Annotated in this window: 231 protein-coding genes, 8 tRNA genes and 6 pseudogenes (1 of these 245 only partly in view); 151 read left to right on the forward strand and 94 right to left on the reverse strand. The window is 59.5% G+C overall.

Going from position 1 to position 221,466, the window contains the following annotated elements; translation table 11 throughout:
* A partial coding sequence (locus tag PH552_RS11115; protein WP_285165947.1) for a transposase occupies positions 1–224 on the forward strand: 224 nt, incomplete at its 5' end.
* Between the two features lie 206 nt (positions 225–430).
* On the opposite strand, the gene PH552_RS11120 is transcribed toward PH552_RS11115, so the two are convergent.
* Positions 431–1,003 (reverse strand): TetR/AcrR family transcriptional regulator, encoded by a 573-nt coding sequence (locus PH552_RS11120; protein WP_112344192.1) that lies wholly within the window; start codon positions 1,001–1,003, stop codon positions 431–433.
* A 156-nt stretch (positions 1,004–1,159) separates the two neighbouring features.
* Between PH552_RS11120 and PH552_RS11125 the strand changes: the two genes are divergently transcribed.
* Positions 1,160–1,510 carry a DoxX family protein gene (locus PH552_RS11125; RefSeq protein WP_246698639.1) on the forward strand — a complete coding sequence of 117 codons (351 nt, stop codon included), beginning with the start codon at positions 1,160–1,162 and terminating at the stop codon, positions 1,508–1,510.
* Positions 1,511–1,693: 183 nt separating this feature from the next.
* Positions 1,694–2,271: pseudogene (locus PH552_RS11130) on the forward strand (flavodoxin family protein).
* A 170-nt stretch (positions 2,272–2,441) separates the two neighbouring features.
* Here PH552_RS11130 and PH552_RS11135 read toward each other — a convergent pair.
* Positions 2,442–3,179, reverse strand: coding sequence for an SDR family oxidoreductase (locus tag PH552_RS11135; protein ID WP_112344195.1), 738 nt, complete (start codon positions 3,177–3,179; stop codon positions 2,442–2,444).
* 147 nt (positions 3,180–3,326) lie between these two features.
* Entirely contained in the window at positions 3,327–4,313 is a 987-nt protein-coding gene (locus tag PH552_RS11140; RefSeq protein ID WP_113250620.1) for an aldo/keto reductase, read from the reverse strand.
* A gap of 222 nt (positions 4,314–4,535) precedes the next feature.
* Between PH552_RS11140 and PH552_RS11145 the strand changes: the two genes are divergently transcribed.
* The 8 genes and pseudogenes from PH552_RS11145 to PH552_RS11180 all read left to right on the forward strand — a co-directional run bounded on the left by PH552_RS11145 (position 4,536) and on the right by PH552_RS11180 (position 22,533).
* The gene (locus tag PH552_RS11145; RefSeq protein ID WP_183764930.1) at positions 4,536–5,771 is read left to right on the forward strand and encodes a metallophosphoesterase family protein; all 1,236 of its coding nucleotides are present in this window, start codon (positions 4,536–4,538) and stop codon (positions 5,769–5,771) included.
* On the forward strand, positions 5,771–9,226 hold the full coding sequence (locus PH552_RS11150; protein WP_183764933.1) for an ATP-binding protein: 3,456 nt from the start codon (positions 5,771–5,773) through the stop codon (positions 9,224–9,226). The genes PH552_RS11145 and PH552_RS11150 overlap by 1 nt, the downstream gene beginning before the upstream one ends.
* A gap of 25 nt (positions 9,227–9,251) precedes the next feature.
* Positions 9,252–9,482 (forward strand): annotated as a pseudogene (locus PH552_RS11155) (polysaccharide biosynthesis/export family protein); the annotation flags it as partial.
* A gap of 339 nt (positions 9,483–9,821) precedes the next feature.
* Complete coding sequence (locus tag PH552_RS11160) at positions 9,822–17,285, forward strand: type I polyketide synthase (protein WP_183764936.1); 7,464 nt, start codon at positions 9,822–9,824, stop codon at positions 17,283–17,285.
* 2 nt (positions 17,286–17,287) lie between these two features.
* Positions 17,288–18,706, forward strand: coding sequence for an aminotransferase class I/II-fold pyridoxal phosphate-dependent enzyme (locus tag PH552_RS11165; protein WP_113250616.1), 1,419 nt, complete (start codon positions 17,288–17,290; stop codon positions 18,704–18,706).
* An 18-nt stretch (positions 18,707–18,724) separates the two neighbouring features.
* Positions 18,725–19,579 (forward strand): SDR family oxidoreductase, encoded by an 855-nt coding sequence (locus tag PH552_RS11170; protein ID WP_113250615.1) that lies wholly within the window; start codon positions 18,725–18,727, stop codon positions 19,577–19,579.
* Between the two features lie 78 nt (positions 19,580–19,657).
* Complete coding sequence (locus tag PH552_RS11175; protein WP_113250758.1) at positions 19,658–21,235, forward strand: LTA synthase family protein; 1,578 nt, start codon at positions 19,658–19,660, stop codon at positions 21,233–21,235.
* Complete coding sequence (locus PH552_RS11180; protein ID WP_113250614.1) at positions 21,235–22,533, forward strand: capsule biosynthesis protein; 1,299 nt, start codon at positions 21,235–21,237, stop codon at positions 22,531–22,533. The genes PH552_RS11175 and PH552_RS11180 overlap by 1 nt, the downstream gene beginning before the upstream one ends.
* Positions 22,534–22,881: 348 nt before the next feature.
* Here PH552_RS11180 and PH552_RS11185 read toward each other — a convergent pair.
* A tRNA-Val gene (locus PH552_RS11185) sits at positions 22,882–22,957 on the reverse strand.
* 392 nt (positions 22,958–23,349) lie between these two features.
* Between PH552_RS11185 and PH552_RS11190 the strand changes: the two genes are divergently transcribed.
* From PH552_RS11190 to PH552_RS11315, 26 genes and pseudogenes are all read left to right on the forward strand, one after another.
* Positions 23,350–23,426 (forward strand) — tRNA-Asp (locus tag PH552_RS11190).
* A 50-nt stretch (positions 23,427–23,476) separates the two neighbouring features.
* Positions 23,477–23,553: transfer RNA gene (locus tag PH552_RS11195), tRNA-Asp, on the forward strand.
* A 258-nt stretch (positions 23,554–23,811) separates the two neighbouring features.
* Entirely contained in the window at positions 23,812–24,177 is a 366-nt protein-coding gene (locus PH552_RS11200; RefSeq protein ID WP_112344271.1) for an NADH-quinone oxidoreductase subunit A, read from the forward strand.
* A complete protein-coding gene (locus tag PH552_RS11205) occupies positions 24,168–24,749 on the forward strand; it encodes a NuoB/complex I 20 kDa subunit family protein (protein ID WP_015339504.1) in 582 nt (193 codons plus the stop codon). Before PH552_RS11200 ends, PH552_RS11205 begins: the two co-directional genes overlap by 10 nt.
* Positions 24,750–24,766: 17 nt before the next feature.
* Positions 24,767–25,369, forward strand: a complete 603-nt coding sequence (locus PH552_RS11210) for an NADH-quinone oxidoreductase subunit C (protein WP_113250600.1) — start codon at positions 24,767–24,769, stop codon at positions 25,367–25,369.
* Positions 25,370–25,459: 90 nt separating this feature from the next.
* Positions 25,460–25,796, forward strand: a pseudogene (locus tag PH552_RS11215) (four helix bundle protein).
* Between the two features lie 60 nt (positions 25,797–25,856).
* Positions 25,857–27,047: an NADH-quinone oxidoreductase subunit D gene (locus PH552_RS11220; RefSeq protein ID WP_113250599.1), complete on the forward strand. Its 1,191-nt coding sequence runs from the start codon at positions 25,857–25,859 to the stop codon at positions 27,045–27,047.
* A complete protein-coding gene (locus tag PH552_RS11225) occupies positions 27,047–27,364 on the forward strand; it encodes a hypothetical protein (protein ID WP_113250598.1) in 318 nt (105 codons plus the stop codon). The genes PH552_RS11220 and PH552_RS11225 overlap by 1 nt, the downstream gene beginning before the upstream one ends.
* 15 nt (positions 27,365–27,379) lie before the next feature.
* Positions 27,380–28,516, forward strand: a complete 1,137-nt coding sequence (locus tag PH552_RS11230) for an NADH-quinone oxidoreductase subunit E (protein ID WP_113250597.1) — start codon at positions 27,380–27,382, stop codon at positions 28,514–28,516.
* Between the two features lie 10 nt (positions 28,517–28,526).
* A complete protein-coding gene (gene nuoF, locus PH552_RS11235; RefSeq protein ID WP_113250596.1) occupies positions 28,527–29,831 on the forward strand; it encodes an NADH-quinone oxidoreductase subunit NuoF in 1,305 nt (434 codons plus the stop codon).
* A gap of 6 nt (positions 29,832–29,837) precedes the next feature.
* On the forward strand, positions 29,838–30,596 hold the full coding sequence (locus PH552_RS11240) for a 5' DNA nuclease (RefSeq protein WP_483315489.1): 759 nt from the start codon (positions 29,838–29,840) through the stop codon (positions 30,594–30,596).
* A gap of 242 nt (positions 30,597–30,838) precedes the next feature.
* Positions 30,839–32,920 (forward strand): NADH-quinone oxidoreductase subunit NuoG, encoded by a 2,082-nt coding sequence (nuoG, locus tag PH552_RS11245; RefSeq protein WP_113250595.1) that lies wholly within the window; start codon positions 30,839–30,841, stop codon positions 32,918–32,920.
* A gap of 12 nt (positions 32,921–32,932) precedes the next feature.
* A complete protein-coding gene (gene nuoH, locus PH552_RS11250) occupies positions 32,933–33,976 on the forward strand; it encodes an NADH-quinone oxidoreductase subunit NuoH (RefSeq protein WP_113250594.1) in 1,044 nt (347 codons plus the stop codon).
* A gap of 39 nt (positions 33,977–34,015) precedes the next feature.
* The gene (gene nuoI, locus PH552_RS11255) at positions 34,016–34,507 is read left to right on the forward strand and encodes an NADH-quinone oxidoreductase subunit NuoI (RefSeq protein ID WP_004122484.1); all 492 of its coding nucleotides are present in this window, start codon (positions 34,016–34,018) and stop codon (positions 34,505–34,507) included.
* 151 nt (positions 34,508–34,658) lie between these two features.
* Positions 34,659–35,273, forward strand: a complete 615-nt coding sequence (locus tag PH552_RS11260) for an NADH-quinone oxidoreductase subunit J (protein WP_112344211.1) — start codon at positions 34,659–34,661, stop codon at positions 35,271–35,273.
* Positions 35,274–35,304: 31 nt separating this feature from the next.
* The gene (gene nuoK, locus PH552_RS11265) at positions 35,305–35,613 is read left to right on the forward strand and encodes an NADH-quinone oxidoreductase subunit NuoK (protein WP_007689961.1); all 309 of its coding nucleotides are present in this window, start codon (positions 35,305–35,307) and stop codon (positions 35,611–35,613) included.
* A 7-nt stretch (positions 35,614–35,620) separates the two neighbouring features.
* On the forward strand, positions 35,621–37,615 hold the full coding sequence (gene nuoL, locus PH552_RS11270) for an NADH-quinone oxidoreductase subunit L (protein ID WP_112344212.1): 1,995 nt from the start codon (positions 35,621–35,623) through the stop codon (positions 37,613–37,615).
* The gene (locus PH552_RS11275) at positions 37,615–39,126 is read left to right on the forward strand and encodes an NADH-quinone oxidoreductase subunit M (protein ID WP_112344213.1); all 1,512 of its coding nucleotides are present in this window, start codon (positions 37,615–37,617) and stop codon (positions 39,124–39,126) included. The genes nuoL and PH552_RS11275 overlap by 1 nt, the downstream gene beginning before the upstream one ends.
* 18 nt (positions 39,127–39,144) lie before the next feature.
* On the forward strand, positions 39,145–40,587 hold the full coding sequence (gene nuoN / locus PH552_RS11280) for an NADH-quinone oxidoreductase subunit NuoN (protein WP_113250593.1): 1,443 nt from the start codon (positions 39,145–39,147) through the stop codon (positions 40,585–40,587).
* Positions 40,587–41,351, forward strand: a complete 765-nt coding sequence (locus PH552_RS11285) for a biotin--[acetyl-CoA-carboxylase] ligase (protein ID WP_113250592.1) — start codon at positions 40,587–40,589, stop codon at positions 41,349–41,351. The genes nuoN and PH552_RS11285 overlap by 1 nt, the downstream gene beginning before the upstream one ends.
* A 14-nt stretch (positions 41,352–41,365) precedes the next feature.
* The gene (locus tag PH552_RS11290) at positions 41,366–43,039 is read left to right on the forward strand and encodes a ribonuclease J (protein ID WP_183764939.1); all 1,674 of its coding nucleotides are present in this window, start codon (positions 41,366–41,368) and stop codon (positions 43,037–43,039) included.
* Positions 43,040–43,062: 23 nt separating this feature from the next.
* On the forward strand, positions 43,063–43,467 hold the full coding sequence (mce, locus tag PH552_RS11295) for a methylmalonyl-CoA epimerase (protein ID WP_183764941.1): 405 nt from the start codon (positions 43,063–43,065) through the stop codon (positions 43,465–43,467).
* Between the two features lie 149 nt (positions 43,468–43,616).
* On the forward strand, positions 43,617–43,892 hold the full coding sequence (locus PH552_RS11300; protein WP_112344217.1) for a DUF1467 family protein: 276 nt from the start codon (positions 43,617–43,619) through the stop codon (positions 43,890–43,892).
* Positions 43,893–44,533: 641 nt separating this feature from the next.
* On the forward strand, positions 44,534–45,856 hold the full coding sequence (proS, locus tag PH552_RS11305; protein ID WP_113250590.1) for a proline--tRNA ligase: 1,323 nt from the start codon (positions 44,534–44,536) through the stop codon (positions 45,854–45,856).
* A 27-nt stretch (positions 45,857–45,883) separates the two neighbouring features.
* Positions 45,884–47,194 carry a lipoprotein-releasing ABC transporter permease subunit gene (locus PH552_RS11310; RefSeq protein WP_113250589.1) on the forward strand — a complete coding sequence of 437 codons (1,311 nt, stop codon included), beginning with the start codon at positions 45,884–45,886 and terminating at the stop codon, positions 47,192–47,194.
* Between the two features lie 14 nt (positions 47,195–47,208).
* On the forward strand, positions 47,209–47,892 hold the full coding sequence (locus PH552_RS11315; RefSeq protein ID WP_112344220.1) for an ABC transporter ATP-binding protein: 684 nt from the start codon (positions 47,209–47,211) through the stop codon (positions 47,890–47,892).
* Between the two features lie 109 nt (positions 47,893–48,001).
* Here the strand turns inward: PH552_RS11315 and PH552_RS11320 are convergent, their stop codons facing one another.
* Complete coding sequence (locus tag PH552_RS11320) at positions 48,002–48,469, reverse strand: DUF5680 domain-containing protein (RefSeq protein ID WP_112344221.1); 468 nt, start codon at positions 48,467–48,469, stop codon at positions 48,002–48,004.
* Between the two features lie 75 nt (positions 48,470–48,544).
* Positions 48,545–49,141, reverse strand: coding sequence for a hypothetical protein (locus tag PH552_RS11325; protein WP_113250588.1), 597 nt, complete (start codon positions 49,139–49,141; stop codon positions 48,545–48,547).
* A gap of 355 nt (positions 49,142–49,496) precedes the next feature.
* On the opposite strand from PH552_RS11325, the gene dnaE reads away from it, so the two are divergent.
* Positions 49,497–52,991, forward strand: a complete 3,495-nt coding sequence (dnaE, locus tag PH552_RS11330) for a DNA polymerase III subunit alpha (protein WP_113250754.1) — start codon at positions 49,497–49,499, stop codon at positions 52,989–52,991.
* Here the strand turns inward: dnaE and PH552_RS11335 are convergent.
* From PH552_RS11335 to PH552_RS11345, 3 genes are all read right to left on the reverse strand, one after another.
* Positions 52,988–54,259: a L,D-transpeptidase family protein gene (locus PH552_RS11335; protein ID WP_113250587.1), complete on the reverse strand. Its 1,272-nt coding sequence runs from the start codon at positions 54,257–54,259 to the stop codon at positions 52,988–52,990. The genes dnaE and PH552_RS11335 overlap by 4 nt on opposite strands.
* A 192-nt stretch (positions 54,260–54,451) precedes the next feature.
* Complete coding sequence (locus PH552_RS11340; protein WP_113250586.1) at positions 54,452–55,492, reverse strand: glycoside hydrolase family 25 protein; 1,041 nt, start codon at positions 55,490–55,492, stop codon at positions 54,452–54,454.
* Between the two features lie 189 nt (positions 55,493–55,681).
* A complete protein-coding gene (locus PH552_RS11345; RefSeq protein ID WP_113250753.1) occupies positions 55,682–56,971 on the reverse strand; it encodes a DNA polymerase IV in 1,290 nt (429 codons plus the stop codon).
* An 83-nt stretch (positions 56,972–57,054) separates the two neighbouring features.
* On the opposite strand from PH552_RS11345, the gene PH552_RS11350 reads away from it, so the two are divergent.
* Complete coding sequence (locus PH552_RS11350) at positions 57,055–57,633, forward strand: GNAT family N-acetyltransferase (RefSeq protein ID WP_113250585.1); 579 nt, start codon at positions 57,055–57,057, stop codon at positions 57,631–57,633.
* Positions 57,634–57,663: 30 nt separating this feature from the next.
* On the opposite strand, the gene PH552_RS11355 is transcribed toward PH552_RS11350, so the two are convergent.
* Both PH552_RS11355 and PH552_RS11360 read right to left on the reverse strand, forming a co-directional pair.
* Positions 57,664–58,311 carry a hypothetical protein gene (locus PH552_RS11355; protein WP_113250584.1) on the reverse strand — a complete coding sequence of 216 codons (648 nt, stop codon included), beginning with the start codon at positions 58,309–58,311 and terminating at the stop codon, positions 57,664–57,666.
* A gap of 2 nt (positions 58,312–58,313) precedes the next feature.
* Positions 58,314–58,622, reverse strand: coding sequence for a DUF3572 domain-containing protein (locus PH552_RS11360; RefSeq protein WP_113250583.1), 309 nt, complete (start codon positions 58,620–58,622; stop codon positions 58,314–58,316).
* A 131-nt stretch (positions 58,623–58,753) separates the two neighbouring features.
* On the opposite strand from PH552_RS11360, the gene PH552_RS11365 reads away from it, so the two are divergent.
* Both PH552_RS11365 and PH552_RS11370 read left to right on the forward strand, forming a co-directional pair.
* Positions 58,754–59,125, forward strand: coding sequence for a response regulator (locus PH552_RS11365; RefSeq protein ID WP_028754034.1), 372 nt, complete (start codon positions 58,754–58,756; stop codon positions 59,123–59,125).
* A gap of 16 nt (positions 59,126–59,141) precedes the next feature.
* Positions 59,142–60,515: a PleD family two-component system response regulator gene (locus PH552_RS11370; protein WP_113250582.1), complete on the forward strand. Its 1,374-nt coding sequence runs from the start codon at positions 59,142–59,144 to the stop codon at positions 60,513–60,515.
* Positions 60,516–61,328: 813 nt separating this feature from the next.
* Here PH552_RS11370 and rpmG read toward each other — a convergent pair.
* The 10 genes from rpmG to PH552_RS11420 all read right to left on the reverse strand — a co-directional run bounded on the left by rpmG (position 61,329) and on the right by PH552_RS11420 (position 72,931).
* Entirely contained in the window at positions 61,329–61,496 is a 168-nt protein-coding gene (rpmG, locus tag PH552_RS11375) for a 50S ribosomal protein L33 (RefSeq protein WP_003547442.1), read from the reverse strand.
* Between the two features lie 96 nt (positions 61,497–61,592).
* On the reverse strand, positions 61,593–62,777 hold the full coding sequence (locus PH552_RS11380; protein WP_113250581.1) for an MFS transporter: 1,185 nt from the start codon (positions 62,775–62,777) through the stop codon (positions 61,593–61,595).
* A complete protein-coding gene (locus tag PH552_RS11385) occupies positions 62,770–63,087 on the reverse strand; it encodes a hypothetical protein (RefSeq protein ID WP_146758994.1) in 318 nt (105 codons plus the stop codon). The genes PH552_RS11380 and PH552_RS11385 overlap by 8 nt, the downstream gene beginning before the upstream one ends.
* A complete protein-coding gene (locus PH552_RS11390; RefSeq protein WP_112344231.1) occupies positions 63,084–63,539 on the reverse strand; it encodes a DUF983 domain-containing protein in 456 nt (151 codons plus the stop codon). Before PH552_RS11390 ends, PH552_RS11385 begins: the two co-directional genes overlap by 4 nt.
* A gap of 31 nt (positions 63,540–63,570) precedes the next feature.
* Complete coding sequence (gene rnr / locus PH552_RS11395; protein ID WP_113250580.1) at positions 63,571–65,949, reverse strand: ribonuclease R; 2,379 nt, start codon at positions 65,947–65,949, stop codon at positions 63,571–63,573.
* Positions 65,946–68,615 carry a type I DNA topoisomerase gene (topA, locus tag PH552_RS11400; protein WP_113250752.1) on the reverse strand — a complete coding sequence of 890 codons (2,670 nt, stop codon included), beginning with the start codon at positions 68,613–68,615 and terminating at the stop codon, positions 65,946–65,948. Before topA ends, rnr begins: the two co-directional genes overlap by 4 nt.
* Before the next feature lie 273 nt (positions 68,616–68,888).
* Positions 68,889–70,037: a DNA-processing protein DprA gene (gene dprA / locus PH552_RS11405; protein WP_113250579.1), complete on the reverse strand. Its 1,149-nt coding sequence runs from the start codon at positions 70,035–70,037 to the stop codon at positions 68,889–68,891.
* The gene (plsY, locus tag PH552_RS11410; RefSeq protein WP_169644910.1) at positions 70,037–70,657 is read right to left on the reverse strand and encodes a glycerol-3-phosphate 1-O-acyltransferase PlsY; all 621 of its coding nucleotides are present in this window, start codon (positions 70,655–70,657) and stop codon (positions 70,037–70,039) included. Before plsY ends, dprA begins: the two co-directional genes overlap by 1 nt.
* A 31-nt stretch (positions 70,658–70,688) precedes the next feature.
* On the reverse strand, positions 70,689–71,978 hold the full coding sequence (locus PH552_RS11415; protein WP_112344235.1) for a dihydroorotase: 1,290 nt from the start codon (positions 71,976–71,978) through the stop codon (positions 70,689–70,691).
* Positions 71,975–72,931: an aspartate carbamoyltransferase catalytic subunit gene (locus PH552_RS11420; protein WP_069614943.1), complete on the reverse strand. Its 957-nt coding sequence runs from the start codon at positions 72,929–72,931 to the stop codon at positions 71,975–71,977. The genes PH552_RS11415 and PH552_RS11420 overlap by 4 nt, the downstream gene beginning before the upstream one ends.
* Before the next feature lie 184 nt (positions 72,932–73,115).
* Here PH552_RS11420 and PH552_RS11425 point away from each other — a divergent pair, with 184 nt between their 5' ends.
* From PH552_RS11425 to PH552_RS11440, 4 genes are all read left to right on the forward strand, one after another.
* On the forward strand, positions 73,116–74,774 hold the full coding sequence (locus tag PH552_RS11425; protein WP_113250751.1) for an acyl-CoA dehydrogenase family protein: 1,659 nt from the start codon (positions 73,116–73,118) through the stop codon (positions 74,772–74,774).
* 3 nt (positions 74,775–74,777) lie between these two features.
* Positions 74,778–75,395, forward strand: coding sequence for a GNAT family N-acetyltransferase (locus PH552_RS11430; protein ID WP_113250578.1), 618 nt, complete (start codon positions 74,778–74,780; stop codon positions 75,393–75,395).
* Positions 75,396–75,499: 104 nt separating this feature from the next.
* Entirely contained in the window at positions 75,500–76,156 is a 657-nt protein-coding gene (locus PH552_RS11435) for a TetR/AcrR family transcriptional regulator (protein WP_113250577.1), read from the forward strand.
* A 413-nt stretch (positions 76,157–76,569) separates the two neighbouring features.
* On the forward strand, positions 76,570–76,902 hold the full coding sequence (locus PH552_RS11440; protein WP_113250576.1) for a DUF6105 family protein: 333 nt from the start codon (positions 76,570–76,572) through the stop codon (positions 76,900–76,902).
* On the opposite strand, the gene ruvX is transcribed toward PH552_RS11440, so the two are convergent.
* Complete coding sequence (ruvX, locus tag PH552_RS11445) at positions 76,839–77,333, reverse strand: Holliday junction resolvase RuvX (protein ID WP_113250575.1); 495 nt, start codon at positions 77,331–77,333, stop codon at positions 76,839–76,841. The two genes, PH552_RS11440 and ruvX, sit on opposite strands and share 64 nt — an antisense overlap.
* Before the next feature lie 117 nt (positions 77,334–77,450).
* On the opposite strand from ruvX, the gene PH552_RS11450 reads away from it, so the two are divergent.
* The 4 genes from PH552_RS11450 (at position 77,451) to PH552_RS11465 (ending at position 82,289) form a co-directional block, all read left to right on the forward strand.
* The gene (locus PH552_RS11450) at positions 77,451–78,161 is read left to right on the forward strand and encodes a metal-dependent hydrolase (RefSeq protein WP_113250574.1); all 711 of its coding nucleotides are present in this window, start codon (positions 77,451–77,453) and stop codon (positions 78,159–78,161) included.
* 86 nt (positions 78,162–78,247) lie between these two features.
* Complete coding sequence (gatC, locus tag PH552_RS11455; RefSeq protein WP_037194314.1) at positions 78,248–78,535, forward strand: Asp-tRNA(Asn)/Glu-tRNA(Gln) amidotransferase subunit GatC; 288 nt, start codon at positions 78,248–78,250, stop codon at positions 78,533–78,535.
* Positions 78,536–78,593: 58 nt separating this feature from the next.
* Positions 78,594–80,075: an Asp-tRNA(Asn)/Glu-tRNA(Gln) amidotransferase subunit GatA gene (gene gatA / locus PH552_RS11460; protein WP_113250573.1), complete on the forward strand. Its 1,482-nt coding sequence runs from the start codon at positions 78,594–78,596 to the stop codon at positions 80,073–80,075.
* Positions 80,076–80,291: 216 nt separating this feature from the next.
* Complete coding sequence (locus PH552_RS11465) at positions 80,292–82,289, forward strand: DUF4139 domain-containing protein (RefSeq protein WP_113250572.1); 1,998 nt, start codon at positions 80,292–80,294, stop codon at positions 82,287–82,289.
* A gap of 61 nt (positions 82,290–82,350) precedes the next feature.
* Here the strand turns inward: PH552_RS11465 and PH552_RS11470 are convergent, their stop codons facing one another.
* Positions 82,351–82,608 (reverse strand): YjhX family toxin, encoded by a 258-nt coding sequence (locus PH552_RS11470; protein WP_113250571.1) that lies wholly within the window; start codon positions 82,606–82,608, stop codon positions 82,351–82,353.
* A 301-nt stretch (positions 82,609–82,909) separates the two neighbouring features.
* On the opposite strand from PH552_RS11470, the gene PH552_RS11475 reads away from it, so the two are divergent.
* From PH552_RS11475 to PH552_RS11500, 6 genes are all read left to right on the forward strand, one after another.
* The gene (locus PH552_RS11475) at positions 82,910–83,419 is read left to right on the forward strand and encodes a GNAT family N-acetyltransferase (RefSeq protein WP_113250570.1); all 510 of its coding nucleotides are present in this window, start codon (positions 82,910–82,912) and stop codon (positions 83,417–83,419) included.
* Positions 83,420–83,506: 87 nt separating this feature from the next.
* Entirely contained in the window at positions 83,507–85,012 is a 1,506-nt protein-coding gene (gatB, locus tag PH552_RS11480) for an Asp-tRNA(Asn)/Glu-tRNA(Gln) amidotransferase subunit GatB (RefSeq protein ID WP_183764944.1), read from the forward strand.
* A 3-nt stretch (positions 85,013–85,015) separates the two neighbouring features.
* Positions 85,016–85,519, forward strand: a complete 504-nt coding sequence (locus tag PH552_RS11485; protein WP_113250568.1) for a GNAT family N-acetyltransferase — start codon at positions 85,016–85,018, stop codon at positions 85,517–85,519.
* A 20-nt stretch (positions 85,520–85,539) separates the two neighbouring features.
* Positions 85,540–86,007 (forward strand): GNAT family N-acetyltransferase, encoded by a 468-nt coding sequence (locus PH552_RS11490; protein WP_113250567.1) that lies wholly within the window; start codon positions 85,540–85,542, stop codon positions 86,005–86,007.
* Between the two features lie 106 nt (positions 86,008–86,113).
* Entirely contained in the window at positions 86,114–86,512 is a 399-nt protein-coding gene (locus tag PH552_RS11495) for an NADH:ubiquinone oxidoreductase subunit NDUFA12 (RefSeq protein ID WP_112344250.1), read from the forward strand.
* A gap of 103 nt (positions 86,513–86,615) precedes the next feature.
* Entirely contained in the window at positions 86,616–87,056 is a 441-nt protein-coding gene (locus PH552_RS11500) for a DUF2155 domain-containing protein (protein ID WP_113250750.1), read from the forward strand.
* Positions 87,057–87,119: 63 nt separating this feature from the next.
* Here the strand turns inward: PH552_RS11500 and PH552_RS11505 are convergent, their stop codons facing one another.
* The 6 genes from PH552_RS11505 to PH552_RS11530 all read right to left on the reverse strand — a co-directional run bounded on the left by PH552_RS11505 (position 87,120) and on the right by PH552_RS11530 (position 91,997).
* Entirely contained in the window at positions 87,120–87,755 is a 636-nt protein-coding gene (locus tag PH552_RS11505; protein ID WP_246698640.1) for a DUF1062 domain-containing protein, read from the reverse strand.
* Positions 87,756–88,098: 343 nt separating this feature from the next.
* Positions 88,099–88,728, reverse strand: a complete 630-nt coding sequence (gene aat, locus PH552_RS11510; protein ID WP_112344252.1) for a leucyl/phenylalanyl-tRNA--protein transferase — start codon at positions 88,726–88,728, stop codon at positions 88,099–88,101.
* Between the two features lie 3 nt (positions 88,729–88,731).
* Complete coding sequence (accC, locus tag PH552_RS11515) at positions 88,732–90,084, reverse strand: acetyl-CoA carboxylase biotin carboxylase subunit (RefSeq protein WP_181592414.1); 1,353 nt, start codon at positions 90,082–90,084, stop codon at positions 88,732–88,734.
* Positions 90,085–90,088: 4 nt separating this feature from the next.
* Positions 90,089–90,565 (reverse strand): acetyl-CoA carboxylase biotin carboxyl carrier protein, encoded by a 477-nt coding sequence (gene accB, locus PH552_RS11520; protein ID WP_112344253.1) that lies wholly within the window; start codon positions 90,563–90,565, stop codon positions 90,089–90,091.
* Between the two features lie 24 nt (positions 90,566–90,589).
* Positions 90,590–91,027 carry a type II 3-dehydroquinate dehydratase gene (gene aroQ / locus PH552_RS11525; RefSeq protein ID WP_113250565.1) on the reverse strand — a complete coding sequence of 146 codons (438 nt, stop codon included), beginning with the start codon at positions 91,025–91,027 and terminating at the stop codon, positions 90,590–90,592.
* A gap of 202 nt (positions 91,028–91,229) precedes the next feature.
* On the reverse strand, positions 91,230–91,997 hold the full coding sequence (locus tag PH552_RS11530) for a DsbA family protein (RefSeq protein ID WP_113250564.1): 768 nt from the start codon (positions 91,995–91,997) through the stop codon (positions 91,230–91,232).
* Positions 91,998–92,209: 212 nt separating this feature from the next.
* Between PH552_RS11530 and PH552_RS11535 the strand changes: the two genes are divergently transcribed.
* The gene (locus PH552_RS11535; RefSeq protein ID WP_113250749.1) at positions 92,210–93,367 is read left to right on the forward strand and encodes a pyridoxal phosphate-dependent aminotransferase; all 1,158 of its coding nucleotides are present in this window, start codon (positions 92,210–92,212) and stop codon (positions 93,365–93,367) included.
* A 158-nt stretch (positions 93,368–93,525) separates the two neighbouring features.
* Here PH552_RS11535 and PH552_RS11540 read toward each other — a convergent pair whose 3' ends face one another.
* Positions 93,526–96,426, reverse strand: coding sequence for an Rne/Rng family ribonuclease (locus PH552_RS11540; protein WP_113250563.1), 2,901 nt, complete (start codon positions 96,424–96,426; stop codon positions 93,526–93,528).
* Between the two features lie 645 nt (positions 96,427–97,071).
* Here PH552_RS11540 and PH552_RS11545 point away from each other — a divergent pair.
* From PH552_RS11545 to prfB, 3 genes are all read left to right on the forward strand, one after another.
* Complete coding sequence (locus PH552_RS11545) at positions 97,072–98,322, forward strand: N-acetylmuramoyl-L-alanine amidase (RefSeq protein WP_483315490.1); 1,251 nt, start codon at positions 97,072–97,074, stop codon at positions 98,320–98,322.
* A gap of 259 nt (positions 98,323–98,581) precedes the next feature.
* Entirely contained in the window at positions 98,582–101,044 is a 2,463-nt protein-coding gene (locus tag PH552_RS11550; protein ID WP_112344258.1) for a penicillin-binding protein 1A, read from the forward strand.
* Between the two features lie 126 nt (positions 101,045–101,170).
* Positions 101,171–102,302, forward strand: a protein-coding gene (gene prfB / locus PH552_RS11555) for a peptide chain release factor 2 (RefSeq protein WP_183764951.1) whose coding sequence is annotated in 2 segments (ribosomal slippage) — positions 101,171–101,239 and positions 101,241–102,302 — 1,131 coding nt in all. Because the reading frame shifts where the segments join, the coding sequence is not laid out codon by codon here.
* Positions 102,303–102,387: 85 nt separating this feature from the next.
* Here prfB and PH552_RS11560 read toward each other — a convergent pair.
* Positions 102,388–103,161 carry an NAD kinase gene (locus PH552_RS11560; protein WP_113250561.1) on the reverse strand — a complete coding sequence of 258 codons (774 nt, stop codon included), beginning with the start codon at positions 103,159–103,161 and terminating at the stop codon, positions 102,388–102,390.
* Between the two features lie 170 nt (positions 103,162–103,331).
* On the opposite strand from PH552_RS11560, the gene PH552_RS11565 reads away from it, so the two are divergent.
* From PH552_RS11565 to PH552_RS11575, 3 genes are all read left to right on the forward strand, one after another.
* Positions 103,332–103,407 (forward strand) — tRNA-Thr (locus PH552_RS11565).
* 131 nt (positions 103,408–103,538) lie between these two features.
* A complete protein-coding gene (locus PH552_RS11570; protein WP_112344261.1) occupies positions 103,539–103,805 on the forward strand; it encodes a hypothetical protein in 267 nt (88 codons plus the stop codon).
* A 146-nt stretch (positions 103,806–103,951) separates the two neighbouring features.
* Positions 103,952–104,245 carry a hypothetical protein gene (locus PH552_RS11575; protein ID WP_112344262.1) on the forward strand — a complete coding sequence of 98 codons (294 nt, stop codon included), beginning with the start codon at positions 103,952–103,954 and terminating at the stop codon, positions 104,243–104,245.
* Positions 104,246–104,302: 57 nt separating this feature from the next.
* Here PH552_RS11575 and PH552_RS11580 read toward each other — a convergent pair whose 3' ends face one another.
* Both PH552_RS11580 and rlmB read right to left on the reverse strand, forming a co-directional pair.
* Positions 104,303–104,992: an AprI/Inh family metalloprotease inhibitor gene (locus PH552_RS11580; RefSeq protein WP_113250747.1), complete on the reverse strand. Its 690-nt coding sequence runs from the start codon at positions 104,990–104,992 to the stop codon at positions 104,303–104,305.
* Between the two features lie 40 nt (positions 104,993–105,032).
* On the reverse strand, positions 105,033–105,941 hold the full coding sequence (rlmB, locus tag PH552_RS11585) for a 23S rRNA (guanosine(2251)-2'-O)-methyltransferase RlmB (RefSeq protein WP_112344263.1): 909 nt from the start codon (positions 105,939–105,941) through the stop codon (positions 105,033–105,035).
* Positions 105,942–106,138: 197 nt separating this feature from the next.
* On the opposite strand from rlmB, the gene PH552_RS11590 reads away from it, so the two are divergent.
* The 31 genes and pseudogenes from PH552_RS11590 to rplQ all read left to right on the forward strand — a co-directional run bounded on the left by PH552_RS11590 (position 106,139) and on the right by rplQ (position 123,138).
* Positions 106,139–106,223, forward strand: a tRNA-Tyr gene (locus PH552_RS11590).
* Positions 106,224–106,245: 22 nt separating this feature from the next.
* Positions 106,246–106,319, forward strand: a tRNA-Gly gene (locus PH552_RS11595).
* A gap of 205 nt (positions 106,320–106,524) precedes the next feature.
* Positions 106,525–106,953 carry a DUF3597 domain-containing protein gene (locus PH552_RS11600; protein WP_113250560.1) on the forward strand — a complete coding sequence of 143 codons (429 nt, stop codon included), beginning with the start codon at positions 106,525–106,527 and terminating at the stop codon, positions 106,951–106,953.
* Between the two features lie 401 nt (positions 106,954–107,354).
* Positions 107,355–108,351: pseudogene (locus tag PH552_RS11605) on the forward strand (elongation factor Tu).
* A gap of 216 nt (positions 108,352–108,567) precedes the next feature.
* Complete coding sequence (gene rpsJ / locus PH552_RS11610) at positions 108,568–108,876, forward strand: 30S ribosomal protein S10 (RefSeq protein ID WP_003547547.1); 309 nt, start codon at positions 108,568–108,570, stop codon at positions 108,874–108,876.
* A gap of 39 nt (positions 108,877–108,915) precedes the next feature.
* Complete coding sequence (gene rplC / locus PH552_RS11615; RefSeq protein ID WP_075852342.1) at positions 108,916–109,557, forward strand: 50S ribosomal protein L3; 642 nt, start codon at positions 108,916–108,918, stop codon at positions 109,555–109,557.
* Positions 109,558–109,570: 13 nt separating this feature from the next.
* Positions 109,571–110,191 carry a 50S ribosomal protein L4 gene (rplD, locus tag PH552_RS11620; protein WP_112341049.1) on the forward strand — a complete coding sequence of 207 codons (621 nt, stop codon included), beginning with the start codon at positions 109,571–109,573 and terminating at the stop codon, positions 110,189–110,191.
* Positions 110,188–110,481: a 50S ribosomal protein L23 gene (locus PH552_RS11625; RefSeq protein ID WP_028753972.1), complete on the forward strand. Its 294-nt coding sequence runs from the start codon at positions 110,188–110,190 to the stop codon at positions 110,479–110,481. Before rplD ends, PH552_RS11625 begins: the two co-directional genes overlap by 4 nt.
* 11 nt (positions 110,482–110,492) lie before the next feature.
* Positions 110,493–111,329 carry a 50S ribosomal protein L2 gene (gene rplB, locus PH552_RS11630; RefSeq protein ID WP_112341048.1) on the forward strand — a complete coding sequence of 279 codons (837 nt, stop codon included), beginning with the start codon at positions 110,493–110,495 and terminating at the stop codon, positions 111,327–111,329.
* Between the two features lie 15 nt (positions 111,330–111,344).
* A complete protein-coding gene (gene rpsS, locus PH552_RS11635; RefSeq protein ID WP_037199970.1) occupies positions 111,345–111,623 on the forward strand; it encodes a 30S ribosomal protein S19 in 279 nt (92 codons plus the stop codon).
* Between the two features lie 2 nt (positions 111,624–111,625).
* Positions 111,626–112,015 (forward strand): 50S ribosomal protein L22, encoded by a 390-nt coding sequence (gene rplV / locus PH552_RS11640; protein ID WP_004118391.1) that lies wholly within the window; start codon positions 111,626–111,628, stop codon positions 112,013–112,015.
* Positions 112,015–112,740 carry a 30S ribosomal protein S3 gene (gene rpsC / locus PH552_RS11645; RefSeq protein WP_004118393.1) on the forward strand — a complete coding sequence of 242 codons (726 nt, stop codon included), beginning with the start codon at positions 112,015–112,017 and terminating at the stop codon, positions 112,738–112,740. The genes rplV and rpsC overlap by 1 nt, the downstream gene beginning before the upstream one ends.
* A 36-nt stretch (positions 112,741–112,776) precedes the next feature.
* On the forward strand, positions 112,777–113,190 hold the full coding sequence (gene rplP, locus PH552_RS11650) for a 50S ribosomal protein L16 (protein WP_004118395.1): 414 nt from the start codon (positions 112,777–112,779) through the stop codon (positions 113,188–113,190).
* A gap of 11 nt (positions 113,191–113,201) precedes the next feature.
* Positions 113,202–113,402, forward strand: a complete 201-nt coding sequence (rpmC, locus tag PH552_RS11655) for a 50S ribosomal protein L29 (RefSeq protein ID WP_004118398.1) — start codon at positions 113,202–113,204, stop codon at positions 113,400–113,402.
* A gap of 12 nt (positions 113,403–113,414) precedes the next feature.
* A complete protein-coding gene (gene rpsQ, locus PH552_RS11660) occupies positions 113,415–113,654 on the forward strand; it encodes a 30S ribosomal protein S17 (RefSeq protein WP_112341047.1) in 240 nt (79 codons plus the stop codon).
* A gap of 225 nt (positions 113,655–113,879) precedes the next feature.
* On the forward strand, positions 113,880–114,248 hold the full coding sequence (gene rplN / locus PH552_RS11665) for a 50S ribosomal protein L14 (protein WP_003573790.1): 369 nt from the start codon (positions 113,880–113,882) through the stop codon (positions 114,246–114,248).
* A gap of 11 nt (positions 114,249–114,259) precedes the next feature.
* Positions 114,260–114,568 (forward strand): 50S ribosomal protein L24, encoded by a 309-nt coding sequence (rplX, locus tag PH552_RS11670; RefSeq protein ID WP_183764957.1) that lies wholly within the window; start codon positions 114,260–114,262, stop codon positions 114,566–114,568.
* Complete coding sequence (gene rplE, locus PH552_RS11675; protein ID WP_183764960.1) at positions 114,561–115,118, forward strand: 50S ribosomal protein L5; 558 nt, start codon at positions 114,561–114,563, stop codon at positions 115,116–115,118. Before rplX ends, rplE begins: the two co-directional genes overlap by 8 nt.
* 33 nt (positions 115,119–115,151) lie before the next feature.
* The gene (gene rpsN, locus PH552_RS11680) at positions 115,152–115,457 is read left to right on the forward strand and encodes a 30S ribosomal protein S14 (RefSeq protein WP_004118406.1); all 306 of its coding nucleotides are present in this window, start codon (positions 115,152–115,154) and stop codon (positions 115,455–115,457) included.
* A gap of 12 nt (positions 115,458–115,469) precedes the next feature.
* On the forward strand, positions 115,470–115,868 hold the full coding sequence (gene rpsH / locus PH552_RS11685; RefSeq protein WP_104822788.1) for a 30S ribosomal protein S8: 399 nt from the start codon (positions 115,470–115,472) through the stop codon (positions 115,866–115,868).
* 43 nt (positions 115,869–115,911) lie between these two features.
* Positions 115,912–116,445, forward strand: a complete 534-nt coding sequence (gene rplF / locus PH552_RS11690; protein WP_092715850.1) for a 50S ribosomal protein L6 — start codon at positions 115,912–115,914, stop codon at positions 116,443–116,445.
* Between the two features lie 12 nt (positions 116,446–116,457).
* Positions 116,458–116,820 (forward strand): 50S ribosomal protein L18, encoded by a 363-nt coding sequence (gene rplR, locus PH552_RS11695; protein WP_004118412.1) that lies wholly within the window; start codon positions 116,458–116,460, stop codon positions 116,818–116,820.
* Positions 116,821–116,948: 128 nt separating this feature from the next.
* On the forward strand, positions 116,949–117,518 hold the full coding sequence (gene rpsE / locus PH552_RS11700) for a 30S ribosomal protein S5 (RefSeq protein WP_004118414.1): 570 nt from the start codon (positions 116,949–116,951) through the stop codon (positions 117,516–117,518).
* A gap of 13 nt (positions 117,519–117,531) precedes the next feature.
* The gene (gene rpmD, locus PH552_RS11705; RefSeq protein WP_113249849.1) at positions 117,532–117,747 is read left to right on the forward strand and encodes a 50S ribosomal protein L30; all 216 of its coding nucleotides are present in this window, start codon (positions 117,532–117,534) and stop codon (positions 117,745–117,747) included.
* 17 nt (positions 117,748–117,764) lie between these two features.
* A complete protein-coding gene (rplO, locus tag PH552_RS11710) occupies positions 117,765–118,235 on the forward strand; it encodes a 50S ribosomal protein L15 (protein WP_113249850.1) in 471 nt (156 codons plus the stop codon).
* A 224-nt stretch (positions 118,236–118,459) separates the two neighbouring features.
* Positions 118,460–119,800, forward strand: a complete 1,341-nt coding sequence (gene secY, locus PH552_RS11715) for a preprotein translocase subunit SecY (protein ID WP_112341042.1) — start codon at positions 118,460–118,462, stop codon at positions 119,798–119,800.
* Positions 119,797–120,447 (forward strand): adenylate kinase, encoded by a 651-nt coding sequence (locus PH552_RS11720; RefSeq protein ID WP_183764963.1) that lies wholly within the window; start codon positions 119,797–119,799, stop codon positions 120,445–120,447. The genes secY and PH552_RS11720 overlap by 4 nt, the downstream gene beginning before the upstream one ends.
* Positions 120,448–120,664: 217 nt before the next feature.
* A complete protein-coding gene (gene rpsM / locus PH552_RS11725; RefSeq protein ID WP_004118424.1) occupies positions 120,665–121,033 on the forward strand; it encodes a 30S ribosomal protein S13 in 369 nt (122 codons plus the stop codon).
* Positions 121,034–121,164: 131 nt separating this feature from the next.
* Positions 121,165–121,554 carry a 30S ribosomal protein S11 gene (gene rpsK, locus PH552_RS11730; RefSeq protein WP_004118426.1) on the forward strand — a complete coding sequence of 130 codons (390 nt, stop codon included), beginning with the start codon at positions 121,165–121,167 and terminating at the stop codon, positions 121,552–121,554.
* A 103-nt stretch (positions 121,555–121,657) separates the two neighbouring features.
* On the forward strand, positions 121,658–122,668 hold the full coding sequence (locus PH552_RS11735) for a DNA-directed RNA polymerase subunit alpha (RefSeq protein WP_037152076.1): 1,011 nt from the start codon (positions 121,658–121,660) through the stop codon (positions 122,666–122,668).
* A 47-nt stretch (positions 122,669–122,715) separates the two neighbouring features.
* Positions 122,716–123,138: a 50S ribosomal protein L17 gene (rplQ, locus tag PH552_RS11740; RefSeq protein WP_015339614.1), complete on the forward strand. Its 423-nt coding sequence runs from the start codon at positions 122,716–122,718 to the stop codon at positions 123,136–123,138.
* Between the two features lie 94 nt (positions 123,139–123,232).
* On the opposite strand, the gene PH552_RS11745 is transcribed toward rplQ, so the two are convergent.
* Positions 123,233–124,102: a DUF817 domain-containing protein gene (locus PH552_RS11745; RefSeq protein ID WP_183764966.1), complete on the reverse strand. Its 870-nt coding sequence runs from the start codon at positions 124,100–124,102 to the stop codon at positions 123,233–123,235.
* Positions 124,103–124,285: 183 nt separating this feature from the next.
* On the opposite strand from PH552_RS11745, the gene PH552_RS11750 reads away from it, so the two are divergent.
* From PH552_RS11750 to PH552_RS11780, 7 genes and pseudogenes are all read left to right on the forward strand, one after another.
* The gene (locus PH552_RS11750) at positions 124,286–124,696 is read left to right on the forward strand and encodes a ribosomal maturation YjgA family protein (RefSeq protein WP_483315492.1); all 411 of its coding nucleotides are present in this window, start codon (positions 124,286–124,288) and stop codon (positions 124,694–124,696) included.
* A gap of 190 nt (positions 124,697–124,886) precedes the next feature.
* A complete protein-coding gene (locus PH552_RS11755) occupies positions 124,887–125,357 on the forward strand; it encodes a MarR family winged helix-turn-helix transcriptional regulator (RefSeq protein WP_183764972.1) in 471 nt (156 codons plus the stop codon).
* Positions 125,354–127,426 carry an FUSC family protein gene (locus PH552_RS11760; protein ID WP_183764974.1) on the forward strand — a complete coding sequence of 691 codons (2,073 nt, stop codon included), beginning with the start codon at positions 125,354–125,356 and terminating at the stop codon, positions 127,424–127,426. The genes PH552_RS11755 and PH552_RS11760 overlap by 4 nt, the downstream gene beginning before the upstream one ends.
* Before the next feature lie 4 nt (positions 127,427–127,430).
* Positions 127,431–127,640 carry a DUF1656 domain-containing protein gene (locus PH552_RS11765; RefSeq protein ID WP_015339618.1) on the forward strand — a complete coding sequence of 70 codons (210 nt, stop codon included), beginning with the start codon at positions 127,431–127,433 and terminating at the stop codon, positions 127,638–127,640.
* The gene (locus PH552_RS11770) at positions 127,637–128,527 is read left to right on the forward strand and encodes an efflux RND transporter periplasmic adaptor subunit (protein WP_183764977.1); all 891 of its coding nucleotides are present in this window, start codon (positions 127,637–127,639) and stop codon (positions 128,525–128,527) included. The genes PH552_RS11765 and PH552_RS11770 overlap by 4 nt, the downstream gene beginning before the upstream one ends.
* A gap of 78 nt (positions 128,528–128,605) precedes the next feature.
* A pseudogene (locus tag PH552_RS11775) lies at positions 128,606–129,374 on the forward strand (IS5 family transposase).
* A gap of 72 nt (positions 129,375–129,446) precedes the next feature.
* A pseudogene (locus PH552_RS11780) lies at positions 129,447–130,799 on the forward strand (IS701 family transposase).
* 18 nt (positions 130,800–130,817) lie between these two features.
* Here PH552_RS11780 and msrQ read toward each other — a convergent pair.
* Complete coding sequence (msrQ, locus tag PH552_RS11785) at positions 130,818–131,474, reverse strand: protein-methionine-sulfoxide reductase heme-binding subunit MsrQ (protein ID WP_183763632.1); 657 nt, start codon at positions 131,472–131,474, stop codon at positions 130,818–130,820.
* On the reverse strand, positions 131,471–132,424 hold the full coding sequence (msrP, locus tag PH552_RS11790) for a protein-methionine-sulfoxide reductase catalytic subunit MsrP (protein WP_183763614.1): 954 nt from the start codon (positions 132,422–132,424) through the stop codon (positions 131,471–131,473). Before msrP ends, msrQ begins: the two co-directional genes overlap by 4 nt.
* Before the next feature lie 337 nt (positions 132,425–132,761).
* On the opposite strand from msrP, the gene ilvD reads away from it, so the two are divergent.
* Positions 132,762–134,600: a dihydroxy-acid dehydratase gene (gene ilvD, locus PH552_RS11795; RefSeq protein WP_183763612.1), complete on the forward strand. Its 1,839-nt coding sequence runs from the start codon at positions 132,762–132,764 to the stop codon at positions 134,598–134,600.
* A 210-nt stretch (positions 134,601–134,810) separates the two neighbouring features.
* On the opposite strand, the gene PH552_RS11800 is transcribed toward ilvD, so the two are convergent.
* Positions 134,811–135,158, reverse strand: coding sequence for a lysozyme inhibitor LprI family protein (locus PH552_RS11800; protein WP_183763609.1), 348 nt, complete (start codon positions 135,156–135,158; stop codon positions 134,811–134,813).
* A gap of 174 nt (positions 135,159–135,332) precedes the next feature.
* On the opposite strand from PH552_RS11800, the gene PH552_RS11805 reads away from it, so the two are divergent.
* Positions 135,333–136,736, forward strand: a complete 1,404-nt coding sequence (locus PH552_RS11805) for a DegQ family serine endoprotease (protein ID WP_183763606.1) — start codon at positions 135,333–135,335, stop codon at positions 136,734–136,736.
* Positions 136,733–138,049 (forward strand): replication-associated recombination protein A, encoded by a 1,317-nt coding sequence (locus PH552_RS11810; RefSeq protein ID WP_112341028.1) that lies wholly within the window; start codon positions 136,733–136,735, stop codon positions 138,047–138,049. Before PH552_RS11805 ends, PH552_RS11810 begins: the two co-directional genes overlap by 4 nt.
* Before the next feature lie 107 nt (positions 138,050–138,156).
* Here the strand turns inward: PH552_RS11810 and PH552_RS11815 are convergent, their stop codons facing one another.
* The 6 genes from PH552_RS11815 to PH552_RS11840 form a co-directional block, all read right to left on the reverse strand.
* Positions 138,157–138,486 carry a DUF1883 domain-containing protein gene (locus tag PH552_RS11815; RefSeq protein WP_183763604.1) on the reverse strand — a complete coding sequence of 110 codons (330 nt, stop codon included), beginning with the start codon at positions 138,484–138,486 and terminating at the stop codon, positions 138,157–138,159.
* 95 nt (positions 138,487–138,581) lie between these two features.
* Positions 138,582–138,851 (reverse strand): hypothetical protein, encoded by a 270-nt coding sequence (locus PH552_RS11820; protein WP_183763602.1) that lies wholly within the window; start codon positions 138,849–138,851, stop codon positions 138,582–138,584.
* Between the two features lie 34 nt (positions 138,852–138,885).
* Positions 138,886–139,080: a hypothetical protein gene (locus PH552_RS11825; protein ID WP_162736967.1), complete on the reverse strand. Its 195-nt coding sequence runs from the start codon at positions 139,078–139,080 to the stop codon at positions 138,886–138,888.
* A gap of 144 nt (positions 139,081–139,224) precedes the next feature.
* Positions 139,225–140,166 (reverse strand): 4-hydroxy-tetrahydrodipicolinate synthase, encoded by a 942-nt coding sequence (gene dapA, locus PH552_RS11830; protein WP_183763599.1) that lies wholly within the window; start codon positions 140,164–140,166, stop codon positions 139,225–139,227.
* A gap of 12 nt (positions 140,167–140,178) precedes the next feature.
* Positions 140,179–140,406 (reverse strand): hypothetical protein, encoded by a 228-nt coding sequence (locus PH552_RS11835; protein WP_183768570.1) that lies wholly within the window; start codon positions 140,404–140,406, stop codon positions 140,179–140,181.
* A 180-nt stretch (positions 140,407–140,586) separates the two neighbouring features.
* Entirely contained in the window at positions 140,587–141,603 is a 1,017-nt protein-coding gene (locus tag PH552_RS11840; RefSeq protein WP_183763592.1) for a ketopantoate reductase family protein, read from the reverse strand.
* Positions 141,604–142,076: 473 nt separating this feature from the next.
* On the opposite strand from PH552_RS11840, the gene PH552_RS11845 reads away from it, so the two are divergent.
* The 4 genes from PH552_RS11845 to PH552_RS11860 are packed head-to-tail and all read left to right on the forward strand — an operon-like array spanning position 142,077 to position 146,266.
* Entirely contained in the window at positions 142,077–143,525 is a 1,449-nt protein-coding gene (locus PH552_RS11845) for a hypothetical protein (protein WP_183763589.1), read from the forward strand.
* Positions 143,503–144,321 carry a hypothetical protein gene (locus tag PH552_RS11850; protein WP_112341020.1) on the forward strand — a complete coding sequence of 273 codons (819 nt, stop codon included), beginning with the start codon at positions 143,503–143,505 and terminating at the stop codon, positions 144,319–144,321. Before PH552_RS11845 ends, PH552_RS11850 begins: the two co-directional genes overlap by 23 nt.
* Positions 144,321–145,259: a hypothetical protein gene (locus tag PH552_RS11855; RefSeq protein WP_183763586.1), complete on the forward strand. Its 939-nt coding sequence runs from the start codon at positions 144,321–144,323 to the stop codon at positions 145,257–145,259. The genes PH552_RS11850 and PH552_RS11855 overlap by 1 nt, the downstream gene beginning before the upstream one ends.
* A complete protein-coding gene (locus PH552_RS11860) occupies positions 145,253–146,266 on the forward strand; it encodes an OmpA family protein (protein ID WP_183763583.1) in 1,014 nt (337 codons plus the stop codon). Before PH552_RS11855 ends, PH552_RS11860 begins: the two co-directional genes overlap by 7 nt.
* A gap of 18 nt (positions 146,267–146,284) precedes the next feature.
* On the opposite strand, the gene PH552_RS11865 is transcribed toward PH552_RS11860, so the two are convergent.
* Positions 146,285–147,907 carry an ABC-F family ATP-binding cassette domain-containing protein gene (locus tag PH552_RS11865; RefSeq protein ID WP_183763581.1) on the reverse strand — a complete coding sequence of 541 codons (1,623 nt, stop codon included), beginning with the start codon at positions 147,905–147,907 and terminating at the stop codon, positions 146,285–146,287.
* Positions 147,908–148,173: 266 nt separating this feature from the next.
* On the opposite strand from PH552_RS11865, the gene PH552_RS11870 reads away from it, so the two are divergent.
* Both PH552_RS11870 and PH552_RS11875 read left to right on the forward strand, forming a co-directional pair.
* Positions 148,174–148,998, forward strand: coding sequence for a class I SAM-dependent methyltransferase (locus PH552_RS11870; RefSeq protein ID WP_246698561.1), 825 nt, complete (start codon positions 148,174–148,176; stop codon positions 148,996–148,998).
* Between the two features lie 294 nt (positions 148,999–149,292).
* Positions 149,293–150,408: an alpha/beta fold hydrolase gene (locus PH552_RS11875; RefSeq protein ID WP_210278899.1), complete on the forward strand. Its 1,116-nt coding sequence runs from the start codon at positions 149,293–149,295 to the stop codon at positions 150,406–150,408.
* 34 nt (positions 150,409–150,442) lie between these two features.
* Here PH552_RS11875 and PH552_RS11880 read toward each other — a convergent pair whose 3' ends face one another.
* Positions 150,443–151,441 (reverse strand): acyltransferase family protein, encoded by a 999-nt coding sequence (locus PH552_RS11880; RefSeq protein WP_246698562.1) that lies wholly within the window; start codon positions 151,439–151,441, stop codon positions 150,443–150,445.
* A 488-nt stretch (positions 151,442–151,929) separates the two neighbouring features.
* On the opposite strand from PH552_RS11880, the gene PH552_RS11885 reads away from it, so the two are divergent.
* Positions 151,930–152,760 (forward strand): oxidoreductase, encoded by an 831-nt coding sequence (locus tag PH552_RS11885; RefSeq protein ID WP_183763579.1) that lies wholly within the window; start codon positions 151,930–151,932, stop codon positions 152,758–152,760.
* Between the two features lie 65 nt (positions 152,761–152,825).
* A complete protein-coding gene (locus PH552_RS11890; protein WP_285165951.1) occupies positions 152,826–153,860 on the forward strand; it encodes an AraC family transcriptional regulator in 1,035 nt (344 codons plus the stop codon).
* A gap of 281 nt (positions 153,861–154,141) precedes the next feature.
* On the opposite strand, the gene PH552_RS11895 is transcribed toward PH552_RS11890, so the two are convergent.
* From PH552_RS11895 to PH552_RS11910, 4 genes are all read right to left on the reverse strand, one after another.
* Positions 154,142–157,948, reverse strand: coding sequence for a vitamin B12-dependent ribonucleotide reductase (locus tag PH552_RS11895; protein WP_183763572.1), 3,807 nt, complete (start codon positions 157,946–157,948; stop codon positions 154,142–154,144).
* Positions 157,949–158,717: 769 nt separating this feature from the next.
* Positions 158,718–159,215: a xanthine phosphoribosyltransferase gene (gene gpt, locus PH552_RS11900; RefSeq protein WP_112340991.1), complete on the reverse strand. Its 498-nt coding sequence runs from the start codon at positions 159,213–159,215 to the stop codon at positions 158,718–158,720.
* A gap of 316 nt (positions 159,216–159,531) precedes the next feature.
* Entirely contained in the window at positions 159,532–160,377 is an 846-nt protein-coding gene (locus tag PH552_RS11905; RefSeq protein ID WP_183763569.1) for a universal stress protein, read from the reverse strand.
* A 114-nt stretch (positions 160,378–160,491) separates the two neighbouring features.
* Positions 160,492–161,265: a competence/damage-inducible protein A gene (locus PH552_RS11910; RefSeq protein ID WP_183763566.1), complete on the reverse strand. Its 774-nt coding sequence runs from the start codon at positions 161,263–161,265 to the stop codon at positions 160,492–160,494.
* 239 nt (positions 161,266–161,504) lie between these two features.
* Here PH552_RS11910 and wrbA point away from each other — a divergent pair, with 239 nt between their 5' ends.
* A complete protein-coding gene (gene wrbA / locus PH552_RS11915; RefSeq protein WP_112340989.1) occupies positions 161,505–162,104 on the forward strand; it encodes an NAD(P)H:quinone oxidoreductase type IV in 600 nt (199 codons plus the stop codon).
* A gap of 80 nt (positions 162,105–162,184) precedes the next feature.
* Here the strand turns inward: wrbA and PH552_RS11920 are convergent.
* Positions 162,185–162,270, reverse strand: a tRNA-Leu gene (locus PH552_RS11920).
* A gap of 335 nt (positions 162,271–162,605) precedes the next feature.
* Here PH552_RS11920 and ilvA point away from each other — a divergent pair.
* Both ilvA and PH552_RS11930 read left to right on the forward strand, forming a co-directional pair.
* Entirely contained in the window at positions 162,606–163,856 is a 1,251-nt protein-coding gene (ilvA, locus tag PH552_RS11925) for a threonine ammonia-lyase IlvA (RefSeq protein WP_183763564.1), read from the forward strand.
* 37 nt (positions 163,857–163,893) lie between these two features.
* The gene (locus tag PH552_RS11930; protein ID WP_015339645.1) at positions 163,894–164,232 is read left to right on the forward strand and encodes an HlyU family transcriptional regulator; all 339 of its coding nucleotides are present in this window, start codon (positions 163,894–163,896) and stop codon (positions 164,230–164,232) included.
* 105 nt (positions 164,233–164,337) lie between these two features.
* Here PH552_RS11930 and PH552_RS11935 read toward each other — a convergent pair whose 3' ends face one another.
* The gene (locus PH552_RS11935; protein ID WP_183763561.1) at positions 164,338–165,114 is read right to left on the reverse strand and encodes an SDR family NAD(P)-dependent oxidoreductase; all 777 of its coding nucleotides are present in this window, start codon (positions 165,112–165,114) and stop codon (positions 164,338–164,340) included.
* A gap of 105 nt (positions 165,115–165,219) precedes the next feature.
* On the opposite strand from PH552_RS11935, the gene PH552_RS11940 reads away from it, so the two are divergent.
* The gene (locus PH552_RS11940) at positions 165,220–165,801 is read left to right on the forward strand and encodes a TetR/AcrR family transcriptional regulator (RefSeq protein ID WP_183763558.1); all 582 of its coding nucleotides are present in this window, start codon (positions 165,220–165,222) and stop codon (positions 165,799–165,801) included.
* A gap of 53 nt (positions 165,802–165,854) precedes the next feature.
* Here PH552_RS11940 and PH552_RS11945 read toward each other — a convergent pair whose 3' ends face one another.
* Positions 165,855–166,469 (reverse strand): FMN-dependent NADH-azoreductase, encoded by a 615-nt coding sequence (locus tag PH552_RS11945; RefSeq protein ID WP_112340986.1) that lies wholly within the window; start codon positions 166,467–166,469, stop codon positions 165,855–165,857.
* 136 nt (positions 166,470–166,605) lie between these two features.
* Between PH552_RS11945 and PH552_RS11950 the strand changes: the two genes are divergently transcribed.
* Positions 166,606–167,574, forward strand: coding sequence for a LysR family transcriptional regulator (locus PH552_RS11950; protein ID WP_183763555.1), 969 nt, complete (start codon positions 166,606–166,608; stop codon positions 167,572–167,574).
* Positions 167,575–167,781: 207 nt separating this feature from the next.
* On the opposite strand, the gene PH552_RS11955 is transcribed toward PH552_RS11950, so the two are convergent.
* Complete coding sequence (locus PH552_RS11955; RefSeq protein ID WP_183763552.1) at positions 167,782–169,770, reverse strand: bifunctional 2',3'-cyclic-nucleotide 2'-phosphodiesterase/3'-nucleotidase; 1,989 nt, start codon at positions 169,768–169,770, stop codon at positions 167,782–167,784.
* Positions 169,771–169,907: 137 nt separating this feature from the next.
* Positions 169,908–170,267 carry a PilZ domain-containing protein gene (locus PH552_RS11960; protein WP_183763549.1) on the reverse strand — a complete coding sequence of 120 codons (360 nt, stop codon included), beginning with the start codon at positions 170,265–170,267 and terminating at the stop codon, positions 169,908–169,910.
* Positions 170,268–170,425: 158 nt separating this feature from the next.
* On the opposite strand from PH552_RS11960, the gene PH552_RS11965 reads away from it, so the two are divergent.
* Entirely contained in the window at positions 170,426–171,229 is an 804-nt protein-coding gene (locus tag PH552_RS11965) for an endonuclease/exonuclease/phosphatase family protein (protein WP_183763546.1), read from the forward strand.
* Between the two features lie 6 nt (positions 171,230–171,235).
* On the opposite strand, the gene PH552_RS11970 is transcribed toward PH552_RS11965, so the two are convergent.
* Complete coding sequence (locus tag PH552_RS11970) at positions 171,236–171,697, reverse strand: Lrp/AsnC family transcriptional regulator (protein ID WP_112340981.1); 462 nt, start codon at positions 171,695–171,697, stop codon at positions 171,236–171,238.
* A 152-nt stretch (positions 171,698–171,849) separates the two neighbouring features.
* Between PH552_RS11970 and ald the strand changes: the two genes are divergently transcribed.
* Positions 171,850–172,968: an alanine dehydrogenase gene (gene ald, locus PH552_RS11975; protein ID WP_183763543.1), complete on the forward strand. Its 1,119-nt coding sequence runs from the start codon at positions 171,850–171,852 to the stop codon at positions 172,966–172,968.
* Positions 172,969–172,985: 17 nt separating this feature from the next.
* Here ald and PH552_RS11980 read toward each other — a convergent pair whose 3' ends face one another.
* The 5 genes from PH552_RS11980 to PH552_RS12000 form a co-directional block, all read right to left on the reverse strand.
* Complete coding sequence (locus tag PH552_RS11980) at positions 172,986–173,495, reverse strand: DUF1203 domain-containing protein (protein WP_183763540.1); 510 nt, start codon at positions 173,493–173,495, stop codon at positions 172,986–172,988.
* A gap of 80 nt (positions 173,496–173,575) precedes the next feature.
* Complete coding sequence (locus PH552_RS11985) at positions 173,576–174,139, reverse strand: GNAT family N-acetyltransferase (protein WP_112341076.1); 564 nt, start codon at positions 174,137–174,139, stop codon at positions 173,576–173,578.
* Between the two features lie 5 nt (positions 174,140–174,144).
* On the reverse strand, positions 174,145–175,002 hold the full coding sequence (gene sseA, locus PH552_RS11990; RefSeq protein ID WP_183763539.1) for a 3-mercaptopyruvate sulfurtransferase: 858 nt from the start codon (positions 175,000–175,002) through the stop codon (positions 174,145–174,147).
* Between the two features lie 73 nt (positions 175,003–175,075).
* Positions 175,076–175,813: an alanyl-tRNA editing protein gene (locus tag PH552_RS11995; RefSeq protein WP_183763537.1), complete on the reverse strand. Its 738-nt coding sequence runs from the start codon at positions 175,811–175,813 to the stop codon at positions 175,076–175,078.
* Between the two features lie 4 nt (positions 175,814–175,817).
* On the reverse strand, positions 175,818–176,858 hold the full coding sequence (locus PH552_RS12000; protein ID WP_112340977.1) for a cysteine synthase A: 1,041 nt from the start codon (positions 176,856–176,858) through the stop codon (positions 175,818–175,820).
* 294 nt (positions 176,859–177,152) lie between these two features.
* Here PH552_RS12000 and PH552_RS12005 point away from each other — a divergent pair, with 294 nt between their 5' ends.
* Complete coding sequence (locus tag PH552_RS12005; protein ID WP_183763535.1) at positions 177,153–177,983, forward strand: SDR family NAD(P)-dependent oxidoreductase; 831 nt, start codon at positions 177,153–177,155, stop codon at positions 177,981–177,983.
* 3 nt (positions 177,984–177,986) lie between these two features.
* Here the strand turns inward: PH552_RS12005 and PH552_RS12010 are convergent, their stop codons facing one another.
* Positions 177,987–179,444, reverse strand: a complete 1,458-nt coding sequence (locus PH552_RS12010; protein WP_183763533.1) for a cryptochrome/photolyase family protein — start codon at positions 179,442–179,444, stop codon at positions 177,987–177,989.
* Between the two features lie 249 nt (positions 179,445–179,693).
* Between PH552_RS12010 and PH552_RS12015 the strand changes: the two genes are divergently transcribed.
* Positions 179,694–180,806: a sn-glycerol-3-phosphate import ATP-binding protein UgpC gene (locus PH552_RS12015; RefSeq protein ID WP_183763531.1), complete on the forward strand. Its 1,113-nt coding sequence runs from the start codon at positions 179,694–179,696 to the stop codon at positions 180,804–180,806.
* 249 nt (positions 180,807–181,055) lie between these two features.
* On the opposite strand, the gene PH552_RS12020 is transcribed toward PH552_RS12015, so the two are convergent.
* From PH552_RS12020 to PH552_RS12030, 3 genes are all read right to left on the reverse strand, one after another.
* Entirely contained in the window at positions 181,056–181,970 is a 915-nt protein-coding gene (locus tag PH552_RS12020) for an ABC transporter permease subunit (protein WP_183763529.1), read from the reverse strand.
* A gap of 7 nt (positions 181,971–181,977) precedes the next feature.
* Positions 181,978–182,862, reverse strand: a complete 885-nt coding sequence (locus PH552_RS12025) for an ABC transporter permease subunit (RefSeq protein ID WP_183763528.1) — start codon at positions 182,860–182,862, stop codon at positions 181,978–181,980.
* A gap of 98 nt (positions 182,863–182,960) precedes the next feature.
* Positions 182,961–184,313, reverse strand: a complete 1,353-nt coding sequence (locus PH552_RS12030; protein WP_112340971.1) for an extracellular solute-binding protein — start codon at positions 184,311–184,313, stop codon at positions 182,961–182,963.
* Between the two features lie 269 nt (positions 184,314–184,582).
* Here PH552_RS12030 and PH552_RS12035 point away from each other — a divergent pair, with 269 nt between their 5' ends.
* On the forward strand, positions 184,583–185,146 hold the full coding sequence (locus tag PH552_RS12035) for a sugar O-acetyltransferase (protein ID WP_183763522.1): 564 nt from the start codon (positions 184,583–184,585) through the stop codon (positions 185,144–185,146).
* Here the strand turns inward: PH552_RS12035 and PH552_RS12040 are convergent.
* Positions 185,143–185,454 carry a hypothetical protein gene (locus PH552_RS12040; RefSeq protein WP_183763518.1) on the reverse strand — a complete coding sequence of 104 codons (312 nt, stop codon included), beginning with the start codon at positions 185,452–185,454 and terminating at the stop codon, positions 185,143–185,145. The two genes, PH552_RS12035 and PH552_RS12040, sit on opposite strands and share 4 nt — an antisense overlap.
* A gap of 116 nt (positions 185,455–185,570) precedes the next feature.
* Between PH552_RS12040 and PH552_RS12045 the strand changes: the two genes are divergently transcribed.
* Positions 185,571–185,645 (forward strand) — tRNA-Asn (locus tag PH552_RS12045).
* 228 nt (positions 185,646–185,873) lie between these two features.
* The gene (locus PH552_RS12050) at positions 185,874–186,353 is read left to right on the forward strand and encodes a DoxX family protein (RefSeq protein ID WP_285165953.1); all 480 of its coding nucleotides are present in this window, start codon (positions 185,874–185,876) and stop codon (positions 186,351–186,353) included.
* A gap of 217 nt (positions 186,354–186,570) precedes the next feature.
* Here PH552_RS12050 and PH552_RS12055 read toward each other — a convergent pair whose 3' ends face one another.
* From PH552_RS12055 to PH552_RS12140, 18 genes are all read right to left on the reverse strand, one after another.
* Positions 186,571–186,897, reverse strand: coding sequence for a hypothetical protein (locus tag PH552_RS12055; protein WP_112340969.1), 327 nt, complete (start codon positions 186,895–186,897; stop codon positions 186,571–186,573).
* A gap of 209 nt (positions 186,898–187,106) precedes the next feature.
* Positions 187,107–188,213: a porin gene (locus tag PH552_RS12060; protein WP_112340968.1), complete on the reverse strand. Its 1,107-nt coding sequence runs from the start codon at positions 188,211–188,213 to the stop codon at positions 187,107–187,109.
* 871 nt (positions 188,214–189,084) lie between these two features.
* Positions 189,085–190,251 carry a tyrosine-type recombinase/integrase gene (locus PH552_RS12065; protein ID WP_285165955.1) on the reverse strand — a complete coding sequence of 389 codons (1,167 nt, stop codon included), beginning with the start codon at positions 190,249–190,251 and terminating at the stop codon, positions 189,085–189,087.
* Positions 190,248–190,511: a helix-turn-helix transcriptional regulator gene (locus tag PH552_RS12070; RefSeq protein WP_285165957.1), complete on the reverse strand. Its 264-nt coding sequence runs from the start codon at positions 190,509–190,511 to the stop codon at positions 190,248–190,250. Before PH552_RS12070 ends, PH552_RS12065 begins: the two co-directional genes overlap by 4 nt.
* A 1-nt stretch (position 190,512) precedes the next feature.
* On the reverse strand, positions 190,513–190,818 hold the full coding sequence (locus tag PH552_RS12075) for a hypothetical protein (RefSeq protein WP_285165959.1): 306 nt from the start codon (positions 190,816–190,818) through the stop codon (positions 190,513–190,515).
* The gene (locus tag PH552_RS12080) at positions 190,815–191,018 is read right to left on the reverse strand and encodes a hypothetical protein (RefSeq protein WP_285165961.1); all 204 of its coding nucleotides are present in this window, start codon (positions 191,016–191,018) and stop codon (positions 190,815–190,817) included. The genes PH552_RS12075 and PH552_RS12080 overlap by 4 nt, the downstream gene beginning before the upstream one ends.
* A complete protein-coding gene (locus PH552_RS12085; protein ID WP_285165962.1) occupies positions 191,018–191,293 on the reverse strand; it encodes a hypothetical protein in 276 nt (91 codons plus the stop codon). Before PH552_RS12085 ends, PH552_RS12080 begins: the two co-directional genes overlap by 1 nt.
* Positions 191,290–191,817 (reverse strand): hypothetical protein, encoded by a 528-nt coding sequence (locus PH552_RS12090; protein WP_285165964.1) that lies wholly within the window; start codon positions 191,815–191,817, stop codon positions 191,290–191,292. Before PH552_RS12090 ends, PH552_RS12085 begins: the two co-directional genes overlap by 4 nt.
* Positions 191,814–192,689, reverse strand: coding sequence for a radical SAM protein (locus tag PH552_RS12095; protein ID WP_285165966.1), 876 nt, complete (start codon positions 192,687–192,689; stop codon positions 191,814–191,816). Before PH552_RS12095 ends, PH552_RS12090 begins: the two co-directional genes overlap by 4 nt.
* Before the next feature lie 259 nt (positions 192,690–192,948).
* A complete protein-coding gene (locus PH552_RS12100) occupies positions 192,949–193,722 on the reverse strand; it encodes a hypothetical protein (RefSeq protein ID WP_285165967.1) in 774 nt (257 codons plus the stop codon).
* Complete coding sequence (locus PH552_RS12105; protein WP_285165969.1) at positions 193,701–194,093, reverse strand: HNH endonuclease; 393 nt, start codon at positions 194,091–194,093, stop codon at positions 193,701–193,703. Before PH552_RS12105 ends, PH552_RS12100 begins: the two co-directional genes overlap by 22 nt.
* Before the next feature lie 366 nt (positions 194,094–194,459).
* The gene (locus PH552_RS12110; RefSeq protein WP_285165971.1) at positions 194,460–194,816 is read right to left on the reverse strand and encodes a hypothetical protein; all 357 of its coding nucleotides are present in this window, start codon (positions 194,814–194,816) and stop codon (positions 194,460–194,462) included.
* Positions 194,813–195,211, reverse strand: coding sequence for a zinc-finger-containing protein (locus PH552_RS12115; protein ID WP_285165973.1), 399 nt, complete (start codon positions 195,209–195,211; stop codon positions 194,813–194,815). The genes PH552_RS12110 and PH552_RS12115 overlap by 4 nt, the downstream gene beginning before the upstream one ends.
* Complete coding sequence (locus tag PH552_RS12120; RefSeq protein ID WP_285165974.1) at positions 195,208–195,654, reverse strand: recombination protein NinB; 447 nt, start codon at positions 195,652–195,654, stop codon at positions 195,208–195,210. The genes PH552_RS12115 and PH552_RS12120 overlap by 4 nt, the downstream gene beginning before the upstream one ends.
* A 2-nt stretch (positions 195,655–195,656) precedes the next feature.
* Entirely contained in the window at positions 195,657–196,610 is a 954-nt protein-coding gene (gene bet / locus PH552_RS12125; RefSeq protein ID WP_285165975.1) for a phage recombination protein Bet, read from the reverse strand.
* Between the two features lie 2 nt (positions 196,611–196,612).
* On the reverse strand, positions 196,613–197,134 hold the full coding sequence (locus PH552_RS12130; RefSeq protein ID WP_285165977.1) for a siphovirus Gp157 family protein: 522 nt from the start codon (positions 197,132–197,134) through the stop codon (positions 196,613–196,615).
* Positions 197,118–197,402, reverse strand: a complete 285-nt coding sequence (locus tag PH552_RS12135; protein ID WP_285165978.1) for a hypothetical protein — start codon at positions 197,400–197,402, stop codon at positions 197,118–197,120. Before PH552_RS12135 ends, PH552_RS12130 begins: the two co-directional genes overlap by 17 nt.
* Positions 197,399–197,800 carry a hypothetical protein gene (locus tag PH552_RS12140; RefSeq protein WP_285165980.1) on the reverse strand — a complete coding sequence of 134 codons (402 nt, stop codon included), beginning with the start codon at positions 197,798–197,800 and terminating at the stop codon, positions 197,399–197,401. Before PH552_RS12140 ends, PH552_RS12135 begins: the two co-directional genes overlap by 4 nt.
* A gap of 451 nt (positions 197,801–198,251) precedes the next feature.
* Between PH552_RS12140 and PH552_RS12145 the strand changes: the two genes are divergently transcribed.
* Positions 198,252–198,560, forward strand: a complete 309-nt coding sequence (locus PH552_RS12145) for a hypothetical protein (RefSeq protein ID WP_285165982.1) — start codon at positions 198,252–198,254, stop codon at positions 198,558–198,560.
* Here the strand turns inward: PH552_RS12145 and PH552_RS12150 are convergent.
* The gene (locus PH552_RS12150) at positions 198,557–199,168 is read right to left on the reverse strand and encodes a hypothetical protein (RefSeq protein WP_285165985.1); all 612 of its coding nucleotides are present in this window, start codon (positions 199,166–199,168) and stop codon (positions 198,557–198,559) included. The two genes, PH552_RS12145 and PH552_RS12150, sit on opposite strands and share 4 nt — an antisense overlap.
* Before the next feature lie 53 nt (positions 199,169–199,221).
* A complete protein-coding gene (locus tag PH552_RS12155; RefSeq protein WP_285165986.1) occupies positions 199,222–199,917 on the reverse strand; it encodes a LexA family protein in 696 nt (231 codons plus the stop codon).
* 327 nt (positions 199,918–200,244) lie between these two features.
* Here PH552_RS12155 and PH552_RS12160 point away from each other — a divergent pair, with 327 nt between their 5' ends.
* The 7 genes from PH552_RS12160 (at position 200,245) to PH552_RS12190 (ending at position 203,160) form a co-directional block, all read left to right on the forward strand.
* Positions 200,245–201,117 carry a DUF2312 domain-containing protein gene (locus PH552_RS12160; RefSeq protein WP_285165988.1) on the forward strand — a complete coding sequence of 291 codons (873 nt, stop codon included), beginning with the start codon at positions 200,245–200,247 and terminating at the stop codon, positions 201,115–201,117.
* Positions 201,114–201,242 (forward strand): hypothetical protein, encoded by a 129-nt coding sequence (locus PH552_RS12165; protein WP_285165990.1) that lies wholly within the window; start codon positions 201,114–201,116, stop codon positions 201,240–201,242. The genes PH552_RS12160 and PH552_RS12165 overlap by 4 nt, the downstream gene beginning before the upstream one ends.
* The gene (locus tag PH552_RS12170; RefSeq protein ID WP_285165991.1) at positions 201,239–201,577 is read left to right on the forward strand and encodes a hypothetical protein; all 339 of its coding nucleotides are present in this window, start codon (positions 201,239–201,241) and stop codon (positions 201,575–201,577) included. The genes PH552_RS12165 and PH552_RS12170 overlap by 4 nt, the downstream gene beginning before the upstream one ends.
* On the forward strand, positions 201,577–201,765 hold the full coding sequence (locus PH552_RS12175; protein WP_285165993.1) for a hypothetical protein: 189 nt from the start codon (positions 201,577–201,579) through the stop codon (positions 201,763–201,765). Before PH552_RS12170 ends, PH552_RS12175 begins: the two co-directional genes overlap by 1 nt.
* A 349-nt stretch (positions 201,766–202,114) precedes the next feature.
* Positions 202,115–202,543 (forward strand): hypothetical protein, encoded by a 429-nt coding sequence (locus PH552_RS12180; protein WP_285165994.1) that lies wholly within the window; start codon positions 202,115–202,117, stop codon positions 202,541–202,543.
* Positions 202,544–202,570: 27 nt separating this feature from the next.
* Positions 202,571–202,951, forward strand: a complete 381-nt coding sequence (locus PH552_RS12185) for a hypothetical protein (RefSeq protein ID WP_285165995.1) — start codon at positions 202,571–202,573, stop codon at positions 202,949–202,951.
* On the forward strand, positions 202,951–203,160 hold the full coding sequence (locus tag PH552_RS12190) for a hypothetical protein (RefSeq protein ID WP_285165996.1): 210 nt from the start codon (positions 202,951–202,953) through the stop codon (positions 203,158–203,160). Before PH552_RS12185 ends, PH552_RS12190 begins: the two co-directional genes overlap by 1 nt.
* Before the next feature lie 2 nt (positions 203,161–203,162).
* On the opposite strand, the gene PH552_RS12195 is transcribed toward PH552_RS12190, so the two are convergent.
* Positions 203,163–203,414 (reverse strand): DUF982 domain-containing protein, encoded by a 252-nt coding sequence (locus PH552_RS12195; RefSeq protein WP_285165997.1) that lies wholly within the window; start codon positions 203,412–203,414, stop codon positions 203,163–203,165.
* A gap of 59 nt (positions 203,415–203,473) precedes the next feature.
* Between PH552_RS12195 and PH552_RS12200 the strand changes: the two genes are divergently transcribed.
* Positions 203,474–204,040 (forward strand): MT-A70 family methyltransferase, encoded by a 567-nt coding sequence (locus PH552_RS12200; protein WP_285165998.1) that lies wholly within the window; start codon positions 203,474–203,476, stop codon positions 204,038–204,040.
* A 98-nt stretch (positions 204,041–204,138) separates the two neighbouring features.
* Here the strand turns inward: PH552_RS12200 and PH552_RS12205 are convergent, their stop codons facing one another.
* The gene (locus PH552_RS12205; protein WP_285165999.1) at positions 204,139–204,438 is read right to left on the reverse strand and encodes a DUF982 domain-containing protein; all 300 of its coding nucleotides are present in this window, start codon (positions 204,436–204,438) and stop codon (positions 204,139–204,141) included.
* A 128-nt stretch (positions 204,439–204,566) separates the two neighbouring features.
* On the opposite strand from PH552_RS12205, the gene PH552_RS12210 reads away from it, so the two are divergent.
* Genes PH552_RS12210 through nusG form a run of 7 tightly spaced genes read left to right on the forward strand, consistent with a single transcriptional unit; the run spans position 204,567 to position 207,453 of the window.
* Positions 204,567–204,782: a hypothetical protein gene (locus tag PH552_RS12210; protein WP_285166000.1), complete on the forward strand. Its 216-nt coding sequence runs from the start codon at positions 204,567–204,569 to the stop codon at positions 204,780–204,782.
* Complete coding sequence (locus tag PH552_RS12215) at positions 204,779–205,228, forward strand: hypothetical protein (protein ID WP_285166001.1); 450 nt, start codon at positions 204,779–204,781, stop codon at positions 205,226–205,228. The genes PH552_RS12210 and PH552_RS12215 overlap by 4 nt, the downstream gene beginning before the upstream one ends.
* Entirely contained in the window at positions 205,225–205,599 is a 375-nt protein-coding gene (locus PH552_RS12220; protein ID WP_285166002.1) for a RusA family crossover junction endodeoxyribonuclease, read from the forward strand. The genes PH552_RS12215 and PH552_RS12220 overlap by 4 nt, the downstream gene beginning before the upstream one ends.
* Positions 205,596–205,850 (forward strand): hypothetical protein, encoded by a 255-nt coding sequence (locus tag PH552_RS12225; protein ID WP_285166003.1) that lies wholly within the window; start codon positions 205,596–205,598, stop codon positions 205,848–205,850. Before PH552_RS12220 ends, PH552_RS12225 begins: the two co-directional genes overlap by 4 nt.
* Positions 205,847–206,596: a hypothetical protein gene (locus tag PH552_RS12230; RefSeq protein WP_285166004.1), complete on the forward strand. Its 750-nt coding sequence runs from the start codon at positions 205,847–205,849 to the stop codon at positions 206,594–206,596. The genes PH552_RS12225 and PH552_RS12230 overlap by 4 nt, the downstream gene beginning before the upstream one ends.
* On the forward strand, positions 206,593–206,796 hold the full coding sequence (locus PH552_RS12235) for a helix-turn-helix transcriptional regulator (RefSeq protein ID WP_285166005.1): 204 nt from the start codon (positions 206,593–206,595) through the stop codon (positions 206,794–206,796). Before PH552_RS12230 ends, PH552_RS12235 begins: the two co-directional genes overlap by 4 nt.
* Positions 206,797–206,829: 33 nt before the next feature.
* Positions 206,830–207,453, forward strand: coding sequence for a transcription termination/antitermination protein NusG (gene nusG, locus PH552_RS12240; RefSeq protein ID WP_285166006.1), 624 nt, complete (start codon positions 206,830–206,832; stop codon positions 207,451–207,453).
* Positions 207,454–207,841: 388 nt separating this feature from the next.
* On the opposite strand, the gene PH552_RS12245 is transcribed toward nusG, so the two are convergent.
* From PH552_RS12245 to PH552_RS12255, 3 genes are all read right to left on the reverse strand, one after another.
* Positions 207,842–208,204 (reverse strand): hypothetical protein, encoded by a 363-nt coding sequence (locus PH552_RS12245; protein ID WP_285166008.1) that lies wholly within the window; start codon positions 208,202–208,204, stop codon positions 207,842–207,844.
* Positions 208,205–208,469: 265 nt separating this feature from the next.
* Positions 208,470–208,748 (reverse strand): helix-turn-helix domain-containing protein, encoded by a 279-nt coding sequence (locus PH552_RS12250; RefSeq protein WP_285166010.1) that lies wholly within the window; start codon positions 208,746–208,748, stop codon positions 208,470–208,472.
* A gap of 503 nt (positions 208,749–209,251) precedes the next feature.
* Positions 209,252–210,613 (reverse strand): AAA family ATPase, encoded by a 1,362-nt coding sequence (locus tag PH552_RS12255; RefSeq protein ID WP_285166012.1) that lies wholly within the window; start codon positions 210,611–210,613, stop codon positions 209,252–209,254.
* Positions 210,614–210,795: 182 nt separating this feature from the next.
* Between PH552_RS12255 and PH552_RS12260 the strand changes: the two genes are divergently transcribed.
* A complete protein-coding gene (locus tag PH552_RS12260; RefSeq protein ID WP_285166013.1) occupies positions 210,796–211,407 on the forward strand; it encodes a putative metallopeptidase in 612 nt (203 codons plus the stop codon).
* Here the strand turns inward: PH552_RS12260 and PH552_RS12265 are convergent.
* Positions 211,404–211,607, reverse strand: coding sequence for a hypothetical protein (locus PH552_RS12265; protein WP_285166014.1), 204 nt, complete (start codon positions 211,605–211,607; stop codon positions 211,404–211,406). The two genes, PH552_RS12260 and PH552_RS12265, sit on opposite strands and share 4 nt — an antisense overlap.
* Before the next feature lie 41 nt (positions 211,608–211,648).
* On the opposite strand from PH552_RS12265, the gene PH552_RS12270 reads away from it, so the two are divergent.
* From PH552_RS12270 to PH552_RS12280, 3 genes are read left to right on the forward strand one after another with little or no spacing between them, the layout of a single operon-like run.
* A complete protein-coding gene (locus PH552_RS12270; protein ID WP_285166015.1) occupies positions 211,649–212,113 on the forward strand; it encodes a DUF2280 domain-containing protein in 465 nt (154 codons plus the stop codon).
* Positions 212,100–213,488, forward strand: coding sequence for a phage terminase large subunit (terL, locus tag PH552_RS12275; protein WP_285166016.1), 1,389 nt, complete (start codon positions 212,100–212,102; stop codon positions 213,486–213,488). The genes PH552_RS12270 and terL overlap by 14 nt, the downstream gene beginning before the upstream one ends.
* Positions 213,489–213,495: 7 nt before the next feature.
* Complete coding sequence (locus PH552_RS12280) at positions 213,496–215,385, forward strand: anti-CBASS protein Acb1 family protein (RefSeq protein ID WP_350223713.1); 1,890 nt, start codon at positions 213,496–213,498, stop codon at positions 215,383–215,385.
* Between the two features lie 2 nt (positions 215,386–215,387).
* Here PH552_RS12280 and PH552_RS12285 read toward each other — a convergent pair whose 3' ends face one another.
* Positions 215,388–215,588, reverse strand: coding sequence for a hypothetical protein (locus PH552_RS12285; protein WP_285166018.1), 201 nt, complete (start codon positions 215,586–215,588; stop codon positions 215,388–215,390).
* 118 nt (positions 215,589–215,706) lie between these two features.
* Between PH552_RS12285 and PH552_RS12290 the strand changes: the two genes are divergently transcribed.
* From PH552_RS12290 to PH552_RS12310, 5 genes are read left to right on the forward strand one after another with little or no spacing between them, the layout of a single operon-like run.
* On the forward strand, positions 215,707–216,819 hold the full coding sequence (locus tag PH552_RS12290; RefSeq protein WP_285166019.1) for a DUF2213 domain-containing protein: 1,113 nt from the start codon (positions 215,707–215,709) through the stop codon (positions 216,817–216,819).
* A 13-nt stretch (positions 216,820–216,832) separates the two neighbouring features.
* Positions 216,833–217,321, forward strand: coding sequence for a structural cement protein Gp24 (locus PH552_RS12295; protein ID WP_285166020.1), 489 nt, complete (start codon positions 216,833–216,835; stop codon positions 217,319–217,321).
* 24 nt (positions 217,322–217,345) lie between these two features.
* A complete protein-coding gene (locus tag PH552_RS12300; RefSeq protein WP_285166021.1) occupies positions 217,346–218,317 on the forward strand; it encodes a DUF2184 domain-containing protein in 972 nt (323 codons plus the stop codon).
* Between the two features lie 14 nt (positions 218,318–218,331).
* Entirely contained in the window at positions 218,332–218,619 is a 288-nt protein-coding gene (locus PH552_RS12305; protein ID WP_285166022.1) for a hypothetical protein, read from the forward strand.
* Positions 218,620–218,669: 50 nt separating this feature from the next.
* Positions 218,670–219,167, forward strand: a complete 498-nt coding sequence (locus tag PH552_RS12310) for a DnaT-like ssDNA-binding protein (RefSeq protein WP_285166023.1) — start codon at positions 218,670–218,672, stop codon at positions 219,165–219,167.
* On the opposite strand, the gene PH552_RS12315 is transcribed toward PH552_RS12310, so the two are convergent.
* Positions 219,164–219,355: a hypothetical protein gene (locus tag PH552_RS12315; protein WP_285166024.1), complete on the reverse strand. Its 192-nt coding sequence runs from the start codon at positions 219,353–219,355 to the stop codon at positions 219,164–219,166. The two genes, PH552_RS12310 and PH552_RS12315, sit on opposite strands and share 4 nt — an antisense overlap.
* Before the next feature lie 89 nt (positions 219,356–219,444).
* Here PH552_RS12315 and PH552_RS12320 point away from each other — a divergent pair, with 89 nt between their 5' ends.
* The 3 genes from PH552_RS12320 to PH552_RS12330 are packed head-to-tail and all read left to right on the forward strand — an operon-like array spanning position 219,445 to position 221,296.
* Positions 219,445–219,807, forward strand: a complete 363-nt coding sequence (locus PH552_RS12320; RefSeq protein ID WP_285166025.1) for a hypothetical protein — start codon at positions 219,445–219,447, stop codon at positions 219,805–219,807.
* A complete protein-coding gene (locus tag PH552_RS12325; RefSeq protein ID WP_285166026.1) occupies positions 219,804–220,850 on the forward strand; it encodes a head morphogenesis protein in 1,047 nt (348 codons plus the stop codon). The genes PH552_RS12320 and PH552_RS12325 overlap by 4 nt, the downstream gene beginning before the upstream one ends.
* Positions 220,850–221,296, forward strand: coding sequence for an HK97 gp10 family phage protein (locus PH552_RS12330; protein ID WP_285166027.1), 447 nt, complete (start codon positions 220,850–220,852; stop codon positions 221,294–221,296). The genes PH552_RS12325 and PH552_RS12330 overlap by 1 nt, the downstream gene beginning before the upstream one ends.
* Here the strand turns inward: PH552_RS12330 and PH552_RS12335 are convergent.
* On the reverse strand, positions 221,253–221,466 hold the 3' portion of the coding sequence (locus tag PH552_RS12335; protein WP_285166028.1) for a hypothetical protein. It continues 2 nt past the right edge of the window; only the last 214 of its 216 coding nucleotides appear in the window; the start codon is cut by the window's right edge — 1 of its three bases falls inside, at position 221,466; its stop codon occupies positions 221,253–221,255. The two genes, PH552_RS12330 and PH552_RS12335, sit on opposite strands and share 44 nt — an antisense overlap.

Raw genomic sequence — 221,466 nt, forward strand, 5'->3', positions numbered from 1 at the left:
ACTCGGTTTCGCATATTGTCGGCTTCTTGAAGGGCAAGACGGCCCTTTACGTAGCGAACAAATATGCGCGCAAGCGCCGCTACAAAGGGTATCACTTTTGGGCACGCGGGTATTTCGTATCGACGACGGGCTATAACGAGCAGGTCGTCAGACAATATATCCGTAATCAGGAAAAGGCCGACAAAGCTTCCGACTTTGCCGACCTCTTCAATCGTAGCTACTAAGCGCTAACAATACCGCTTCTAGCGGTTCAAGCGCAGCGTTTCAAACCTCCACCTCTGGTGGAGGTCATGACTTGTGGCTTCCTGCAGCAATGCCACCGTGGCTGCTTTGGGCCTCAACAGCCAAACTCCAAGCGCTTATACCCTTCGCCTTATCCCGCATTTTCCAAGCCATCTATGCGCGATCAGGTTAATCGCAAGACGCGTTCTCAGGGTTGACCCGACACCATCTGCGTAATGAGCGCGATACGTTGAGCCCGAAAAGCGGGTCTTATCCGCCCGTGGCGTTCAAGCTCTGCCAAACCGTGAAGTGCTGCCCAGAAGGTTTCGGTAGCGGTATCCGCATCCTGGGAGAACGGCGCGATCACCGTCGCCATGGCTCCAAAACCATCGCGAAGCTGAGCCGGCGTGTCGGATCTGGCGAAACGAAGCCCGGTCGGCAGGACGAACATTGCCTCGTACATCGCAGGGCGATCGAAAGCGAAATCAAGATAAGCGGTTGCGACGTCTTCCACGCGCTCCTTTGACGTGGACGATGGCCGGATTGCGGCGCGGAGTATCGCGGCCAATTCGCCGAAACCTTCGAGCGCGACCGCTCCGACGATCTGATCGCGATTTTCGAAATGCGAATAGAGAACCGGCTGACTGTATTCTATTTCCTCCGCGAGACGCCGGATCGTGACGGAAGCCCAGCCGTCACGTTCCGCGATCGTCCTCGCAGCGACGACGATCCTGCGTTCACGTTCGCCTCGCTCTCGAGTCTTGCGTTCGCTGATACCCACCCTGCGTCCTCAATCTGCATGCGCCGCGATTTTCCTGATGCGAAACTATCAAAAGGAACGTCGATTGACAAACTAGCAATGCTAGAATAATTATTATCGCTATAACAGCTTCATACGCTCGGTTCATCAGCGAAGAGAATATCAATGAGTCTTCCCATGAAACTTTTCACAGGCACAACGTCACTCGATACCATCCTCGTCTGGCTGGCCGCCGGGGCGTTTCTCGTTGGCGCTGTCGTCAACGCGAGCGGACATCCGAAAATCCGCGCGGGGTTCGTGCAACTTCGATTTCCGTTCTGGTGGTGCTGGGTCACGGCTGCCTTTGAGCTCGCAACCGCGGTGCTTTTGGTTACAGCCGGCACCCGATATATCGGGATTGTATTGGGCGCCTGCATCATGCTCGTCGCGATCGCTGCCATTTTTCGTATCCGGAACTATCGAGAACTTCCGCCACCTTTCGTGTTCCTGTTGCTGCTGGCACTGGCGGGTATCAGCGGCCAAGTCTGAAATCTGGCGGCAAACAAGTGCCTTCCAGATGAAGGTCTGTGCATAGCTGCCCGAAGAAAACCCCCGCCGGGGCGTCGGGTGTCTCCACCCTCTGTCATCAATCCACCTGGAAGAAGACGCCAGTCGGAGCGACCTCGCTTCCGGACAGCGCAAAGCAATGGCCAGAAGGAGGCCAAAACCATCATGTCAAATCGCACGGCAAGCACAGTCGTCGTCTATCATTCCGGCTACGGCCACACCCAGCGGATGGCGAAAGCTGTAGCGGAAGGGGCGGGCGCGGTACTTTGCGCCATCGATGCGGATGGCAACCTTTCCGATGACGGATGGGCCGCGTTGGACGCCGCCGACGCCATCGTCTTCGGATCGCCCACCTACATGGGTGGCCCGAGCTGGCAATTTAAGAAGTTCGCCGATATGTCCTCGAAGGCTTGGTTCACCAGCAAATGGCAGGACAAGGTTTTCGGAGGCTTCACCAACAGCGCCAGTTTGAACGGCGATAAACTCAATACTCTCGAATACTTCGTTCTTCTGGCGGGGCAGCACGGAGGTCTTTGGGTCAGTTTGGGGGTAAAGCCGGCGAACGTGAAGGCTTCGAAGCGCGACGATGCAAACAGGATGGGATCCTACATCGCGCCAATGGCGCAATGCGATGCGACGCAGCCCCGAGCGAAATGTCGATCGGCGACCTGGAAACTGCTCGAGCTTACGGCGAGCGCGTTGCGCGAGTTGCGCAGCGGTTCGCGTCGGCTCAAGGTGCCTGATGCCGTAACCTCAGCATGTGAAAGACAGGGGATTCCGGCGAGCAGAGCAGTTTGCCTGCAACCTGATCGGCCGATTCGCACGTGGCGATGTCAGGAAACAGGCAATAACCGAGGTTGTTCGCTCTGCTCGCCCGGCTGCACCATTGATCCGTTTTCGCCGCCTGGTGATATCAGAGCAATGTCCGCCCGCCATTGACCGCGAGCTTCTGGCCGGTGATGAAATCTGCCTTGCTGGAAGCGAGAAAGACGACGGCATCGGCAATATCTTCGGGCGTGCCGAAACGGGCCATAGGCGTATGAGCGAGATAGCCGTCCCTTGCTTCTTGCGAAGCGCCGGCATGACGCTCGACCGGAATCCAGCCGGGCGCAACGAGATTGACCGTAATCCCCTCCGGCGCCAGCTCTCTCGCCCAGGAGCGCGTCATCGATAACATGGCGCCCTTGGCGGAGGCATAATTGCCGAAATTCGGATTGCCGAGCTCGGCGATCTCGGAACCGATGTTGATGACGCGGCCGGATTTGCGCGCCCGCCAATCGGGAAGTACGGCCTGAAGCAGCTCCAGCGGCGCCTTGACGAAGAATTCGAGCTGGTCGAGGTAAGTCCGCCAGGATTGCTCCATCAGCGGCATGTCCGGCTGGGGACCCGTCGCATTGTTGACGATGAGATCGACGGGTCCGAGCGATGCTCTGATCTTTTCCAGCCCGTCCACAAGCTGGTCCTTGTCGATCACGCTGAACCGGGCGGCAAATGCCTGCCCGCCACGCTGCCGGATGGTCTCGACAACCCTCTCGGCGCCCCGCGTATCGCTCGCATAATTGACGGCGACGGCCCAGCCAGCCTCGGCAAGCTCCAAGGCGATCACCGCACCCAGACCGCGAGAGGCACCCGTTACCAGCGCTACTTTCATGACATTCCTCCTTGGAACCTGTCCGGCCCCTTTTCCTCAATGGCATCAAGCTTGGGCAGCAGCATATTGATGCCGTCCCCGCACCTACGGAACAACATGCCCATGGTGGCCGAAAGCGCCTTCCGGCCACCATTTCAGATATGGATGTTACCAGCGATGGTGAACATGCGGCGCGATCAGACGCTCGTAGATCTCGCGCGTGGCTGCCATGACATCGGCTGAAAGGGGAGCCAGATCGGCCGCGGCGGCATTGGCCTTGGCCTGCTCGGCATTGCGGGCACCAGGGATGACGACGGTGACGGCCTCGTTCATCAGGATCCAACGCAGCGCAAAAGCTGCCATGCTCACGCCGGCCGGAACCAGCTTGCGCACCTCCTCCACGGCCTGAAGACCGACTTCGAACGGTACGCCGGCAAAGGTCTCGCCGACGTCGAAGGCCTCGCCATGGCGGTTGAAGCTGCGGTGGTCGTCGCTGGCGAATTGCGTGTCACTGGTGATCTTGCCGGAGAGCAGGCCGGAGGCGAGGGGAACGCGGGCGATGACGGCCACGTTCTTGCGCTTGGCTTCCTTGAAGAACAGGTGATCGGGACGCTGTCGGAAGATGTTGTAGATGATCTGGATGCTGAGCACGCCAGGATACTCGATCGCCTTCAGCGCCTCCTCGACCAGTGCGACGCTGACGCCATATCCCTTGATTTTTCCGGCCTTGTGCAGTTCGTCGAGACCGGCGAAGACTTCGGGCCGATAAAGAACTTCAGTCGGCGGGCAGTGAAGCTGCACGAGATCAAGGCTCTCGACGCCGAGGTTCTTCAGGCTGCGGTCGATGAAGCCTTCCAGATTGGCCTTGGTATAGCCCTCGGCCACATGCGGGTTCAGCCGGCGGCCAGCCTTTGTTGCCACCATCGGGCGCTCGCCGCCACGCGCCTTCAGGACGTCGGCGATGATCTTTTCCGAGCGGCCATCGCCATAAACGTCGGCGGTATCGATGAAGGTCATGCCGGCATCGAGGGCGGCGTTCAATGCTGCGCGGCCATCGGCCTCGCTGACATCGCCCCATGCGCCGCCGATCTGCCAGGCGCCGAAGCCGACATCGGTCACGATAAAGGGCGTCCGTCCGAAAGCATGATGTCTCATGAAAAGTCTCCTCTCTTTATTCGTAAGATGATAGCGCAGTAGCAGCCGCCCGACAGGGCCACAAGCGCGGATCGGCGATTGCGGATCGCAATCGCGTGACTGAGAAATATGACAGACTCCACCTGGCTTGCGAAACCATTGGATGAAGTGGTGCATGCGGTGTTCATCGCGTCTCCGTTTCCTTAAAAGGAAAGTCCGGATATCTGACTGCTATCGGAACCCATGCCCTCTTTCAGTTTCATTCATGCCGCCGATCTGCACCTTGGCAGCCCCTTTCAAGGCCTGGCTCTGAAGGATGCCGCCGTCGCTGCGGTCTTCGTCGAAGCCAGTCGCAAGGCGTTCTCGACGCTTGTCGATCTGGCGATTGAAAGGGGCGTCGATTTCTTTGTGATTGCCGGCGATGTCTATGACGGCGACTGGAAGGACAACAAGATCGGCCTGTTCTTCAATCGCGAGATGGCGCGGCTGGAGCGCGCGGGCATTCCGGTCTATCTGCTGCGCGGCAATCACGATGCGGCAAGCGTCATCACCAAGACCATCACATTGCCGCCAAACGTCCACGAATTTCCGACGGGCAAGCCGGGCAGCGTCAGGCTGGAAGCGCTGAAGGTGGCGCTTCATGGCCAGGGCTTTGCCGAACGCTCCGCCAACGACAATCTGGCGATTTCCTACCCCGCACCCGTCTCCGGCTGGTTCAACATCGGCATTCTTCACACCTCGCTCACCGGCCGCGAGCCGCATGCGCCTTATGCTCCATGCTCTGTCGACGACTTGCGATCGCGCGGCTATGACTATTGGGCGCTCGGCCACGTGCACGACTATGAACTGGTGGCGCAGGATCCGCTCGTCATTTTCCCGGGCAATCTGCAGGGACGCAACATTCGCGAACGCGGTGCCAAGGGTGCGGTACTGGTGACCGTCGAAGACGGACGCATCGTGCATGAGCGCATCATTGTCGACGAGGCCCGTTTTGCGCAGGCCGATATTGTCGTCGATCCGGAGGACGATCAGGCGGCGATCCTGCGCCATGTGGAGCAGGCGGTGCAGCCAATTGCCGATGAGATGGCGGGTCGTATGACCGCGCTGCGCGTCCGGCTTTCCGGTGTGACGCCATTACACGGTGTGATAGCTGCCAACCGCCAGCAATGGCGCGACGAGGTGGAAGCCGCCTGCCACCGCGTGCATGAGGATATCTGGCTGGAAAAGCTGGAACTGCGGCTGGAACCGCTGCCGGAAAGATCGGCAGAGGCGGACGGCGTGCTTGATCTGCGCCAGCTACTGGCAGATCATGCCGGCGATGCCGATATTCTGGCGGAAGCTCGCCGGTTGATCGACGAGATCGCCGTGCGCCTGCCGGGTGGCCTTGGCGCAACGGAATTGCCGCTGGACGACGGCATGGACACCCTCATCGAAGAGGCGCGGCAATTGCTGCTGGCGCGCGGGCAGAGGGCAGGCTGATGCGCTTCACCCGGCTCGATATTCTCCGCTATGGCGCGCTGACCGATCGCGCGATCGATTTTCGTTCCGGTGCGCGGTTGCATGTGATCTATGGTCCGAACGAGGCAGGCAAATCCTCGGCTCTCAGTGCAATCTCCGATCTGCTGTTCGGTTTCCCCACAGCGGCCGAGCAAAGCTTCCTGCATGAACCCGGGGCTTTGCGGATCGGAGCAGACATCCGCGCGCGCGATGGTACATGCTTGAGTTTCCGTCGACGCCGTGGCCGCAAGGGAACGCTTCTGGCTCCTGATGATAAGGAGACGGCGCTCGCCGAAGATGTACTTTCGCCCTTCCTTGGCAATTTAAGCCGCGATGTCTTCGAGCGTGCCTTCGGCCTCGACTCCCAACGGCTGCGGCAAGGCGCGACCGCCATGTTGCGCAGCGGCGGCGAGATCGGCAGCCTGCTGTTCTCGGCGGCGTCCGGCCTGACCGGCCTGTCCCGCCTGCGCCAGTCGTTGGAAGTTGAAGCCGACGGCATCTATGCAGCCAGGCGCTCGAAGGATCGCGGCTTCTATCAGGCTCTCGACCGGTACGAAGATGCCCGCAAGGCAGAGCGAGACAACGAGTTGAAGTCCGGCGACTGGAAGAAGCTGCTTGCCGAAGCGGCCGAGCTGGAGACGGAACTTGCGCGCCTGCAGGCGGAGCGCCGCAGCACACGCGAGGCGCTGGACCGGCTCCAGCGGCTGAAGACCCTGCAGCCCTTGCTCGCCGAGATCGATGCGGAAAGCCAAGCACTCGACGGCCTTTCCGATCTCGCCGCCATACCGGATGGCTTCGCCGATACGCTCGAACAGAGATTGCGCGAGAGGCAGGCAAGCGAAGAGGAACTGCGCCGTGCTCGGCAAGCTGTTGCGCGCGCCGAGGAAGACCTCGCAGGCATCCAGGTGGATGAAGCGCTGCTGCAGATGTCGGGCGATATCACGCAGCTCTTTGCCGATACCGGCAACTACCGCGCCCAGCGTCACGATCTGCCGCGCGTCGATCAGGAGCTTGCCGGTTACGACATGACGCTCTCGCAGCTTGCCCGTCGCCTCGGTCTTGCCGAAGCCGAGCTGGAACGGCAGCAGCCGAGCGATATTGACCGCGTGCGCCTTTCAGAGCTGGTGGAGCAGGGCAGGCAGCTTGCGCGGCAGAGGCAGTCGCTTGCCGAGCAAGCGGACAGTGAGCGCAAGCATTTGGCCACGCTCGAGAAGGACAGCCTCAACGGGCGGCTGATCGACCCGAGACCTTATATTGACCAGCTTGAGGCTTTGGGCAGCGATCTCTCTGCCTTGGCCCGCCTCGACGGACTGGAAACGCAGATACGTCGCACCGAAGCCGATCTTCATGAGGCAGCCGCGCGGCTGCAGCCACCTGTCGGTGACATTGGTGCATTGTTCTCGGTACCGCTGCCGGAAGTGCCGGAGATTACAGGACATCGCGATATCATCGACGCCGCTCGATCGAAGGTGCGTGAGGCTACCGCCAAGCTGCAGACCTACGATGAGCAACTGGCTGAGATAGCACGAACGCTTGTGGATGCCGAGCGCACCGGGCCGATCGTCACGCGCGAACAGCTCATCGCCGCGCGTGAAAATCGCGATGCGCAATGGGCCGTCATCCAGCAGAGATGGACGGACGGCGCCGTGCCGGAGACTAAGCTGCTTGCGGCACTGACCGTCAGCGTGGCCGAGGCGGACCGTCTGGCCGATGCCGCCCTGAGTGATGCGGATCGTGTCGCACGCCATGCCGATTATCGTTTGCGGCAGGCGCGTCTAATGCAGGAGCGGGAGGAGGCTTACGGTCGGTTCAGGGGTTGCGAGAAAGCGCTGAAGGATGCACAGGCAGCCTTTGCAGCCCTTTTTGAGCCTTGCGGCGTCGATGCCATCGACCCATCGACGATGCTGGAATGGCGCCGCGGAGTAGAGCTGCTGCGACGCGAGCGCAAGGCGTTGCGAGAGCTAGTCGATCAACGGGATGAGAATGCGTTGGCCGAAGACCGCGTCTTGCCCGCTCTGCAGGATATCGTCGAGGCAACCGGCTATAAGAGCGGCCGCCTTCCGCCGGCAGCGATTGCGGAAGGTCTGCGCAAGCATCTGCGTCTTCTGTCCGAACGCTGGAGCGAAAGCCGCACGCGAGAAGGGGAGATCGGCGCGGCGCGTGAACGGTTGGCCCGGTTCGACGACCAGCAACAGAGCTTGGAACGACAGTACACCGATTGGCGCGGCGCATTCGCCAAAGCCGCGGAACTGCTCGGTCTGCCGTCCGACACGACCCTGGACATGGCGAGTGCCGCCCTGAAGGCATGGCAGGAGCTGCCCGATGTCCTGGCGGAGCGCGAAAACCGCCTGCGTAGGGTCAATGGCATGCGGCGCGACATGGCGGATTTCGAGCGGCGACTGGCGACCCTTGCCGCCAATAGCGGTTATGAGCTGGACCATCTGCCACCGGATGCTGCTGCCGAGGCGCTGCACACCCGCGTCAACGCCACGCGCGGCGAGTTGAAGAAGCGCGACGCCCTGGAAGAAGAGCAGCAGCGCGGGGAAGGGCTCGTGGCACGCCAGGAGGCTGCGCTCGCAGCCATTGTTGCTGAACTCGATCATCTGACTGCAGATCTAGGCGGTATGGAGGACCTGCCGGCACTCCTTTCTCGCCTGCGCGAACGCACGCGTCTCACCGCCCGGCTCGTCGAAAGCCGCGATCGTTTCCGCCAGCAGGCTGACGGCAAGGCCGAAGACGATCTTCGCGCCGAGCTGGCCGGCTTCGAACGCGTCGCCGCCGATCTCGAAATCGAGCGGCTGACCGAGGAAGACCAGCGGCAGTTCGCCGTGCATGGCGAACTTTCCGCACGGCTGGCGGAGAACCGCCGCCAGCGGCAGGGGCTTGAAACAGGCGTCAGCGCCGAATACGCGGTTTTTGAAAAGCTCTCGGCCGAGCAGGAGGCAAAGGATCTCGCGCGGCAATGGGTTGTCCTGAAGATTGCGGCCCGCATGCTCGCCGGTTCGATGGAGGCTTATCGTGAGAAGCAGGCCGATCCGGTTATCCGGCGTGCCGGTGAGCTGTTCTCGCAGCTGACGGGTGGCCGCTTCTCCCGCCTGGTCGAAGCCCACGATGAAAGCGACGCGCTGCAGTTGCTGGCGGAACGGGCGGCCGGCGAACGCGTGCCGCTCGACGGCTTGAGCGAAGGCACTGGCGATCAGCTTTATCTCGCGCTGCGGCTGGCATTCCTCGAAGACTATTCCGCCCGCAACGAGCCTGCGCCGCTGATCGTCGACGACATCTTCCAGACCTTCGACGACGAGCGCGTTCGGGCGGGTCTACAGGTACTGGCCGCAACGGCCGATCGCTTCCAGACGATCCTCTTTACCCATGAGAGAAGTGTGGTCGACATTGCCAAAAGCGAAATCGGCAAGGATCTGGATCTGATCCAGCTCTGACCGGCTCGCAGATCGCGCTACGGCATCGACGGGAATGGTGCCCGATGCCAAGGGACGCTATCCGATCGTCTACCGTTTTGACATGTCCAATCCCGATAGCCTGATCGTTGGACAGACCTTCCCGGTCAAGAGCCGCGACGTTATCTATGTCTCGCGTCATCCGTCGGTTGATATTCGAAAATTCTTGAACCTTATCGGCACGCCATTGGGTATTGCCTCGCAAGGAGCGGCGACTGCGGCGAATCTGGGACAGTAGCCGGGCGATGGGGCTTTGCAGCTCTGGCGACGGCTGCTTGTGCCTCTATTCGTTGGTGAGTGCCGACATCTGTATGATCGTGACGGATCATGCCTTGTGAACGGGCGGAATTCGTCGCGAACTGAATGCGGAAATAATTACAGGGAACGTGAACAAGGGCAGCGATTTTCTACGCGGTGAGGGGCTGAGAGATCTCATATTGCATCGGTTGTTGCACTGCCGCATACTGGTTGTACACGCAGATTTTTTATCAGTGACAACCATAGATAATGATGATGTGGGCAGTTGATATTGAAATTGGTCAGCCTGGTGCACTTCGTAGAATATTGCTGAGATATCATGACGGTTGAAATTATCGGACGCGCAAGCGTTGCCCCCGGGGCGGGTTCGATTGAAGAACTGCAGCTTGTCCTCAAGGAAGGACGTTGCACGATAAGCCGTATACCTGAAGAGCGCTGGGATCTCGCTCGCTTTTGGCATCCGGCTGTGGGCGTTCCGGGCAAGGCCTACACATATGCAGCCGGCGTTCTTGACAATGTCTACGCCTTCGACCCCATGGTTTTCGGCCTCTCTCAGCGCGAAGCGATGCAGATGGACCCGCAGCAGCGCATCCTTCTCAATGTCGTCTGGCGGGCTTTGGAAGATGCAAATCTGCCGATTGACGGTTTCGAGGGGCAGCGGGTCGGCGTCTATGTCGGCGCATCTTCCCTTGAGCACGGGAACCTGACGCTTGAAGATCCGGCCTCGGGCGGCCCGTATTTCATGACGGGCAATACGCTTTCGATCGTTTCCAATCGCATCTCGCACATATTCGGCCTGCGCGGGCCAAGCATGACGATCGACACGGCCTGTTCCTCGTCGCTGGTTGCGCTCGACCAGGCGGTCAGGGCGTTGGAAGGCGGCGAAATCGATACCGCAATCGTTGGCGGCATCAATGTTCTGCTCCATCCGATGTCCTTTGTCGGCTTTGCACAGGCGCGCATGCTGTCGCCGGAAGGCCTCTGCCGCGCCTATGACGACGATGGACGCGGTTATGTTCGGGCAGAAGGCGGTGCGGCGATCGTGTTGCGTCGCACGGATGTCGCCCTGCGCGAGAAGGACCGCAGCTATGCCAGGATCCATGCCGTTGGCGTCAATTCCTCGGGGCGGACCAACGGCATCTCCATGCCGTCGCGGGAGGCGCAGGCAGCCTTGCTGCAGTCGATCTATGAAGGGCATGGGATCGATGTCAATCGCATTGCCTTCATCGAAGGCCATGGAACGGGAACGAAAGTCGGCGATCCCGCCGAAATCTGGGCGATCGGCGAAGTCATAGGACGCAACCGGCGGGCGCCGGTGCCAATCGGGTCGATCAAGACCAATATCGGCCATACCGAACCCGCATCCGGCCTGTTCGGACTGCTGAAGGCAATCATCGCGCTGGAGAATAATTTCCTTCCGGCTTCCCTGCATTTCGACCGCCCCAACGAGGCGATCGACTTCGAAGGTTTGAACGTCCGCGTCAATACATCCGCGATCGAATTGCTCCCTGCGAAGCAACCGCGTTTTGCTGGTATCAACTCTTTTGGTTTTGGTGGCACCAACGCACACGTCGTCATCAGTGATCCCGATCCGGTTGCTCCGCCCGAGCCGCAAATCAGAGGCGAGGGGCTAGTTTTTGCGGCGAGCGCCCATACGGCTTCCGCGCTTTCAAAGTTGCTCGCGGAATACAAAATGCGTCTTGAAAGCGCCGAGCCCAGGGACGCCCGGCAGATCGTCTCCTCCGCCGCTGCCAATCGCGAGCCTATGCGTCATCGTTTTGCGGCGCGGGCGAAGGATAGTGCGGCGATACTTGCCGCGATCGACGCGCACCTGTCCGGCAAAATGTCGGTCGGCGAGGCGGGCGAGGCACCGGCGCAAGCCGCCAGGATTGCCTTCGTCTTTTCCGGCAATGGGTCGCAATGGGCAGGCATGGGTGTGGGTGCCTACGAGGAAAACCGCCATTTCCGCCAATGCTTCCAATCCTTCAGCGCCCTTTTCGAATATTATCTCGGCGAGAAGCTGACGGATATACTGGTCGCCGCGGATCTTTCCGCTCGGCTTGCCGACACCAAGATTGCGCAACCGCTGCTGTTTGCAATCCAGGCGTCTCTCTCGGACTGCCTGTGGTCGATGGGTGTCAGGCCGGATGCCGTTCTCGGCCATTCGGTCGGCGAAATCGCCGCAGCTTATGCCGCCAAGGCGCTGACGGCTGCCGAGGCGGTCGCAATCGTCGCCAAGCGCTCGCTGCATCAGGATCTTCTTGCCGGCGAAGGCAAGATGGCTGCCGTTGTACTGGGCGAGGATGCCGCCTTGGCTTTTGCGAGGTCCCATGGCCTCGACAATATCTGTATTGCGGCGATCAATGCGCCGAATTCGGTAACGATCTCCGGGCCGGTCGACGAGGTGGAAGCTTTCAGGGATGCGGCGCGCAAATCCCAGATCGTCGTGCACATTCTCGATATCAACTATCCGTTCCATCACCCGATCATCGATCGTGCCAGGGATGCCTTTCTGACCGATCTGCCCGATCTGGCGCCTGATAGCGGGGCAGGGACCTTCATTTCGACCGTGACTGGCGAACTGCGCGACGGGCGGCTGCTCGATACGCAATACTGGTGGCGGAACGTCCGCGATCCCGTACTCTTCAAGGCCGGCTGTCAGACGGCCATGGCGATGGGATGCAACCTCTTCATCGAAATTTCGCCGCGCCCGATCCTGTCCAACTATGTGACGGAGATCGCCAAGCAAGCTTCGGTTCAAGTCATTGCCATACCGACCTTGCTGCGCGAAGCGCCCGTTGCCGGTCACGATCCGGTTTCACAATCATTCGCGAGGGCAGTCGCCAACGGTGCGCCGGCGCTACGCGCACGCGGCAGCGCCACGCGCAACGCTTTCGTCAGGCTGCCGTCCCTGCCGTTCGAACCGATGGAGTTGCGCACGCAACCGACAGCCGACGAGATCGATATTTTCGGTCGCGACCGAAAGAATCCCTATACGCTGCTCGGCTGGCGGACCGACCTCAATGGTTCGACGTGGAAGAACCATCTCGACGCTCGTCTTTTTCCGGATCTTGCCGAGCATGTGGTCGACGGCAAGGCAATCATGCCCGGCAGCGGCTTCGTCGAAATCGCCGTTACGGCGGCACAGCAATATTATGGGGCGGACGAGGTTGAGATCGGCAATCTCGAAATCATGCGGCCGCTTGAGTTGTCGCAGGATCACATGGTCGAGCTGTCGACCATCCTGTCGTCCGAAACCGGCGATATCGAGATCCGGTCGCGCGAACGCCTCAGCCGTGACGAATGGACGGTGCATGCCGTCGGGCGATGCCGCAAGCCTCTGAGCGGCGAGAGCTTCGCCGAAGCTGTCGAACGATCGGGCAGGGATCGCAAATCTCTTCTGACCTCCGAAGTGACCTATGAAACCGCAGAACGTTTCGGACTGCATTACGGCCCGCATTTCCGGCTTTTGGCAAAGGCGATCGCTTTCGGTCACGATCTCATCGAGGTGGATCTGAAGCCGCCGGCCGCACCTGCGCATCCTTTCGGAACTTACAATCTCAATCCCATGTCGGTCGACGCCGCGTTTCACGGTCTCGTTGCATTATTCGATCAGTTGTCCGGCGATGAGGCCGGCGCGCCCTATATCCCCGTTCACTTCGGCACCGTGACGGCTTTCGGCAGGCGAAGATCGATTGTCAAGGCGCGGATCGAGATCGATCGGTTCAGCGCAAATTCGGTCAAGGCATGTTTTGCCTTGTTCGATGCGAGTGGCAAGCCGGTAGCGGTTCTCGATGATTGCCGCTTCCGCCGCACGCAACTGCGCCGCCGGGCAACGCTGGAGTCCGTTGCGTTTCACTACGAGAGCATACCATCGACTACTCTTGCCGGCAGGGGCGAAGTCGGCACCGGCGCATTGCAGATTTCATCGCAGTCGAGCTTCGAAGGAAACCGGGCGCTCAACAATGCGAGCCTTCTTCTCGATGCGGCGATCTATCGCGCCTGCCACGACATAGCGCTGACCTTAGCCGATCGCAGGGGCAGCGTCGCGTTCTCCAACCTACCCGGCGATGCCGAGTTCAGGTCGTTTCTCGTCAATTGCCTCTATATTCTCGAGGACGCCGGCATAGCGACGGCAAATGAGGGCAAATGGGAGGTTCCGCAAGAGCCGACATTGCCTCCGCTGGCTGAATTGCTGCAGGAAATCTATCGCGAGGATGCAGAGCGCGTGGCGGAGGCCGTTCTCGTAGGCAATGCCTATCGCGAGACACTCGAGCATTTGGCGATGATCCGGCCGCATGTCGTGGAGCAGGAGCCAGCGAATCGAGGCACAAGCATTTCGAGTGGAGCGACCCTGGAGCATATGCTTCTTCACTCTCCTTTGAGCGAAAGGCGGCTTTCCCTGCTTGCGGAGGCCCTGACGTCCGCCATCAAAGCCAATGCCGGGGAGATCGAGCACATTCTTGAGATCGGTTCCGTATCTGCCGCTTTCAGCCGCAAGCTGGCGGCCGCTGCCTCCGTGGCTGGCGCATGCCTTCTCATCGCCGAACCGCGCGAGCACGCCCGCCGCGCGCTGGAGATCGCTTTCGAGCGCGATGCGCATGTCATCGTGACGGACCCCGCCAGGCTGGCGGATCGCACCATTGCCGACGTCGTCGTCGCGTCCGGCGATCAGAGCCAGCATCTGATGCGGCACAATGACGACATCAGGCGGATTTTGCGGAAGGTCGCCGTCGGCGGTGGTCAATTGTTGCTGGCCGACCGTGCGCCGAGCGCCTTCAATGATTTCGTCTTCGGCCTGTCCGACGGCTGGTTTGCAGATAGCCAATCGCCGGAATTCCCGGTCGGGCGGCTCGGTACGCCGCAACAGATCGAAGATCTGCTGGAAACACTTGGCTTTGCCAAGCCTCGGATCCGCGAACTGACCTTCCCCGAAGGTTCCCTGATCGCAGTGACGGCTGTATCTGAACGGCGACCGGAAACGTCGAGCGCCGCTGAAGCCGCCGAGCCGATCCTGATCCTGTCGGAGCAAGGCAGGAACGGCCTGGCCAAACTCGATAAGAGAATGACGGTCATCGATCTCGGTGCGTCGCCTTCAGATCTTGCCAATATCGTCAGTGCAATCGATCGCGATACTCGTGGGATCGTCTATCTCGCAAACAGGAAGTCCGGCGAGGCGACGGAACTCTCGCTGTCCCGTCTGTCGGTCTTTGCCGAATTGACTAATCTATTGTCGCGGAAAAGCGATGGAGCAAAGTTCCGGCTGATCGTCGTTGCCCCGGGCGGTTCCCCGCTGGCGGCTAGTCCTGTCGACGAGGCCAATGCGGGCCTTTGGGCCTTCGGACGTGTCCTTCAAAACGAATATGATGCCTTCGATGTGCATCTGCTGGATGCCGATGCGGATGACAAGCGGATTGTTGCGGTCATCGACGCGCTGGTGGCGGCGGAGACGGAGAACAGGGAGTGGGTTCTGGATCGCCTGACCGGAAAAGTCCGCGAAATCAGAGCCGCTGCCGGCCCCTTCGGTGCCGGCGAAGCGAGCCGCCGCGATTTCGAGGCTGCAACGATTCGCCAGCGTGTCGCCGGTCGCCTGGACAGCATGGCCTGGGAGGAAACCAGCCTTCCCGTGCCTGGCGAAGGCGAGGTCGTCGTTTCGGTCGAAGCCACCGGCCTCAACTTCCGCGATGTCATGTGGGCGATGGGTCTCCTGCCCGAAGAGGCCCTGGAAGATGGCTTCGCCGGTACCACGATCGGCATGGAATTTGCGGGCAGAATTTCGGCCGTGGGCGATGCGGTCGATGATCTCCAGCCGGGCGACAGGGTTATGGGCATCGGGCCGGCTGCATTCTCGACCCATGTTCGGGTCCGGCGCGACGGCGTGACCAAGCTGCCGGAGCGAATGAAAGCCGCTGCTGCCGCGACGGTGCCGGTTGCTTTTCTGACGGCCTATTACGCGATGGTCGAGCTCGGGCGCATTCAGCCGGGTGAGACCATTCTGATCCATGGCGCTGCCGGCGGCGTCGGTCTGGCGGCACTCCAGATCGCCAAGCATAGAGGTGCCAGGGTGATCGCCACGGCCGGCACGGTCGAGAAGCGCGGCTTCCTTGAAATGCTCGGCGCCGATCATGTGCTCGATTCCCGCTCTCTGGATTTCGTCTCGGGCGTACGCCGTCTTACCGGCGGCGAGGGCGTGGATCTCGTTCTCAACTCGCTTTTCTCCGAAGCGATGGAGCGAAGCATCGAGCTGGTCAAACCCTTCGGTCGTTTTCTGGAACTTGGCAAGCGCGACTATTATGCCGACCGCAAGATCGGCCTGCGGCCTTTCCGGCGCAATGTCAGCTATTTCGGCATCGATGCGGATCAGCTGCTGGTCAATGCGCCCGATCTTGCGCGGCGTATTTTCACCGAGATCGGACAGCTTTTTGCTGAAGAAAAGCTGACGCCGCTGCCATATCGCGCCTTCGCCCATGACGAGATCGGCAATGCATTCCGCTTGATGCAGAATGCCGGCCATATCGGCAAGATTGTCGTGCGGCCACCCGTTCCGGGGGTCGATAGCGTCTTGCGGGCTCCGGCAAAATCCTTGCGTTTCGATGCCAGGGGCATTTTCCTGGTTGCGGGCGGTATCGGCGGCTTCGGGCTTTCCGCCGCCGATTGGCTCGTCTCCAGAGGCGCGCGCCGCATAGCCTTGTGCTCGCGCCGAGGCATTGCCGATACGGAAACCAGCAAGGCGATGGCCGATTGGGCAAGGCGAGGCGTCGTGGCGACGCTGCATGCCTGCGATATTACCGATACTGCCGCGGTCGAAACGCTGCTTGCGTCGCTTCGCGCCGAAGGAGCGCTGAAGGGTGTCGTTCACGCCGCTATGGTCCTGGATGATGCGCTTCTTGCCAATCTGACGCCCGAGCGCAATCGCCCTGTTCTCGAGGTCAAGATGCGCGGCGCCGAAACTCTCGACCGTTTAACGCGGGGCGACGAGCTTGAGCTCTTTCTGCTCTTCTCTTCGGCAACGACCATGCTCGGCAATCCTGGGCAAGCCAATTATGTGATGGCAAACGGCTATCTGGAAGGCCTGGCCCGCGCGCGTCGCGCTGCCGGCAAGCCGACCTTGGCCGTCGGCTTCGGCGCCATCGCCGACAAGGGCTTCCTTGCGCGCAACGGCGAGGTCAATGATCTTCTGTCCAAGCGCCTGGGCAACGCCGCATTGAAGGCGCGCGATGCGCTGGAACAGGTGGAGCGCTATATTCTGGCCGACACCGGCGCTGTCGATGCCGCAGCCGTCATGATCGCAGAGATCGACTGGAATGCCGTTCGCCTGTTGCCGATCGCCGATCGTTCGCTTTTCGAACCGCTGATGCGGTATACGGGCAGCCGTCAAGCTCTGAACGAGGGAGACAGCATCGATCTAAGGGAGTTGATCAGCGGCAAATCGGAGGAGGAGGCCCGAGCCGCCCTGCATGCGCTCGTTGCTGCGGAAATCGCCGCGATTCTGCGTGTCACTGAGGATAGCGTGACGCCCGACAAGGTCTTGAAGGATATCGGCCTCGATAGCCTGATGGCGATGGAACTCGGCATGAGCTTCCAGCAGAAGACCGGTTTCGACATTCCTTTGAGCGGTGTCGGCGAGGGCACGACGGTCGGCGACGTTGTCGGCCGTTTGCGGGACCGTGTCATGAATCGCAATGGCGACGATGTGAAGGCTGCTGCCGCGGGCAATGACCAGATCGTCGAGCAGCTGGCGCGCAGCCATGCCGCGGAACAGGAAAAAAGGGCCGCTCAGTGACGATGCATGATGTTAATGACGGCAGCCAGGCGGAGCAGAAGAAGAGCAAGCTGCTGGAGCAGATGCGGCGCGTCGGCGAATCCTCCGGGCGCAACCGGGCCGAACGTTTGAACAGGCAGCCGCCGGCACAACAGCGCCAGGCAGCGCGGTTCGAAGACTTGCCGGAGTACAAGCGCGTCGCAACGCAGCGCATCGCCGGCGAATTGCTCGGCGTTGCCAACCCCTTCTATCGCTCGCACGATGCTGCGGCCGGGGCGACGACACGCATTGGCGGACGCGAATTCATCAATTTCGCCTCTTATGACTATCTGGCGACCAATACCGATCCGCATGTCGCGGCAAGCGCCAAACAGGCGGTCGATCGTTTCGGTATCTCGGCTTCGGCGAGCCGCCTGGTCGCGGGCGAGCGTCCGGGGCATATCGAATTGGAACGGAAGCTTGCCGCGGTCTATGGCGTCGATGCCGCCGTCTGCTTCGTCAGCGGCTATCTGACCAATGTCGCGGCGATCGGCTGCCTCATGGGGCCGCAGGATCTGGTGATCCACGACGAATTCATTCACAACAGCGCGCTCGCCGGCATCAAGCTGTCGGGTGCAGCACGCCGGCTCTTCCAGCATAATGACGTCGACAGCCTAGAGACCATCCTGAAGACACTGTCATCCGATTTCCGCCGCATCCTGGTCGTCGTCGAAGGCATCTATTCGATGGATGGCGATATCGCCGATCTGCCGGCCCTGCTGGAGCTGAAGGCGCGTTACGGTTTCTGGCTGATGGTCGACGAGGCGCATGCGCTCGGCATTCTCGGCAAGACGGGGCGTGGTACTTTCGAGCATTTCGGCCTCGATCCCCGGGACGTCGATATCTGGATGGGCACGCTTTCAAAGACGACCTCGAGTTGCGGCGGCTATATCGCCGGCAGCCGTGCGCTTGCCGATATTCTGAAGGCGGAAGCCGGCGGCTTTGTCTATAGCGTCGGGCTGTCGCCCGTTCTTGCCGCCGCCGCTATCGCCGGTCTCGATATCCTGCAGTCCGAGCCCGAGCGAACCGAACGTCTCGGGCGCAACGGTCGGCTGTTCCTCGAAGAGGCTAGGGCGGCAAGCCTCGATACCGGCCTCAGTGCTGGCCATTCGGTCGTGCCCGTCATCGTCGGCGATTCGCTTCGGGCAGCGCAGCTTTCGAACGATCTGCTGGCCGAAGGTATCAATGTCCTGCCGATCATCCATCCGGCCGTCCCCGAAGGCATGGCGCGGCTTCGCTTCTTCATCACCTGTAACCATACCGAAGAGCAAATTCGGCACGCCGTCGCGCTGACGGCAGAAAAACTGAAGAGTTTGCTGGACCGCAATTTCGGGCTCGCATCACTCGATATGGACAAGATGATGCAATTGCTGCCAATGGGCCTAGCCCCGACCGGCCCGTAAATTCAGGACGATTGTCTCATGCACGTTATCGTCACGGGAGGTTCGAGTGGAATTGGTCTGGCGATAGCGAAACTATATGCGGCCAGGGGGGATCGCGTTTCGCTTCTCGCCCGTCATCCCGGACGCCTCGAGGAGGCGCGAGCCGAGATCGCATCGCTTCAAGGCATCGACGGCGCCCTTATCCGGGTATGTTCCGTGGACGTGGCTTCGGCCGAGGAGACCGCGCAGGCGGTGGAGCTTTGCGAGGCGTCCTTCGGCCCCTGCGATATCCTCATCGCCTCGGCTGGTATCGTCGAACCCCAGGTCTTCGACGCGATGCCGGTATCGGTTTTCGATGAGCAGATCGCCATCAATTTCCTCGGAACGGCAAATGCCGTTCGCGCTGTCTACAAGGGCATGAAGCGGCGGCGCGGCGGCCGGATCATGATGATCTCCTCGGGTGCTGCCCTGATCGGCATCTTCGGCTATACCGCCTACTGCGCATCGAAATCGGCATTGGCCGGATTTGCTGAAGCCTTGAGTGCCGAGGCGGCGGCCACCGGCATATGCGTTTCCATCTGCTTTCCGCCCGATACGCTGACGCCACAATATCGGCGCGAAATCTCCCGCAGACCGCGCGAGGCGGAAATCTTGATGGGATCCGTCAAGCCTTGGAGCGCGGAGGCGGTGGCCGCGAGAATCGTTCGCGGGCTGGATCGGGGACAGGCCAAAATCCACTTCGGATTGTCTCTGACCGCGCTTGCCTATTTCGGGTCGCAGATAAAGCCGGTGCTGAAATGGTGGCTTTCGCGCAAAACGCGAAAAATATTTGGGCAGGATGCATATCCCGGTCTTGCCGAGACGGCCGAGCAAGGTTTTGATCGTGATAAGTAATACGAAACAATTGTCGGATCCGTTCCCGCGGATTTGGAAAACGTTGCGACAGGCAGCAGGCATTTGGATGGCGCGATCTTGAAGCTGCATGATTTTCCAATTCTTTTGACGGTCGCCTGCTTCGTGTTTTCCTGCGTCATCGTCTTCCTGACCGATCCGTTTGCGATGCCGGTGGCCGTCAATGCGCAGAACCGCACGGCAAGAAGCTGGCGGCGCCTCGTTTGCGATTGGGCGGTGCGAATTCCGGTCATTGCACTGATCTATGCCGCCTTCTTCGCGATTTCCTGGCGCCCCATCTACAGCACGCAGGCGGTCATCAGCTTCTTCGTCATTTTCTCGGGAATTTCGCGGGCAAAATTCGAATTCATCCGGGAGCCCTTGGTATTTTCGGACATAGCGCTGGTGGTCGATGTCTTCAAATACAAGGAGATCTTCTACGCGACGTCGCTGAACATCGTCTTCTGGGTGATTGCCTTCGCTTACGTATTCGGCCTCAGCGGCCTTTACATGTATATGGAGCCATCGGTTCTGCCGGCTTCCAACGGCTTGCTCTGGGTTCTCCTGATGCTTGCCGTTGTCTTTGCGCCCTGGCTTGCCCTGTTCAGCCGAGTTGTTAGCGAACCGGTATGCCGTTTCACGCAGAAGTTCTTGGGCAAGGTCGATGTCAAGATCGATACCGTGCGGTTCGGCACCTTCGCTTCCGTGGTCTTTCATTTCGTCATCTGGGTCGGTGTCCGGCGCGAGGCGATCGTCTCGGAATTATCCGGTCGTTTCATCTCGGCGCTTCAGGAGCTTTGGGATCACGGCGAGGACGAGCCGCTCATTGTCGTCTGGCAATCCGAATCCTTCATCGACCTCAGGCATTTCGGCGTCAAAAACGTCAAGCTCCCGAATCTCGACCGCTTGCGAGAGCGGGCCGCGCAATGGGGCCGCATGACCAGCGTTTTCGAGGGAGGCTACACGCTCCGGACGGAATTTGCTGTCTTGAGCGGGTTGCTGCCCGAAAATGTACATATCGACGCCAGCTATCCCTATCTGCGCGCCAGCCATTACAAGGATGTCGTCTGGCCGGCGCGACTCAAGAAAGCGGGCTGGAAAACGCAGTTCATTCACCCCTACGACAAGACCTTCTTCCTCCGTCACAAGGCATTGCCGCAACTCGGCTTCGATCGAATGATGATGCTGGACGAATTCGATCACAATCCGGACCGCGATGGCCCTTATGTCAGCGATCTCTCGCTGACGAAGAGCGTGATTCGGACGATCGACGATGATGGCACCGACAAGAATTTCGTCTTTGTCGCATCCATGGCGAATCATGGCCCCTGGGAGCCGGGTCGTTGCGGGGATCTGGTCGATCCCGTGGATATTTATGGCGAGCTGCTGATGCGCGCCGATCACGCGCTCGGCAATCTTGCCCATCATCTCGACAGGCTGGATCGCCCAGTTTGGCTTTTTTTCTATGGCGATCACGCGCCTTTGCTGAAGGCCTTCGCCGACCCGTTCCCGGATCCGCGGACCGATTATGTCATCGTTCCTCTTGGCCGCGCACGAGCCCATTCGCAAAAGCCGCAGCCACCGCGGGAAGAGGCGCCGTGGAACCTGATCGGCACGTTGCTGCATTATGCGGGCCTTCGGGCCGAGGTTCCGGAGTAATGGGCGACGGGCAGGGGAAACGGGACGATACCCCTCGCACGTTCCTGTTTCTGCAGGGGCCATCCTCGCCGCTCTTCATCGAGATCGCCGGACTCCTGGAAATGGCAGGCAGCCGCTGCATTCGCATCAACCTCAATGCCGGCGACTGGGTTTCGTGGCGCTGGCGCAACGCCTTCAATTATCGCGGCGATTTTGCCGGCTGGCGCGCCTATGTCAGCCGGCGAATCGAGGCCGAAAATGTCACCGACATGATATTGCACGGGGAAGAGCGTCCCTATCATAAGGTCGCCATCAAGGAGGCGCGCCGGCTGGGTGTCGGCATCAACGTCGTCGAGATGGGATATTTGCGGCCGGATTGGGTGACTCTGGAGCGCGACGGGCTCTCCTCCAATTCGCATTTTCCGGATGATCCCGGCCATATTCTCGAAGCGGCGTCCGATCTGCCCGATCCGGACTGGACGCGCCGTTACAGCCAGACGTTCCTCGCCGAAGCGCTCTACGACCTCGTCTATTATCTGCCGACCGTCTTTCTATGGTTTCTCTATCCGGCCTATCGGCGTCATGGGCTCTATCATCCGCTTATGGAATATGCCGGGTGGTTGAGGAGACTTCCCTCAAGCAGCAGAAGGTCGCGTGAAGCGGAGGACGTGGTCGAGCATCTGCTTGCTGGTGGCAAGCGATTCTTCGTCTATCCACTGCAGCTTCAGACCGATTTCCAGCTGCGGGCGCACTCGCCCTTTCATCGGCAGCAGGATGCCATCAGGCTGATTCTCCGGTCTTTTGCGGAAAATGCCGCGCCGGAAACGCATCTCGTCCTGAAACTGCATCCGCTCGACAACGGACTTATGGATTGGAGGGCCTATGTCGACAACATCGGCGCTTCCTGTGGATTGTCCTCCCGTCTCCATTTCATAGATGGCGGCGATCTCGACCGGCTGATGGCCGCGAGCGAGGGGATGGTAACGGTCAATTCCACGGCGGCACTTACGGCATTGCGGGCCGGCAAGCCCGTCAAGGCGCTGGGCGCGGCGATTTACGATATAGAGGGCCTGAGTGACCGGGGGGATCTGGATCGATTCTGGCATGAGCCGAGGCCGCCATCGCCGGAGCTGCGCGATGCATTCTTCAAGCTGCTCGCGACCGCCATACAGGTCCGCGGCAATTTCTGCTCGGGGGAGGGCGCGCGTGCCGCCGCCGTTGAGATTGCCGAGAGATTGTTGTCACGGACGGTCAATCTGCCCGACGGCTATGTCGACCCGCCGCCGCGGCGACGGCCATCGAAGATTCATGTGCCGTGAGCGTGACGAAAAGGAAATGGTCGCAGGAAGGATCTTCGACCCTGAAATTGACAATACAGCGACTTACATGTGGACTGGAGCCGAACCTGGCGCAGCGATTCGACGCCGGGAAAGCGAATAACGGTTTGCCGGGAGCAAACATCATGGATGACAGCAGGATGGAAAGGTTCATGCTGAAGGAGCTGCTGATGATCATCGCAGCCCTTGTACTTGTTTCCGCCGTGCTTCTGGCAGTCGTTATTTTCGGCAATTACTGAGCTGCACTTAACCGGACACGAAAAACCGCCGTTCGGACACGAAAAGCATCGTTCCGATCTGAAAAAATCGCTGATTGAATTCGAGAGGGAGTGGTGGGCGATGAGAGACTCGAACTCCCGACATCCTCGGTGTAAACGAGGCGCTCTACCAACTGAGCTAATCGCCCTTCTGCGAAGCGGGTCATCGGCCCGCCGCGTTCGGTGGCCGTGATCTATGCGGAACGGGGAAAAACCGCAAGAGTGTTTGTGAAGATTTTTTGATTTTTTTGGATTTTGCGCATCTTTGGCCACCCGTCATCCACATCCATAAATGTGAAGACATGCCGATCAATGCGGTGCATATCAGGTGCCGATGAAATGCATGAGGCGGGAACCTGCCATGCCAAATCGACGGAACGGAAAATTACGGACAGGCTTGTCGATAACAATTCACACTCTGTCATCGATTTGTATTCAAACCTGCTTGACACCCAAACACGAACCCCGTAGTTAGCCGCTCATCGAACGGCGAGGGCCGCTTTGATGGGTGCGAAAGCATCCGGAATGCTTGAAATGAAATGCGGGTGTAGCTCAGTCGGTTAGAGTGCCGGCCTGTCACGCCGGAGGTCGCGGGTTCGAGCCCCGTCACTCGCGCCATTTCAAGGTAAATTCCGGATCTGGCACCGCGCCGAAAGGCCAAGCAATGCGCGGGTGTAGCTCAGTCGGTTAGAGTGCCGGCCTGTCACGCCGGAGGTCGCGGGTTCGAGCCCCGTCACTCGCGCCATTCTCTCCAAGCCATTACAATCAAACATCATTTTATTGCGATTGCGAAAGAGCCTTTTCGCGTTTGCGCCAATTTGTCGCGTTGTCGTCGCAACATATTGATATCAACCGCTCGACAGGACCTCGAACGACAGATTCAAAAGGCTTGCGCGCGCGCTCCGCCTGCGCTAACCACGGCTCTGTTGCAACGCTCTTTCGCTTGCTGGGCATTTGCTCAGATGCGCCGCCCCGGCGCTGACCGCAAGCAGGGATGGACATGATGACTGGACTGCTCAGTTCCTATATTCCGATAGCGATTTTCATTGGTATTGCCCTGGTGATTGGCCTGGCGCTGTTGATTACGCCGTTTGCCGTCGCCTTCAAGGCGCCTGACTCGGAAAAGCTGTCGGCCTATGAATGCGGCTTCAATGCATTCGATGACGCCCGCATGAAGTTCGATATCCGCTTCTACCTGGTATCGATTCTCTTCATCATCTTCGATCTGGAAGTCGCCTTCCTCTTCCCGTGGGCCGTCTCCTTCGGCGCGATCGGCTGGTTCGGCTTCTGGTCGATGATGGTGTTCCTGCTGGTGCTGACCATCGGCTTTATCTATGAATGGAAGAAGGGAGCCCTGGAATGGGAGTAGCCCCAAGCAACACGACGCTCGTAGCGCCGCAGCCGAAGGGGATCATCGATCCCGCGACCGGTAGGCCAGTCGGCAGCAACGATCCGTTCTTCGGCGAGATCAACAACGAACTCGCCGACAAGGGCTTTCTGGTCACCTCCACCGACGAGCTGATCAACTGGGCCCGCACCGGCTCCCTGATGTGGATGACGTTTGGTCTCGCCTGCTGCGCTGTCGAAATGATGCAGGTTTCCATGCCGCGTTACGACGTCGAGCGCTTCGGTTTTGCGCCGCGTGCCTCGCCGCGCCAGTCCGACGTCATGATCGTCGCCGGCACGCTCACCAACAAGATGGCGCCCGCACTCCGCAAGGTTTACGACCAGATGCCCGAGCCGCGCTACGTCATCTCGATGGGCTCCTGCGCCAACGGTGGCGGCTATTATCACTATTCCTATTCCGTCGTGCGCGGCTGCGACCGTGTGGTGCCGATCGATATTTACATTCCGGGCTGTCCTCCCACGGCAGAGGCGCTGCTTTACGGCGTGCTTCTGCTGCAGAAGAAAATCCGGCGCACCGGCACGATCGAACGGTAAGGCAGGGGACAGGTATCATGAGTGAAGCCCTGAACGAACTCGCGGCTTATCTGACGGAAGTTCGCGGCGCCCTGATCTCATCGAGCGAGATCAAGTACGGCGAGTTGAATGTGACGACGACGGCCGAAAACGTTATCGCCCTGCTGACCTTCCTGCGTGACGACGCCAAATGCGGTTTCGTCAACATCACGGATATCTGTGGCGTGGACTGGCCGCAGCGCGCCGAGCGCTTCGATGTCGTCTACCATCTTCTTTCGCCGAAGAAGAACCTGCGCATCCGCGTCAAGGTTCCTGTCGGCGAGGATCAGCCTATACCCTCTGCTTGTGGCCTTTTTCCCGGCGCCGATTGGTTCGAGCGCGAAACCTGGGACATGTACGGCGTTCTTTTCACCGGACACCCGGATCTGCGCCGTATCCTGACCGATTATGGTTTCGAAGGTCACCCGCTGCGCAAGGACTTCCCGACGACCGGTTTCGTCGAAGTCCGCTACGATGATGCCGCCAAGCGCGTCGTCTATGAGCCAGTGGAACTGAAGCAGGAATTCCGCAATTTCGACTTTTTATCTCCTTGGGAAGGCACGGATTACGTGCTGCCAGGCGACGAAAAGGCGAAGCAGTAAGCTGAGGCAATAGGCAGTAGCCAATAGGCAATAGGAGAATGGCAAACGGCGATTAATTCCTATCAGGACCTTACGGTGTGGCAGCGCGCCATGGATCTTGCTGTAGAATGTTATGCTCTGACTAAGGAATTTCCGAAGGAAGAGATTTACGGCCTGGTCTCGCAAAATACGGCGTGCATCCGTATCGATCGCGGCAAATATCGCGGAAGGTTATGGGCGCGAAGCGACAGGAGCTTATGTCCATCATCTGAAGATTGCACAAGGTTCGCTGAAGGAGTTGGAGACGCATCTGATAATTTCGACGCGAGTAGGCGTCGTCACCCTGGAGCAAGTTGGGTCGGCGATATCGATGAGTGACGAAATCGGAAGGATGCTGCGTTCCCTTATCCGCCGGCTGCAGGACGAACGACATGGATATGAGAGCTAACGGTTACACTATTGCCTATTGCCTAGTGGCTAATGCCTGCAATAAGCGGAGCGCATTGCAATGACAGAACATAACGTTCGCAACTTCAACATCAATTTCGGTCCGCAGCATCCGGCTGCGCACGGCGTTTTGCGTCTTGTCCTCGAATTGGACGGCGAAATTGTGGAACGCGTCGATCCGCATATCGGCCTGCTGCATCGCGGCACTGAAAAGCTGATCGAATCGAAGACCTATCTTCAGGCCGTTCCTTATTTCGACCGCCTCGACTACGTGGCGCCGATGAATCAGGAACACGCCTATGCGCTCGCCGTTGAAAAGCTGCTCGGCATCGATATCCCGATCCGTGGCCAGCTGATCCGCGTGCTCTATTCGGAAATCGGCCGCATCCTGTCGCATCTTCTCAATGTCACGACGCAGGCCATGGACGTCGGCGCGCTGACGCCGCCGCTGTGGGGCTTCGAAGAGCGCGAAAAGCTGATGGTGTTCTATGAGCGCGCCTCCGGCTCTCGCATGCACGCAGCCTACATTCGTCCGGGTGGTGTTCACCAGGATCTCCCCGAAAAGCTCGTGCAGGATATCGGCGACTGGTGCGATCCCTTCCTGAAGGCGCTCGACGATATCGACGACCTTCTGACCGGCAACCGTATCTTCAAGCAGCGTAACGTCGATATCGGCGTGGTCTCGCTGGAAGACTGTTGGGCCTGGGGCTTCTCCGGCGTGATGGTCCGCGGCTCGGGCGCCGCATGGGACCTGCGCAAGGCGCAGCCCTATGAATGCTATTCCGATCTCGAATTCGACATTCCGATCGGCAAGAACGGCGATTGCTACGACCGTTACCTCATCCGCATGATCGAAATGCGCGAAGCCGTCCGCATCATGAAGCAGTGCGTCAATCGTCTGCTGGGCGATGCCAGGGTCGGACCGGTCTCCTCGCTCGACGGCAAGGTCGTGCCGCCGAAACGCGGCGAGATGAAGCGTTCGATGGAAGCGTTGATCCACCACTTCAAGCTCTACACCGAAGGCTATCACGTGCCGGCGGGCGAGGTTTACGCGGCTGTCGAAGCGCCGAAGGGCGAGTTCGGCGTCTATCTCGTCTCCGACGGCTCCAACAAGCCCTATCGCTGCAAGATCCGTGCGCCGGGCTATGCGCATCTGCAGGCCATGGACTTCATGTGCCGCGGCCATCAGCTCGCCGACGTCGCCGCGGTGCTTGGTTCGCTCGACATCGTGTTCGGTGAGGTGGATCGCTGATGCGAGCCTGGCAGGTTGCTATCCCTGTGGTCTTGTTTGCCTGCGGCGTTTCGGCCCAGCAGACGGGCAACACACAGGCCCTGCCGAACATCAATATGCAGGGTTCGACCGCAATCGGCGGGAAGTCTGCAAAAGGTGGAAGTGAGGTACAGGCGAGCGCGGATTCCACGATCGCCGATCTCCTTTCCCGTGGTTATCAAATCAAGGCCGCTGTGCCGAACGGTGGCAAGTTTGTTGTGTTTATGCAGAAAGACCAGTCGGCCTATGCCTGCGAATTCTCGTCCCTGACGAATACGCGGTGTGGGTCCCTAAACTGAGATAAGGCGTGAAAGATGTCCGTTCGTCGACTTGCCGAAGATCAATTCCAGCCTGCCGCCTTCGCCTTCAATGCGGAGAATACGGTCTGGGCTGAAAAGACGATCAAGAAATATCCCGATGGTCGCCAGCAGTCCGCGATCATTCCGCTGATGATGCGCGCGCAGGAGCAGGAAGGCTGGGTCACCAAGGCGGCTATCGAAACGATCGCCGACATGCTGGACATGGCCTATATCCGCGCGCTTGAGGTCGCAACCTTCTACACCCAGTTCCAGCTGCACCCGGTTGGCACGCGCGCCCACGTCCAGGTTTGCGGCACGACGCCTTGCATGCTGCGCGGTGCCGAAGGGCTGATCAAGGTCTGCAAGAGCCGGATCAACGACCATGCCTTCGAGCGCAATGCCGATGGCACGCTTTCTTGGGAAGAGGTCGAATGTCAGGGCGCCTGCGTCAACGCGCCGATGGTGGTGATCGGCAAGGATACCTATGAGGATCTGACGCCGGCACGCCTCGAAGAAATCATCGACGCGTTCGCCGCAGGCAAGGGCAGTGAAGTTCCGACCGGCCCGCAGATCGATCGCGTTTTCTCCGCTCCCGAAGGTGGTCTGACGAGTTTGCTGTCGGATGAGGCGAAGGCAAAGGGCGCAGCAGGCAAGGCCAAGACGACCGCCGAGGCTGTTTCGGTTCCGCCGTCCGAAGCTGCCCATGCCAAGAGCACGGACGCGGAAACCAACACGAGCCTGAAGACGCCGGCAACGGCACCGAAGGAAGCAGCCAAGAATGCCAAGGCCGCTGAAACGCAGCCGCTTTCGGGAACCGCGGCGTCCGCAGCTGTATCGGAAAAGGCGGGCAGCGCCCAGAAGCCTTCGCTCGATGACAAGGATCGTCCGGCTGGTATCGAAAAGCCCGCACAGCCGGATAATCTGCAGCTCATTTCAGGTGTCGGTCCGAAGATCGAAGGGACCTTGCATGAAATCGGTATTTTCACCTTCGCACAGGTTGCGAGCTGGAATGAGGCCGAGCGCCGCTGGGTCGATGGCTATCTGAATTTCAGGGGCCGGATCGAACGTGACGATTGGGTCAGGCAGGCTGAGGCACTCGCTAAGGGTGGCGAAGCGGAATATATCAAGGTCTTCGGCAAGAAGCCGCGGTAAGAGGTGAAGCATGTTACAGGATCAGGATCGCATCTTTACCAATATCTACGGCCTCAAGGATAAGTCTCTGAAGGGCGCGATGTCGCGCGGCCATTGGGACGGCACGAAGCAAATCCTCGAAAAGGGTCGTGACTGGATCATCAACGAGATGAAGGCTTCCGGCCTTCGTGGCCGCGGCGGCGCAGGCTTCCCGACCGGTCTCAAGTGGTCCTTCATGCCGAAGGAAAGCGACGGTCGTCCGCATTATCTGGTCGTCAACGCCGACGAGTCCGAACCGGGCACGTGCAAGGACCGCGATATCATGCGCCACGATCCGCATACGCTGATCGAAGGCTGCGTCATCGCCGGTTTCGCCATGGGTGCGAATACCGCTTACATCTACGTTCGCGGCGAGTACATGCGCGAGCGCGAAGCTCTGCAGACAGCGATCGACGAGTGCTATGATGCCGGATTGCTGGGCAAAAACAACAAGCTCGGCTGGGATTTTGATGTTTTCGTTCATCATGGCGCAGGCGCTTACATCTGCGGCGAGGAAACCGCGCTGCTCGAAAGCCTGGAAGGCAAGAAAGGCCAGCCACGCCTGAAGCCGCCATTCCCGGCCAATATGGGTCTCTACGGCTGCCCGACCACCGTCAACAACGTCGAATCCATCGCCGTTGCCCCGACGATCCTGCGTCGCGGCGCCGGCTGGTTCTCCTCTTTCGGCCGTCCGAACAATGTCGGCACGAAGCTGTTCATGCTCTCCGGCCACATCAACCGTCCCTGCACGGTTGAGGAGACGATGGGCATCACGTTCCGCGAGCTGGTCGAAAAGCATGGCGGCGGTATTCGCGGCGGCTGGGACAATCTGCTGGCCGTCATCCCCGGCGGCGCATCGTGCCCGGTCGTTCCGGCCGCCGATATCATCGACTGCCCGATGGATTTCGACGGCCTGCGCGAGGTCAAGTCGTCCTTCGGCACGGCTGCGGCGATCGTCATGGACAAGTCGACCGACATCATCAAGGCGATTGCCCGTATCTCGGCTTTCTTCAAGCATGAGAGCTGCGGCCAGTGCACGCCGTGCCGCGAGGGCACGGGCTGGATGTGGCGCGTTCTTGAGCGTATGGCACGCGGCAACGCCCAGAAGCGCGAGATCGACATGCTGTTCCAGGTGACGAAGCAGATCGAAGGCCATACTATCTGTGCGCTCGGTGACGCCGCCGCATGGCCGGTGCAGGGTCTGATCCGCAATTTCCGTCCGGAGATCGAAAAGCGCATCGACCAGTACACCGCCAATGCGACGAGCCACGGCGCGGTGCTGGAAGCAGCCGAATAAGGACCGATGATGGCGAAGATCAAGGATATCAGGCAGGGAAGCGGAGCGACCGATCACGTATCGGTCGATTTCGGCCGCATCGCCGCCGATATGCTGCGGGATTCGCCAGCCATGCCGATCCATCCGCTGATGGCGCATCCGGCAGCGGCGTTCGCTGCTGCGGCAGCCATTGGTTTCGGCGTTACATCACAGATCGCCGGCGCGTTCTTTGGTGCGTTTCAAGGTGCGGTCGAGGCGGCAAGCAAGCGTGCCGCCGAGCCGGGCGAAGAGAAGGATGTCCTTGCCGCTGCGGAGCCGACGGCAAGGAAAGAAGGGGCAGGGGAGGTGAAGCCGGTCAAGGCATCGCCTGCCGCCAAGCCGGTCGTTTCGAAGCCGGCGGCTGTCAAGCCGAAGCCGGCAGTCGCAAAGAGGGCCGAAGCAAAGCCGGTTGCCGCTGCTGAGATCGTGACGGCGCCCGCCAAGAGCAAGGCCCCTGCCGAGAGGAAGGCCAAGGCTGAGGTGGTGGCGCCGATAGCCGCAAAGCCGGCGCCCGTTCGCAGCCGCAAGGCCGCGGTAAAGGCTGACGACCTCAAGCGTATTTCGGGTGTCGGCCCGAAGCTCGAGCAGGTGCTGAACGGACGTGGTATCAGGCGTTTCGCCGATATCGCCGCCTGGAGCGATGCCGATATCGAGCGGATCGACACGGAACTCGGCTTCGATGGTCGCATCCGGCGCGATGACTGGGTCGGCCAGGCGAAGGCGCTGCTGCCGAAAGGGCGGAGTTGAGTTTTCCTCGGCTGCATCCGGTGGCCGGGGAGGGTGAATGAACGCGATTGGGATGATTGCGGGGATGCCCGCGATGTTGCGATCGCAAAGCTGGTCTTGCGGGGACAAGGCTTGGCAAAGCTTATTGTGAGCAAACCGGTGCTATCAGGCGTTTGAGCCGCCCCGATGGCAATCCGGTCTGCGATCATGAAATTGTCTGCGGCCAGATCGGGCTGGAGACGTGACATAGGACTGAGTGGACGATGGCTAAACTGAAGATTGACGGTAAAGAGATCGAAGTTCCGGATCACTACACGCTTATCCAGGCGTGCGAGGAAGCCGGCGCCGAAGTCCCGCGCTTCTGCTTCCATGAACGACTGTCGGTGGCCGGCAATTGCCGCATGTGCCTCGTCGAGGTGAAGGGCGGCCCACCGAAGCCACAGGCATCCTGCGCCATGGGCGTTCGCGATATCCGCGGCGGCCCGAACGGCGAGCTTCCGGAAGTCTTCACCAACACGCCGATGGTCAAGAAGGCCCGTGAAGGCGTGATGGAATTCCTGCTGATCAACCACCCGCTGGATTGCCCGATCTGCGACCAGGGCGGCGAATGCGATCTGCAGGACCAGGCCATGGCCTTCGGTATCGACAGCTCGCGCTATCAGGAAGACAAGCGTGCCGTCGAAGACAAATATATCGGCCCGCTCGTCAAGACCGTGATGAACCGCTGCATCCACTGCACGCGCTGCGTCCGCTTCACGACGGAAGTTGCCGGCATTTCCGAACTCGGTCTCATCGGCCGCGGTGAAGATGCTGAAATCACCACCTATCTCGAGCAGGCAATGACCTCCGAGCTGCAGGGCAACGTCGTTGACCTTTGCCCGGTTGGCGCGCTGACCTCGAAGCCCTTCGCCTTCACGGCTCGTCCGTGGGAGCTGAACAAGACCGAATCGATCGACGTCATGGACGCCCTCGGCTCGGCGATCCGCGTCGATACCCGCGGCCGCGAAGTCATGCGCGTTCTGCCGAGGGTCAACGAGCAGATCAACGAAGAGTGGATCTCCGACAAGACCCGTTTTATCTGGGACGGCCTGAAGACGCAGCGCCTCGACAAGCCCTATGTCCGCAAGGACGGCCGCCTGCAGCCGGCGACCTGGAGCGACGCTTTCGCCGCCATCAAGTCGGCCGTTTCCGCCACCAGCGGCGGCAAGATCGGCGCGATCGCCGGCGATCTCGCCTCGGTCGAGGAAATGTATGCCCTCGGCGAGCTGCTGAAGTCGCTGGGATCGGAAAATCTCGACTGTCGCCAGGACGGGACGGCGCTTGATCCGTCGCTTGGCCGTGCAAGCTACATCTTCAACCCGAGCATCCAGGGTATTGAAGCCGCCGACGCGCTGTTGATCATTGGCGCCAATCCGCGCTTCGAGGCTGCCGTGCTGAATTCGCGCATCCGCAAGCGCTGGCGCCGCGGCAAGTTCCCGATCGGCGTGATCGGTGAAGCCGCCGACCTTCGCTACTCCTATGATTATCTCGGCGCTGGGCCGGACACGCTGGCCGATCTCGTCAGCGGCTCGCACAGCTTCGCCGATGTGCTGAAGAATGCGCAGAAGCCGATGATCATCATCGGCCAGGGTGCTCTCACCCGCGAAGACGGTGCCGAGGTTCTGGCAAATGCCGCCAAGCTCGCTACCGCCGTCGGCGTCGTCAAGGAAGACTGGAACGGTTTTGCCGTGCTGCACACGGCAGCTGCGCGCGTCGGCGGCCTCGATCTCGGCTTCGTGCCGGGCACAAAGGGCGTCAACGCCGCTGCCATGCTATCGTCGATGGATGTCCTCTTCCTGCTGGGCGCAGATGAACTTGACTTCAGCCGCAAGGGCGCGAAGTTCACGGTCTATATCGGCTCGCATGGCGATAACGGCGCTCAGAACGCCGATGTCATCCTTCCTGCGGCCGCCTATACCGAAAAGTCGGGCACCTGGGTCAACACCGAAGGCCGTGTCCAGATGGGCAACCGCGCCGGTTTCGCACCAGGCGACGCCCGCGAGGACTGGGCGATCATCCGTGCTCTTTCCGACGTGCTCGGCAAGAAGCTTCCCTTTGATTCGCTGAGAGAATTGCGGGCCAAGCTCTACGCAGCCTTCCCCCATTTCGCCGGGATCGACGAGATTGCCGAAGGCGATAGCGCCCAAATTGCCGCACTTGCGAAAAAAGCCGGCGCGATGGGCAAATCGGCATTTGCTTCGCCGATCAAAGACTTCTATTTGACGAACCCGATAACGCGCGCATCGGCTGTCATGGCCGAGTGCTCGGCATTGGCCCGCAACAATTTCCGCGTTGCGGCAGAGTAAGGGCAGAGGACTATGGATTCATTCGTTTCGACCTATCTCTGGCCGGCGCTGATCATGATCGGCCAGTCTCTGCTGCTTCTGGTCTGCCTGCTGATCTTCATCGCCTACATTCTGCTTGCCGACCGCAAGATCTGGGCAGCCGTCCAGCTGCGCCGCGGCCCGAACGTCGTCGGCCCGTTCGGTCTGTTCCAGTCCTTCGCTGACTTGCTGAAGTTCATGTTCAAGGAGCCGATCATTCCGGCCGGCGCCAACAAGACCGTGTTCCTGCTGGCTCCGCTGGTTTCCGTGGTGCTGGCACTGTCGACCTGGGCCGTCGTGCCTGTCGCGCAGAATTGGGTCGTCGCCGATATCAACGTCGGCATCCTCTACATTCTGGCGATCTCGTCGCTTGAAGTTTACGGCATCATCATGGGCGGCTGGGCTTCGAATTCGAAGTATCCGTTCCTCGGCGCGCTGCGCTCGGCGGCACAGATGGTGTCCTACGAAGTCTCGATCGGCCTCGTCATCGTCACCGTCCTGCTCTGCGTCGGTTCGCTGAACCTGACGGATATCGTGCTGTCACAGCAGACCGGCCTCGGCACCAAGCTCGGCCTGCCGGCCTCGTTCCTCGACTGGCACTGGCTGTCGCTGTTCCCGATGTTCATCGTGTTCTTCATTTCGGCTCTGGCTGAAACGAACCGTCCGCCTTTCGACCTTCCGGAAGCGGAATCGGAGCTGGTTGCCGGCTTCATGGTTGAATACGGCTCTTCGCCCTACATGATGTTCATGCTCGGCGAATATGCCGCCGTCGTCCTGATGTGCTCGCTGACGACGATCCTCTTCCTCGGCGGCTGGCTCCCTCCGATCGATATCTGGATCCTGAATTGGGTTCCGGGCATCATCTGGTTCCTGCTGAAGTCGTGCCTGGTTTTCTTCATGTTCGCGATGGTCAAGGCCTTCGTGCCGCGCTACCGCTACGACCAGCTCATGCGCCTTGGCTGGAAGGTTTTCCTGCCGCTGTCGCTCGCCATGGTCGTTATCGTTGCATTCGTGCTGAAGCTGACGGGATGGGCATGATGATGTCTTTCCCCGCTTCTGGCAGTTTTGGAGGTTAAGATGGCCGGTTTGTCCAATGCCGTCAGCTCGCTGTTCCTCAAGGAATTCGTCGGCGCGTTCTTTTTGTCGATGCGTTATTTCTTCAAGCAGAAGGCGACGATCAATTACCCCTTCGAGAAGGGGCCGGTCAGCCCGCGCTTCCGCGGCGAACATGCGCTGCGCCGTTATCCCAACGGTGAAGAGCGCTGCATCGCCTGCAAGCTCTGCGAAGCCATCTGTCCTGCCCAGGCCATCACCATCGAAGCCGGGCCGCGCCGCAACGACGGCACCCGCCGCACGGTGCGTTACGACATCGACATGGTGAAGTGCATCTATTGCGGCTTCTGCCAAGAGGCGTGCCCGGTCGACGCTATCGTCGAAGGGCCTAACTTCGAATTTGCCACCGAGACCCGCGAAGAGCTCTACTTCGACAAGGCGCGGCTACTCGACAATGGCGACCGCTGGGAACGCGAAATCGCGCGCAACATCGCGATGGATTCGCCGTACCGCTGAGCGGAGTTTTGAATATGCCGTGACAGGCGGCCACGATTGTCGCCGTTGCGGTTGAATCTAGACCGGGGCTTTGCCGGACCTATTGTCCGGCCGAGCTCCATCGGGCAGGGAAACTCCCGGCTGCCCGGGGGAAGACGAAAAAGGCACCAACATGGGTCTGCAGGCTCTTTTTTTCTATATCTTCGCCTTTGTCGCTGTGGCGTCGGCGTTCATGGTCATCTCGGCGCGGAATCCGGTCCATTCGGTCCTGTTCCTCATCCTGGTATTCTTCAACGCGGCTGGCCTCTTCCTGTTGATGGGGGCTGAATTCCTGGCGATGATCCTGCTGGTCGTTTATGTCGGTGCCGTGGCGGTTCTCTTCCTCTTCGTCGTCATGATGCTCGATATCGACTTCACCGAGCTGAGAGCCGGCATTCTGGAATATGCCCCGATCGGCGCGCTGATCGGCATTATCCTCGCCGCCGAACTGATTGTCGTCATCGGCGGCAGTGTGATTTCGCCCACTATTGCCAAATCCGTCGCCATGCCGATCCCGGCGCCGGCGACCCGGACGAACACCGCCGCCCTCGGCGACGTGCTCTATACCAATTACGTCTATTTCTTCGAGATCGCTGGCCTCGTTCTGCTGGTCGCGATGATCGGCGCAATCGTGCTGACGCTGAAGCATCGCACGCACATCAAGCGCCAGAACATTTCCCAACAGGTCGCCCGCACGCCCGCGACTGCCGTCGAGGTGGTCAAGGTCAAGCCGGGGCAGGGCGTCTGAGGCGGGGCACGAGGATCAAAGGAACAAGAACATGGTCATCGGACTTTCCCATTACCTCACGGTCAGCGCCATCCTCTTCGTGCTCGGCGTTTTCGGTATCTTTCTCAACCGAAAGAACGTCATCATCATCCTGATGTCCGTCGAGCTCATATTGCTCGCCGTCAACATCAACATGGTCGCCTTCTCGTCGTTCCTCAACGACATCGTCGGCCAGGTTTTCGCTCTGTTCATTTTGACTGTCGCCGCCGCCGAGGCTGCCATCGGTCTTGCAATTCTCGTCGTCTTCTACCGTAACCGCGGCTCCATCGCCGTCGAAGACGTCAACGTGATGAAGGGCTGATAAAGCTATGTTCTTATATAAGGCTATCGTCTTTCTTCCCCTGATTGGCGCTGTTATCGCCGGCCTTTTCGGCCGTGCGATCGGCGCCAAGGCTTCGGAATATGTTACCACCGGCCTGATGATCATCGCGGCCGTCCTCTCGTGGATCGTCTTCTTCACGGTGGCGCTCGGCCATACGGATGGCCCGATCAAGGTTGAAGTGCTGCGCTGGATCCAGTCCGGCGGCATCGACGTTTCCTGGGCGCTGCGCGTCGACACGCTGACCTCGGTGATGCTGATCGTCGTGAATTCGGTCTCGACCCTGGTTCACGTCTATTCGATTGGATACATGCATCATGATCCGCATCGTCCGCGCTTCTTCGCCTATCTCTCGCTCTTCACCTTCGCCATGCTGATGCTGGTGACCTCCGACAACCTCGCCCAGATGTTCTTCGGCTGGGAAGGCGTCGGTCTCGCCTCCTACCTGCTGATCGGGTTCTGGTTCAAGAAGCCGTCGGCCTCCGCAGCGGCGATCAAGGCCTTCATCGTCAACCGCGTCGGCGACTTCGGTTTCGTACTCGGCATTGCCGGCGTCTTCGTTCTCTTCGGCTCGATCAATTTCGATGTCATCTTCGGCAACGCACAGAGCTTTGCCGCAGGGCAGGGCGGTCAGCCGGGCGATATCGTGCTCAATTTCCTCGGCATGCATCTCGATCGCGGCCATGCTCTGACGGCCGTCTGCCTGCTGCTCTTCATGGGCGCGATGGGTAAATCGGCGCAGTTCCTGCTGCACACCTGGCTGCCGGACGCCATGGAAGGCCCGACGCCGGTTTCGGCGCTCATCCATGCCGCAACCATGGTCACCGCCGGCGTCTTCCTCGTCGCCCGCATGTCGCCGATCTTCGAACTGTCGCAGGATGCGCTGACCGTCGTTACCATCATCGGCGCGATCACGGCCTTCTTCGCCGCAACCGTCGGCCTCGTGCAGAACGACATCAAGCGCGTCATCGCCTACTCGACCTGTTCGCAGCTCGGCTACATGTTCGTCGCCCTCGGCGTCGGCGCTTATGGTGCTGCGATCTTCCATCTGTTCACCCACGCCTTCTTCAAGGCGCTGCTCTTCCTCTGTGCCGGCTCGGTCATCCACGCCGTCGACGGCGAGCAGGACATGCGTCATATGGGCGGACTGCGCCCGCATATCCAGAAGACCTTCTGGATGATGATCATCGGCACCTTGGCAATCACCGGCGTCGGCATCCCGCTGACCCACATCGGCTTTGCCGGCTTCATTTCGAAGGACGCGATCATCCTGGCGGCTTTCGCCTCGCACAATGCAGCCGCCGGCTTCGCCTTCACGCTGCTCGTCATCGCCGCGATGTTCACCAGCTTCTATTCGTGGCGCCTGATCTTCATGACCTTCTTCGGCAAGCCCCGCGCGTCGCACGAGGTCATGCACCATGTACATGAATCGCCGAACGTCATGTTGATCCCGCTCTACCTGCTGGCGATCGGCGCTGTTGCCGCCGGCATGTATTTCAATGCCGATTTCGTCGGTCACGCCTACGAGGAATTCTGGAAGCATGCGCTGTTCACGCTCCCGGACAACAAGATCCTCGAAGAGATGGAACATGCGCCTCTGTGGGTTGAGCTCAGCCCGTTCATCGCCATGCTGCTCGGCCTCGTCACCGCCTGGTATTTCTATATCCAGTCGCCGGAAACGCCGCGCCGTCTCGCCCAGCAGCAGCGCGTGCTCTACGAGTTCCTCTTGAACAAGTGGTACTTCGACGAGATCTATGACTTCCTCTTCGTCCGCTCCGCCAAGGCGCTTGGCCGCTTCCTTTGGAAGAAGGGCGACATCGGGGTCATCGACACCATCGGCCCGAACGGCATTGCCGCCCGCGTCGTCGATGTCACCAACCGCGTCGTGCGCCTGCAGACCGGCTACCTCTATCACTATGCCTTCGCGATGCTGCTCGGCATTGCCGCCCTCGTTACCTGGATGATGCTCGGGAGTTCCCTCTGATGACCGATTGGCCTATTCTTTCAACGGTCACGTTTCTGCCGCTGGTCGGCGTCCTTCTCCTGCTGTTCACGCAGGAGAACGGGGCCAACGGCCGCCGGAATGTCCTGAACATCTCGCTGGCGACGACCATCGTCACCTTCATCGTGTCGCTGTTCGTCTGGATCTGGTTCGACAATGCCAATCCGGGCTTCCAGCTGATCGAAAAGCATGAGTGGCTGACCGGCGGCATCAGCTATCATATGGGCGTCGACGGCATCTCCATGCTGTTCGTCATCCTGTCGACCTTCCTGATGCCCTTCTGCGTACTCGCGAGCTGGCTGTCGGTCGAAAAGCGGCTGAAGGATTACATGATCGCCTTCCTCGTCCTCGAGACGATGATGGTCGGCGTGTTCGTGTCGCTCGATATCGTGCTGTTCTACGTCTTCTTCGAAGCCGGCCTCATCCCGATGTTCCTGATCATCGGTGTCTGGGGCGGCAAGGATCGTGTCTATGCCAGCTACAAGTTCTTCCTCTACACGCTGCTCGGCTCCGTGCTGATGCTGCTCGCCATCATGGCGATGTATTGGCAGGCCGGTACGACCGATATCCCGACGCTGCTTGCTTACAAGTTCCCGCCGCAGCTGCAGACCTGGCTATGGCTCGCCTTCTTCGCCTCCTTCGCGGTAAAGATGCCGATGTGGCCGGTCCACACCTGGCTCCCTGACGCGCACGTGCAGGCGCCGACGGCAGGCTCGGTCATCCTGGCAGGCGTTCTCCTGAAGCTTGGCGGCTATGGTCTCATCCGCTTCTCGCTCGGCATGTTCCCGAACGCTTCGGAATATTTCGCGCCGCTCGTCTTCGCGCTCTCGGTCATCGCCATCATCTACACCTCGCTGGTCGCGATGATGCAGGACGACATCAAGAAGCTGATCGCCTATTCGTCGGTCGCCCACATGGGTTACGTGACCATGGGTATCTTCGCGGCCAACCAGCAGGGCGTTCAGGGTGCGATCTTCCAGATGCTGTCGCACGGCATCGTCTCGGGCGCGCTCTTCCTCTGCGTCGGCGTGATCTATGATCGCACCCACACCCGCGAGATCGTGGCCTATGGCGGCCTGGTCAACAACATGCCGAAATATGCCGTCGCCATGATGGTCTTCACCATGGCCAATGTCGGTCTGCCTGGCACGTCCGGCTTTATCGGCGAATTCCTGACCCTGATCGGCGTCTTCCGCGCCAACACCTGGGTTGCGCTCTTTGCCGCGACCGGCGTGATCCTGTCGGCGGCTTACGCGCTCTGGCTCTACCGCCGCGTCATTTTCGGTGCGCTGGAGAAGGAAAACCTGAAGAAGCTTCTGGATCTGTCACCGCGTGAACAGCTGATCCTCTATCCGCTGATCGCGCTCACGATCCTCTTCGGCGTCTATCCGGCTCCGATCTTCGATGCCACGGCCGCTTCGGTGGATCTGCTGGTGAACAATTATACCGCTGCCCTGCACGCTGCGCAGAATGTTGCGCTGTCGATGAATTGATGACGGGACTTATTCGACATGACTGCTGACACAATTCTTGCAAGCCTGCATCTTTCCATTCCGGAGCTCATCCTCGCGGTCGGTGCGCTTGTGCTGCTCATGATCGGCGTCTTCTCGGGCGAGCGGTCGGGACCCACGGTCACCGGTCTTGCCATCGCGCTTCTCGCGGTGGCCGGTCTCTGGATCATCTTCGTGCCGGGCGAGGGGCTTGCCTATGGCGGCGCCTATCTCGCCGATGGCTTCTCCCGCTTCATGAAGATCGTCGCGCTGGTCGGCTCGATCGTCGCCATGTTCCTCAGCATGGGGCAGGCGCGCGAGCAGCAGCTCGATCGCTTCGAGTTCCCGGTTCTGCTTGTGCTCGCGACCCTCGGCATCCTGCTGATGATCTCGGCGCACGACCTGATCTCGCTCTACCTGTCGCTGGAACTGCAGTCGCTGGCCCTCTACGTCGTCGCCGCCATCAACCGCGACAGTGTCAAGTCGACCGAAGCCGGCCTGAAGTACTTCGTTCTCGGTGCGCTGTCGTCGGGCATGCTGCTTTACGGCATGTCGCTGGTTTACGGCTTCACCGGTCACACGACCTTCGATGCGATCGCGACTGCACTCAGCGCCGAGACCCATTCGCTCGGCCTCGTCTTCGGTCTGGTCTTCGTGCTTGCCGGCCTCGCCTTCAAGATCTCCGCCGTGCCGTTCCACATGTGGACGCCCGACGTTTATGAAGGTGCGCCGACGCCGGTTACCGCTTTCTTCGCGGCCGCGCCGAAGGTTGCCGCCATGGCGATCCTGACCCGCATCGTCGTCACCGCTTTCCATCCGGTGCTTGCCGACTGGCAGCAGATCATCGTGTTCATCTCGATCGCCTCGATGCTGCTCGGCTCCTTCGCCGCGATCGGTCAGCGTAATTTCAAGCGACTGATGGCCTATTCGTCGATCGGTCACATGGGCTATGCGCTCGTCGGCCTCGCCGCCGGCACCAAGACCGGCGTCTCCGGCGTCATGCTCTACATGGTCATCTACATGGTCATGACGCTCGGCTCCTTTGCCATCATCATGGCGATGCGCCGCAAGGATGGCCGCCAGGTTGAAAACATCGACGATCTCGCCGGCCTTTCTACGACCAATCCCTTCATGGCGGTCGTGTTGACGGCGCTGATGTTCTCGCTGGCCGGCATTCCGCCGCTCGCAGGCTTCTTCGGAAAGTACTTCGTCTTCGTCGCGGCTATCCAGGCGCATCTCTATGCGCTCGCCATCATCGGCGTTCTGGCCTCGGTCGTCGGCGCTTACTACTATCTGCGCGTCATCAAGGTAATGTGGTTCGATGAAGCCAAGGACGAATTCACACGCACGGCCGGTTCGCTGCGCCTCGTCTTCGGTCTTTCCGGCCTGTTCGTCATCACCTATGTCTTCTTCGGTGGCGCAATCGGCGGTGCTGCCGATCTCGCTGCCGCGACGCTGTTTTGATGGCGTCTGACATGAATAGCCGGAAGTCGCTCGCCGACTTCCGGCACGATGCCCTTCAAGAGACGTCGTCCACGAATAGCGTGTGCCTCGAGCGTGCACGTGCCGGCGATCCCGGGAACCTTTGGGTGACCGCCGAGCGCCAGACGGGTGGACGCGGTCGCCGCGGTCGCCCTTGGGTGTCGGAAGCCGGCAATCTCTACGCCTCTCTTCTTCTGATCGATCCCGCTCCGATGGACCGCCTCGGTTCCCTGCCGCTTGCAGTCGCGGTTGCTGTACATCAGGCTGTTCGTAGCGTGCTGCCGCTGGCCGCAGAACCTGCAGAGATCAAGTGGCCCAATGACATATTGATCGGCCGCAAGAAAACCTGCGGTATCCTGATCGAAGGCGAGGCCTTGCCCGACGGCCGCTATGCGCTCGTCATCGGCATCGGCATTAATATTGCCGTCATGCCTGACAATCCGATGTATCCCGTCACCTGCCTCAGGCAGCAGGGCTCGATGGTGTCGCCGGATGAGCTGTTTGCTCATCTTTATGGTGCCATGTCCGAAGCGCTTGATGTTTGGAATCGCGGCAAGGGCGTTCGCGAGATCACAGCGCGCTGGCGCGAAGTCGCATGCGGCATAGGGGAAAACATCACGGTGAACTTACCGGATCGCTCGATTTCGGGCCATTTCTCCGGAATCGATGATAATGGCTTGTTGCTGCTCGAGACCGAGGACGGCAGGATCATGCCGATCGCCGCGGGCGACGTTTTTTTTAGATGATGGTTGGGGATCAGATGGCGAAGCAAGACGAACTGGTGTTTCTGCCCCTCGGCGGCGTCGGCGAGATCGGGATGAATCTCGCCCTCTACGGCTATGGTCCGGCGGAGCAGCGTCAATGGATCATGGTCGATTGCGGCGTGACGTTCCCGGGGCCGGATCTGCCTGGTGTCGATCTCGTCCTGCCGGATATCCGTTTCCTCGCCAAGGAACGCAAGAACCTCAAGGGCATCATCATCACCCACGCGCACGAGGATCATTACGGCGCACTGAACGATCTTTGGCCGGGCCTGAATGTTCCGATCTATGCCTCTGCCTTTACCGCCGGTCTTCTTGAGGCCAAGCGCGATTATGAGAAGTCGATGGGCGAGATCCCGGTGACGCTGTTCAGGGCCGGCGATCGCATCAATGTTGGCCCCTTCGAGATCGAAGGCGTGGCCGTCAACCACTCGATCCCCGAGCCGATGTCGCTGATGATCCGCACACCGCTCGGCAATGTCGTGCATACCGGAGACTGGAAGATCGATCACGAGCCGTCGCTCGGGCCGCTGACCGACGAGACCCGCTTCCGCCAACTCGGCGATGAGGGCGTGCTGGCGCTGATGTGCGATTCCACCAATGCCTTGCGCGATGGTGTTTCGCCTTCGGAGAAGGACGTCTCGGAAAGCCTCCGCAAGATCATCGAGGATGCAGAGGGCAGGGTAGCGATCACCACCTTCTCGTCGAATGTCGGCCGCATCCGCACCATTGCCGAGGCTGCCGAAGCCGCCGGCCGCGAAGTGCTGCTGCTCGGCAGCTCGCTGAAGCGCGTCGTCGACGTCGCCCGCGATATCGGCATCATGGAAGGCATCAAGCCCTTCATCGCCGAAGACGAATATGGCTATATCCCGCGCGACAAGGTCGTGGTGATCCTGACCGGCAGCCAGGGCGAATCCCGAGCCGCGCTGGCGAAACTTTCGCGTGACGAAATGCGCAACGTCGCATTGGCATCAGGCGATATCGTCGTCTTTTCCTCGCGCGCCATTCCCGGAAATGAGAAGGCGATTCAGGACATCAAGAACGGCCTGATCGAACAGGGCGTGCATGTGGTGACGGATGCCGAGGCGTTGGTGCACGTCTCCGGCCATCCCCGGCGCAACGAATTGCAGAAGATGTATGAGTGGACGCGTCCGAAGGTCCTCATCCCCGTACATGGCGAGGCGACCCATCTGACCGCGCATAAGGAATTGGCCGAACAGAGCGGCATTGCCACCGTACCGCGGGTGCGCAACGGCGATGTCGTGCGTCTTGCGCCCGGTCCGGTCGAGGTGATCGGCGAAGCGCCGCATGGGCGCATCTTCAAAGATGGCATATTGATCGGCGATTTTGACGAGATGGGCATCGGCGAGCGCAAGAAGCTCTCCTATGTCGGCCACGTCGCCGTCAACGTCGTTCTCGATGCGCGCTATGATATCGTCGGCGATCCCGATGTCGTGCCGATCGGCCTGCCGGCCTATGATGATGAAGGCGAGGAGATGGAGGATACGCTCTTCGACGCCATCGTTAGTGCTATCGAGAGCATTCCGCGCGCGCGTCGGAAGGATCTGGACATGCTGCAGGAGGCCACTCGCCGAGCAGTGCGCGCCGCCGCCAACCAAGGCTGGGGCAAGAAGCCGGTCGTGACCGTATTCATCACGCGCACCGGCGGCTGAGGTCTGATCGGGAGGAGAGGGTCATGTTGGGACGCATCAATCACATCGCGATCGCCGTTCCCGATATCGCCGTGGCTTCCCGAGCCTATCGCGAGACGCTCGGCGCAACTGTATCCGCGCCGCAATCCTTGCCGGAGCACGGCGTAACCGTCGTTTTCGTCGAGCTGCCGAACAGCAAGGTCGAACTGCTCGAACCGCTGGGCGAAGCTTCGCCCATCGCTTCCTTCCTCGCCAGGAACCCGGATGGCGGCATGCACCATATCTGTTACGAAGTCGCGGATATCCTTGCGGCACGCGATCAGCTGGTTTCCAGGGGTGCACGCGTGCTTGGCGATGGCGAGCCGAAGATCGGCGCGCATGGCAAGCCTGTACTCTTCCTGCATCCGAAGGATTTCTTCGGCACGCTCATCGAGCTTGAGCAGGTGTGACATCGGAGCCGGATGATTTTGGGCGGAACTGGCCTAAAATCTGAATCTGCTTTGAGTGCGCTGATCGGCACTTTGAAAGACGGCCGCTTTGTCCCTATAAGCAGTTTGGAAGAGGAGGAGACGGGTAAACACGTCTCGAAGGGAGCATAATGGCCCAGCAGATCATTGCCAGTTTCGCCGTTTATTTCGTTATCTGGTGGATTACGCTCTTTGCCGTCCTGCCGTTTGGTCTGCGCACGCAGGCCGAGGACGAGCATGTGGTCCTCGGCACCGTCGAAAGCGCCCCGACGAAGTTTCGGGCCTGGCGGGTGGTTCTCGTCACGACGCTGGTGTCTGCTCTTATTTACGGCGCCTGGTATGTCGCGTCGCATTACTTCGGATTGAGTATAGATTCCATTCCTAAGATCGTTCCAAGCTATCAGTGATCTATAGAAATAGTAGAGTAAAGCAGGCCCAAGTCGCATGCCCTGCAAGTCGCATGCCCTGCAATCGCCATCAATTCGTCACACGCCTGTCATGTGGCTGGCGCAGAGAATTCCCGGTGCGTTTGTCGTATCTTGGCTGAAGGGCTGAAAGTGGGCTTTCTCGCGAGAGCGGCTGATCGGCGGAAGATCAGGCTGAGAAAGCAAAAAAAAACAAGGCTATAAGCCTTGTTTTAAAGTATCGCGTGATCCTTATCCGTTACCGGGGCAGCGAACGAGCGCGCCTAAGATCTGATCCTCCCAAGACTTGACCGCGAAACGACAAGAATTTAGCCTTCCTGCCTCTTTTGTGAGCTAAAATTAGCTCAAAGATTGAGCTTTGTCATCCTTTTTTTTGCTTTTTTGCTACAGTGGCGCAGAATTTTTCTGTTGACAGATTTTCGTCGTAAATCCTTATAAACGTGCGCTTTTTCGAAACATCGGAAATAGGCCGTATCGCCTGTATTTCCGGGCATTTGCCAAATTCTTCTATTGCAGAATGCGGGTTTCCTTCCAACGCCGAAGCAGTTATGAACTGCCTCCAGTACATAATTTACTAACGATTCCGCCGCGAGCGGAACGTCAAACCATCTGGAACAAGCGTCATGCGTCTGTCTCGTTACTTCATGCCCATCCTGAAGGAAAACCCCAAGGAGGCTGAAATTGTTTCCCATCGGCTCATGCTGCGCACCGGTATGATCCGCCAGCAGTCGCAGGGCATCTATTCCTGGCTGCCATTGGGCAAGCGCGTGCTCGACAAAGTCAACAAGATCATCCGCGAGGAGCAGAACCGTTCCGGTGCCATCGAGCTGTCGATGCCGACGCTGCAGTCGGCCGAGCTCTGGCAGGAAAGCGGCCGCTACGACGCTTACGGCAAGGAAATGCTGCGCATCAGGGACCGGCAGGACCGTCCGATGCTCTACGGCCCGACCAACGAGGAGATGATCACCGACATCTTCCGGTCCTATATCAAGTCTTACAAGGACTTGCCGCTGAACCTGTATCATATCCAGCTGAAGTTCCGTGATGAGATTCGTCCGCGTTTCGGCACGATGCGCTCGCGCGAATTCATGATGAAAGATGCCTATTCCTTCGATCTGACGCAGGAAGGCGCAGTGCAATCTTATAACAAGATGTTCGCCGCCTATCTGCGCACCTTCAATCGTCTTGGCCTGAGAGCAATTCCGATGCGTGCCGATACCGGCCCGATCGGCGGCAATCTCAGCCACGAATTCATCATTCTTGCTGATACCGGCGAGTCGGAAGTTTTTTGCCACAAGGATTTCGTCAATTTCGACATTCCGGGCGAAGACACGAATTTCGATGATGCCGCCAGCCTGAAGAGCATCTTCGATAAATGGACTTCGGTCTACGCCGCTACCTCGGAAATGCATGACGAAGCCGCCTTCAACGCCATTCCGGAAGGCGATCGCCTGTCGGCGCGTGGTATCGAGGTCGGCCACATCTTCTATTTCGGCACGAAATATTCCGAGCCGATGGGTGCGAAAGTCCAGGGTCCGGACGGCAAGGAACATGCTGTCCACATGGGATCTTACGGTATTGGACCGACACGCCTTGTTCCCGCCATCATCGAAGCATCGCATGACGAGAACGGAATCATCTGGCCGGAATCGGTCGCGCCGTTCGATGTCGTGGTGATCAACATGAAGGCCGGCGATCAGGCTTGTGATGACGCCTGCGAAACCGTCTATGCCGCGCTGTCGAAGGCCGGCAGGGACGTGCTCTATGACGATCGCGACGAGCGTGCCGGAACGAAGTTCGCGACGGCCGATCTGATCGGCGTGCCCGTGCAGATCATCGTCGGGCCGCGTTCGATCGCGGGCGGCGAAGTGGAAGTGAAGGACCGCAAGACCGGCGCTCGCGAGACGATGACGGTCGATGCGGCAATCAAGCGGCTGGCCGGCTGATTGACGATTAAATAGGATGGAAGGCGAATGGCGGTGAGCGCGGCAGTGGAACAGCAGGAAAATTCGTTCAAGGCCGGCCCATCGTCTCGCCCGTTCTCCGGTTTCGAACGGCTCGTTGCCTGGCGCTATCTTCGCTCCCGGCGCAAGGAAGCTTCGATTTCGGTCATTGCCGGCTTCTCTCTGGTCGGCATCATGCTCGGCGTCGCGGCGCTGATCATCGTCATGGCGGTCATGAACGGTTTCCGCGCCGAACTCTTCAAGCAGATTCTCGGCTTCAACGGCCATGTGGTGGTACAGCCCATCGATTCGCCGCTGAATGATTATGCCGAGCTGGCAAAGAAGTTTTCCGCCGTACCCGGCGTCACCATGGCCTTGCCGCTCGTGGAGGGTGAGACACTCGCCTCGGGACGCGGTGGCTCGGGCACCGGCGCGCTGGTGCGCGGCATCCGCTCGGAAGACCTGACGAAACTCAAGTCGGTTTCCGATCACGTTGTCTCTGGCGATATGGTCGGCTTCGCGTCCGGGCAGGGTGTTCTGGTCGGCAGCCGCCTCGCGCGGCAACTGGGGCTGACGGTCGGTGATCAGATCACGCTCACGGCGCCGGACGGCGATGTCACGCCCTTCGGCGTCAATCCGCGCGTCAAGGCATACACGATCTCGGGTATCTTCGAGGTCGGCATGTCGGAATATGATTCTTCGGTCGTTTTCATGCCGCTGGAGGAGGCGCAGGTCTTCTTCAACGCCGAAGGCATCGTCGAAAAGATCGAGCTCTTCATCACCAATCCCGACGATGTCGATGAGCTGCGGCCGAAGATCGAAGAAGCCGCCGGGCGACAGATCTTCCTGACGGACTGGCGGCAGGTCAATGCCACTTTCTTCTCGGCCCTGCAGGTCGAGCGCAATACCATGTTCATGATCCTGACGCTGATCGTCCTTGTCGCAGCCCTGAATATCATCTCCGGCCTGATCATGCTGGTGAAGGACAAAGGCAGCGATATTGCCATCCTGCGCACCATGGGTGCGACATCGGGCGCCATCATGCGTATCTTTTTCATGACAGGCGCGGCCATCGGCGTCGTCGGCACGCTTGCGGGTGTGATCCTCGGCGTTGTGGTCTGCCTGAATATCGAGTCCATCCGTCAGTTTTTCTCCTGGATTTCGGGTACCGTGATCTTCAATCCGGAAGTCTATTTCCTCAGCAAATTGCCGGCTCAGATGAATCTCGGTGAGACCGTCTCGGTTGTGGTGATGGCTCTCACGCTTTCCTTCCTTGCTACGATCTTTCCGGCCTGGCGTGCCTCGCGGCTCGATCCGGTGCAGGCGTTGCGCTACGAATAAGGAATTCGCATTTGATGAAACGCAACGTCGTTCTCCAGCTTTCGGGCGTGGAGCGTCATTACGGGCAGGGTGAGACGCGCCTGTCGATCCTGAAGGGGGCAGATTTCGCCTTGCGCAGCGGTGAGATCGTCGCGCTGGTGGCGCCTTCAGGAACGGGCAAGTCGACGCTGCTGCACGTGGCTGGTCTGCTGGAGCATCCCGATGGCGGCGAGGTGGTCGTCAATGGCCAGGCCTGCGAGGCCTTGTCCGACGATAGGCGCACGGCGGTGCGCCGCAGCGAGATCGGCTTCGTCTATCAGTTCCATCATCTGTTGCCCGAGTTCTCAGCGCTCGAGAACATCATGATGCCGCAGCTCATTTCCGGCCTCTCGCGCAAGGATGCGAGCGAGCGGGCCGCCCAGCTTCTCGACTATATGCGCATCGGCCATCGCGCCGATCACCGCCCGGCGGAGCTGTCCGGTGGCGAGCAGCAGCGCGTCGCGATCGCCCGCGCCGTCGCCAACGCGCCGCTGGTGCTGCTGGCGGATGAACCCACCGGCAACCTCGATCCGGCGACCGCGCATTACGTCTTCGATGCTCTGGAGGCGCTGGTGCGCCAGTCGGGTCTTGCTGCCTTGATCGCCACCCATAATCACGAACTCGCCGCTCGCATGGATCGCCGCGTCACCCTAAGCGAAGGCAAGGTGGTCGAGGTCTGATCGCCCGTTGAAGCAATTCCAGGAACAGTGCTGCGTGGTTTTCCATCCGGAATTGTGAGATCACGAAGATATAGAGCGGTTCCGTGATTTCGAGAAACGCTGCGCCGCTCTAAGGTACGATCAGGCCGCCGCGATAATCCAGTTCATAGGCCTTGCGGTCCTTCACCATGATGGCCTCATGGCCGGTGAAGTGGTTGCACGACCCGGTGCTGCGGTCGATATAGCGGCCGTAGGCATGTTCGAACTCGAAGCCGCCGAGAAAGCGCTTTTCATCGAGATAGAGACGCAGAAGTGCCGCCTTGATGACCATGCCGGCGCGGGTGCCGTCGATCAGATCAGGCTCGACGATATGGCCGAAATAATTCATGGCCCAGACCGGCTCGCCGTCACACCACACAAGCTCCTGTCCGGCGAAGTCCGTGCCGCCGAAATAGCTGTCGAGATAGCGCCAGCGGCCGCTTGTATAGCCGATATCATGTGAGCCGCTGCGGCAGGACGGCAGCCTCTCGCCATCGCCGACATAGGTCTCCGCTTTGGCGATGACAATAAAATCGTTCAGCTCGGCAAGATCCGGCATGACCCTCTCCATTTTGGTGAGGGGGTAGGATGCCATTCAACGTTGGGCTTGTAAAGAACAAAAAGAGAACATGCGCTAGCGATACCCGCTTTCGCAGGCCTTCTGGCCGAGATCGTCCTGCCAGTTTTGGATGGTCACGGTCTTGGCATCGGCCTTCAGCGCCTTACCATCCTTGGTCACCTTGCCGGTCAAAACGTTATAGTCGCAGCTGTGACTGTTGTCCGGTTCGAGCGTGTCGCGGGAGTCGTAGGTGTAGCCGGCCACCACGAAGTTGTTGTTGCGATAGGCGAGCGTCAATGTCTGAGTCCAGCGATCGCGGCCGATGGCGTCATTCTGCGATGCGATCGCGATCGAGCCGTTTGGGAGCGCCGAGATCGACGGCTCCTGGCCGACGATGCCGCCGGGTTCGACGCTGCCCCATATTTTGTTCGGAGCGCTTGCGGCGAGCTTCAGCAAGGAGTGTTCGTCATCGCGCAGGTAGATATGGATGCCGATCGGATTGTCGGCCTGATCATCCGGAGAGGGCGCCACCAGAAGTGCGAGATCCGGTTTGCCATCCTTGTTCCAATCGCCAATCGCGGCGTCGATGATGCGGCCGGGCGCTATCGCATCTTCAGCGCGGGCCGTAGTTGTCAGCGAAAGGAGAATGAGAGCGCAGGCAAGTGATTTCATCGTGGTCTCCCTGTTCGCATCTCAATAGCGCCGGGCATTTCCGGCGTCCATCGGAGAACGGAAAAGTCGTGCGATGAAATTTATTGATGCTCCTATTGACTTTCGAACAAAAACAGAACAGAAAAGAAACATAACGAGTAAGGAGCGCGTAAATGACCGATATCATTCGAGACGTTGCAGCATTCACCTCCATCGTCATGTTCGTCACCAGCTTTTCCCTCATCATGATGGCGATGTAAGTTTTATCCCCATTTGCTCTTGCTGTTCCCATATTTGATGGGAGCAACTTATGGACTTTACGATCCGCAATGCCGACAATAACACCGATTCATGTGGGCATGCGGAAGGGTTTGAGATGGCGGATATGGGTGGCAGCGGCGTGGCAGCGCCGGCCGGTGAGATGCCGGAATTCGTGCACCTCAGGGTTCATTCCGCTTATTCGCTGCTAGAGGGCGCGCTGCCGCTCAAGAAGATATTGGCCAAGGCTGCCAGCGACAGCCAGCCGGCCATCGCCATTACCGATACCAACAATCTCTTCGTTGCTCTCGAATTCTCGCAGAAGGCGATGGACGAAGGTCTGCAGCCGATCATCGGCTGCCAGGTATCGATCGACATGGAAGATGGCAGCGAAAGTGAGAAACGCGGGCCGCAGCAGGCGCTCGCCAAGCTGCCGTCCATCGTGCTGCTTGCTGCGACCGAGCGGGGCTATGAACGCCTTGTCGATCTTGTCAGCCGCGCCTATCTCGGCGGCGAGGGCAACAGTGCCGTTCACATCACCAGCTCATGGCTGGAAGAGATCGGCACGGAAGGCATGATCGCGCTGACCGGCTCGTTGAGCGGGCCGATCGATATGGCGCTGAAGGAGGGGCATGCCGCGCAGGCGCTCTCCCGTCTGCTGACCTTGAAACGCCTGTTCGGTGACCGGCTATATCTCGAATTGCAGCGCCATGGCGCCTATGATCGCCGCCATGAGCAGAAGATGATCGCGATGGCCTACGAGCATGAGATTCCGCTGGTCGCGACCAACGAGGCCTTTTTCCCGACGCGTGACGATTACGACGCGCATGACGCGCTGATGGCGGTGGCTCATAACGCCATCGTCTCGGACGATACGCGTTTTCGTCTGACGCCGGATCATTATCTCAAGAGCCGAGCCGACATGGCGAAGCTTTTCGCCAATCTGCCGGAGGCGCTGGAAAATACGGTCGAGATCGCTCGCCGCTGCTCCTTCATCCTGAAGACCCGCAAGCCGATCCTGCCGCGTTTCACCGGCGCGACCGATGATGCGGAGGAGGCCGAGCGCGCCGAGTCGGCAGAGCTGCGCGCCCAGGCCGTCGAGGGGCTCGACCAGCGTCTCGCCTCGCTCGGCATGGCGCCAGGCTATGAGGAAAAGGATTATCGCGAGCGCCTGGAGTTCGAACTCAGCGTCATCGAGCGCATGAAGTTCCCCGGCTACTTCCTGATCGTTTCGGACTTCATCAAATGGGCCAAGCGGCATGATATCCCGGTCGGGCCGGGCCGCGGCTCGGGTGCGGGCTCGCTGGTCGCCTACGCACTCACCATCACCGACGTCGATCCGCTGCGCTTCTCGCTGCTGTTCGAGCGCTTCCTCAATCCGGAACGCGTCTCGATGCCGGACTTCGATATCGACTTCTGCCAGGATCGGCGTGAAGAGGTGATCCGCTACGTGCAGGCCAAATATGGCCGCGAACAGGTGGCGCAGATCATCACCTTCGGTTCGCTGCAGGCGCGCGCCGCCCTTCGCGACGTCGGCCGCGTGCTGGAAATGCCCTACGGCCAGGTCGACAAGATCTGCAAGCTCGTGCCGAACAATCCCGCCAATCCGACCCCACTCAGCAAGGCGATCGAGGAGGAGCCGCGCCTGCAGGAGGAGGCGGACAAGGAGCCGGTCGTCGCCCGGCTTCTCGACATCGCCCAGAAGATCGAAGGCCTCTATCGCCACGCCTCGACCCACGCCGCCGGTATCGTCATCGGCGACCGCCCGCTTTCGAAGCTGGTGCCGATGTATCGCGACCCGCGTTCCGATATGCCGGTCACCCAGTTCAACATGAAATGGGTGGAGCAGGCCGGCCTCGTGAAGTTCGACTTCCTTGGCCTCAAGACTCTGACCGTCCTGAAGACGGCGGTCGATTTCGTCGCCAAGCGCGACATCTCGATCGATCTCGCCAGCATCCCGCTCGACGACAAGAAAACTTACGACATGCTCTCGCGCGGCGAGACGGTCGGCGTGTTCCAGGTGGAAAGTGCGGGCATGCGCAAGGCGCTGATCGGCATGCGCCCGGACTGCATCGAGGATATCATCGCGCTGGTTGCCCTCTATCGCCCCGGCCCGATGGAGAATATTCCGGTTTATAATGCCCGCAAGCATGGCGAGGAGGAGATCGAGTCGATCCACCCGAAGATCGATTACCTGCTGAAAGAAACGCAAGGCGTCATCGTCTACCAGGAGCAGGTGATGCAGGTCGCCCAGGTGCTCTCCGGCTATTCGCTCGGTGAAGCCGATCTTCTGCGCCGCGCCATGGGTAAGAAGATCAAGGCGGAGATGGACCAGCAGCGCGAGCGCTTCGTTGATGGCGCCATCAAGAACGGCGTGTCGAAGGGGCAGGCCGACGTTATCTTCGATCTGCTCGCCAAGTTCGCCAATTACGGCTTCAACAAGTCGCACGCCGCAGCCTACGCCATTGTCTCCTACCAGACCGCCTATATGAAGGCGCACTATCCGGTGGAGTTCCTGGCAGCGTCGATGACGCTCGATATGTCCAATACCGAGAAAGTCAACGACTTCCGCCAGGATGCCAAGCGCCTGGGCATCGAGGTCATCGCGCCCTCGGTGCAGACCTCTTTCCGCCATTTCGAAACGGGTGACAACCGCATCTATTATGCGCTGGCGGCCATCAAGGGTGTGGGCGAATCCGCCGTTGATCACATTGTCGAGGTGCGCGGCGATCAGCCCTTTGCCAGCATCGAGGATTTCTGCCTTCGCATCGATCCCAAGCAGATCAACCGCCGCGTTCTGGAAAGCCTGATCTGCGCCGGCGCCTTCGACTGCTTCGAGATCGATCGCGCGCAGCTGATCGCCGGCCTGGATCGCATCATGGGCTATGCCCAGGTCGCGCAGGAAAACAAGCGCAGCGGCCAGCACGACATGTTCGGAAGTGCGGCCTCCGGTCCGGAAAAGATCGTGTTTCCGCCCTATACGCCCTGGCTTGCTTCGGAGCGGCTACTGCGCGAATTCCAGGTGCTCGGCTTCTATCTGACGGCGCATCCGCTCGACACTTATAAGAGCGTGCTCGACAAGATGCGGGTACAGCCCTTCGCCGAGTTCTCGGCCGCGGTGAAACAGGGCGCCAGCAACGGACGTTTGGCCGGCACGGTGATCTCGAAGCAGGAGCGCAAGACGCGCACCGGCAACAAGATGGGTATCTTCGTCTTTTCCGATGCATCTGGTCAGTTCGAAGCGGTGCTCTTCTCGGAGACGCTCAACCAGTATCGTGATGTGCTCGAAGTCGGAAAATCCTTCGTTATAACAGCCCAGGCGGATGAGCGTCCGGAAGGCATCAGCCTGCGCCTGCAGACGGCGCAGTCGCTGGAGGAGAAGTCGCTACAGATGCAGAAGGCACTGCGCGTCTATGTCCGCGATTCCGGGCCGCTGAAAGCCGTTGCCGCGCATCTGAATGCCAAAGGTGACGGCCTCGTCTCCTTCATCGTCATCAAGGAGGAGGGGTTGCGCGAGGTCGAGGTGGCGCTGCCGGAGAAATATCGCATCACGCCGGAAATTGCCGCCGCCTTGCGTACAGCGCCTGGTGTCATCGATGTGGAGCTGGTTTAGCCCTTTTTCCCAAGCGCACCATTGTTGGTGATGGTGATGAAATCGGTCCCGTTACCGGTTTCCGGTCCAACGCCGGTGTCGGAAATCGTCAGCGAGGATCCGGCCGTCAGCAAATCCTCGATGCGGTGGCGGACGTCGTCGGGAATGGTGATGCGGGCAAACGCCTGTCCGGCCGCATCGAGCGATTGCGATTGCTCCTCGCTGGTGATGCCGTACCGCTTCTTCGTCTGCATGCTGAGATCTTCTTCGAGCGTCATGCCGAACCAGTCTGCCTTGCCGCTGATCCGGTCGATGGCGTTGGCTGTGAAGAAATGCACGCCGAGCGCCTCTTGCGGCTCGGCGATGATGGCGGGGCCTTCGAAGAGCGGCTTGAAGTTCTGGCGGACCATGATCGCGCCGTTCGGCGGTTCGCCCTTGCCGGCGGCAGCATAGACCGCTTTCATCAGCGCGGGGCTGACAAGACTGCCCGTCGTCTTGATGTCATGCGCTTTCCTGAAATCTTCGATCGCCTGCACCGTTGCCGGCCCGAGCATGCCGTCGGGCGTTCCGGTAATAAAACCCATCCCATTCAGAATGGTCTGGAGGTCACGCACATTCTCGCGCAGGCCGCGCCGGGTGATGAGGATGCTGAGCGGTGCCGGATCGGCGGGCGGGGCAATGGTTTCCTGGACTTTCGGCATCCGGATCGAAGTCACATCATTCGTTGCGACCTGAAGGGCTTGCCCCTGCGGCAGAAAGCTTGCGGTCATTGGGCGCAGTTCGATGCCGGAAAACAGCGCTGGGGGAGGTGCTGCCGGCGGCTGGAACAGCATCGCGCTCTCGAAAGCCTGCGGCACCAGCGGCTGATTGGCGATCACAACATGCACACCGCGCTCGGTCATCTGATAGAGCATCTTGGCAAAGGCTTTCGGCATGCGCACGCAGCCGTGGGACGCCGGATAATTCGGAACCGAGTTGGATTCGTGCAGCGCGATCCCCGACCAGGTCAGCCTTTGCATGTAGGGCATGGGCGCGGCCGAATAGAGATTTGACTCGTGATAGACCTTCTTTTCCAGAATGGAGAAGATGCCGCTTGGTGTCGTATGGCCCCGCTTGCCGGTCGAAACCTTAGAGGTTGCGATCACCTGGTCGCCATCATAGACGACAAGCGATTGCCTGTCCTTCGACACCACGATCTGCAGCGTGCGGGCATCCGGCGCGGCAAGAGAAGGATGTGAGAGGGCGGTGGCCGACAACAGCCCGAGCCCCAGCAACAGAAACGGCTTCATATGAACACAAACCAATACGCAATACTCGTACTGCCAAGGTTATGCTTTGAAGTTTAAGGAAGGCTTGCCGAAAAGACCTGCCTTATCGCTACCGCTAAATCCTGATGTTGCGTGTTCGAAACAAGATTCAGCTATGCCGAAGCGAGGCTGGCTGCCCTGCTTCGGCATAAGGTATCAACGGCGATCTGGAGATCAATGGACGCTGGAGGCTACCCAGTTGTGCCAGTCCTGCTCGCTGCCGTGGAAGGCGTTGAGGTCGATCCTGCCTTCGACGCCGTGGGAGACGCCTGAACCGGAATATTGCCAGAACAGCCATTTCCGGCCCGGATAGACCTTGGACGGATGTTGAGCCACGGCGCGCAGCCAGAAGGGATAGTCGAGCAGTTCGCCGCTGAGATTGTCGCGATAGAAATCCGGCGCCGTATAGACGATCGGGCGCTGGCCATAATGCTTTTCGAGCTTGTCCATGAAGACCTGCATCTTGGCAAGCACCTGCTCGCGCGAAGGGCGCCGCTTGCAGCTCGACTCACCGTTCCATTCGACGTCGATGACGGGCGGAAGCGCGCCTGCCTCCTTCGGCACGTTGCGGATGAACCAATCGGCTTGCTCACCGGCCGTCCTGCACCAATAGAAGAAGTGATAGGCGCCATGTTTCAGGCCGGCCTGTTGGGCGGCCCGCCAGTTCTTCCTGAACATCGGATCGAGATGATCGCCTCCATCAGTCGCCTTGATGTAGACGAAGTTCGCACCCTGGGTGCGCAGCGTATCCCAGTCGATCTCGCCCTGCCAGCGCGAGACGTCGACGCCATGCACGGCAAGCTTCCGGGGCGATGTGGAAGAGCCGAAATTGATCGGTTTGGCGTCGCGGAAGCGGTGGCTATAGATCTGCATCGGCTGCTGCCGCATGGCACGAGGCATGGGATTCGACGGCGCGAGCATGGCGAGCGGCCGCTGCAGCGGTACGGGTGTGTCGTCCCCGCCTTGTTCGGAGGGCAGAAATGCCTCCGGCCGGACCTCCGTCGGCATTGTAACTGCCAAGGCCTGCTGCCGCTCGACGCGCGAGACCGTTTCGCCGATTTCGACCGATGGCACCGGCCGATTACTCTTTGCGATGGAACTGGTCGTTTCCTTCGAAGGCGGGCTGGCTTGCGCTGCTTCGCGCTCACCTCGGGCGGCGCAGCCTGAGATCGTCAGGCAGGCAAGAAGAATGGTCGATACAGCCGATAGACGCATAGGAACCCGTACGCAAAACACAATCGACGGCGGATCCGCGCCGTTCGGAAGTCACAGAATCCAAGTCCTAATGGAAATTTACCAAAAAAGTTTGAATCCGAGCTTTCTTGCCCTCAAGAATCGCACGCGTGGCGTGATTATTTGCGCTACGGCTCAATATCGCCGGCCGATGACTTTTTTAAAGCATTGTTATCTATGGCGTTTATCGCCGAACGTATAGCCGGTCTCGACCGTCCTGTTGCCGAATTTTTCTTTGAGTTTGTCCATGGCAGCTTCTGCTGCTGCGCGTCGCGTCGACTGCACGTCGACAAGATCGGGCGGATCCGCGCGCGCCGCGTCGCCAAGGTCGGTGACGCCAATGCCGATGAGGCGGAATTTCGTGCCGTCGGTCTCGTGTTCGAGCAGCCGCAGGCCGGTGCGGAAGATCCGGTCGGCAAGCTGGGTCGGATCTTCCAGGCGGCGGTTGCGCGTGCGGGTCCTGAAGTCGGCGGTCTTCAGCTTCAGCACCACGGTCTGCCCGGCAATGCCGCTGCGCTTCAGGCGCCGCGAAACCTTCTCCGAGAGATCGCGCAGGACCGGCACAAGATCGTCATGGCGCGAAATGTCGTCGAAGAAAGTCGTTTCGGAAGACACGCTCTTTGCCGCTTCGTTTGGATGCACCGTACGGTCGTCGATGCCGCGGGCGAGGCGGAAAAGCCGCTGCCCGATGACGCCGTAGCGACGCATGAGGTCGCCTTCCTCCATGGACTGCAATTGGCCGATGGTGCGGATGCCGTCGCTTTCGAGCGTCGCCGCAAAGGCCTTGCCGACGCCCCAGATGGTTGTGACGGGGCGTGGCTCCAGGAAGGAGAGCGCCTCTTCACGCCCGATGACGGAGAAGCCGCGCGGCTTCTGCAGGTCGGAGGCGACCTTGGCGAGGAACTTGCAATAGGAAAGGCCGACCGAGATGGTGATGCCGATTTCCTGTTCGACCCGCCGGGCAAACCTGGCGAGAATGCGGGCCGGCGGATCGTGATGGAGCCGCTGCGTGCCGTCGAGCTCAAGGAAGGCCTCATCGATCGAAAGCGGCTGCACCAGGGGTGTCAGTTCCTGCATCATGCCTCGAACCTCGCGGCCGACACGGACGTATTTTTCCATGTTCGGTCGGATGACGACGGCCTGCGGGCAGGCTTCCAGCGCCTTGAACATCGGCATGGCGGAGCGCACCCCATGGGTGCGGGCGATATAGCAGGCGGTGGAGACGACGCCGCGTTTGCCGCCGCCGATGATGACGGGTTTGTCGGCCAGCTCCGGATTGTCGCGTTTCTCGATCGAGGCATAAAAGGCGTCGCAGTCGATATGCGCCAGCGTCAGTCCGTAGAGTTCGCGGTGATAGACGAGGCGAGGACTGCCGCAGCTGCGGCAGCGCGTTCGTGCGGTCGATTGCTCGCTCAAGCAATCGCGACAGAAACCTGAGATCTTGTCGGGCGCATTGGTCATTGAACGAGAACAAAAATTGAACATCGCTACTTTATGTTTTAAGCTTGTGAGTCTCAAGCCGGAAAACTGTCGGGGAGCAGGGAGTGCGGAATTTAAGCGTGCAGCCATTAACGCCCGAGCGCTGGGACGATTTCGAGGCGCTTTTCGGACCGAGCGGCGCCTGCTACGGCTGCTGGTGCACCTATTTTCGCGTCCCGACCTCGCAACGCAAGACGATGGATGCGGCGGCCAAGAAGCGGTTCATGCAGGCGCGCATCGCGGCCGGGCCGCCACCCGGTCTCCTTGGCTATATCGACGCGCAGCCGATTGCCTGGGTGCAGGTCGGTCCGCGCGCAGAACTCCCGCAATGGAATTCTCCCAAAACCGTATCCCGCCCGCTCGATCCCGCCGATGCGGAGGATAGCTCGATCTGGGCCATCAGCTGCTTCTTCATGAATGCGCGCGATCGTGGCAAGGGATACAGCCATCGCATGCTCTCGGAGGCCATCGACTTTGCCAAGGCGTCCGGTGCGCGGCTGCTGGAGGGCTGTCCGATCGAGCGCACCAAGCAATCGAAATCCGTCGGCCTTTGTGTGGGCTCGCAACGCATATTCGAAGCGGCCGGATTTTCGGAGGTGGCGAAGCGCAAGGATGGCAGGCCGCTGATGCGCCTCATTCTCTGATGCCGGGCGCGGATATCGGGCCAGATGGCTTCAGCGCACGATATGGGCCTGGATCAGCGGCGCCGCCTGGCTCCATTCGTTTGCTTCGGGGATCCCCGCCGCGACGGCTGGCGCCATGCGGTGGACGATGGAATCGGGCTTCAGATTGATCAGAAGGCATTCCGGAACATGCTCGCTGACCGAATGCAGATTATGGGCCATGTCGTCGACGAAGGCGACGGGCACACCGCGCTGCCGATGCAGGGAGCGCACGATCGGCCCTTTCGGCTGCAGCGATGCCAGCAGGGGATAGGCAAGTTCGAGCTTGTCGAGCAGGCGGCGTCTCTGGGCCCAGAACTGTGGCGGCATGGCCGTGAGGAAGACGATATCGGCGTCTTTCGAGAATTCGCCGAGCGTGTCGACAACGCGCTCGAAAGGGGTCTGCCATTGTTCCTGCGCCTCGAAGAAGACTTCGATCAGCCGGTGAACTTCCTTTTCTTCCAAGGCGGAGCCATTGTCTTTGGAGACGATGTTGCCGGTCAGTCGGAAGGAACGTGGCAGGAATTCATAGCCTTCGCCGTCGATGAAGGTCAGGAAAGGGGCAAAGAAATGCAAGACGACGTCGTCGACATCGCAGACGATCAGCGGCCGTTCCTGCAGCCGGATATGCGATACGTCGAATTCGAAAGGGGCATCCATAGTCAATATTCCCCAGAGGCAAGGCCGGGTGGCGAAAAATGCGCCGACGCGGCGGCGACGGCCTCCGGTGGAATGCCGCTCGCCTCGCAAAAGGCCAGCAATGTCGGTTCATGGTTCATGAGAAAGTCGAGCATGCCGGCAAGAAAGGCGGGCTCATTGATGGCGTTGCGCACCTGTGCCGGCTCCACGCCCGTCAGCGCCAGGAAACGGCCGAACATATCCGGTTCGTTGGCCAGCCAGCCGAGTACGGCGATCGCAGTCTCTTGCGGGTCGGCCGCATTCTTCTTCGGGTTCTTGAAGTTACTTTGCATTTTGAAGGGTAAGTTACCTATTTTTCAACCAAATGCCGGTAGTTTGCGATTCAAGTATTTCTGGAATCGGTTCCTCGCGACCCTATATTTCGAGAGAATGGATGCAATACCGGATGCAGGGACAGCTTTCCATGCCTAAGCAGGTAATGATTGTAGAAGACAATGAGCTCAATATGAAGCTCTTTCGCGATCTGATCGAGGCTTCCGGCTATACGACGATCCAGACCCGCAACGGCATGGAAGCGCTCGATCTCGCGCGCAAGCATCGCCCGGATCTGATTCTCATGGATATTCAGCTTCCGGAGGTTTCCGGCCTGGAAGTCACCAAATGGCTGAAGGAAGACGATGATCTCCACGTCATCCCCGTAATCGCGGTTACGGCCTTTGCCATGAAGGGTGATGAGGAACGTATTCGCCAGGGCGGGTGCGAGGCCTATGTTTCCAAGCCGATTTCGGTGCCGAAATTCATTGAGACCATCAAGACCTATCTGGGCGACGCCTGATGATGGGGAAAAGCCGATGACCGCGCGCATCCTGGTAGTTGACGACATCCCCGCCAACGTAAAGCTTCTGGAAGCGCGGCTGCTTGCCGAATATTTCGAAGTGTTGACGGCGGAAGACGGTTTGAAGGCGCTCGCCATTTGTGCGAATGCCCAGGTCGATCTCATCCTTCTCGACATCATGATGCCCGGTATGGACGGATTCGAAGTATGCGAGCGCCTGAAGTCAGATCCGCGTACGGCCCATATCCCCGTCGTCATGGTGACCGCGCTCGACCAGCCGGCAGACCGTGTGCGCGGCCTGAAGGCCGGCGCCGACGACTTCCTGACCAAGCCGGTCAACGACCTCCAGCTTATCTCCCGCGTCAAGAGCCTTCTTCGCCTTAAGACGCTGAGCGACGAATTGAACGTGCGCAGCGAGACCGCGCGCAATTTCGGCATCGAGGATCTGCTTCGGGCCGGTGATGGTCGCGCCGACGAAGCCGGGCAGGTGCTTCTGGTCGATGGTCGCGCCAATTCGCAAGAGCGCATTATCCGCACGCTGAAGCCGATTGCACAGGTCGTTGCAATGTCCGACCCGCAGGCCGCGCTGTTCGAGGCCGCCGAGCGGCCGTTCGAGCTGGTCATCGTGAATTCGAACTTCGAAAACTACGATCCGCTTCGGCTCTGCTCGCAACTTCGCTCGCTGGAACGTACACGCTTCCTGCCGGTGTTGCTGGTGACGGAGCAGGGCGCCGACGAGATCATCGTCCGTGCGCTTGATCTTGGCGTCAACGACTATATCGTCCGTCCGATCGATCCGAACGAGCTCGTCGCCCGTTGTCTCACTCAGATACGGCGCAAGCGCTATAACGACCGGCTGCGTGCCAGCGTGCAGCAGACCATCGAGCTTGCCGTCACCGACGCGCTCACCGGCTTGCACAACAGGCGATACCTGGACAATCATCTCAAGGTGCTTTTCGATCGTTCGCTGGCACGGGGACGGCCGCTTTCCGTCCTGATCACCGACATAGATCGTTTCAAGACCGTCAATGATACCTATGGTCACGACGCCGGGGACGAGGTGTTGAAGGAGTTCGCCGCGCGTATCCGCTCTACGGTGCGCGGTGCCGATCTCGCCTGCCGTTACGGCGGAGAGGAATTCGTTGTCATCATGCCGGACACCCCGGCCGATATCGCGGCTGCCGTCGCCGAGCGCCTGCGCGCTGTGGTAGAAAATATGCCGGTGAAATTACGAGATAATGGTGTCCCGCTTAACATTACCGCATCCTTCGGCATTTCGTCCCGTTTAGACACGATCGAGACGCCGGAGCAATTGATGAAACAGGCCGATCTTGCGCTTTATGAAGCAAAAAGAGCTGGGCGCAACAGGGTCGTCGCCTCGGCTGCTTGATGGAAACAGACCATAAGAAACGGAGGTCGCCTCTCTATATTGAGGGTATTTTTCAAGTTTTGAACAGGCATTCAGAAATTTGTTCTCTGTTCCTCCAGGATGCTCCGCCTCTTGTATTGCTGAGGAAAAGGCGTGTAGTTTTTTCCTAGACATCGCATGAATACGTGCGCATTTGCGGTAACCTTGAAAACTCGTCGTTATTTTATTTGTTAGATGAGGATTATTTGAAAATTTTCCATTATATGTAAGTCATGGAGCGAAGGTTTAACTGAAAGTAATTTATATATTCAATTGTGCTTTAATATATGTATTTCGAATTTTCCTTCACCACAGGAATTATATCTTTATTCTTTAGGACTTCTTGACCAAGGTTTATTAAAACTATCGGACATTCTTTTTTGCCGAAGTCATGAATTTTAACCATCCGAGAAGACAAGCATTTTTTATCATTAAGAATTTGTTGATTTCCTTTCGATTTCGCGCGAATTTAGTCTCATATACAAACAGCCCGTAAGGGTTTTGAAGATACCCCATGATGCTCAGGTCCGCCGCATCTCCTGGGTCGTGGGGTCGGTCGGCTGGCAGGCAGAAAGAGAACGGTTCCTCGTGCCGTTTTGCAGGCTAGCCGGCCCCCAATTCAAAAACGCCGCTCTTCGGTCATCGAAGGCGGCGTTTTTTCTTCGTCGTCCAGGCGTTATCTTTTCAGCTCGGATGATGTCGCAAAATTGGACTTTGTCCCGGAAATCTCCAGCAAAAACAAAAAAGGCGCAAACCCGTAGGTTGCACCTTTTTGTAACCTGAAGTTTAGGAAACTTACTTGATCTTCGTTTCCTTGAACTCGACGTGCTTCTTCGCAACCGGGTCGTACTTCGTCTTCGTCATCTTGTCCGTCATCGTACGGCTGTTCTTCGTCGTGACGTAGAAGAAACCAGTGTCGGCCGTCGACAGCAGCTTGATCTTGATGGTGGTAGCCTTGGCCATAGTCGTCCTGCCTTTAATAAAAATGAACGCCGTGGACGGCCAGTGCGGAGGTCCACGGCGAATTCTGGCGCGAAAATACAAATCGCGCCCGAAAAGTCAACCTCTGTTGCCCATGAAAAGCAGCCGTATCCCCGAAAGCAGGACATAAAGACCGAAGAAAAAGGCAACGGCCCAGGCAAAGCCGCTGGGATTGGCGAGATCCATGGCCGTGCCGATCGTCGGTGGACCGAGAACCATGCCGACGGCATAGCAGAAGACGAAGGCGGCGTTGGCAGCCACCAGATCGGCCCCGGTCAGTCGCGTGCCCAGATGGCTGAGCCCCACCGTATACATGCCCGAAACGCAGCCGCCCCAGAAGAGCAGGATGATGGCGAGAATGATCCAGCTCGATGACAGCGATGGCAGCAGAAGCGCGCCGATAAGGCCGATGGTGGCCATGATCGACAATAATGGCCGCTTGTCGCGCATGCGGTCGGCGAGGAGCCCGAGCGGAATCTGGAAGACGAAATTGCCTACGCCCATGACGGTCAACAGCAAGGCGGCCTGCGATTCGTTGAAACCGAGGCGCGTCGCATAGCTGGTGAACAGCGAGCCGCCGCCGACGGTGACCGCGCCGAACACGAAGACAGCCGCCGTTGCCGTTGGCACCAGGAAGATGTAACGGACGAAATGCAGTTCGGGCTTCTCGTCGACGATCGGGCTCTCGTTGCGCGCGATGAAGATCGGAATGGCGGCTGCGAGGATGATGCAGGCGCCGACGATGAAGGGCAGCAAGCCCTCGCTGCCGACCACAGAGAAGAGCAGGGGGCCGGCCGCAAAGCCGAGCGAGAACACCGTGGAATAGAGGCCGAGCACGAAGCCGCGCTTGGAAGGCGGCGAAGCGGCGTTGATCCAGAATTCCGACAGGATGAAAAGGGTGGTCGTCGCACCATGGAAAACGATTCGCAGCGGAAACCACAGCAGCAGGTTATCCGCGTAATAGAAGCCGAGCGAGCTTAACGCTGAGAGAAAGACCGCCCAGATCATCGTCTGCACGACGCCGAAGCGGTGCGCGAGCTTGGTCGTGATGACCGCGGCCAGCATCGAGGCAACGCCCATCATCGCTGTGTTGAGGCCGATCAGGCTTGAAGGAATCCCACGCTTTTCGAGAATAATGCTGAGAAGCGGCAGGCCCAGGCCGATGGCGATGCCGACGGCCGACACGGAGGCAATGGCCGCGACGAGCGAAGGCCAGTGAATTTCTTCGACGTGGCCGGCCTTGTCGTTCGTCGGTTCAAGCATAAACTAAATCCTGGAGCATGAGGCAGGCGAATCGATCCGGATGCGCAATATAGAAAGCCACGGCTTGGCCAAATTCAGGTGACGGGTCGGCTTTCATGAGATCGGTCAAACCCTCCGGAGCAGTCCCCTTGACGCGCGGCATGTTCAGACAAGAAATGTTGCCGATGTCAAGCCGTTGCTGATGAACCAGCTCACGCGAATCGCGAATATGCGGCGAATCGATCGTAATTCCCGATAGAAGAGTGTAACGATGTGAAACAACCTCGGCCCTTCGTCCGGGCCGGCTGCGCAGGCGGGCATACATTGTCACGACCGGCCGTTTCCCTCATCCCATTCTTCCGGACTGTCGTCATGTCCGCCGAATCCATGCATCCGCAGCGCCCATTGCAGGCCGATGACACCGCCCTTAATCGGTTGAATGACGGCAAGAGCCGCGATGACGGTAATGGGTGCCCATATGGCAAGATGTGCCCAGAGCGGCAATTTGAAAGTCATGTCCGTCAGCATGTATCCGCCGACGATGATGTGGCCGAGAACAAGGATCACCAGATAGGGCGGCAGGTCGTCGGCGCGCTGATGAAAGATCTCTTCACCGCACACGGCACAGTGATCCACCGGTTTCAGGAAGGCGCGGAAGAGCCTGCCCGTGCCGCAGCGCGGACAGCGGTTCAGCATGCCGCGGGAAATCGACCGCCCAAGCGGACGTTCGCTTTCATCGGAGCCACCGAAGCGGGTGGGAGAGTCGGATGGGCTGCCCGTCATGAATGCGTTTCCTTCTGCCGGCAGCCGCCTTTTATCTGCGTCCGCGCGGCGGTCTTGTGCCCGGCGCCTTGCGGGCTGGGTTCTTGTTGCGGCGGGTCGCCTTGTGGAATGAACGCACCGCGGTCGGCATCGGCCTGCCTTCGCTCAGCATTTCGAAGCGCAGAGCCCCGGCAAGCGGCACGGCCTCGGCAAGCCTCACGCTGACATCATCGCCGAGACGATAGCCGAGCCCGGTTCTTTCACCCGTCAGTGCCTGATGGGCTTCGTCATAGATGAAGTAATCGGTGCCGAGCGTAGATATAGGGATGAAACCGTCGGCGCCATAGTCCGGCAGGGTGACAAAAAGTCCCGACTTGGTGACGCCGCCGACGCGCGCCTCGAATTCCGCGCCGACACGGCCGGCGAGGTGATGGGCGATCAGCCGGTCAACCGTCTCGCGCTCGGCAGCCATGGCGCGGCGTTCGAAAGTCGAGATTTCGGCAGCGATATCGTCGAGTGAGGCTTCTTCGTCCGGCGTGATCCCGCCTTCGCCGAGGCCGAGCGAGCCGACAAGAGCGCGATGCACAATCAAGTCGGCATAGCGGCGGATCGGCGAGGTGAAGTGGGCGTACTTCATCAGGTTCAGGCCAAAATGCCCGATATTATCGGGGCTGTAGATCGCCTGGCTCTGCGAGCGCAGCACCATCTCGTTGACCATGGTCTGATGCGCTGTGCCCTCGGCTTTCGCGAGAATGCCGTTGAAGCTGTTGGCGCGCACGTTGCCGCCCTTGGCAAGTGAAATGCCGAGGGTGGCGAGGAATTCGCGCAGCACTTCCTGCTTGGCGAGCGTCGGGCCATCGTGGATACGATAGATCAGCACCTGCTTCCGCTTTTCCAGCGTCTCGGCAGCGGCGACGTTCGCCTGGATCATCATCTCTTCGATGAGCTTATGCGCGTCGAGGCGCGGTGGTACGAAGACGCGATCGACGGTGCCATCCGGCTTCAGCAGGATCTTGCGCTCCGGCATGTCGAGCTCGAGCGGCTGGCGCCGGTCGCGGCCCTTTTTCAGAATCTCATAGGCGTGCCAGAGCGGCTTCAGGATCGGCTCCAGCATCGGTCCGGTCTTGTCATCGGGTTTGCCGTCGATCGCCGCCTGCGCCTGCTGGTAGGAAAGCTTGGCTGCGCTCTTCATCATGACGCGATGGAAGGTATGGCCGGCCTTGCGGCCTTCCTTGGAGAAGATCATTCGAACCGCAAGGGCAGGGCGGTCGACGCCTTCTTTCAGCGAGCAGAGATCGTTGGAGATGCGCTCCGGCAGCATCGGCACGACGCGATCGGGAAAATAGACCGAATTGCCGCGCTTCAGCGCCTCGCGGTCGAGCGGCGAGTTCGGGCGCACGTACCAGGAGACGTCGGCGATGGCGACTGTGACGATTACGCCGTCCGGATTGTCGGGTGAGGGATCCATTTCGGCATAGACGGCGTCGTCATGGTCCTTGGCGTCGGCCGGGTCGATGGTGATCAGCGGCAGGCTGCGCCAATCCTCGCGATGGGACATGGTGGCCGGCTTGGCGGCATCGGCTTCCGCGATGACGGCGGCGGGGAAAACGTGTGGGATTCCATGTGCATGGATGGCAATCATCGAGATCGCCTTTTCCGACGCGACGGAGCCGATGACCGACAAGACCTTGGCGCGCTGCAGGCCGAAGCGGCCGAGACGCGCCACTTCGACTTCGACCAGATCACCATCCTTGGCGCCGCCGGTATAATCCGGGTCGATCACCATCTCCTCGCCACGCCGTTCGATGGGCATCAGCCGTCCGCCGCCGCCCGGCGTTTCGCGGAAGGCACCCATGGAGGCGCCCTGCCGCTTGTCGATGACCTTGATGATGCGGGCCGTATAGGCCGGGCCGCCGCGATCCACGGCCGAGAAGATCTTCGCGAGGATGCGGTCACCCATGCCGGCGACAGGCGCCTTGCCCTTGCCGTTGCGGCCGGCGGGCGAGGAGGATTGCTTGATCAACACGGCAGGCGCGACGCCATTTTCCTCAGCCCATTCGGCGGGACGGCCGATCAGCATGCCATCCTTGTCACGGGTGGTGATATCGAGCACGGCGATCGGTGGCAGCGCGCCGGGGCGGATGAGCGACTTGCGGCTCTTCTGCACCATGCCTTCTTCTTCAAGCTCGCGCAAAAGGTCCTTCAGCGCGACGCGGCTCTCGCCCTTCAGGCCGAAAGCTTTGGCGAGCTCGCGCTTGGACGCCTGTTGCGGATGGTCGGCGATGAAGCGCAGGATGACCTCGCGCGGCGGCAGAACGCCGTGGACGATCGCCATCATCGGCTCTGCGTCACCGCCTGCCTTGCCGGCGCGGCCGGGTTTGCCGGAACGCCGTTCCGACGATGAGGTCCTGCCGCGCGGTTCTCTGCTCACTCTGCACTCTTCTTTTTCGCTGTCGTCTTGGCCGCAGGCTTCTTTGCAGCAGCCTTCGGTTTGGCGGTTGTTTTCGTCGCTTTTGCGCCGGCTGCAGCGGCCTTTGCCTTGGCAGGCGCCTTCTTGGTGGTGCCGCCGCTCTTGCCGGCCTTCGCCGCGATCAGAGCCAGGGCTTCCTCGACCGTGATCGCCTGCGGATCCGTGCCCTTCGGCAGGGTCGCATTGACCTTGCCCCAATTGACGTAGGGACCATATTTGCCGTCACGAACGGTGATCGAGCCGCCGCCGTCCGGATGCGCGCCGAGATCCTTCAATGCCGCGGGCGTACCGCCGCGCGCTCCGCCGCCTGCCTTGCTCTGCTTTTCGGCAAGAACGGTGACGGCGCGGTTCAGACCGACGGTGAAGACATCCTCGACGCTTTCGAGGTTGGCGTAGCTGCCATCATGCAGAAGGAAGGGGCCATAGCGGCCGATGCCGGAGGAGATCATCTTGCCGGTCTCGGGGTGCTTACCGATGTCGCGTGGAAGCGAAATCAGCGCCATCGCCTTCTCATAATCGATATCCTCCGGCTTCCAGCCGCGCGGCAGCGAGGCACGCTTGGCATCCTTGCCGTCGCCGCGCTGGATGTAGGGACCGAAGCGGCCCGAACGCAGCGTCAGCTCTTCGCCGGTCACCGGATCGGTACCGAGCGCCTTCGGCTCGTTCAACCCGTTGGATTCAGCCTCCGCACCGCCTTCCGACGAAAGCTGGCGGGTATAATTGCATTCCGGATAGTTCGAGCAACCGACGAAGGCGCCGTATTTGCCGAGCTTCAGCGAGAGATTGCCCGTGCCGCACACCTGGCAGATGCGCGGATCGCTGCCGTCTTCGCGCTTCGGGAAGACGAGCGGCGCCAGCGCATCGTTCAGTGCATCGAGCACATTGGTGACGCGCAGTTCCTTCGTGTCCTCGATCTGGGCGAAGAAATCGCGCCAGAAGTCGCGCAGCACGTCCTTCCAGTTCAGCTCGCCTGCGGAGATGCGGTCAAGCTTCTCTTCCAAGTCGGCGGTGAAGTCGTATTCGACATATTTGGTGAAGAAGCTTTCGAGGAAGGCTGTCACCAGCCGTCCCTTGGCCTGCGGCACCAGCTTGCGCTTGTCGATGGTCACGTAATCGCGGTCGCGCAGCGTCGCCAGCGTCGCCGCATAGGTGGAGGGGCGGCCGATGCCGAGTTCTTCCATCTTCTTGATCAGCGATGCTTCCGAATAGCGCGGCGGCGGTTCGGTGAAATGCTGGGTCGAATTGATCTTCTGCTTGGCGAGATTTTCGCGGGCATTGATCTCCGGCAGCCGGCCGCCTTCTTCGCTGTCGTCGCTCTGCTCGCCGTCTTCCTTCTGGTCGGTATAGGCGGCGATGAAGCCGTCGAAACGGATGACGGAGCCGACAGCGCGCAGGCCGGCCTTCTTGCCGGCGTTATCGGCCAGGATCTCGACGGTGGTGCGCTCGATTTCAGCCGAAGCCATCTGGCTGGCGATGCCGCGCTTCCAGATCAGGTCGTAAAGCTTCAGCTGGTCGTCATCGAGGAACTTGCGGATGCGGTCCGGCACGCGGTCGAAGTCGGTCGGACGGATCGCCTCGTGTGCTTCCTGGGCATTCTTTGCCTTGGTGGAATAGAAGCGCGCCTTTTCCGGCAGGTAACGGTCGCCGAACTGGTTGGCGATGGCGTGGCGCGCGGCATCGATCGCTTCCGGTGCCATCTGCACGCCGTCGGTACGCATATAGGTGATGAGACCGACGGTTTCGCCGCCGATATCGACGCCCTCATAGAGTTTCTGCGCCACCTGCATGGTGCGCGAGGCTGAGAAGCCAAGCTTCGAGGAGGCGGCCTGCTGCAGCGTCGACGTCGTGAAGGGTGGGCTCGGATTGCGCTTGACCGGCTTCGCCTCGACGGTGTCGACGACATAGGAGGCGCCTTCGAGCAGCGCCTTCAGCTTGCCGGCCTCTTCGCCGTTGCCGATCGCACGCGGCTGCAGGCGCTTGCCGTCGGCGGATACGAGGCGGGCTTCGAACTCGTCGCCGCGCGGCGTCTTCAGGATCGCGGAAAGATTCCAGTATTCTTCCGAGATGAAACGTTCGATCTCCGACTCGCGGTCGCAGACGAGGCGAAGGGCGACGGACTGTACGCGGCCGGCCGAGCGGGCGCCGGGCAGCTTGCGCCAGAGAACCGGCGACAGGTTGAAGCCGACGAGATAGTCGAGGGCGCGGCGCGCGAGATAGGCATCCACCAGCGGCACGTCGATGTCGCGCGGCTCGGCCATGGCGTCGAGCACCGCCTTCTTGGTGATGGCATTGAAGACGACGCGCTTCACCGGCTTGCCGTTGATGACGCGCTTCTTGTTCAGCACGTCGAGCACATGCCAGGAAATGGCTTCACCCTCGCGATCCGGGTCGGTCGCCAGAATCAGACCGTCGGAGGTTTTTAGCGCGTCGGCGATGTCCTTGATGCGCTTTTGCGAGGCACCATCGACTTCCCACAGCATTTCGAAATCCTGATCCGGCAGCACCGAACCGTCTTTGGCGGGCAGGTCGCGCACATGGCCGAAGGATGCAAGAACCTTATATCCGGGTCCCAGATATTTATTGATTGTCTTGGCCTTGGCAGGCGATTCCACCACTACAACGTTCATCATCAAGTCTCTGAATAAGAGGTCGCGCCGACATAAGGCGCGGGAGATACCGGGTTTTCCGTCTTCCCGGCCTTCCGACATGGACAGGGAAATCGTCGCGGTCAAGAGGCTACTGCATAATTCCTTAAATCGGAATCGATTGAAGGATAAAATTATACAGCACCTTTAACGTGTTACAGCGACCTTTGCGCGTCATATGTGACGCGCGGCGCTGTAATGCGATTTTTGAGCTTGGCGCGGCGATGCTTAGAATTGGTATGCGTGTCACAGTTTTCAATCCGGCATGGAGATCGACACCAATCCGCCGGGATGCCGATGCAGCCGGCCGGCCATGTCCAATTCGAGAAGGACGGAATGAACAGCCGCAATCGGCAGGCCGGTATGGCGGACGATATCGTCGATTTCGACCGGCGTCGGCCCGAGCGCCTCGACGATATGGTCGCGCTCGGCATCATCGGGCGGCGCAGAAAGCGGTTTGCTCCGTTCGACGGGCGCTTCGGCCGGGCGCGGGCGGAAGAGGTCCGGCTCGGCGAGCGGCCGCAACGCTTCGACGATATCGTCCGGTGTCGTGACGATCATCGCGCCGTCTTTCAGCAGGCCGTTCGTCCCTTCGCAGCGCGGATCGAGCGGCGAGCCGGGAACGGCGAAGACGAGCCGGCCGAATTCGCCGGCAAGACGGGCGGTGATCAGCGAGCCGGAACGGGTTGCCGCCTCGACGACCACGACACCGAGCGAGATACCGGCGATGAGGCGATTGCGGCGCGGAAAGTCGCGTGCCCGCGGCTCCCAGCCGAAGGGCATTTCGCTGACGGCGAGCCCATTGCCGTCCCATATCTCGTTCAGCAGGCCGATATTCTCGGGTGGATAGGGTTGGTCGAGCCCACCCGCCAAAGCCGCGATCGTGCCGGTCGTGAGGCTGGCGCGGTGGGCTGCGGTGTCGATACCGCGCGCCAGACCGGAGACCACGGCATAGCCGGCCTCGCCGCAGATGCGGGCGATCATGGCCGTGAATTTGGCGCCGCTGATCGAGGCATTTCGCGAGCCGACCATGCCGATTGCCGCGCGTGTCGCTGTCGGCACATTGCCTTTGACGGTAAGAAGCGGCGGCGCGCCGTCGATCTCACGAAGGGCAGGGGGATAGTCCGGCTCGCCGATACCGACGAAGCGCGCGCCAAAACGATGCGCCGCCTCGAGCTCCCTCAATGCGTCGCGCTCGTCGGCGATGCGAACGGCGCGCGTCGAGCCGCCGCGCTGCGAAAGCTCCGGTAGCATGGCAAGTGCCGCTTCGGCGGAACCATAATGATGGATGAGATCGCGAAAGGTCGATGGTCCGACATTGTCGGAGCGGATAAGCCTGAGCCAGGCGATCCTTTGTCTTTCGGTCAGCGCAACTCCGATCCGTCTTGCGCCGCCTGTGTCCATTACCCCTTCGCTCCGATCTTGCTTTCCGTCCCGGCGGTCAGCCTGATAATATTGGCCCTGTGCTTGTACCAGGAGATGATAGTCATCAGCGCCATGACGGCGGCGATCTTGTCGACACCCAATATCCACAATACAACCGGTATGACAAGGGTTGCAACCAGCGCGGAAAGCGAGGAGTAGCGTGTGGTGAAGGCGATGACCAGCCAGACGATGGCGAAAATCAGCGCCATCAGCGGCGCAAGACCAAGCAGGATACCGAGATAGGTCGCCACACCCTTGCCGCCCTTGAAGCCGATCCAGATCGGGAAGATGTGGCCGATGAAGGCGGCGAAGCCGGCCAGCGCGCCGGCATCGCCGCCGAAGAAATGCGCGGTGATCAGGACGGCGGCCGTACCCTTGAAGGCATCGAGCAGCAGGGTCGCGGCCGCAAGCCCCTTGTTGCCGGTGCGCAGCACGTTGGTCGCGCCGATATTGCCCGAGCCGATGTTGCGCACGTCGCCGAGGCCGGCCATGCGCGTCAGCAGCAGACCGAATGGGATCGAGCCGAGCAGGTAGCCGATGACGAGGCCGGCGAGCGCGGTCTGCGGGGTAAGCTGCCAAGTCCAGAAATCCGCCATCACGTCTTATTCTCCGTAAACCCTCGGGCTTGCCCTAGAGACTGTGAACCAGCTTGCCGGCAACATAGGTTGCAACAGCCCGGCCGCTCATCCTCGCATCTTCGAAGGGTGTATTCTTCGAGCGCGACAGAAGCATGTCTTTTGCGACAAGCCAAGGCTCGTCCAGATCGACAAGCGCAATATCGGCCTTCGCGCCCGGCTTCAGTGTGCCGGCGGGGAGCCCGAAGATCTGCGCCGGCCGCGTCGAGAGCGCATCGACGAGCCGCATCAGGCTGACCTGGCCGCTGTGATAGAGCCGGAGTGCTGCCGGAAGCAGCGTTTCCAGCCCAACTGCACCGTCTTCGGCCTCTCCGAACGGCAGGCGTTTCGTATCGACATCCTGCGGATCATGCGAGGAGACGATAATGTCGATCGTGCCGTCGGCCAGGGCTTCGATCATGCCTGTGCGATCGTCTTCGGAGCGCAGCGGCGGGTAGAGTTTGAAGAAGGTGCGGTATTCGCCGATATCGTTCTCATTCAGCGCGAGATTGTTGATGGAGATGCCGCAGGTGACCTTGGCGCCGCGCGAGCGGGCGAGGCGGATCGCCTCCGCCGATTCTGGCACGGAGATCATCGCTGCATGATAGTGGCTGCGTGTCAGCGTCGCGATGCGGAGGTCGCGCTCCAGCGGGATCAGTTCGGCTTCCTTCGGGATGCCCGAAAGGCCAAGCCAGCTTGCCAGAAGGCCTTCGTGCATGACGCCGTTGGCGCCGAGATACTTGTCGCGTGTTTCGCAGGAAATCACCGCGCCGAATTCGCGCGCATAGGTCATGATGCGACGCAGGACCTGGCTATCGTGGACGCCGGAATGGGCGTCGGTGAACACGACGGCTCCCGCTTCCCGCAACAGGCCGATTTCCGTCATCTCCTCGCCGGCAAGCCCCTTGGTGAGGGCGGCTGCCGGATAGACGTTGACGGCGGCTGTATCGCGCGCCGTCTTCCGGACGAATTCGACCAGGGCGATATCGTCGATGACCGGATCCGTATCCGGCATCATGATAAAGGAGGTCACACCGCCGGCGGCTGCCGCACGGCTGGCGGAGGCGATGGTTTCGCGATGTTCACCACCGGGCTCACCGACATGCACGCGCGCATCGACGAGGCCGGGAATGGCGACGAGACCATTGCAATCGCGAATGGTCGCGCCTTTGGGTATGCCGTGGTTTTTCGCATCCTTGCCGGAGGCAACGATCACGCCGTCTTCGACGACGATGGCGCCGACTTCATCGAGATCGCGTGAGGGGTCGATGATCCGGACGTTCTGGAGGACGATCGAGTTGCTCATGCGCCCACTCCCTCAGTGCGGGGACCCTGGTTCTGCGAAACGAGCAGGGTCTCCATCACGGCCATGCGCACGGCGACGCCCATCTCCACCTGTTCGGCAATGACGCTTTGCGGGCCATCGGCCACCTCCGAGGCGATTTCCACCCCGCGGTTCATCGGGCCTGGATGCATGACGAGCGCATCCTCCTTGGCGGCCTTGAGCGTCTCGGCGTCGAGGCCGTAGAAGTGATAATATTCGCGCACCGAAGGCACGAAGGCGCCGGACATGCGCTCGCGCTGCAGCCGCAGCATCATGACAACGTCGGCATCCTTCAGCCCTTCCTTCATCGAATGGAAGACCTCGACGCCCATGTCGGCGATGCCGGCCGGCAGCAGTGTGGCAGGCGCTACGACACGGACGCGCGCCCCCATGGCGTTCAGCAGCAGGATGTTCGAGCGGGCCACGCGCGAATGCAGCACGTCGCCGCAGATCGCCACGATGATGCGTGAAAGCTTGCCCTTGGCGCGGCGGATCGTCAGCGCGTCGAGAAGCGCCTGGGTCGGATGCTCGTGCTGGCCGTCGCCGGCATTGACGACCGAGCAGGAGACTTTCTGCGCCAGAAGTGCTGCGGCGCCCGCGCTCGAATGGCGGATGACGAGCACATCAGGCCGCATCGCATTCAGCGTCATCGCCGTATCGATCAGCGTCTCGCCTTTTTTGACCGAGGAATTGCCGACGGACATGTTCATCACATCGGCGCCGAGCCGTTTTCCGGCCAGTTCGAAGGAGGATTGCGTGCGCGTCGATGCTTCGAAGAAGAGATTGATCTGCGTCAACCCGCGAAGCGTCGACGTCTTTTTCTCGCGCTGGCGGCTGATCTTGACCGCCTCGTCGGCCTTGTCGAGAAGATAGGTGATATCCTGCTCGGTGAGGCCCTTGATGCCGATGAGGTGGCGGTGGGGAAAGAAGACCATGAACCTGCCCTCTGGATTTCGTCAGGCGGTCTATAAAGAGGGAGCGCCCACGGGGCAAGCGGCGGCATGCGCCGAGGCTACGTGTTCCCCATGCAATTTCGCCCGAATCCCGCTACAGGACCTATGCCGCTGGGAGACGTAACTTCCGGTTTCCCTTGCAACCTTCTTGCTCTACAAGCGATTCATGACCCAACCGACCCGGACTGACGACCCCTTTGCCGACCTGAACCAGCCGAGCCTCTGGACCGGTATCAATGCCTATCGTTCCGATCCGCTGATCGTCGATCTCACTTCCGGCCTGCCGCGTTCGATACGGGAAGAGCTGGAGCAGCACGGTCGTTTCGTCACCTCGCACGAAGCTCAGGAACTGGCGCGCATGGCAAACCAGGGCGTGCCGCAGCTGCGCACCCACGGCCCGCGCGGCGAGCGTCTGGATGTCGTGGAATTCCATCCGGCCTGGCATGCGCTGATGCGCCGCTCCATGGCGATGGGCCTGCATTCCTCGATCTGGGATGCGCAAGCCGATCCGGAGGCGAAGGGTCACTCGCACAAGGTGCGCGCCGCTCGCTTCTATCTGACGGCTCAGCTCGAATGCGGCCATCTGTGCCCCCTCACGATGACCAGCGCCTCGGTCGCCGCCATGATGGCTTCCCCGGCGGTGCAGAAGGATTGGGCACCGAAGATCCTGTCGCGCAAATACGATTCGTCCAACAAGCCGGCCATGCAGAAGAGTGCCGTCACCATCGGCATGGGCATGACGGAAAAGCAGGGCGGCACGGATGTGCGCGCCAACAAGACGAGTGCTGATAAGGTCAGCGAAGGCATCTACAGGCTTTCGGGCCACAAGTGGTTCATGTCGGCGCCGATGAGCGATGCCTTCATCATGCTGGCGCAGACCAAGGATGGCATGGGCTGCTTCCTCGTGCCGCGGCTTCTGGAGGATGGCTCGGCCAACGGCCTGCACTTCCAGCGGCTGAAGGACAAGCTCGGCAATCGCTCGAATGCCTCGTCCGAAGTCGAGTTCACGGATACGTTCGGCTTCCTGCTCGGTGCACCCGATGCCGGCATCCGCACGATCCTCGACATGGTGACGCTGACGCGGCTCGATTGCGCGCTGGCATCTGCCGGCATCATGCGCGCGTCGCTGGCTGAAGCCGTGCATCATGCGCGCGGCCGCAGCGTCTTCGGCAAGATGCTGGTCAATCAACCGATCATGACGCGCGTGCTTGCCGATATGGCCCTTGATGTTGCCGCCGCGACCGCACTCGCCTTCCGCCTGGCCGAGGCCTTCGACAAGGCAAGTGGCAGCTCGGAGGATGCGGCCTATGCCCGGGTCATGACACCGGTTGCCAAATACTGGTGCTGCAAGATCGCGCCGGCGCTGATCTATGAAGCCATGGAGTGTATCGGCGGCAGCGGTTACATCGAAGAGCGTCCGATCGCCCGCCATTACCGTGAAGCCCCCGTCAACGCGATCTGGGAAGGCTCCGGCAATGTCATGGCACTTGATGTGCTGCGCGTGTTGAACCGGGGCAGGGACCTGTTCGAAACAGTCTTTGCCGGTCTCGCCCGCGATCTCGGCCCTGCCGGCAAGAAGACCATCGATGTCCTGCGTGCCGCCATGGCGCTTTGCGAGCAGGATGAGGGCGCCGCCCGCCTGCTGGTGGAACAGCTGGCGCTCGCAGCCGGTGCCGCCGAGCTTTATCGCCTCGGAGCCGGCAAGATCGCCGATGCCTTCATCGAAACCCGTCTCGCCGGCGGCTGGCGCGCCACCTACGGCATGCTCGATTCCCGCTTCGACGCCAGCTACATCGTCGATCTGCTGTATCCGCCGGCGACATAAGCAATGGCTTCCATTCGAACCGTTCGCCCCGAGGATATTGATCAGCTCTATGTCATCTCGCTTGCAACAGGCGATGCCGGCAAGGATGCGGCTCCGCTGCATCGGGACGGCCGGCTGATCGGCCACATCTATTCCGCGCCCTACGCCGCGCTTCATCCCGAACTGGTTTTCGTCGCCGAGGACGACGAGGGTGTCTTCGGCTACATTGCAGGCGTCTTTGATACCGTGGCGTTCGAGGAGCGGCTGGAGCGCGAATGGTGGCCGCATTTGCGGCAGAGCTATGCCGATCCGCAAGGTGATCCGGCGCTCTGGGATGCGGATCAGGAGCGCATATCGGCCATACATCATCCCAAGCAGGCGCCTACGATCCTTGTCGGGAGATTCCCTGCGCATATTCATATGAATCTGTTGCCGCGTGCCCAGGGTAGGGGCATCGGCACTGCACTGCTCAATCGTTGGATCGCGGATGCCCGTGCCGGCGGCGTCAAAGGCATCCATCTGGGCGCCAACAGCGGCAATTATGGCGGCGTCCGCTTCTGGTCATCGCGCGGCTTCGTTCCCGTGGAGCTCCCGCCGGGTCTGGCGTCCGAGACCACGATATGGTTTGGTCAATATCTCTAATCTGTGGATTCGCGCGTTTTGGCGGACGCGAGCCATCTCGGCTTTGTTGTTCGAGGCGACTTGGCTTGCTATTCACCGCTCGGTGACAGATTGGAGTCGAGTCGATGTCCACAGCAAACGCTGCCGTTAAAATTCCCCTGGAAGTGCCTGTCGTGGAAAAGCGTGTGCGCAATCGCGCCGCAACCGAACAGGCAATCCTCGATGCCGCAAAGCGGTTGCTGGCGGAGGAGGGGTTCCAGAATTTCGGCATCAATGCGGTGGCCCGCGGCGCCGGCTGCGATAAGCAGCTGATCTACCGCTATTACGGCGGCTTGAATGGCCTTGTGGAAGCTATAGGTACGGATCTCGGTAGCTGGGTGACGGATCGCATCCCCGACGATACCGGCGGCATGTTCCTTCTGACCTATGGCGATCTGATGGAGCGGCTTTCATTGCTATTTCTCGATGCGTTGCGCGCGGATCCTCTGATGCGCCGCATAGTCGCCTGGGAAGTCTCCGAAAACAGCGAGCAGGTGCGCCGGCTGTCCGAGGCGCGCTCCAAAGCGCTCGCCGGCTGGATCGAGCGCATGCGTGGCTCGCTCGTGCCGCCCAAGGGCGTCGATGCCCAGGCGGTCAACGCCATGATCTTTGCCGCCATCCAGCACATCGTCCTGGCGTCAGCTGTCAGCGATCAATGCGCGGGGCTCGCGTTGAAGAACGGCAAGGATTGGGAGAAGGCGGCAACGGCCCTGAAGCGGCTCGTGCGCGGCGTTTATGGCTGATATCGGGGCCTGGAGCATGATGCCGAAAAGTGTAAGGGGATTTCGGACGACATCATGTTCTACTTCTTTGATTCTAGAGCGGATTCAGATTTTAGGTCGAACAGACCTAAAATCATCCGACTCTAGGTAGGGGATATCCACAGGCCTGCTCCGCCATTAACCTTAACAATTGGTTTACATTGCGCCACGGCTGTTAACTCGTCACTGTTGGGAGACGAAGAGTTAACCATCAAGCGTGCAGCCATGGGGTTGAGACCCGCAAAATTAGTGTTTCTTGTCGCGGCAATGATGTTCTTCGCCGTGCTTGCACTAGATATAACGCTGCCCGCGATGGTGTTGAGCGCCATGGCGTTGTCGAACTGGCTCGTCCTTTCGGCTGGCACGACGCAATTTCAGCGTCGAAGGGGTACCGCATGAAGTGGTTGTTGATTTGCTGGGCTGGGCCGGTCTCGTTTCTCGGGGCATGGTATTATCTGTCGTACTACGACATGAGCTTTGGCATCTTCATGCTGACGCGGCAGATGCATGACCTGGTCTTCGATATCTACGGCAAGATCCTCGGCATTCCGCCGGAAACCATTCCGCCGCTGGTCGCGCGCGCGATCGCTTTCGACAGTCTCCTGGTCTTTGCGATCTTTGGCTTTCGTCGCCGCGCCGCTGTTATCGCGTGGTGGAAGCGCCGTCAGCCGTCGAAATCGGGCAAGCTTGCCCTTCCGAGCGCCGACAGCCTGTCCAAGGCTCCCTGAAGAATGAAGCTTGCCGCTGCCGAGTCGATGCGCTCGGCGCGCTTGGCACGCGAGACGTCCATTTCCAGAAGCGCCCGCTCGGCGGCAACGGTCGAAAGCCGCTCGTCCCAGAAGACGAAGGGCAGGGCGGTCTTTTCCGACATGCTGCGCACGAAGGCACGCGTTGCCTGCACGCGCGGTCCGGCAGAGCCATCCATGTTCATCGGAAGCCCTATGACGAAGGCCGCGACCTTTTCCTTCTCGGCGAAGGCGAGCAATGTTTCGGCATCCTGGGTGAACTTCACGCGCTTGATGACTGGGCGAGGCGTTGCAAAGCGTCGCCCGAGATCCGACATCGCAAGTCCGATCGTCTTGGTACCGAGATCGAGGCCGGCAATCGGCTGGCCGGGCAGGAGCGTCGCGGCTAGATCTTCGATGGTCAGCGTCGTCATCAGGGTCGTGCTCCTGTCAAAACAAATTGAAGTCCTAACCGCTTTTCTTTGTTGCGGTTTGAGATATTTCCTAGACACCAGCCTTACATTTCAAATCAAGTCATAAGGAGAAATCCAATGAAGATCACCTGGCTCGGCCACTCCGCTTTTCGCATTGAAACGGCGACGGCAAAAATACTGATCGATCCATTTCTGTCTTACAATTCTTCTTTTGCGGCCGCCGGTCTCAACATCAAGGACGTTGCCCAGGGCGTGACCCATATCCTGCTGACGCATGGCCATGGCGACCATGTGGGTGACACGGTTCAGATCGCCAAGGACACGGGCGCGGTCGTTCTCGCCAATGCCGACCTCGCTTCCTGGCTTGGCACCAAGGGCGTCGAGAAGCTGGAAATGGGCAATACCGGCGGCACGATCGGCCTTGGCGGCTTCTCGGCCACTTTCACCAATGCGCTGCATTCCTCCGCGCAGATCACCGAGGATGGCGTTTCCCACGCGCTCGGCAATGCGAACGGCCTGATGCTGCATTTCGACGACGAGCCGACGCTGTTCCATATGGGGGATACGGACATCTTCTCGGATATGGCGCTGATCAATGAACTGCATCTGCCCGATATCGGCATCCTGCCGATCGGCGACCGCTTCACCATGGGCGGTGCTGTGGCGGCACTCGCCTGCCAGCGCTTCTTCAACTTCAAGACCGCCATTCCCTGCCACTACGGCACGTTCCCGATCATCGACCAGACGCCGGAAAAGTTCATCGCCGGCATGGAAGGCTCGAAGACGGCGGTTGCCGCGCCGAAGGTAGGCGAGAGCGTTTCTGCCTGACGATACCCGTTGCGTATGGCGGGCATGGCCTTTATAGCGTGAAGCAAATTCACTTTAGTGGATAAGTCACCTATCCGGAGAATGCCATGTCCGTCGATCTCGCCACCGTCAAACGCGTCGCTCATCTTGCCCGCATCGCCGTCAACGAAGACGAAGCGCAGCGGATGATGGGCGAGCTGAACGGCATTCTGGGCTTCGTCGAGCAGCTCTCCGAAGTGAATGTCGATGGTGTCGAAGCCATGACCTCGGTAACCCCGATGGCGATGAAGAAGCGAGCCGACGAAGTAACGGACGGCAACAAAGCTGCCGACATCGTCGCCAATGCGCCGAATACCGATCAGAATTTCTTCCTGGTGCCCAAAGTCGTCGAATAACGGTTCCTTCGAGCCTTTTCCGACCCGTTGCCCAATTCCAGATCTGAAGCGAAACAAAATGAGCGAACTGACCAGCCTGACCATTGCCGAAGCCCGCGACAAGCTGCGCGCCAAGGAGATTACCGCCACCGAACTGACCGAGGCCTATATCTCGGCGATCGAGGCTGCCAATGCTCAGCTCAATGCATATGTGAAGGTGACGCCGCAAAAGGCGCTGGCAATGGCCAAGGTGTCGGATGCTCGCCTTGCGGAAGGCAAAGCTGGTCCGCTGGAAGGCATTCCGCTTGGGATCAAGGACCTGTTCGGCACGGAAGGCATTCATACGCAGGCTTGCAGCCACATCCTGGATGGTTTCGAGCCGCACTACGAATCGACCGTCACGCAGAACCTCTGGAATGACGGCGCCGTCATGCTGGGTAAGCTCAACATGGATGAGTTCGCCATGGGCTCCTCCAACGAGAGCTCCTATTACGGCCCGGTGATCAACCCATGGCGTGCCAAGGGTTCGAACCAGCAGCTGGTTCCGGGCGGCTCGTCCGGCGGGTCGGCCGCTGCGGTTGCCGCCCATCTCTGCGCCGGCGCGACGGCCACGGACACCGGCGGCTCCATCCGCCAGCCCGCAGCCTTCACCGGCACCGTCGGCATCAAGCCGACCTATGGCCGCTGCTCGCGCTGGGGTATCGTCGCCTTCGCCTCGTCGCTCGACCAGGCCGGCCCGATTGCCCGCGACGTGCGCGATGCCGCCATCCTTCTGAAGTCGATGGCAAGTGTCGATGCCAAGGATACGACCTCGGTCGACCTGCCCGTGCCGGATTACGAAGCCTCGCTCGGCCAGTCGCTGAAGGGTATGAAGATCGGCATCCCGAACGAATATCGCGTCGACGGCATGCCGGGAGAGATCGAGACGCTCTGGCAGCAGGGTATTGCCTGGCTGAAGGATGCTGGCGCCGAGATCGTCAATATCTCGCTGCCGCATACGAAATACGCACTGCCGGCCTATTACATCGTTGCGCCCGCCGAGGCCTCCTCGAACCTCGCCCGCTACGACGGCGTTCGCTACGGCCTGCGCGTCGATGGCAAGGATATCGTCGACATGTACGAGAAGACCCGCGCTGCCGGCTTCGGCCAGGAAGTGAAGCGCCGCATCATGATCGGTACCTATGTTCTCTCGGCCGGCTATTACGACGCCTATTACCTGCGTGCCCAGAAGGTTCGCACGCTGATCAAGCGCGACTTCGAACTGGCCTTCAACGCCGGCGTCGACGCCATCCTGACGCCAGCGACCCCATCCTCGGCCTTTGGCATCGCCGACGAGGACCTCGCGTCCGATCCAGTGAAGATGTACCTCAACGACATCTTCACGGTGACGGTCAACATGGCGGGCCTGCCAGGCATCGCCGTTCCCGCCGGCCTCGACCCGAAGGGCCTGCCGCTCGGCCTGCAGCTCATCGGCAAGCCGTTCGAAGAAGAAACCCTCTTCAAGACCGCCCACGTCATCGAACAGGCCGCCGGCAAGTTCACGCCGGCGAAGTGGTGGTAAGCACTGCAATGAGACGAGTGGCTTGATGACCAATCTCGTCAAGCTTCGCGACGTCTGGCGCTACTTATCATAAGGGCCGCCCGGAAATCCGGGCGGCCCTTTTTGCACATGCCAATATTCCGCCTGAACGCCATCACATTTTGGACCGAAATACGATCATAAATTGCAGAGAGCCGCGTGGTCTCGTCCTCTGCAACCGAATCGGAAGGTCTCTTCATGCTCAAGCAAGTCACGGCGATCCTGCTCCTCGGCGCGTCATGTCCGGCGATATCGCTGGCGGCCGACAATGGGGCCATTCGATCCATCACCCTGTCCTCGGGCGGCTTGGCTCAGGTTTCCCGATCGGCTGATGTCGATGGCGACGGCGTGATCCGGATCGAGGTGCCGCTCGATCAGGTCGATGACATCCTGAAGAGCCTTGTGGTCAACGGGTTTGCAGGTTCGGTGGCCGGCATCTCGCTGGCAGGGCCACAGCCGTTGCAGGAAACGTTCAAGGGCCTGCCGTTCAGTCTGGAAGCGCTCTCATCCGTGCCGTCGCTTCTGACATCGCTGCAGGGCGCCAAAGTATCGGTCACCAGCGGCGGCAAGACTGTCGAAGGAAACATTCTGGGAATCGAGACGAGGAAGGCCGACGAGAAGGCCCCGACTTACCTGCTGACTGTTATCGACCAGGATGGAGCGGTGGAGACGTTGACACTTGGTGAAGATGCCTCCGTCCGGTTTGAAGATCCCGACCTGAGAGCGAAGATCGCGAAAGCCGCGACAACCATCGCTCGCGGCAAGAACGACCGCACGCGCTCCGTCGATATCAAGGTGAACGGTGTGAAGGACAGCGGTGCCGTCGGCCTGACCTATGTCGTGCCGTCGCCGATCTGGAAAACGGCTTATAAAGTCGTCATCGATGGAAATAACAAGGCGCACTTGCAGGCATGGACAGTGCTGGAAAATGCCAGCGGCGAGGATTGGAAGGGCATCAAGCTGACACTGACTTCGGCCGAGCCGGTAACGCTGAAGCAGGGCCTGCACCAGCTCTATTGGAGAGAGCGGCAGGAAGTGCCCGTTCATACCGCGTCGAACAATGTTCCTGATGCAGATAGCGGGGACCTGTCCAATCGGCAGCGTCTGTCGGCAAATGTCGAGGAACGAGCCGTACCTGCGCCTGCAAAAGCGATGATGGGCGGCGTCAGCAGAAAGGCGTACGCGGCTGACGAGCTGGAAAGTCCGGCCGCGCCCATGCAGATTGCCGCGACCAATCCCACCGCCGCGACCGAAAGCGATATCTCGGCCACTTTCGAGCTTCCGGGGATCTATGATCTGGCCAATGGTGATACCTTGTCGGTGCCGATCATGGATGCGGAGGTGGAGGCCGACATGGTGGATATGTATCGGGCTGGCAGCGTCCTTCGCAATCCCATTGCCGCCGTAATGCTCAAGAACACCATCGGGGTCAGCATGCCATCGGGGATTCTGACGCTCTACGACAGCAAGACCGGCTATATCGGCGATTCCCAGCTATCGGCGCTGCCGAAGGATGACACGCGCCTCGCCAGCTTTGCGACCGACCGAAAGGTATCGATCAGTGAACAGCAGACACCGACGGAGGAGATCGCCTCGCTGAAAGTTTCCGATGGGGTGATGAATGCTACCGTCAAATATCGCCAGACGACGACATACACCGTGTCAGGCGCGCTCGATGGGGAAAGAACCGTCATCATCGAGCACCCGATCAGGGATGGCTGGTCGTTCTCATCGGCCGAAGGCTTCGGCAAGACGGCAACGCACCAGCGGCTGAAGGCGATCGTGCCGGCGGGCGCGGAAAAAGTGTTGACGGCTGTCGACGAACAGCTTCAGAGCAACAGCTACGCCCTGGTCGATACCGATCCGGACATGCTGCTCGGCTGGTCGGCCTCGACCCATGACAAGGAACTGACGGACAAGCTTACAAATCTCGCCGATGCACGCAAAAGGCAGGTCGCGATCCAGAACGAACTGGCGAGCCTCGATAGCGAAATCGAGAAAACCGTCAATGAGCAGGAGCGGATAAGGCGCAATCTCGGCGCCGTGCCTGACAACGGCGATTTGAAGAAGCGCTATTTGAAGGCTCTGGCTGACAGCGAGGATCAAATCGCCTCGATGAATGAAAGGCGCGATGCGGTGCAGCAGGAAAGCGATCGTCGGGGCGACCACGTGAGTGACATCATCAGGACGTTCTGATCGCCGCGCCTCACATCGATCGGCGAGAGCCGCCCAACAGGGGGCGGCTCTCGGGCTTGTTCTATCGATTGTTCAGCTGCGCCCTCACCAGCCGCAATCCCCTTTCGCTGATGCGATAGGGATGGCCGTCCTTGGATTTGATGGCCTTGAGGCGCTTCAGCCGGCGAAAGAGGTCGATGCCGAAATCGGGATAGATCCAGCCGTCTCGCGTAAAGCAGTAGACGGTCTCGATCTTCTTGTTGTCGCTGCGTTCGATTTCGATGCGCCCGCCCTGGGCGAGCAGGTGGAGAATGCGCTGTTCGGCGCGGGAAATGTCCATTGTTGTCAGAATCCGTATAGCGCCAAACGGCGCACAAAAACGATCCGAGCCTTCCCTTAGGGAAGTCGGGGCTTCGTTTTTCAGGCCCGGCACGCAAGAAGACTTGCGAGCGGGGCCTTTACCGGGACTGACAAAAGTTAGACATCAAAACTCCGTTGATGCACCCTGTCTAAAGCAGGTTGCGCCTTGAGGTCAAGTTCAACTCGGAAGGTGTCTTTCCGCCGCCAGGCGTGGCAGCGAATCTCGCCGCTGGCAAAAGCCTCTGGCCGATGCTTTACTGTTTTCAAACGACGGGGGCTCGATGATCAACATTCGCAATGCCCATGAAGGTGAAACGGCGGTGCTGGCAAGCATTGGCCTGCGCTCCTGGCAGAAGGCGATGAGCGCGATCGGCGGCACGGGTGAACTGCTGGAAGGTGCAAGCGAAGCCTTTACCAATTTCACCAGCAATCTATGGCTGACGATCACCGTTATCGAGTTGAACGGCGAGGCTGTGGGATGGGCGGCGCGCGAAGCGCTCGACGAGGCGATCTCCGATTTCTGGATCGATCCCGATTTCGCGCGGCGCGGCCTCGGCTCGGCTTTGCTTGCGCGGATTGAGCAGGATGTGCGCGAGCAGGGGTTGGAAAAGGTCTCTCTGCAGAGCCATGCGGGAAATACCGACGCCATCGCCTTCTTCAGGGCGCGCGGCTATGAGATCCGCTGGCTGTCGATCGTCTATTCCCCGAAGCTCGATAGCGATGTTCCCACAGTCGGGCTTTCGAAATCGCTGGTCGAGGAGAGCGACGGCGTCTACGGACCGGTCATATAGCACGCCGCCGACGCCGAAAGCCTTGCGCCGCCTCGCCAATTGCTCTACCTCACCAAAGCAGAAAACAGCATTATACAAGAGCTTCCCATGACCATTGTCGACGTCCGTACGCCAGATCCGAAACGCTTCATTCCCGGTGCCACCGGTGACTGGGAAGTCGTTATCGGGATGGAAGTCCACGCCCAGGTGCTGAGCAAGTCCAAGCTCTTCTCCGGCGCCTCTACGGAGTTCGGCAAGCCTCAGAATTCCAATGTGTCGCTCGTCGATGCAGCCATGCCCGGCATGCTGCCCGTCATCAACGAGGAATGCGTCAAGCAGGCCGTGCGCACCGGCCTTGGCCTGAAGGCGCAGATCAACAAGCGTTCGATCTTCGATCGCAAGAACTATTTCTATCCCGATCTGCCGCAGGGCTATCAGATCTCGCAGTTCAAGGATCCGATCATCGGCGAGGGCAAGATCGTCATCTCGCTCGGTCCGGACCGTCAGGGCCAGTTCGAGGATATCGAGATCGGCATCGAACGCCTGCACCTCGAGCAGGATGCCGGCAAGTCGATGCACGATCAGCACGCCACCATGTCCTATGTCGATCTGAACCGCTCCGGCGTCGCGCTGATGGAAATCGTCTCCAAGCCGGATATCCGCTCGGCCGACGAGGCGAAGGCCTATATGACGAAGCTGCGCTCGATCGTGCGCTATCTCGGCACCTGCGACGGCAACATGGACGAAGGCTCCATGCGCGCCGACGTCAACGTCTCGGTGCGCCGTCCGGGCGGCGAATTCGGCACGCGCTGCGAAATCAAGAACGTCAACTCCATCCGCTTCATCGGCCAGGCGATCGAATATGAAGCGCGCCGTCAGATCGGCATTCTGGAGGATGGCGGTGCGATCGACCAGGAAACCCGCCTGTTCGATCCGAACAAGGGCGAGACGCGGTCCCTGCGCACCAAGGAAGATGCGCATGACTACCGCTACTTCCCCGATCCGGATCTGCTGCCGCTCGAATTCGACGATGCCTTCGTTACGGAGCTTGCCGAGCATCTGCCGGAGCTGCCCGACGACAAGAAGGAGCGTTTCGTCCGCGAACTCGGCCTTTCGATCTACGACGCATCAGTTCTGGTTTCGGAAAAGGCGATCGCCGATTATTTCGAGGCCGTTGCCGCCGGCCGCGATGGCAAGATGGCTGCCAACTGGGTCATCAACGACCTGCTGGGCGCTCTGAACAGAACCGGCAAAGACATTGAAGAGACTCCGGTTTCGCCCGCCCAGCTCGGCACGATCATCGATCTGATCAAGGCCGAAACCATCTCCGGCAAGATCGCCAAGGATCTGTTCGAAATCGTGCTCAACGAAGGCGGCGATCCCGCCGAGATCGTCGAGGCACGCGGCATGAAGCAGGTCACCGATACCGGCGCGATCGAAAAGGCTGTCGACGAGATCATCGCCGCGAACCCGGATCAAGTCGCCAAGGTCAAGGCAAAGCCGACGCTTGCCGGCTGGTTCGTCGGCCAGGTGATGAAGTCGACTGGCGGCAAGGCCAACCCGCAGGCCGTGCAGGCGCTGGTCAAGGCCAAGCTCGGCATCGAAGAGGAATAGCCGATGTTCTTCGTCCGCACCGCCAGCGAGCAGGACCTGGAAAAGGTCCGCGCTCTGCTCGGCGAGACCTGGCATGCGACCTATGACCGGATCTACGGTCCGGAAAAGGTCAGTGAGCTGCATGCCTCCTGGCATTCGACGGCTTCATTGAAGGCGCGGCTGGCGAACAAGAATTCCGAATTTTTGGTGGCCGATGACGGGAAGACGATCGGCGGCATGGGCTATGCCGCCATGTCCAAAGAGATGACGAAAACCGTCATGCTTCACATGCTCTATGTCAGCCCAAAGCATCAGCGCGAGGGTATCGGCCGCGATATTTTCGCTGAGCTGGAGACCTGCTTCCCGGACGCCGAGATCATGCGCCTCGAGGTCGATCCGCAGAACGAGGCGGCCATCGCCTTCTACAAGGCGCATGGCTTTGTCGATGTTGGCCGCACCGAAAACTGCGGCAACGGGCAGTCGGGCATTCCGGCGCTGATATTCGAGAAGCCATTGGCGGCCCACTGAAAGAATAGACGAGACCGTTTATGCAAGACGTCCGCCCGATGATCCGCGAAGCGAAGGAAGCCGACCTTCGCGCGCTGATCGGCCTCTTCGCCGCCGATGCGGTGGGCGGCCACGGCGATACGACCGATCCCTCTGCCTATGACGATTATCTCCGTGCGTTTCGCACTATCGCGGCATCGCCGGATCAGACGCTGTATGTCGCCGAACTCGCCGGAGAAGTGGTCGGGACGTTCCAGGCGATGATCACGACGACGCTGACCGGGCGGGGCGGTTCTGCCATGATCATCGAAGCGGTGCAGACGCGAGCCGATATGCGCGGGCAGGGGATTGGCGCCGCTATGATCAATTTCTGCATCGACGAGGCAAAAAGCCGCGGTATGCGGATGATTCAGCTGACGTCGAATAATGCCCGCAAGGACGCGCACCGCTTCTATGAGAGACTGGGTTTCAAGCCGACGCATCTGGGCTTCAAGATGCTATTGAAATGAAGCCTCTTGCCCGCTGGAATCACTGGACAAGCCGGTTCAGGGGCGGCATAAGCAAACTATCGAATTCTGGTATCGCTCGCCCCTCAGCGGGTATCGAGGAAAAGACATGTGGAATTTCATCGTACAGACCTTCACCTGGTGGAACAGTCAGACTTTGGGTACGCGGTTTGCGACCTGGCGGTTTGGCAAGCGTGTCGGCGAGGATGAGTTCGGCAACGTCTATTACGAAGGTGGCATGTCCTCCTACGGCCTTCCGAAGCGCTGGGTGATCTACAAGGGCTATGCCGAAGCTTCGGCCATTCCGCCGGGCTGGCACGGCTGGATGCATCATCGTACCGACGTTCCGCCGACCAAGGAAAACTACGTCGCCAAGGACTGGCAGAAGGAGCACCGCGCCAATCCGACTGGCTCGCCGCAGGCATACCGTCCGCCGGGCTCTCTCGCCGTTGCCGGCGAGCGTCCGCGTGTGACCGGCGATTACGACGCCTGGACCCCGGGCAACTGAGCGGAGAAGCCGGCTCGTCCTTTGGCCACAATTGGGCTTTAGGCGCGACATATGCCGGCTCATGCTCGGCGCCTTGACCGAGACCAAGCGGAGATTGGCGGATATGATGGTTTTCACGCGGAGCGCTTCTTTGCGTGCAGTGGCTGTAATGGGTGCTGCTCTCTTCGTCGGCATCATGGCAGCCCCCACCGCTGAGGCCGCCCGCATCACCAATCCCGTCGCCGTGTTTTCCGGGCTCGACAAGATCACCGGCCGCATCACGACCTTCGATGTCTATATCAACGAGACCGTGCAGTTCGGCGCGCTGCAGGTGACGCCGCGCGCCTGTTATTCGCGGGACGAAACCGAGCAGCAGAAGGTGGACGGTTTCGTCGAGGTGGACGAGATCACCCTCGATCGCCGCATCCGTCGCATTTTCACCGGCTGGATGTTTGCCGACAGCCCAGGCCTCAACGCCGTCGAGCACCCGATCTATGACGTCTGGCTGAAAGAGTGCAAGCAGAAGTCCGACGTTCCGCCGCCGGACACCGCCGGTGCGAAGTAAGCCGCTCGATATACGCAGCAGATTTGCATAGCCCGCAGAAGCAAGGCTTCTGCGGGCAAAGTTTTAGCCTCGTTCCGGATTGGTCGCCGCGTCGCCTATTGCTTGGCGATCTACGGCCTCTGACAGGTCGAGGGTGATCCGCATGCCGTCTTTCGGCCTGTGCCGCAGGAAATCGCTGCGCTCCGGATCGGCTTTCAATCTGCCTCTATCGTAGAGAGCCTGGAGCCGTGATCGCGAGATTGCCAGTTCCGCGGCCAGCAACCGATCGAGGCGAAGGTTCACCGGAAACTCGGCTGATATCTCGATTTCCAACAGCACCCAATTACTTGCCTCTTGCACCATCTCTTTCCGGATGGCCGCATCCGGCGGCTCCTCGATGCGCTTGGCTTTCCGCTTCAGCCCGTCGAGATCGAATTCCTGCGTCCGGACCCACTGAAGATCGCTGCGCTGCAGTGCCTCGAGCGTGGAGGGGCCGAGATCGTGAACGGTGCGGCGCTCGAAAAGCGTCCGGTTCCAGGTCTTGTCGCAATCGATGCATTTATAGACCAGCCAGGCATCAAGCCTTTTGCCATTGGCATTGAGCCTGATCTTGCCGCTCGATCTGAAGGGTCTCGGAGCTCCGCAGCCGCTGCAGGCGATCCATGGCTGAGGCGAAGTTCGAGGAGAAATGGTCCAACGGACCTGAAGAATATTGCACATACCGTCTTGGTCTTCCGTCTGGAAGTCCACCAAGCTGGCGGTGAGACAAGCCCGTCAGGGCACGGTATGGCGATATTGCGGGACGGCTGAAGAGCTGAGACAGCGGTGGCTGCGCAGGCGCGTTTTGACAATGCCAAACCGGTCTCAGGCCATCACCCGATGGACATGAACATGCAGCGAGCGGCGTCTTGCCGCTCCGATGCACTGGGTGATCTGGATGAGACCGGTATTTACGACGGCAAAGTGGAACCTCTATGCACCAACGCTCTTCGCTAGGAGGGATAGCAGACCGCAACCGGAATTTGAAGTGGTGTGAGTTCGATGACGCCAGGGTTTCCGGTGTTTATGCCTGATCGTCGGAAAAGCTGAGATTGGGTGATTCCATCGCCTCCTCCAGCATTTTTGCATAGGCATCCTTCGGCACGTCGATGGCACCGAATGTCTTCAGGTGCTCGGTGGTGAATTGTGTGTCGAGCAGGGTGAAGCCGCGTTCGCGCAGGCGCTCCACCAGATAGACGAGACAGATCTTTGAAGCATCCGTGCGGCGGGAGAACATGCTTTCGCCAAAGAAAGCCGACCCCAGTGAAACGCCATAGAGACCGCCGACCAGCCTGTCGCCTTCCCAAGCCTCTACCGAATGGGCATGACCGATATGGTGCAGGGTGGCGTAGAGCGAGCGGATCGTCTCGTTGATCCATGTGCTGGGGCGATCACTCGTCTGCTCGCCGCAAGCCGCGATGACGGCCTCAAAATCGGTGTCGAAACGAATGTCGAAGGGATGTTGACGGATTTTCTTGGCGAGGCTCTTGGAGACGTGAAACGTATCGAGAGGGATGATGCCCCGCAATTCCGGCTCGACCCAGAAGATTTCCGGGTCGTCTGCCGATTCGGCCATCGGGAAAAGCCCGATGGAATAGGCGCGCAACAAGATTTCCGGGGTAACGCCGGGATGTTTGCCGCGCGCTCCGGGCACAGGTTAGGCCGATGTTTTTGCCAGGTAGTTTTCCAGCCAGTGGATATCGTAATCGCCGTTGGCGATATCCTGGTTGGAAACCAGATCCTGGAAGAGCGGCAGAGTGGTTTTGATGCCGTCCACCACGAATTCGTCAAGCGCGCGGCGCAGGCGCATCATGCATTCGACGCGGGTGCGTCCATGCACGATCAGCTTGCCGATCAGGCTGTCGTAGTATGGGGGGATCCTGTAGCCTTGGTAGGCGCCGGAATCGATACGCACGCCGAGGCCACCGGGCGCATGAAAATGCGTGATCGTGCCGGGTGAGGGGATGAAGCTGCGGGCGTCTTCGGCATTGATGCGGCATTCGATGGCATGGCCTTGGAAATGCACGTCATCCTGCGTCACCGAGAGACCGCCGCCGGAGGCGACGCGGATCTGCTCGTGTACGAGGTCGATGCCGGTAATGGCTTCCGTCACCGGATGCTCCACCTGCAGGCGGGTGTTCATTTCGATGAAATAGAACTCGCCGTTCTCGTAGAGAAACTCGATGGTACCGGCACCACGATACTTCAGCTTCTTCATCGCGTCGGCGCAGATCTTGCCGATCTTCATGCGCTGCTCGACGTTGAGCGCCGGGGAATTGGCTTCTTCCCAGACCTTCTGGTGGCGGCGCTGCAGCGAGCAGTCGCGTTCGCCGAGATGGACCGCGTTGCCTTCGCCGTCGCCGAAAACCTGGATTTCGATATGGCGCGGCTTGCCGAGGTACTTTTCCATATAAACGGAATCATTACCGAAGGCGGCGCCCGCTTCGGTGCGTGCCGTCGTCCAGGCTTCGATCAAGTCTTCTTCCGTACGGGCGACCTTCATACCGCGGCCGCCGCCGCCGGCGGTTGCCTTGATGAGCACCGGATAGCCGATCTCGCGCGCCGTCTTCAGCGCGTCCGCTTCGGTCTTCACCTCGCCGTCGGAACCGGGAACGACCGGAATGCCGAGCTGCTGCGCGGTGGCCTTGGCAGTGATCTTGTCGCCCATGAGGCGGATATGCTCCGCCGTCGGACCGATGAAGGTGATGCCATGCGCCTCGAGAATATCGGCGAACTTGGCATTTTCCGAAAGGAATCCATAACCGGGATGCACGGCGTCCGCGCCGGTGATCTCGCAGGCGGCGACGATCTGGTGGATGTTGAGATAGCTTTCGCGCGATGGCGGCGGGCCTATGCAAACGCTCTCATCCGCAAGCCGCACATGCATCGCGTCCGCATCGGCGGTGGAATGCACCGCAACGCTCGCGATGCCGAGTTCCTTGCAGGCGCGCAGCACCCGCAGGGCGATCTCTCCGCGATTGGCTATGAGAATCTTCGAAATCATGGGCATGGACTTACTCTATGACGACCAGGGCTTCGCCGTACTCGACCGGACGTCCGTCCTGAACGAGGATCTCGGTCACGGTACCGGACTTTGGCGCAGGGATCTGGTTCATCGTCTTCATGGCTTCGATGATGAGCAGCGTCTGGCCTTCCTTCACGACCGAGCCGGCCTGGATGAAAGCGGCCGCGCCCGGCGCCGGCGCCAGATAGGCGGTACCGACCATCGGTGCGCTGACGACGTTGTCGGGATTGCGGGTCTTGCCTGCAGGCGCCGCGGCGGCCGGGGCTGCAGCAGCTGCTGCAGCCGGAGCGGCATAGGCGGCGGGAGCGGCGATTGGCGCCTGAACATATTGGGTCGTGCCGGCACGCGATACGCGGATGCGCAGATCTTCCTGCTCGACTTCAATCTCGGTCAGATCGGTGTCGTTGAGAATGTTGGCGAGATCGCGAATCAGCGCCTGGTCGATACCCGATTTCTTTTCAGCCATTGGATTTCTTGCCCTGTATTTTTGTTATTGGGTGATGGATTTAAGCGCATGAAGCGCCAGGATGTAGCCATAAGGTCCGAAACCACAGATCATGCCCTTTGCAGCGGGCGCGATCATCGATTTGTGCCGGAATTCTTCGCGTGCGTGGATATTGGAGATATGCACCTCCACCACGGGAATGGAAATGGCGCGGATCGCATCGTGCAGCGCGATCGACGTATGACCATAGGCGCCGGGATTGATCGCGATACCAGCAGCCTTGTCGTCCGCTTCATGCATCCAGTCGACCAGCACGCCTTCATGATTGCTTTGCCGGAAATCGACAATGAAGCCCAGGCTTTCGCCTGCAGACTTGCAGTCGGCTCCGATATCCTTCAGCGTCTTGCCGCCATAGATGCCCGGCTCGCGCTTGCCCAAGGCATTCAAATTGGGTCCGTTGAGGACAAAAATTGTTTGCGCCATTAGATGTTCCGTCAAAGTGCAGCGCAACCTATAGACTCCCGAGGCCCTGTAGGAAAGCCCCGGAGCGAAGGTTGCATGCCTCTAGGTGTGGAAACGCCGCGATTTTGGCATTTTTGCGCCGCGTCGAGCCGCGGCGCCATTTCGCAGCTGCCAAAATGCGGACGGCTATTTGCTTTGCCGTCGCAAGGATGGTTCTCGCCGGTCAGCAGCTGGTTTTTCCGCAGCTGCGGACGTTGGCGATCTTCTGCTTGATGGCGTCGAGACCGATTGCGCCGGAAATCATCTCGTTGCCGATCACATAGGCGGGCGTGCCTGTCACGTTGAGATCGGAGGCAAGTTGATAGGTTGCTTTGATCATATCGGTGTTCGGCGCCTTTGCCATTTCAGTGCGAATGGCGGATTCGCTGATGCCGAGCGAAGTGGCGACCTCGATGGCGGCGTCTTCGGAGGCGCGCCCGTCGCTGCCCAGCAGCTTACGATGGAATTGCTCGTATTTTTCAGGTGCAAGCAGGCGGAAAGCGCTGGAGACACGGGAAGCGGCAACCGAATCCTGGCCGAGGATCGGGAATTCCTTGAGAACGAAACGCACATCCTTGTCCTGCTTCAGCAGCGTGTCCATATCGCCGAGCGCATGCCGGCAGTAGGTGCAATTATAGTCGAAGAATTCCACGACGGTGATGTTGCCCTTCGGATTGCCGATGGCCACATCGTCCTTGGAATTGAAGATCGCGTCCTTGTTCTGGTCGATCACCTGGGATGATTGGGCGATACGGGCTTCGTCCTGCTTCTTCTCGAGCGCCGCCTGGGCATCCAGCAGAACTTCCGGATGCTCGACGAGATATTCCTTGATGAAATCCCCGATTTCCTTCTTCTGCTGGTCATCCAGCGCGGCGGCCGGCTGGATTGTGGCGAAGGACGCTGTCAGGGCAATCGCCGAAACCGTCAGCAGGCTTTTGAGAGAAAAGGTCATTGGGTCCTCGTTTGGATCTGAGCGGAGACGTCATTCTTGAATGCGCCATAGCATCGTCGGGTCGGCATCCGCAAATATGCATCGACAATTTACGGTGCGTCCTTATTTCCAGAAACAGGAATTTTCACGACAAAGCCGCAATCGCAGGATTGTGAACGAGCCGATATTGCGGCAAATGTCGCTTGCCGATCCGATCCGAGAGAGAATTGACCGTGTTTTCCCTATCCAAGCGCAGCGATGTCGAACCTTTCCATGCCATGGATGTGCTGGCGGAGGCGACGCGACGCCGTCAGGCCGGGCACCCGGTCATTTCCATGGCGGTCGGGCAGCCCTCGCATCCAGCTCCACAGGCTGCGTTGGAGGCAGCACGCGCAGCCCTAGGCCATGGCCGCATCGGCTATACGGATGCGCTGGGGACGCTTGCCCTGCGGCAGGCGCTTTCCGCCCATTATCAGGCTCGCCATGGCTTGAGCATCGATCCGAAGCGGATTGCCATCACCACCGGATCGTCGGCCGGCTTCAATCTTGCCTTCCTGACGTTATTCGATGCCGGCGATAGTGTCGCCATCGCCCGGCCGGGCTATCCGGCCTATCGCAATATCCTTGCCGCACTTGGCCTCGATGTCGTCGAGGTACCGGTCACCGAGGAAACGCAGTTTACGCTGACATCCGAGAGCTTGGAAGCGGCACAGGTGGCAAGCGGTAAGTGCTTGAAGGGGGTACTGCTGGCAAGCCCCGCCAATCCCACAGGCACGGTGACGGGCAGGGCGGCGCTGAAGGCGCTGGCTGATTATTGCGCCGACCGTTCCATCGCCTTCATCTCCGACGAGATCTATCACGGGCTGACCTTCGTCGGCGAGGAGACGAGTGCGCTGGAACTGACAGACGAGGCGATCGTCATCAATTCCTTCTCGAAATATTATTGCATGACCGGCTGGCGCATCGGCTGGATGGTTCTGCCGGAACGGCTGGTGCGGCCCACAGAGCGCGTGGCTCAGAGCCTCTACATTTCTGCGCCGGAATTGTCGCAGATCGCCGCCGAGGCGGCACTCGGCGCAGGCGCCGAGCTCGATGTCTATCGTGAAAGCTATGGCCGCAACCGCGATTTCCTCATGCGTCGGCTTCCAGAAATCGGCTTCCGCATTGCCTCGCCGATGGATGGCGCCTTCTACGCCTATGTCGACGTCAGCCGTTTCACAAACGACAGCATGGCCTTTGCCCGAAAGATGCTGGCGGAAATCAATGTCGCTGCCACGCCCGGCCTCGACTTCGATCCCGTGGAAGGACATCGCGCAATGCGGATCTCCTATGCCGGCTCGAATGCCGAAATCGAAGAGGCGACCGAACGCATGGCCGCCTGGCTGAAATAGAGTCCGGAATCAATAATTTGTGCGGGCTTGCGAAAGCGCTGCCGCAAGTTGCGGAGACGTGCGCTGGCACGTGACCGGCCGCCTTTGCGCTTGGGAAACAAAAAATCCGGCCGCGTCACCACGGCCGGATTTTTTTATTTCATTGCAGATCGGTCTTCTTAAAAGAATCCGCGGCGCTGCCACCAGCCAGCCTTCTTCGGCTTGGTCGGCTCACCTTCGCCATCGCCCCCTTCATTGGCACGGGTGGAGGTTACCACCGGAGCGGACGAGGAAACATTGGATTCGCGGTTGGCGCGCGCCGGTTTGGCTTCGTCCTCGATAGCCTCGGGTGTGGCTGCATTGTCGAGAGCCGTGGCAATTTCGGCTACCGCTTCGGTTTCGCCCTCGATCGCGGCTGCCTCTTCGACAACAGGCGTCTCGACTGGCGATGCCTCGGCAGCCTTTGCCTTCCGGCGGCCGCGTCCCTTGGCGGGCTTCACATCCTCGGTGACGGTCGCCGCCGTCTCGACGGCTGCCATGGCCGGCTGAGCCTCGACAGCGGCCTCGCCCTCGGCAACGGCGATTTCCGCCACCGTGACGCTTGCCTCTTCTTCGCTGTCATCGCCGTCGGCTGCTGCATCGGCTTCGAAGGCTTCATCGGTTTCCGACGCGCTGCCTTCGCTCTGTTCGCCACCCTGGTTTTCGCGGTTGCGACGACCACCGCGCTTGCCGCGCCGGCGGCGCTTGCGCTTCTGCTGTGCATCGTCTTCATTGTCGGCGGATGCGGCGTTCTCGGCGCCGGCATCACCTTCGTCGTCGTCTTCGCTGTCAGCGTCCTCGGCGGTAGCGGCCGCAGAGGTGTCCTCGGAAGCCGATGCTGCCTGGGCATCGTTGCCGCGACCACGACGACGGCGGCGACGCTTGCGCTTGCGGCCATTTTCATTGCCTTCGGCGCGGGCGGGCTGTTCGGTGATGGTCGCCGCCTTTTCTTCCAGTTCTTCGTCCTCGTCCTCCTCGGCTTCGATGACGACATCGTCGTCATCATCGTCCGGGATGGCTGCGAAGTTGAACAGGCTTTCGATCTTCACCGGATTGGCGACCGGCTCGCCGCGATCGATCGCGAAATGCTGCGTGCCAACGGCATTGTCGGCATCGATGACGATCGCGACGCCGAAGCGGCTTTCATAATCGATGATCGTCTGGCGCTTGTGGTTGAGCAGATAGAGCGCAATGTCCGGCGTCGTGCGCACGGTGATGTCATGTGTCGTGTTCTTGAGCAGATATTCCTCGATGCCACGCAGAACGTGCAGGGCAACGGAAGACTGCGAGCGAACGTGACCGGTGCCGCCGCAATGCGAGCAGATCTGCGTCGTGCTTTCCAGAACCGAGGCGCGGATGCGCTGACGCGACATCTCCAAGAGGCCGAAATGCGAGATGCGTCCCACCTGGATGCGGGCCCGGTCGTTCTTCAAGCATTCCTTCAGCTTCTTCTCGACGGCGCGGTTGTTGCGCTTCTCTTCCATGTCGATGAAGTCGATGACGATCAGGCCGGCAAGGTCGCGCAGGCGGAGCTGACGGGCAATTTCCTCTGCAGCTTCCAGGTTGGTCTGAAGCGCCGTGTCTTCGATCGAATGTTCGCGGGTCGAGCGGCCGGAGTTGACGTCGATCGAAACCAGCGCTTCCGTCTGGTTCATGATCAGATAGCCGCCGGAACGCAGCGTCACCTGCGGCTGCAGCATGCGGTCGAGCTGCGCCTCGATGCCGGAGCGCGAGAAGATCGGGTGGATGTCGCGATAGGGCTGGACCACCTTGGCATGGCTCGGCATCAGCATCTTCATGAAGTCTTTCGCTTCACGATAGCCTTCTTCGCCGGCAACGATGATCTCGCTGATATCCTTGTTGTAAAGGTCGCGGATCGAGCGCTTGATCAGGCTGCCTTCTTCATAGACGAGGCAAGGCGCGGTCGAGGCGAGCGTCAGCGTGCGGACGTTTTCCCACAGGCGCATCAGATATTCGAAATCGCGCTTGACCTCGACCTTGGTGCGGTTGGCGCCGGCCGTGCGCAGGATGACGCCCATGCCCTGCGGCACTTCGAGCATCTTGGCGATTTCCTTCAGGCGCTTGCGGTCCTGCGGATTGGTGATCTTGCGGGAAATGCCGCCGCCACGCGCCGTGTTCGGCATCAGAACCGAGTAGCGGCCCGCAAGCGAGAGATAGGTGGTGAGCGCCGCACCCTTGTTGCCGCGCTCTTCCTTGGCGACCTGCACTAGCAGGATCTGGCGGCGCTTGATGACTTCCTGGATACGATACTGCTTGCGCGGCTTGCGCTGGGCACGATCGGGAACCTCTTCCATCGCATCTTCGGCACCGACGGATTCGATCACTTCCTCTTCATGGTCGTGATCGTCATCGTCGTCGTCGTCATGGCGGCGCTTGGAGGAGCGGACGTCTTCAGAAATCGAATCGGTTTCGACCATGGCAGCCATTTCGCCAGACGGACCGTCCTCGTCCTCGCTCGGCGCATCGACGGCTGCCGTCGCTTCCGGGGCGGCGGTCTCTTCGGCGGGGGCTTCCGCTGCCGCCTTCTTGCGGCTGCGGCGCGGCTTGGCCTTCTTGGCCGGAATTGCTTCCTCGGCGGGCGCGGCTGCCTCCGGAGCGGAGGCTTCTTCCGCGATCGCGGCCGGTACTTCGGCTTCTTCATTCGCCTTGGGAACGATGCCGATATCGGGCTGTTCCTGCTTTGAAAGGTCGAGCGCCGTTTCGACGTGCTCGACGTCATCATCCCGGCGATGCTCCTCGGCCTCGGCCTTCAGAAGCGCCTGACGATCGGCGAGGGGGATCTGATAGTAGTCGGGATGGATTTCGGCAAAGGCCAGGAAGCCGTGCCTGTTGCCGCCATAGTCAACGAAAGCGGCCTGAAGCGAAGGTTCGACCCTCGTTACTTTTGCAAGATAGATGTTGCCGCGGATTTGCTTCTTGTGCTGAGACTCGAAGTCAAATTCTTCTATGCGGTTCCCGCGAACGACAACGACGCGCGTCTCTTCCTCGTGAGACGCATCGATAAGCATTTTGTCTGCCATGAAAGCTGTGCTCCTCGGCGCAGGCAACCGGATGGGGACCTGCTTGTCACTGGGACAAGCCGGATATGATCCGCCGTTGCTGCACCGGATAATGAAAGTCGCAAGTGGTTCGGAGATGACAGCATCCAGACGGCGGCCGGGGCATTACTTCCCTGGGGTCTGTTCACTTTTTGAAAAAGCTGCTGCGGTGACATCCGTAACCAAGCGAGATCGACTATGCCTTAGACCCACAAAGCGGGGCCCGATGAATGTGCTCTCTAAAGAGCGTTTGGTGGCTCTCCACCGATGAACTTCCCGTTTGAAACCGGAAATTCAGATATCCACTGTTTGGAGCGGAAGTACTGCAGACGGCGGATGACTGCCGCTTATGGCGCCTGGTACTCGAGGCGGCTGCCTTTGCGGCGACTCTATCCCGTCAACACTTCTACCCTAATATGCGTTGTATGTTTTATCTGTCACAATAGCAAGGGGAAAGCCAAGTATGCCATAATATTGATGGATTCGTCGGATGATGAGAACGCGGGAAGCGGCGATCAACGATTCGTTTCCCGGCGCATCATCGGTGCGGCCATCACGTCAGACCTGGTTCCCGCTATTGGGGCCTTCAAAAACAACGCTGAAACCAATATGGGGCGCGTTGGACACTTGGTAAAGGGATTGCGGCATGTGGCGGAGATTGGCGTGAGGGCTTTGCGATTTGCGGCAGCGGCCCTTGCCCTTGTGATTCTTATCGTGTTTTCGGCATTTGCGCCTGTCATGGCGGCGGATGGCCCGTTGCTCGCCTACGGCGCGCGCATAGCCGGTGACGATGCCCGCACGCGTATCGTCCTCGATATGGATCGGGAGCCGGCCTTCACGGTTCATTATCTCGACAATCCCGCCCGCGTGGTGGTCGATCTGCCGGCGACGGCATTCGGCTTCCCGGCCGCGGATCTCAAGCCGACCGGCCTCTTCAAGGATATCCGCTATGGTACGATGGATGCGGACAGCGCCCGCATCGTGCTGACTGCAAAAAAGCCGGTAAAGCTGGTCATGGCCAAGGTGCAGACCGATGAGGGGGGCAAGGGGCAGCGGCTTGTGCTCGATGCCGAGATGGTGCCCGCCGAGCAATTTGCCGAACTGGTGAAGAAGCAGAGCTGGACGAGCGACGATACCGCCCGGGACGTCGGTCCCGTCGAGCCGACGCAGAAGGCCGATCCGAATATTTTCCTCGTCGCCGTTGACGCCGGTCATGGCGGTATCGATGCGGGCGCGACGGGCACCGACGGCGTCACGCAGGAAAAGGACATTACGCTTGCCTTCGCGAAGATGTTTGCCGACAAGCTGAATGCCCAGCCCGGCATCAAGGCCTTTCTCACGCGTGACAAGGACCAATATTTATCGTTGTCGGAGCGGGTGACCATCGCGCGCCAGAATCGCGCCTCGCTTTTCATTTCGCTGCATGCCGATACGCTGAAGCAGAAGGATATCCGCGGAGCGACCGTCTATACGATCTCGGACAAAGCATCGGACCGGCTTGCCGGCGAGGTCGCCGACCGTGAAAACAAGTCCGATCAGATCGCCGGGACCGACGCTCAGGCACAGCCGGCTGCCGTCAACGACATCTTGATGGATCTGACCCGCCGCGAGACGCAGGCCTTCTCCATCTCGCTGGCACAGGATGTGTTGTCCTCCTTTGATGGCCAGATCTCCATGATCAACAATCCGCACCGCCACGCCGGTTTCCAGGTCCTGACTGCGCCGGATGTGCCCTCGATCCTGTTGGAACTCGGTTTTCTCTCCAATAAGGAGGACGAGAAGCTGCTGCTCGATCTCGATTGGCGGCAAAAGGTCGCCGACAGGCTGGCCGATGCAGTAAAAAAATATCGCGTATCGATCATCGCGAACGGCGGCTGACAGGGCCGAATGTCATGATCAGCCGTGGCTTCCATGTCACAGCTTTAAATATTAGAATTGCATGAAACTGGGAATACCGAGGGCGAGCCCTATTTTGCTCACATTCCCGCCTTTACAGCGAACTATCATCCGCTCGCGAGTGAAGCACGGCTTTGTTTCATTGCCGTCTTGCATTAACACCGCGAGCATGCAAAACGCCCGTGGTTATGCGATGATCTCGCGCACATGCCGCATGAAGAACAAGCACCGGTAGTATCACATGATCAGACTGATTGGATATTTCTTTGGGCTGGGCTGCCTCCTGTTTCTGGGTGTGGCGGCTGCGGCGGCCATCTATCTGAGCGTGGTCTCCAAGGAGCTTCCCGACTATGAGGTGCTTGCGAAATACGCACCGCCGGTGACGACACGCATTCATGCCGGCAACGGCGCATTGATGAAGGAATATTCGCGGGAGAACCGGCTTTTCGTGCCGATCCAGGCCATTCCCGATCGCGTCAAGGCAGCATTCCTGTCCGCGGAAGACAAGAATTTCTACAATCACCCCGGCGTCGACGTCGGCGGTCTGGCGCGCGCCATTGTGGTGAACCTGCAGAACATCGGTTCCGGCCGCCGCTTCGTCGGCGCATCGACCATCACGCAGCAGGTCGCCAAGAACTTCCTGCTTTCCGCCGACCAGACCTTTGACCGCAAGATCAAGGAAGCCATTCTCTCCTTCCGCATCGAACAGGCCTACAGCAAGGACAAGATCCTCGAGCTCTACCTGAACGAGATCTATTTCGGCCTGAATTCCTACGGCATCGCCGGCGCCGCGCTCACCTATTTCGACAAATCCGTCAACGAGCTGACCATTGCCGAATCGGCCTATCTGGCCTCGCTTCCCAAGGGACCGTCCAACTACAATCCGTTCCGCCGCGCCGAGGCAGCGCTGACCCGCCGCAACTGGGTGATCGACCGTATGGTGGAGAACGGCTATGTCAGCCAGAGCGACGGTGAAGAGGCAAAGAAGCAGCCGCTCGGCGTGGTGCCGCCGAAGAGCGGCCCGTCGCTTTTCGCCTCGGATTATTTCGCCGAAGAAGTCCGCCGCCAGCTGATCGATCAATACGGGGAAAAGACCCTTTATGAAGGCGGCCTTTCCGTCCGCACGTCGCTCGACCCGCAGATGCAGCTCGAGGCACGCAAGGCCCTGCAGGACGGTCTGGTCGATTATGACGAGCGCCGCGGTTACCGCGGCCCGCTCAAGCAGATCGCGACTTCGCAGGATTGGGGTGCCGAGCTTGCCAAGGTTCCAGCGCTGAGCGACGTGCCGGAGTGGCAGGTCGCCGTTGTCCTCTCCGCTTCCGATCAGGGTGTCGACATCGGATTGCAGCCGAGCGTCGATGCGGCCGGTAAGGTTTCGCCCGAGCGCAAGCGCGGCACGATCGCTGCTGCCGACATGCGCTGGGCCTACCGGTCTGCGGGCGGCAAATCGGTGAAATCGCCGAGTGGCGTGCTGAGCGCCGGCGATGTGATTTACGTGCAGAAGACCGGCAACGCCGATTCCAGCAGCTATCGCCTGCGCCAGCCGCCGAAGGTACAGGGCGGCCTAGTCGTCATGGATCCGCATACCGGCCGCGTGCTCGCCATGGTCGGCGGCTTCTCCTATGCACAGTCCGAATTCAACCGCGCGACCCAGGCCAAGCGTCAGCCGGGTTCGTCGTTCAAGCCGTTCGTCTACGCCGCCGCGATGGATAACGGCTATACGCCGGCATCCGTCATTCTTGACGATCCACTGCAGATCACCCTCAGCAACGGCGATGTGTGGAAGCCGACGAACTACGAAGGCGAGGGTGGCGGCGTGCACACGCTGCGTTTCGCCATCGAGCATTCCCGCAACCTGATGACGGTCCGTCTTGCAGCCGATATGGGCATGCCGCTGGTGGCCGAATATGCCGAGCGCTTTGGCATCTACGACCATATGAACCCGGTTCTCGCCATGTCGCTCGGCGCGGGCGAAACGACGGTGCTGCGCATGGTTTCGGCCTATTCGGTCATGGCCAACGGTGGCAAGCAGATCAAGCCGACACTGATCGACCGCATCCAGGACCGCTACGGCAAGACGATCTTCAAGCATGAGGAGCGCGTCTGCGACAATTGCAATGTGAATGCCTGGCAGAATCAGGACGAGCCGGTCATCGCCGATAATCGCGAGCAGGTGCTCGATCCGATGACGGCCTATCAGGTCACGTCGATGATGCAGGGTGTCGTTATCCGCGGTACGGCCGCCGGCAAGATCAAGCTCAACACCGATGTCGCCGGCAAGACCGGCACCACCAACGATGAAAAGGATGCCTGGTTCGTCGGCTTCACGCCGAGCCTCGTCGCCGGCCTCTACATCGGCTATGACACGCCGACCACGCTGGGCCGGGGCGGCACCGGCGGCGCGCTCGCAGCGCCAGTCTTCAACGAATTCATGCAGGCGGCGACGAAAGATCAACCGCCGGAGAAATTCCAGGTTCCGGCTGGCATGACGATGGTCGCGGTCAATCGCGCGACCGGCATGGCAGCGCAGCAGGGCGATCCGAATGCCATCATGGAAGCCTTCAAGCCCGGTACCGGCCCGGCAACGAGCCTCCAGGTCATTGGTGGTGGCGATGCCGCCGCGCAGGTGGCGCCGGAGGAAATTCTAAGGACGTCGCCACAGGCGAACCAGGCGGTTACGTCCGGGGCCGGCGGTCTCTTCTGATCCCATCCTATTTGTCAGATCGTCATGCCGCGGGGCTTTACACCAGCGGCATGTATATCTATGTCACCAGCACTCTTTGAATTGGATGGCCGTTCGCATCGAGCGGTGAAATGAAGAAGTGGGACTATGCGAGCCGAAATCGAGAAAGTAGTCGATGAAACCAAGCAGGCTATCACCCTGCTGAGGAGGCATCTTTGACTGGGACCAGGCGATAAGACGACTGGACTGGTTGAATAACAAGGCAGAGGATCCGACCCTCTGGAATGACGCCGCCGAAGCGCAGAAGCTGATGCGCGAGCGCCAGCAGCTCGATGACGGCGTCAACGGCGTACGCGCCCTCGAGCAGCAGCTTGCCGACAATGTCGAGCTGATCGAGCTCGGCGAGGAAGAAGGCGATGACGACGTCGTGCGTGACGCGGAAGAAGCCCTGAAGGCCCTCAAGGCCGAAGCTGCCCGCCGACAGGTGGAAGCCATGCTTTCCGGCGAGGCTGATGCCAACGACACCTATCTCGAAGTCCATTCCGGCGCCGGCGGTACCGAGAGCCAGGATTGGGCGAACATGCTGCTGCGCATGTATACCCGCTGGGCCGAGCGTCAGCGCTTCAAGGTGGAACTCCTGGAAGTTCATGACGGCGAAGAAGCCGGCATCAAGTCCGCGACGCTGCTCATCAAGGGCCACAATGCCTATGGGTGGCTGAAGACCGAATCGGGCGTGCATCGCCTTGTCCGTATCTCGCCCTATGACAGCAATGCGCGCCGCCACACCTCGTTCTCGTCGATCTGGGTCTACCCGGTCGTCGACGACTCGATCCAGATCGAGATCAACGAAAGCGATTGCCGTATCGACACCTATCGCTCGTCCGGCGCCGGCGGCCAGCACGTCAACACGACCGATTCGGCCGTGCGCATCACGCATATTCCGACCGGCATTGTCGTGCAGTGCCAGCAGGAACGCTCGCAGCACAAGAACCGCGCCAAGGCGTGGGACATGCTGCGCGCCCGCATGTACGAGGCGGAATTGATGAAGCGGGAAGAGGCGGCCAACGCCGAAGCCGCTTCGAAGACGGATATCGGCTGGGGTCACCAGATCCGTTCCTATGTCCTGCAACCCTACCAGCTGGTCAAGGACCTGCGCACCGGCGTTGCCAGTACCGCGCCCGGCGACGTTCTGGACGGTGATCTCAACGAATTCATGGAAGCCGCCCTTGCGCATCGCATCAGCGGTGCGGCCGATGCGGTCGTCGACGACGTCGAGTGAGTTCGAACATTCCAGCACCAATAAAACCAATAAAAAAGCCCCGGTCGGGGCTTTTTTATTGGCAAGCGCGTTGTAAATTCCAGCTTCAATCCGAAAACTGTTCCGCAAGGATCCGGTCCGACCACGATCTGTCCGGATCCGAAAGAATGCGGGCCGTCGTATCTTCGCTCTGGCGGATTTGGATGCCGAGAACGGACTTGACCTCGGCATTGTCGGCGGCGGCGTTGACCGGGCGCTTTTCCGCTTCGAGCACGGTGATGTCGACCGTGACCTTGTTCGGCAGCAGCGCCCCGCGCCAGCGACGAGGGCGGAAGGCGCTGACCGGCGTCATGGCCAGCAGCGGTGCCTCCAGCGGCAGGATAGGGCCATGGGCGGAGAGATTATAGGCCGTGGAGCCTGCCGGCGTCGTTACCATAAGGCCATCACAGATCAGCTCCGGCAGACGGACCCGACCGTCGATTTCGACCTTCAGTTTCGCCGTCTGATAGGACTGGCGAAACAAGGACACCTCGTTGATGGCGAGCGCGACGCGGGAGCTGCCGTCGGCATTGCGCGTCGTCATCTGCAGCGGATGGAATGCGTTTTCGACGGCCGCCTCTATGCGCTCGGCCAGGCAATCCGTTCGATAGTCATTCATCAGGAAGCCGATCGAACCGCGGTTCATGCCATAGACGCACTTGCCGGAATTCATGGTGCTGTGCAGTGTCTGCAGCATGAAGCCGTCACCACCGAGCGCCACGACGACATCCGCACTCTCCTGCGGCGTCTGGCCATAGAGGCGAATCAGTTCCTGCTGCGCCGCCTGAGCCTCGGGCGCGGTAGAGGCGAGAAAGCAAACGGATTGAAGATTGCGTGACATGCAATGTCCTTTAAGTGGCCATACTAGGTAATGTTATTCCCCTTCTGCGACAAGACGTTTCAGTCGGACTGGTAAATCGTTGAGGCCACATGCTGATCCCCAGCTTTAAGTCCGAACGAGTGATTTTCCCTTTACAGGATTTGAAAATCTGTTAGTTGGCATGCGCATATGCCCTTGTAGCTCAGTTGGTAGAGCACCTGATTTGTAATCAGGGGGTCGCGGGTTCGAACCCTGCCGGGGGCACCAGATTTTTCCAAGACTTGGATGCCTTGTTGATCACTGGTATGAAAAACCGGCGGCAGCACAATAATGTATGATGCCGAAGCCTTCAGCATGTCGGCGAGATCATCAACACAATATCAAGTCTCTGGAAACATATGACCAAGCCTAAGAAGCCCAAGCTAGAGCATTCCGAACTCTCGGGTGAATTCACCGATGACGGTGTGACCGTCTTGGTCGATATCTTTCGTCCGGCCGGCACCAATGCCGACTGGCGGATGGAAGTCATTACGCCGGAAGAAGATCTGATCGAATGGGAAGAGCCCTTCGCGACCGACCGCGAGGCGTTCGACGAATTCCTGGCAACGATCGCGCGCGACGGCATCAGATCGTTCTTTGACGACGCGGACCCTATGGTTCACTGAGTCTGCCGACAGGTCTTGGCGAGCCGCATCAAATCGCGCCGTTTCTTCATGCATCCATTCGCCTGCCTGCCCGGGATTGCAGATGCATTTACAACGTCAGAAATCGGCATACACTTCATCCCGTCAATGGCGGGGAGGATACGTTCATGCGCGAGATATCGCGGCATGTCGTTTTGGGATTGCCGCTTGTCGTGATCACGGCGATCACGGGCGCGTCAGCGTTAGCGGGTGAAAACTGCTACTGCAAAAATACGGATGGAAAGCAGCATGCGGTCGGCGAGGTCGCCTGTATGACCGTCGGGGGGCGGAGTTACCTGGCGCAATGCGAGATGAACCTTAATGTCACCTCCTGGGCGAAGCTGCAGGATGGCTGCCCGGTTACCGAGAGGGTGCTTTGGCGCCAATCGGCCTGGCACCCGGCGCCGATGATCGTACGATGAGCCTTAAGCGCTTGATGTAGCGCTCGCGGTGGGCGTGCTTCTAATGCTTCGGCCGGCCTATTTGCGGACCAGCAGGAGCGGTTCGCCTTCCTCCTCCTCGGACTTCTGGAAACTGCCGTCCGGCTTCATATCGAAGGAAAGGGAGGAACCATCGCTGCCCAGCATCACCAGCCCGAAGCCTTCGGCCGCCCAGAGTGAAAGCTTGAGCTCGCTGATCTCGGCGGCACAGTCTCCGCCTGGCGACATTTTGGCGGTGCCGTCCTGATCCTTGTCGGTGGTCAGCGTGATATCGCAGACCGGCTTTCCGTCGGGCCGTTGGATGCGCCACGCGCCGGCAAGGCTTGCGACGGTCGGCACATGATCGACATCGCCCAGCGCCGGCAACAGCCATGTAGGGTCGCCGCCTTCGCTTTCCCACGGGGAGCCTTCCTCCTGCTGGAAGCGCATCAACGGCTTGCCCTCGGCATCGGCAATGGCGAGAGCGCCGTCGTCCGTGAAATTCCAGGCGCGGGCTTTGGCGAGAGCGGGCAGGGGCGTCGTGCAGGCATCGGCACCGGTGATTTCATGGCCGCCAGGGACTGTGTTTGCCCCGAAGGTGAGGCGGCAGCCCTTGGCGCCGCTTTCAGGCGCAACCAGCCATGTGCCGGTTTGCGCCTGAACGACTTCGTCGTCGGCCGCTGGAACTGGCTGGGCCACTGTCAGAACGAGGGCGGCGGAAGCCGCCGCTAGACCGAAAGCACGGATCAAGGCAAATTCTCCCGACATGCCGCGGCCGCCACAGGCGCCGCTATGATTTGAGATAGGACCGCGTCGCATATAGCGCGATCGCGGCTGCGTTCGAGACATTGAGCGATTTGATGGCGCCGGGCATGTCGAGCCGAGCCAGTACATTCACGGTCTCGCGAGTCTTCTGACGCAGCCCCTTGCCCTCCGAGCCGAGCACAAGCGCGATCTTGTCGCCGCTGAACGTGCCTTCCAGCGGCGCCGGCCCTTCCGAATCGAGCCCGATCGTCGTGAAGCCGAGCCGATGCAGTTCGCCGAGCGCATCAGCGAGATTGGTGATCTGTATATAAGGTATGAGTTCGAGCGCTCCGGAGGCGGATTTGGCGAGCACGCCTGATTCGGTCGGGCTATGGCGCTGCGTCGTGATCACGGCACCTGCGTCGAAGGCCACGGCCGAGCGCATGATGGCGCCGACATTGTGCGGATCCGTCACCTGATCGAGAACGAGCAGCAACGGGCTGTCCTTCAATGCCTCGAGGCGACGCACGGGCAGGGGGCGGGTTTCCAGCATGACCCCTTGATGGATCGCTTCAGGCCCGAGCACCTTGTCGATATCCTGAGGCGAGACGATCTCGACGGGAATGCCGAGTGAGTCGACCGGGCCGATTTCCAGCCGCACCAGCGCATTCTGCGTCGTCGACAGCTTGATGTTCCGGCGCTCGGGATTGGCAAGCGCGGCGCGGACCGTATGCAGGCCATAGAGAAAGACCTGCTCGGGCGCGAGCGCCGGCGGCTTCCAATCGTCCGCACCAGCCCGCTTTCGCTTCTGCGGAGCCGGTGTCGGGATTTCGCCGCGCTCACGCTTGGCGTCGCGATGCGCGCGGCGTAGGGTGGCGTAATGCGTGTTCTTGGCCGATTTGTCGTCGGCGGTGTTTTCAGGGCCGGAGCGGCCGGATGTTCTATCTTTGCTCATGCGGCTTTATAACCAGCGCCTTCCGGGGCGCATAGCCTCTTTCGGCCGCGGGCTTTTCCCACAGGCTGAAATTTTTTCGTCATTTTTGCCAATTCCTTGTGTTGACAGACTGAAATCGTCCGGTCATATACGCGGCGCAGATCACGGCGGCGACGCCAAGGTCTAGCAACTTGGTCGCAAGATCCAGTCGGAATACTGGAGGGATGCCCGAGTGGTTAAAGGGGACGGACTGTAAATCCGTTGGCTCAGCCTACGTTGGTTCAAATCCAACTCCCTCCACCATTCCGGACCGGATCTTGACCCCGCGGGTATAGCTCAATGGTAGAGCAGCAGCCTTCCAAGCTGAATACGCGGGTTCGATTCCCGCTACCCGCTCCAATCTTTTCAAATTGTTAGCTCGTCGATTATCTAGCTTCCGGGCCGAGCGATCTCTATGTTTGCCTGTTCGTTGCTCTGCATGCGGCTGTGCCCTTTTCATGTCCGCACTCGCTCTGGTGCCACCTTTGCATATTTGACATGAAGGGTTGCTTATATTCGCGCGAGCGATACATATTGCTCTGGCAACCGAAACGGGAGAGCGCAAATGGGTATCTTCGACAAGATCAAGGGTGCAATCTGGGGGCAGGCAAAGGCTGCCGAGGCAGCTCCGGCGCCGTCGACGACAGCCGCGACCACCAATCCGGCGCCTGCGCCGACACCGGCTCCTTCAGCGACTACGGCAGCAACCTCGCCCGCGACCAGCGCGCCGTCCGCTCCAGTGGATATCGCCTCGATCCTCGACGCCGCCGTCAAGAAGAGCGGCCAGAAGCTGGATTGGAAGCATTCGATCGTCGATCTCATGAAGGCGCTCGGCATGGATGCGAGCCTTTCGGAGCGCAAGGAGCTGGCTCAGGAGCTCGGCTACACTGGTGATGCCGGCGATTCCGCCAAGATGAACATGTTCCTGCACAAGGCTCTTTTGAAGAAGCTCGCCGATAACGGCGGCAAAGTGCCCGCCGATCTTCTCGATTGATAGGCATCGAGCCTGGATGGACTGGTGGGCTTTGCCGTCCTCCGGAGAGCAAGTCGTGGCGCGCTTCGCCGTTGCTTGATGGTTTTGCGCCCTTGCCCTTCGGCGAGGGCGTATTTCGTTGGTGGCGAGTGCTGCTTCGGTTCGGTTTTGCATCTGGAATTCTTTCCAGAGCGCCCCTATCTAAGCGCCTGAACCGGCAAATGCTTTTATGTCTTTCCGGATCGGCTGGCGACACTTGCGCGGCGAAGGAATGACGAAGGCTGCGGATCATGCGCAATCGCTCTGACTTCGCCGGGAATAGGCCCTGCAATTAAGTCTTGCGCAAATGCGATGAAAGCCTTAAACGGCGGCACTAAACCGGTTCGCCGGGGTCACTCATTACGTTCACAGGAAGCATTCAAATGGCAAAGAGTAAGTTTGAGCGCAATAAGCCGCACGTTAACATCGGGACGATCGGTCACGTTGACCACGGCAAGACGTCGTTGACGGCAGCGATCACGAAGTACTTCGGCGAGTTCAAGGCGTATGACCAAATCGACGCTGCTCCGGAAGAGAAGGCTCGTGGCATCACGATCTCGACGGCTCACGTTGAATACGAGACGCCGAACCGCCACTATGCGCACGTCGACTGCCCCGGCCACGCCGACTACGTCAAGAACATGATCACCGGTGCCGCCCAGATGGACGGCGCGATCCTCGGGCGACGACATCCCGGTGGTCAAGGGTTCGGCGCTTGCTGCTCTTGAAGATTCGGACAAGAAGATCGGCGAAGACGCGATCCGCGAGCTGATGGCTCAGGTTGACGCCTACATCCCGACGCCTGAGCGTCCGATCGACCAGCCGTTCCTGATGCCGATCGAAGACGTGTTCTCGATCTCCGGCCGTGGTACGGTTGTGACGGGCCGCGTCGAGCGTGGTATCGTCAAGGTTGGTGAAGAAGTCGAAATCGTCGGCATTCGTCCGACGTCGAAGACGACGGTGACCGGCGTTGAAATGTTCCGCAAGCTGCTCGACCAGGGCCAGGCCGGCGACAACATCGGCGCGCTGATCCGCGGTGTGAACCGTGACGGCGTCGAGCGTGGCCAGATCCTGTGCAAGCCGGGTTCCGTCAAGCCGCACAAGAAGTTCATGGCAGAAGCCTACATCCTGACGAAGGAAGAAGGCGGCCGTCATACGCCGTTCTTCACGAACTACCGTCCGCAGTTCTACTTCCGTACGACTGACGTGACCGGCATCGTGACGCTTCCGGAAGGCACGGAAATGGTTATGCCTGGCGACAACGTCACGGTTGCCGTCGAGCTGATCGTTCCGATCGCGATGGAAGAAAAGCTCCGCTTCGCGATCCGCGAAGGCGGCCGTACCGTCGGCGCAGGCATCGTTGCCTCCATCGTCGAGTAATCAAATGGCGCGCGAGCGCGATTTGCGCGCTGCTTCGGATGACGAAGCGGCCAATGAAATTAACAATAAGGTGGGCCGAAAGGCCTAAAGAGTGGATGGGGATGCCGCAGCAGGCGTCCCTCTCGATCTTTGAAACCGGTGGTCCGCCTTAGGAAACAGAACAAACCGTGCCTTTTCGAAAGGCGCGCGAGATAACAAACACAAGGATAACGTCGAATGAACGGCCAAAATATCCGCATTCGCCTGAAGGCGTTCGATCACCGGATTCTCGATGCTTCCACGCGCGAGATCGTGTCGACGGCGAAGCGCACCGGTGCTAGCGTCCGGGGCCCCGTTCCGCTTCCGACCCGCATCGAGAAGTTTACGGTTAACCGGTCCCCGCACATCGACAAGAAGAGCCGCGAGCAGTTCGAGATGCGCACGCATAAGCGCCTCCTCGACATCGTTGACCCGACCCCGCAGACGGTAGACGCGCTGATGAAGCTCGATCTCGCCGCCGGTGTCGATGTTGAGATCAAGCTCTGAGACCTACGGTCCTCGAGCTGAGTGAGAAGGATTGAACCGATGCGTTCAGGTGTGATTGCACAGAAGGTGGGAATGACCCGCGTCTATAACGACGCCGGCGAGCATGTCCCGGTTACCGTATTGCGTATGGAAGGCTGCCAGGTCGTAGCCCAGCGCACAGTTGAAAAGAATGGCTACACCGCAGTTCAGCTGGGTGCCGGCCAGGCTAAAGTTAAGAACACGACGAAGGCTCTTCGCGGCCACTTCGCCGTTGCAAGCGTAGAGCCGAAGGCCAAGCTCGCAGAATTCCGTGTCACGGAAGACAATCTGCTCGCAGTCGGCACCGAGCTCAACGCAGGTCACTTCACGGCGGGTCAGCTCGTCGACGTGACCGGTACGACGATCGGTAAGGGCTTTGCCGGCGCCATCAAGCGCCACGGCTTCGGCGGTCTGCGCGCCACGCACGGTGTGTCGGTTTCGCACCGCTCGCACGGTTCGACCGGCTCGCGCCAGGATCCGGGCAAGGTGTTCAAGAACAAGAAGATGGCTGGTCACATGGGCCAGACCCGCGTTACGACGCAGAACCTCGAAGTTGTATCGACCGATGAAGATCGCGGTCTGATCCTCGTCAAGGGTGCGGTTCCTGGCTCCAAGGGCGCCTGGATTATCGTGCGCGACGCCGTCAAGTCGGCAGCGAAGTAAGGGAGCCAAACCAATGGAATTCAACGTCAAGACCCTTGAGGGCAAAGACGCCGGGAAGGTTTCCCTTTCTGATGCGATTTTCGGCCTTGAGCCGCGTGAAGACATTCTTGCTCGCGTCATTCGCTGGCAGCTTGCCAAGAAGCAGCAGGGCACGCATCAGGCAAAGGGCCGCGCGGACGTCGCGCGCACCGGTGCCAAGATGTACAAGCAGAAGGGTACGGGCCGCGCTCGTCACCATTCGGCTCGCGCTCCGCAGTTCCGCGGCGGTGGTAAAGCTCACGGCCCGGTCGCCCGCAGCCACGAGCACGATCTGCCGAAGAAGGTTCGCGCCCTCGGCCTGCGTCACGCTCTCTCGGCCAAGTTCAAGGCCGAGGACGTGATCGTCATCGACAATCTCGTCGCAACCGAAGCCAAGACCAAGGCACTCGCTGGCGCTTTCGAGACGCTCGGCCTGACGAACGCTCTGTTCATCGGCGGTGCTGAGCTCGACAGCAACTTCAAGCTCGCAGCCAAGAACATCCCGAACATCGATGTTCTGCCGGTTCAGGGCATCAACGTTTACGACATCCTGCGCCGCGGCAAGCTCGTGCTGTCCAAGGCTGCAGTTGAAGCGCTAGAGGAGCGATTCAAGTGACGGATCTTCGCCATTACGATGTGATCGTTTCTCCTGCGATCACCGAAAAGTCCACGCTGGTTTCGGATAATAACCAGGTTGTTTTCAACGTTGCCAAGACCGCGACGAAGCCTGAGATCAAGGCTGCCGTCGAGGCGCTGTTCGGCGTCAAGGTCACGGCCGTCAACACTCTGCTGCGCAAGGGCAAGACCAAGCGGTTCAAAGGTCTCGTCGGCAAGCAGAAGGACGTGAAGAAGGCTGTTGTGACGCTCGCCGAAGGCCAGTCGATCGACGTCTCCACCGGTCTCTGAGGAATAAGAAAATGGCATTGAAAACATTCAATCCGACGACCCCGAGCCAGCGTCAGCTGGTCATCGTCGACCGCTCCTCGCTCTACAAGGGCAAGCCGGTCAAGGCGCTGACGGAAGGCCTGACCTCCAAGGGCGGCCGCAACAACACCGGCCGCATCACCGTTCGTTTCCAGGGTGGCGGTCACAAGCGTACCTATCGCCTGGTCGACTTCAAGCGTCGCAAGTTCGATGTTGAAGGAACCGTCGAGCGCATCGAATACGATCCGAACCGTACCGCTTACATCGCTCTGGTGAAGTACACGGACGGCGAACTGGCCTATGTTCTCGCTCCGCAGCGTCTGGCTGCCGGCGACAAGGTCATCGCTTCGGAAAAGGCCGTTGACGTGAAGCCTGGCAACGCCATGCCGCTTCAGTTCATCCCGGTCGGCTCCATCATCCACAATGTGGAAATGAAGCCGGGCAAGGGTGGTCAGATCGCTCGTTCCGCCGGTTCCTACGCGCAGCTCGTCGGCCGCGACCAGGGTATGGCAATCCTTCGCCTGAACTCCGGCGAACAGCGCCTCGTGCACGGCACCTGCCTTGCTTCGATCGGTGCGGTTTCGAACCCTGATCACGGCAACATCAACGACGGTAAGGCCGGTCGTTCGCGTTGGCGTGGCAAGAAGCCGCATAACCGCGGCGTTGTCATGAACCCGGTCGACCATCCGCACGGCGGTGGTGAAGGCCGCACCTCCGGTGGTCGTCATCCGGTGACTCCGTGGGGCAAGCCGACCAAGGGTAAGCGTACGCGGTCGAACAAGTCGACCGACAAGATGATCATGCGCTCGCGCCATCAGCGCAAGAAGTAAGAGAGGAAGTCTCAAGTGGCTCGTTCAGTATGGAAAGGTCCGTTTGTTGACGGCTATCTTCTCAAGAAGGCTGAGAAGGTGCGCGAAGGCGGACGTAACGAAGTAATCAAGATGTGGAGCCGTCGCTCCACCATCATGCCGCAGTTCGTTGGTCTCACCTTCGGCGTCTACAACGGCAGCAAGCACATTCCGGTCAGCGTCAATGAAGACATGGTCGGGCACAAGTTCGGCGAGTTCGCCCCGACCCGTACCTATTATGGTCACGGTGCGGACAAGAAGGCGAAGAGGAAGTAACAATGGGCAAGGCAAAAACCGAACGCCGGCTGAAGGACAATGAGGCGCAGGCAGTTGCGCGCACGCTCCGTGTCAGCCCGCAGAAGCTCAACCTGGTCGCGGCTTCGATCCGCGGCAAGAAGGTTGACCGCGCGCTCGCAGAGCTGGAATTCTCGCGCAAGCGTATTGCTGGCGCCGTGAAGAAGACGCTCGAATCTGCGATCGCCAATGCAGAAAACAACCACGACCTCGACGTTGACTCGCTGGTCGTAGCGGAAGCTTACGTCGGCAAGTCGATCGTCATGAAGCGCTTCCACGCTCGTGGCCGTGGCCGTGCGTCTCGTATCGAGCGCCCGTTCGCGCACCTGACGATCGTCGTCCGTGAAGTTGAAGCTCAAGGGGAGGCCGCATAATGGGTCAGAAAATCAATCCGATCGGTTTTCGTCTCGGCATCAACCGTACCTGGGATAGCCGCTGGTTCGCGGACAATGCCGAGTATGGCCAGCTCCTCCACGAAGACCTGAAGATGCGCAAGTTCGTCATGAACGAACTGAAGCAGGCCGGTATCTCCAAGGTGGTCATCGAGCGTCCGCACAAGAAGTGCCGCGTCACGATCCACTCGGCTCGTCCGGGCCTGATCATCGGCAAGAAGGGCGCTGACATCGACAAGCTCCGCAAGAAGTTGTCGGACATGACGAATTCCGAAACGCACCTCAACATCGTTGAAGTACGCAAGCCGGAAATCGACGCGACGCTGGTTGCCCAGTCGATCGCGCAGCAGCTTGAGCGCCGTGTTGCTTTCCGTCGCGCCATGAAGCGCGCCGTTCAGTCCGCGATGCGTCTTGGCGCCGAAGGCATCAAGATCACCTGCGCCGGCCGTCTCGGCGGTGCTGAAATCGCTCGCACGGAATGGTACCGCGAAGGTCGCGTGCCGCTGCATACGCTGCGCGCCGACATCGACTACGGTACGGCTGAAGCAGAAACCGCTTTCGGTATCTGCGGCATCAAGGTCTGGATCTTCAAGGGCGAAATCCTTGAGCACGATCCGATGGCCTCCGAACGCCGCGCGCTCGAAGGCGACGCCCAGGGTCCGGCTAGCCGCGATCGCGATAGAGACCGTCGCCGCGACAACGCTTGATAGCGTACGTGGCAGATAAGTTCGGAGAATAAGAAAATGTTGCAGCCAAAGCGTACGAAGTACCGCAAGCAATTCAAGGGCCGCATCAAGGGCGTTGCCAAGGGTGGTTCTGATCTGGCTTTCGGTGAATTCGGCCTGAAGTCGCAGGAACCCAACCGCGTCAACGCTCGCGAGATCGAAGCGGCCCGCCGCGCGATCACCCGCTACATGAAGCGTGCCGGCCGTGTATGGATCCGCGTGTTCCCGGATGTTCCGGTAACCGCAAAGCCGACCGAAGTCCGTATGGGTAAGGGTAAGGGCTCTGTCGAATACTGGGCATGCAAGGTCAAGCCCGGCCGCATGATGTTCGAGATCGATGGTGTGAGCGAAGAAATCGCTCGTGAGGCTCTGCGCCTCGGCGCCGCCAAGCTCTCGGTCAAGACGCGCTTCGTTCAGCGCATTGCAGAGTAAGGAAGAAGCTCATGAAAGCCGCAGATGTTCGCGCCCTGAGCGCCGACCAACTCAAGGACGAGCTTGCCAAGCTGAAGAAGGAGCAGTTCAACCTGCGCTTTCAGAAGGCGACCGGCCAGCTCGAGAAGTCCTCGCGCATCAACGAAGTCCGCAAGGACATCGCTCGCATAAAAACCATTGCCCGCCAGAAGGCGGCAGAAGCAAAGGCCTAAAGGAAGAATAACATGCCGAAGCGCATTCTGCAGGGCGTCGTGGTCAGCGACAAGAACGAGAAGACGGTGGTTGTCCGTGTAGAGCGTCGTTTCGCTCACCCGCTGCTCCAGAAGACCGTCCGTCGTTCCAAGAAGTACAAGGCTCACGACGAGAACAATCAGTACAAAATCGGCGACGTCGTTTCCATCGAGGAATGCGCGCCGATCTCCAAGGACAAGACCTGGACGGTCGTTTCCGCCCAGACCAAGTAACAGAATTTCGCTCAGGCCCTTGCGCTTGGGCGAAATATCTGTATGAAGCACGAGCTTGGAAGCAGGACGCTCGAGAACGGGCGTTCTTTTGCTTTATTGATGGCCGGCAGAGGCGACCTAAATGGTCCCGAAGCCAGGCATAATCAGACAAGACACTAGTCCATAAGCCGGGGTAGGGGGTCTATTGGCCCAACCATTCCGGTAACAACAAGAAGGCGACCTGACATGATTCAGATGCAAACAAACCTCGACGTGGCGGATAATTCCGGCGCACGTCGTGTCATGTGCATCAAGGTGCTGGGCGGCTCGAAGCGCAAGTATGCCTCGATCGGCGACGTGATCGTCGTTTCGATCAAGGAAGCTATTCCGCGCGGCCGTGTGAAGAAGGGTGACGTGATGAAGGCGGTTGTCGTTCGTACCGCCAAGGACATCCGTCGTCCGGATGGCAGCGTCATCCGCTTCGATACCAACGCAGCAGTCCTCATCGACAACAAGAAAGAGCCGATCGGCACCCGTATCTTCGGACCGGTTCCGCGCGAACTTCGCGCCAAGAACCACATGAAGATCATCTCGCTGGCTCCAGAAGTACTGTAAGGAGCGGAGCGATGCAGAAGATCCGTAAAGGCGACAAGGTCGTCGTATTGACCGGTAAGGACAAGGGCCGTACCGGCGAAGTCGTTCAAGTGCTGCCGAAAGAAGACCGTGCGGTCGTTCGTGGCGTCAACGTCATCAAGCGCCATCAGCGCCAGACGCAGAACCAGGAAGCCGGCGTCATCAGCAAGGAAGCCCCGCTTCACCTGTCCAACATTGCGATCGTCGACAAGGACGGCAAGCCGACCCGCGTCGGTTTTAAGGTTGTGGATGGCAAGAAGGTCCGTGTGGCCAAGACCTCGGGAGAAGTAATCGATGGCTGAGGCAAAGTACGAGCCGCGGCTCAAGAAGGAATATGTTGCTCGCATCCGCGCAACCATGCAGGAGAAGTTCTCCTACGCTAACGAGATGCAGATCCCGAAGCTGGACAAGATCGTGATCAACATGGGTGTTGGCGAAGCGACGGCTGATTCGAAGAAGCCGACCGTTGCTGCTGCCGACCTGGCGGCCATCGCTGGCCAGAAGCCGGTCATCACCCGCGCACGCAACTCCATCGCTGGCTTCAAGGTCCGCGAAAATATGCCGATCGGCGCCAAGGTTACCCTGCGCGGCGCCCGCATGTATGAGTTCCTGGATCGTCTGGTCAACATCGCGCTTCCGCGCGTTCGCGACTTCCGCGGCCTGAACCCGAAGAGCTTTGACGGTCGTGGCAATTTTGCCATGGGCATCAAGGAGCACATTGTGTTCCCTGAGATCAACTACGACAAGGTTGATCAGATGTGGGGCATGGACATCATCGTTTGCACGACGGCGACGACCGACGACGAAGCACGAGCTCTCCTGACAGAGTTCAACTTCCCGTTCCGTCAATAACCGTAACGACGAGCGTAGAAAAGGAACCCTGATATGGCGAAGACAAGCGCAGTTGAAAAGAACAAGCGCCGCCGCAATACGGTTGCCAACCAGGCCGCGAAGCGGGCTGCTCTGAAGGCAATCATCATGAACCAGTCTCTCTCGATCGAAGACCGGTTCAAGGCCACCCTGAAGTTGGCATCGCTCCCGCGCGATGGATCGAAGACCCGTATTCGCAATCGTTGCGAAGTGTCTGGCCGTCCGCGCGCCTATTACCGCAAACTGCGCATGTCGCGTATCGCGCTGCGTGAACTCGGCAATCTCGGCAAGGTGCCGGGCATCGTCAAGTCCAGCTGGTAAGGAGCAGATTAGATGACCATGACTGATCCTTTGGGCGATATGCTCACCCGCATCCGCAATGGTGCTTCGCGCCGCAAGTCGTCGGTTTCGACGCCTGCTTCCAAGCTCCGTGCACGCGTTCTCGATGTTCTGCAGGCTGAAGGCTACATCCGTGGCTACTCCGTCGTCGATTTCGGCAACGGCAAGTCTGAGCTCAACATCGAGCTGAAGTACTACGAGGGCTCGTCGGTGATCCGTGAGATCGGCCGCGTGTCCAAGCCGGGCCGCCGAGTTTATGTCTCGGTCAAGTCCATTCCGCAGGTCGCGAACGGTCTCGGCATCACCATCCTTTCGACTCCGAAGGGTGTGATGGCCGATCACCAGGCTCGCGAACAGAATGTTGGTGGTGAGGTTCTCTGCTCGGTCTTCTAAGATCGGACAGAGATATCTCCTTCGAAACAGACAGGTTTGAAAAATGTCTCGTATCGGTAAGAAGCCCGTTCAGGTACCTGCAGGGATCACGGCCACGGTTGATGGCCAGAAAGTGACTGCCAAGGGCCCCAAGGGCGAGCTGTTTTTCGTCGCTAACGACGAAATCGGTCTCAAGCTGGAAAACAATGCAATCGTCGTGACGCCGCTCAACGACTCCAAGGATGCTCGCGCAAAGTGGGGCATGTCCCGCACGATGATCGAGAACATCTTCAAGGGCGTTAAGGACGGCTACGAGCGCAAGCTCGAAATCAACGGCGTCGGCTACCGTGCCTCCATGCAGGGCAAGAACCTGCAGCTTGCGCTCGGCTTCAGCCACGACGTGGTTTATGAGCCGCCGCAGGGTATCTCGATCGCTGTGCCGAAGCCGACGGAAATCGTCGTCACCGGCATCAATAAGCAGCAGGTCGGCCAGGTTGCCGCTGAAATCCGCGAATACCGCGGTCCCGAGCCCTACAAGGGCAAGGGTGTTAAGTATGCCGAAGAGCGGATCGTCCGCAAAGAAGGCAAGAAGAAGTAAGGATCACGCGAAATGGCTAGCAGGAAAGAAGCACTTGCGCGTCGCGCCAACCGCGTGCGCCGCCAAATCAAGTCGGTGGCCAATGGCCGTCCGCGCCTGTCGGTTCATCGCTCGTCGAAGAACATCTACGCCCAGGTCATCGATGACGTGGCTGGCAAGACCCTCGCGGCTGCCTCCACCCTCGACAAGGATCTGCGCGGTTCTCTGAAGACCGGTGCCGATACCGCAGCCGCAGCCCTCGTTGGCAAGCTCGTTGCAGAGCGCGCCTCCAAGGCCGGCGTGAAGGAAGTCGTGTTCGATCGCGGCGCTTTCATCTACCACGGCCGCATCAAAGCCCTGGCTGAAGCAGCCCGCGAAGGCGGCCTGACCTTCTGATCAAGTTTCCGGCCGGTAGCTTACAAGCGCCGGCCGGATTTCACCGGACCGCAAATCTCCGCCTGGAGGTTGATGCGGTCTTCGTTTTGTTTGCCGATTGCACCCGGAAAAGAAAAAGGAAGAGGACAATGGCACAGGAAAAGAGGGCTCCGCGGGAAGACCGTCAGAGCCGTGAAGAGCGCGATAGCGAATTCGTCGACAAGCTGGTCGCGATCAACCGCGTCGCCAAGGTTGTAAAGGGTGGCCGTCGCTTCGGCTTCGCCGCTCTCGTCGTCGTCGGCGACCAGAAGGGCCGCGTAGGCTTCGGCCATGGCAAGGCACGCGAAGTGCCGGAAGCCATCCGCAAGGCAACCGAAAGCGCCAAGCGCGACATGATCTTCGTACCGCTGCGCGACGGCCGTACGCTGCATCACGACGTCCATGGCCGTCATGGCGCAGGCAAGGTTCTGCTGCGTTCGGCCAAGGTCGGTACCGGTATCATCGCCGGCGGCCCGATGCGCGCCGTTTTCGAAACGCTCGGCGTTCATGACGTCGTTGCCAAGTCGACCGGTTCGTCGAACCCGTACAACATGGTTCGCGCCACGTTCGACGCCCTGAAGCACCAGGTTCACCCGAAGGACATCGCAGCTCAGCGCGGCATCAAGTATGCCACTCTGCAGGCTCGCCGCGCCGCTTCGGGCAATGCCTCCGAAGAATAAGGGAGTTTGACCTATGGCCAAGACGACCACCAAGAAGGCTGAAGCCAAGAAGACCATTACGGTCGAGCAGATTGGCAGCCCGATCCGCCGTCCGGATGTTCAGCAGAAGACGCTGATCGGTCTTGGACTGAACAAGATGCACCGTCGCCGCACGCTGGAAGATACTCCGGCTGTTCGTGGCATGATCCGTGCTGTCCAGCATCTCGTTCGCGTTGTCGACGAGAAGTGAGCCGGAGGTAATTCGCTATGAAACTGAATGAAATCAAGGATAACGAAGGCTCTACCCACAGCCGCAAGCGCGTAGGCCGCGGTATCGGCTCCGGCTCCGGCAAGACCGGTGGTCGTGGTGTGAAGGGTCAGAAGTCCCGTTCGGGCGTTGCGATCAACGGCTTCGAAGGCGGTCAGATGCCTATCTACCGTCGTCTGCCGAAGCGCGGCTTCAACAACATCTTCGCATCCGATTATGTTGTCGTATCGCTGGCTCGTATCCAGGCTGCCGTCGATGCCGGCAAGCTCGATGCCAAGAAGACCGTTGATGCGGCAGCCCTCAAGGCTGCAGGCGTGATTCGCCGCGTCAAGGACGGCGTTCGCGTTCTCTCGGATGGCGAACTGAAGGCGAAGCTTGCCCTTGAAGTTGCAGGCGCTTCCAAGTCTGCAGTTGAAAAGATCGAGAAGGCTGGCGGTTCCGTCAAGCTGCTCGCTTCCGCTGCAGAATAATATTATCAATAATCGCCCGGGGTGCTTCACTTCGGGCGATTTTGCTCCCATATGTGAGCCTCACGAACCTGATCGATGCGCCAGTGTCTTTCCGGTCAATAACGGGAACCGAGGGTGAGGCGCCCGATTGCTGCGCAATCCGTCCGAAGCCCGGCTTTTGAACAATTTACATACTGATTCCGGGCTCGGCCGATTATGCCGGAATTGGTGATGCGGAGATTTGCATGGCTTCTGCAGCGGAACAATTGGCGTCCAATCTCAATTTTTCGACCTTTGCCAAAGCCGAGGATCTCAAGAAGCGCTTGTGGTTTACGCTTGGCGCTCTCCTCGTTTACCGGCTCGGCACTCACATTCCGCTTCCTGGCCTCAATCCTGCCGCTTATGCCCAGGCTTTCCAGAATCAGTCGGGCGGCATTCTTGGCCTCTTCAATATGTTCTCGGGCGGCGCCGTGCAGCGCATGGCGATCTTTGCGCTCGGCATCATGCCCTATATTTCGGCCTCGATCATCGTTCAGCTGATGACCTCGGTCGTTCCCTCGCTCGAAAACCTGAAGAAGGAAGGCGAGCAGGGCCGCAAGATCATCAACCAGTACACCCGTTACGGCACGGTGCTGCTCGGCGCGTTGCAGGCCTATGGTATTGCGATCGGCCTGGAGCATGGCAACGGCGTCGTGGTGGATCCGGGCTGGTTCTTCCGCATCTCCACCGTCATTACGCTGCTCGGCGGCACGATGTTCCTGATGTGGCTTGGTGAGCAGGTGACGTCGCGTGGTATCGGCAACGGTATCTCGCTGATCATCTTTGCCGGTATCGCGGCAGGTCTTCCGACCGCGCTTGCCGGCACTCTTGAACTTGGCCGCACCGGCGCGCTTTCGACGCCGCTAATTCTCGCAGTGCTGGTCGTTGCTGTTCTGGTCATCGCGCTCATCGTTTTCGTCGAGCGCGCGCAGCGTCGCCTGCTGATCCAGTATCCGAAGCGCCAGGTCGGCACGCGCATGTTCCAGGGCGATACGTCGCACCTGCCGCTGAAGCTCAACACTTCAGGCGTCATTCCGGCGATCTTTGCGTCGTCGCTCCTCCTGCTGCCGGCAACTATCGCCGGTCTCGGCAACAACACGGCGCTTCCGACATGGGTGACGTCGATTGTCGCCGCGCTTGGCCACGGTCAGCCGGTCTACATGGTGTTCTACGGCGCCCTGATTGCCTTCTTCGCCTTCTTCTACACCGCGCTCGTCTTCAATCCGAAGGACACGGCCGACAATCTGAAGAAGCATGGTGGCTTCATTCCGGGCATCCGCCCGGGTGAGCGCACCGCCGAATATATCGATTACGTGCTGACCCGCATCACGGTCATCGGCGCGATCTATCTTGTCTTCGTCTGCATCCTGCCCGAAATTCTCGTATCCCAGACAGGTATTCCCTTGTCTCTGGGTGGCACTTCGCTTCTGATCGTGGTTAGCGTAACGCTGGATACGGTGGCGCAGATTCAGGGTCACCTGATCGCACAGCAATATGAAGGCCTGATCAAGAAATCGAAGTTGCGTGGAGGAAAGAGGGGGCGATGAGACTCATACTTTTAGGGCCGCCGGGAGCAGGTAAGGGGACCCAGGCCCAGCGCATCGTGGAAAAGCATGGCATACCGCAGCTTTCCACAGGTGATATGCTGCGCGCGGCCGTTCAGGCTGGCACGGAAGTTGGCAAGCGCGCCAAGGCTGTCATGGACGCCGGCAAGCTTGTGTCCGATGAGATCGTCAACGCCATCGTTTCCGAACGCATCGACCAGCCGGATTGCGCCAGGGGGTTCATCCTCGATGGTTTCCCGCGCACGCTCGTACAGGCCGATGCCACCGAAAAAATGCTTGATGCGAAAGGCCTCGAGCTTTCCGTGGTGATCGAGCTCAAGGTTGACGACGCAGAACTGATTCGCCGCGTCTCCGGCCGTTATTCGTGCTCGAACTGTGGCAGCGTCTATCACGACACGGACAAGCTTCCGGCAACGGCTGGCGTCTGTGACAAATGCGGCTCCACCCATTTCAAGCGCCGCCCTGACGACAATGCCGAAACCATGGCGACTCGCCTCCAGGTCTACTACAAGGAGACGTCGCCGCTGATCGGTTACTACTATGCCAAGGGCAAGTTGCAGAGCATCGACGGCATGGCCGATATCGAGCATGTGACCGAGAGCATAGAGGCTATCCTGGCTAAGCTTTAGATAGCTTAAAATAAACTTGCCGGAGCGGTTGCTTTTTTGCGCTGATTCCGCTAAACACCGCGCCAACTCGCGACATGCTATGCGATCGGCGCGGATTTCCAACGGGAAGTCCGAGCACGGTCGTTTTGACATGTGGCGGACACACATTGAACAGGCAGCTCCCGGGCTGCATAACAAGACCCTTTGCCAAGGCAAAAGGAATGCAAGGAGAACAGGCGTGGCTCGTATCGCTGGCGTCAACATCCCGACTGCAAAGCGCGTAGTTATTGCGCTTCGTTACATTCACGGGATCGGACCGAAGTTTGCACAGGAAATCTGCGAGAAGGTTGGTATTCCGGCCGAGCGTCGCGTCAATCAGTTGACGGATGCTGAAGTTCTGCAGATCCGCGAAACCATTGACCGTGACTATCAGGTCGAAGGTGATCTGCGTCGCGAAACCGCGATGAACATCAAGCGTCTTATGGACCTGGGTTCCTACCGTGGTCTGCGTCATCGTCGCGGCCTGCCGGTTCGTGGCCAGCGCACGCACACCAATGCCCGTACCCGCAAGGGTCCGGCAAAGGCGATCGCCGGTAAGAAGAAGTAATTTCCGGGCAACCGGATTTGGGAGGCTGGCGGTCCGCCGGCCTCTTTTGAGTTTGGAGCGGAGCTCTCTGGGTGCCGCTTCGGTGTAGCCGCTGGGATTACGGCGGTGCAGAGATCCAAGAAAGGACTAACATGGCCAAGGAAGCCGTCCGCGTTCGTCGTCGCGAGCGCAAGAATATCACGTCGGGCGTTGCACACGTCAACTCGACCTTCAACAACACGATGATCACCATCACCGACGCACAGGGCAATGCGATTGCCTGGTCGTCCGCCGGTGCCAAGGGCTTCAAGGGTTCGCGCAAGTCGACCCCGTTCGCTGCCCAGATCGCTGCCGAAGACTGCGCCAAGAAGGCTCAGGAACACGGCATGAAGTCGCTCGAAGTTGAAGTTTGCGGTCCGGGCTCCGGTCGTGAATCCGCTCTGCGCGCGCTCCAGGCTGCTGGTTTCATGATCACGTCCATCCGCGACGTGACCCCGATCCCGCACAATGGTTGCCGCCCGCGCAAGAAGCGCCGCGTCTGATCATCGCCACTCACGACGCCGGCCGGGGTAGATGCGCCCGGCTTGGTGTTACTCAAGCTCGGTTGCCACGATTGGATGGTGGCAACGAACGGAAGGCAAAAACATGATTCAGAAAAACTGGCAGGAACTGATCAAGCCGAACAAGGTCGAGTTCACCTCGAGCGGTCGCACGAAGGCTACGCTTGTAGCCGAGCCGCTGGAGCGTGGCTTCGGTCTTACCCTCGGCAACGCGCTGCGTCGCGTTCTGTTGTCCTCTCTGCGCGGCGCCGCTGTAACGGCCGTGCAGATCGACGGCGTGCTGCATGAGTTCTCCTCTATCCCGGGTGTCCGGGAAGACGTGACGGACATCGTGCTGAACATCAAGGAAATCGCCATCAAGATGGACGGCGATGACAGCAAGCGCATGGTCGTCCGCAAGCAGGGCCCAGGCGTCGTAACGGCTGGCGACATCCAGACGGTCGGCGATATCGAAATCCTCAATCCCGAGCATGTCATCTGCACGCTCGACGAGGGCGCCGAAATCCGCATGGAATTCACCGTCAACAACGGCAAGGGCTATGTGCCCGCCGAGCGCAATCGTGCGGAAGATGCTCCGATCGGTCTCATCCCGGTCGACAGCCTTTATTCGCCGGTCAAGAAGGTGTCCTACAAGGTTGAAAATACCCGCGAAGGACAGGTTCTCGACTACGACAAGCTGAGCATGTCGATCGAAACCGACGGTTCGATCAGCGGTGAAGATGCCGTCGCTTTCGCGGCTCGCATCCTTCAGGATCAGCTTGGCGTGTTCGTCAACTTCGACGAGCCGCAGAAGGAAACCGAAGAGGAAGCAGTTACCGAACTCGCTTTCAACCCGGCGCTCCTCAAGAAGGTGGACGAACTCGAACTGTCCGTTCGCTCGGCAAATTGCCTGAAGAACGACAACATCGTCTACATCGGCGACCTCATTCAGAAGACCGAAGCAGAAATGCTCCGCACGCCGAATTTTGGTCGCAAGTCGCTGAACGAAATCAAGGAAGTTCTCGCTTCCATGGGCCTGCACCTCGGCATGGAAGTGCCGGCATGGCCGCCCGAGAACATCGAAGATCTCGCCAAGCGTTACGAAGACCAATACTAACCAACAAACTGCAGGCGAACGATGCCTGCAAGTGAAGGAGAATAGCCATGCGCCACGGTAAAGCCGGCCGCAAGCTGAATAGAACTGCTAGCCACCGTAAGGCGATGTTCGCCAACATGGCGGCTTCGCTCATCACCCATGAGCAGATCGTCACCACGCTCCCGAAGGCGAAGGAAATTCGTCCGATCGTCGAGAAGCTGGTAACCCTCGGCAAGCGCGGCGACCTGCACGCTCGTCGTCAGGCCATCTCGCAGATCCGCGACGCTGCTGTCGTTTCGAAGCTGTTCGACGCGATCGCAACTCGTTACGCCACCCGCAACGGCGGTTACCTGCGTATCATGAAGGCCGGCTTCCGCCAGGGCGACAATGCCGCTCTCGCCGTTGTCGAATTCGTCGATCGCGACGTCAATGCCAAGGGCGCAGCCGATAAGGCTCGCGTTGCCGCTGAAGAAGAAGCCGCAGCCGCTTAAGGCTAGCTTCGGACCAAAGATAGAAGGCCGGATGAGCGATCATCCGGCCTTTTGTCGTTTTGGGATTTGGATTCGATAGTTGGAGTCCACACGGTCACTCGGGAATATGAACGTGCTTTTTGATGTGCTTCAGATTGGCAACGATAGTGAAGATCATGATCACCAGCAGGCACCAGGAACTCCACTTGCCGACGTGAACCATCGACCACGCTCCGAGTTGGTTGGGATACTTCCAGACACCGAGAAATGTGCTGATATTCTCGGCCAGCCAGATGAAAAATCCGATCAGTACGAAGGAGAGCAGCAAGGGCATTCGACGATCGCGATCATAGGGGCGAAAGATCACCGTCGAGTGTGCATAGAGTCCGAGAAGGCAGGCGGCGATATACCAGCGATAGTCGCCGATAAAATGATGCGCAAAGAAATTCGCGTAGATCACGAATGCAAGCACTCCCGCCATCCAGTAGGGCGGGTGATGCTTGATGCGGAGATCGAAAAGTCGCCAAGCCTGAATGATGTAACTGCCGACTGCCGCGTACATAAAGCCGGAGAATAAGGGGACGCCGAATAACTTCGTGTATGCCGGGTCAGGATAGGCCCATGACTGAATGCTGCCAGAAGTCTTGAAAACTTCGAGCGCAAAGCCGACGAGGTGAAACAGGCACACCGCTTTCAACTCGTCGAGTGTCTCTAGCTTTGCCCATATCATCCAAAGCTGGATAGCCAGAGCGATAATCAGCAGGAGGTCGTAGCGCGGGATATGGAACCAGCCGGCTCGCGGCACGGCAAAGACCGCCAGAAAGAAAAATCCGGCGAAAAGGCAGGCGCGAGCCTCTTTAAGGCCGAAGAATAGAAATTCGATTGCGAAGCGGGCGAGGCCGGTGAGGTTGGAATGACGCGGATCGGGATGGAGATAGTGATCGAGGAAAGATAGCTGTCCGTCCAAGGAAACAACTTTGGCCATGTGAAACGCTTCCCCACGCAGCGGCATTCTCCGTCTCACGAAGATACGAGGAGCATGGCAAAATTGCAGCTTGGCCTTGCAATATCCCAAGACATTTTCGATTGATCGGAGCGAATGAAGGTGCCGCCTTCGCTATAAACGGAAAATCTATCAGGCGATGATCCAAAGGAAGGCCGAGTGGGCATATCGACACGATACCGCAACCGAAGAGGCTTGCTGGTCCTGGCTTTCGCACTGACGATCGTCTGTGGCCTTGGACTGCGACGCTTTGGATATTCGGCCGGCTTTTCTTTCGCGGTCGTCAAATATGGCGGCTCGATCCTATGGGGAGCGATGGTCTATTGGCTCCTGGCGACAATCTTCGTGTCGCCGAGGCGTTTCAGGATTGCCGTGGCGGCGCTGTTTGTCGCCGTCGCCGTAGAACTTTTCAGGCTTTGGCACACGCCTGATCTTGACGCCTTTCGATTGACTGCCGCCGGAGCCCTGTTGCTGGGCAGGGTATTCTCGTTCTGGAACATCGTCGCCTATGCCGCCGGCATCGCGCTGGCGCTGGTACTTGATCGCGTCCTGTCCGGGACGACGCGCCCGGGTTGATGTTCTTGCCCAGTTCCTATCTCGGCGACGTCGATCATTACTGAGTGATTTATTAGCCCATCGCTCGCGTGCGATCCCGGCGGGTTACCACTGCCCCTCTCGATATTCGCATGGCTGCATTTTCCATTTTAAATGGCGCTTTGAGTCATAATAATTTGAATACTAATTAGTTTAGTGCTAATAGGTTCTCATGAACTCGTCAAATGCTCTACAACGCCTCTTCACCGCCAATCTGCTGACCACTGGCCGCCAGTGGCGCCGGGTTGTCGATCTCGCACTGAGCTCCCATGGCATATCCGAGGCGGTGGCCGCGCCGCTGCTTTGGATCAGCCGCCTGGGGGGAGGTGTGCGGCAGGTGGTGCTCGCCACCTATGTCGGCATCGAGGGCCCGTCTCTGGTTCGGCTGATCGATCAGCTCGAAAGCATGGATCTTGTCATGCGCAAGGATGATCCCACGGATCGTCGCGCGAAAGGCCTGTGGCTGACGCCGGAAGGCGAAAAGCTGGCCTCCCGCATGGAAGACGTACTTGATGAGCTGCGTTGCAGGATCCTTGCCAATGTCGACCCTGCGGATATCGAAGCTGCGGTGCGCGTCCTGAAGGCTTTCGAGGAGTTTGAGGCATCCAAGGCCGTCGAACCGGAGCCGGAGAAGGTCTCATGAGCATTCCATCCTGGCGTGAGTGGTTATTTTCCGTCAAAGCCTTCATGGCTGCGATCATGGCGCTGTTCATCGCCTTGTCGCTCGATCTGCCGCGTCCCTATTGGGCGATGGCCGCTGTTTATGTGGTCGCCAATCCTCTAGCCGGCGCGACCAGCTCCAAGGGGCTTTATCGCGCGCTCGGCACGCTTATCGGTGCCACCGCATCGGTGATCCTCATCCCGCTCTTCGTCAACGCGCCGGAACTGCTTTCGATCGTTGTCGCGCTGTGGACCGGCACCTTGCTGTTCATCTCGATGCTCGACCGCACCTCGCGCAGCTATGTCTTCATGCTGGCCGGCTATACATTGCCGCTGATCGCGCTGCCGACCGTCGGCTCGCCCGAAACCATTTTCGATGTCGCGCTTGCCCGTTCTGAAGAAATTCTCATCGGCATCGTCTGTGCGAGCGTGGTCAGCGCCGTCGTCTTTCCGAGCAGCGTCGGCACCGTTCTCGGCCAACGCATAGGTTCCTGGCTGGACGACGCCGGCACCTGGGCCGACGAGATCCTGCGCGGCGAGGGCGCTTCGCCGGCAACGCCCTTGAAGCGGCAGAAGCTTGCTGCTGACGTTTCCGGCCTGGATCTAGTCATCAGCCAGTTGCGCTATGATGCCGGCAGCCGTGACATCGTCAGGCATTCGCGCGAGCTGCGTGGCCGCCTGCTGATGCTCCTGCCGCTCTTCTCCTCCTTGGCCGATCGCCTGCACGCCTTGAAGGCCGGTGGCAAACCGCTACCGCAGGAATTGGTCGTTGTTTTGAACGAGGTGGCCGATTGGCTGGGGCAGGGTGGTCGCGGCAAGGCCGACGAGACCGCTGAGACCTTGTCGCGGAAGATCGAGGAGTTGCAGGAGAACGACCTCGATATCGGGTGGGACGACCTCGTCCGATCGAGCGCTCTCGCTCGCCTTAAGGAAATCGTCGACTTGTGGCAGGATTGCCTGACGCTGCGTGCCCAGATCGTCTCGGGGCAGCAGGTCGGCACCTGGCGCCCCGCCTTCCGCTATCGCAATGTCGTCGGTCGCAGCAGGCATTATGATTACGCCCTGCTGGCCTTCTCGGCCGGTAGCGTCATCGCCGGAATCGCCGTCGCCTGCTTCTTCTGGATCTATTCCGGCTGGGCGGATGGTGCCGGCTTCATCGCCATGGTGGCCGTTGCCTGCTCGTTTTTCGCCGCGCTCGATCGTCCCGCGCCCTTCATCACCACCATGTTCATCTGGACTGCGGTGAGCCTGGTCATCGCCTGCGTCTATATCTTCGGCGTCTTGCCGTTGATTTCCGGCTTCGAGATGCTGGTGCTGGTCTTTGCGCCGCCCTTCCTGGTGATGGGGCTGCTGATCACCCGCCCGCAAACCAACATGCTCGGCATGCTGCTGGCGGTAAACGGCGCAAGTTTCATCGCGCTGCAGGATCGTTACACCGCCGATTTCGCCAGCTTCATCAACAGTGCGATCGCCGCTCTGGCGGGTGTTGGCTTTGCCTTGGTCTGGACTTTGCTTACCCGCCCATTCGGTTCCGAACTTGCCGCCTGGCGGCTGGTGCGGGCCGGCTGGAGAGATCTCGCTGAAACTGCCGCCGGCATCCGCCGCGCCGATCATGAACGCCTCTCAGGCCGCATCCTCGATCGCCTGGGCCAGCTCGTTCCCCGCCTTGCACGCATCGAGGACCGCGAACTGAAAAAGGTCGACGGTTATGCCGATGTCCGTCTCGGCTTCAACGTGTTGATGCTGCAGAAGGAGCGTGCCAAGCTGAAACCGGCTGCCGCTGCATCCGTCAGCGAAGTCCTGATCGGCGTATCGGATTTCTATCGTTCGCGGCTGAAGGCAAAACGGGCCGTGGATCCGGCCGATGAACTGCGTGTGTCGATCGATCATAGCCTTGAAGCCGTCGCACAGGAAAAGCGAGATTCCGCTCGGGCGAGCCTTGATGCGCTCGTCGGTCTTCGCCGGGCGCTCTTCCCCCATGCCGAGCCGCCGGTGAGCTGGCGACCGCCCGTGGCGGACATAACCCAACCTCATCCCATTGCCGCCGAGTAATATCATGCCCGCAGAATTCGATCTTTATGGCGTCTATATCCCGCGCCTTCTCGTTCTCATGCTTCTGACGCTGTTTGTCGTCATCATCCTTCGACGCCTGCTCGCATGGATCGGAGTCTACACCCTGGTCTGGCATCGCGGTCTTTTCGATCTTGCGCTTTACGTCTTGCTGCTCGGCGCCGTCTCCTCAGTCTCCCGTTGGTACTTTACATGAACGCGTTAAAACTCATCGGCCGCGTGGCCGTCACACTCATCTTCGTTGTTGCCGCCGTCTATGTCGGCCGCCAGCTCTGGGGCCACTACATGGACGAGCCGTGGACGCGCGATGCGCGCCTGAGGGCCGATGTCGTCGGCATCGCGCCTGACGTCTCGGGTCTCGTGAACGAGGTCCTTGTCAAGGACAACCAGACCGTCAAGAAGGGCGATATCCTCTTCCGCGTCGATCGCGATCGTTTCGCCATCGCTCTCGAACAGGCGGATGCAGCCCTTGCAAGCAGCAAGGCGGCTCTCGAGCAGGCTCAGCGCGAAAGCGCGCGTCAGGCGCGCCTTGGCGATGCCGCCTCCCTGCAGCAGAAGGAGCAGGCGCTGACCACAGTGCAGCAGGATGAAGCTGCCGTTCGCCAGGCGACTGCCAATCGCGAACTCGCCCAACTCAATCTCGACCGCTCCGAAGTTCGCGCCACCGTCAACGGCACGATCTCGAACCTCAGCCTGCGTCCGGGCGACTATGTTTCCGCCGGCACCGCCAAGGTGGCGCTGATCGATAGCGATTCTCTGCGCGTCGAAGGTTATTTCGAAGAAACCAAGCTGCCACGCATACATATCGGCGACGAGGTTCATATCCATCTGATGGGCCAGACCGAGAAGCTGACCGGCCATGTCGAAAGCATCGCCTATGGCATCGAGGACCGCGAACGGACCTCAGGCAGCCTGCTTGCCAACATCACGCCGACCTTCAGCTGGGTGCGTCTGGCACAGCGCGTACCCGTGCGTATCGCCCTCGACAAGGTTCCCGAAGGCACGAAGCTGATCGCCGGCCTGACGGCGACGGTCGAGGTGCAAGAGCAGGGCCAAGCGAAAATCGCCAGCGCTGCCGAATAACTCTAGGTCACATACCCATAAAATAGTTTTGGATTTGAAGAATTTGTGATTCATTGTCTCTGAGGCTTGGAGGCAGTGATGGCGCGCTTTGATTTGACGGATTTCGAATGGTCTGTGATCGAACCTCTTCTGCCGACCAAGGTTCGGGGTAAGGCCCGCGTTGATGACCGGCGCGTCTTGAATGGGATTTTCTGGCGCCTGAGAACTGGTGCGCCGTGGGCGGATATTCCAGCGCGCTATGGCCCCTATACGACCTGCGTAAACCGCTTTAACCGGTGGCGTCATGCGGGGCATTGGCGGCGTATTCTCGACGCAATATCAGTAGCTTACGATGGCGATATCCAGCTGATCGACAGCTCGTCAATCCGCGTTCACCAACATGCTGCCAACGGTCAAAAAAAGACGAGCGATCCGGTTGCATGGGTCGCTCGCGCGGGGGGCTGACAACCAAAATTCATGCTCTTGTCGATGCCGATGGTCGACCGATCCGCTTAAAGCTGACAGCCGGCCAGGCCCATGACGGACGCTCGGCGACCGATATGTTGGCGACTGTCGGGCCGGTCAAATACTTCTGGCTGACCGCGCTTATGACAGCGACAGGCTGCGACAAGACCTCAAAGCACGCGGAGCATGGGGCTGTATCCGCCCCATGCCAAACAGGGTCAATATTCCCGACTTCAGCTCATGGCTTTACAAACAACGCAACGCTGTCGAGCGGTTTTTCAATAAACTCAAACACTTCCGAGCTATCGCAACCCGATACGACAAACGCGACGACAATTTCCTCGCATCGATCCAGCTCGCCTCAATTCGTATCTGGCTACGATCTTATGAGTCGGTGTCCTAGCACTACTTTGGCAGATTAACCGGTCATTTACGATGATGGGCCATCTTGGGCACTTTCACAGGGGTGCGCGAGATGTCGGAACTGGATGTTGCGCTGGCAGATTGGCTGAAGCCGTTCGTCGAGAAGCTTGGTCACAAGAAGCGGCGGCAGATGTGCCCGGTCTATATTTCGGGCCTCATCGGACCTGGCGATCGCAAGAGTATCGAGCCGATGGCGGAACGTCTGGCACCTGATCGCTACGACCGCCTACATCATTTCATCTCGGATGGGATTTGGGATGCCGGTCCTCTTGAGGCGGAACTGGCGGTGCAGGCCGACAAGATTGTCGGGGCATCAGATGCTTTTCTGGTGATCGACGACACAGGTCTGCCGAAGAAAGGCGACCATTCTGTTGGGGTCGCGCCGCAGTACGCGTCGATGCTCGGTAAGCGCGCCAATTGCCAGACGCTGGTGTCGTTGACGCTGGCCCGCGACGAGGTTCCCGTCCCAGTGGGCTTACGATTGTTCTTGCCCGACAGTTGGACGAGTGATCAGGATCGGATGGCGAAGGCTGGTGTTCCCGAGGAGATGCGCCGATCCCGCACCAAACCGGAGATCGCGCTCGGCGAGATCGATCGGCTGATGGCCGCGGGCGTGCGGTTTGGCACCGTGCTTGCGGATGCCGGCTATGGTCTGTCGGCTGCGTTTCGCCAGGGGCTCAGTGCGCGCAATCTCACCTGGGCTGTCGGTATTCCCAAGCATCAGAAGGTTTATCCTCATGATGTCGCATTGGTCTTTCCTGTCGCCGGCCATGGACGGCCACGCAAGCATTCGATCCCCGACACTCTTTCGACCGCAGCCGAAACGATCTTGGAAGGAAACACCTGGAAGAAAGTCAGTTGGCGTCACGGCACGAAAGGTCGACTGACAGCACGCTTCGCTGCCCTACGCATTCGCATTGCTGATGGTTCCCCACAACGCATCCTCGACAAGGGACAGCAACACATGCCGGGTGAAGAGGCATGGCTCGTTGGTGAATGGCGTTCAAACGACGAGCGCAAATACTACCTCTCCAATCTGCCGGCCGAGGCGACCTTGAAAGCGCTCGCGGCGGCCATTAAGGCGCGATGGGTCTGCGAGCAGGCCCATCAGCAGATGAAGGAAGAGCTCGGCCTCGATCACTTTGAAGGTCGATCATGGCAGGGCCTCCACCGACACGCGTTGATGACGATGATTGCCTATGCCTTTCTTCAACATCAACGCCTCAACAAGGCAAAGCGGGAAAAAAAGGAAGAGGCGCGGCCCGCCTAAGCCGACACTGCCGGCCATCCGACGCGCTGTCATAGCCGCGCTCTCAAACCACCATCCACCACAACGATGTCCTCACTGCCGTATCAGGTTCCTAATGACCCCAAATTCAATTCTGCCAAAGTAGTGCTAGCTTGAAAGGTAGAGCGGCCGTTCTCAGGCCGCTCTGGAACTAGAGGCCGCGGCCGGCTTGCGCGCCGCCCGTCGCCTTTCCATCATGATCGGCCGATAGGAGCGGTAAAGGATCATGGCGATCAGCAGGCCGATATAGATGAACTGCTCCACGGATAGCACCTTGGTCGATAGCGCAAAGTGCAGGGCACCGCAGGCGGCGATGATGTAGACGAGGCGATGCAGCCAGATCCATTTCTTGCCGAGATGCTTGATCGAAAAATTGTTCGAGGTTACGGCGAGCGCCAGCAGCATGACGAGACCGGCCATGCCGAACATGATGAAGGGCCGCTTCAATACGTCGTCGATGACGGCCTGTACATCTAGCGCCTGGTCTAGAACCATATAGACCGTCAAATGCATCAGCGCGTAGTAGAAGCAAAGCAGGCCTAGCGCGCGGCGATAGCGCAAATAGTTCCAGCCGAAGAGATCGCGAAGCGGTGTGACAGCAAGCGTCAGCAGCAGGAAGCGGATCGCCCACAGTCCCAGGAAGAGTTCGAAGGTCTTCACCGCATCGGCGCCGAGCTGATCCGTCGCGCCGAGATAGAATTCCCAGGCCGCCGGTAAAAGCCCGACAAAGTAGAGCGCCCAGACGGAGGCGGGCTGCCAGCGTTTTGGGAGAGCGAAGGAGAGGGCCATCAGAAATTCACCCTGAGATCCATGCCGCTATAGAGGCGGGCGACCTGATCGGCATAGCCGTTGAAGGGCAGGGTGGGGTGACGGTTGGAGCCGAAGAAGCCGCCTTCGCCGATGCGCCGTTCCGTCGCCTGGCTCCAGCGCGGATGATCGACGGCCGGATTGACGTTGGCGTAGAAGCCATATTCCTGGCTGTTGGTTGCCTGCCACGTGTTCAGCGGCTGCTTGTCGGTGAGCGTGATACGGACGATCGACTTGATGCCCTTGAAGCCATATTTCCACGGCACGACGAGGCGGATCGGCGCGCCGTTCTGGTTCGGCAGGGTCTCGCCATAGAGGCCGACGGCAAGCAGCGTCAGCGGATTGCGCGCCTCGTCCAGGCGCAGGCCCTCGACATAGGGCCAGTTCAGAGATTGCAGCAGGAGGCCCGATTGCCCCGGCATTTCTTCCGGCCGCACCACTGTCTCGAAGGCCACATATTTGGCGCTGCCCTGCGGCTCCACCTTGTCGAGCAAGGCCGAGAGCTGGAAACCATCCCATGGAATGACCATCGACCAGGCTTCGACGCAGCGCATGCGATAGACCCGCTCTTCCGGCGGGAATTCCTTGATCAGCGCGTCGATGTCGAAGGTGCCGGGCTTGTTGACCATGCCATCGACCTTGACCGTCCAGGGGCGCGGCTTGAACTTGCCCGAGAGGCTGGCCGGATCGGACTTGTCGAGGCCGAATTCGTAGAAATTATTGTAGGTGGTGACGTCCTTGAGCGGCGTCAGCTTCTCATTGACCGTATAATTGCTCTTGCTCGCCGTCAGGGCTTCGGCCAGCGCCGCATTGCCGCCGATTGCCGCCATGCCGATGCCGGCCGCTGCGGCCGTCAGGAACTCGCGCCGCTTCAGATAGATCGAGCGGGGTGTGATCTCGGAGGATGCGATTTTCGGCGGGCGATAGGCGGCCATGGAACAATTCCTTTATGCGATAGCAGCTTGATATGAGCGATACGCAACGGACACGGGTTTTGTTACACTCTTAGGCTGGCATTTCTTTGGAAGTGAAAGCAACTTTTTGTGTGCGCTTGTCATAGGGCCGTTTCGTTCCCAACTTTGGTCGAGCGACTTGTTTGCCCGGACGCGGCCCTTGCCCGACAGCGTACCGGATTCGCTTGAGTTGATAGTGACAGTACTGCACGATTGGATTAGGACAATTCCAAAAAGCGGAGTTGCCGGCGCTCTTTGGCCTGAAACCCTTGGCCGATGCCCGACGCCGCACAATTTCCAGGATGACGAGGAAGACACCATGCCAGCTTATCGTTCCAGAACAACCACCCACGGCCGCAACATGGCCGGCGCGCGCGGCCTTTGGCGTGCGACGGGTATGAAGGACGGCGATTTCGGCAAGCCTATCATTGCGGTGGTCAACTCCTTCACCCAGTTCGTGCCCGGCCACGTCCACCTCAAGGATCTCGGCCAGCTCGTGGCGCGTGAAATCGAGGCAGCCGGCGGCGTTGCCAAGGAATTCAACACCATCGCCGTCGATGACGGTATCGCCATGGGCCATGATGGCATGCTCTATTCGTTGCCGTCGCGCGAGCTGATCGCCGACAGCGTCGAATACATGGTCAACGCCCATTGCGCCGACGCCATGGTCTGCATCTCCAATTGCGACAAGATCACCCCCGGCATGCTGATGGCCTCGCTGCGCCTGAACATTCCGACGGTCTTCGTGTCCGGCGGCCCGATGGAGGCCGGCAAGGTCGTCCTGCATGGCAAGAAGCATGCGCTCGATCTGGTCGACGCCATGGTTGCCGCTGCCGACGACAAGATCAGCGATGAGGATGTCCAGGTCATCGAGCGCTCCGCCTGTCCGACCTGCGGCTCGTGCTCGGGCATGTTCACCGCCAATTCGATGAACTGCCTGACCGAGGCGCTCGGCCTGTCGCTGCCTGGCAATGGCTCGACGCTCGCAACCCATGCCGACCGCAAGCGCCTCTTCGTCGAAGCCGGCCACCTGATCGTCGATCTTGCCCGCCGCTATTACGAGCAGGAGGATGCATCCATCCTGCCGCGCTCTGTTGCATCGAAGAAGGCCTTCGAGAACGCCATGGCGCTCGATATCGCCATGGGTGGCTCGACGAACACGGTTCTGCATATTCTTGCCGCTGCGCATGAAGGTGAAGTCGATTTCACCATGGCCGACATCGATGCGCTCTCGCGCCGCGTACCGTGCCTCTCCAAGGTTGCACCGGCGAAGAACGACGTTCACATGGAAGATGTGCACCGCGCCGGCGGCATCATGTCGATCCTCGGTGAGCTCGACAAAGGCGGCCTGATCAACCGCGATTGCCCGACGGTTCACGCCGAAACGCTCGGCGACGCCATCGATCGCTGGGACATCACCCGCACCAACAGCGAAAGCGTGCGCGAATTCTTCCGCGCGGCTCCCGGCGGCATTCCGACCCAGGTTGCCTTCAGCCAGAACGCCCGCTGGGAAGAACTCGATACCGATCGCGAGAAGGGCGTCATCCGCTCCGTCGAGCATCCCTTCTCCAAGGATGGCGGTCTTGCCGTCCTCAAGGGCAATCTGGCGCTCGATGGCTGCATCGTGAAGACGGCCGGTGTCGATGAATCGATCCTGAAGTTCTCCGGCCCCGCCAAGGTCTTCGAAAGCCAGGATGCTGCCGTCAAGGGCATTCTCAGCAATGAGATCAAGGCCGGCGACGTCGTCGTCATCCGCTACGAAGGCCCGAAGGGCGGCCCCGGCATGCAGGAAATGCTCTATCCGACGAGCTATCTGAAGTCGAAGGGCCTCGGCAAGGCCTGCGCGCTCATCACCGACGGCCGCTTCTCCGGCGGCACCTCGGGCCTGTCGATCGGCCACGTTTCGCCCGAAGCAGCCAACGGCGGCACGATCGGCCTGGTGCGCGAAGGCGACATGATCGACATCGACATCCCGAACCGCACCATCAGCCTGCGCGTCGACGACAAGGAACTTGCTGCTCGCCGCGAAGCCCAGAACGCCAAAGGCTGGCATCCGGCGGAAGTGCGCAAGCGCAACGTCACCACGGCGTTGAAGGCCTATGCCGCGTTTGCGACCAGCGCGGATCGCGGCGCGGTTCGCGATCTGGGTGGGAAGTAACTAGACCCCTTCGCCCGCACAGCGGGGAGAAGGTGGACTCGAACGGTCGAGCATAGCTCGGCCGCGAGAGGACGGATGAGGGGCTTTCGAGCTTTATCGCAGCGACGGAGTTTGGCTGTCGCTGCGCTTGCCCATCACCCTAGCCCTCTCCCCGCAGGCGGGACGAGGGGACTGTTGGGGCAAGCCTCTGAATCACAGCAGACCAAGCTCTTACAGCGGCCGATTGATCTGCTTGTAGGTGTCGTTCAGCACCTTCAGGCGCTCCTCATAGGACGTAGTCAGGCAAGCCACGTCAGCTCCGCAAGCCTGCCGCTTCTTCAGCCATTCCGTCTGCTGGTCCTGCATCGTGCCGCGTGCGCCCATGGCGAGAAGGCCTGAGAGCAGGTCGAAGGTCGTCACCATCTTTACGTCGGCATCGTTGAGGGCCCTCACGTCGCAGATCGTCTTCTCGTCCGGTTTCAGGTTCTGTGCCTCGCAATCGAAGCTGGCGGCGTGGGAGATGCCGGCCATGCCCAATGAGATGAGGAAAGTGGCGGCGGCAAGATGGTTCGATCGCATATGTTGCTCCCTTTGACGATTCCCAACGCGAAATGCATGACAGCACGTTTTTGTTCGGCGAGCCTGTTTTTTATCGCCGCAAACCTCCATTTATGCTTCATGCTTCCGCCCTCTTTTCTTTCTAGCGTCGGGCGCTACAACGTTGTTTAAAGAGAATTAAAAAGGGAAATTTCCATGCATGTCCTCCTGAAGCGCACTGCCGTTTCGATGATTGCTCTCGTCATGGCGATGCCGCTTTCCGCTGAGGCTCAAACGGCAAAGACGCTGCCGGAAAGCCAGACGCAGATGCAGCTTTCCTTCGCTCCGCTGGTTAAGCAGACGGCCGGTGCCGTGGTGAACGTCTATGCCGAGCGCGTCGTGCAGCGCCAGTCTCCCTTCGCCGGCGATCCCTTCTTCGAGCAGTTCTTCGGACAGCGCATGCCGAATCGCACCGAGAAGCAATCTTCGCTTGGCTCGGGTGTGATCGTGGAGGCGAATGGTACCGTCATCACCAATAACCACGTCGTCGACGGCGCTGACGATATCAAGATCGCACTTTCGGATGGCCGCGAATTTCCCTGCAAGGTCGTGCTGAAGGACGATCGCGTCGATCTCGCCGTTTTGAAGATCCAGTCGAAGAACGAGACTTTCCCGGTTCTGCCGCTCGGCAATTCCGACGGCATCGAGGTCGGCGATCTCGTGCTCGCGATCGGCAATCCCTTCGGTGTGGGCCAGACCGTAACGAGCGGTATCGTTTCGGCGCTTGCCCGCAACCAGGTCAAGAACGAGGTCGGCTTCTTCATTCAGACCGATGCCTCGATCAACCCCGGCAATTCTGGCGGCGCGCTCGTCAACATGACCGGCGAGCTGATCGGGCTCAATACGGCGATCTTCTCCCAGGGTGGCGGCTCCAATGGTATCGGCTTTGCCATTCCAGCCAACCTGGTCAAGGTTTTCCTTGCCGCAGCCGATCGTGGCGACAAGTCTTTCGAGCGGCCCTATATCGGCGCCACGTTCGAGCCGGTGACATCCGATGTCGCCGAAGCGCTTGGCCTGGACAAGGTGCGCGGCGCGCTGGTGACCAAGGTGGTCGATGGCGGCCCGGCGGCCAAGGCCGGTCTCAAGCCGGGAGAAGTGATCACGGCGCTGAACAATATCTCCATCGAGCATCCGGATGCGCTCGGCTATCGCCTGACGACGGCCGGTCTCGGCGCGACCGTGTCGCTGACCGTGCTCGATACCGGCAAGGAACATCAGACCACGATGACGCTTGCCGCAGCACCGGAATCCATTCCGCGCGATGAGCGGGTGATCGAGGGCAACAATCCCTTCTCCGGCGCAACCGTTGCCAATCTTTCCCCGCGGGTTGCCGATGACCTGCATCTGCCGCCGGATTCCACGGGCGTTGTCATCGAAAGCCTGAAGCAGAACTCGCCGGCCGATCGACTGGGATTTGCCGCGCGTGATATCGTCATTTCCATCAATGGCGTGGCGATCAACACGACCGAGATTCTTCAGCGGACCGTCATGTCAAACCCAAGCTTCTGGCGCGTCGAGATCGAGCGTGACGGCCAGCGTATCAGGCAGTTCTTCCGATGAGCGATGACCTGTTTGCACCGCGGATACCGGAGGAGGTCGCCAACAAGCGGCCTCTCGCCGACCGTCTGCGGCCGCAAACACTGGCAGAAGTCACCGGTCAGGCACATCTGACCGGCGAGGATGGCGTATTGCGCCGGATGATCGAAGCGGGCTCGCTGGGATCGATGATCTTCTGGGGGCCGCCCGGCACCGGCAAGACGACGGTTGCTCGCCTGCTGTCGGGAGAAGCCGGTCTCGCCTTCGAGCAGATTTCGGCGATCTTCTCCGGCGTCGCCGATCTGAAAAAGGTCTTCGAGGCGGCAAGACTGCGCCGCATGGATGGCCGCCAGACCCTGCTGTTCGTCGACGAGATCCATCGCTTCAATCGCGCCCAGCAGGATAGCTTCCTGCCCGTGATGGAAGATGGCACCGTCATTCTAGTGGGCGCAACCACGGAAAATCCGTCTTTCGAACTCAATGCCGCTCTTCTCTCCCGCGCTCGTGTGCTGACGTTCCGCTCTCATGATGAGGAAAGCCTGGAAGAATTGCTGCGCCGGGCTGAGACGGTGGAGGGCAAGCCGCTGCCGCTGACGGAGGATGCCCGCGCCAGCCTGATCCGCATGGCCGATGGCGATGGCCGCTCGGTGCTGACGCTGGCCGAAGAGGTCTGGCGCGCCGCGCGCAAGGACGAGCTTTTCGATCCCGACATGCTGGTCAAGATCGTCCAGCGCCGCGCTCCGGTCTATGACAAGGCGCAGGACGGTCACTATAATCTAATATCGGCGCTGCATAAGTCGGTCCGAGGCTCCGATCCGGACGCCGCGCTCTATTATCTCGCCCGCATGTTCGATGCCGGCGAGGATCCGCTCTATCTCGGCCGTCGGCTGGTGCGCATGGCCGTGGAGGATATCGGGCTTGCCGATCCGCAGGCGCTTGTCATCTGCAATGCCGCCAAGGACGCCTATGATTATCTGGGGTCACCGGAAGGTGAGCTGGCGCTGGCCCAGGCCTGCGTCTATCTCGCCACAGCGCCAAAATCCAATGCCGTCTACACGGCTTTCAAAGCCGCGACCCAGGCCGCCAAGCAAAACGGCTCGCTTCTGCCGCCCAAGCATATCCTCAATGCACCGACCAAGCTGATGCGGACCGAAGGCTATGGCGACGGTTATCGCTACGATCATGATGAGCCGGATGCCTTTTCAGGCCAGAATTACTTTCCGGAGAAGATGGGTCGCCAGACCTTCTACGATCCGCCGGAGCGCGGGTTCGAGCGCGAGATCCGCAAGCGGCTGGACTGGTGGTCGAAGCTGCGCAAGGAACGCGGCGAACGCTAAAGCAATTCCAGGAAAAGTGCGAAGCGGTTTTCCGTCCGGAATTGCGTGAAAACAAAAAGATAGAGCGTTTCGCAATTCGAAGAAAGGCGGAAAGACTCTAGCCGACATCACCTGCCGGCGACATCCTGCGGCGCTTTCTGTATTCGCGGCATTGTTATCCTATCGACCATCTTCACGCTCGATTCCGCCAGGCTCTTGTGACCTTCCATGTCGACGACGAGATGCCAGTGCCCGAGCTCCGGAATGGTGAGCCGGATCGGTGATTTCTTCGCGACGCCGCCGAGAAACTGGTGCTTGAGCGTCTCCGTGAAGCGCTCGAAATTCGAGCCGTTCATCAGCCTGACATTGGCGATGGCCGAGAGGGTGATTTCGATCACCGCTCCGGAGCGCTGTTCCCCGAGATCGTAATGGCTGTAGCGGAAGGCAGGCTTCGACATGGCTTTCTGCTCGTTGGATATCTGGCCGAGAGCTTAACTGAAGGCGAGTTAAGGAAGCGTTGGGCGGGATAGTGCGAAGCCTGCGTGAGGTAGGTTCAGTGCAGATTGGACGAGGCTGGGGCGAAGTCGTTAAGATCGAGTATAGCGCCTTCGGGTGCCAGGCAGATATCGGCCGGATTGTGGTTGCATTCCTCGGCGGCGAAGTGCAGGGCGGCTGCCTCGTTGCGGAATAGGCCGCCGACAAGGCCTTGCCGGTCCTGAACGATCCAGCTGCCGCGGCGGTCGCGGCCGATGATGAAGCGGGCCGGAGCCGACGAAATCGGGCTGTGAGCCGAACGGCGCTGAATATGCTGTGCGTTTGCCATGTCTATGTTTCCTCTTGAATCTCTTCGGTTTCGCTCAGTGTCCGGTCAGGTGCAGCGCCATCTGCAGGGCGCCGGCAATCAGGAGGACAAGCCCGAGGCGCGGAGCGACGGAACGAAGCCCGTTCAGCAATGCGTCCGAGGAGATGGGCCACTCGCTTCTTGCGAGGGCGGCCATGCGAGGGCGTTGGAGGGGGTCGGCGGATAGGCCGGCATGCGTATGGCGTGACATCGTGGTTCCTTTCAGTGTCACCGGCACCGCTGCTCCGATAAGATCATTTCCGGTGCTACGCTGTTGAATCTATGAGGGAGTTGCTAGGTTTTCCATTTGCCTGAAACGGCAAAAATATAAAAATCTCATAGGGATGGCGCGATCTCACAACCCCAGGCGAGAGGCATGGCGCGAGGCAAACCGGCCGCTTCCGTCGAGCTGAAACGGTGTGATTGCTGTCTGGATGGCCATAGCCGTCTCGCTGGTGACGCCGACCAGGGGCAGGCGGACATCCGCGTTGATATCCCTGGCCAGTGACAAGGCGTGCTTGACCGTCGCCGGTTCGCTTTCGCGGGTCAGCGCGCTGAATAACGGCTGCAGGCGCTCGTCGATGGATAGGGCAGCGCTGACGTTGCCGCAGGCGGCCGAATGCTGCATCGATTGAAAGAGCCGCGGAACGATATTGGCAGCTCCCGAAAAGCAGCCATGACCGCCCGCGGCCTTGAAGCCGAGTGCGCTGGCATCGTTCGAGGTAAACAGGCCGAATCGCTCCGGCAGAAGGGGTCGCCAGAGGTCGACGCGTGAGATGTCGCTACTGCCGTCGGCAATCCCGATGATTCCCGGAATCTCCGCGAGCTGCGCGACCGTTGCCGGCGCGAGGTCGATCGCGGTATGCGATGGTTGATTATGGACGATGATCGGCAGCTCGGTCTGCGCTGCAAGTTGCGCGAAATGGTGACGCACACCCTTCTGCGTCGGCTTGGAATAGTAGGGCACCGTCACGAGGGCGGCATCGGCACCAAGTCGCTGCGCCTGCATGGTTTCCTTGATGGTCGTCGCCGTATCGTTGGTTCCCGTTGCAACAATGACAGGCACCTTGTCTTCGGAAAGCTCGATGCAGATTTCAATGGCGCGGATGCGCTCGGCTTCTGTCAGTGTCGGGCCTTCGCCGGTCAACGAACAGACCAGCAGCCCGTCGATGCCGCTCAGTAGCTGCCATTCCACATGCGCCATCAGGGCGACGCTATCGAAAGCGTCATCGTGAAACGGGGTAACAAGCGCGGTGATCGCACCGCCGATGCGTCTCTGAAAAGTCGGACTGCTCATGTCGGCTGCGTCTCAGAGGTAATGCAGTACGATGAAAAGCTCCAGGCCGCCGAGAAGCAGACCGAAGGCGAACATGGCCTGAAAAGTGCGCCTTTCGCGGATCTGATGATTGTCAAGCGGGCGCTGGCGCCGGCCTTTTACGCCCAAGGCCGATACCTTAACGCGGTGATGTTTCTCGTCACTGTTATGAACGAGGACGCGGATGGATTCCGAAAGACTGGGCGCGTGCGTGTCGAGCATGGGATCTATCTCCATATTCCACCGCAAGCGTAACGCCGGCCCCCATAGGAAATCCATTCGAGGTGAAAGGCGAAGAAGTAAGTGAGATATAAAGGGCCGGCAGCCCGGATTTTCCCCCGGCAGCTGGCTCGTGGCCCGCCGCCGGAAAGGAAGATGGCGTTGGCGATAATCGACTGCCTGCTAGGCAGAATCCTGCCGGTTCTTCTGGTCGAGCTGCGTCACCAGCGCCAGGATGGTTGCCGAGACCGGCGTCGGCACATTTGCGAGCTTGCCGAGCGAAACGACGACACCGACGAGAGGCGTGATTTCCAGCGCCTTGCCGGCAAGCAGATCCTGCAGCATCGAGGTGCGCACAGGGCCGATCTGACGCGAGCGGTCGAGGCGCTCTTCGATCGACATGGCGATATGGCATCCCAAAGCCTCAGCGACAGCCTTCACTTCGCTCATTACCTCGCCAACCATGGCTGCCAGCGGTGGATCATCCATGATGTCGGACATCAATCCCCTGGTCAGCGCGCTGATCGGATTGAAGGCGGCGTTGCCCATCAGCTTGCTCCAGATATCGTCGCGGATGCGTGTGGAAACGGAGACGTTGACGCCCGCTCTCTGCAGCAGTGCCGCGATGGCCTCGATGTCTGCGGTCGTCTCGCCGGAGGGCTCGCCGAGGATGAAATGGCCGTTGTTGGCGAGCTTGACCTCGCCGGGGACGACGACTTCCGCTCCCTGATAGGCAACGCAGCCGATCACGCGCTCCGGCCCGATCAGGCGCCGGAGATCGCCGTTCGGATCGAGTTCCTCCATCTGGTGTTCCGCATGGCCGCTCTGCCTGTCCCGGTGAAAATACCACCACGGCACGCCGTTGAGGATCATGACGACGCGAGTGCCCGAATGCAGCAGTTTTGCAATTCCGGGGACAGCTGCAGCGAGCTGATGGCCCTTGAGCCCGGTGATGACGAGATCCTGCGGCGGCAGCTCGCCCGCATCGGCCGTTGCCGTCATCCGCGCCACGAGAGGGCTATCCGCGCCGGCTTCCCAGAGGCGTATGCCGCCAGTGCGAATGGCCTCCAGATGAGCTCCGCGTGCGACGGCGGAGACCTGCGTCTGCGCTCCTGCAGAGGAAGCGAGCTTTGCGGCAATGGTGCCACCCAGCGCGCCGGCGCCGTAGACACAGATGTTCTTGAAGGGAGAGGATGTCATGCTTGATGCTCCAAATGAGATCACGTGCTCGGAAAAGATATGTCGCGCTTTCGATTTGGCGAAGGGTCTTCGAGGCTTCAGGCAATTGAGACTGAAAATCGCCGAACCTTCCTCCAAACTACACGCTTATGGAAATTTCACCATGCTCGCCGGAGCGTGAGTGAAATCAATCCGGCAAAGGAAACCGCTTTTCTGCCGGCATCGATCGCTGGATTTCCGTCGTGCCGTTTAAGGAGCAATGGCAGCGCAATATCTATCGCGAAGGGCTGCAACGCGCCGGCTTCTGGAAGCCTGGTTCGAATGGATGATTGCCGCGATCAGCATGAGTGTTTTCCGATCATCACGCGCTCGGGCTAGTCTTTACCACAATCGCATCCTAACCTCCGCTAGATCGCTCTGGACCAAGGACAACCGGTGCGATATCGATTTCTCAATTGTCCTTTCTAAGTTGATGAATTCGCCGGGGAAGATCGTTGCGTTTCGAAGCCCTCAACCGTCTCTGGGACAGCGTTCGGGAGACCAGCCATGATTTCCGTGCCTCGACGGATGTGTTTCCCGTCGTGGATATCGAAAAGCTGAGTGCGACCCTCGACCTGAAGGAGAAGGGCGCTGCCGCCGGGCGCCAGAACCGGCCGCCGCCGGATGCCCAGTCGCTTGACGAGACGGAGCAGCGCATCGTCGCCTGGGTCGAAGCGGAGAAGAAGAGTTCCTACCAGATCCTCGAAGACCAGTTCCAGACCTTCGACAGCCGCTTGCGCAACCTCGATTTCGAAGGACAATTCGGGCTGATCCGCCAGGCAAACGCTTCCAGTGTCTCCGATTTCAAGGCGGAGGTGGCAAGCGGCGTCGACGAGCTTCACGGCCTGCGCCGCAAACTGAAGACGGCCGAGGATGAAATGGTGGGCTTCAAGGCCAGGCATAAGCTGCAGCGCGCCGCGAAGGTTTCCAGCCGTGCGGCATGGGGCTTCAAGGTCTCGCTGATCGTCTTCCTCGTGCTCATCGAAATGGTGATGAACGGTAGCTTTCTGGCCAAGGGAAGCGAACAGGGCATCGTTGGCGGTGTGACGGAGGCGGCTGCCTTCGCTATCCTGAACATCGGCACAGCGTTGATGTTTTCCTTCTTCTGCGTCCGCTTCCTCGTGCATCGATCCCTTGCGCTGAAGCTGCTTGGCCTGCTCGGTCTCGTCGCCTATGTCGCCGTCGCCCTGGGGATCAACATCGCGCTGGCACATTATCGCGAGGTCTCAGCGACGATCCTGAGCGGAGCCGGTGCCGAGGTGATTCAGCGCCTGAAGACGGCGCCTCTCGGACTGCAGGAGCTGAACTCCTGGATGCTCTTTGCCATCGGCCTGATGTTCTCGCTCGTCGCCTTCATCGACGGCTGCTATCTGACCGACCCCTATCCGGGCTTCGCCGGCGTCCAGAAGCGGCTCGATGCGGCGAGGGACAATTATATCGACCGCAAGCTCGATCTGATCGAGGATCTCCGCGAGATCCGCGACGAGCACAACGGCAAGATCGAGGAGATCATCCGCGACCTCTCGCTGCGCCGGCAGGAAACGGCTGCCATCATCGCGCATCGTGCGAGGACCGCGGGCCTTTTTGCCGAACACCAGAACCATCTCGAGCGGGCCGCCAATGTGCTGCTCACCTCCTACCGCGACGCCAACCGGGCCGGGCGCACCGAGCCGGAGCCATCCTACTTCAATGCCGCCTACAAGATGGAGCGCCTGACACCTGTCATCCGCAGCGAAGAGGAATGGGACGACAAGGTGCTGGGCTCGCGCATCCAGGGTGCGCAGACGGAGCTTTCGGAGCAGATCAAGCGGATCGGCGATGAATTCGAGCGCGCCATCGAAAAATACCACCAACTCGATAATCTATTCCCGGAGAGCATCCTTGGCTCGACGCAAGCGGCGTAGCCGGCGCGGCGGATCCGCCGGTCTCATCATCGCAACGGTTTGTCTCGCCGTCCTGTCCCTCGGGATCGTCGGGGCCTATGGCTGGCTGCGCTACAAGGCGAGCGGCAATGTCGCCATCGACCAGGCGTCGCTCTGCCCTGTGGACGGCCCGAAGGCGGAAACCGCCATTCTGCTCGATGTCACCGATCCGATATCGGACACGACGGCGCTCGATCTGCGCAACCAGTTCCAGAAGATCGTTGCGGATGTGCCGATCGGCGGCGCGATCGATATCTATGCGCTCACCGAGAAGGAGGGTGAACTGATTCAGACCTTCCACGGCTGCAACCCCGGAAGCGGCGCGAGCGTCGACGAATGGACCAGCAACCCGCGCCTGGCGCAGGCGCGATGGGAAAAGGGTTTTCAGAAGCCGCTCGCCGATATCGCCGGCAAGCTGACCGCGGGCGAGTCCGGCAGGCTGTCGCCGATCATGGCCGCCATCCAGAAGATCAATCTCGAGGTCTTTGCCAATGCACCGGTCGGCTTGCCGAAGCGCCTCTACATCGCTTCCGACATGATCGAGCACACGGCCGCCTTCTCGAACTACCGGGACGGCGTCTCCTACCAGAAATACCAGCACAGCCCAGCAAACGACCAGTTTCGCACCTCATTGAATGGCGCCACGGTCAAGATCCTTGCCTTTCAAAGGCCCAACATGAAGTTCAGCATGGAGGATCTTGCGAATTTCTGGGCGCAATGGATCAAGAACAGCAACGGTGATTTCGGCGGCTTCGTGCGGTTGGAGGGGATACGCTGATGGCCAATACCGACGCCAGATATCTCATCCGGGATTATGGGCCGATGGTGCTGTTCGCCTCCATCACCATCGGCGGCATGATCTTCATCTGGTCGTCGAAGCTCATGGGCTGGTCACTGCCCATCGTGACGGGTGTGCCGCTGGTGTTGATGGGGATCTACTTCATCGTATCGCTGGCCGTTGCCGGATTCCGGCTGCACAACGAGCAGGCGGGCGACAACCTCTATTACATGGGTTTTCTCTTCACGCTATCGAGCCTCGGCGTATCGCTCTATCTCTTCGCCGGTGAAACATCGATCGAGACCATCGTCCGCAACTTCGGCATCGCCGTCACCTCGACCATTGCCGGCGTGACGCTGCGCATCCTCTTCAACCAGATGCGGCGCGACCCGATCGATATCGAGCGCAGCGTCCGCCACGAGCTTGCCGAGATGACGCGGCGCGTGCGCACTGAACTCGACTCCTCCTCGCGCGAATTCTCACACTACCGGCGCGTCAGCAACCAGATGCTGTCGGAAGGGTTCGAGGAGATCGCACGGCAGGCCGAACGCAACGGTCAGGAGATCAACAAGATCTTGGAAATGCTGGCAAAGCAGGCGGTGACGCCAATCAACGACGCGGCCGCACAGCTGACGGCGACGACCTCGCAGCTGTCCGAGATCATCGGGACCTTCGGCACCGCCGTCGAAAATGTCGGCAAGAAGCTGGATGAGATCCGCGCGCCGGAGGATGTCGTGCGCGCCGAGTTGGCGCCGGCGATTGCCGCCATCAAGGAGATGTCGGAGGCGCAGTTGCAGCCGCTGCGCAATATCGAGCTCGCGCTCGGTCGCGTGGCCGAAGCGATGGGGCAGGCACCACTGCCGAAACCAATGGCCGATGGCGACATCGCTGCGGAGCCCGAGGCCGTGCCGCGAAAACGCTGGTGGCATCTATGGTAGCAGGAGGCCCGGACAGCACGCCGAAACTGGAGCACAAGGGCTATAATCGTGGCCTGATCCTTGGCCTGACGATGGCCGAATCCATGCTGCTTCTGGTTTTCTGCCTGTTGCTCGTGGCCGCCGCCTTGATTTCGTCGGAGAGAAACAAGCGCTATGAGGTCGAGCGCAAGCTTGAAAAGGCTGAACAGCAGGTGGCCTTGCTGGAGAAGAAGCGCGCCGAGCAGGCGGCCGAGATCGTGCTTCTCCAGTCCAAGGTCGTCTCCGGCGATCTCTCCGCTGCCGACAAGGCCGTGGTGGACAAGCAATGGCGAGAGCTGGTGCTGGCGAAAGAGGCACTCGACAGCATGGCGGATCAGGGCGCGACGACGGCTGATCTGCAATCGCTTTCCAAGGTAGCCGCCGTTCTGAAAGAACATGACGTCTCGCTAAAGGCGGCGCCCGATGAGATCAACAGGCTTCTGGCTGGAAACGGAGGCGGGAAGGGCATGCACGACTGGCCGCCTATCATCAATCTTGACGACGCCAAGAAGAACTATTTCCAGTCGGGAAGCGCCGAGCTTACGGGCACCTTTTCACAGCTGCTCAGCACGACGATCACGGACGAAATCGCCAGCAATCTGAGCCTCTACGGCGCCAATATCGTCGAGGTCATCGGCCATACGGACGAACAGCCATTGGCGCGGGAAAAATCCAATCTCGATGATACGATCATCGGCGCGATGGACGGCAAGCTGCCGGTATCGGCATTGCTACCCGCCGACAATGCCGGGCTTGGCCTTGCCCGCGCCATTGCCGTCGCCAATGTGCTTAAGGCCAATCCCAAGCTGAAAGATGCCACCATCCTGCCGATGTCTGCCGCACAGCTGATCCTGCCCGGCGACACCGTCACCTCGGGCCAGCGTGGCGCCGTCGAAACGCGCCGCCGCATCGAAATCCGCGTGCGGGGCAGGGCGGCGCCCGTTGCCGTGATCAATGCCGGTGCTGCACCCTCCACCGACACGCAATAATGCGGAGCGGCATGACCATCAGCTCCGCAATCCCGGCGCTTCATACCCGGTGCGCTCCACATATTCCGTGTAGCCGCCGGTATATTGGTGGATGCCTTCCGGCGTCAGTTCCAGCACGCGGTTGGAAAGTGCGGCCAGGAAATGCCGGTCGTGCGAGACGAACAGCATCGTGCCCTCATATTGCGACAGCGCCTCGATCAGCATTTCCTTGGTGTCGAGATCGAGATGGTTGGTCGGCTCGTCCAGCACCAGCAGGTTCGGCGGATCGAAGAGCATGATCGCCATGACGAGCCGAGCCTTCTCGCCGCCCGACAGCACGCGGCATTTCTTTTCCACGTCGTCGCCGGAAAAGCCGAAGCAGCCGGCGAGCGCGCGTAGCGAGCCCTGACCGGCCTGCGGAAAATCATGTTCGAGCTGCTGGAATACGGTGCGCTCTCCATCGAGCAGATCCATGGCGTGCTGGGCAAAATATCCCATTTTCACACTGGCGCCGAGTGCAACGCTGCCTTCATCAGGCTGCGCCGAGCCGGCAACCAGCTTCAGGAGTGTGGATTTACCGGCGCCATTGATGCCCATGATGCACCAGCGCTCGCGGCGCCGCACCATGAAATCCAGCCCTTCATAGATGGTGCGGCTGCCATACTTCTTGTGGACGTTCTTCAATACGGCCACGTCTTCGCCCGAGCGCGGCGCCGGCTGGAATTCGAAGGCGACGGTCTGGCGGCGCTTCGGCGGCTCGACACGATCGATCTTTTCCAGCTTCTTCACGCGGCTCTGCACCTGCGAAGCATGCGAAGCGCGTGCCTTGAAGCGCTCGATAAACTTGATTTCCTTGGCAAGCATCGCCTGCTGGCGCTCGAACTGCGCCTGCTGCTGTTTCTCGTTCTGGGCACGCTGCTGCTCGTAGAACTCGTAGTCGCCCGAATAGCTGGTCAGGTTGCCGGCATCGATTTCGATGATCTTGCTGACGATGCGGTTCATGAACTCGCGGTCGTGCGAGGTCATCAGGAGTGCGCCCTCATAGCCCTTAAGGAAGGATTCGAGCCAGATCAGGCTTTCGAGATCGAGATGGTTGCTCGGCTCGTCGAGCAGCATGACGTCGGGGCGCATCAAGAGGATGCGGGCGAGCGCCACGCGCATCTTCCAGCCGCCAGACAGCGCGCCGACATCGCCGTCCATCATCTCCTGGCTGAAGCTCAGGCCATCAAGCACCTCGCGGGCGCGGCCCTCAAGAGCGTAGCCATCGAGCTCTTCATAGCGCGCCTGCACCTCGCCATAGCGCTCGATGATCTCATCCATCCTGTCCGCCTGGTCCGGATCGCTCATCGCGGCTTCCAGCTCGCGAAGCTCGGCGGCAACCGCGCTGACCGGCCCGGCGCCTTCCATGACTTCCGCCACGGCACTGCGCCCCTCCATCTCGCCGACATCCTGATTGAAGTAGCCGATGGTAACGCCCTTATCGACCGAAACCTGCCCCTCATCGGGTTGCTCCTGCCCCGTGATCATCCGGAAAAGCGTCGTCTTGCCGGCGCCGTTCGGCCCCACAAGACCGACGCTCTCGCCCCTGTTGAGCGCAGCGGACGCCTCGATGAAGAGGATGCGATGACTGTTCTGCTTGCTGATATTCTCGATACGAATCATGATTACGCGAGGCCCGAAGAAAGTCTTGGCGCCTTATGCCAAGGGTCGTGCGCTCTCTCGCAGCTTTTGGCACTTGGCGCAAGCTCCATGGTTTTGCTGCCGGACCGATGGATTCAGAGCAGCCGCACTTCTTTCGAAGATATGTTGCGAGCGCCCCAATTCGTACAGATCGGGCGGTTTCAGGCTGGCGTCCCCATTGAGCCACGCGGATATTGTGCCCGCCGGTGTCGTGTCTGGTTGGAGGCGGGATGCGGGGAAACCGAACGATGGGCGCCTTTATCGAGGCACCAGTTGGTCTGCAGTTCGGGTGCGATAAGGGGGCACATATGCAAATGGTTGCGGAAGCAAGCGAGGTCGATGTCCTGGATGCGGCTCTAAGGCGCTCATGGAGTGAAGTTCAGGGATGGGTTGGTGACAGAATCCCGCACATCCTGAAATTTGTTCGCGAGCTGCACGATACACGCAAGATAGAAGGCGACATCCTGGAGATTGGCGTCCATCACGGCAAACTGTTCTTCCTGCTCTCTGCCGCATCACGGGACAACGAACGCTGTATTGCGGTTGATCTGTTCGAGGATCAGCAGAAGAATCTCGATCACAGCGGTAAGGGATCGCTGGCCATATTCAATCAGCACCTGCAGGAGCTTTTTCCCGACTATATCTCCCGTGTAACGGCGATCTCGGCCGACAGCATGTCGTTGACACCGGCGACCGCGCGTGAGCGACTGGGTGTGACCGGGGTGCGCCTGATGTCCGTCGATGGAGGCCATACAGTCGCACACGTCATGAATGACATGGAGATCGCCCAGGAGCTGCTCGTTCCCGGCGGCATCATATTGCTCGACGATTTTCTCGGTGTGCATTGGCCGACAGTGACTGAGGGATTCTATCGATATATGCAGATTGCCAATCGGCGGCTGGCGCCGTTTCTGATCTTTCAGAACAAGCTTTTTCTGACCACTTTTTCCGAACAGCCGGAGACACTGACAAGATTGCGCAGCTTCTTGGATCGGACTTTGCCGAATGAGATTCACTCTGGACACTGGCGTTACGCGACGGTCGGCGATCACAGCGTTCTTTCGTTCGCATAGGTTGACGTGTCGTCGAAGCGGGGAGTGCCGACGCCCGATGGCAATACCGGGAAGGTTCCTGTGCAATGAAAAATCGTCGCTGCCGGCGGCATGTTCCTACAGCTGGCTCAACGCAATGGATATGAAATTTCTCAGCGATGCGACGGATTCCAGTCTGTTGTGACGTTTATTCAGACGGGACCGTGAAAGATCAGCTGGCGCTTGATTATATCTGGCGAATTGCTGGCTCCTCAAACAGAAACGAGGAATTCAGCCATGCCCGCGTTTTCCGTCCGCTTTCAGCAAAGCTTGCCTATGAGTATCTCACGAGATATCGCAATTCTATTGCTTAGTGTGATGCTGATCGCCACCACCGGATCATCCGAAGCGTGGTCTGCAAACGCAATCTCCCGCCATGCAAAGCTCCATCAGCCGGTCAAGCAGATCGCGGACCAGCGCGTGTTCATCGACACGCCGGACGGGAAGGGGGAGCTGCCCGTCTACGCCGATCATGCGATCGACACGGCTGCACCCGAGGTGACGACGGTGCTGGTCGTGATCCACGGTACGCTTAGAAACGCCGATGCCTATTATGCGACCGGGGAGAAGCTGCTGGCGAAGGCGGGCGATGTGGCGAAGGGGACGATGGTTGTCGCGCCGCAGTTCCTGATCAGGCCGGATGTCAAGGCATTCTCGCTGTCCGCGCAGACCCTGGCCTGGACGCAAAACGGGTGGAAGGGCGGAGAAGCCGCGCGCCAGCCGGCGCCGATCAGTTCCTTCGCCACGCTCGATGCCTTGCTTGGGCATTTCAGTGATCGTCGCCTGTATCCATCGCTGAAGACTATCGTCGTGATGGGGCACTCGGCGGGAGCGCAATTGGTCCAGCGCTATGCGGTGGTCGGGCGCGAAGCGGAAAGCCTGGCGAGTGCCGGCATCTCCGTCCGCTACCTCGTCGCCAATCCGTCGAGTTACCTCTATTTCGACAATGAGCGACCGGCGTTGCCGGATCAGCAGGCGGCATTGGCCTCATGCCCGAAGGCAACGCAATGGCGTTACGGGCTTGCCGGCGCGCCGCCATATGTGTCCTCGCAGGACCCTAAGCTGCTCGAAACGAGATATGCCGCGCGTAATGTCGTTTACTTGCTGGGGGAGACGGACACGAACCCCTACACCCATTTCATCGATCGCTCCTGCGGGGCAATGGCGCAAGGACCATACCGGCTCGCACGCGGGCTGACCTACTTCGACTATATGAAAAAGCGGCATCCGTCCGAACTCGATCAGAAGGTCGTCGAGGTGCCCGGCGTGGGGCATGACGACGAGGCGATGTTCACATCCGATTGCAGTATTTCTGTCTTGTTCGATCGACCAATTCCACAATCCTGCCCGGTCGTCGCGGGAACGTCTAAAGCGCCAGGAACGCAGCGGTAGCATTCTTCGAGCGAGCGACCTCGTCCCTTATGCGTCAGCCCCGATATGCCGGCCGCGGACGTGCGGATCGCGTTTTCCGGAGGATCGGCCGTTCTATGAACAGGTAGCAAACGATCGTGAAGGCGAGCGAACCCAATGCAATGAACACGGGCTGCGTGCCGTGAGGCACCCCGATACGCAACAGCAGCGCCGTTGCCAGGACACCCATCAGCACATGCCAAACGTAAATGGAATAGGACGCATCTCCCAGGAAATGTAGGAATGCCAGCCGCGGCACGCCTCGTTCCCGTTCCGCGAAAACAGCGCCTGACAACAGCAACACTGCCGGTATGCCCCAGCGGATAGCCCGTTCCAAGTGGATCAGCGGGTCACTCGCCACAAGCAACGCGACTGCGACGATCATCAAGCCGATAGCGGCGGAAAAAGGCAGCCGAAAGCCCTGTTTCCACAGGTGCCCGATGATGATGCCGGCAGCAAATTCCAGAATGACCGGTTGTGTGAAAACACTGAAGTAGCCGAGAGGCAGCAGGTAGTGCGCAATCACGATGGTCACGAAGGCTGCCATCAGGAGCCATAGCCGCCTGAATTCCGGCAGAAGCAGTGAAATCGAAAAGATGAGATAGAAGAACATCTCGTAGGACAAGGTCCATCCCTGCTCGACAACCGGGTGCAGCGCTTCGTCCTTCATGAGGGGCACGAAGAACAGCGAGCCGATCAAGTTCTCCATGCTTGAATTCGCGTCGAAGAAGAATTGCGGCTTCAGCACGGCGACGATGAAGGTTGCCGCCGTCGCAATCCAGTAGAGCGGCACGATCCTGATGAGCCGGCGCCACATGAATTCCTGCGGACCGAGCGATCGTCCGTCGGTCGTGACCCACATGATGAAGCCGCTGATGACGAAGAATATGTCGACACCCGCCGCACCACTCTTGAAGTCCAGGCCGTATGTTTCGCAGACATGGAAGCAAAGAACGGAAATTGCGGCGATGGCCCGCAGATATTGAATGCTCGTGATATCGCTGCCGGTTTTCAAAGCGGTGCCTCGCGCGACTGAAATGCCATCGCCGGGACCTTGCGGACCGATGGAGCGATAGGGAATGAGTCGAAAGGCCGGACACTCACGCAGAATGATTTGGAGGGCCGGCGGACCGAATGTTGCTGGCAGCAACACTTCCAATGAAAATGGATGATTTCCCGCCGGTTTCGTGACCGAAATCGGGCATTTGGGATGCGGAGGGCCTACTGCGATGAATTCGGAGGCCTTCATGTGGTTGGCCTATCGGTTGACGATTCCGTCGGCCTTTGTCCACCCATTCAGGCAGCCCGATCACTGAATTACATGTTTCGGCCGCAATAGGGTTGGCCCGCTTGGGCTTTCAGTGATGAGCTTGGAACGGCGGCTGCTTGTTCCTTTTGCGTCCATTTGACGATTGGCGTAATCCGCAACAGTGATGGCATGTTCCGCCAATGATCTGCCGCCAGCGAGCTTCTATTTGTGATCTTGCGAACAGAGAGGCAGATATGAGCAATACACGCAAGAAAACAGCGCTGGTGACCGGCGCATCCTCCGGCATGGGCAAGGAAATCGCCAAGCGCCTCATCAGCGATGGCTTCAGGGTCTATGTGGCGGCGCGCAGCATCGACAAGATGCTGGATCTCGAACGCCTTGGTGCACGTGCCCTGCAGATGGACGTGTCGGACGACGACGAGATCAAGGCGGCCGTTGGGATCATTCTCGCAGAAAGCGGCGGCGTCGATGTCCTTGTCAACAATGCAGGCTTCGGACTGTATGGACCAGTCGAAGACATCGCCATGGACGAGGCGAGATATCAGTTCGAAGTCAATGTCTTCGGCCCGGCGCGCTTGACCCAGCTTCTCTTGCCCGCGATGCGCCAGAGGGGCTCCGGCACCATCGTCAACATCACCTCGATGGGCGGCAAGATCTATACGTTGCTCGGTGCGTGGTACCATGCCACAAAGCATGCGCTCGAGGGCTGGTCGGATAGCCTGCGGCTGGAACTGGCCCCGTTCGGCATCGATGTCGTTGTCATCGAACCAGGCCTGATCGAGACAGGATTTGGCGATGTGGTCGCCGACGGCCTTGTGAAGCGCTCCGGGGCAGGTCCCTATGCCAAGGTCTCGCAAGCCGTCGCCAAGACCACGAGGGCGACCTATGGCCATGGGCGCGGCACGGATTCGAAAGTGATCGCGGATGTCGTCTCGGCTGCCGTGCATGCGAGAAGGCCGCGGACGCGCTATGTCGCCGGCAAATATGCCAAGCCGATGATTGCGATCCGCAAATGGCTCGGTGATCGGATGTTTGATCGCATCATCATGAGCCAGATGCGCTAACATTTCCCGAGGCGGATGACAGACGAGCGCACTTCTGCGAGATCGGGCTTAGAGGGTCGACTGAGATGAGTGTGATGCCAGCAGATAAATGCAAGGTGCCGCAGGCCTTCTGGCGTGCGGTCGAGCGGATCGGCTTGCCACCGTCTGCGGTTCTGCGTCAGGCCGGTTTGCCCGCCACGTTGTATCTGGGCGAGAATGGCATGGTGACGACCTCGCAGTATTTTGCGATCTTCAGGGCGCTCGAAGAGTTGATGCCGGAGCCTGCGCTCGGACTTCGGCTTGTCCGCGAGGCGGATACGGCGGTTCATCCACCATCGACCTTGGCCGCCTTTCACGCCAGGGATTATCGCGATGCACTTTACCGGGTCGCGCGCTTTAAGCGGCTCTGCACGCCCGAGCAACTGAGTCTCCATGAGGATAAAGGCGAAGTCTCGATCACAAGCAACTGGATTTACGCGACCGAGCCTGAGCCCAGGATCGCCACGGACGTTGCCTTCGCCTTCCTGATCGAGCTTGGTCGCCGCGGAACCGGCCAAGCTCTGACGCCGATTCGGGTCGAGTTCATGCGCTCCGGGCCAAAGAGCGATCTGTATCAGTTCTTTTTCGGGTGTCCTGTGAAGTATGGTGCTCCGCAGAACAGGCTCGTCCTGAAATCGGCCGATCTTGACCGGCCGTTTCCGGGCCACAATCCGGAGCTCCTGGAAATCCTCACGCCGGCGCTTGCTGCCGCCATGGGTGAACTGCAGGCCCGCAGTTCCATTGGCGACCAGGTGAAAGTTGTCCTGAAGCGATCGCTTGCAAGCGGACGTCCGGAGTTGTCGCAGATAGCGCAGGATCTCAACATGAGCGAGAGAACGCTGCAACGGCGCATCACCGATGAGGGCAACACCTTTCGCGAGCTTCTGTCGGAAGCGCGCCAGGAACTCGGACGGCAACTCCTGTCCAACCCATCCACCGACATCGACGAGGTCGCATGTCTTCTAGGCTATCAGGATCGCAGTTCCTTCTATCGCGCCTTTCGTGACTGGGAGGGGCTGACGCCTCTGCAATGGCGCGAGCTGAACGAACGGGATGCCTCGCAATTCAATTCGCTGCATTGATGCAGATTCCTGAAGACCGAATACCAAGGGATCGGCTCATGAATCGCACTCGGTGCGTAATTGGGGCGCGCCAGTATCTTCGGGTAACGCAAGTTGGCGTATGGCGCCTGTCACCCGACGTTCGATTTCTATCATAGTTGATTCTTGTCTTGTTCCGCGAAGTACTTCCGGGCACCGAAGTGCCCGGAAAGGATGCCTGGTTGTCCGCCCAAAAGGTCACGTTAATGACATCAGAATGGCCAATGACAACCTAATGGCGCGTTCCGTGTGCGATCAGATGCTCAGCTGCAGCCACTCGTAGCTCCACACGTGTCGCACTTCTCGCAAGTTCCATTCCGGACCATCGTGAAGTTCTGGCACTCCGTGCACATGTTACCGGTGTAGCCCTGCATGATGGAGCGGGCGCGGCGTTCGGATTCGAGCTTCTTGGCTTCGGTCTTGGCCGTTGCCGCGTCGCTTGCGGCCTTGTCGGTGAAGAGGCCGGTGGTTTCAGCGGTTTCGTTCGCCAGTTCCTCTGCAATCTCTTCGGCCAATTCCTTCGCGCGCTCCTCATAGTCGCGCTTGAAGGCGACGACTTCGGAGGTCGAGACCGCGCTCGCCGGCTCCAGCTTGCGCGCCGTGTTGCCGGCAAAGGCGGTCACGGTCGAAAGCGAGGCTCCGCGGACCGGGGCGCCAGATGCCGAACCCTTGGCTTCGGCTGCCGGACGTTCGCCGCTGGTCGGAACCAGTGTCGGCTTGTAACCGCGGGTCAGGCCCTTGGAGACGACATCGGCCTTGCCTTCGGAAACACCGCGGCCGAGCGCCGTGTTGTTGAAGTCCGAGGTGTCGACATGGGCAAGATCGTGACGGCCGAGATAGGAGATCGCCAGCTCGCGGAACACGTAGTCGAGGATCGATGTGGCGTTCTTGATGGCGTCGTTGCCGGTGACGATGCCGGCCGGCTCGAACTTGGTGAAGGTGAAGGCGTCGACATATTCCTCGAGCGGCACGCCATACTGCAGGCCGAGCGAGACGGAGATCGCGAAGTTGTTGATGAAGGCGCGCAGAGCCGAGCCTTCCTTGTTCATGTCAAGGAAGATTTCGCCGAGACGGCCATCGTCATATTCGCCGGTGCGCAGGAAGATCGTGTGTCCGCCGATCTTGGCCTTCTGGGTGTAGCCCTTGCGGCGACCGGGAAGCTTTTCCTGCGTGCGCACGACCTTCTCGATCACGCGCTCGACGATCTTTTCCGTGATGGTGACGGCCTGCGCGGCGGCCGGCGCCTGCAGGAATTCCTCCAGCGCATCCTCGTCGCTGTCATCCTCGATCAGCGAAGCGTTCAGCGGCTGGCTGAGCTTGGAGCCGTCGCGGTAAAGAGCGTTGGCCTTGAGGCCGAGCTTCCAGGACAGCATGTAGGCGTTCTTGCAATCCTCGACGGTCGCCTCGTTCGGCATGTTGATCGTCTTGGAGATCGCACCCGAGATGAAGGGCTGAGCGGCCGCCATCATGCGGATGTGGCTTTCGACCGAGAGGTAGCGCTTGCCGATCTTGCCGCAGGGATTGGCGCAATCGAAGACGGCGAGGTGCTCGTTCTTCAGGAACGGCGCGCCTTCCAGCGTCATGGCACCGCAGACATGGATGTTGGCGGCCTCGATGTCCTTCTTGGAGAAGCCGAGATGGTCGAGCAGGTTGAAGCTCATATCGGCCATCTGCTCGTCGGAAACCTTCAGCGTGCCCTTCAGGAAGTCGGCGCCGAGCGTCCACTGGTTGAAGACGAACTTGATGTCGAATGCGCTCTTCAGAGCGGCGTTGACGGCATCGATCTTCTCAGCCGTAAAGCCCTTGGCTTTCAGCGTCGAGGGGTTGATGGCGGGAGCCTGGTTCAGGTTGCCATGGCCGACGGCATAGGCCTCGATCTCGGCGATCTGGCTTTCGGAGTAGCCGAGAGCGCGCAGCGCTTCCGGAACGGCACGGTTGATGATCTTGAAGTAGCCGCCGCCGGCGAGCTTCTTGAACTTTACGAGAGCGAAGTCCGGCTCGATACCGGTCGTGTCGCAATCCATGACGAGGCCGATGGTGCCGGTCGGCGCGATCACGGTTGCCTGGGCGTTGCGGTAGCCGTGCTTTTCGCCGAGTTCCAGCGCCTTGTCCCAGGCGGCCTTGGCATGGGCAACGAGATCCTGGTCCGGATTGTCGGAATGGATCAGCGCCACCGGATTGACCGACAGGTTCTCATAGCCCGAGGTCTCGCCATAGGCGGCGCGGCGATGGTTGCGGATGACGCGCAGCATGTTCTCGCGGTTCGGCTTGAACATCGGGAAGGTCCCGAGTTCGGATGCCATTTCAGCCGAGGTCGCATAGGCGATGCCGGTCATGATCGCCGTCAGCGAGCCGGCGATGGCGCGGGCTTCGTCCGAGTCATAGGGAATGCCCGACGACATCAGCAGGCCGCCGATATTGGCGTAGCCGAGGCCGAGCGTGCGGTATTCGTAGGAGAGTTCGGCGATACGGCGCGAGGGGAACTGCGCCATCATCACGGAGACTTCGAGAACGACGGTCCAGAGGCGGACGGCATGCTCGTAATCGGCAATGTTGATGCGCTTCGTCGCTGCATCCTTGAAGGTCATCAGGTTCAGCGAAGCAAGGTTGCAGGCCGTGTCGTCGAGGAACATGTATTCCGAGCACGGATTGGAGGCGCGGATCGGGCCGGCAGCCGGGCTGGTATGCCAGTCGTTCATCGTCGTGTTGAAATGCAGGCCCGGATCGGCCGATGCCCAGGCGGCGTAGGAAATGGACTCCCAGAGGTCGCGGGCCTTCAGCGTCTTGATGATCTTGCCGTCCTTGCGGGCGGTCAGGTGCCATTCGCCGTCATTCTCGACGGCGCGCAGGAAGTCGTCCTTGATGGAGACGGAATTGTTGGAGTTCTGGCCGGATACGGTCAGATAGGCTTCCGAATCCCAGTCCGTGTCGTAGGTCTTGAATTCGAGATCCTTGTAGCCCTGGCGGGCGAACTGGATGACGCGCTGGACGTAGTTTTCCGGAACCTGGTCCTTCTTGGCAGCGCGGATCTCGCGCTTCAGGGCAGGGTTCTTGGCCGGATCGAAGCAATCGTCATTGTCGCCTTCGCAATTCACCGTCGCCTTCATGATCGCCTTCAGGTGCTTGGCGACGATCTTCGAGCCGGTCACGAGAGCGGCAACCTTCTGCTCTTCCTTGACCTTCCAGTTGATGTATTCCTCGATATCCGGATGGTCGATGTCGACGACGACCATCTTGGCGGCGCGGCGCGTCGTGCCGCCCGACTTGATGGCGCCGGCGGCGCGGTCGCCGATCTTCAGGAAGCTCATCAGGCCCGATGAACGGCCGCCGCCGGAAAGCTTTTCACCCTCGGCGCGCAGCATCGAGAAGTTCGAGCCGGTGCCGGAGCCATACTTGAAGAGGCGGGCTTCGCGAACCCACAGATCCATGATGCCGCCTTCGTTGACGAGATCGTCCTCGACCGACTGGATGAAGCAGGCATGCGGCTGCGGATGCTCATAGGCCGACTTGGACTTGGTGAGCTTGCCGGTGAAGGGATCGACATAGAAATGGCCCTGGCCGGGGCCATCGATTCCATAGGCCCAGTGCATGCCGGTGTTGAACCACTGCGGCGAGTTCGGAGCGACGCGCTGGGTGGCAAGCATATAGGCAAGCTCGTCACGGAAGGCTGAAGCATCTTCCTCGGAAGAGAAGTAGCCGCCCTTCCAGCCCCAATAGGTCCAGGTGCCGGCAAGGCGATCGAAGACCTGGCGCGCATCGGTTTCGGAGCCGCTCTGCTGCTCCTTCGGCAGATCCTTCATGGCAGCTTCGTCGGGCACGGAACGCCACAGGAATGAAGGAACGTCGTTCTCCTCGACCTTTTTGAGCTTGGCGGGCACGCCGGCCTTGCGGAAGTACTTCTGCGCGAGAATGTCGGCGGCAACCTGCGAGAACTGCGCGGGCACGTCGATATTTTCGAGGCGGAAGACGATCGAGCCGTCCGGATTCTTGATCTCGCTGGTCGCCTTGCGGAATTCGATATCCGCATAGGGTGACTGGCCGGCCTTCGTAAAACGACGTTCGATGCGCATAATCCCAATCCTCATTCGTTGGTGTGCGCCCGCATGAAAGCAGGGCGCAAAAATTCTCATTCCGGCATCGCGATTTCAACGCGCAGCCAGTCTTCAATCCGCTTTCTGACAGGAGGTGTCACCCGGAGATGAGTTTCCTGTATCTTGTGGTGATGGTGGCCGCAAACACTAAATATAGTATTAACAGCTTATTGCCGCCAGTCCCCGCATCTATTTTTTCGACGGCATCGAGATCGGCACAAAAACCCCCGCGGCGGCCACCGGCAAAGGTGAATCGCCTTGAATCAAGATCCGATTTCGAATTGAGAACCAGCCCTCACTAACCCGCCTGGTCCAGTCGCCGCCGCAACGTCGTCCATTAACTTTGAAAGACCCGATTCCGTCAAGGGGTGGTTTGTAATGGATTGCTAACCACAATATCTTGTGGGCTCGCCTGTGGAAAGTGGGGAAACGTCAGTAGAGTAGAAGAATCAAGAGCTTGATGGGAGATGCTCGCCCTTTGTGGGATCGATGACGGCGCAAGCCTCATCACTGCGGGTGTCGAAAACGACAAATTTGTGTCCGTGACCGCGAGACCATTGGCAAGGCAGCGAAATCATGCTGTGGCGCATCACGATTCGGGCCGAAACCCTTGAATCCCACGCATTCTCGCTATTGTGACGCCTACTAAATCTAGTGGGCGCCGCAGCGCCCACCTCTATTACCGTCTTCCGGTTCGATTTCGACGCGCAGCAGAATCAGCGAGTGATTCGCAACGCGAAATGGCGGTTTAACCGCGGTGACCCTTGGCGATCGGCTCCTGATAGGTGAAGCCCATGTCCCAGGGGAAGTAGATCCAGGTGTCCTGGCTGACTTCCGTGATGAAGGTGTCGATGGTCGGCACGCCCTTCGGCTTGGCATAGACGCAGGCGAAATGTGCCTTCGGCAGCAGGTTGCGAACCTCGACGGCCGTCTTGCCGGTATCGGTCAGGTCGTCGATGACGAGCACGCCTTCGCCGCCATTGACCGTCAGTTCCGGCGCGATGCCTTTCAGCAGGTTCATTTCGCCCTGGCTGGAATAGTCGTGGTAGGAGGCGACGCAGACCGTCTCGATCAGGCGGATATTGAGTTCGCGCGAGATGATGGCGGCCGGCACGAGGCCGCCGCGGGTGATGCAGACGATTGCCTTGAAATCGCGGTTGAGACCGGCGAGCCGCCAGGCAAGGGCGCGCGCATCGCGGTGGAACTGATCCCAGGATACGGGAAAGGCTTTATCGGGCAGGGACATGGCAGAAGCTCCGGGGCATGGAATAATGACGCGCCGGCAATGCCGGCGACCCTGAGCAGACCCCGCGGCGGGCGCGGACCATGAACCAAATCCGGAACGCGATTCGCTTGCTATCTGCTTGAACAGGATCTCATCCGGGAAAAAGCCATGTGCTTTTTCGGGACCATGCTCCGTCGACCACGCGAACGGTTCCCTGGCGGGAATTCTGTCATCGGTCGCTGCTTTCTGCTGGATTTGCCGGCAAAAGGCAATAGCCGCAAAGCCCGCAATCGGTGCACATCCGCACCCGAAACCGTTTGATTCGCGCTTTGGCGGCTCAGCGGGCCAGAAGCGTTATCGCCGTCATCGATTGCAGCAGGGTGCGCGTCGTGCCACCGAAGATCATTTGCCACAGCCAGGAATGCGTATAGGCACCCATAACAAGCAGATCGATACTGTCATCCGCCAGGCGGTTTTCGATGACCTGCGACGGCGTCGACTTGCCGGTGCAGGCCGCCGTCACGAATTTGGCGCGAACGCCATGGCGCGTCAGCGCCGCCGCGATGCGAACGCCGGTTTCCCTCGACGGGTGGGATTCTTTCTCGGATGTGCTGACCGAGAGGATCTCGACCGAATCTGCAGCCTTGAGGAAGGGTAGGGCATCGAACGTTGCACGCGCCGCTTCCTTCGATCCGTTCCAGGCGATCAGGACGCGGCGGATCGGCTTCGGAGCGGTCAATATATAGGGGATCAGAAGCACCGGGCGGCCGCTGTCGAACAGGAAGGTTTCGACGTCAACCTGAGAGTCGCCATATTTGGATGGGTCCGGCTGCACGGCAACCAGCAGGTCGGCGCTGCGGGCGCTTTCGATCAGTGGTTCGGTGCCGTAGCCGGACGTGCTGGCAAAACTGTGCCATTCATAGTCGAGACCGGCGCTTTCCATCTTTGCGCGGAACAGCCGCTCGATTTCGACCGCCTGATGATGAGCGGCATCCTGAAGAGCCTGCACGGCGACGGGATCAGGAATTTCCATCGGCGCCACCAGCGGCACAGTAGAGACGATTTCCGCATGAAGACCGACAACGCAAGCGTCGTGCTCCTTCGCCAGCGCTGCCACGAAATCGGCGGCGATGCGCGTGTTGCCGGGATTGTCGAGAACGGTCAATAGGGTCTTGTACGACATGACGTGATCTCCCATGCGGAGGGTTGGATCTCAGCATTATATCTGCATTCCGCGATAAATTAATGCGCTTCGATCGCCTCTGGTTCCGCAAGGAGTGCAGCCATTCGTTGAGTATTATGCCTCAGCCGATTGATTTTCCTTGGCTTTCGACTGGCGGATGTCTTCGATCATCGCGCGTACCTCGGCTGCGACATTTTCAATTAATTCGGCGGACCGGCCCCTCACGACGATTTCCGTCGAGAAGGATTGGCCGACATAGCGCGGATAGGAACCGATGCTCGTGTCCGGATGTGCCTTCTGGATGAGCCCGAGTGGCGTGCCGATCTCGCCCTCGCCATAAGGGCAGGAAATGGCGGTCGACAAAACGCGCGCTCCGGTCTTGAGCGTCGGTATGACATTGTCGAGCATGGCCTGGAAGACCTGCGGCACGCCGGCCATGACATAGACATTGCCGATGTTGAAGCCGGGAGCGGTCGAGACCGGATTGGCGATGTGCTTCGATCCCACAGGCATGCGGGCCATGCGCTGGCGCGCCTCGGTGAACTCCATCTCGCGTCGCGCATACATTTCCCCCATGATCCGCATGGCCTCGGCGTCGTGCTCGCAGGGCACCCCAAAGGCCTTGGCGATGGCATCGGCGGTAATGTCGTCATGGGTCGGCCCGATGCCGCCGGAGGTGAAGACATAGTCGTACTGGGGGCGTAGGGCATTCAGCGCCGAGACGATGGCATCCTCATCATCGGCAACGATGCGGACTTCCTTCAGGTCTATGCCGGCCAGCAGCAGGACATCGGCGAGATGGCCGATATTCTTGTCCTTCGTCCGGCCGGAGAGCAGTTCGTCGCCGATGGCCAGCATGGCGGCTGTGACAATGGTATCGTTTGACATGAGGACATCCGTGAAAATGCGCATCGGCGCGTTCGCAAAAAGTTCGAAATAGGTAGCGCCGTTTTCCGCGAATGCAAACGGTCGATTTCGCATGGGCGCAATCATCGGGAAGCGACGCAAATGAATTTTTCGTCTACAGGGGATGAACAGTGCGTTCCGGGCATGGGGGCTGCGCTGTTGTCGCATCGCTGATAAAACTTGCCACCACAATCAACGCGTCCAACAAACAGGAGACGTTCATGGCTAAGGTTCTGGTTCTCTATTATTCCTCCTACGGTCATATCGAGAAGATGGCCTATGCCGTCGCGGAAGGCGCAAAGTCGGCCGGAGCTGAAGTTACCGTCAAGCGCGTTCCGGAACTGGTGCCGGAAGAGGTTGCCAAGGCCTCCTATTTCAAGCTCGATCAGGAAGCCCCGGTCGCAACGCCCGACGAACTCGCAGACTATGACGCCATCATCATCGGCGCCGGCACCCGCTTCGGCACCGTTGCCTCGCAGATGCGCAATTTCTGGGATCAGACCGGCGGTCTCTGGTTTGGCGGCAAGCTGGTCGGCAAGGTCGGCTCGGTCTTCACCTCGTCCGCGACCCAGCATGGCGGCCAGGAATCCACCATCCTCGGCTTCATCCCGACCCTTCTGCACCACGGCATGGCCGTCGTCGGCCTCCCTTACGCCTTCCAGGGCCAGATGGGCACCGAGGAAGTCAAGGGCGGCTCGCCCTACGGCGCTTCGACGATCACCAACGGCGACGGCTCGCGCCAGCCATCGGAAATCGAACTGGAAGCCGCAAAATATCAGGGCGCGCACGTCGCCAAGATCGCGGCAAAGCTCACGGCCTGATTTGAATTCTGCATATCGATTGAGAGGGGCGCGGCAAAAGCTGCGCCTTTTTCGTTTGGGCTTGATGGAATTTGACTTTTTGGTGCGGACGACGGGGGTCGAACCCGTACAGCCAAAGGCCGAGGGATTTTAAGTCCCTTGCGTCTACCAGTTTCGCCACGTCCGCGTGCTTTTTCCCTTCAAGCACTTGAGCGATTCAGTCAAGGAAATGTTTTGTGGGAAGAGTTTGATCTCTATGGCTTTGCCTGACTGACCCAGGCGAAGCCCGCCTAAGCCGACGGATCGGTGTTGGACGGGCCTCTAACCATCATCATGATGGCTGTCACGCATTGGAGACAGGCGAAGCCGCACTGTCAACTCGTAGAATTTGGGGATGAAGAGGTGGACGGCATCATTGGGAAGAATCTCGTTCCGGCAGGTCCGAAAGCGCGCTAAACAGGCTTTCTTTACTCATCTTTCCTGTGCCATAGCGGGGATGGATTGAAGAAGGACGGACAAGCCGTGGACAAACAGACTGTTCTCGAAGCCACCGAGGCCATGCGTGGCCTTTTTCCCGCAACGCCGCTGCAGCTGAACGAGCATCTTTCCGCCCGCTATGGTGCCGACATCTGGCTGAAGCGCGAGGATTTGACGCCGGTTCGTTCCTACAAGATCCGCGGCGCCTTCAATTTCTTCCGCAAGGTCATTGCCGAGGGCGGCACGGGGAGGACTTTCGTCTGTGCCTCCGCCGGCAATCATGCCCAGGGCTTTGCTTTCGTCTGCCGGCATTTTGGTGTGCCGGGCGTCGTCTATATGCCCGTGACGACGCCGCAGCAGAAGATCGACAAGACCCGCATCTTCGGCGGCGAGTTCATCACCATCAGGCTCTTCGGCGATTTCTTCGATCAATGCTATCAGGCGGCCCGCGAGCATGTCGATGAGATCAATGGCGTCATGGTGCCGCCTTTCGATCATGCCGATATCATCGAAGGGCAGGCGACGGTTGCTGCAGAGATCGCCGAGCAACTGCCTGATGGCGTTGTCGCCGATCATGTCCTCCTGCCTGTTGGCGGCGGAGGCCTGGCAGCTGGCATCACCGGCTATTTTTCCGATACGCTTGCCCGTAACGCCTTCACCTTCGCCGAACCGGCGGGAGCGCCGAGCCTGCGCCGCAGCATCGAGGCGGGGCAGGTGGTAACGCTTGCCAAGGTCGATAATTTCGTCGATGGCGCCGCCGTTGGCCGCATCGGCGAGCTGAACTTCGCCGCGCTGAAGGGTTTTGCGGCCGAGCAGGTCAAGCTCATCGAGGAAAATGCCATCTGCGTCACCATCACCGATATGCTGAATGTGGAAGGCGTCGTGCTGGAGCCGGCCGGCGCGCTGGCGATCACGGCGCTGGAAAAGCTCGATCGCGACGCCATCCGCGGCAAGACCATTGTCGCCGTCGTCTCCGGCGGCAATTTCGACTTCGAGCGCCTACCTGATGTCAAGGAACGCGCCATGCGCTATGCGGGCTTGAAGAAATACTTCATCCTGCGGCTGGCTCAGCGCCCCGGCGCGCTTCGCGATTTCCTCAACATGCTCGGGCCGGAAGACGATATTGCCCGCTTCGAATATCTGAAGAAGAGCGCCCGCAATTTCGGCTCCATCCTGATCGGCATCGAGACGAAGAATCCGGATAATTTCAAGCAGCTTATCGCCAATTTTGAAAGTTCCGGCATGGGCTATGAGGACATCACCGAAAACGAGATCCTGGCAAACCTGATCATTTGACTTTGCGACCCCGCAACCTTCATGCTAAAGGCGATCCATGGCTTCGTTCTTTTCAAATATCCTTTCGATTTTTACCGGTGGCGCATCGCAGGCTGGCACTGAAAAGTCCGGCGGCTCGACGGTTAGCGTCGAGCCCCAGGTGCATGCCGGCTGCACGATCTATGCGACGCCGCAGCGCGAGGGCAATCAGTTCCGGCTCATGGGCCGGATCGAGAAGGATGTGAATGGCGAGATCCTGGTGCGCAATTTCATCCGCGCCGACGTCTTCACCTCGTCCGACGATGCAGTGGAATCGACCTTCCGCAAGGGCCAGCAGATCATCGATCAAAACGGTGCCGGCCTCTTTGGCGACGGCGAAAAAGTCCGCCAGGTCTGAAGCAGCCAAACTCCTTTAACATGCATCAGATGCAAGGCCGCCTCTGCATCTGCTTTGGCGGCCCATAACACTCATTGAAAATTGATGGCTGATAATTCGCGAGGCTCAAGCCGCGCGGAATATCTTCGCGCCGGATGGAGCGTTGATCGCGCCGCCGTCGACGGTGATTTCGATCGCCGTCACGTTGGCGGAATCGTCTGAGGCGAAATAGAGCGCGGCTTTCGCGATTTCGTCGGCTTCACTCATGCGGCCGAGCGGGCTGAGGCTGCCAAATCGGGCCTGCAGCGCATCCAGGGCCTCCGGCGTGCTGGCGCGCGGTTCCCAGATCGGCGTCTTGGTGGCGCCGGGCGTCACCTGGTTGACGCGGATGCCGCGGGGCGCGAGTTCGGAGGCGAGATTGCGGGTCATGGCGCGAACCGCGCCCTTCGTGCCGGCATAGGCCGAGGCGCCGGGAATGCCGAGCACGGCATGCACAGAGCCGTTCAGGATGACGGAGCCGCCATCGTTCAGATATGGCAAGGCGGCCTGCACGGTGAAGAAGACGCCGGTGAAATTGATGCGGACGATGGTTTCGAACTGCTCAAGCGTGGTCTTGCCGAGCGGAGTATCGCCGGCAATACCGGCATTGGCAAAGACCACATCGAATTTTCCAAGCTTCTCCGCGGCCTCGGCAAACGCCTTCTCCATGGCAGGAATATCGGTGGTGTCGGCCTGCAACGCCAGCACGCCGCCGCCGAGCTGTTCGGCTGCCGCGGCCAGTGTCTTGGCATTGCGGCCTGTTATGGCGACCTTGGCGCCTTCGGCGAGGAAGAGGCGGGCGGTGGCCAGTCCGATGCCGCTGTTTCCACCGGTGATGACGGCAACCTTGTTCTTGAGACGCATGTTCGTAGCTCCTGTTGGCTTTTGACACGATCTGGATTATGATCGTTATCTATAAGGATTATGATCGTAATCCATTTTGTCAAGCCAGGCATGAGAGGATTTTCGATGGGCCGCTCACAATTGGAGAAGCAGAAGACGCATGAACGCATCGTGACGCTCGCCGCCAAGCGTCTGCGCGAGGAGGGATTGGAAGGGATCGGCGTTGCCGACCTCATGAAGGAAGCGGGGCTTACCGTCGGCGGCTTCTACAAGCACTTCGCCTCTCGCGACGAATTGGTCGCGGAAGCTGTGGAGTCGGCGATCGGATCATGGCGGCGGCAGCAGGAGGACAAGGGGATTGATCCCAAAAGCATCTCGCTCGATGAGTATGTCGATACCTATCTCAGCGAGCGTCACCGCGATCATTGCGGTGAGGGCTGTGCCTATGCGGCGCTGACGGCGGATATGGCGCGCAGCAGCGATACGGTCCGCGCTGTTGCGACGGAAGGCTTGCGGAGGAATTTCGATGCGATGACGGCGCGCATGCCGAAACCGGAGACAGCCGAAGCCAGACGCAAGGCGATCATCGCTTCCTGCCTGATGACCGGTGCGCTCGGCCTTGCGCGCGTGTCAAATGACGAGGCTCTTTCCGATGAAATTCTGGAAACCGTGAGGTCGTTCGTGAAGGAGTTGCCACAGGCGGAATAGCAAAGCGGCCGGCTGATGCCGGCCGCCTGTCAATGTCTGAAGGCTGCAGTCGATTAAGCGGCGAGAGCCAGCTCCGAGGCGCGGGCCTGGGCGGCACCGACGGCCTTTTCGGCAGCTTCCGGACCAAAAGCAACGCCTTCGATGTAAACGGTCTCGACATCGGTGATGCCGATGAAGCCGAGAACCGACTTCAGGTAGGGAACGGCATGGTTCAGCGGGGCAGCCGGGCCTTCGGAGTAGACGCCGCCGGAAGCAAGCACGATATAGGCCTTCTTGCCGGTCGCCAGACCCTTCGGGCCGGTTTCCGTGTAGGTGAAGGTGCGGCCGGCACGGGCGACGTTGTCGATCCAGGTTTTCAGCGAGGAATAGATGTTGAAGTTGATGAGGCCGGTGCCGATGACCAGGGTGTCGGCTGCCAGCAGCTCGTCGATCAGCGCGTCGGAAACCTTGACCAGTTCCTGCTGCTCGGGCGTGCGGGCGTCAGCCGGCGTGCGGATGGCGACCGTGAAGGGGCCATCGATGTGCGGCAGGTTGTCGGCAGCGAGGTCGCGCTTGACGAGCGTCTTACCCGGATTGTTGGCCTTGATCTTCTCGGCCAGTTCGGTGGCGATCTTCGTGGAGAGCGAGTCCGGACGCGGGCTGGAGGTCAGAAGCAGAATGGAGGACATATCCGTTTTCCTTTTCAATGAGTTGCTAAATCGGCTGGGAGAGTCCGATCACGTTCGCCTCCATAAATAAGTCGTCAGTGCTATCGAGAAAAACTGTGATAATATGGATTGGAATTATCGATAGAATGGATGGCAGATGCTCCCCAATCCCACCCTCGACCAATTGCAGGTCTTTCTGACCGTTGCCGAGTCAGGCAGTTTCTCGGCCGCCTCGCGGATGCTCAACCGCGCGCAGTCGGTCATCAGTTACACGATTGCCAATCTGGAGGCCCAGCTCGAAATGCCGCTGTTCGAGCGCTCCGGCTCGCGCCAGCCGAGGCTGACGGATGCGGGCAGGGTGATGCTGGAGGATGCGCGTCGCATTCTTTCCGATCTGCAGGTAATGCGCGCACGCGTGAAAGGCCTGAAGAGCGGCCTCGAGGCGGAGGTGGCTGTTGCCATCAGCGTCATGGTGCCGGTGCATGCCACCGTCGATGTGTTGCGGGAATTCCGCGATCGCTTCCCTTATGTTTCCCTGCGCCTCGACACCGGCGAACTCGGTTCGATGCTGGAGCTGGTTGCCAGCGGCAAGTCGACGATTGGTATCGGCGGCTCGGTGTTGAAGCAGGATGATGCCCTGGTCATTGAGCGCATCGGACATTCCTTCATGATGCCGGTCGCAGCTCCGACGCATCCGCTCGCTTTGCTGGGACGGCCGCTGACGCTTGCCGACGTGCGCGAAGAGGTGCAACTGGTCGTCACCGACGCGTCAAACCTCACCAATGGCAAGGATTTCAACGTCCTGTCCTACAAGATCTGGCATCTCAGCGACATCGCCACCAAGCATCAGCTGATCCGCGGTGGTCTTGGCTGGGGCGGCCTGCCGGCCTCGTTCATCATGGAGGATCTGCAGAAGGGACGGCTGGTGCCTTTGGCTCTCGATGCCTATGACCAGAGCGAATATCCACTCTATGCCATCCGCAAGGTGGATAATCCCCCTGGCCCTGCGGCTGCCTGGATGATCGAGGCTTTCCGTGATCGTCTGTCGCGATGCCCGAGTCAGGAGGACTTCAAGTCCACTGTCGAGATGTTCCATCCAGACGACAAGCGCCTGGCGGCCGAGTGAAGAAGTCCTCTCCCTGAATAAAGGGAGGCCAGGTGCGTAAGGTGCTTTTTCGTATCGTGAGCTCCTTCTCCCCAGTGGGGAGAAGGTGGCCCGAAGGGTCGGATGAGGGGGGAAGCGCCTCGAATCCATCAGCTTTCGTGTTCTTGGCATCCCCCCTCATCCGCCTGTCGGCACCTTCTCCCCGCCGGGAGAAGGGGTGGTCAATGCTTACAGCACCAGCCGGTAGCTGCGGAAGCCGTCAGCACCTTCGCCGGCGTCTTCGATCTTCACGCTCTTGACCTGATCGAGAAAATCCTTGGCCTTCGGCGAGCTCTGGAACCGCACGGTCGTGTCCGCCAGCGGCTTGAAGGTCCAGTTGCCGTCGGCGGTCGGATTGATCGTGCCCTGCTCGTGGACATAGCGCACGATGACGTCGCGGTTGGTGTCCGGCGCCTGGTAGACGACTTTGTCCGCGGTGATTTCCGGGAAGTTGCCGCCGCCGCCGGCGCGGTAGTTGTTGGTGACGACCAGGAACTTCTGTGCGGGGTCGATCGGCTTTCCATCGAACTGCAGGTTCTGGATGCGGTTTGCATCGGCATTCAGAACCTTGCCGTCATCGCCGAAGCGGCGCGGCTGCGAGACATCGATCTGGTAGGTCACGCCGTCGATGACGTCGAAGTTATAGGACGGGAAGCTGCTGTTGATCAGATCCGCGTCCTTGGCGCCCGGCTGTACCTGGTTGAACATCGCGGCCGACATTTCCAGCCAGTTCTTGACCTGCGCGCCGTTGATAACAACGGCCTGGACGGTGTTCGGATAGAGATAGAGGTCGGCGACGTTCTTGATGGCGATATTGCCCGCGGGAACGTCCGTATAATAGTCGGCGCCGTTGCGCCCGCCGCATTTGAAGGGTGCTGCAGCCGAAAGAACCGGCAGGTCCTTGTACTGCGTCTCCTTCAATATGTTCTTGATGTACCAGATCTGCGCCTGGCTGACGATCTGCACAGAGGGATCGTCGGCGACCAGCGCGAAGTAGGAATAGAGCGGCGCAGACGTCTTGCCGACGGGCGTGCGGACATAGGTCAGCGTCGCCTCATGCTCGGCCTTGGCGGCTTCGACGACTTCCTTCTTGTCGGTGACGTCAGCGATGACCTTCTTCTTGTCGTCGCGATGGTAGATCGGGCGTGCTTCGGAGGTGAAGTCGACGATCTTCCAGCTCTTGCCATCCTTTTCGAGCAGCAGGTCGATGAGGCCGAGATGCGAGCCCCAGAAGCCGGCCATGACGGCAGGCTTGCCGTGCAGCGTTCCCTTGACCGGATCGGCGTCCTTGATGCCATCCCAGGTCTTCGGGCCGGGGAAGACGAGATGCTGGTGGCCGGTGAAGACGGCATCGATGCCGTCGACCGCAGCGACGTAAAGCGAAGCGTTTTCCATCTTCTCGCTCGGGCCGCTGCCGTCGATGCCGGAATGGGAGAGGGCGATGATGATATCGGCGCCTTCGGCCTTCATGACCGGAACCCAGGCCTTGGCGGCTTCGACGATATCGCGGGTCTGCGCCTTGCCTTCGAGGTTCTTGATGTCCCAGAGCATGATCTGCGGCGGCACGAAGCCGATGAAGCCGATCTTGATCGGGCTTTCATTGCCGGAGCCGTCCTTGATCTTCTTTTCGAGGATCAGATAGGGCTTGAAGAACAGGTCGTCCTTCGTCGGGTCGGAAGCAAGCTGACCCTTGGTCAGGTTGGCGCAGACGAACGGGAAATTCGCGCCGGCCAGCACCTTGAACATGAAATCGAGGCCATAGTTGAATTCGTGGTTGCCGAGCGTGCCCACAGAGTAGCCGAGCGTGTTCATCGCCTTGATGACCGGATGGACGTCGCCTTCCTTCATGCCGTGCTGATAGGCCATGTAATCGCCCATCGGATTGCCCTGCAGCACGTCACCATTGTCGATGAGGAGCGAGTTGGTGGCTTCGGCGCGGATATTGTCGATGATCGTCGCCGTCCGCGTCAGGCCCATCGTGTCGTTCGGCTTGTCGGCATAGTAGTCGTAGGGGAAGACGTTGACGTGAATGTCGGTCGTTTCCATGAGTCGCAGATGTGCCTGATTACCGGCGGCGCGCGCCGCGAAGGGATGCAGCACGATCAGTGCGGCGGTCGCGCTGAGGCCTTGCAGCAGGGAACGGCGCGACATGCTGGGCAAATCCAGAATGGAAGACATAAGACACTCCTTCAACGATGGGGCTATGGTCCGTCGATCATCTCTCGGGCGAGGGAGATTAGGACGATTTTTGAAGGTGTGCACCAGGAATGTGACAGGCTTATTGTGGATCGTAGCCGGCTTGTGCCGGCATGCCATCAACGTTTGAGAACCGGCTTTATGTCCTTGTGGAAAAAGCGAAAATAGGATGCGACCTTAGCCGAGGCGTTGGATGAACGATCGAATTCGATACCGATGCGGCCGTTGTGAGCCCAGCGCACGAAACCATCCAGCAAGCCGATATCGTCGCATTCGACGCGAACCTTGCTGCCGGCGGCCGCATAGAGCGGCGACTGCAGATCGAGCGCGATACCGCTGGTGGAAATATTGACCACGCGGCCGGCGACGAGCTTGGTGAAATAGCGAACCTGGCCCATCAGCCGAGCGTGATGGCGCGGCGAACCCCGCGTCTTGATTTTTAGATTGCCTTGAACGAGAGATTTCGAAGAGAATTGCATGACGTTATCCCGGCTCGTGCATTTTTTCCTGCTCTGGATAGCAGGTTTGCATTGAGGGATGCTTAGAGTAATCGCTAAAATTGTAGGCAGCCGTATCGAATCGATACCGCAAATCAGTGCCGAACGCGGCTGCAATATGAATTTGAGAGGGGCAGAATATGCGCATCGTTTCTTTGAATGCATGGGGCGGTCGGCTGCATGATCCGCTTATACCCTATGTCGCCGACGTCGATGCAGATGTTCTGTGCCTGCAGGAAGTGGTCCGCACGCACGACGCACAATCTGAGTGGCTGGTCTATCGCGATCATGGTGTCGAGCTTCCGCAGCGCGCCAATCTTTTCGAGGAGGTGAAGGCTGCTTTGCCGGCTTACGATGCCTTCTTCCTCCCCGTCGCGCGGGGCGATCTCTTCGACGGTGACACGCGATTGGACTCTGAATTCGGGCTGGCGACTTTCGTGCGCAAAACCCGTCCAATCATCGGCCAGGCAGCCGGCTTCGTTCACGGCGAGTTTTCAGCTGACGGTTATGGACCGCATCCGCGCTCCCGCAATGCCCATTGCATCCGTCTCTTCGACTATGAGCGCGGCTATCCTATAACCATTGCTCATATGCATGGCCTGCGAGATCTGGAAGGCAAGGGCGATACGCCGGCCCGGCGCCATCAGGCGCACGCGCTGGTCGAGATCATTCGCCAGGTTCGGCAAGAGGGCGACAGGCTGGTCGTTTGCGGTGACTTCAACGTGTTGCCGGATAGCGAGACCTTCGAGATTCTTGCCGGCCTGGGGCTTGTCGATCTCGTCACTTCAAGGGGACATGACGACACGCGCACCTCGCATTACAAGAAGCAGCCGCGTTTTGCCGACTACATGCTCGTGACGTCGAATGTCGAGGTCATCCATTTCGATCCTGTCGCGGAGCCAGAAGTGTCCGATCATCGTGCATTGCTGCTGGATATCCGCTGACGAAGATCACAGGCCAACATTCGGCCGGTCGATGATCTCGCGAAGCGCGAAGCTGGAATTGATCTTCACGACGTGCGGCAGGGCCGAGAGCCAGTCGCGATGGATGCGCTCGTAGTCCTCGAGGTCCCGCGCGGCGACCCGGAGTATGTAGTCATATTCGCCAGACATGAGGTAGCAGGACAGCACATTGGGGCAGCGCTTCACCGCGGTTTCGAATTCCAAAAGCGTCTTTGCGAACTGGCCTGACAGCGAGATGTGCACGAAGGCGATCATCTTGTAATCAAGCGCCTTGTGCGAGAGATGCGCGTGATAACCGTCGATGACGCCGCTCTTTTCCAGAATATCGAGCCGCCGCGAACAGGCCGAGGGCGAAAGCCCGACCTTCTCGGCCAGTTCCGAATTGGTGATCCGGGCGTTCTGCTGCAGCATCCGCAGAATCGAATGATCGATGGCATCGAGGTCGGACATTCGAAAAACTTTCGAAAAAACTCCCATTGACGCAATAAATCACGAAAAATGACCGCAAAGCAAATCGTCTTTGCAAGGACATTGCGGGACGGAGGTGGTCTGATTTCACTTGGAGAAAATGAAAGACGCAAAAGCATTCGAGGAGGAATGAAATGCGCGTTGGCTGCCCCAAGGAAATCAAGAACCACGAGTACCGCGTCGGGCTGACGCCGGCATCCGTTCGCGAATACATCGCCCATGGCCACGAAGTCTGGGTCGAGACGAAGGCCGGTGCCGGCATCGGTGCCGATGACCACGCCTATGCGGCTGCCGGCGCCAAGATCGCCGCAAGCGCCAAGGATATTTTCGAGAAGTGCGATATGATCGTAAAGGTCAAGGAGCCGCAGCCGTCTGAATGGGCGCAGCTCCGAGAAGGCCAGCTTCTCTATACCTATCTGCATCTGGCGCCTGATCCGGAACAGACAAAGGGCCTGCTCGCCTCCGGCGTCACCGCTGTTGCCTATGAGACCGTGACTGACGAGCGCGGCGGCTTGCCGCTGCTTGCGCCGATGTCCGAAGTCGCCGGCCGCCTGTCGATCCAGGCGGGTGCAACCGCTCTGCAGAAGGCCAATGGCGGCCTCGGCATCCTGCTCGCCGGCGTGCCCGGCGTACTGCCGGCAAAGGTAGCGATTATCGGCGGCGGCGTTGTCGGCCTGCATGCGGCCAAGATGGCAGCCGGCCTCGGTGCCGACGTCAGCATCCTCGATCGCTCGCTGCCGCGCCTGCGTCAGCTTGACGATATCTTCAACGGTCGTGTTCACACCCGCTACTCCAGCATCCAGGCGCTGGAAGAAGAGGTCTTTTCCGCCGATCTCGTCATCGGTGCCGTGCTGATCCCCGGCGCCGCCGCGCCGAAGCTGGTGACGCGCGAAATGCTGTCGGGCATGAAGAAGGGCTCGGTCATCGTCGATGTCGCCATCGACCAGGGCGGCTGTTTCGAGACCTCGCATGCGACGACGCATTCCGATCCGACCTACGTGGTGGAAGGCGTCGTGCACTACTGCGTTGCCAATATGCCGGGTGCCGTTCCCGTGACCTCGGCCCATGCGCTCAACAACGCCACCATCTATCATGGCCTCGCCTTGGCCGATCGTGGCCTGCGCGCCATCGCGGAAGACAAGCATCTCCGCAATGGCCTCAATGTCCACAAAGGGCGCATCACGAACCGGCCGGTGGCCGAGGCGCTCGGCTACGAGGCCGTTGCTGCGGAAAGCATTCTGAACGTTGCGTAAAGCCCATCGCGCGCACGTCAGATGGAGGCGCCGGCATCCGCATATGCCGGCGCTCCTGTTTTATCGATCCGGCACTGATAGCAATTGTTGCGTGCCGAGCGGACGTGGACATAGGCGATGTCTGGACGCTCAAGTAGCGAAGCTGCGTAGGCCGGGATGTCGCCGGTCGACGTCACGGCACCGGTCCCGTAGACGATCCGGTCATTCTTGCCATAGCCGCGCACGATGAAATCCTTGCTGGTCGTCAGCACCGGCGGCAGCACTTCTACTGCCTCATAGCGCTGGCACGGCGTCTTGTGCAGGAACACCGGACCCGTCTCCGCATAGGGCTGCAATTCCGGGAAGGGGCGATAGGCGAAGACGAACAGCTCTTCGCCGGCATCGATATTGCGCAGACAATGGCGGCAGGGATGGCCGGGGCCATCGGAAATCATGGTCTCCGGCCGATGACCATAGGCATCTGTGCCACCGTTCCACAGAACTTCGGCATCGGACGTGGGCATGGCTGCAAAGGCGATGGAAGGCATGGCAAAGCTCCTTTTGAGATTTGCCATGTGATGCGCCGAAGAGAGGTGCGAAGCCACCCGATTCCTGCGGCTTCAGTGCCCTAGCCTTTCTTGGCGAGCTCAAGCAGTTCCTTGTCGCTCAGCGGCCGAACGATACCTTCGCCGGTCGAAATCGGCGAGAATCCGAACATCTGATAGAGCTGCAATGCCCTGGGATGATCGAGATTATTTGTGGTCGTCACGATGCGCTGCGGGTTCAGCGTCCAGATGGCGTAGAGCGACTGCAGCAGAAACCATTTGCCGATGCCGAGACCGAGCGCGTTTTCGATAAGGCCGAAATGGCTGAGTTCGATCGTCTCCTCATCCTGGCGGAAATATTCGAAGAATCCACCCGGCGCGCCGTTGACGTAAAGTACGCTGATATCGTTGCGCTGATCGTGAAGAACGGCCGTCAGCTGCTCGTCGGAGAGGCGTAGACGCTCCACCCAATGCCAGCGGGCGCCCACCTGGCGATAGAGATAGCGGTAGAAGGGCAGCGGGATGCCAGGCGTCCGCATGATCGCGGTCTGGATATTGACCGGCACCGGCAGACTGGCCTTGGGCGGCGCGGTCATTTCCAGGCGGGTGATGTGAACCTTGATGGAGGAGGGCGTCTTCACGGCCATGATGCTCAATCTTGACCGGTGACGATGGGCGTATCCGCCCGGCTGCCCCATTCCGACCAGGAGCCGTCATAGAGCTTGTTGTTGCCGTGACCGAGAGATTCGAGCGCCAGCGTGATGATGGCGGCGGTAATGCCGGATCCGCAGGTCGTCACCACAGGCTTGTCGAGATCGATGCCGGCCTTCTCGATGGTTTCCCTCAATTCCGGCAGCGACTTGAACTTGCCATTCGTGGCAAAGACGCCGGATGGCAGGCTTCTCGCGCCCGGCATATGGCCCGAGCGCATGCCTTCGCGGGGCTCCGGCTCCGTAGCTGCGAAACGGCCGCCACTGCGGGCATCCGCGATCTGCAGCGAACGGCTGTCGACGATTTCTCGCATCTCTTCGAGTGAAACGACGCGGCTGCCGTTGAACTTGGGCTTGAAAGTTGCGGGAGCAAAGCTAGGCGTTGCCGTCTCCAGCGGCCGCCCTTCGGCCTTCCAGCCGTCCAGACCGCCATCGAGTACAAACACATTTGGCGCCCCCATGACGATGTGGAACAGCCACCAGACGCGCGGTGAGGCAAACAGGCCTGGACCGTCATAGATCGCGATGCGATCGCTGTCGCTGATGCCGAGCTTGCCGACTTCGGACGCGAAGAATTCGGGCGAGGGGACCATGTGGGGCAGGTTGGTCGAATGATCGGCAATTTTGTCCTGATCGAATCGGATCGCACCGGGAATATGGCCACTGGCATATTCGGCATCGGCATTGCGCTTCTGGGCCGGCAGATAGAAGGATGCATCGAGGATGCGAAGGTCCTTGGCTCCCAGCTCGCCTTGCAGCCAGTCGGCAGATACGACGAAACGGCTCTTGTCCGCTGTCATGATGATCTCTCCCTGCTTATGTCTCTTGGTTTTGATATCGGGATATCGGGATAAGGATATAGGCGTTGCCCGGTCAATTCTCGTCGTTCGGTGCGCCGAAGCGAATGCGGAAGCGCCGGTTTTCCTTGCCCTTCTTCTCGATCTTGGCGATGTGGATAGCGCCGACCTCCTGCGTCTCCGACACATGCGTGCCGCCGCAGGGCTGGCTGTCGATGGCCGAATCTTCGCCGATACAGACGAGGCTGACCCGGCCGAGGCCCATGGGCGGGCGCACATTCTTGGATTTGACGATGCCTGGATTGGCAACCAGCTCTTCGTCCGTGATCCAGCGGACGAAAACGGGATGGTTCTCATTGACGAGCGCCATCATTTTCGCCGTCACCGCATCCTTGTCGATCGTCTCGCTCATGTCGAAATCGACGCGGCTTTCATCTTCGCCGACCGCAGCACCCGTAATCGGATAGGGGCAGACCACCGAAAGCAGATGGCAGGCCGTATGCATCCGCATCAGCTTGTAGCGGCGCGCCCAATCGATGTGCAGCACCAGCTTTTCGCCGAGGATGGGCAGGGGCTGATCTTCGAGGGGGACGTGAATGATGATGTCCTTGATCGGCCCATGTTTCGTCTGACCGAGCATGATCCTGGAGCCGTCACCGCGCTCCAGGAAACCCGTATCGCCCGGTTGGCCGCCCGAGGTGGCGTAAAAGCAGGTCTGATCGAGCTCGATGCCCCCGTCCTCGTGGATTGCAGTGACAACGGCTTCGGCGGTCGAGAGATAGAAATCGTCACGATAGAGGGCATTGACGGTCATCAGATCACGCTGTTGTTTCGTATGGGACGGCGATTTCAGTCCGCTTTTCCAAGTAGCCTGGCACCGGCAAGCCCTTCGACTTCAGGAAGTCGGGATTGAAGAGCTTGGACTGGTAGCGATTGCCGTAATCGCACAGGATGGTCACGATCGTATGTCCGGGACCGAGATCTTTGGCGAGACGAACCGCGCCGGCAATATTGATGGCCGTCGAACCGCCGAGGCACAGACCCTCGTGTTCGACGAGATCGAAGACGTAGGGAAGCGCTTCGGCATCGGTGACCTGATAGGCGAAATCGGGCGTGAAGCCTTCCAGGTTCGCCGTGATGCGGCCCTGACCGATGCCCTCGGTGATGGAGGAGCCGGAGGATTTCAGCTCGCCGTTCTTGTAGAATTCATAGAGGGCCGCGCCTTCCGGGTCGGCAATACCGATCTTGACGTCCTTGTTGAAGGCATGCAGCCCCATGGCTACGCCCGCGAGCGTGCCGCCGGAACCGACCGAGCAGATGAAGCCGTCGATCTTGCCATCAGTATCGTGCCAGATTTCCTTGGCGGTCGTCTCGATGTGGGCCTGACGGTTGGCGACATTGTCGAACTGGTTTGCCCAGATCGCGCCGTTAGGCTCGGTCTTTGCGAGCTGTTCGGCTAGCCGGCCCGAGACCTTCACATAGTTGTTCGGGTTCTTGTAGGGGACAGCCGGAACCTCGACCAGCTCGGCGCCGAGCAGCTTCAGCGCATCCTTCTTTTCCTGGCTCTGTGTCTCAGGAATGACGATGACGGTGCGATAGCCGAGCGCCTTGGCAACCAGCGTCAGGCCGATGCCGGTATTGCCGGCCGTGCCCTCGACGATGACGCCGCCGGGCCTCAGCAGCCCCTTCTTCTCGGCATCGCGGATGATGTAGAGCGCGGCGCGATCTTTCACCGATTGGCCGGGATTGAGAAATTCGGCCTTGCCGAGAATGGTCGAGCCCGTCGCCTCGGAGGCGCCCTTGAGCTTGATCAACGGCGTATTGCCAATTGCTTCGAGGACGGACGGATGGACGGTCATTGGAATCTGCCTTCTGTTCGCAACTACTGTAAGAACGGTCTTTTCCCTTCACAAGGCGGTATAGGCAAGAAATTCTGTTCCTCGCTATTTGTTCGCGCCGCAAAATTCGACTTGGCAACCTTCGTCCGCCGAAGTCTGCCACACGGCGCGCCAGTCTCCATTCGGTGACATTGTTTCCCTCGCTGGGCCGCCAACAGGCCGAAAGCGGCCACAATGATACGTTATTTCTAAAATGCCACGGGCGGCCTCGGTAAAGCGTTTGATTCAGGCGGCCGCCAGCCAAGGAGAAGAGCCATGAGCCCGTTCATCGCACGTCCTGAACATGGAGTCGTCTGGATTACCGGCGCGAGTTCCGGTATCGGCCGCGCGCTTGCGCTGAAACTGGCGGATGAAGGCTATAAAGTTGCCGTGACTGCCCGCAGCCATGACAAGCTTCTGGCCTTGCAGGCAGAGGCAAGCGCACTTGCCGGCAGCATCGTCGTGCTCGACGGCGATGTGACCAATGCCGAGGATATGGAGCACACCGTTGCAGCCATCGAATATCAGCACGGCCCGGTCGCCCTGGCGATCCTGAACGCTGGCATCTATCTGCCCGCGCGCGGCGAAGACCTCAATCACGAGGCGTTCGAGCGCAGTTTCGCCGTCAATCTTCATGGTGTCGTCAATTGCCTCGTTCCGGCGGTCCGACATATGCGCGCCAGGGGATACGGCCAGGTTGCCCTCGTATCTTCCGCAGCCGGCTATGGCGGCCTACCCGGGGGCGCTGCCTATGGCGCCAGCAAAGCCGCACTCATCAACATGGCCGAAAGCTTGAATTTCGAGCTTGATCGCATGGGCATCCGTATCCAGCTTGTCACGCCCGGTTACGTCGATACGCCGTTGACGGCAAAGAACAAGTTCGAGATGCCCGATATAGTATCGGCGCAGCAGGCGGCCGAGGCGATATCGGCCGGATTGAAATCATCGGCCTTCAACATCTGCTTCCCGAAGAGCCTGGTTTTCCGGGCAAAGCTTTTGAAGTTCTTGCCCTATAGCCTCTATTTCCGGGTGCTCGGATATCTTCTGGGAAGCGGCAGGAAGCGCCGGCCTGTCGGGCCGCATATTACCGCGCATCCGGCCGAATAGCGCCTATCCATCGTCTTTAAGCGATGCGTGTGCAGCGAGTGCGCGCTGCCGCGCCATGGCATGATCGACGATCGGCCGGGGGTAGTGCTTGCCGAGTTCTATGCCTGCACGCTTGAGTACGTCATCAGGCGCCTCGAACGGTCGATGGATATATTTGCCTTCGAGCTTGGAGAGCTCCGGCACGAAAGCCCTGACATAGCGGCCATCCGGATCGAATTTCTCACCCTGCAGCACCGGATTGAAGATGCGGAAGAAGGGCGAGGCATCGGCGCCGGAGCCCGCAACCCACTGCCAGTTTGCCGTATTAGCCGCCGGATCGGCATCGACGAGCGTATCCCGAAACCAGGCTTCGCCTTTGCGCCAGTCGATCAGCAGATCCTTGATCAGGAAGGAGGCCGCGATCATGCGAACGCGATTGTGCATCCAGCCATGGCGCCACAGCTGCCGCATGCCGGCATCGACGATCGGATAACCGGTTTGCCCGCGTTGCCAGCGTGTGAGCAGCTTGGCATCGGATAGCCAAGGAAAATCATCGTAGCGATTGTTCCAATTGGCTGTCCGAAGCTTCGGGAAATGAAAGAGCTGATGGTAGCAGAATTCCCGCCAGACAAGCTCCTTGCGAAAGCGGACGATATTATCCGCCGAGATTTTGCCTGATAGTCCGCGCGTCGCGTGCCAGAGACGGGCAGGCGAAATCTCTCCAAGCGCCAGATGCGGCGAGAGCAGGGAGGTCGCCGGTCTGTCCGGAAAATCGCGGCCGACCGCATAATCATCGATGGCGCCATCGACGAAATCCTTGAGCTTCTCATGTGCCGCGGTCTCGCCCGGCGTCCAAATGTCAGGGAATTCTGCTGCCCAGTTGGGCTTTGTGGGCAGCATTGACCAAGAGGCGAGCGCGTCCGATTGCGGCCAGCGGCTGGGTGCGAGGAGCTTTGCGGGCGCTTCTATCGGAAACGGCGGCTCGCCGGATTGCTCGAAGGCACGCCAGAATGGCGTGTAAGTCTTGTAATGGTCGCCTGCGCCCGTGCGAAGGCGTGTCGGTTCATGCAGCAGCTGGCCGGCAAAGCTGTTGGCCTCGATGCCCTTGCTCCGCAACGCCTTCTTGATTTGGATGTCCACATCGATCCCAGCCGGATCGTATCGACGGTTCCAGACGACGGCTTCAGCCTCGGTTTCCTCAATAAGTTTTTCGAGCACCGTCAGCGCATCGCCCTGGCGGAGGATGAGCCTGTTTCCGAGTGCATCAAGGGCGGTTTGCAAGGCGGTGAGCGAATGATGCAGCCACCATTCCTGCGCTCCGCCAAGCGGGCCACGCTCCGTTGCATCCGGCTCGCGAATATAGACGGGAATTACCGCGTGGCCCGATATTGCCGCCGCCTGTAGCGCGTGGTTGTCGTCGAGGCGGAGATCCTTGCGAAACCATAGCAGGATGGGATTCGGCTCTTTTGTCGATGTCGTCATGGTCCTGGCCGATCGCCTATCCTCTGTTGCTTGTCGCATGCCTTGTAATGGGGAAACCCCCGTACGATGCCGACCATCGAATGGTTTCGCTACCGCGCGTTACATAAGCGAATGCCACACGCAACTCGCGTAAGGAAAACTCGCTATCCTCTGTGGTATAAGGAATGCTTGTCACTGTTCTGTAATGCAAATTCGCTAGCAGTCCACCCGATTGACGTGCCGAGAATGGACAGGCGGGGAAGATTAAAAATGGCGGAAATCCGCATCGAGCAAGTTCGCAAGGCCTATGGCCGCAATCCGGTCGTTCACGGCGTCGACCTGAATTTCCGATCGGGCGAATTTGTCGTCATCCTCGGACCTTCCGGCTGTGGTAAGTCTACGCTGCTGCGCATGATCGCCGGCCTTGAGGACATCACCTCGGGCGAGATCATCATCGATGGCAAGGTGGTCAACCAGCTCGAGCCGCGCGAGCGCGGCTGCGCCATGGTCTTCCAGAACTACGCGCTCTATCCGCACATGGATGTCGCCGCCAACATGGGCTATGCGCTCAAGGTTGCCGGTGTGCCGCGCGCCGAACGCGAGCGCCGCATCAAGGAAACTGCCAAGATCGTTGGCCTCGAAGATTTCCTGGCCCGCAAGCCGGCCGAGCTTTCTGGCGGTCAGCGTCAGCGCGTCGCCATGGGCCGCGCTATCATCCGCGAGCCGAAGGTCTTCCTTTTCGACGAGCCTCTGTCCAACCTGGATGCCAAGCTGCGCGTGCAGATGCGTGTCGAGATCCGCCGACTGCACAAGCGCCTGTCGGCCACATCGGTCTTCGTCACCCACGATCAGGTCGAGGCCATGACCCTCGCTGATAAGCTCGTCGTCATGTACAAGGGCAATGTCGAGCAGGTCGGCACGCCGCTCGAGGTCTACAACACGCCGCGCACCCGTTTCGTCGGCTCCTTCATCGGCTCGCCAGCCATGAATTTCCTGGAAGGCACTTTTGCTGCCAACGGCGAACAGTTTATCTTCGACGGCATTCCGATCGCTATCGACGCCAATATCGGCAAGCGCCACGCCGGTCAGCCGGTTGCCCTCGGCGTCCGTCCCGAGCATGCGCGTCTCGTCCCCGCAGGCACGCCGGCCGCTATCCCGGCAACGGTCGATTTTGTCGAAGAACTCGGCGCCGGCCGCGTCATTCATTGCGATATCAACGGTTCGAGCTTCGCGGTCGCCGTTGCCGATCACACGACAGGTCAGACCGGTCAGTCGGTCGCGCTGGAGCTGCCGCAGCAGCATACCCATCTCTTCGCCCAGGATACCGGGTTGCGGCTCGATACCGTCGCCACAGTCACGCCGCTGAAGGTGCTAGCGAGCTGATTTTCAAACATAACTTTTCAACAGGTGCGCCCGGAAGTCTTTCCCGACTTCCGGGCTTTTATTTTCGGCCATTGCGAGCCAGCGCTCTCTCCAATCGCGTATGAAGCGAAATCGTTGCCGCAAGGTCGTTCTCCCCTCGCGGAGAGAGCGACCTTGCAGTGTCGACTTGCCTCGCACGTGCTTGCACCGCCGCGCGCCGAGAGAGGAGACTGGTTCGCAATGACTGCACCGAGCATGGTGCAGGAGCACTTACTTCTCGGTTGCGATCAGGCCGCGAACGAACCAGCGCTGCATCAGCACGACGACGGCAAGCGGCGGCAGCATGACGATCAGCGTGCCGGCCATGGCGATGTGCCACTCGGGAAGGCCGCCGATGTTTGGGATGAGCTGCTTGAGTTCGGTGACCGCAGTCATGTGAGCTGGATCGGTGGTAACGAGCAGTGGCCACAAATACTGGTTCCAGGCCCAGAGGAACATGATGGTGCCGAGCGCGGCCATGTTGGTGCGCGACAGTGGCAGCAGGATATCAATGAAGAAGCGCAGCGCTCCGGCGCCATCCATGCGCGCGGCCTCGGTCAGCTCGTCCGGTATCGTCAGGAAGAATTGACGATAGAGGAAGGTCCCGGTCGCCGTTGCGATCAGCGGCAGGATCAGACCGAGAGAGGAGTTAAGCAGTCCGAAATCCAGTGAGATCTGAACGCCCGTGAGCTTCTCGACAAGCCAACTGATGCCAGTGATGTCGAGCAGTCCCTGATAGGGCGACAGGACGTTCGCTATGACCGCATAGGTCGGCACGATACGCACTTCGAGCGGCAGCATCAGCGTTATGAAGACCAGCCAGAAGAGGATGTTGCGGCCCGGATAGCGGAAATAGACCAGTGAGAAGGCGGTGATCGCCGAAATGGCCACCTTTCCTACCGCGACGCCTCCCGCAAAGATCAGGCTATTCAGCAGCTTGGGACCAAGATTGGCAGTCGTCCACGCCGTCTTCATGTTGACCCAGAAGTCCGAGCCGGGGATGAGCGACATCGGCACTTTATTGACATCGGCGAGATTATGGGACGCGGCTATGGCGACTATGGCCAAAGGTCCGACTGCTACGACGAAGCCGATGAACAGGATCAGGTGCGTGAAGAAATTAAGGATGGGGGTGCGCTCGACCATATCAGCCTCAACGGTAATGAACGCGCTTCTCGATGAAGCGGAACTGGAAGACGGTAAGCACGATGATCAGCAGCATCAGGATGATGCTCTGTGCTGCCGCACCGGAAAAATCGAGGCCTTTGAAGCCGTCTGAATAGATTTTGTAGACCATGAGATTGGTCGAGTTGTGCGGGCCGCCCGATGTCATGATGTCGACGATGCCGAATGAATCCTGAAAGCTTTCGGTGATGTTGATGACAAGCAGGAAGAAGATCGTCGGCGTGATCAGCGGGAACTGGATGTCCAAGAACCGGCGCAGTACGCCGGAACCGTCCATGGCGGCCGCCTCGATCAGCGAACGCGGGATGGCCTGGAAGGCCGCCAGAAAGAAAATGAAGCTGTAGCCGATATATTTCCACGAGAAGGCGGCGATGATCGAGGCCATTGCGGCCGTACCGTCAAGGCCCGGATCCCAGAAACCTGGCCAATAGTGGTTGACGACCGACATGAATCCGGCCTCCGGCGCCAGGATGAAGCGGAAGGCCATTGCAGACGCGGGAGCCGCGATACCATAGGGCCAGATCAGTACCACGCGGTAGATTTTCGAACCCCGCAGCTGCCGATCGGTCAAAGCAGCGAGTATCAGCGCGGCCCCCATGGAAATACCGGTACTGATGGCCGCGAAAATGATGCTGATCGTGACTGAGTTCCAGTAATCAGTATTAGCGAGGATCGATTTGAAATTGTCGAGCCCGACCCAGATGTTGCCGCCGCCCCAGGGCTGCTGCAGCGTCAGCGACCAGAAGACCGCCTGACCGGCCGGCCAATAGAAAAAGGTGAAGATGAGGAGCAGTTGCGGCACCGCGAACAGGATGCCGACGCTCCACTTGCTGAAAGTTATACGCTTTTCCATTGTCTCTTCCGGCTTGGTATCCCGATGCCACGCTTGCTCTCATAACGAACGTCCGCCGGGAATCCCGGCGGACGTTGTCTGTCGCGAGCTTGCGCTGCTTACGGCAGCTGCTTGCCCTTGTAGGTGGCTTCGAAGCGGTCGAGGACGGCGTTGCCGTTCTTGACCAGGTTGTCGATGCCTTCCTGGACGCTGACCTTGTTGGCGAAGATGGCCTGCATCTGGTTGCCGAATTCGGCGCGGATCTGCGTGAAGTTGCCGAGGCGGACACCGCGGGTGATCGGGGTCGGCTCGGAAGCGGTGAGGCTGGCGATGGCGACTTCGCGGCCCTTGTAGGGAGCCTTGTCATAGAAACCGGAGGACTTCATGAAGTCGAAGCCGGACTTCTTGACCGGGATGTAGCCGGTGTTGGTGGACCAGAACAAAGCCGTTTCGGGCTTGCCGATGAAGTCGAGGAACGCTGCAGCCCCCTTGTATTCGTCAGCCGACTTGCCGGAGAGAACCCAGAGCGACGCGCCACCGACGAGCGAATTCTTGCGCTCGGTACCGGCGTAGACCGGAAGCTCGGCGACATCCCAGTTCATGCCGGCCTTCTGCGTCTTGCCAACGGTACCGTGGTCGCCGACCGAGGTCATGATCATCTGGCAATCGCCGGCGGCGAAGGCTTGAACCATGTCCTGGCCGAGGTCCTTGGACTTGATCTTGATGAGGCCCTGGTCGTACCAGCCCTTGAGGTCCGTTACGTACTTGACGAACTTCGTCTTGTTGACGGTCAGGCGGGCATCGAGGCCGTCATAGCCGTTGTTCTTCGTGGCAACCGGCTGATCGTGGATAGCAGAGAACTGCTCCATCAGCTGCCAGCTTTCATTGCCGGAGATGTTGATCGCCATCGGGCAATCATAGCCGGCGCCCTTGAGCGCCTTCATGTCTTCGGCAGCTTCTTCCCAGGTCTTCGGAGCGGCGGTCTTGCCGATCTTGGCGAAGGCGTCCTTGTTCCAGTAGAGCAGGGCGGTCGAGGAGTTGAACGGGAAGGAGAGCAGTTCGCCCTTGGAGGTGGCGTAATAGCGGGCAATACCCGGGAAATAGTCGTCCCACTTAACCTTGTAGCCGTTTTCGGACATCAGCTTGCTGACCGGGTAGTAAGCGCCCGAAAGCATCATGGTGGCGGTGCCGACGTCATAGACCTGGACGATCGTCGGCTGCTTGTTGGCGCGGAAGGCGGCAATGGTGTTCTGCAGCGCGGCGTCGTAATTGCCCTGGCTGACGCAGGAGACTTCGTAATCCTTCTGGGAATCGTTGAAGTTCTTGCAGAGCGTCTGTACGACGCGTTCCAGGTCGCCCGACAGGCCGAACCAGAAATCGAACTTGGCCGGAGCAGCGGCAGCAGGCAAAGCCAGCGCTACGCTCATGACGCCGGCAGCAGCGGCCGAAATGTAGTTTTTAAGTTTCGACATAATCCCTATTTCCTTTTTGAAAGCTCGGAACCGGTGGCCTTGCGCAAGTCCGCGGTAGCGCGGGTTATAGACAAGCTGTGTGACAGTTTGTTGAGGGCAAGAATCCCGTATTGCCGGGCATTTCCGGCCGAAATCAGGGATTTCGGGCAACCAATCTTTGAACGATCAGGCATTTGAGTCAACGCTAATCGAGGCGCTTGCTGCCTGCCCGAATGGTGATGCATGATCGCTTCGAGACGAATCCGGAGAAGCATGCGAAGAGGCAAGCAATGAACCTGAGCGAGCGGCAGAAGATGGCGGCGGGAGAATGGTATTGCTGCTTCGATCCCGAGCTCGACCGTCTGCGCTGGCAGGCCCGGGAAGCAGTGCATCAGCACAATACGATGCCGCCTGTCGAGCGCGGCAATATCGGACCGGCTCTGGCGGCGCTCTTTGCCGATGCCGGCGAGAATGTTTTCATCGAGGCTCCGTTCCATTGCTCCTATGGCATCAACATCTCACTCGGCCGGTGGGTCTATATGAATGCCGGCTGCACCATTCTCGACAGCGGCAGCGTCCGCATCGGTGATGGCAGTATGCTGGGACCGGGCGTCCATATCTACTGTGCCGAGCACCATAAGGATCGCGAGCTGCGCGGTGCGGGTATCGAAATCGCGCGGCCGGTCACCGTCGGCAGCAGCGTATGGATCGGCGGTGGTGCAATCCTTGTCGGCGGCGTGACGATCGGCGATGGCGCAATCATCGGCGCGGGCGCGGTCGTGACCAGGGACGTCGCAGCCGGTGCGACCGTTGTCGGCAATCCAGCCCGCGCGATCGGCGCAGCGAGCGACTAGTCCGCCGGACGGCGTTTCTTGGCCCACCAGACGGCGAAGCGGCGGCGCCAGCGTCGAACGATGGGCATATCGTGCGAGAGCACGATGAAGCCCAAGGGCAGCATCCAGAAACCGAGCACCGGCAGGAAGCCGAGCAGGCCGCCGAAGATGAGGGCAACTCCCACACCCAGGCGGGCAAGGCGTGACCGCGGCAGGGGAATTCTCAAGGAGCCGAAAACAAGCTCGCGTGTTGCGGGATCAATGCCGAAACGGCGGGTTTCCCGGCCATTTCGATCGGCATTTTCGGTCGTTCGGCTCTGATCGGTCATCCACAGGAAATGGTGAGGCGGGGAAATAATGCAAGAGAATTCGATTTTTTTGAAAAAACCGCTTGGCAAATCGAGAAAGCATTTGTAGAAGCCCACTCACACCGCGCCAAGCGCATTCCCTGGTAGCTCAGCGGTAGAGCATTCGACTGTTAATCGACAGGTCGCCGGTTCGAATCCGGCCCGGGGAGCCACTTTCTTCCATAAATATTGCAGCATAGAGATAGTGGCGAAAGCGTCGTCGTTTTGCCGAGCGATGGTCGTTGTCTCGTGCAGGCGGTTGGCCAGCCTCTGAACGGCAAAGCTCTAGCAGCGCAGTTTGGCAGTTTTATTGCACATGCTTCGCGCCGGCAGTTTCTCGACCTCTGTCTTCTATCCAGATTTCCCCTTCAAACCGTTCTCATTGCCAGCGTTTCCAAGTCGTGGCAGCATCGCGTGCTCTTTGCACCGGCTGGGACCGCAAGGGGGCAGGGGAGATCTGGCATGGTGGAGAATGCAGTCGCCTGGAAGGCGGCTACGCGTCGCTTTCGTGGGCGGGATGGGTGCTCACGGCGATCGTGACTCTTGCTTTTGCGGCCGACGCCGCCGTCAACTTGTTTTCGCCCGCCGCACTTACGGCGGAGATGACCGCAACCGGATTTTCGGCCAATCAGGCGGGAGCAGTCGGGCTGATCATCCTCGTCTGTGCGGTTCTTTACGCAGTTCCGCACACGGCGGTGCTCGGCGCAATCCTGATGACGGGCTTTCTTGGCGGCGCAATCTGCACGCATTTCCGTCTTGGAGAGATCGGCTCGCCGCCACAACTTATCAGTTTGCTTCTGGGAGTCATGGCGTGGAGCGGGCTTTATCTTCGCGATGAACGCCTCCGGCGCCTTCTGCCCATCCGCTCTGCTATCGGGTGAAAATCGGCGCGCACATCATTCTCGATTTTTTGCCGCAACAGCAAGTGACTTGCGCTGCAGTTGATTGTCCGGACAGCGCGAATGGCGTAGGCTAATCCGAAAACAAGCGGCCGCTACCGATATCTCAGCAGCGGCCGTTTTTCTTTTGGTGCAGTCGGAAGGATTGCGTGTCCGTTTCATCTTGCCTTGTGGCTTAGCGGGAAGCGGCGCCGGGATATCAGGGGCGGATTTCCAATATTACGCCGCTATGGTGCCGACGATAATAACGACGGTCGTCCCGCCATCTGTCGTCCCGCCATCTGTTATGCCAATGGCGGCGTTCCCAGCGGCGCTCCCGCCAATGGCGGCGGTCGTAATCACGGTCACGCCAATAAGGCCGGCGGTCGTAATCTGGATATCTGCGTGTTCCGCGTTCCTGCACCAGGATGACGTTCGAAGCAGTCGATGAACTGCCAAGCGTTGTAGACGCGGCGGGCAGGGCAGCCGATAGTACGGAACCCAAGGCAAGCGCGGCGGTCAAGGCGATTGAGGCGAGATGTTTCAAGGCGGTAACTCCTATATTCAGCCACGTCCCTTTCAGCGAAAAACGCCACGGTGACGACAAGGTTCCCTTCTCCGGTTGATCGGAAGCCTTGTGACACGCGTGCTGATCGCAGGATGGCTCTGCAATTTCCAGGAGTTGCCGTTAAAAAGGGGGCCGGCAGGGAAAGCCGGACCCCTTCCTTCTCTGATCGGAGGTCAAGTCTGATCAGGTCAGAAGTTGCGTTCGAAGCGCAGGATGCCCGAAACGGTGTCGTCGTGGGCATAGTCATAGTGAACATAAGTCACTTCCGGCTCGACCAGGAGGTTCTTGACCGGATTGAACTTCAGGTTCGTGGTTGCTTCGAAGATCTTCGAGTCGCTGTAGGCAAGCTGCAGGTTCCACTTCAGCTTGTCGTTGAACGGAACGCCGACGCCGCCCCAAACGGCCCAGTCACCCCAGCCGCACTTCGATGCATTGACGGTGCCGTTCGGTGCCGTGCAAGCGGAGACGTCCTGGTTCGTGCCGGCATACTTGTTGAGCTTGTCGCCGTCGGTGTTCCAACCGCCCATCAAGAAGGCCGTGAATGCGCCGAAATCGGCATCGACGCGAGCCTTGATGGCGCCTTCTTCGACGATCGAGTCGTAACCGCCGACAACCTTGAAGCCCCATGCACCGGACTTGAAGCCGGCACCGGCAACGACGTCGGGAGCGTAGTGGTTGGTCCGGTCGTCCGTCCACCAGCTTGCGCCGTAGGATGCCGAACCGGTCGTGGCGGAGTTGGAATCTTCAAGCGAGATCACTGCCGAGAAGCCGTTGCCCGCATCATATTCGTAGGTCAACTGGTTGAGTTCGTACGGGCCGTCATAGATCACGTCGTCGTTGATGACGTCGCCGGCGTAACCGATGTACAGGTTGTACTGCGAGTCCTTCTTACCAACGGTGAAGCCGCCGAGGCTGATGTAGGACCATAGCAGGTTGGTGGAGGTGGAGCCGCCGTCGTTCCAGTCCCAACGAACGATGGTTTCGGTCTTCAGCGGACCGTATTCGGTGTCGGTCGCGGTGTCGACGTTCAACTCGGCGCGCGTGTGCCAGAGCGTGCCCTGATGGCTGTCGCGGTTGTAAGCATTGTACCATTCACCTTCGGTACGAACCTTGCCGCCGATCTTGAGGCAGGTTTCCGTGCCCGGAATGAAGAAGTAGCCAGCACCGTAAGCGTCGCAGATGCGGACGTATTCCAGCGGCTCCGGCTCAGCGGCGACGATGGCGTCGGCCGCGTGAGCACCGGAAACTGCCGCGAGCGCAGCAGCGGAGCCGAGAAGAAGGCTCTTGATGTTCATAGTAACTCCAATCTTTCTTGATTGGGCATGAGATATCGCGCCGAAAACGACGTGCCCAACCCCATCCCGTTCATGTTCCCTATTCAGTAGGTGCGAAGTAATAAGCTTCGCGAACTATTTCGTGAACCTGCTTCGCTGATTTGGCAAGATACTAAGAGTTACGAACTATATGCGCACTACTTGAAAATGGACGTTGTTGCAAAAATGACGCAATTCGTTGATCGGGACCGACTACGGCCGCTTTTGATATCGTCAGCACGACATCCGCTTTTAAAGCGTGGAAACGGCGGGAGTTGGTGGGTGAAAGGAATATGCGAGCGGCCGATATAGAGAAGAGGGCTGCCGTCGTACGATCATAGTTATGCTGCCCACCGATTCTGGTCGATCGACTATGAGCAATCACTACGCCCTCCTACAAATTTAAGGCTTTGAACCGCGATTGCGGAAATGATTCTCCAGGAAAGAAATCGGGGAAAGGGCGTTTTCCGAGCCGGCTTGGCTGTGGTGCGTCCGACGACATTACTTTGGGGGCGTATTCTCGTCGGACGCGGCACTGTCCGGTTAGGGGGTGGCGTCCAAACCGGTAGCGCTGATTTTAGTATCTACCGCAGGTACCTATAACCTACCTGAATGGACTGGCGCCTCTGGCTGGGGGCTCACCCGAAAGTGAGCGGACTGTTCCGGCTATGGCCGCAGGTCAAAGAAGGCAAAGCGGCAGCCAATGGCCGCGTCTTCAAAAGGCGCCCCGAATTTCACGGCCTATCGATATAAAGGGAGAGTGGAGGCCTCGCCCGGTCCTCCGTATTTCATATATTACCGCAGCTTATCGAACTGCGGTGCCACACTTGGCTGAAATAAATGCCAAGCATTTTCAATCAGCGCTGCCACACCCTGCCACACCTTGAGGCTCTTCCGCCACCGGCAGCAGCTTGTCCCCGATCCCATCCCAGTTGACCTTTGCAACCGTCTGTCGCGCCAGTCGCGCCCGTTCGGCCTGGCGTGTGTAGATCTTCGATGTCTTTCCATCCTTCCAGCCGAACATAGCCTCAAGCATGCTGTCGGTGGCCTCATTGTGGGCCGCGTCAGTTGCCGCGCCTTTGCGGACGCTGTGCGAGGTCAGGTGAGGAAGCCCGGCTTGCTTGAACCAATCTGCTATCCGGTTCCCCAGACCTTTCACGCTGAACGGCTTGCCGTAATCCGTGACGAGGTAGGTGAGGTCGGTGATCTTGTGGGTTGCGAGCACGCCTTCCAAGATAGGATGTATGACGAGCTCGATATCTACCGGGGTCCGATTGCGGTTCTTGAACAGCCGGAGCTTGAACATATCCCGGCGCCGGTGCTGTGGGCCAAGCACAGCGATGTCAGAGACGCGCAGCCCGGTATACATACCGATCGCCAGATAAAGGACCGCCTTGGATTGGGTGCCGTGGTGAGCAATGAACTTCTCGAGCTCTTCCGGCGTGGCGGTGGCATGGCCGTCGGTTTGTGCACGGAACGATTCGACTAGGCGAGCGTGGTTGATCGCATATGGCTTGCCATCAGGATCCTTGGTGTCGAACACCTGACGGAGAACCTTGAGACGCTCGTCCGCGGCGAACGGCGTGTCCTTCTTGCGGTCTCTCAGCGCGGTGATGTTACCCACATCCATCTTCGACATAGGCATTTCGCCGAACCGGCGAGAATCAGTGGCGCTCAGTGGCTCATCCCACATCGCCTCTATGATGGACCGCCGCTTGGCCTGAGTAGTAGTGTCGAGAGAGGTGAAGGCCTGTGATTTCATGTAGGCCAGAGATAGCCACTTGAAACTGTTTGGCTTAACTTCCAGGCGGGACAGCCTCTGAGCGGGCTCTTCGCGCTGCACGGCCTTCTCTGCGGCTTTCCGGGCCTTCCAATATGCCTCAGTGAATTCTTCGCTGTTGATATTATTCGGCAGCCGGCAGATACGCTTGCCGTCGATCCGCAGATAATAGCGCATCCTGTCGTGCCGGCTCTTGTTCTTCTCAATGTAGGGCAGATCAATATTCGCCACGTCTGTCATGCAGATGCCCGCCAGTCATCGCCGTCGTCAGCCTCTGCCCCCTGTTTCGGAACGCCGTCCTCGGGCCACTCTGACATTGCGGCAGCGATCTCAGCGACAAGCCAGACTTTTCGGCTATGCCACTTCCGCGGCTTCGGAAGAAATCCCTCCTCAACCATAAGATCGACCGTGTTGGCGCTGACGCCGATGGCAAGCGCGACCTCGGACCTATTCAGCCCAAGTCGCGGCACGTTGCGGGAAAGATCAACGGTTCCTCCCATCTCATCCCCGCTTTCCACCGCTGTTTTCCACAGATGCGGCGTTGTCCTTTTGTTCCTGCAATAAGGTGGGGGAGGAGTCCGAGAGGGCGGCGTCTTCTGCTTCAACGCATTCCATGTATTCGCGCTGAAACTCAATCTCTGCGGATATCTCTTCAGACGACAGCCACCATTTCCGTTGGCAGCGAAAGCACCAAGCCTCGCCGGTCAGGATATCGATGTCAGGGTGCGCGCAATCGCAGTCGAGATCATCGTCATCGAAATAGCCGATGTCTTCCCATTCGAGGTCTTCGCGGGTTTTGTCCATCACTTCCCCGCCTCCTCGTTAAGAGCGGCGCGGCCGAGCGGTGTGATCCGATATCCGTTTCCGACCCAGAAAACCAAGTTCTCATGGATGAAATAGGAAAGGTCAGCGTCTGCCTTTTCTGGCGGGACGCCTCCCCACAGCGGGACAGGGCTATTTGCCAAATCCCTCAACTGGCTCTTTTGGGCGCCAAAAAGATAAGCCATCACCGCCCCTCCAGCTTAGAGAGGAAGGCGCGGGCATCATCAGAATACGCGCCATGTCCAGCAGCAAACGGCTCCAGCACCTTCCTCACCTCTTCCATCATCTCTGCTTGGCGCTGGCGTTCGGCTTCTACAATGTCGGCTCTGATATATCGTGTTGGCTTTTCGCCGCATTCGCAGCATGTTTCGAAAACGGCATCCCGGCACCATTGCCGGCCTTCAGGCTGGTTATCTTCCGCGCACTTCGGCTCAAGCCAGATTTCGGGATGATCGCTCATGGCCTCTCCCCTTCGTTAGAGGGGGAGGACCGCCGTGCTGGCAACGGGCGCCAATGGGTGGGCGCTTCCTTCCAGCACCAAGAGCCAGTGCACCATGCATCCTCGCCATCGTTCCACGCAACGATTTCGGGCTCGCCCCACTCTGCGTGATCAGCAAGGATGCTTTCACCAGACTTCGGCGCGCTTGATATGTCCAGCCACCCGTCCCCACCGTTTCCGGCTTCTATAGGGGTGTGGAGAGAAGCGCGCAGATTGCCAAGTGTGTCGCTGATGATGGACCGTTTGCCGATCTCGACGCGTACCGGAGTGTCGTCGGGCAAATCTTCAGTGCCTTCGCCAAGCCAATCAGAGATGAGATCGGCGGCGCTTCCGATTTCTATTTCAGCCTGGATGGCCTTCATCGCGGCATTGAATAGCTTCGGAGCGTGCCACTTCGGATCAAAGATGATCGTATCGGGACCGGGATAGTTTCGGACGAAATAGTCAGTAAAGGCTTCCAGAGCCTTATCGTGTGGGGTTGTCATAGGAATAATCCTTGCTGTTCGTCGTACCGCTCGACCGTCTTGACCGACCGGCGATATTGCTCGAATGGCGTCTTTCGCCAGATCTGCGGAGAGTTTGCCCACCGCGCGACATCGCGCAGAAGCTGCTTGTTCCAGTCGAAACGGGGATAGGGCTCGCGCTCAAGGGCGTTGAGCTTCATGTATGGCTGCACGTGCGGTTCTCCGCCCCATGCTATGACCTCGCGGATTCGGTCCATGCATGATGCGAACGGTTCATTGCCGATCAGGACATAGACGCGCTTGCGGCGAGGCGAAACCTCGCGGAGCATTTTCATCACTCGCTCGACGTAGCTGCGCTCCTGCTGGTCGTCGTAGGCGAAGCGCCATGGCCCCTTGTTGATAGCCTTCCAGCGGTTGAATACGTCGTCATCGAAGGTGCGCGGCTCGAAACCGGAGTTGGCGTCAAGCAATGGCACTTCGGCGGCGATGTACCTATTGATGATGAAATCCTGATAGTCTGCCGGCAGGCCGGAGAGATTGTTATCGCAGAGGATCGGCCGCACTGGAAACTCTGGCAGCAGAGTAAATTGCTTACCTTCCATCTTCGGCACGATGCAGAACCAGCATCCGACGGGGCAGCCACGGCTTGCGATCGTGGCGTTCGGATTGTGATGCACCACGGCGTCAGGAATGTCGCCGCCGATCTCTGCTACGTCCGCGAGAAAGTGCTTGCGCGTGAAGATACCTGGGCCGCCGGCCCGAACCTTGTAGCCAAGCGACCGCCAGTAGACGGCGCGCTGGTATGCGTCCTGCAGCTTCCAAGTAAAAGCAATAGATAGATAGGCGGTGTCGCCATCCGTCCATTCGGCTAAGCCGCCGACCCAGCCCGCCATCACTCCCCTCCTTTATAGAGAGGGGCGGCGGCGACCACATGAAATTCCCCACGCAAATCTCGTGCACGGTTGAAGCGATCACGTTGTTCTGGATCGCCCATGACCCATGGATAAAGCTCGCCAGCGTCGACTCGATCTTGCGTCAAGCGCTTCGCACGAGCGAGAGGGCTTTCAGGTCGTCGATCGACACAGGACTTGCACTGACACGGTGGGCAGGTGCAATCGTTCTCAGGGCCGCATATCTCGCAAGGAAGGTAGCTCATCCTTTGCTCTCCCCTTGCTGGGAGAGGGCGGTACGGGCATTTCGTCGTGCATTGTCGAGATCAAGGAGAGCGTCGGCCTGGCCGCCGTCGATCATTGCCGTGTAGATTTCGTGTGTCCTCGTTGCGGCAAGTTGCTCGTAGCAATTCTCCATGCGCTTCAAGGCTTCGCTGAGAATGCCGTTCTCCTCCCTCAGCGCGGCGATATCGGAGGCGGGGGTGGGGGTGGGGGAAGACGCGCTTTTGAGAAGCTCGATGCTTTCCCAAGCCGCGAACGGATCTTCCAACTCGTCTACCTGCTCGGCAACCTTCAGCATCTCAGCCGCGAGAGCCATAACCGTTTCGGCCTTCACGACACCCTTGCCGCCGCATGCACCACAGAGCAAACTTGGCTGCCCGACCGGGCAGGTTTCATCTTGCTCGAATGTTGTGCACGGGCATGCAACGGTACCTATCCAGTCCACCGTTTCATCTAATTGCGCCTTCACCGCCACAGGCAGAGGCGCGGGTGAGGCGTAAAGGGGTGTGACGGAATATCCCTTTGGCATTTCGCCACCCACCCAAAACGATGACGCCATAGGGTCATATTGCGTGGCTAGCGTCACACGCTGTTTGCCGTTCGGCTGCGTTACTATGTGGGCCACCGGCCCTCCGGGTAGGAGTGCAAGGGCGGCGGTGAGGACTTCTGTTGCAAGACCTTCAGCCATTTCCTCAGAAAACATTGGTCGAAACTTTGCAGCGACGGCTTCGATCATTTCAGGTGTCGGTGACATGCGTCGATTTCCTTGTAGAGCGGTCTCGGCTGCAGGCTCGGCTTAGGCTGCCGGCGCAATGCCTTTTGGGATTTGGGGAAAGGTGCGGAGCGGAGCTTGGACGTTGGCCGGATCGCTCTCGTCGCCTTATCGCGTTGACGGTCAGACTTGCGGATGCGCCGAATATCGTCAGCCGTCTTTTCGGCGTGGCAGACGCGGCAGATCAGGCGACCGTTGGCAATCGTCGGTTCGCCGCCAAGGGCGCAAGGAAGGATATGATCGACCTCTCCCTCCCCAGTCTTCAGGACGGCCTTGCACTTTTCGCAGTGGCCGGCGGCGCGGGCGATGATCGCGGCTTTGGTCTTGCGTGAGAATTCAAGACGGTTCGCCATCACCGGGAACCTTCCACATGATACTGCCACCAAAAATCGGAGCCGCCTCTAAGATATTGGTGCTTCTGAACACAGCGCCGACGCACCCAACGCAGCCAAGCAAAGCGCTGGTCATACGTCCTGATCGGGAACCATGCGAACCAATCGTGCCATGGTCCAACGGGATCGCCGAACATCATTTGTGGATTCGGATCAGTCATCCGCGCCTCCATACCCAAGACAGAATCCGAGCGAAGAACTTCCGACGGCGAGCCGCGGCGATTTCTGCCTGCAGCTGCGCGGCTCTCTCAGCCTTCATCTGCTGATAGGCGAGGGTCGTCGATCTCGCGTGAGGATATTTGAGCAAGTGCTTGCGGATGGCGTCGGTCATGCTGCACCGCCTGACGCATACAGGTCGCAAATCTGTCCCGCCGTGAAGAGATCAGAGCGAAGTTCGGCAATGCGGCCGACGAGTTCCGGAATCTGGTCCGGCCAAACCCACCAAACCGGGAAAGCGCCATCCTCTTCGGCCCGCCGAAAGTCGCCGCCATTGGTTACGCGGCGTCCGAAGCTATCGAAACACATGGCTGTGAAGTGGTGGCCGCGCCAGCCCTTTATCTCGCCGTGTTCCGTGTTGTTGTACTGCGGGTGACGGGTGAGCCAGGAACTAGCCTTGTTCACCCATTGCTGATGGCTTGTGAACTTCTGGCCTTCGAAGGGAGGGTTGAAACGGAGTTTGGTCATGCTGCCCTCCTGATATCCTCAATGACGCGATAGACATGCCGAGCTTCATCGACGCTGCGGATTTCAGCTGTGTGGTATTCCTCGACGCCGAGAACGTGAGCGATCATTGAATATAGCTCGCGCCGGCCGTATCGGCCCGACTTCCAAAGAGGGTCGAGAATGCGGTGAATGTGCTGGCGAGCCTCTTTGATTTCGCGGGTGGGAATGCACCCAAGCGGATTGGTCCGGTTCTTGGTCTTATGATGGCAGCCGACGAAGTTGCCGCAGGCATCGCATTTCCAGAACGGAAGGTCTTTCAAGTCGGCCCGGTGCGGGTAGATCTCGGCGCCGTCAGTAAGGCGAGCCGAAACGTGGGCCTGGCATCCGGTGCAGAAGATTGAGCGCGTCTTGCTCATGCGGCGCTCCTATCGTTCGCGCCGTCATGGAAGCCGCCGCGGATTGTCTCAGTGAGGTGAATGCCGTTGGTGTCGCAGAAGGCGAGGGCATAGGTGATTAGGCTGGCCGCGCGGGCGACGGACATCTGCGCCGTGCTCTCTCGAATGTTGACGAATTCACCTTCCAGACCTGGAACGAATTCAACTTCGCCGGCCGTCGCTTTCGTGTGCCCGGAAACCAGAAGAACCTTCCATTCGTCGGCATCGCGGCGCTTGCCGGCCCATGACATGTGGGACTTGGCAATGTCCGTGCAGATCGCATGGAATTTGGCGTTCTGGTCGAGGCTGCGTGTTGCTGGGCCGAGGGTGACGGCGCTCCCTTCCGGAGCCGATCGGAGGGCCGCAATAGCATTATCGCGCACCCGGTCATTGATGAGGATGAAGCGTTGCTTTTTTTGGGCCATGGTCAGCCTGCCATCAAAGGATGCTGGGAGACTGCCTTGTCAGCGTTTACCGGGCGCTTCTGGCGTGCAGCCTCAAGGCGCTTTTTCAGCTCCAGGGCATCACCGGGGTGGCGAGCCCAATAAATCTGCAGACTGGCGCGGTTGGCATCTTCCCATTTCGCCACGGCGATAGGGTCGAGATTGGCAATATGCTCGACGACTGCGTCGAAGAACCTGCCATCAGGCACATTCTCAAGAGCAAAACCGTCGCCCCACCAGATCGTGAGGGCATCCTTGCCGCCGATCGCGCGGAGCCGATTATCTTGTTGCTCCTGAATGACGATTTCGGAAGCGGTCAGGTCTAAGACCTTTGCGCGGTCCATCTCGGCTTCATCATATAGACCGGTGAACTGCTCGGGCCAGCCGGCACGCAACGCCTGCATTTCCGCGCACTTGGCGATCATCAGGCGCGGCATGCGGCACCAGTTGCCGGAATCGTCCAGCATCTGCTTGCCGGTCTTATAGCTATTGCCGTCTTCGCCGCGCTTCCATTCGTCTTTGATGGGGGCAAATTCTTCCCAGAATGCTTGACCGGCGACTTCGTACCAGTCGCTAGTTTTTGGGTCCTGCTTCCAGAGGTAGACGGTGGCGGATACAATACCGTGCGGGTTAAGCGGTCCTTTGAGCGACTGGTCGATCTCGTAGACAGGCGGCTTGCTGGCCGGTCGGTAGTCGCCACAGCGCTGCGCAATGACGCGCTGGCCGTCTCGGCTGATGATGATTGTCATCTTTCGCTTCGCCGGCTGCGTCTTATTGAAGACCATTGGAATGATTTGACCGAGGAAAGGATCGAGCCCCTTGGCCTTGGCAACCTCCATGTAGAGATTGAATTCGTCGTCGTTGGTGTCTTTGGCGACGGTCGTCTTGACGAGCGCTACCTGTCTCGGGGACATGTCGAATTTCGTGATGGCGTTCATAATCACTTCCTCCGTACGGAAAGGCTGCGGCTGCCGTTGTCGAGAGTGGCGCCCGGAACGGTGCCTTCGTCGAGCGCGGCCCTGAGGGCTTTCTTGTCGAGCGTCGGCGCGGGCCGCTCTTGCTCGATCCAGAACCTTGTCGGGATATCGGCCTCGTTGATGACGATCAGGCCGGGCGCGCGCTTCGTCAGGGTCAGCGTTGCCGATGGCATGCGAAAGCTTTCCTGTTCGGTCGCAATCATCGCCTGTTCAATCGTGGCCCTGATGCGCTCGGCGCGCTCTTCCATGCGCCGGCGGCGCTCGGATAGTTCCGCTTCCTTGGCCTTGAGCCCGACGATCTGGATTTCGCACTCATCAATTTCGGACAAGGCGGCTTCGATCGCCTCGAGGAGACTGGTTTCGCCCTCTATGCTGTCGGCGATCAGCTCTTGGTCATCGTCGGCGCCTTGGGAGCGAAGATTTGCCAGAAGGCGCTTCGCTGCTTCAGCTTGCCGCGCGACGTTGAATTCAGCGTCGTGCGACATGGACGGAGGACTCCTGATCGATAAGGGCCTTTTTCCGAAAGCCGTCATCGGCACTGGAACCGGCAGCGTAGAAAATCCCCGTGAGGACAATTGCGGAAATGAGGCAGATCGCGAAATTGACCTTCATCGAGCGGCGGAAGTGACTTTCCCGAGCCGCCCGTTCTCGGGCGAAAAGATCGGCGATGCGCTGGTGGCGGGCCTGATCTTCACATTCTCCAGAGGGGCATGAGCAGCCAAATTGCTTGATGATGCAGATGTCGGCCATCACGCACCAACCTTTTGCAGACCCTGTGTGCGGTGATCGAGCGTTCCGTAAACGCCTGGATGTGATGGCTTCTCGGCTTCGAGATCATCGTTCCAAAGCGCCCAAGCGCGGCTATTGAGAACGAAAGCCGGGAAAACGTGGCTGTCGGCGAAGTCGAAGTTCTCGGCGTCGGCGCGATAGATATATTGGCGGGCCACTTCCTCGGTGATGTCTTCCGGAGCGCCCATGGTTTCGATGTTGAGGCGATAAATGCGTGTCACATCGTCGGTCATCTCCTCGAGGACGTGAGAGGTTGTCATTGTCTTCCCGAAGAACGGGCTTTCACCAAAAAACGGTTTGCCGCCGCGTATCGTCTGGACGGTGATCAGAGTTTCGTTTGCTTCGATCATGAACTTGCGCATTGCCGTTCCTCATCTTGCGCTTCGTTTCGCTGCTTCGCCGGGTGGCTGGCTCAGTCGTTGCGCTGTGTTGATGAGTGGAATGTACGCAAATCATACATTCACGTCAAATGAAAAATGTATGCTAATCGTACATTTTGAAATGGGGCAAAAAGTTAATACCGAATCGCGAATCGGACTGGACTCTCGCCTTTCGTTCTGGCTTCATTAGAACGAAAGGAGAACAAAATGCACCTAGCGGTTTTGAGAACAGCAGCTTGCTTCACCCTTCAGGTCCGGTGCGACAACTGCTTGCGGGAGAGCGAGAGGGTCGTGGACTTGCCGATCGGCGATGACGTTCCGCGCGATGCGGACGAGCTAATCGAGAGTGTTTTCTTGGAGCGGATTCCGTTCAGGTGTCAGCCATGCGGCAGCGTCATCGGGAGGCTAATCGGTATCGAAGGAGGATACGACTATGGGTATTGAGCGCGAAGTTTTGGAATTTGTCATCGTTCCGCCGTTCGACATGCGCGCTGAGGTCGCGGCGGCAAAGGATCGGCTGGAAAACTATCTCAGCCACCAGTTCCCGGGCTATGGTTTTCAGGTCGGGCCTTTCGCGCCGGTCGGAGATGACGAGGAGTTTTGCGTCCTGCCACTTATGAATTTCATAGGAGATGATGGGCGCTCATATATGTGCATCCCGCCGAAGCGCTGGCTTCTGCAGGAGATTGCCGACGCGTGCAGGAAATTCGACCTCAAAGGGAAGAGAAGCTTTGCGGCCTAGAGAGAAAATGGATCTTTACTATTCTGTGGGTTTTGTCCGGCTGGTAGGGGTGCTGGTTGTTGTTGAAAGGGATCAGCGGGCGGCTGTGCAGGGTTTTTCGCGCCAGCGATCGCATTCACATTGGTTTGGCAGTTCAGCATCTCAGCGACCGCGGCCGATGACCCTCTCAGTTGAACACCTGTAACGAACTTACCTTGGAATGAGATCGTCATCCCAAGCTTTCTGCTAAACTCCTGGGCAAAATTCGTGTCGGAGGTAGTTACATTTAAGAATTTTACTCCACTCAAATCTGTCACAAACGCGGTTGCGGACCAAATAGGGTTGTTGTCAAAATGAATTTGCAGAGGATAGTCTTTGCCGACTTCGAGCGATTGCCAGTTTCGGTTACCGACCGCTAGATATAAAAGCGGGGCTTTCCCAAGAAAACTAAACCCAAATCTTAGCAGAACATTATTGTTGAAAGCTGTCGTCATATAACAAGCGTTGCCCATGCTTGGGTCAACAAGGATTGTCCAGCCGTTTACGCTTTTCCATGGGACGGAGTCCGCCGCGTAGGTAGGCGAGGCGACGAGATACATTAAAAACGCGGACGCTATAATACGTTTCATCTTTGATGATCCAAGCTCTATTCATGATTGAATCTTTCAAAGCAAAAGTCTAGCTAAAATCCTGGCATCTCATTCATCACGCGCCGCACGATGGCAATTACTGCGACAGTCACACCTTCGTCGGCCTCATGGTCACGGCGAACGATGATCGGCTTATGCCTCGGATTATTGGAGCGCGGGTGGAACTCGGCCCGATCGGTGAAGAGCTCAAGCTGCTTCACTGACCATTCGCGAAAATGTCCGCCGTCGCGCTCGCGCTGGACGACCACGACCATTCCCGATTTCAATTCGACCAGGTGTTCGACGTCTTCATATGCAATGCAAACCAGACGGCTTCCTGGGAAGATCGGGAGCGGGCGAAGTTCATTCATGCTGTCGCCTGCAACATCGAAAACGAGCTGCCTGGCATTGGGGAATAGCTCGTCCCGCGGTAAAGCGATTTCTTCAGGCTCAGATTGGTCGAATTCATCCACCTCGCGGAACGCGCCGGCCTCGACGACGCCAGCGACACGGCCCGCGGTCATAGCGGCAGCGATCTGCTTTAGCTCGCCACTCGGCGGTGATCGGTCAAGATATTCGGCAATTTTCGGGATCTCGTGGACCTTCAGATTTCTATTGCCTTTCAGCAATTGGGTGATCTGTGGATGAGCAATGCCGAGATGGCGCGCGAGCCCTATCTGCGTTTTCCCAGGCTGAGCAAGCCCTTCGCGGATCCAGTCAAGATATTGGTTTGTAAACTCGTCAGCCATTGTTTGATTTTCGCACACGCGTGATTTCAGCGCATTTAGGAAAATCGTACAGCTCCACTTGCCAAGAATGTATGCTTATCGTACATTCGCGATCATGAGATGCGAACCGGCAAACACAATCATCACCAAATTCAAAGGCCTCAAGCCGCTGGCGGAGGTCTGCGACGTCAAAGTTCATACGGTCATGCGTTGGCGCATGCCGCGAGAGAAGGGCGGGACTGGTGGGGTTATTCCTCATTGGCATGTTCAGGCCATCCTCAATGCGGCACGGGAGCGTGGGATTGATGTTCGGGCTTCGGATTTCGCACCTATTGCGGAGGCAGCAGCATGACCGCCGATGGACAGATCAAATCGTTCTTCCAGCGCTGGGAAAATCTCGAAGCCGAGAAGAAGCAGACGGCTGACGCACTTAAAGACCTTTTCGCCGAGGCGAAGGGCTTCGGTTATGACACCAAGGCTCTCCGCGCTGCTTTCCGGCTGAAGGTCAAGGAAGATCTCGATAACCCGGCAGACGCTGAATTCGAGGCGGTCGTCGATACCTATCTGAACGCGATCAATGCGCCGTCGATCTCCACGCGCGATGCGCGCCTGCGCACACGAGAAAACATTGAGAAATTTGACCCGGAAACGGGCGAAATCCTCGAAGACATCAACCCACGTCTTGCCCAGCAGATCGTCGACGGCATGCAGGCCGAAGCAGGTCGCGCCGCGCTGGTGACTGCTGTCGATATCCTGATCGAGCAGGAAGAGGCGAAAGAATTCCAAGCGAAAGCATCCGGCGACAACGGCGCGACTGTGCACGGTGAAGACGATCCGGCCGACAGCGTGACGGGAGATGCAAGTAGGTCGAGCCGGGGCGACGATTCCCCGGCATCCAATTTCGGCACGATCGAACTTATGCACCAGCAGATCGCCGCCGCCAGAGCGAGAGAAATCGCTTCGGCCTCTCAAGGCGAAGCCGAAGCCCCCAGTGCCGAGCGCGTAACTCCCCAAGGATCGGGCAGCGCCGCCGCCAACACAGGAGGCGATCATGTAACCGCTCATTACCCCGCCGCCACTTCGGCCGGAGCCATCGTCAAACAAGCTCCGGCCATCAGCAAATACCGTCCACATTGCCAGCGCCCAGAAATGTGCGGCAGCGGCACGCGCGATCATTGCTGGTCCTGCAAGCAGGCTATGCGGGAAGGGGATGCGGCATGAAGAAGCTTTCGGCCGGCATCTGTCTCGTAGCTCAAAACACAGTTGAGGGCCGCACGCCGCACAAGCCTTTGCAGGTCGAGCGTCCACAGAAGATCCAGACTCAAACACAGGCGAGGGCAGCATGAGCTTTTGGGAAAAATCGACCGACAAGCAGAAGCTTGCGCAGATCGACGGCGGCATTGAGTGCCGCCTGACGATCCGGCAGATCGCGATGAACTGCGGCACGACACGCGCAGCGCTTTCTCACTTTGCGCGCAAGCATGGCCGAACCTTTCCGACTCAAAGCCCGAGCACTTCCTATTCGATGAAGTCCAGCGCACGGCGCGGTGGGAGGGTGGCTGCGATCATTGCAGCACGCACGGCACGCGTTCCGAACGTCTTGATGAATGACGCCTTCTCCATCTTCGGCGTTGGCGCTGATCGCGAGCCAGCCATCTTCGATTTCGGAGGCGACCGTTGATGGATTCGATGCTCGTTGGTTTCGGATATGTCGCCGCAGCATTCGGCCTTTGCCTCCTGGCTATCGGTGCTGGCGTGGTCGCTTGGCGCGGTGCCCGCCTGATCATGGGTCAGCGGTTCGACGCTGCGAACGCAGGCGCGATCGAAGGTGACGGCCGGAGCTTCCGGACGCTTCCTGACGATCAATGAATTTCGAATGGGCGCGGGTCACCTCTACCGCGCTCAAGTCTGGTGCCGGCTACTTTTCCTCCTCCCAAGCGGTCGGCACCAGCATCCTAAATCTCGGGAACTGCGTCGACAGGCGCATCACGACTGCAGCCGTCGCAGATCCTAGAGACACGAAAGAGGCTGGTGGCGATGGCGGATCGCCACCAGCAGCAGAGCCGGAAGGAGCGGCGGCACGGCTCTGCGGAAATGGAATGACGGTTGGCCCGAGCGGCGGACCAGACGACGGGATTGAAGTCCCTGCAAGGATATCGGTTCCGTCGTCATCAATGTCGGTCCTGTGCATCTGAAGTCTCCCTGAACAAGAGCCAAGATGACACAAGGAGACGACAAGGTGTCGGGTTTCAAAAACAAGAATTTGGGTTCTCGCCCCAAGGATGAAGCTGACAGGAAGAAGGTAATGAGTCCAACTTTGACAGCTAGGGACTTGATGAGAGATGCATGGCCCCTTCGGCGCTACGTCAAGCTCGATAACGTTTTCTATGAAGCGGTGCGTTTCATTTCGCCGCGCGTCACCAAGAAATTTACTGCCCGCCGCGCCCGCTCGATTTGGGAGGGCACCGCGCGCCGGATTGACAGCGACGAAATGGACGCCTTGCGGACGGCTCTGATCGAGGAGAGCAAAATTGAAGCACGAGAACTACGCGCCCATCTGGCTTCGCTGGATCAAAAGATTGCCTCCTTTGAGGCGGCTGCGCATCGCCAAGCGATGGCGCGCCAAGGCCAAGAAATGGGCCGATAGAGCTGATTGGATCATAGGTGATTGAGAATGCAACAGCTTTCCATGTTCAGCCTCATGACGCCGCCGCCGGCGCCGACTCGCGCCGAACCACTTTGGCTCCGGACCAAACTGGATAAGAGCGGCTGGAGCTGGGGAGAAATCGGCATCATGGCAAATAGCGGCGGAACCTGGTCCATCAGTACCGGGGATAGCGTCGGCGGCTATTGCGGCCATGGTGGGCCATTTTGGGGCGAGCACGCCAGCTTCAAGGAAGCTCTTATCGCTGCCGTCAGGATGATGCATGGCCGTTGGGCCGACATCTCCGTCCGTATGAACGATAGCTGCTGCCAAGAGAGCCACCGTCGTGTTGCCCGCAAGGGCCTGGAATGGTTGGAAGGCATTGAAGCTGAGTATGGGGTGTCGCACTGATGACCGACCCAGCCGAAATGCTTGCTTGGCTCGACCGGCGCATTGCCAGCGCCATGACCTGGCTCGACGACCATGGCCGGGGAAGTAAAAAGCCACGCCCGGAAGGCGAAATTGCCATCAAGGAATACGACATAGCTCGGTTTCAAGAGATCAAGGTCGCCTATCAGAAGGCGCTTGACCGTCGTAACGGGGAAGGGGCGGCGGCATGATCTCAGCTCTCAAAAATGTAAATGTCGCCCTCGACAAGCGCCTCGATGAATGCCGCTCGGGCCTTCTCGTCGTCGAGCTTTCCATCATGGGACGCCAGCAGCGCCTTTTTGGCGGCAACGTAGGCCGTTCCTTCTTCGACCGTCGGCCACTCGTTCAGCATGAACTCAGCGGCTCGCTCCGAACTGGAAATGACAAGCCTTGCGCCGGGCTTCCGGGTCTCCACGATAACGGGCTTACTCCACCATTGGGCCATGATCGTTCTCCTCTCTCGGAAGAACTTGCCTGTGCGATGATAGTTCCGGGGAGGGCGGCATGACGTGGTTCTTCGATCCTCTTCTCCCGCTTCATTACGAGTTGCTCGTGATCGATATTCCTTGGCCGTTCGACCTTTACAGTGAGGCTGGCGCGAAGAAGTCGGCTTCGGCGCAATATGACCTAATGTTGGCCGACGAGATCCGCGCATTGCCGGTGGGGCAGCTCGCGAGCATGGATTGCCTCATCTATTCCTGGGCGACCGCGCCGCATCTGCCATTTGCCATCGAATGCTTGAAAGCATGGGGCTTCGAATACAAGAGTTTCATGACTTGGCGGAAAACCACCGCCGCTGGCAAGGTTCGCATGGGGACGGGCTATCGGGTTCGCACCACTGGCGAAATCATTCTCGTGGGCACGCTCGGCAACCCGAAACAATCGCTGGTACCGCCGACGATCTTTGACGGAATCGCCAGAGAACACAGCCGCAAGCCGGATGAATTCTATGCCCTCTGTGATCGCGTCATGCCTCACGCGCGCCGTGCCGACGTGTTTGCCCGTGAGAGCCGCGCCGGCTGGCACGCCTTCGGCAATGAGGCGACCAAGTTCGACGAGGTGGCGGCGTGACGATGCACACCCTCCTCAATCAAGACGAAAGTCTTTCATCTGTTGGTGGCTATCACAAGGGGGGCCGCAAAAACGGCCCCCGGGCGCATCCTCTTTTTCTAAGGAGTTACGCGGCCACCGCCGGTGGGCGTTTTGATCATCCAGGGCTGAACGGCCGGCTGCTTCGTCAGGATACCCTTCTTGTTCCCAAAGGCTCGAATTGCATCGCGTGCAACTTCGAGTGGCTTATGTCCATCGTGGGCCATGTAGCAGGTCTTGAGGGTCGCCTCATGCACGAGGTCTCGGTCGTTCTCCGGCCAATCTTCGAGAAAATCGATGGCTTCCGCCAGAGAGAATATCGCTCGAACCAGGCCTTCCCGTTCCTTAAGATAGATGGGGCGATTAAAGTTTGCGTTCATAGCTACCTCACTGAAAACGTTGGTGATCAACAAGGATGGCGCCGAAGCATAGCGCCGGCTGAAGATGTATTTTCTCGGATTTTCCGTTTCAATGCATGCCAGATGAAAAAAATCCGGAGGAAGCGCGCATGACCTTCTCCGAAGCCTACGCCATCCACGGGCCTGACGTTGAAGCCGTAGCCAAGCTCCTCGGCATTGCCCCGGCAGAAGCCGATCGCCTCATCAATGAAGAGATGAACCGCCGGCACCAAGAGCGCCACGAGACGCGCCTCTCATATCATCGCGGCTACGATCAGCGTGTCCGTGTCCAGTTGCGCGAGATCCGCGCCGGGAGATTAGCATGACCCGGCTCGCCCAAGTAGACATGAATGCCGTCGCACCTCTCTTGCCAGGCGACAAGGTTGCCGGTCGGGTTGCCAGCCGTGGCGAGCACTTCGATTTCAAAGCACCGGAGAACCATTTCCATTCAGATGTCCCACCGCTTCTTCGCGCACCGCTCTTGAGTGAACGGAATCACCCGAACTTCACTGACTGGACCGGAATGGCAATCGGGCGCCTCACAGTAGTAGGCTTGGATGCAAGCTTGGCCGACGGCCATAAGCGCTGGGTAGTGCGCTGCGTCTGCGGTTCCTACGAGCACCGCAAATCGAAATTCATCAAGCATTCGGTCGAAGGTCGCATTCCGGCTCATGATGCGATGTGCGTGTGGTGTTCCAAGACACAAAAGCTTCAGCTCGGCATCGGCGTCAAGCGCGATGGGCCTCTGGTTAAGATCGAGGGCTATAAATGACCGAAGCCACTCGAGAAATCTCCTTTCATCTGCCGATGCCTCCGTCCTTGTGGAAGCTCTACCAGGGCCGCGGTTTCACGATGCGCCGATCGGCCGAATACAAGAGCTGGATCGAAGAAGCCGGGTGGATGCTGATCGCCCAGAGAAATCGCGGCGGCAAGTTCCGGCGCTTCGCTGGCGACGTGGCTGTTACGGTCGAAGCCTATCGCGGAGCCAACAAGGGCCGCGACATCGACAATATCCTCAAGGCGATCTGTGATCTTCTCCAGTCGACCAGCACGATTTCCAACGACAACTGCGTCGTCGATCTTCATGCACGTTGGGTTGAGGAAGGCGTGCCTTGCACCGTGACAGTGAGGGATGCCAAATGAGCGATTACAATCCGTATCCACGCGATGGCAAGGATGTCCACTGCCCATGGCAGATGATCGCCAAATGCCCGCTCTACATCGCCAGCCACGAAGGTAAAGGCTTCGACTGCGTTGATGATATGGCGCGGCCATGCATCGTCGCTCGAGGTGATATCTCGTATCATCGACTCACCATAGATCTAATTCGGGCAGGTTTCTTGCCGGATGATGCGGGACATCTGGAAGCTCTTCCGGCAGCAGGTGCGGCATGAGCAACGATTGGTTCCGCTCATGGCATGGCGCGCCGACAGACCCGAAATGGCTCGGCATCGCACGGCGGGCAGGTGTAGCGCCTGGCATCGCCGTCGCGGTCGTATGGGCTCTCATGGATCGGGCTTCGCAGGCGTCGGACCGTGGATCGATCAGAGGCTATGATGCCGAGGGTCTTGCCTATTTCTATGGCTGTGAGCCTGAGCAGGTAGATGCCATCGTCGCTGCTATGACTGACAAAGGCATGATTACCGACGGAAGATTTTCCAGTTGGGAGAAACGCCAGCCAAAGCGGGAAGATGGTGCCGCAGAACGCGCTCGTGAGTGGCGCGAACGCAAACGAACGCAAGCGAACGCGTCTGCAACAACAGATAAAGATACAGATACAGAACCTTCGGAAGACGCGCGCGCGCCCTTCATAGATCCTGATTTCGAAAGATTTTGGGATGCCTATCCGAACAAGACCGGTAGGCCTTCGGCAGAAAGAGCCTTTTCCCAAGCCATCAATCGCGCCAGCCTAGACGAGATCATGACCGGTGTCGTGGCCTATGCGGCTAAGACAGATGATCGCCAATGGTGTTCTCCGGTGAAATGGCTGTCCGATGACCGTTGGAAGGATCAGCCGGCTAAGCCTCCGGACAAGCTGCCTTCAAAGCCAAATGGCCTTTCCTATCTGAAGAAGACCCAAACCCGAGAAGAGTATTTACGCCAAGAGCGCGAGCGAGCCGAAAGGAGCTGGAAGCTATGACCAACCCCCTCAATCCAGCGGAAGTCGAAATCCTTCAGAAGGTCGCCGACGGCATCGTTCTCAAAAAGATCGCTCAAGAGTTGGGCATCAGGGAATCGGCCGTCAGCAACCGCCTCGATCGCGCTCGGCAGCGAGTAAATGGCGGCAGTTCAACTGTGGCATTTGTCGCGACGGCTCTTCGTTGCGGCTGGATTCATTAACCGAGCGGCGGCTCCAAGCACGAGGACAATGAAATGGCGGCAAAAGAAGAATGGTATGCAATCCGAACGGCGCCCGGAAGTCAGCGCATGGCGCGAGCTATCGAAGGCCTTCCGGCAAATCGGGTTGGCGAAAGCATCATCGAGCGCAACCTTCGCAATGAGGGGATCGACGTCTATATGCCGGCCTACTGGCATGAGATCGTCCATCATCGCACCAACAGGATCATCGATCGGCGATTGCCGCTGCTTGTCGGATATGCCTTCGTTCACCTCCCGCGCCTCAATTTCGAGGAGGTGAGGGCAGTGGATGGCGTAATCTGCTTCCTTCGCGGCAATCAGGATTTTGGCCCGGTGCGGTTCCGCGTCGACGACATCGCCGTCATGGCCGGCGAAGAGCTGCGCCGTCGCCAGGAAATCCGCCATGAGAAGATCACGCGCTTCGAAAAGGAGAAATCCAGCCAGCTTATGAACCTGAGGGGAAATCTTCGCAAAATCCTGAAGAAAGGCCGATCGATCCGCTTCAACCTCAAAGAACAGGCATTGCTCGCCATCAAGAGCATGGATGAACAATCCAGGAACACTATCTTGGGGATACTCGCGGAGCTCGATAGCCTCGAAGCATACGATGGGCTTGCAGCAATCGACCGAGTTGCATAGAATCATCCACGCAAGTGATTTGCGTGGCTGTTCTGATCGCGGACCTCATGTCCTTCAGGGACGAGGGAATACTCGCCGGGCCATTGCCTGACAATGCATCAGGCGCGATAGAAGAATTGCGCCTAGACACCAAGTCTCGCGACGTCCATCATATGCGTCATGACGCAGTATCATGTTGGCAATTGCCCTGCTTGTCGGAATGGCCGGCTATTTCTTTTCCGCGAGAGCGATACGGGCAATGTTTACGGTCATTGCGAGGAATGCGAACGGGGCTATCGAAGCCCGGAAGAAATCGAAGGTAACAGCGGTTTTCCGACTTTGCTCAATCAATCTGATGCAGATTGGGCAACTGAAGAGCAAATTGGCCGCAGCGTCTGGGCAAACTCTTTCAGAGCCCGGGTATTGGGTGTTGCGGGCTAGGCAAGTGTAATTGCTTCGCTAGCTTTTGAATTTCGTCGGCTTTCTTCTGTATATCTTGTGGGGAGGGACCAGGAGGGGCTGCAGATAGAGGATTAGCAAAATTGAGACCCGGTGGCGGGTGGTTAGCTAAATCTTCTGCCATTTTGGCCAGTTTGTCGGCTTGCTTATTAATTTCTGCAGCGCGGTCGCCAAGCATATCTGCAATGTTAGGCGGAAGCGCGGGCAGAGGAAGCTTCAGGAAGTTTTCCCAATTTGGAATATTATCGCGCACATAGTCAACTGCGACTATCACAGCGTATACAACGACTAGAAAGCGAATAATGCGGAACATTACCGGTCAGCCTCCCGCCTGAATACTATCGTTGTACTACGGATCACGTTTTTGAAAAAGGGCAGCGAGACAATGCTGCGTCGCCCCGGTAAATCGGGAAGAGCTGACATCTATGCGCCCATGCTACGGCATGGCTTCCCGGTACCAATTCCTCACCAGAGGACAGGACGGCACAATACGCCCCGCCTGCGGAACCGTCCTGAACAGAAAGCCTGGAGGCTGGAAAACTCCGCAGCCCGATCGGCATAACTGATGGTCTGGCTTTTCACTTTCCCTGGGCCGCCTGTGTAGAGAGCCTGACAGTTTCAGAGATCTCAAATGGCAGGCCGCCCGGAATAGCACCGGATGCATGAAGCGTAATAAGCGCCCAGTGTGCCGCCGCAACGTGAATAGGCCGAACCGGGTTCTTGCCCGCCTCAACATCCTGGTAGCTGCGAAGGGGCATTCCCATAGCTGCTGCAAATGCTGATTGCGTAAGGTGCGCACCCTCACGATAGTATTTCAGAATGTTTTCGCCGGTCGCTGTGGTCGTCGCCCAATTCATTGAAGGTTCTCCTTCACTCTGCTATAACGCTGGGAACCGGAGAGGTGGCTAGACCCCTCCGGCCCCCGGTTTACCGACCGATGGAGAGTGTTAATCTCCATTTGCCGATCCGGACTTGGAGTGTGAGCTTAACGCCCATTTGGACCTCCTTGTCCTGCCGAAGCGGGATTGCTTCGGTGATTTGGTTATCGCATAACCACGTAATACGTGCAAGCAAAAAGTACGTAATACGTGTAAAATAACTAAGCCGTCCGACTTGTCATCGGGCGGCTTTTGCATTTCGGTAGATCGTGGATGTGCAGGCTATAATATTCAGTACATCCAAGATTGCCGGCAGGTATTCGACTATATGCTGTATCATTGGCAACACCTCCTTTCTGGATCAGTTATCCGTATAGGGAGGGGTAACTCGCCAATGGTTGTTTCCACCACCGCACGCCACGCGGGGCCGGGGCGGAATCCCTCATATTCGGCGCTAAGTGGGCCAGCCGGTGGACCTTCCTTCAGTCCACCTTGGCGATAATCTTGTCGGCTATCGCTATCATTTCGTCTACAAGTTCGGGTCGAAGAATTCTCTTCTCGTCCAATAGACCTGCAACGGCTTCCGTCGCTTTTCGCGCTGGTTTTGTGCGGACATCCTTGGCCGGAATGCGGATGAATTCATAGCCAGGGAATTTGTGCTCTAAAGTGCTCGCCATCTCTTTTTTGTCAGAGTCGAGGATGCCAACGACTTTTGAGAAGCCCAGATCCTTTAATATTCTGGCGATCTTCTCCATTTTTTCTGCGCCTCCGGCACCCCACCCAAAAAAGGAACCGGGTAGTTTTTTCCCGACTTGATCGAAAACCAAAGGATAGAGGACCACGTCCTCCTGGCCTTCAGTGAGAATGATGCCATCTTCTTGAAAGAACAGTTCTTTGGCATTTGTGCCGAGAACATGCGGATTATTGATATCCGTGATTAATCCATTTATCGCCTGCTTAGAGTCATCCGAAAGCTGATGAATGGAAGTGCCAGTGACCTCATCGGAAACCACTCGAACGAGGTGTGCTCCTTTGCCTAAGGCTGAAAGATCAACGAAATACGGCGAATGCGTAGAGATGACGATCTGTCGGTCCTTGGCATACTCGGCGATGATAGCGCTCATCCGCTTCTGCAAGCTTGGATGCAGTGAAAGCTCGGGCTCGTCTATGACCACCATGTTGCCGGCGGCGCTGTCGTATAAGGCATCTGCCATCGCGAAGATACTTACGATACCTTCTCCCAATCCATCGCTGGTATGTGAATTGCTCCCAGTGATGAACTTGAGGAAATATTGGCCTTGATCTGAGAGATCGATAGACCATTTCGGTTTAAATCCGAGTGCCTTCTCTAGCAATTCGTTAAAAGCACTAGGATTTTTCTCGATCTTGAATAGCCTTCCCTCGAACCCGCTTAATTGTGACGCGCGGCTGGTCGGTAGCCCATAAATGTTGGTGTAGCTATGTCGGTCCGAATCGTTTTTGCCAAAATATGGAGAAAAAGCTCGCCGAGACGGGAGGACGAATAGATGAAATTGTTCGTCGCGTCCTGTTCGGGAGGTTTCGCTCGATCCAGGTCGGATTGATCGCACTGCCTCATTCTTTCCGTTTACGCAGTACTCAATCTCAACGGAATCGCTTTTTGCATTTCTCATGGAGTTGGTAAAGCTCGGGGATTGATAGCCGTTACGAGCGCGCAGCGCTTCAATGATCGATGATTTCCCTGAATTGTTTGAACCACTTATGATGGTTAAGCCACTACCGGCCTCTCCATTTGGGACGGCAAAATCCATTGATTGAGAGGCGCTGAAGCCTCGATAGCCTGAAATGGAAATCTTGCTTAGCATCTAACTATTCTCTTCTGTCAGACTGTGCCCTGGATTGGCATGGGCTTCACTTTGATGGATGGAGTCTTAGCTGGAAAGAACGCATTAACCTCGTCGCGTTGCGAATCGCGCCCCGACAAGAGCTCTTACACAGCGTCAGAATAGAACGTTGGCCTGCAACCAGTGATAAGGCAAGCTCGAATATGCGCCCACTGCCGCCTGACGACATAATCGAGAATACGAGCGTCCGCTTTGAGCCGGCTCTCGATCTCCTGGAATGGGCTCGCTCAACCTTCATCGACGAAACTGCCGATCTCGTGAACGAGGATCATGCCCACCTCCGCGTTGCCACTATCGGCATGCTGTGGACCAACGTCGAGAATGGCAGGAACGGCCGTCGCATCATCGGTCAATGCGAGATGGGGTTGCCGCCTGCCGGGAAATGGCAACGTGCCAGGATCGAGCTTCAGCTCACCCAATGGTTCGGCGACGTGCCTGATTTCGTCCTGACCTTTGATGCCCACTATGCCTCGATCTGCTCAGATGCTGAGTTCTGCGCGTTGGTCGAACACGAGCTTTATCATGCCGGGCAAGAGCGAGATGCTTTCGGCGCTCCCAAGTTCCGCAAGATGAGTGGCCTCCCGGCCTTCACCATTCGCGGTCATGACGTAGAGGAATTCGTTGGCGTGGTACGTCGCTATGGTGCAGATGCCGCCGGGGTACGCGCGATGGTCGACGCGGCCAACCAACCGCCTGAAATATCCCGGGCCAATATCGGCCATGTATGCGGGACATGCCATTTGCGCGTCGCTTAGCGCGACCGCGAGTTAAGCTGGTCCAAGGTGCTTTGCAGGTTGTTTATAGCTTGCTGTTCTGTACCGACGATATCGTTGATAGTAGGCGCACCTACAGTCACTCCCTTATCATGAAGCCGCAACACTTGGTCTATGTGCGCCTTGTGGGATTCAATCATTTGCTGCAGCAGCTTGCGAAAATCGTCATCTGTTGAACTCAATTTTATCTCTCCTCAGGATTTGACGGGACTTTGACACAGCCATGGCGAAAGCAAAACTCTCCGATGAGGTGAAGACCTACATCGTGCAAGCCTTGGCGTGCTTTGACAGTCCATCGATCGTTGCGTCTGCAGTCAAGAAGGAATTCGACATCGACGTTAGCCGCCAATTAGTGGAGAGCCACGATCCGAACAAGAAGGCTGCCTCCGGATTAGCGCCGAAATGGCGAGCGCTATTCGAAGAGACCCGCAAGACGTTTCTTGAAGACACTGCTTCCATCGCAATAAGTCACCGCACGGTGAGGTTGCGTGCGCTTCAGCGCATGGCCGACAAGGCAGAGACCCAAGGCAACATGGTACTGGCGTCATCGCTCTTAAAGCAGGCGGCGGAAGAGGTCGGCGGCGCGTACACCAATCGGCGCGAGATCACCGGCAAGGACGGCAAGGACCTGCCGACGCCTGTCTCTCCGGTGACGATCTTCCAGTTGCCCGACAATGGCAGGGGATGAAAAGGGCGCGGCAGCCCAGACAATCATTCGGCCGCAGCCAGGGCCTCAAACCACTTTCCTGTCATCGCCGGCTGATATCGCCATCTACGGCGGCGCGGCGGGCGGTGGCAAGACATGGGCGCTCCTCATGGAGCCGCTGCGCCATGTCAGCAATCCCGGTTTTGGTGCTGTCTTCTTCCGTCGGAACTTGACGCAGGTCCGAAACGAAGGTGGCCTCTGGGATGAAAGCGAGAAGCTCTATCCGCACCTGAGCGCAACGCCGCGATCGGCGCCGGATTTGAGTTGGACGTTCCCGTCAGGGGCAGGCGTCGCCTTCGCTCACCTCGAGCATGAGAAGACAATCTACAATTGGCAGGGGTCACAGATCCCGCTCATTTGCTTCGACGAGCTGACGCACTTCTCGGCAAAGCAGTTCTGGTACATGCTTTCTCGAAACCGCTCCATGTGCGGCGTTCGGCCGTATGTGCGGGCGACCTGCAATCCCGACGCGGATAGCTGGGTAGCGGAATTCATCGCTTGGTGGATCGATCAGGAGACAGGGATTGCGATCCCCGAGCGATCCGGTGCGCTCCGCTGGTTCATTCGCATTGGCGATACCATCATATGGACGGATAGCCCGGAAGAGCTCGCTCATCACGTCAATCCTCTGACCGGTGAGCCGATCCCGCCAAAGTCGGTGACGTTCATCCCGGCCAAGTTGAGCGACAATGCTCTCTTGCTGGCTGCCGACCCCGGCTATCTCGCAAACCTAATGGCCCAGCCGACGGTTGAGCGCGAGCGCCTTCTTGGAGGTAACTGGAAGATCAGGCCGGCGGCCGGTCTCCTGTTTCGACGTGGTTGGTGTGAGGTCGTCGATGCTATCCCGGCCGGCGCACGGTGGATGCGCGGATGGGACTTCGGCGCCACGCCAAAGACCGAAAGCAATGATCCGGACTGGACGGCTGGAACGAAGATCGGGAAACTGCCGGATGGTCGTTTTATCGTCGCCAACCATGTCAGAGACCGCTTGTCACCATCTGGTGTCGAACGCCTGCTGAAGAATACAGCGGATGCTGACGGCAAAGAGGTCCAGATCTCATTGCCGCAAGACCCGGGCCAGGCCGGCAAGTCACAGGTCACGAACCTGACGAAGTTGCTCGTGGGCTTCAATGTGAGGGCAACGCCTGAATCGGGCGACAAGATAACGCGCTTCGCTCCATTCTCGGCGCAAGCGGAAGCGGGCAACGTTTTGGTGCTTCGCGCACCATGGAACGAAGACTGGTTTTCGTCACTCGAGAGCTTCCCCGAAGCGGCCCACGACGACGACGCCGACAGTACAAGCCGCGCGTTTAATGCGCTCCTGAGTGCAAGCACCTTCACGCTTGCGAACGTTTGAGGCCTTTATGGGAAACGTCATCACGCTCATGCGCGACAGCCTGACGAGCTTGGTTTCCCGTATGGGCACCGATCGAGACAAGGCAGCGACCACCTTCTATACTCAGCCCATCCTCACCGATGAGCAGATCATCGCGGCATATCGTGGTTCCTGGCTACCGAGGAAGATCGTGGATATTCCGGCGCTGGATAGCTGCCGGAAATGGCGGAATTGGCAGGCCGACGAAAAGCAGATCGAAGCCATAGAGGCCGAAGAGAAGCGCCTGAACGTCAAGGGCAAGGTGCTTGAGGCTTCCAAGAAGGCTCGTCTCTTCGGCGGCGCGGCTCTGCTGATCGGTACCGGCGATCCGGATCCTTCGCTACCCTTGGAGCCAGAGCGCATCAGCAAGGAAGGGCTGCAGTACCTAACGGTCATGACGCGTCGGCATCTGGCCGCGGGTGAGATCGATCGGGATGTCTCTTCCGAATGGTATGGCAAGCCGAAGGTCTACACGGTCACCGCGGCCAATGGGACGCAGGTCAATGTTCACCCGTCACGGCTCGTCACCTTCAGCGGGGCGATGGCGCCGGATACCGATTTCGAACTCAGCATCACAAATAGTTCCGGTTGGGGCTGGGGCGAAAGCGTGCTGACCGCAACCCTTGATGCCATCAAGAATGCCGACGCCACGGCAGGCAACATCGCGTCCCTGATCTTCGAGGCCAAGATCGACATCATCAAGGTTCCGAATTTCTCGGCCAACATCGGTAACCAAGCCTATGAAGACGCCGTGCTACGCCGGTACCGCCTGGCGAACACGATCAAGGGCATCAACGGGACACTCATCCTCGATACTGAGGAAGAATACGAGAGCAAGAGCGCGGAGCTTGGCGGCCTGACCGACATTCTCATGGGGTTCATGCAAATCGTCTCTGGTGCCGCCGATATCCCGGTCACGCGCCTTCTCGGGCAATCGCCGGCCGGCCTGAACTCGACGGGCGAGAGCGACATGAAAAACTATCATGATCGCATCCAGTCCATGCAGGAGCTGGATTACACGCCGGCGATGGCTCGCCTGGATGAATGCCTCATCCGATCGGCCACCGGCGCTCGCGATCCCGCCATCTATTACGCCTGGGCACCGCTCGAGCAGATGAGCGAGAAGGACAAGGCCGACATCTTCAAGACCAAAGCCGACGCCGCCCGGCAACTTGTCGGTACCGGCACCGGTCAGGAGATCATTCCGCGCGAAGCCTTGTCGGATGCTCTGGTCAACGCTCTCGTCGAGGACGGCTCGTTGCCAGGGCTTGAGGCCGCAATCGAGGAGTTCGGCACGCTTGCTGAAAACCAGCCGACCGAAGAAGAACTTGCAGCCGCCGCCGCGGCCACAGCAGCCCAGCAGGCCGCGAAAGGCCAGCAGAACGGCAACCCGACCCAACAGGCCAAAGACGCCGAGCCCAAGTCGCTCTATGTCAGCCGCAGCGTGACCAACGCTGCCGATATCATCGCGTGGGCCAAGGGGCAGGGCTTCGAGACGACGCTGCCCGCCGACGACATGCATGTGACCGTCATGTATTCGCCTACCGCCGTAGATTGGATGGAAGCGGGGCAGGATGCTTGGAACGACGATGGCACGCTGACAATCCCGCCGGGTGGGCCGCGTGTGGTTTCGCTGTTCGGGCAGGGCGCTATCGTGATCGAGTTTTCTTCCGCCGCACTGCAATGGCGCCACGAGGAACTGAAGCGGATCGGTGCAGAGCCTACCTATCCGAACTACAGCCCGCACATCACGTTCACGTATCAGCCTGGCGATGTGGATATCGACAAGGTCGAGCCATACCGCGGCGCGATCGAGCTCGGTCCGGAGATCTTCGCGGCGGTTAAGCAGGATTGGGCGGCAAGCGTCTCTGAAGAATGACGCTATTCCTCTTCGGCCAAGCGCTGCAGTTCCTGCCAGCCAATTCTGTACCCGTCTGGATGTATAATGCTGGTCACCTTCTCGTCGCTACGCATCGCTGCGTCAACGCTGCGCCAAGCGTCTTTTGCGGTCGGCTTTTCATAAGTGATCGGTTTAGCGCCGTTGATGTGCGTAAGCGGTTCATGGGTGATCTGGAAAGGCATTAGAGGCTCCATCGTGTGATCGCGCCATCGCTCGGCGCACACCATAGATGGAGTTCTGGGAGGCTGAACGCCAGAGATCGGCACTGTCATCCCTACAAATCTCGCAATTGAGGAAGCCATGCAGCTCTTCGACACTGTGACCTTGGACGGCATCCGCCGTACCCAAGACGGATACCTCGTTGCCAATGCCAAAGTGGCGCGTACCGGCATCCAACTGTACACGGGCCGCGAGGTCGACCCGGACAACCAGCATGGCCTGCGGGATAAGGCCGTGGTGCGGGTCTATAGGCCAGAGGACGAGGTCTTCGCGCAGGATGCGATGCACTCCTATGCGCACCGACCGGTGACAGACGATCACCCTTCCGAACAGGTCACCGCGGACAATTGGAAGCAGTTCTCGGTTGGTCAGACTGGAGGCGATGTGGTGCGCGACGGGGAATTCGTCCGCGTTCCCCTCGTGCTCATGGATGCAGCCGTCATCGCCAAAGTCGAGGGTGGCAAGCGTGAGCTCTCTATGGGCTACGACACCCAGCTCAGGTTTGAGGATGGCGTGACGCCAAAGGGCGAGCAGTACGACGCTATCCAGACATCCCTTCGCATGAACCATCTTGCCGTCGTCTCCGCGGCAAGAGGCGGTTCGAACCTCAGGATAGGAGACGATGGGAAAGGAACACGGTCAATGACGACCCGAACCCTCATGGTTGATGGCCTTTCGGTCGATTTGACCGATAAGGACGCTCAGATCGTGCAGCGCGCGATCGATGGGCTCAACAAGCAGATCGCCGACCTGCAGACAGCGGCCGGCGAGCATACGAAGGCAATCGCCGCCAAGGATGCCGAACTCGCCAAGCGCGATGCCAAGATCGACGAACTGCAGGGCAAGATCCTGTCGGACGCCGATCTTGACAAGCGCGTCCAGGCACGCGCCGATCTGATCACGGTTGCCAAGGCGATCGCGAAGGACGTGAAGACCGAAGGCCTGTCGGATGCCGATATTCGCAAGGCTGTTGTCGTCGCCAAGGTTGGTGACTCAGCAATCGCCGGCAAGGCTCCGGCCTATATCGACGCCCGCTTCGACCTCCTCGTTGAGGACGTGAAGAAGGCCGCCGGCACCGATCCGCTCGCCAAGGCTCTTGCCGATGGCGTCCACTCCACCGCCGATGCCGACAAGGTCGCAGCCGATGCTTACGCGCAGATGGTTGCAGACATGAAGGCCGGTAAGGCCAACTAAGGAGACGCCTACGATGGCAACCTACCAGACCACTTACTCCAATGCTCCTGCCAAGGGTCTGCATGGTCAGATCTCCTCGGAGGAGAAGTGCAACAAGATCAGCCGCACCGTCGAGGACGCGGCCGGCATCAAGTTCGGCGTTCCCGTCCAGCGCGGCGCAGGCGATCACGGCGTTGTCGCCATGGCCGCAGGCAAGTTCCTCGGCATCGCGGTTCTGAACCCGGCCGTGCCGCCGGTCGCTCCTGGCTCGACCCTCGTCGATGGCTACCCGCAGTATTTCACCGGCGCGTTCATGACGACGGGCACAATGTACGTCACGGCCGGCGGTGCCGTCGCTGATGGTGGCGATGTCTATTACAACACCTCGACGGGCCGTTACGTCGGCGCGGCGGGAACCAACATCATCGGCCCGCTGCCGGATACCTTCTTCGAAACCACCGGCGCGAACGGTGACATCGTTGAAATCTCCGTCGGCCTCCGCCCGGTCACGCCTGCCGCGTAACCGAACACGAAAGGACACCAGACAATGAACCAGATCGTGCGCCAGCATTTTGCCGATGCTCAGGCTGCGATGCCCTTCGTGATCGCGCAGGGCCGCAACATCGAAACCCGCATCTACCAGCGGCGTTACCCGACGTTCAACTATGGCGCTCACGTGCCCGTTGTGACAGAAGGTAACGAATGGGCGATCGGAACCACGTTCTTCACCGTCGATACCGCAGGCGAGGCAAAGTTCCTCTCCGGCGCCGGCACCGACATGCCGTTCAACCAGGCAACGAAGGACATGCAGAGCCATGACTTTGCCATGCTCGGCTCTGGCTGGGAATGGAACCTCGAGGAGGTCAATCAGGCAGCCCTTTATGGCATTGACCTGAACGGCACCAAAGCCCTTTCGGCGGCCGATAAGGTCGAACGCCTGCTCAACTCCATCGCGATGATCGGCAGTACCGAAAAGAACTGGACCGGCTTCGTCAATGCTCCCGGTGTCTCGCGCGCCGATGTTGCCGCCGACGGTACCGGCTCCGTTACTTTCTGGTCCGCGAAGACCCAGGATCAGATCCTTCGCGACGTGAACGATCTGATCTCTGCTGTTCGCCGGAACACGCTGGAAGTCGAGTGGATCGACAGCCTGCGCCTCCCGCCCGACGCCTTCCGTCTGATCGCCACCAAGCGTCTCGCTGATGGCGACGGCACCATGACGGTGCTGGAATATCTTCGGAAGAACAACGTCTACACGGCGGAAACCGGCCAGCCGCTCGACATCCAGCCGCTGCGCGAACTAGCGACGGCCTCGCAGGATGGCGGCGGCCGTATGGTCGTCTACCGTCGTGATCCGGAAGTGCTGCGCTTCCACCTCCCGATGCCGCGTCGAGTGCTGCAGCCGCGCCAGAAGTCCATCATGGGCTTTGAAACCGGCATCATCGCTCGTACGGGCGGTACGGAGGTTCGTCTCCCGGGCGCGATGGCCTATGGCGACGAAATCACCCCGGCACCGTAACGGAGGATCGACCCATGAAGGTCACAAACACCAGCAAAGCCTTGCAGGGCATCAATACCCTGCAAGGCGTCAAGTATTTGGAACCCGGCAAATCGGCTGATGCCGAGTTCTCCGAATCAGGTCTCGCGCAAGCCAAACGTCTGCCGTTCCTCTCGATCGAGGATGACGCCGGCGAACCAGTCGACGGTGGACTTGACCGGGACGACCTCAAGAAGCAGGCCGCAGAGCTTGGCCTTGAATATCCCCGCAACATCACCACCGAGAAGCTCAAAGAGCTGATCGATACGAAGCTTGCGTCCTGACAATCATCCCGGCAGGAAACTGCCGGGTCACCTTTAATTCGGAGATAGACATGGCTGGATACGGCGATAATCAAGGCTTCCGCGACTATGCGACCGGCGCCGGCTATGTCATCCCCGAGGGGACGAGCGATGCCGATATCGCCGCAGCACGTCAACGCGGCTCTATCGTAATCGATCGGTACGAAATGCGGTTCAGCGGCACGCGCACCGGCGGTTACGCCCAAGATCGAGCATGGCCGCGCACCGGCGCGACGACCTACTACGGTGACCCGATCCCAAGCGATGTGATCCCGGCGGCAATTGTCAATGCCAGCTATGAGGCTGCGTTCCTGGAGTTGACCAATCCGGGTAGTCTCTTGCCGGTCATCACGCCAGGCGCGGCGGTGAAGCGGGAGAAGATCGGACAGCTCGAAGTCGAGTACCAGCAGACGCCATCAAGCGCGACGGTAGATGATCTCGTGCAAATGGCAACGCCGGTCGTCTCCATCATCGAAGGCCTGCTTTGGCTCTTCCTACGGCCCTGTCTGCCGGGGATATTAGCCGTTTAATGAATCTGAGCAGGCTTCGCCGCTAGTTCAAGCACGTATTCCTCCGCTGCATCTGCGAGTGTGAGTGCAATCGCCGCTTCGCTAAACCCTTTGGAGTGAAGTTGTTCAATCATGTCGCGGATTGCCGCCTCAACGAGCTTGCGGCAGTCATTCTTTCGAGCCTCACGGCGGAGTTTTAATTCGCTCATGTCATGCGCCCCTAAACAAAAAAGGCAGCATGTCACCGCTCGAAAATTAGGAAATACGGCAAACGACTAGGGTCATATAGAAAAACGCGATGGCAAACGCTCTCTACACGCGGCTGCAGGCCACAGCGAAGCGCCTGATCGAGAAGTATGGGCAGAGCGGCACGGTGAAGCGCTTCACGCCTCCCGATCCGATCTTGGGCGGCGACGGAACCGTAACGCCATATCCGGCCAAGCTCGTGCCGATGACTTACGACCAGCGCTATGTCGACGGCGCGACGATCCTCGCCAACGACCGGCAGGTCTACATCTCATCCGTCGGGCTCGCCATCGTGCCTCAGGTCGGTGACATCGTCTCGGCCGGCGGTGTCGACTATCACGTCGTCAATGCGGATCCAAACAACTTCGATGGCGTGACGAATGTCGTCTATGTGGTTCAGGGGCGCTTGGCATGAACCTTGATGAGCTACTCGCCAAGTACGAGCCACGCGTTGCTCAGGCCTTCCGCGAGGCAATCGAAGCGATTAAGTCTGCCGCCGTGCTCAAGACCATCGTTGAGCGCCTAGAGCGCGGCGATATCACTGGCGCCGTTGATGCGCTCCAAGTCGAGCCGGAAGCTTTCGCTTCCCTTGAGCTGGCGCTGCGCGAGGCGTTCAATGCCGGCGGCGTCAATATGGTGCAGAGCCTTCCGTCGCTCATGTCACCAGACGGAACACGCGTTCTGTTTCAGTTCGGCGTCCGCAACATCGAAGCCGAAAGGCTGATCAGAGAGCAGTCCTCTACTCTTGTGACGAACATCACTGATGATCAGCGGCATGCTCTACGATCGGTATTTGAAACCGGGCTTGCGGCGGGCAAGAACCCGACCGCGACGGCGCTGGATGTCATCGGGCGGGTGAACCGCGTGACGGGCAGGCGAGAGGGCGGTACGATCGGCCTCAACTCCAGACAGGTCGAGTTCATCTACGGTGACAGAGGAGCCCGCGCCAACCTAATTTCCGGCGATCCCGAGCGGATGCGTACCTATCTGGACCTCAAGACCAGGGACAAGCGGTTTGACCGGTCCGTGCTTGCTGCCATCAAGGAAGTGCGCCCGGTCGACGCCGATATGGTGACGAAGATCGTCGGGCGCTTGAACGATAAGAACCTGCAGCTTCGCGGTGAAACGATAGGCCTTGAAGAGACGAGAAAGGCGCTTTTCTCTGTCCGTGACAATGCCATTCGCCAGCAGATCGATGCGGGCAAGATCGACGCAGACGTGGTCACCAAGACATGGAAGCGTTCGCCGGCAGATCATCCCCGGCTGCAGCACACCATGATCAGCGGCACCTCTGTCCAGCTCGATCAGCCGTTCACAATGCCGGATGGCACGCAATTGATGTATCCGCATGATCCTGATGCGCCGGCGCGGCATACGATCGGATGCCATTGCCGCCTGGAATATGACATCGACTACATCGCGGCCGGGCTCCGCCGTTATCGGGCGAGGGCCGCCTGATGGCAACGCTCTCGTTTGCGGCGCAAGTGGCCGGGTGGGCGGAGAAGGTTCCTGAAGCAGTCGAGGCAGTCCGCAATCAAAGCGCCGCCGACGTCGTCAAAGAAATGCAGACGCTAGATTCTGAAGGTGGCCGACTGCCGTTCGATACTGGCTTTCTGTGGGCCTCTCTGATGGCATCGACGGCCGCAATGCCTTCGATCAATCGGAATGCAAAGCCGGGCGACGGGCAGGTCTATCAGTTTGATTTCTCGGCCGTTGAGGCGGTGATCGCTGGGGCATCGCTCGATGACACGCTCTACTTCGGCTACACGGCGGCTTATGCTGGCTATCAAGAATACGGGGCCAATGGCCGGCCACCGGCGGCATTCGTACGATCAGCGGTCCAGAATTGGGATCAGCACGTCAATCGCAACGCTGAGAAGGTTCGGAAGGCATTTGGCCTGTAGCCGCCTCCATCTTCATCATGAGCGTCATCTGATAGGTGAACAGCGCCAGGCGAGCCGCCTTTAGCGTGTTGTTGCCGAACTCTGTCGCGCCTTCCTCACGGGCGAGCATGAGCCATGCGTTGTGCAGGGCTTCATGAACCTCTCGATCCGACAGGGGCGGCTTTTCAGAC

Source organism: Rhizobium aureum (assembly GCF_030182495.1).
Lineage (GTDB): Bacteria > Pseudomonadota > Alphaproteobacteria > Rhizobiales > Rhizobiaceae > Rhizobium > Rhizobium tropici_C.

Bases quoted from the DNA above. Each gene is read 5' to 3' on its own strand.
- PH552_RS11125 (WP_246698639.1), top strand. From the start codon at position 1,160: ATGAAACTTTTCACAGGCACAACGTCACTCGATACCATCCTCGTCTGG.
- PH552_RS11135 (WP_112344195.1), bottom strand. From the start codon at position 3,179: ATGAAAGTAGCGCTGGTAACGGGTGCCTCTCGCGGTCTGGGTGCGGTG.
- PH552_RS11140 (WP_113250620.1), bottom strand. From the start codon at position 4,313: ATGAGACATCATGCTTTCGGACGGACGCCCTTTATCGTGACCGATGTC.
- PH552_RS11145 (WP_183764930.1), top strand. From the start codon at position 4,536: ATGCCCTCTTTCAGTTTCATTCATGCCGCCGATCTGCACCTTGGCAGC.
- PH552_RS11150 (WP_183764933.1), top strand. From the start codon at position 5,771: ATGCGCTTCACCCGGCTCGATATTCTCCGCTATGGCGCGCTGACCGAT.
- PH552_RS11160 (WP_183764936.1), top strand. From the start codon at position 9,822: ATGACGGTTGAAATTATCGGACGCGCAAGCGTTGCCCCCGGGGCGGGT.
- PH552_RS11165 (WP_113250616.1), top strand. From the start codon at position 17,288: ATGCATGATGTTAATGACGGCAGCCAGGCGGAGCAGAAGAAGAGCAAG.
- PH552_RS11170 (WP_113250615.1), top strand. From the start codon at position 18,725: ATGCACGTTATCGTCACGGGAGGTTCGAGTGGAATTGGTCTGGCGATA.
- PH552_RS11180 (WP_113250614.1), top strand. From the start codon at position 21,235: ATGGGCGACGGGCAGGGGAAACGGGACGATACCCCTCGCACGTTCCTG.
- PH552_RS11200 (WP_112344271.1), top strand. From the start codon at position 23,812: ATGACTGGACTGCTCAGTTCCTATATTCCGATAGCGATTTTCATTGGT.
- PH552_RS11205 (WP_015339504.1), top strand. From the start codon at position 24,168: ATGGGAGTAGCCCCAAGCAACACGACGCTCGTAGCGCCGCAGCCGAAG.
- PH552_RS11210 (WP_113250600.1), top strand. From the start codon at position 24,767: ATGAGTGAAGCCCTGAACGAACTCGCGGCTTATCTGACGGAAGTTCGC.
- PH552_RS11220 (WP_113250599.1), top strand. From the start codon at position 25,857: ATGACAGAACATAACGTTCGCAACTTCAACATCAATTTCGGTCCGCAG.
- PH552_RS11225 (WP_113250598.1), top strand. From the start codon at position 27,047: ATGCGAGCCTGGCAGGTTGCTATCCCTGTGGTCTTGTTTGCCTGCGGC.
- PH552_RS11230 (WP_113250597.1), top strand. From the start codon at position 27,380: ATGTCCGTTCGTCGACTTGCCGAAGATCAATTCCAGCCTGCCGCCTTC.
- nuoF (WP_113250596.1), top strand. From the start codon at position 28,527: ATGTTACAGGATCAGGATCGCATCTTTACCAATATCTACGGCCTCAAG.
- PH552_RS11240 (WP_483315489.1), top strand. From the start codon at position 29,838: ATGATGGCGAAGATCAAGGATATCAGGCAGGGAAGCGGAGCGACCGAT.
- nuoG (WP_113250595.1), top strand. From the start codon at position 30,839: ATGGCTAAACTGAAGATTGACGGTAAAGAGATCGAAGTTCCGGATCAC.
- nuoH (WP_113250594.1), top strand. From the start codon at position 32,933: ATGGATTCATTCGTTTCGACCTATCTCTGGCCGGCGCTGATCATGATC.
- nuoI (WP_004122484.1), top strand. From the start codon at position 34,016: ATGGCCGGTTTGTCCAATGCCGTCAGCTCGCTGTTCCTCAAGGAATTC.
- PH552_RS11260 (WP_112344211.1), top strand. From the start codon at position 34,659: ATGGGTCTGCAGGCTCTTTTTTTCTATATCTTCGCCTTTGTCGCTGTG.
- nuoK (WP_007689961.1), top strand. From the start codon at position 35,305: ATGGTCATCGGACTTTCCCATTACCTCACGGTCAGCGCCATCCTCTTC.
- nuoL (WP_112344212.1), top strand. From the start codon at position 35,621: ATGTTCTTATATAAGGCTATCGTCTTTCTTCCCCTGATTGGCGCTGTT.
- PH552_RS11275 (WP_112344213.1), top strand. From the start codon at position 37,615: ATGACCGATTGGCCTATTCTTTCAACGGTCACGTTTCTGCCGCTGGTC.
- nuoN (WP_113250593.1), top strand. From the start codon at position 39,145: ATGACTGCTGACACAATTCTTGCAAGCCTGCATCTTTCCATTCCGGAG.
- PH552_RS11285 (WP_113250592.1), top strand. From the start codon at position 40,587: ATGGCGTCTGACATGAATAGCCGGAAGTCGCTCGCCGACTTCCGGCAC.
- PH552_RS11290 (WP_183764939.1), top strand. From the start codon at position 41,366: ATGGCGAAGCAAGACGAACTGGTGTTTCTGCCCCTCGGCGGCGTCGGC.
- mce (WP_183764941.1), top strand. From the start codon at position 43,063: ATGTTGGGACGCATCAATCACATCGCGATCGCCGTTCCCGATATCGCC.
- PH552_RS11300 (WP_112344217.1), top strand. From the start codon at position 43,617: ATGGCCCAGCAGATCATTGCCAGTTTCGCCGTTTATTTCGTTATCTGG.
- proS (WP_113250590.1), top strand. From the start codon at position 44,534: ATGCGTCTGTCTCGTTACTTCATGCCCATCCTGAAGGAAAACCCCAAG.
- PH552_RS11310 (WP_113250589.1), top strand. From the start codon at position 45,884: ATGGCGGTGAGCGCGGCAGTGGAACAGCAGGAAAATTCGTTCAAGGCC.
- PH552_RS11315 (WP_112344220.1), top strand. From the start codon at position 47,209: ATGAAACGCAACGTCGTTCTCCAGCTTTCGGGCGTGGAGCGTCATTAC.
- PH552_RS11320 (WP_112344221.1), bottom strand. From the start codon at position 48,469: ATGCCGGATCTTGCCGAGCTGAACGATTTTATTGTCATCGCCAAAGCG.
- PH552_RS11325 (WP_113250588.1), bottom strand. From the start codon at position 49,141: ATGAAATCACTTGCCTGCGCTCTCATTCTCCTTTCGCTGACAACTACG.
- dnaE (WP_113250754.1), top strand. From the start codon at position 49,497: ATGGCGGATATGGGTGGCAGCGGCGTGGCAGCGCCGGCCGGTGAGATG.
- PH552_RS11335 (WP_113250587.1), bottom strand. From the start codon at position 54,259: ATGAAGCCGTTTCTGTTGCTGGGGCTCGGGCTGTTGTCGGCCACCGCC.
- PH552_RS11340 (WP_113250586.1), bottom strand. From the start codon at position 55,492: ATGCGTCTATCGGCTGTATCGACCATTCTTCTTGCCTGCCTGACGATC.
- PH552_RS11345 (WP_113250753.1), bottom strand. From the start codon at position 56,971: ATGACCAATGCGCCCGACAAGATCTCAGGTTTCTGTCGCGATTGCTTG.
- PH552_RS11355 (WP_113250584.1), bottom strand. From the start codon at position 58,311: ATGGATGCCCCTTTCGAATTCGACGTATCGCATATCCGGCTGCAGGAA.
- PH552_RS11360 (WP_113250583.1), bottom strand. From the start codon at position 58,622: ATGCAAAGTAACTTCAAGAACCCGAAGAAGAATGCGGCCGACCCGCAA.
- PH552_RS11365 (WP_028754034.1), top strand. From the start codon at position 58,754: ATGCCTAAGCAGGTAATGATTGTAGAAGACAATGAGCTCAATATGAAG.
- PH552_RS11370 (WP_113250582.1), top strand. From the start codon at position 59,142: ATGACCGCGCGCATCCTGGTAGTTGACGACATCCCCGCCAACGTAAAG.
- rpmG (WP_003547442.1), bottom strand. From the start codon at position 61,496: ATGGCCAAGGCTACCACCATCAAGATCAAGCTGCTGTCGACGGCCGAC.
- PH552_RS11380 (WP_113250581.1), bottom strand. From the start codon at position 62,777: ATGCTTGAACCGACGAACGACAAGGCCGGCCACGTCGAAGAAATTCAC.
- PH552_RS11390 (WP_112344231.1), bottom strand. From the start codon at position 63,539: ATGACGGGCAGCCCATCCGACTCTCCCACCCGCTTCGGTGGCTCCGAT.
- topA (WP_113250752.1), bottom strand. From the start codon at position 68,615: ATGAACGTTGTAGTGGTGGAATCGCCTGCCAAGGCCAAGACAATCAAT.
- dprA (WP_113250579.1), bottom strand. From the start codon at position 70,037: ATGGACACAGGCGGCGCAAGACGGATCGGAGTTGCGCTGACCGAAAGA.
- PH552_RS11415 (WP_112344235.1), bottom strand. From the start codon at position 71,978: ATGAGCAACTCGATCGTCCTCCAGAACGTCCGGATCATCGACCCCTCA.
- PH552_RS11420 (WP_069614943.1), bottom strand. From the start codon at position 72,931: ATGGTCTTCTTTCCCCACCGCCACCTCATCGGCATCAAGGGCCTCACC.
- PH552_RS11425 (WP_113250751.1), top strand. From the start codon at position 73,116: ATGACCCAACCGACCCGGACTGACGACCCCTTTGCCGACCTGAACCAG.
- PH552_RS11430 (WP_113250578.1), top strand. From the start codon at position 74,778: ATGGCTTCCATTCGAACCGTTCGCCCCGAGGATATTGATCAGCTCTAT.
- PH552_RS11435 (WP_113250577.1), top strand. From the start codon at position 75,500: ATGTCCACAGCAAACGCTGCCGTTAAAATTCCCCTGGAAGTGCCTGTC.
- PH552_RS11440 (WP_113250576.1), top strand. From the start codon at position 76,570: ATGAAGTGGTTGTTGATTTGCTGGGCTGGGCCGGTCTCGTTTCTCGGG.
- ruvX (WP_113250575.1), bottom strand. From the start codon at position 77,333: ATGACGACGCTGACCATCGAAGATCTAGCCGCGACGCTCCTGCCCGGC.
- PH552_RS11450 (WP_113250574.1), top strand. From the start codon at position 77,451: ATGAAGATCACCTGGCTCGGCCACTCCGCTTTTCGCATTGAAACGGCG.
- gatC (WP_037194314.1), top strand. From the start codon at position 78,248: ATGTCCGTCGATCTCGCCACCGTCAAACGCGTCGCTCATCTTGCCCGC.
- gatA (WP_113250573.1), top strand. From the start codon at position 78,594: ATGAGCGAACTGACCAGCCTGACCATTGCCGAAGCCCGCGACAAGCTG.
- PH552_RS11465 (WP_113250572.1), top strand. From the start codon at position 80,292: ATGCTCAAGCAAGTCACGGCGATCCTGCTCCTCGGCGCGTCATGTCCG.
- PH552_RS11470 (WP_113250571.1), bottom strand. From the start codon at position 82,608: ATGGACATTTCCCGCGCCGAACAGCGCATTCTCCACCTGCTCGCCCAG.
- PH552_RS11475 (WP_113250570.1), top strand. From the start codon at position 82,910: ATGATCAACATTCGCAATGCCCATGAAGGTGAAACGGCGGTGCTGGCA.
- gatB (WP_183764944.1), top strand. From the start codon at position 83,507: ATGACCATTGTCGACGTCCGTACGCCAGATCCGAAACGCTTCATTCCC.
- PH552_RS11485 (WP_113250568.1), top strand. From the start codon at position 85,016: ATGTTCTTCGTCCGCACCGCCAGCGAGCAGGACCTGGAAAAGGTCCGC.
- PH552_RS11490 (WP_113250567.1), top strand. From the start codon at position 85,540: ATGCAAGACGTCCGCCCGATGATCCGCGAAGCGAAGGAAGCCGACCTT.
- PH552_RS11495 (WP_112344250.1), top strand. From the start codon at position 86,114: ATGTGGAATTTCATCGTACAGACCTTCACCTGGTGGAACAGTCAGACT.
- PH552_RS11500 (WP_113250750.1), top strand. From the start codon at position 86,616: ATGATGGTTTTCACGCGGAGCGCTTCTTTGCGTGCAGTGGCTGTAATG.
- PH552_RS11505 (WP_246698640.1), bottom strand. From the start codon at position 87,755: ATGTGCAATATTCTTCAGGTCCGTTGGACCATTTCTCCTCGAACTTCG.
- accC (WP_181592414.1), bottom strand. From the start codon at position 90,084: ATGCCCATGATTTCGAAGATTCTCATAGCCAATCGCGGAGAGATCGCC.
- accB (WP_112344253.1), bottom strand. From the start codon at position 90,565: ATGGCTGAAAAGAAATCGGGTATCGACCAGGCGCTGATTCGCGATCTC.
- aroQ (WP_113250565.1), bottom strand. From the start codon at position 91,027: ATGGCGCAAACAATTTTTGTCCTCAACGGACCCAATTTGAATGCCTTG.
- PH552_RS11530 (WP_113250564.1), bottom strand. From the start codon at position 91,997: ATGACCTTTTCTCTCAAAAGCCTGCTGACGGTTTCGGCGATTGCCCTG.
- PH552_RS11540 (WP_113250563.1), bottom strand. From the start codon at position 96,426: ATGGCAGACAAAATGCTTATCGATGCGTCTCACGAGGAAGAGACGCGC.
- PH552_RS11550 (WP_112344258.1), top strand. From the start codon at position 98,582: ATGATCAGACTGATTGGATATTTCTTTGGGCTGGGCTGCCTCCTGTTT.
- PH552_RS11560 (WP_113250561.1), bottom strand. From the start codon at position 103,161: ATGTCACGCAATCTTCAATCCGTTTGCTTTCTCGCCTCTACCGCGCCC.
- PH552_RS11570 (WP_112344261.1), top strand. From the start codon at position 103,539: ATGACCAAGCCTAAGAAGCCCAAGCTAGAGCATTCCGAACTCTCGGGT.
- PH552_RS11575 (WP_112344262.1), top strand. From the start codon at position 103,952: ATGCGCGAGATATCGCGGCATGTCGTTTTGGGATTGCCGCTTGTCGTG.
- rlmB (WP_112344263.1), bottom strand. From the start codon at position 105,941: ATGAGCAAAGATAGAACATCCGGCCGCTCCGGCCCTGAAAACACCGCC.
- PH552_RS11600 (WP_113250560.1), top strand. From the start codon at position 106,525: ATGGGTATCTTCGACAAGATCAAGGGTGCAATCTGGGGGCAGGCAAAG.
- rpsJ (WP_003547547.1), top strand. From the start codon at position 108,568: ATGAACGGCCAAAATATCCGCATTCGCCTGAAGGCGTTCGATCACCGG.
- rplC (WP_075852342.1), top strand. From the start codon at position 108,916: ATGCGTTCAGGTGTGATTGCACAGAAGGTGGGAATGACCCGCGTCTAT.
- rplD (WP_112341049.1), top strand. From the start codon at position 109,571: ATGGAATTCAACGTCAAGACCCTTGAGGGCAAAGACGCCGGGAAGGTT.
- rplB (WP_112341048.1), top strand. From the start codon at position 110,493: ATGGCATTGAAAACATTCAATCCGACGACCCCGAGCCAGCGTCAGCTG.
- rplV (WP_004118391.1), top strand. From the start codon at position 111,626: ATGGGCAAGGCAAAAACCGAACGCCGGCTGAAGGACAATGAGGCGCAG.
- rpsC (WP_004118393.1), top strand. From the start codon at position 112,015: ATGGGTCAGAAAATCAATCCGATCGGTTTTCGTCTCGGCATCAACCGT.
- rplP (WP_004118395.1), top strand. From the start codon at position 112,777: ATGTTGCAGCCAAAGCGTACGAAGTACCGCAAGCAATTCAAGGGCCGC.
- rpmC (WP_004118398.1), top strand. From the start codon at position 113,202: ATGAAAGCCGCAGATGTTCGCGCCCTGAGCGCCGACCAACTCAAGGAC.
- rpsQ (WP_112341047.1), top strand. From the start codon at position 113,415: ATGCCGAAGCGCATTCTGCAGGGCGTCGTGGTCAGCGACAAGAACGAG.
- rplN (WP_003573790.1), top strand. From the start codon at position 113,880: ATGATTCAGATGCAAACAAACCTCGACGTGGCGGATAATTCCGGCGCA.
- rplX (WP_183764957.1), top strand. From the start codon at position 114,260: ATGCAGAAGATCCGTAAAGGCGACAAGGTCGTCGTATTGACCGGTAAG.
- rplE (WP_183764960.1), top strand. From the start codon at position 114,561: ATGGCTGAGGCAAAGTACGAGCCGCGGCTCAAGAAGGAATATGTTGCT.
- rpsN (WP_004118406.1), top strand. From the start codon at position 115,152: ATGGCGAAGACAAGCGCAGTTGAAAAGAACAAGCGCCGCCGCAATACG.
- rpsH (WP_104822788.1), top strand. From the start codon at position 115,470: ATGACCATGACTGATCCTTTGGGCGATATGCTCACCCGCATCCGCAAT.
- rplF (WP_092715850.1), top strand. From the start codon at position 115,912: ATGTCTCGTATCGGTAAGAAGCCCGTTCAGGTACCTGCAGGGATCACG.
- rplR (WP_004118412.1), top strand. From the start codon at position 116,458: ATGGCTAGCAGGAAAGAAGCACTTGCGCGTCGCGCCAACCGCGTGCGC.
- rpsE (WP_004118414.1), top strand. From the start codon at position 116,949: ATGGCACAGGAAAAGAGGGCTCCGCGGGAAGACCGTCAGAGCCGTGAA.
- rpmD (WP_113249849.1), top strand. From the start codon at position 117,532: ATGGCCAAGACGACCACCAAGAAGGCTGAAGCCAAGAAGACCATTACG.
- rplO (WP_113249850.1), top strand. From the start codon at position 117,765: ATGAAACTGAATGAAATCAAGGATAACGAAGGCTCTACCCACAGCCGC.
- secY (WP_112341042.1), top strand. From the start codon at position 118,460: ATGGCTTCTGCAGCGGAACAATTGGCGTCCAATCTCAATTTTTCGACC.
- PH552_RS11720 (WP_183764963.1), top strand. From the start codon at position 119,797: ATGAGACTCATACTTTTAGGGCCGCCGGGAGCAGGTAAGGGGACCCAG.
- rpsK (WP_004118426.1), top strand. From the start codon at position 121,165: ATGGCCAAGGAAGCCGTCCGCGTTCGTCGTCGCGAGCGCAAGAATATC.
- PH552_RS11735 (WP_037152076.1), top strand. From the start codon at position 121,658: ATGATTCAGAAAAACTGGCAGGAACTGATCAAGCCGAACAAGGTCGAG.
- rplQ (WP_015339614.1), top strand. From the start codon at position 122,716: ATGCGCCACGGTAAAGCCGGCCGCAAGCTGAATAGAACTGCTAGCCAC.
- PH552_RS11745 (WP_183764966.1), bottom strand. From the start codon at position 124,102: ATGGCCAAAGTTGTTTCCTTGGACGGACAGCTATCTTTCCTCGATCAC.
- PH552_RS11755 (WP_183764972.1), top strand. From the start codon at position 124,887: ATGAACTCGTCAAATGCTCTACAACGCCTCTTCACCGCCAATCTGCTG.
- PH552_RS11760 (WP_183764974.1), top strand. From the start codon at position 125,354: ATGAGCATTCCATCCTGGCGTGAGTGGTTATTTTCCGTCAAAGCCTTC.
- PH552_RS11765 (WP_015339618.1), top strand. From the start codon at position 127,431: ATGCCCGCAGAATTCGATCTTTATGGCGTCTATATCCCGCGCCTTCTC.
- PH552_RS11770 (WP_183764977.1), top strand. From the start codon at position 127,637: ATGAACGCGTTAAAACTCATCGGCCGCGTGGCCGTCACACTCATCTTC.
- msrP (WP_183763614.1), bottom strand. From the start codon at position 132,424: ATGGCCGCCTATCGCCCGCCGAAAATCGCATCCTCCGAGATCACACCC.
- ilvD (WP_183763612.1), top strand. From the start codon at position 132,762: ATGCCAGCTTATCGTTCCAGAACAACCACCCACGGCCGCAACATGGCC.
- PH552_RS11800 (WP_183763609.1), bottom strand. From the start codon at position 135,158: ATGCGATCGAACCATCTTGCCGCCGCCACTTTCCTCATCTCATTGGGC.
- PH552_RS11805 (WP_183763606.1), top strand. From the start codon at position 135,333: ATGCATGTCCTCCTGAAGCGCACTGCCGTTTCGATGATTGCTCTCGTC.
- PH552_RS11810 (WP_112341028.1), top strand. From the start codon at position 136,733: ATGAGCGATGACCTGTTTGCACCGCGGATACCGGAGGAGGTCGCCAAC.
- PH552_RS11815 (WP_183763604.1), bottom strand. From the start codon at position 138,486: ATGTCGAAGCCTGCCTTCCGCTACAGCCATTACGATCTCGGGGAACAG.
- PH552_RS11820 (WP_183763602.1), bottom strand. From the start codon at position 138,851: ATGGCAAACGCACAGCATATTCAGCGCCGTTCGGCTCACAGCCCGATT.
- PH552_RS11825 (WP_162736967.1), bottom strand. From the start codon at position 139,080: ATGTCACGCCATACGCATGCCGGCCTATCCGCCGACCCCCTCCAACGC.
- dapA (WP_183763599.1), bottom strand. From the start codon at position 140,166: ATGAGCAGTCCGACTTTTCAGAGACGCATCGGCGGTGCGATCACCGCG.
- PH552_RS11835 (WP_183768570.1), bottom strand. From the start codon at position 140,406: ATGCTCGACACGCACGCGCCCAGTCTTTCGGAATCCATCCGCGTCCTC.
- PH552_RS11840 (WP_183763592.1), bottom strand. From the start codon at position 141,603: ATGACATCCTCTCCCTTCAAGAACATCTGTGTCTACGGCGCCGGCGCG.
- PH552_RS11855 (WP_183763586.1), top strand. From the start codon at position 144,321: ATGGCCAATACCGACGCCAGATATCTCATCCGGGATTATGGGCCGATG.
- PH552_RS11860 (WP_183763583.1), top strand. From the start codon at position 145,253: ATGGTAGCAGGAGGCCCGGACAGCACGCCGAAACTGGAGCACAAGGGC.
- PH552_RS11865 (WP_183763581.1), bottom strand. From the start codon at position 147,907: ATGATTCGTATCGAGAATATCAGCAAGCAGAACAGTCATCGCATCCTC.
- PH552_RS11870 (WP_246698561.1), top strand. From the start codon at position 148,174: ATGGGCGCCTTTATCGAGGCACCAGTTGGTCTGCAGTTCGGGTGCGAT.
- PH552_RS11875 (WP_210278899.1), top strand. From the start codon at position 149,293: ATGAGTATCTCACGAGATATCGCAATTCTATTGCTTAGTGTGATGCTG.
- PH552_RS11885 (WP_183763579.1), top strand. From the start codon at position 151,930: ATGAGCAATACACGCAAGAAAACAGCGCTGGTGACCGGCGCATCCTCC.
- PH552_RS11890 (WP_285165951.1), top strand. From the start codon at position 152,826: ATGAGTGTGATGCCAGCAGATAAATGCAAGGTGCCGCAGGCCTTCTGG.
- PH552_RS11895 (WP_183763572.1), bottom strand. From the start codon at position 157,948: ATGCGCATCGAACGTCGTTTTACGAAGGCCGGCCAGTCACCCTATGCG.
- gpt (WP_112340991.1), bottom strand. From the start codon at position 159,215: ATGTCCCTGCCCGATAAAGCCTTTCCCGTATCCTGGGATCAGTTCCAC.
- PH552_RS11905 (WP_183763569.1), bottom strand. From the start codon at position 160,377: ATGTCGTACAAGACCCTATTGACCGTTCTCGACAATCCCGGCAACACG.
- PH552_RS11910 (WP_183763566.1), bottom strand. From the start codon at position 161,265: ATGTCAAACGATACCATTGTCACAGCCGCCATGCTGGCCATCGGCGAC.
- wrbA (WP_112340989.1), top strand. From the start codon at position 161,505: ATGGCTAAGGTTCTGGTTCTCTATTATTCCTCCTACGGTCATATCGAG.
- PH552_RS11930 (WP_015339645.1), top strand. From the start codon at position 163,894: ATGGCTTCGTTCTTTTCAAATATCCTTTCGATTTTTACCGGTGGCGCA.
- PH552_RS11935 (WP_183763561.1), bottom strand. From the start codon at position 165,114: ATGCGTCTCAAGAACAAGGTTGCCGTCATCACCGGTGGAAACAGCGGC.
- PH552_RS11940 (WP_183763558.1), top strand. From the start codon at position 165,220: ATGGGCCGCTCACAATTGGAGAAGCAGAAGACGCATGAACGCATCGTG.
- PH552_RS11945 (WP_112340986.1), bottom strand. From the start codon at position 166,469: ATGTCCTCCATTCTGCTTCTGACCTCCAGCCCGCGTCCGGACTCGCTC.
- PH552_RS11950 (WP_183763555.1), top strand. From the start codon at position 166,606: ATGCTCCCCAATCCCACCCTCGACCAATTGCAGGTCTTTCTGACCGTT.
- PH552_RS11955 (WP_183763552.1), bottom strand. From the start codon at position 169,770: ATGTCTTCCATTCTGGATTTGCCCAGCATGTCGCGCCGTTCCCTGCTG.
- PH552_RS11960 (WP_183763549.1), bottom strand. From the start codon at position 170,267: ATGCAATTCTCTTCGAAATCTCTCGTTCAAGGCAATCTAAAAATCAAG.
- PH552_RS11965 (WP_183763546.1), top strand. From the start codon at position 170,426: ATGCGCATCGTTTCTTTGAATGCATGGGGCGGTCGGCTGCATGATCCG.
- PH552_RS11970 (WP_112340981.1), bottom strand. From the start codon at position 171,697: ATGTCCGACCTCGATGCCATCGATCATTCGATTCTGCGGATGCTGCAG.
- ald (WP_183763543.1), top strand. From the start codon at position 171,850: ATGCGCGTTGGCTGCCCCAAGGAAATCAAGAACCACGAGTACCGCGTC.
- PH552_RS11980 (WP_183763540.1), bottom strand. From the start codon at position 173,495: ATGCCTTCCATCGCCTTTGCAGCCATGCCCACGTCCGATGCCGAAGTT.
- PH552_RS11985 (WP_112341076.1), bottom strand. From the start codon at position 174,139: ATGGCCGTGAAGACGCCCTCCTCCATCAAGGTTCACATCACCCGCCTG.
- sseA (WP_183763539.1), bottom strand. From the start codon at position 175,002: ATGACAGCGGACAAGAGCCGTTTCGTCGTATCTGCCGACTGGCTGCAA.
- PH552_RS11995 (WP_183763537.1), bottom strand. From the start codon at position 175,813: ATGACCGTCAATGCCCTCTATCGTGACGATTTCTATCTCTCGACCGCC.
- PH552_RS12000 (WP_112340977.1), bottom strand. From the start codon at position 176,858: ATGACCGTCCATCCGTCCGTCCTCGAAGCAATTGGCAATACGCCGTTG.
- PH552_RS12005 (WP_183763535.1), top strand. From the start codon at position 177,153: ATGAGCCCGTTCATCGCACGTCCTGAACATGGAGTCGTCTGGATTACC.
- PH552_RS12010 (WP_183763533.1), bottom strand. From the start codon at position 179,444: ATGACGACATCGACAAAAGAGCCGAATCCCATCCTGCTATGGTTTCGC.
- PH552_RS12015 (WP_183763531.1), top strand. From the start codon at position 179,694: ATGGCGGAAATCCGCATCGAGCAAGTTCGCAAGGCCTATGGCCGCAAT.
- PH552_RS12020 (WP_183763529.1), bottom strand. From the start codon at position 181,970: ATGGTCGAGCGCACCCCCATCCTTAATTTCTTCACGCACCTGATCCTG.
- PH552_RS12025 (WP_183763528.1), bottom strand. From the start codon at position 182,862: ATGGAAAAGCGTATAACTTTCAGCAAGTGGAGCGTCGGCATCCTGTTC.
- PH552_RS12030 (WP_112340971.1), bottom strand. From the start codon at position 184,313: ATGTCGAAACTTAAAAACTACATTTCGGCCGCTGCTGCCGGCGTCATG.
- PH552_RS12035 (WP_183763522.1), top strand. From the start codon at position 184,583: ATGAACCTGAGCGAGCGGCAGAAGATGGCGGCGGGAGAATGGTATTGC.
- PH552_RS12040 (WP_183763518.1), bottom strand. From the start codon at position 185,454: ATGACCGATCAGAGCCGAACGACCGAAAATGCCGATCGAAATGGCCGG.
- PH552_RS12060 (WP_112340968.1), bottom strand. From the start codon at position 188,213: ATGAACATCAAGAGCCTTCTTCTCGGCTCCGCTGCTGCGCTCGCGGCA.
- PH552_RS12065 (WP_285165955.1), bottom strand. From the start codon at position 190,251: ATGACAGACGTGGCGAATATTGATCTGCCCTACATTGAGAAGAACAAG.
- PH552_RS12070 (WP_285165957.1), bottom strand. From the start codon at position 190,511: ATGGGAGGAACCGTTGATCTTTCCCGCAACGTGCCGCGACTTGGGCTG.
- PH552_RS12080 (WP_285165961.1), bottom strand. From the start codon at position 191,018: ATGGCTTATCTTTTTGGCGCCCAAAAGAGCCAGTTGAGGGATTTGGCA.
- PH552_RS12085 (WP_285165962.1), bottom strand. From the start codon at position 191,293: ATGAGCGATCATCCCGAAATCTGGCTTGAGCCGAAGTGCGCGGAAGAT.
- PH552_RS12090 (WP_285165964.1), bottom strand. From the start codon at position 191,817: ATGACAACCCCACACGATAAGGCTCTGGAAGCCTTTACTGACTATTTC.
- PH552_RS12095 (WP_285165966.1), bottom strand. From the start codon at position 192,689: ATGGCGGGCTGGGTCGGCGGCTTAGCCGAATGGACGGATGGCGACACC.
- PH552_RS12100 (WP_285165967.1), bottom strand. From the start codon at position 193,722: ATGTCACCGACACCTGAAATGATCGAAGCCGTCGCTGCAAAGTTTCGA.
- PH552_RS12105 (WP_285165969.1), bottom strand. From the start codon at position 194,093: ATGGCGAACCGTCTTGAATTCTCACGCAAGACCAAAGCCGCGATCATC.
- PH552_RS12110 (WP_285165971.1), bottom strand. From the start codon at position 194,816: ATGACCAAACTCCGTTTCAACCCTCCCTTCGAAGGCCAGAAGTTCACA.
- PH552_RS12115 (WP_285165973.1), bottom strand. From the start codon at position 195,211: ATGAGCAAGACGCGCTCAATCTTCTGCACCGGATGCCAGGCCCACGTT.
- PH552_RS12120 (WP_285165974.1), bottom strand. From the start codon at position 195,654: ATGGCCCAAAAAAAGCAACGCTTCATCCTCATCAATGACCGGGTGCGC.
- bet (WP_285165975.1), bottom strand. From the start codon at position 196,610: ATGAACGCCATCACGAAATTCGACATGTCCCCGAGACAGGTAGCGCTC.
- PH552_RS12130 (WP_285165977.1), bottom strand. From the start codon at position 197,134: ATGTCGCACGACGCTGAATTCAACGTCGCGCGGCAAGCTGAAGCAGCG.
- PH552_RS12140 (WP_285165980.1), bottom strand. From the start codon at position 197,800: ATGCGCAAGTTCATGATCGAAGCAAACGAAACTCTGATCACCGTCCAG.
- PH552_RS12145 (WP_285165982.1), top strand. From the start codon at position 198,252: ATGGGTATTGAGCGCGAAGTTTTGGAATTTGTCATCGTTCCGCCGTTC.
- PH552_RS12150 (WP_285165985.1), bottom strand. From the start codon at position 199,168: ATGAAACGTATTATAGCGTCCGCGTTTTTAATGTATCTCGTCGCCTCG.
- PH552_RS12155 (WP_285165986.1), bottom strand. From the start codon at position 199,917: ATGGCTGACGAGTTTACAAACCAATATCTTGACTGGATCCGCGAAGGG.
- PH552_RS12160 (WP_285165988.1), top strand. From the start codon at position 200,245: ATGACCGCCGATGGACAGATCAAATCGTTCTTCCAGCGCTGGGAAAAT.
- PH552_RS12165 (WP_285165990.1), top strand. From the start codon at position 201,114: ATGAAGAAGCTTTCGGCCGGCATCTGTCTCGTAGCTCAAAACACAGTT.
- PH552_RS12170 (WP_285165991.1), top strand. From the start codon at position 201,239: ATGAGCTTTTGGGAAAAATCGACCGACAAGCAGAAGCTTGCGCAGATC.
- PH552_RS12175 (WP_285165993.1), top strand. From the start codon at position 201,577: ATGGATTCGATGCTCGTTGGTTTCGGATATGTCGCCGCAGCATTCGGC.
- PH552_RS12180 (WP_285165994.1), top strand. From the start codon at position 202,115: ATGACACAAGGAGACGACAAGGTGTCGGGTTTCAAAAACAAGAATTTG.
- PH552_RS12185 (WP_285165995.1), top strand. From the start codon at position 202,571: ATGCAACAGCTTTCCATGTTCAGCCTCATGACGCCGCCGCCGGCGCCG.
- PH552_RS12190 (WP_285165996.1), top strand. From the start codon at position 202,951: ATGACCGACCCAGCCGAAATGCTTGCTTGGCTCGACCGGCGCATTGCC.
- PH552_RS12195 (WP_285165997.1), bottom strand. From the start codon at position 203,414: ATGGCCCAATGGTGGAGTAAGCCCGTTATCGTGGAGACCCGGAAGCCC.
- PH552_RS12200 (WP_285165998.1), top strand. From the start codon at position 203,474: ATGACGTGGTTCTTCGATCCTCTTCTCCCGCTTCATTACGAGTTGCTC.
- PH552_RS12205 (WP_285165999.1), bottom strand. From the start codon at position 204,438: ATGAACGCAAACTTTAATCGCCCCATCTATCTTAAGGAACGGGAAGGC.
- PH552_RS12210 (WP_285166000.1), top strand. From the start codon at position 204,567: ATGACCTTCTCCGAAGCCTACGCCATCCACGGGCCTGACGTTGAAGCC.
- PH552_RS12215 (WP_285166001.1), top strand. From the start codon at position 204,779: ATGACCCGGCTCGCCCAAGTAGACATGAATGCCGTCGCACCTCTCTTG.
- PH552_RS12220 (WP_285166002.1), top strand. From the start codon at position 205,225: ATGACCGAAGCCACTCGAGAAATCTCCTTTCATCTGCCGATGCCTCCG.
- PH552_RS12225 (WP_285166003.1), top strand. From the start codon at position 205,596: ATGAGCGATTACAATCCGTATCCACGCGATGGCAAGGATGTCCACTGC.
- PH552_RS12230 (WP_285166004.1), top strand. From the start codon at position 205,847: ATGAGCAACGATTGGTTCCGCTCATGGCATGGCGCGCCGACAGACCCG.
- PH552_RS12235 (WP_285166005.1), top strand. From the start codon at position 206,593: ATGACCAACCCCCTCAATCCAGCGGAAGTCGAAATCCTTCAGAAGGTC.
- nusG (WP_285166006.1), top strand. From the start codon at position 206,830: ATGGCGGCAAAAGAAGAATGGTATGCAATCCGAACGGCGCCCGGAAGT.
- PH552_RS12245 (WP_285166008.1), bottom strand. From the start codon at position 208,204: ATGTTCCGCATTATTCGCTTTCTAGTCGTTGTATACGCTGTGATAGTC.
- PH552_RS12250 (WP_285166010.1), bottom strand. From the start codon at position 208,748: ATGAATTGGGCGACGACCACAGCGACCGGCGAAAACATTCTGAAATAC.
- PH552_RS12255 (WP_285166012.1), bottom strand. From the start codon at position 210,613: ATGCTAAGCAAGATTTCCATTTCAGGCTATCGAGGCTTCAGCGCCTCT.
- PH552_RS12260 (WP_285166013.1), top strand. From the start codon at position 210,796: ATGCGCCCACTGCCGCCTGACGACATAATCGAGAATACGAGCGTCCGC.
- PH552_RS12270 (WP_285166015.1), top strand. From the start codon at position 211,649: ATGGCGAAAGCAAAACTCTCCGATGAGGTGAAGACCTACATCGTGCAA.
- terL (WP_285166016.1), top strand. From the start codon at position 212,100: ATGGCAGGGGATGAAAAGGGCGCGGCAGCCCAGACAATCATTCGGCCG.
- PH552_RS12280 (WP_350223713.1), top strand. From the start codon at position 213,496: ATGGGAAACGTCATCACGCTCATGCGCGACAGCCTGACGAGCTTGGTT.
- PH552_RS12285 (WP_285166018.1), bottom strand. From the start codon at position 215,588: ATGCCTTTCCAGATCACCCATGAACCGCTTACGCACATCAACGGCGCT.
- PH552_RS12290 (WP_285166019.1), top strand. From the start codon at position 215,707: ATGCAGCTCTTCGACACTGTGACCTTGGACGGCATCCGCCGTACCCAA.
- PH552_RS12295 (WP_285166020.1), top strand. From the start codon at position 216,833: ATGGCAACCTACCAGACCACTTACTCCAATGCTCCTGCCAAGGGTCTG.
- PH552_RS12300 (WP_285166021.1), top strand. From the start codon at position 217,346: ATGAACCAGATCGTGCGCCAGCATTTTGCCGATGCTCAGGCTGCGATG.
- PH552_RS12305 (WP_285166022.1), top strand. From the start codon at position 218,332: ATGAAGGTCACAAACACCAGCAAAGCCTTGCAGGGCATCAATACCCTG.
- PH552_RS12310 (WP_285166023.1), top strand. From the start codon at position 218,670: ATGGCTGGATACGGCGATAATCAAGGCTTCCGCGACTATGCGACCGGC.
- PH552_RS12315 (WP_285166024.1), bottom strand. From the start codon at position 219,355: ATGAGCGAATTAAAACTCCGCCGTGAGGCTCGAAAGAATGACTGCCGC.
- PH552_RS12320 (WP_285166025.1), top strand. From the start codon at position 219,445: ATGGCAAACGCTCTCTACACGCGGCTGCAGGCCACAGCGAAGCGCCTG.
- PH552_RS12325 (WP_285166026.1), top strand. From the start codon at position 219,804: ATGAACCTTGATGAGCTACTCGCCAAGTACGAGCCACGCGTTGCTCAG.
- PH552_RS12330 (WP_285166027.1), top strand. From the start codon at position 220,850: ATGGCAACGCTCTCGTTTGCGGCGCAAGTGGCCGGGTGGGCGGAGAAG.